Origin of the sequence: Burkholderia sp. BCC0097 (assembly GCF_902832985.1) — a bacterium.
Lineage (GTDB): Bacteria > Pseudomonadota > Gammaproteobacteria > Burkholderiales > Burkholderiaceae > Burkholderia > Burkholderia orbicola.
Genome location: NZ_CADFDM010000008.1, coordinates 192,726 through 371,443, shown reverse-complemented (window position 1 = coordinate 371,443; position 178,718 = coordinate 192,726). Strand labels below are relative to the sequence as shown.

Annotated in this window: 165 protein-coding genes and 3 pseudogenes (1 of these 168 only partly in view); 97 read left to right on the top strand and 71 right to left on the bottom strand. The window is 67.3% G+C overall.

The genetic code is table 11. The annotated features are described in order from the left end of the window. From HWX07_RS27620 to HWX07_RS27610, 3 genes and pseudogenes are all read left to right on the top strand, one after another. Positions 1-123, top strand: a pseudogene (locus HWX07_RS27620) (3-hydroxybutyrate dehydrogenase); the annotation flags it as partial. After that, positions 120-1,337 carry a patatin-like phospholipase family protein gene (locus tag HWX07_RS27615; protein WP_175878423.1) on the top strand — a complete coding sequence of 406 codons (1,218 nt, stop codon included), beginning with the start codon at positions 120-122 and terminating at the stop codon, positions 1,335-1,337. The pseudogene HWX07_RS27620 and the gene HWX07_RS27615, both read left to right, overlap by 4 nt. A gap of 60 nt (positions 1,338-1,397) precedes the next feature. Beyond that, on the top strand, positions 1,398-1,862 hold the full coding sequence (locus HWX07_RS27610; RefSeq protein ID WP_175878422.1) for a hypothetical protein: 465 nt from the start codon (positions 1,398-1,400) through the stop codon (positions 1,860-1,862). 50 nt (positions 1,863-1,912) lie between these two features. On the opposite strand, the gene HWX07_RS27605 is transcribed toward HWX07_RS27610, so the two are convergent. Then, positions 1,913-2,797 (bottom strand): LysR family transcriptional regulator, encoded by an 885-nt coding sequence (locus tag HWX07_RS27605; RefSeq protein ID WP_175878421.1) that lies wholly within the window; start codon positions 2,795-2,797, stop codon positions 1,913-1,915. Positions 2,798-2,917: 120 nt separating this feature from the next. On the opposite strand from HWX07_RS27605, the gene argC reads away from it, so the two are divergent. Then, positions 2,918-3,859 (top strand): N-acetyl-gamma-glutamyl-phosphate reductase, encoded by a 942-nt coding sequence (gene argC / locus HWX07_RS27600; protein WP_175878420.1) that lies wholly within the window; start codon positions 2,918-2,920, stop codon positions 3,857-3,859. A 65-nt stretch (positions 3,860-3,924) separates the two neighbouring features. Here argC and HWX07_RS27595 read toward each other — a convergent pair whose 3' ends face one another. Continuing rightward, positions 3,925-4,848, bottom strand: a complete 924-nt coding sequence (locus HWX07_RS27595) for a LysR substrate-binding domain-containing protein (protein ID WP_175878419.1) — start codon at positions 4,846-4,848, stop codon at positions 3,925-3,927. Between the two features lie 115 nt (positions 4,849-4,963). On the opposite strand from HWX07_RS27595, the gene HWX07_RS27590 reads away from it, so the two are divergent. Beyond that, positions 4,964-6,049 (top strand): tartrate dehydrogenase, encoded by a 1,086-nt coding sequence (locus HWX07_RS27590; RefSeq protein ID WP_006480184.1) that lies wholly within the window; start codon positions 4,964-4,966, stop codon positions 6,047-6,049. A gap of 476 nt (positions 6,050-6,525) precedes the next feature. On the opposite strand, the gene HWX07_RS27585 is transcribed toward HWX07_RS27590, so the two are convergent. The 4 genes from HWX07_RS27585 to HWX07_RS27570 all read right to left on the bottom strand — a co-directional run bounded on the left by HWX07_RS27585 (position 6,526) and on the right by HWX07_RS27570 (position 10,459). Continuing rightward, the gene (locus tag HWX07_RS27585; protein ID WP_027808506.1) at positions 6,526-7,005 is read right to left on the bottom strand and encodes a nuclear transport factor 2 family protein; all 480 of its coding nucleotides are present in this window, start codon (positions 7,003-7,005) and stop codon (positions 6,526-6,528) included. Positions 7,006-7,069: 64 nt separating this feature from the next. Further along, on the bottom strand, positions 7,070-7,675 hold the full coding sequence (locus HWX07_RS27580; protein ID WP_175878418.1) for a TetR/AcrR family transcriptional regulator: 606 nt from the start codon (positions 7,673-7,675) through the stop codon (positions 7,070-7,072). A 542-nt stretch (positions 7,676-8,217) separates the two neighbouring features. Further along, entirely contained in the window at positions 8,218-9,246 is a 1,029-nt protein-coding gene (tdh, locus tag HWX07_RS27575; protein WP_006480187.1) for an L-threonine 3-dehydrogenase, read from the bottom strand. 13 nt (positions 9,247-9,259) lie between these two features. Further along, entirely contained in the window at positions 9,260-10,459 is a 1,200-nt protein-coding gene (locus HWX07_RS27570) for a glycine C-acetyltransferase (RefSeq protein ID WP_126368374.1), read from the bottom strand. Positions 10,460-10,617: 158 nt separating this feature from the next. Between HWX07_RS27570 and HWX07_RS27565 the strand changes: the two genes are divergently transcribed. The 3 genes from HWX07_RS27565 to HWX07_RS27555 all read left to right on the top strand — a co-directional run bounded on the left by HWX07_RS27565 (position 10,618) and on the right by HWX07_RS27555 (position 12,876). After that, the gene (locus tag HWX07_RS27565) at positions 10,618-11,229 is read left to right on the top strand and encodes an XRE family transcriptional regulator (protein ID WP_006480189.1); all 612 of its coding nucleotides are present in this window, start codon (positions 10,618-10,620) and stop codon (positions 11,227-11,229) included. A 141-nt stretch (positions 11,230-11,370) separates the two neighbouring features. After that, positions 11,371-11,748, top strand: a complete 378-nt coding sequence (locus HWX07_RS27560) for a DUF2471 family protein (RefSeq protein WP_175878417.1) — start codon at positions 11,371-11,373, stop codon at positions 11,746-11,748. A gap of 102 nt (positions 11,749-11,850) precedes the next feature. Beyond that, on the top strand, positions 11,851-12,876 hold the full coding sequence (locus HWX07_RS27555) for a tyrosine-type recombinase/integrase (RefSeq protein ID WP_175878416.1): 1,026 nt from the start codon (positions 11,851-11,853) through the stop codon (positions 12,874-12,876). Between the two features lie 136 nt (positions 12,877-13,012). Here HWX07_RS27555 and HWX07_RS27550 read toward each other — a convergent pair whose 3' ends face one another. Further along, positions 13,013-14,194: a DNA-binding protein gene (locus HWX07_RS27550; RefSeq protein WP_175878415.1), complete on the bottom strand. Its 1,182-nt coding sequence runs from the start codon at positions 14,192-14,194 to the stop codon at positions 13,013-13,015. A 77-nt stretch (positions 14,195-14,271) separates the two neighbouring features. Here HWX07_RS27550 and HWX07_RS27545 point away from each other — a divergent pair, with 77 nt between their 5' ends. Continuing rightward, positions 14,272-14,616 (top strand): hypothetical protein, encoded by a 345-nt coding sequence (locus HWX07_RS27545; protein WP_175878414.1) that lies wholly within the window; start codon positions 14,272-14,274, stop codon positions 14,614-14,616. A gap of 1,400 nt (positions 14,617-16,016) precedes the next feature. Continuing rightward, positions 16,017-17,384, top strand: a complete 1,368-nt coding sequence (locus tag HWX07_RS27540; protein ID WP_175878413.1) for a replication initiation protein — start codon at positions 16,017-16,019, stop codon at positions 17,382-17,384. Positions 17,385-17,475: 91 nt separating this feature from the next. Here HWX07_RS27540 and HWX07_RS27535 read toward each other — a convergent pair whose 3' ends face one another. Both HWX07_RS27535 and parA read right to left on the bottom strand, forming a co-directional pair. Then, positions 17,476-18,537, bottom strand: a complete 1,062-nt coding sequence (locus tag HWX07_RS27535; RefSeq protein ID WP_012339072.1) for a ParB/RepB/Spo0J family partition protein — start codon at positions 18,535-18,537, stop codon at positions 17,476-17,478. Positions 18,538-18,560: 23 nt separating this feature from the next. Beyond that, the gene (gene parA, locus HWX07_RS27530) at positions 18,561-19,223 is read right to left on the bottom strand and encodes a ParA family partition ATPase (RefSeq protein ID WP_175878412.1); all 663 of its coding nucleotides are present in this window, start codon (positions 19,221-19,223) and stop codon (positions 18,561-18,563) included. Between the two features lie 975 nt (positions 19,224-20,198). Here parA and arsC point away from each other — a divergent pair. After that, positions 20,199-20,555, top strand: coding sequence for an arsenate reductase (glutaredoxin) (gene arsC, locus HWX07_RS27525; protein WP_041492222.1), 357 nt, complete (start codon positions 20,199-20,201; stop codon positions 20,553-20,555). A 142-nt stretch (positions 20,556-20,697) separates the two neighbouring features. Here arsC and HWX07_RS27520 read toward each other — a convergent pair whose 3' ends face one another. After that, positions 20,698-20,916: a zf-HC2 domain-containing protein gene (locus HWX07_RS27520; protein WP_011548755.1), complete on the bottom strand. Its 219-nt coding sequence runs from the start codon at positions 20,914-20,916 to the stop codon at positions 20,698-20,700. Beyond that, a complete protein-coding gene (locus HWX07_RS27515) occupies positions 20,894-21,493 on the bottom strand; it encodes an RNA polymerase factor sigma-70 (RefSeq protein WP_006480198.1) in 600 nt (199 codons plus the stop codon). Before HWX07_RS27515 ends, HWX07_RS27520 begins: the two co-directional genes overlap by 23 nt. Before the next feature lie 369 nt (positions 21,494-21,862). Here HWX07_RS27515 and HWX07_RS27510 point away from each other — a divergent pair, with 369 nt between their 5' ends. Beyond that, complete coding sequence (locus tag HWX07_RS27510) at positions 21,863-22,417, top strand: NAD(P)H-dependent oxidoreductase (RefSeq protein ID WP_006480199.1); 555 nt, start codon at positions 21,863-21,865, stop codon at positions 22,415-22,417. A gap of 50 nt (positions 22,418-22,467) precedes the next feature. On the opposite strand, the gene HWX07_RS27505 is transcribed toward HWX07_RS27510, so the two are convergent. Further along, positions 22,468-24,717 (bottom strand): hybrid sensor histidine kinase/response regulator, encoded by a 2,250-nt coding sequence (locus HWX07_RS27505; RefSeq protein WP_175878411.1) that lies wholly within the window; start codon positions 24,715-24,717, stop codon positions 22,468-22,470. A 472-nt stretch (positions 24,718-25,189) separates the two neighbouring features. On the opposite strand from HWX07_RS27505, the gene HWX07_RS27500 reads away from it, so the two are divergent. From HWX07_RS27500 to HWX07_RS27490, 3 genes are read left to right on the top strand one after another with little or no spacing between them, the layout of a single operon-like run. Continuing rightward, complete coding sequence (locus HWX07_RS27500; RefSeq protein ID WP_011548759.1) at positions 25,190-25,558, top strand: response regulator; 369 nt, start codon at positions 25,190-25,192, stop codon at positions 25,556-25,558. Then, positions 25,551-26,177, top strand: a complete 627-nt coding sequence (locus HWX07_RS27495; RefSeq protein WP_011548760.1) for a chemotaxis protein CheC — start codon at positions 25,551-25,553, stop codon at positions 26,175-26,177. The genes HWX07_RS27500 and HWX07_RS27495 overlap by 8 nt, the downstream gene beginning before the upstream one ends. Continuing rightward, positions 26,174-27,112: a diguanylate cyclase gene (locus HWX07_RS27490; protein WP_175878410.1), complete on the top strand. Its 939-nt coding sequence runs from the start codon at positions 26,174-26,176 to the stop codon at positions 27,110-27,112. The genes HWX07_RS27495 and HWX07_RS27490 overlap by 4 nt, the downstream gene beginning before the upstream one ends. A gap of 19 nt (positions 27,113-27,131) precedes the next feature. Here HWX07_RS27490 and HWX07_RS27485 read toward each other — a convergent pair whose 3' ends face one another. Further along, positions 27,132-28,016, bottom strand: coding sequence for an alpha/beta fold hydrolase (locus tag HWX07_RS27485; RefSeq protein WP_175878409.1), 885 nt, complete (start codon positions 28,014-28,016; stop codon positions 27,132-27,134). Between the two features lie 190 nt (positions 28,017-28,206). Between HWX07_RS27485 and HWX07_RS27480 the strand changes: the two genes are divergently transcribed. From HWX07_RS27480 to HWX07_RS27460, 5 genes are all read left to right on the top strand, one after another. Beyond that, positions 28,207-28,539 carry a hypothetical protein gene (locus tag HWX07_RS27480; protein ID WP_175878408.1) on the top strand — a complete coding sequence of 111 codons (333 nt, stop codon included), beginning with the start codon at positions 28,207-28,209 and terminating at the stop codon, positions 28,537-28,539. A 258-nt stretch (positions 28,540-28,797) separates the two neighbouring features. Next, on the top strand, positions 28,798-29,646 hold the full coding sequence (gene hpnD, locus HWX07_RS27475; RefSeq protein WP_175878407.1) for a presqualene diphosphate synthase HpnD: 849 nt from the start codon (positions 28,798-28,800) through the stop codon (positions 29,644-29,646). A gap of 13 nt (positions 29,647-29,659) precedes the next feature. Next, positions 29,660-30,913, top strand: coding sequence for a hydroxysqualene dehydroxylase HpnE (hpnE, locus tag HWX07_RS27470; protein ID WP_175878406.1), 1,254 nt, complete (start codon positions 29,660-29,662; stop codon positions 30,911-30,913). Between the two features lie 12 nt (positions 30,914-30,925). Further along, entirely contained in the window at positions 30,926-32,899 is a 1,974-nt protein-coding gene (shc, locus tag HWX07_RS27465; RefSeq protein WP_175878405.1) for a squalene--hopene cyclase, read from the top strand. Positions 32,900-32,902: 3 nt separating this feature from the next. Further along, entirely contained in the window at positions 32,903-33,610 is a 708-nt protein-coding gene (locus HWX07_RS27460) for a phosphorylase (RefSeq protein WP_175878404.1), read from the top strand. A 115-nt stretch (positions 33,611-33,725) separates the two neighbouring features. Here HWX07_RS27460 and HWX07_RS27455 read toward each other — a convergent pair whose 3' ends face one another. Both HWX07_RS27455 and HWX07_RS27450 read right to left on the bottom strand, forming a co-directional pair. Beyond that, positions 33,726-34,733, bottom strand: coding sequence for a VacJ family lipoprotein (locus HWX07_RS27455; RefSeq protein WP_175878403.1), 1,008 nt, complete (start codon positions 34,731-34,733; stop codon positions 33,726-33,728). Further along, complete coding sequence (locus tag HWX07_RS27450; RefSeq protein WP_175878402.1) at positions 34,726-37,359, bottom strand: MMPL family transporter; 2,634 nt, start codon at positions 37,357-37,359, stop codon at positions 34,726-34,728. The genes HWX07_RS27455 and HWX07_RS27450 overlap by 8 nt, the downstream gene beginning before the upstream one ends. Positions 37,360-37,692: 333 nt before the next feature. Between HWX07_RS27450 and HWX07_RS27445 the strand changes: the two genes are divergently transcribed. Beyond that, positions 37,693-38,289, top strand: coding sequence for an ABC transporter substrate-binding protein (locus HWX07_RS27445; protein WP_050013460.1), 597 nt, complete (start codon positions 37,693-37,695; stop codon positions 38,287-38,289). Positions 38,290-38,474: 185 nt separating this feature from the next. Here the strand turns inward: HWX07_RS27445 and HWX07_RS27440 are convergent, their stop codons facing one another. The 7 genes and pseudogenes from HWX07_RS27440 to glcF form a co-directional block, all read right to left on the bottom strand. Further along, positions 38,475-38,831, bottom strand: a complete 357-nt coding sequence (locus tag HWX07_RS27440; RefSeq protein WP_175878401.1) for a hypothetical protein — start codon at positions 38,829-38,831, stop codon at positions 38,475-38,477. Positions 38,832-38,846: 15 nt separating this feature from the next. Next, positions 38,847-39,491 (bottom strand): response regulator transcription factor, encoded by a 645-nt coding sequence (locus HWX07_RS27435; protein ID WP_175878400.1) that lies wholly within the window; start codon positions 39,489-39,491, stop codon positions 38,847-38,849. Between the two features lie 31 nt (positions 39,492-39,522). Then, positions 39,523-40,905, bottom strand: a complete 1,383-nt coding sequence (locus HWX07_RS27430; RefSeq protein WP_175878399.1) for a cache domain-containing protein — start codon at positions 40,903-40,905, stop codon at positions 39,523-39,525. A 149-nt stretch (positions 40,906-41,054) separates the two neighbouring features. After that, complete coding sequence (locus HWX07_RS27425) at positions 41,055-42,620, bottom strand: sensor domain-containing diguanylate cyclase (protein WP_175878398.1); 1,566 nt, start codon at positions 42,618-42,620, stop codon at positions 41,055-41,057. Positions 42,621-43,177: 557 nt separating this feature from the next. Continuing rightward, the gene (locus tag HWX07_RS27420; protein ID WP_175878397.1) at positions 43,178-45,352 is read right to left on the bottom strand and encodes a malate synthase G; all 2,175 of its coding nucleotides are present in this window, start codon (positions 45,350-45,352) and stop codon (positions 43,178-43,180) included. A gap of 350 nt (positions 45,353-45,702) precedes the next feature. Then, on the bottom strand, positions 45,703-46,107 hold the full coding sequence (locus HWX07_RS27415) for a heme-binding protein (RefSeq protein ID WP_175878396.1): 405 nt from the start codon (positions 46,105-46,107) through the stop codon (positions 45,703-45,705). A gap of 22 nt (positions 46,108-46,129) precedes the next feature. Then, positions 46,130-46,530: pseudogene (gene glcF, locus HWX07_RS27410) on the bottom strand (glycolate oxidase subunit GlcF); the annotation flags it as partial. A gap of 80 nt (positions 46,531-46,610) precedes the next feature. Here glcF and HWX07_RS27405 point away from each other — a divergent pair. After that, positions 46,611-48,062: a DEAD/DEAH box helicase gene (locus tag HWX07_RS27405; RefSeq protein ID WP_175878435.1), complete on the top strand. Its 1,452-nt coding sequence runs from the start codon at positions 46,611-46,613 to the stop codon at positions 48,060-48,062. Between the two features lie 174 nt (positions 48,063-48,236). Further along, a complete protein-coding gene (locus HWX07_RS27400) occupies positions 48,237-48,620 on the top strand; it encodes an ATP-dependent protease (RefSeq protein ID WP_175878395.1) in 384 nt (127 codons plus the stop codon). Positions 48,621-48,658: 38 nt separating this feature from the next. Here HWX07_RS27400 and HWX07_RS27395 read toward each other — a convergent pair whose 3' ends face one another. After that, positions 48,659-49,600, bottom strand: a complete 942-nt coding sequence (locus HWX07_RS27395; RefSeq protein WP_175878394.1) for a LysR substrate-binding domain-containing protein — start codon at positions 49,598-49,600, stop codon at positions 48,659-48,661. A gap of 82 nt (positions 49,601-49,682) precedes the next feature. Here HWX07_RS27395 and HWX07_RS27390 point away from each other — a divergent pair, with 82 nt between their 5' ends. After that, entirely contained in the window at positions 49,683-50,081 is a 399-nt protein-coding gene (locus HWX07_RS27390; protein ID WP_175878393.1) for a nuclear transport factor 2 family protein, read from the top strand. 217 nt (positions 50,082-50,298) lie between these two features. On the opposite strand, the gene HWX07_RS27385 is transcribed toward HWX07_RS27390, so the two are convergent. The 5 genes from HWX07_RS27385 to ugpC form a co-directional block, all read right to left on the bottom strand. Beyond that, positions 50,299-51,150 carry a carbohydrate ABC transporter permease gene (locus HWX07_RS27385; protein ID WP_027806696.1) on the bottom strand — a complete coding sequence of 284 codons (852 nt, stop codon included), beginning with the start codon at positions 51,148-51,150 and terminating at the stop codon, positions 50,299-50,301. Between the two features lie 21 nt (positions 51,151-51,171). After that, a complete protein-coding gene (locus tag HWX07_RS27380; protein ID WP_175878392.1) occupies positions 51,172-52,116 on the bottom strand; it encodes a sugar ABC transporter permease in 945 nt (314 codons plus the stop codon). A gap of 54 nt (positions 52,117-52,170) precedes the next feature. After that, on the bottom strand, positions 52,171-53,430 hold the full coding sequence (locus HWX07_RS27375; RefSeq protein ID WP_175878391.1) for an extracellular solute-binding protein: 1,260 nt from the start codon (positions 53,428-53,430) through the stop codon (positions 52,171-52,173). Positions 53,431-53,493: 63 nt separating this feature from the next. Beyond that, entirely contained in the window at positions 53,494-55,488 is a 1,995-nt protein-coding gene (locus HWX07_RS27370) for a beta-galactosidase (protein WP_175878390.1), read from the bottom strand. 9 nt (positions 55,489-55,497) lie between these two features. After that, on the bottom strand, positions 55,498-56,655 hold the full coding sequence (gene ugpC / locus HWX07_RS27365) for a sn-glycerol-3-phosphate ABC transporter ATP-binding protein UgpC (protein ID WP_175878389.1): 1,158 nt from the start codon (positions 56,653-56,655) through the stop codon (positions 55,498-55,500). Positions 56,656-56,844: 189 nt separating this feature from the next. Here ugpC and HWX07_RS27360 point away from each other — a divergent pair, with 189 nt between their 5' ends. Continuing rightward, positions 56,845-57,870: a LacI family DNA-binding transcriptional regulator gene (locus HWX07_RS27360; protein WP_175878388.1), complete on the top strand. Its 1,026-nt coding sequence runs from the start codon at positions 56,845-56,847 to the stop codon at positions 57,868-57,870. A gap of 27 nt (positions 57,871-57,897) precedes the next feature. Here the strand turns inward: HWX07_RS27360 and HWX07_RS27355 are convergent, their stop codons facing one another. After that, entirely contained in the window at positions 57,898-58,539 is a 642-nt protein-coding gene (locus HWX07_RS27355) for a GntR family transcriptional regulator (RefSeq protein WP_175878387.1), read from the bottom strand. Between the two features lie 139 nt (positions 58,540-58,678). Here HWX07_RS27355 and HWX07_RS27350 point away from each other — a divergent pair, with 139 nt between their 5' ends. Next, positions 58,679-59,155, top strand: a complete 477-nt coding sequence (locus tag HWX07_RS27350) for an OsmC family protein (RefSeq protein WP_175878386.1) — start codon at positions 58,679-58,681, stop codon at positions 59,153-59,155. 28 nt (positions 59,156-59,183) lie between these two features. After that, positions 59,184-59,828, top strand: a complete 645-nt coding sequence (locus HWX07_RS27345) for a glutathione S-transferase N-terminal domain-containing protein (RefSeq protein WP_175878385.1) — start codon at positions 59,184-59,186, stop codon at positions 59,826-59,828. An 87-nt stretch (positions 59,829-59,915) separates the two neighbouring features. Here the strand turns inward: HWX07_RS27345 and HWX07_RS27340 are convergent, their stop codons facing one another. Beyond that, a complete protein-coding gene (locus HWX07_RS27340; RefSeq protein ID WP_175878384.1) occupies positions 59,916-60,866 on the bottom strand; it encodes a LysR substrate-binding domain-containing protein in 951 nt (316 codons plus the stop codon). A gap of 114 nt (positions 60,867-60,980) precedes the next feature. Between HWX07_RS27340 and HWX07_RS27335 the strand changes: the two genes are divergently transcribed. The 7 genes from HWX07_RS27335 to HWX07_RS27305 all read left to right on the top strand — a co-directional run bounded on the left by HWX07_RS27335 (position 60,981) and on the right by HWX07_RS27305 (position 69,418). Then, complete coding sequence (locus HWX07_RS27335; protein ID WP_175878383.1) at positions 60,981-62,732, top strand: IlvD/Edd family dehydratase; 1,752 nt, start codon at positions 60,981-60,983, stop codon at positions 62,730-62,732. Positions 62,733-62,848: 116 nt separating this feature from the next. After that, positions 62,849-63,778, top strand: coding sequence for a dihydrodipicolinate synthase family protein (locus HWX07_RS27330; protein ID WP_175878382.1), 930 nt, complete (start codon positions 62,849-62,851; stop codon positions 63,776-63,778). A 25-nt stretch (positions 63,779-63,803) separates the two neighbouring features. After that, on the top strand, positions 63,804-64,733 hold the full coding sequence (locus HWX07_RS27325; protein WP_175878381.1) for a Gfo/Idh/MocA family oxidoreductase: 930 nt from the start codon (positions 63,804-63,806) through the stop codon (positions 64,731-64,733). 93 nt (positions 64,734-64,826) lie between these two features. Beyond that, a complete protein-coding gene (locus HWX07_RS27320) occupies positions 64,827-65,840 on the top strand; it encodes an arabinose ABC transporter substrate-binding protein (RefSeq protein WP_175878380.1) in 1,014 nt (337 codons plus the stop codon). Between the two features lie 21 nt (positions 65,841-65,861). Then, positions 65,862-67,409: an L-arabinose ABC transporter ATP-binding protein AraG gene (gene araG, locus HWX07_RS27315; protein ID WP_175878379.1), complete on the top strand. Its 1,548-nt coding sequence runs from the start codon at positions 65,862-65,864 to the stop codon at positions 67,407-67,409. Positions 67,410-67,439: 30 nt separating this feature from the next. After that, complete coding sequence (gene araH, locus HWX07_RS27310) at positions 67,440-68,459, top strand: L-arabinose ABC transporter permease AraH (protein ID WP_175878378.1); 1,020 nt, start codon at positions 67,440-67,442, stop codon at positions 68,457-68,459. Between the two features lie 56 nt (positions 68,460-68,515). Then, on the top strand, positions 68,516-69,418 hold the full coding sequence (locus tag HWX07_RS27305; RefSeq protein ID WP_175878377.1) for an SMP-30/gluconolactonase/LRE family protein: 903 nt from the start codon (positions 68,516-68,518) through the stop codon (positions 69,416-69,418). A 101-nt stretch (positions 69,419-69,519) separates the two neighbouring features. On the opposite strand, the gene HWX07_RS27300 is transcribed toward HWX07_RS27305, so the two are convergent. After that, positions 69,520-69,924, bottom strand: a complete 405-nt coding sequence (locus tag HWX07_RS27300) for a hypothetical protein (RefSeq protein WP_175878376.1) — start codon at positions 69,922-69,924, stop codon at positions 69,520-69,522. 278 nt (positions 69,925-70,202) lie between these two features. Here HWX07_RS27300 and HWX07_RS27295 point away from each other — a divergent pair, with 278 nt between their 5' ends. The 7 genes from HWX07_RS27295 (at position 70,203) to HWX07_RS27265 (ending at position 79,619) form a co-directional block, all read left to right on the top strand. Then, positions 70,203-70,706, top strand: coding sequence for a MarR family winged helix-turn-helix transcriptional regulator (locus HWX07_RS27295; RefSeq protein ID WP_175878375.1), 504 nt, complete (start codon positions 70,203-70,205; stop codon positions 70,704-70,706). Positions 70,707-70,941: 235 nt separating this feature from the next. Then, positions 70,942-71,772 (top strand): p-hydroxycinnamoyl CoA hydratase/lyase, encoded by an 831-nt coding sequence (locus HWX07_RS27290; RefSeq protein WP_012339104.1) that lies wholly within the window; start codon positions 70,942-70,944, stop codon positions 71,770-71,772. A 71-nt stretch (positions 71,773-71,843) separates the two neighbouring features. Further along, complete coding sequence (locus tag HWX07_RS27285) at positions 71,844-73,292, top strand: aldehyde dehydrogenase (RefSeq protein WP_175878374.1); 1,449 nt, start codon at positions 71,844-71,846, stop codon at positions 73,290-73,292. Between the two features lie 11 nt (positions 73,293-73,303). Further along, entirely contained in the window at positions 73,304-75,196 is a 1,893-nt protein-coding gene (locus tag HWX07_RS27280) for a feruloyl-CoA synthase (RefSeq protein ID WP_175878373.1), read from the top strand. A 247-nt stretch (positions 75,197-75,443) separates the two neighbouring features. Continuing rightward, entirely contained in the window at positions 75,444-76,649 is a 1,206-nt protein-coding gene (mhpT, locus tag HWX07_RS27275) for a 3-(3-hydroxy-phenyl)propionate transporter MhpT (protein ID WP_175878372.1), read from the top strand. A gap of 63 nt (positions 76,650-76,712) precedes the next feature. Then, entirely contained in the window at positions 76,713-77,861 is a 1,149-nt protein-coding gene (locus tag HWX07_RS27270) for a porin (protein ID WP_175878371.1), read from the top strand. Between the two features lie 33 nt (positions 77,862-77,894). Beyond that, entirely contained in the window at positions 77,895-79,619 is a 1,725-nt protein-coding gene (locus HWX07_RS27265; RefSeq protein WP_175878370.1) for a tannase/feruloyl esterase family alpha/beta hydrolase, read from the top strand. 67 nt (positions 79,620-79,686) lie between these two features. Here the strand turns inward: HWX07_RS27265 and HWX07_RS27260 are convergent, their stop codons facing one another. Next, positions 79,687-80,163 (bottom strand): Lrp/AsnC family transcriptional regulator, encoded by a 477-nt coding sequence (locus HWX07_RS27260; protein ID WP_059581607.1) that lies wholly within the window; start codon positions 80,161-80,163, stop codon positions 79,687-79,689. A gap of 178 nt (positions 80,164-80,341) precedes the next feature. Here HWX07_RS27260 and HWX07_RS27255 point away from each other — a divergent pair, with 178 nt between their 5' ends. Together HWX07_RS27255 and HWX07_RS27250 are read left to right on the top strand one after the other, a co-directional pair. Further along, the gene (locus tag HWX07_RS27255) at positions 80,342-81,574 is read left to right on the top strand and encodes a diaminopropionate ammonia-lyase (RefSeq protein WP_175878369.1); all 1,233 of its coding nucleotides are present in this window, start codon (positions 80,342-80,344) and stop codon (positions 81,572-81,574) included. Between the two features lie 41 nt (positions 81,575-81,615). Further along, the gene (locus HWX07_RS27250) at positions 81,616-82,791 is read left to right on the top strand and encodes a M20 aminoacylase family protein (RefSeq protein WP_175878368.1); all 1,176 of its coding nucleotides are present in this window, start codon (positions 81,616-81,618) and stop codon (positions 82,789-82,791) included. A 735-nt stretch (positions 82,792-83,526) separates the two neighbouring features. On the opposite strand, the gene HWX07_RS27245 is transcribed toward HWX07_RS27250, so the two are convergent. After that, a complete protein-coding gene (locus HWX07_RS27245; RefSeq protein ID WP_175878367.1) occupies positions 83,527-84,036 on the bottom strand; it encodes a GNAT family N-acetyltransferase in 510 nt (169 codons plus the stop codon). 290 nt (positions 84,037-84,326) lie between these two features. After that, positions 84,327-84,977, bottom strand: a complete 651-nt coding sequence (locus HWX07_RS27240) for a glycine zipper 2TM domain-containing protein (RefSeq protein WP_006480254.1) — start codon at positions 84,975-84,977, stop codon at positions 84,327-84,329. Between the two features lie 162 nt (positions 84,978-85,139). On the opposite strand from HWX07_RS27240, the gene HWX07_RS27235 reads away from it, so the two are divergent. The 4 genes from HWX07_RS27235 to HWX07_RS27220 all read left to right on the top strand — a co-directional run bounded on the left by HWX07_RS27235 (position 85,140) and on the right by HWX07_RS27220 (position 88,420). Further along, positions 85,140-85,409 carry a hypothetical protein gene (locus tag HWX07_RS27235; RefSeq protein WP_175878366.1) on the top strand — a complete coding sequence of 90 codons (270 nt, stop codon included), beginning with the start codon at positions 85,140-85,142 and terminating at the stop codon, positions 85,407-85,409. A 29-nt stretch (positions 85,410-85,438) separates the two neighbouring features. Next, positions 85,439-86,638 (top strand): amidohydrolase family protein, encoded by a 1,200-nt coding sequence (locus tag HWX07_RS27230; RefSeq protein WP_175878365.1) that lies wholly within the window; start codon positions 85,439-85,441, stop codon positions 86,636-86,638. A gap of 67 nt (positions 86,639-86,705) precedes the next feature. Then, entirely contained in the window at positions 86,706-87,890 is a 1,185-nt protein-coding gene (locus tag HWX07_RS27225) for an amidohydrolase family protein (protein WP_175878364.1), read from the top strand. A gap of 56 nt (positions 87,891-87,946) precedes the next feature. Then, positions 87,947-88,420: a nuclear transport factor 2 family protein gene (locus HWX07_RS27220; protein WP_175878363.1), complete on the top strand. Its 474-nt coding sequence runs from the start codon at positions 87,947-87,949 to the stop codon at positions 88,418-88,420. Positions 88,421-88,483: 63 nt separating this feature from the next. Here the strand turns inward: HWX07_RS27220 and HWX07_RS27215 are convergent, their stop codons facing one another. Further along, positions 88,484-89,347, bottom strand: coding sequence for a LysR family transcriptional regulator (locus HWX07_RS27215; protein WP_006480257.1), 864 nt, complete (start codon positions 89,345-89,347; stop codon positions 88,484-88,486). A 522-nt stretch (positions 89,348-89,869) separates the two neighbouring features. Here HWX07_RS27215 and HWX07_RS27210 point away from each other — a divergent pair. Further along, positions 89,870-90,673: an ABC transporter substrate-binding protein gene (locus HWX07_RS27210; protein ID WP_023477013.1), complete on the top strand. Its 804-nt coding sequence runs from the start codon at positions 89,870-89,872 to the stop codon at positions 90,671-90,673. A gap of 31 nt (positions 90,674-90,704) precedes the next feature. After that, positions 90,705-91,553: a phytanoyl-CoA dioxygenase family protein gene (locus HWX07_RS27205; protein ID WP_175878362.1), complete on the top strand. Its 849-nt coding sequence runs from the start codon at positions 90,705-90,707 to the stop codon at positions 91,551-91,553. A gap of 73 nt (positions 91,554-91,626) precedes the next feature. Here HWX07_RS27205 and hutC read toward each other — a convergent pair whose 3' ends face one another. Continuing rightward, positions 91,627-92,364 carry a histidine utilization repressor gene (gene hutC, locus HWX07_RS27200; RefSeq protein WP_006480260.1) on the bottom strand — a complete coding sequence of 246 codons (738 nt, stop codon included), beginning with the start codon at positions 92,362-92,364 and terminating at the stop codon, positions 91,627-91,629. Between the two features lie 41 nt (positions 92,365-92,405). Then, positions 92,406-92,948 (bottom strand): XRE family transcriptional regulator, encoded by a 543-nt coding sequence (locus HWX07_RS27195; protein WP_175878361.1) that lies wholly within the window; start codon positions 92,946-92,948, stop codon positions 92,406-92,408. Positions 92,949-93,082: 134 nt separating this feature from the next. Between HWX07_RS27195 and HWX07_RS27190 the strand changes: the two genes are divergently transcribed. The 3 genes from HWX07_RS27190 to HWX07_RS27180 are packed head-to-tail and all read left to right on the top strand — an operon-like array spanning position 93,083 to position 95,512. Further along, positions 93,083-93,865, top strand: coding sequence for an aldolase (locus tag HWX07_RS27190; RefSeq protein WP_175878360.1), 783 nt, complete (start codon positions 93,083-93,085; stop codon positions 93,863-93,865). Between the two features lie 49 nt (positions 93,866-93,914). After that, complete coding sequence (locus HWX07_RS27185) at positions 93,915-94,811, top strand: dihydrodipicolinate synthase family protein (RefSeq protein ID WP_175878359.1); 897 nt, start codon at positions 93,915-93,917, stop codon at positions 94,809-94,811. Further along, positions 94,808-95,512: an MOSC domain-containing protein gene (locus HWX07_RS27180; RefSeq protein WP_175878358.1), complete on the top strand. Its 705-nt coding sequence runs from the start codon at positions 94,808-94,810 to the stop codon at positions 95,510-95,512. Before HWX07_RS27185 ends, HWX07_RS27180 begins: the two co-directional genes overlap by 4 nt. 17 nt (positions 95,513-95,529) lie before the next feature. Here the strand turns inward: HWX07_RS27180 and HWX07_RS27175 are convergent, their stop codons facing one another. Then, on the bottom strand, positions 95,530-96,291 hold the full coding sequence (locus tag HWX07_RS27175) for an SDR family oxidoreductase (RefSeq protein WP_175878357.1): 762 nt from the start codon (positions 96,289-96,291) through the stop codon (positions 95,530-95,532). A gap of 405 nt (positions 96,292-96,696) precedes the next feature. Here HWX07_RS27175 and HWX07_RS27170 point away from each other — a divergent pair, with 405 nt between their 5' ends. Beyond that, entirely contained in the window at positions 96,697-97,407 is a 711-nt protein-coding gene (locus HWX07_RS27170) for a YceH family protein (RefSeq protein ID WP_175878356.1), read from the top strand. Positions 97,408-97,563: 156 nt separating this feature from the next. Here HWX07_RS27170 and HWX07_RS27165 read toward each other — a convergent pair whose 3' ends face one another. Continuing rightward, positions 97,564-98,118, bottom strand: a complete 555-nt coding sequence (locus HWX07_RS27165; RefSeq protein WP_175878355.1) for a hypothetical protein — start codon at positions 98,116-98,118, stop codon at positions 97,564-97,566. Between the two features lie 403 nt (positions 98,119-98,521). Here HWX07_RS27165 and HWX07_RS27160 point away from each other — a divergent pair, with 403 nt between their 5' ends. The 3 genes from HWX07_RS27160 (at position 98,522) to HWX07_RS27150 (ending at position 101,986) form a co-directional block, all read left to right on the top strand. Beyond that, entirely contained in the window at positions 98,522-99,844 is a 1,323-nt protein-coding gene (locus tag HWX07_RS27160; RefSeq protein WP_175878354.1) for a lipase family protein, read from the top strand. A 190-nt stretch (positions 99,845-100,034) separates the two neighbouring features. Beyond that, complete coding sequence (locus HWX07_RS27155; protein ID WP_124698830.1) at positions 100,035-101,165, top strand: 3-deoxy-7-phosphoheptulonate synthase; 1,131 nt, start codon at positions 100,035-100,037, stop codon at positions 101,163-101,165. Positions 101,166-101,557: 392 nt separating this feature from the next. Further along, positions 101,558-101,986 (top strand): PRC-barrel domain-containing protein, encoded by a 429-nt coding sequence (locus HWX07_RS27150; protein WP_006480270.1) that lies wholly within the window; start codon positions 101,558-101,560, stop codon positions 101,984-101,986. A gap of 97 nt (positions 101,987-102,083) precedes the next feature. Here HWX07_RS27150 and dapF read toward each other — a convergent pair whose 3' ends face one another. Continuing rightward, on the bottom strand, positions 102,084-102,893 hold the full coding sequence (gene dapF / locus HWX07_RS27145) for a diaminopimelate epimerase (protein WP_175878353.1): 810 nt from the start codon (positions 102,891-102,893) through the stop codon (positions 102,084-102,086). A gap of 269 nt (positions 102,894-103,162) precedes the next feature. On the opposite strand from dapF, the gene HWX07_RS27140 reads away from it, so the two are divergent. The 3 genes from HWX07_RS27140 (at position 103,163) to HWX07_RS27130 (ending at position 106,288) form a co-directional block, all read left to right on the top strand. Continuing rightward, complete coding sequence (locus tag HWX07_RS27140; RefSeq protein ID WP_175878352.1) at positions 103,163-105,241, top strand: carbon starvation CstA family protein; 2,079 nt, start codon at positions 103,163-103,165, stop codon at positions 105,239-105,241. A 12-nt stretch (positions 105,242-105,253) separates the two neighbouring features. Continuing rightward, the gene (locus tag HWX07_RS27135; protein ID WP_006480280.1) at positions 105,254-105,460 is read left to right on the top strand and encodes a YbdD/YjiX family protein; all 207 of its coding nucleotides are present in this window, start codon (positions 105,254-105,256) and stop codon (positions 105,458-105,460) included. Between the two features lie 207 nt (positions 105,461-105,667). Next, complete coding sequence (locus HWX07_RS27130; protein ID WP_124466898.1) at positions 105,668-106,288, top strand: hemolysin III family protein; 621 nt, start codon at positions 105,668-105,670, stop codon at positions 106,286-106,288. A gap of 63 nt (positions 106,289-106,351) precedes the next feature. On the opposite strand, the gene HWX07_RS27125 is transcribed toward HWX07_RS27130, so the two are convergent. From HWX07_RS27125 to HWX07_RS27115, 3 genes are all read right to left on the bottom strand, one after another. After that, positions 106,352-107,758, bottom strand: coding sequence for an MFS transporter (locus tag HWX07_RS27125; RefSeq protein ID WP_175878351.1), 1,407 nt, complete (start codon positions 107,756-107,758; stop codon positions 106,352-106,354). Continuing rightward, on the bottom strand, positions 107,755-108,195 hold the full coding sequence (locus HWX07_RS27120) for a nuclear transport factor 2 family protein (RefSeq protein WP_175878350.1): 441 nt from the start codon (positions 108,193-108,195) through the stop codon (positions 107,755-107,757). Before HWX07_RS27120 ends, HWX07_RS27125 begins: the two co-directional genes overlap by 4 nt. 118 nt (positions 108,196-108,313) lie before the next feature. Further along, on the bottom strand, positions 108,314-108,667 hold the full coding sequence (locus HWX07_RS27115) for a DOPA 4,5-dioxygenase family protein (RefSeq protein ID WP_011548877.1): 354 nt from the start codon (positions 108,665-108,667) through the stop codon (positions 108,314-108,316). Between the two features lie 176 nt (positions 108,668-108,843). Here HWX07_RS27115 and HWX07_RS27110 point away from each other — a divergent pair, with 176 nt between their 5' ends. After that, complete coding sequence (locus tag HWX07_RS27110) at positions 108,844-109,020, top strand: hypothetical protein (RefSeq protein WP_175777868.1); 177 nt, start codon at positions 108,844-108,846, stop codon at positions 109,018-109,020. 137 nt (positions 109,021-109,157) lie between these two features. Then, the gene (locus HWX07_RS27105) at positions 109,158-109,535 is read left to right on the top strand and encodes a hypothetical protein (RefSeq protein ID WP_175878349.1); all 378 of its coding nucleotides are present in this window, start codon (positions 109,158-109,160) and stop codon (positions 109,533-109,535) included. A 240-nt stretch (positions 109,536-109,775) separates the two neighbouring features. On the opposite strand, the gene HWX07_RS27100 is transcribed toward HWX07_RS27105, so the two are convergent. Continuing rightward, positions 109,776-110,828 (bottom strand): RNA-guided endonuclease TnpB family protein, encoded by a 1,053-nt coding sequence (locus tag HWX07_RS27100; RefSeq protein ID WP_175878348.1) that lies wholly within the window; start codon positions 110,826-110,828, stop codon positions 109,776-109,778. Positions 110,829-110,917: 89 nt separating this feature from the next. Between HWX07_RS27100 and HWX07_RS27095 the strand changes: the two genes are divergently transcribed. Then, positions 110,918-111,397, top strand: coding sequence for a hypothetical protein (locus tag HWX07_RS27095; protein WP_175878433.1), 480 nt, complete (start codon positions 110,918-110,920; stop codon positions 111,395-111,397). Between the two features lie 170 nt (positions 111,398-111,567). Then, a complete protein-coding gene (locus tag HWX07_RS27090; protein WP_175878347.1) occupies positions 111,568-111,828 on the top strand; it encodes a hypothetical protein in 261 nt (86 codons plus the stop codon). Positions 111,829-111,985: 157 nt separating this feature from the next. Here the strand turns inward: HWX07_RS27090 and hpnH are convergent, their stop codons facing one another. Next, positions 111,986-113,146 (bottom strand): adenosyl-hopene transferase HpnH, encoded by a 1,161-nt coding sequence (gene hpnH / locus HWX07_RS27085; RefSeq protein WP_011548880.1) that lies wholly within the window; start codon positions 113,144-113,146, stop codon positions 111,986-111,988. A 12-nt stretch (positions 113,147-113,158) separates the two neighbouring features. Next, positions 113,159-114,100, bottom strand: a complete 942-nt coding sequence (ispH, locus tag HWX07_RS27080; protein ID WP_175878346.1) for a 4-hydroxy-3-methylbut-2-enyl diphosphate reductase — start codon at positions 114,098-114,100, stop codon at positions 113,159-113,161. A 402-nt stretch (positions 114,101-114,502) separates the two neighbouring features. Between ispH and HWX07_RS27075 the strand changes: the two genes are divergently transcribed. After that, positions 114,503-115,690, top strand: coding sequence for a glycosyltransferase (locus tag HWX07_RS27075; RefSeq protein WP_175878345.1), 1,188 nt, complete (start codon positions 114,503-114,505; stop codon positions 115,688-115,690). A gap of 116 nt (positions 115,691-115,806) precedes the next feature. On the opposite strand, the gene HWX07_RS27070 is transcribed toward HWX07_RS27075, so the two are convergent. Next, positions 115,807-117,210 (bottom strand): phage tail protein, encoded by a 1,404-nt coding sequence (locus HWX07_RS27070; protein ID WP_175878344.1) that lies wholly within the window; start codon positions 117,208-117,210, stop codon positions 115,807-115,809. A 108-nt stretch (positions 117,211-117,318) separates the two neighbouring features. Then, positions 117,319-118,326: a hopanoid-associated sugar epimerase gene (gene hpnA, locus HWX07_RS27065; RefSeq protein ID WP_175878343.1), complete on the bottom strand. Its 1,008-nt coding sequence runs from the start codon at positions 118,324-118,326 to the stop codon at positions 117,319-117,321. 152 nt (positions 118,327-118,478) lie between these two features. On the opposite strand from hpnA, the gene HWX07_RS27060 reads away from it, so the two are divergent. The 3 genes from HWX07_RS27060 (at position 118,479) to HWX07_RS27050 (ending at position 121,237) form a co-directional block, all read left to right on the top strand. Beyond that, the gene (locus tag HWX07_RS27060) at positions 118,479-118,775 is read left to right on the top strand and encodes an acylphosphatase (RefSeq protein WP_175878342.1); all 297 of its coding nucleotides are present in this window, start codon (positions 118,479-118,481) and stop codon (positions 118,773-118,775) included. A gap of 18 nt (positions 118,776-118,793) precedes the next feature. Beyond that, the gene (gene rarD, locus HWX07_RS27055) at positions 118,794-119,693 is read left to right on the top strand and encodes an EamA family transporter RarD (protein WP_175878341.1); all 900 of its coding nucleotides are present in this window, start codon (positions 118,794-118,796) and stop codon (positions 119,691-119,693) included. Positions 119,694-120,112: 419 nt separating this feature from the next. Beyond that, positions 120,113-121,237 carry an OpgC domain-containing protein gene (locus HWX07_RS27050; protein WP_175878340.1) on the top strand — a complete coding sequence of 375 codons (1,125 nt, stop codon included), beginning with the start codon at positions 120,113-120,115 and terminating at the stop codon, positions 121,235-121,237. A 43-nt stretch (positions 121,238-121,280) separates the two neighbouring features. On the opposite strand, the gene HWX07_RS27045 is transcribed toward HWX07_RS27050, so the two are convergent. Continuing rightward, entirely contained in the window at positions 121,281-121,487 is a 207-nt protein-coding gene (locus tag HWX07_RS27045; RefSeq protein ID WP_011694889.1) for a hypothetical protein, read from the bottom strand. Positions 121,488-121,607: 120 nt separating this feature from the next. Next, positions 121,608-123,128 (bottom strand): peptide MFS transporter, encoded by a 1,521-nt coding sequence (locus tag HWX07_RS27040; RefSeq protein WP_175878339.1) that lies wholly within the window; start codon positions 123,126-123,128, stop codon positions 121,608-121,610. A gap of 497 nt (positions 123,129-123,625) precedes the next feature. Between HWX07_RS27040 and HWX07_RS27035 the strand changes: the two genes are divergently transcribed. The 7 genes from HWX07_RS27035 (at position 123,626) to HWX07_RS27005 (ending at position 131,507) form a co-directional block, all read left to right on the top strand. Next, positions 123,626-124,204 (top strand): cupin domain-containing protein, encoded by a 579-nt coding sequence (locus HWX07_RS27035; RefSeq protein WP_011548888.1) that lies wholly within the window; start codon positions 123,626-123,628, stop codon positions 124,202-124,204. A 179-nt stretch (positions 124,205-124,383) separates the two neighbouring features. Next, positions 124,384-125,994, top strand: coding sequence for a peptide ABC transporter substrate-binding protein (locus HWX07_RS27030; protein WP_175878338.1), 1,611 nt, complete (start codon positions 124,384-124,386; stop codon positions 125,992-125,994). A 10-nt stretch (positions 125,995-126,004) separates the two neighbouring features. After that, positions 126,005-126,943 carry an ABC transporter permease subunit gene (locus HWX07_RS27025; RefSeq protein WP_089470820.1) on the top strand — a complete coding sequence of 313 codons (939 nt, stop codon included), beginning with the start codon at positions 126,005-126,007 and terminating at the stop codon, positions 126,941-126,943. 13 nt (positions 126,944-126,956) lie between these two features. Beyond that, entirely contained in the window at positions 126,957-127,859 is a 903-nt protein-coding gene (locus tag HWX07_RS27020) for an ABC transporter permease subunit (protein ID WP_124698854.1), read from the top strand. A gap of 1 nt (position 127,860) precedes the next feature. Then, on the top strand, positions 127,861-128,853 hold the full coding sequence (locus HWX07_RS27015) for an ABC transporter ATP-binding protein (protein ID WP_175878337.1): 993 nt from the start codon (positions 127,861-127,863) through the stop codon (positions 128,851-128,853). After that, positions 128,850-129,869 carry an oligopeptide/dipeptide ABC transporter ATP-binding protein gene (locus tag HWX07_RS27010; protein ID WP_175878336.1) on the top strand — a complete coding sequence of 340 codons (1,020 nt, stop codon included), beginning with the start codon at positions 128,850-128,852 and terminating at the stop codon, positions 129,867-129,869. The genes HWX07_RS27015 and HWX07_RS27010 overlap by 4 nt, the downstream gene beginning before the upstream one ends. A 165-nt stretch (positions 129,870-130,034) precedes the next feature. Beyond that, positions 130,035-131,507 carry an OprD family porin gene (locus tag HWX07_RS27005; RefSeq protein WP_175878335.1) on the top strand — a complete coding sequence of 491 codons (1,473 nt, stop codon included), beginning with the start codon at positions 130,035-130,037 and terminating at the stop codon, positions 131,505-131,507. A 54-nt stretch (positions 131,508-131,561) separates the two neighbouring features. On the opposite strand, the gene HWX07_RS27000 is transcribed toward HWX07_RS27005, so the two are convergent. The 3 genes from HWX07_RS27000 to HWX07_RS26990 all read right to left on the bottom strand — a co-directional run bounded on the left by HWX07_RS27000 (position 131,562) and on the right by HWX07_RS26990 (position 135,601). Next, positions 131,562-132,554, bottom strand: coding sequence for a DedA family protein/thiosulfate sulfurtransferase GlpE (locus HWX07_RS27000; RefSeq protein WP_011548893.1), 993 nt, complete (start codon positions 132,552-132,554; stop codon positions 131,562-131,564). A 154-nt stretch (positions 132,555-132,708) separates the two neighbouring features. Continuing rightward, positions 132,709-132,978: a hypothetical protein gene (locus tag HWX07_RS26995; protein WP_006480304.1), complete on the bottom strand. Its 270-nt coding sequence runs from the start codon at positions 132,976-132,978 to the stop codon at positions 132,709-132,711. Between the two features lie 271 nt (positions 132,979-133,249). Beyond that, the gene (locus tag HWX07_RS26990; RefSeq protein WP_175878334.1) at positions 133,250-135,601 is read right to left on the bottom strand and encodes a phospholipase C, phosphocholine-specific; all 2,352 of its coding nucleotides are present in this window, start codon (positions 135,599-135,601) and stop codon (positions 133,250-133,252) included. A gap of 592 nt (positions 135,602-136,193) precedes the next feature. Between HWX07_RS26990 and HWX07_RS26985 the strand changes: the two genes are divergently transcribed. Then, the gene (locus tag HWX07_RS26985) at positions 136,194-136,694 is read left to right on the top strand and encodes a GNAT family N-acetyltransferase (RefSeq protein WP_175878333.1); all 501 of its coding nucleotides are present in this window, start codon (positions 136,194-136,196) and stop codon (positions 136,692-136,694) included. Here HWX07_RS26985 and HWX07_RS26980 read toward each other — a convergent pair. After that, entirely contained in the window at positions 136,678-136,941 is a 264-nt protein-coding gene (locus tag HWX07_RS26980) for a hypothetical protein (protein ID WP_175878332.1), read from the bottom strand. The two genes, HWX07_RS26985 and HWX07_RS26980, sit on opposite strands and share 17 nt — an antisense overlap. Before the next feature lie 14 nt (positions 136,942-136,955). On the opposite strand from HWX07_RS26980, the gene HWX07_RS26975 reads away from it, so the two are divergent. Beyond that, positions 136,956-138,554: a thioredoxin family protein gene (locus HWX07_RS26975; RefSeq protein WP_175878331.1), complete on the top strand. Its 1,599-nt coding sequence runs from the start codon at positions 136,956-136,958 to the stop codon at positions 138,552-138,554. A 39-nt stretch (positions 138,555-138,593) separates the two neighbouring features. Here the strand turns inward: HWX07_RS26975 and HWX07_RS26970 are convergent, their stop codons facing one another. Together HWX07_RS26970 and HWX07_RS26965 are read right to left on the bottom strand one after the other, a co-directional pair. Beyond that, on the bottom strand, positions 138,594-138,845 hold the full coding sequence (locus tag HWX07_RS26970) for a DUF4148 domain-containing protein (protein WP_124466513.1): 252 nt from the start codon (positions 138,843-138,845) through the stop codon (positions 138,594-138,596). Between the two features lie 345 nt (positions 138,846-139,190). After that, positions 139,191-140,594: a GntP family permease gene (locus HWX07_RS26965; RefSeq protein WP_027810509.1), complete on the bottom strand. Its 1,404-nt coding sequence runs from the start codon at positions 140,592-140,594 to the stop codon at positions 139,191-139,193. A 326-nt stretch (positions 140,595-140,920) separates the two neighbouring features. Between HWX07_RS26965 and HWX07_RS26960 the strand changes: the two genes are divergently transcribed. From HWX07_RS26960 to HWX07_RS26940, 5 genes are all read left to right on the top strand, one after another. Continuing rightward, complete coding sequence (locus HWX07_RS26960) at positions 140,921-142,408, top strand: sigma 54-interacting transcriptional regulator (protein WP_175878330.1); 1,488 nt, start codon at positions 140,921-140,923, stop codon at positions 142,406-142,408. Between the two features lie 54 nt (positions 142,409-142,462). Next, positions 142,463-142,999: a BON domain-containing protein gene (locus HWX07_RS26955; protein ID WP_053526087.1), complete on the top strand. Its 537-nt coding sequence runs from the start codon at positions 142,463-142,465 to the stop codon at positions 142,997-142,999. A 61-nt stretch (positions 143,000-143,060) separates the two neighbouring features. Continuing rightward, positions 143,061-143,333 (top strand): hypothetical protein, encoded by a 273-nt coding sequence (locus HWX07_RS26950; RefSeq protein ID WP_077178597.1) that lies wholly within the window; start codon positions 143,061-143,063, stop codon positions 143,331-143,333. 103 nt (positions 143,334-143,436) lie between these two features. Continuing rightward, positions 143,437-143,742, top strand: a complete 306-nt coding sequence (locus HWX07_RS26945; RefSeq protein WP_027810506.1) for an H-NS histone family protein — start codon at positions 143,437-143,439, stop codon at positions 143,740-143,742. A 580-nt stretch (positions 143,743-144,322) separates the two neighbouring features. Beyond that, a complete protein-coding gene (locus tag HWX07_RS26940; RefSeq protein ID WP_175878329.1) occupies positions 144,323-146,680 on the top strand; it encodes a GNAT family N-acetyltransferase in 2,358 nt (785 codons plus the stop codon). Between the two features lie 666 nt (positions 146,681-147,346). Here HWX07_RS26940 and HWX07_RS26935 read toward each other — a convergent pair. Continuing rightward, positions 147,347-147,898, bottom strand: coding sequence for a hypothetical protein (locus HWX07_RS26935; RefSeq protein ID WP_006480314.1), 552 nt, complete (start codon positions 147,896-147,898; stop codon positions 147,347-147,349). A 174-nt stretch (positions 147,899-148,072) separates the two neighbouring features. Then, positions 148,073-148,894 (bottom strand): IclR family transcriptional regulator, encoded by an 822-nt coding sequence (locus HWX07_RS26930; protein ID WP_175878328.1) that lies wholly within the window; start codon positions 148,892-148,894, stop codon positions 148,073-148,075. 664 nt (positions 148,895-149,558) lie between these two features. On the opposite strand from HWX07_RS26930, the gene HWX07_RS26925 reads away from it, so the two are divergent. Further along, on the top strand, positions 149,559-150,407 hold the full coding sequence (locus HWX07_RS26925) for an ureidoglycolate lyase (RefSeq protein WP_175878327.1): 849 nt from the start codon (positions 149,559-149,561) through the stop codon (positions 150,405-150,407). Between the two features lie 189 nt (positions 150,408-150,596). On the opposite strand, the gene HWX07_RS26920 is transcribed toward HWX07_RS26925, so the two are convergent. Then, positions 150,597-150,980 (bottom strand): VOC family protein, encoded by a 384-nt coding sequence (locus HWX07_RS26920; RefSeq protein WP_034205930.1) that lies wholly within the window; start codon positions 150,978-150,980, stop codon positions 150,597-150,599. Between the two features lie 31 nt (positions 150,981-151,011). After that, positions 151,012-151,137 (bottom strand): hypothetical protein, encoded by a 126-nt coding sequence (locus tag HWX07_RS37205; protein ID WP_279612784.1) that lies wholly within the window; start codon positions 151,135-151,137, stop codon positions 151,012-151,014. Positions 151,138-151,239: 102 nt separating this feature from the next. Between HWX07_RS37205 and HWX07_RS26915 the strand changes: the two genes are divergently transcribed. Beyond that, entirely contained in the window at positions 151,240-151,899 is a 660-nt protein-coding gene (locus tag HWX07_RS26915) for an ABATE domain-containing protein (protein ID WP_175878326.1), read from the top strand. 22 nt (positions 151,900-151,921) lie between these two features. On the opposite strand, the gene prpR is transcribed toward HWX07_RS26915, so the two are convergent. After that, positions 151,922-153,910 (bottom strand): propionate catabolism operon regulatory protein PrpR, encoded by a 1,989-nt coding sequence (gene prpR / locus HWX07_RS26910; RefSeq protein WP_175878325.1) that lies wholly within the window; start codon positions 153,908-153,910, stop codon positions 151,922-151,924. A gap of 170 nt (positions 153,911-154,080) precedes the next feature. Between prpR and prpB the strand changes: the two genes are divergently transcribed. From prpB to prpF, 4 genes are all read left to right on the top strand, one after another. Then, positions 154,081-154,974: a methylisocitrate lyase gene (gene prpB, locus HWX07_RS26905; protein ID WP_006480320.1), complete on the top strand. Its 894-nt coding sequence runs from the start codon at positions 154,081-154,083 to the stop codon at positions 154,972-154,974. A gap of 40 nt (positions 154,975-155,014) precedes the next feature. Continuing rightward, the gene (gene prpC, locus HWX07_RS26900; protein WP_006480321.1) at positions 155,015-156,187 is read left to right on the top strand and encodes a 2-methylcitrate synthase; all 1,173 of its coding nucleotides are present in this window, start codon (positions 155,015-155,017) and stop codon (positions 156,185-156,187) included. A gap of 82 nt (positions 156,188-156,269) precedes the next feature. After that, positions 156,270-158,864: a Fe/S-dependent 2-methylisocitrate dehydratase AcnD gene (gene acnD / locus HWX07_RS26895; RefSeq protein ID WP_175878324.1), complete on the top strand. Its 2,595-nt coding sequence runs from the start codon at positions 156,270-156,272 to the stop codon at positions 158,862-158,864. A gap of 26 nt (positions 158,865-158,890) precedes the next feature. Then, positions 158,891-160,081, top strand: a complete 1,191-nt coding sequence (gene prpF, locus HWX07_RS26890; RefSeq protein WP_175878323.1) for a 2-methylaconitate cis-trans isomerase PrpF — start codon at positions 158,891-158,893, stop codon at positions 160,079-160,081. Positions 160,082-160,124: 43 nt separating this feature from the next. Here the strand turns inward: prpF and HWX07_RS26885 are convergent, their stop codons facing one another. The 7 genes from HWX07_RS26885 to HWX07_RS26855 form a co-directional block, all read right to left on the bottom strand. Then, complete coding sequence (locus HWX07_RS26885; protein ID WP_175878322.1) at positions 160,125-161,063, bottom strand: alpha/beta hydrolase; 939 nt, start codon at positions 161,061-161,063, stop codon at positions 160,125-160,127. Positions 161,064-161,101: 38 nt separating this feature from the next. Then, positions 161,102-162,256 (bottom strand): acyl-CoA dehydrogenase, encoded by a 1,155-nt coding sequence (locus HWX07_RS26880; RefSeq protein WP_175878321.1) that lies wholly within the window; start codon positions 162,254-162,256, stop codon positions 161,102-161,104. A 37-nt stretch (positions 162,257-162,293) separates the two neighbouring features. After that, entirely contained in the window at positions 162,294-163,616 is a 1,323-nt protein-coding gene (locus tag HWX07_RS26875) for an MFS transporter (RefSeq protein ID WP_175878320.1), read from the bottom strand. A gap of 10 nt (positions 163,617-163,626) precedes the next feature. Continuing rightward, complete coding sequence (locus HWX07_RS26870) at positions 163,627-164,679, bottom strand: porin (protein ID WP_175878319.1); 1,053 nt, start codon at positions 164,677-164,679, stop codon at positions 163,627-163,629. A gap of 81 nt (positions 164,680-164,760) precedes the next feature. Beyond that, the gene (locus HWX07_RS26865; protein ID WP_175878318.1) at positions 164,761-165,558 is read right to left on the bottom strand and encodes an enoyl-CoA hydratase-related protein; all 798 of its coding nucleotides are present in this window, start codon (positions 165,556-165,558) and stop codon (positions 164,761-164,763) included. Then, complete coding sequence (locus tag HWX07_RS26860) at positions 165,555-166,775, bottom strand: CoA transferase (protein ID WP_175878317.1); 1,221 nt, start codon at positions 166,773-166,775, stop codon at positions 165,555-165,557. The genes HWX07_RS26865 and HWX07_RS26860 overlap by 4 nt, the downstream gene beginning before the upstream one ends. 80 nt (positions 166,776-166,855) lie before the next feature. Continuing rightward, on the bottom strand, positions 166,856-167,638 hold the full coding sequence (locus HWX07_RS26855; RefSeq protein WP_175878316.1) for a crotonase/enoyl-CoA hydratase family protein: 783 nt from the start codon (positions 167,636-167,638) through the stop codon (positions 166,856-166,858). A gap of 134 nt (positions 167,639-167,772) precedes the next feature. Between HWX07_RS26855 and HWX07_RS26850 the strand changes: the two genes are divergently transcribed. The 4 genes and pseudogenes from HWX07_RS26850 (at position 167,773) to HWX07_RS26835 (ending at position 170,382) form a co-directional block, all read left to right on the top strand. Further along, positions 167,773-168,528: a helix-turn-helix domain-containing protein gene (locus HWX07_RS26850; RefSeq protein WP_175878315.1), complete on the top strand. Its 756-nt coding sequence runs from the start codon at positions 167,773-167,775 to the stop codon at positions 168,526-168,528. Between the two features lie 168 nt (positions 168,529-168,696). Next, complete coding sequence (locus HWX07_RS26845; RefSeq protein ID WP_175878314.1) at positions 168,697-169,749, top strand: CaiB/BaiF CoA-transferase family protein; 1,053 nt, start codon at positions 168,697-168,699, stop codon at positions 169,747-169,749. Between the two features lie 128 nt (positions 169,750-169,877). Then, the gene (locus HWX07_RS26840) at positions 169,878-170,126 is read left to right on the top strand and encodes a type II toxin-antitoxin system prevent-host-death family antitoxin (protein WP_175878313.1); all 249 of its coding nucleotides are present in this window, start codon (positions 169,878-169,880) and stop codon (positions 170,124-170,126) included. Then, positions 170,116-170,382, top strand: a pseudogene (locus HWX07_RS26835) (type II toxin-antitoxin system RelE/ParE family toxin). Before HWX07_RS26840 ends, HWX07_RS26835 begins: the two are co-directional and overlap by 11 nt. 50 nt (positions 170,383-170,432) lie before the next feature. On the opposite strand, the gene HWX07_RS26830 reads toward HWX07_RS26835, so the two are convergent. After that, positions 170,433-170,876, bottom strand: coding sequence for a PaaI family thioesterase (locus HWX07_RS26830; RefSeq protein WP_006480333.1), 444 nt, complete (start codon positions 170,874-170,876; stop codon positions 170,433-170,435). An 89-nt stretch (positions 170,877-170,965) separates the two neighbouring features. Between HWX07_RS26830 and HWX07_RS26825 the strand changes: the two genes are divergently transcribed. Both HWX07_RS26825 and HWX07_RS26820 read left to right on the top strand, forming a co-directional pair. Further along, positions 170,966-172,018 (top strand): RNA-guided endonuclease TnpB family protein, encoded by a 1,053-nt coding sequence (locus HWX07_RS26825; RefSeq protein ID WP_175878312.1) that lies wholly within the window; start codon positions 170,966-170,968, stop codon positions 172,016-172,018. Between the two features lie 295 nt (positions 172,019-172,313). Beyond that, complete coding sequence (locus HWX07_RS26820) at positions 172,314-173,933, top strand: methyl-accepting chemotaxis protein (protein ID WP_175878311.1); 1,620 nt, start codon at positions 172,314-172,316, stop codon at positions 173,931-173,933. Here the strand turns inward: HWX07_RS26820 and HWX07_RS26815 are convergent. Continuing rightward, positions 173,906-175,015 carry an AGE family epimerase/isomerase gene (locus HWX07_RS26815; protein ID WP_175878310.1) on the bottom strand — a complete coding sequence of 370 codons (1,110 nt, stop codon included), beginning with the start codon at positions 175,013-175,015 and terminating at the stop codon, positions 173,906-173,908. The two genes, HWX07_RS26820 and HWX07_RS26815, sit on opposite strands and share 28 nt — an antisense overlap. A gap of 114 nt (positions 175,016-175,129) precedes the next feature. On the opposite strand from HWX07_RS26815, the gene HWX07_RS26810 reads away from it, so the two are divergent. From HWX07_RS26810 to HWX07_RS26795, 4 genes are all read left to right on the top strand, one after another. Then, positions 175,130-175,828, top strand: a complete 699-nt coding sequence (locus tag HWX07_RS26810; protein ID WP_175878309.1) for an MgtC/SapB family protein — start codon at positions 175,130-175,132, stop codon at positions 175,826-175,828. 105 nt (positions 175,829-175,933) lie between these two features. Continuing rightward, the gene (locus tag HWX07_RS26805; RefSeq protein WP_175878308.1) at positions 175,934-177,331 is read left to right on the top strand and encodes a flagellar hook-length control protein FliK; all 1,398 of its coding nucleotides are present in this window, start codon (positions 175,934-175,936) and stop codon (positions 177,329-177,331) included. Positions 177,332-177,505: 174 nt separating this feature from the next. Then, positions 177,506-177,661 carry a hypothetical protein gene (locus HWX07_RS26800; protein ID WP_011548928.1) on the top strand — a complete coding sequence of 52 codons (156 nt, stop codon included), beginning with the start codon at positions 177,506-177,508 and terminating at the stop codon, positions 177,659-177,661. 183 nt (positions 177,662-177,844) lie between these two features. Further along, positions 177,845-178,324 carry a GNAT family N-acetyltransferase gene (locus HWX07_RS26795; protein ID WP_175878307.1) on the top strand — a complete coding sequence of 160 codons (480 nt, stop codon included), beginning with the start codon at positions 177,845-177,847 and terminating at the stop codon, positions 178,322-178,324. On the opposite strand, the gene HWX07_RS26790 is transcribed toward HWX07_RS26795, so the two are convergent. Then, positions 178,268-178,718 carry the 3' end of a heavy metal translocating P-type ATPase gene (locus HWX07_RS26790; protein ID WP_244130040.1) on the bottom strand. Its footprint extends 3,056 nt past the window's final position, so only the last 451 of its 3,507 coding nucleotides appear in the window; the start codon falls outside the window, past its right edge — the gene reads right to left on this strand; the stop codon is at positions 178,268-178,270. The two genes, HWX07_RS26795 and HWX07_RS26790, sit on opposite strands and share 57 nt — an antisense overlap.

Genomic DNA, 178,718 nt, shown 5'->3' with positions numbered 1-178,718 from the left:
GTCGACGGCGTGTTCACGACGGTGCAGGACGTCGCGCAGACGGTACTGTTCCTGTCGGCATTCCCGAGCGCCGCGCTCACGGGCCAGTCGTTCATCGTCAGCCACGGCTGGTTCATGCAATGAAGCCGCACGCCCGCACCGAAAAGCAGGCCGTGGATGCGGCGGACCTGCACCACGAAGCCGGCGCACCGGCCTCTGCGCGGTCGCTGCCGTACGAAACGATCGCGCTCGTCCTGCAGGGCGGCGGCGCGCTCGGCGCGTACCAGGCCGGCGTGTTCGAAGGGCTGCACGAGGCGGGCATTCCGCTCGACTGGATCGCGGGCATCTCGATCGGCGCGCTCAACACCGCGCTGATCGCCGGCAACGCGCCCGAGCATCGCGTCGAGCGCCTGCGTGAATTCTGGGAAACGATCTGCCAGCCGGCGTTCTTTCCCGCGATTCCGGCCGCGTTCGAATTCGCGCTGTTCAACAGCATCGACCAGGTGCGCACGTTCTTCACCGCGTCGCAGGCCGCGAGCGCGATGATGCAGGGCCAGCAAGGCTTCTTCGTGCCGCGCTTCCCGCCGCCGCTGCCGGGCGTGGCCGATCATCCGCAAAAGATCAGCTGGTACGACACGTCGGCGCTGCGCACGACGCTGCTCAAGCTGTGCGATTTCGACCGGATCAATTCGGGCGAGACGCGCGTGTCGGTCGGCGCGGTCAACGTCGGCACCGGCAACTTCGTGTACTTCGACAACTCGCGCATCCGTCTCGCGCCCGAGCATTTCATGGCGTCCGGTGCGTTGCCGCCCGCGTTCCCGCCCGTCGAGATCGACGGCGAGTATTACTGGGACGGCGGTGTCGTGTCGAACACGCCGCTGATGGAAGTGCTGCGCGCCCGGCCGCGCAGCGACACGCTCGCGTTCCAGGTCGATCTGTGGAGCGCGCGCGGGCCGCTGCCGCGCACGATGGCCGACGTCGCCGAGCGCACGAAGGACGTGCAGTATTCGAGCCGCACGCGTTTCGTCACCGACACGCTGCAGCGCGAACAGCGCTACCGCAACGTGCTGCGCCACGTGCTCGAACAGGTGCCGGAAGAGCAGCGCAAGAACGATCCGTGGTGCGTCGAAGCCGAAGAAATGTCGAGCGGAAAGAAGTACAACATCCAGCATCTGATCTATCAGCAGAAAGCGTACGAGCATCACTACAAGGACTATCAGTTCGGTCTGTCGACGATGCGCGACCACTGGTCCGCGGGTCTCGACGACATCCGCAAGACGCTCGCGGTGAAGGACGGCCTCGCGCTGCCCACCAACGACGCGGGCTTCGTCACGCACGACATTCACCGCCGCCGGTAATGCCGTGTGCAACGGGCCGGTGCGCCGCATGCGCCGGCCCGTCCTCCTTTCCGATTCGACATGCCGATTTTCATTGCGCTATTCGCGCTCATCGCCCTCGGATGGGGCGCCGTTCACCTGTTTCACGTCATCGCCGCGCAGTTCGGCCAGCCGGTCGCGATCGCGGCCGCCGTGCTCGCCGCCGCGCTCCTGATCGCGCTGATCGCGTGGTGGCTCAAGCGCCGCCGCGACATCGCACCCAACACGAAGGAAGCAGGCTGGACGCATATCGTGCATCGCGCGTGGGGCGAGTTACGCGTGTCCACGACGCAAGGGCTGCTGTGGCTGTCGCATGACAGCGCGGACGGCCGCTATACGCTGTCGCAGCTCGACGGTTGCGAGGCTGCGCCGATCGACGGCCGCTGGCATCTCGTCGTGCGCGTACGCGACACCGTGCGCGGCGAATGGAAACTGCCGATGATGGACAAGCGCGATGCGCAGCGCTGGGCGCGCGTGCTCACGCTGGCGAAGGACAACCGGCTCTGAACGTGCGTTCAGGCCGGGCGGCCCGCACGGGTCAGCCGCACGACGGCCCGCTATCGCGCGCCGAGCGCCCGCAGCGCATCGAGCACATGCTGCGTCGCCCGTTCGACCGGGCCGGCCCGATGGGCGATCCCGAGTTCGCGCCACAAGGCCGGACGTAGCGGCCGCATGACGATACGCGTATCCGGCAGCGGGGCGCCCGCCTCGTGCGGCAGCAGCGTCGCGCCGTACCCTGCGGCGACCAGGCTCTTGATCGCATCGTTGTAGTTGAGTTCGATCCGCGGCACGGGCCGGTGGCCGCCGAGCGCGAACCATTCGGTCGTGAGCCTCGACAGGCGCGTCGTCGCATCGTTGAGAATCAGCGGCCGCGCGGCCAGATACGCCGGCGTCACACGGGCCGGAAGCGGCCAGTCGGCCGGCAGGAAAGCCATCACCGGGTCGCGGCGCCACGGGCGGATCGACAGCCCCGCGACCGGTGCTTGCGGCAGCGCGACCAGCCCGACGTCGAGTGTGCCCTGTGCAATGCGCGCCAGCGTGTCCTGCGATGTGAGCACCGCGATCTGCACGTCGATATCCGGATGCTGCGCGCGCAGTCCGGCCACCGCCTGCGGCAGCAGATGCGCGATCGCACCGGTCGAGGCGCCGAGACGCACGCGCCCGGTCAACCCCTGCACCTGTCGCTGCACGTCGTCCAGCGTCGATTCGACCTCCGCCAGCAGACGCCGCGCCCGCTCCACCAGCACTTCACCGATCACCGACGGGCGCACGTTGCCGCGCGTACGCGACAGCAGCGGCGCGCCGACGCGGCTTTCCAGCTCGGCGACATGCAGGCTGACGGTCGGCGGCGCGAGATGAAGCCATTGCGCCGCCGCCACGAAGGAACCCTGGTCCGCGATCGCGACCAGCGTACGCAGGCGGTCCAGACTGATCTCGCGCATCACACACCTCTCGTTCAGAAAAGCTGAATCAGACGATCAGCAAATTCAACTTTTCCTATTCTAGGCGTTCGGTGGACGATACGGTTTCCCCGACGACCGAACGCGACGAGCACGACCATCATGAGCTTCCCCACTGTCTTCATCGACGGCGACCAGGGCACGACCGGGTTGCAGATTCACGCGCGTCTGCGCGACCGCACCGACGTGCGGCTGCTCACGCTTCCCGCCGCCGAACGCAAGGACGCGGCGCGGCGCGCCGATGCACTTAATGCATGCGATATCGCGATCCTGTGCCTGCCCGACGCGGCCGCGCGCGAAGCGGTCGGCTTCATCCGGAACCCGGCGGTACGCGTGATCGATGCGAGTTCGGCCCATCGCACGCAGCCCGACTGGGTCTACGGCTTTCCCGAGATGGCCGACGGACACGCGTACAACATTGCGCATGCGAAACGCGTGACCAATCCCGGCTGCTACCCGACCGGCGCGATCGGCCTGCTTCGCCCGCTGCTGCAGGCCGGGCTGCTGCCGCGCGACTACCCGGTGAGCATCCACGCGGTGTCCGGTTACTCGGGCGGCGGGAGAGCCGCCGTCGACGCATTCGAATCCGGCGACGCCGCGGCACGCGCGTTGCCGCTGCAGGTCTACGGCCTCGCGCTCGAGCACAAGCACGTGCCCGAGATCCGGCAGCATGCGGGGCTCGCGCACCGCCCGTTCTTCGTGCCAGCCTACGGTGCCTATCGGCAAGGCATCGTGCTCACCATTCCGATCGAGCTGCGCCTGCTTCCGGCCGGCGTGACGGGTGAGCGGCTGCATGCGTGTCTCGCGCACCACTACGCGGACGCGCGTCACGTCGACGTGATGCCGCTCGCGGACGCCGCCGCGGCAACGCATCTCGATCCGCAAGCGCTGAACGGCACCAATGATCTGCGGCTCGGCGTGTTCGTCAACGCAGATGGCGGGCAGGTATTGCTGTCCGCCGTGTTCGACAATCTCGGCAAAGGGGCGTCCGGCGCAGCCGTGCAGAATCTCGACCTGATGCTCGGCGCGCGACACGCGGCGTGACGCGCCCGCAGGCATCGTCGACGATGCCTGCGCACGCCCCCGTAAAAGCTCACCTTTAGCCGGTTTCAGGCCGTATCGTCACCCGCGGCGGCATTCAGGCCGGCCAGCGTCTCCACCAGAAAATCCACGCACACGCGCACCTTCGCCGACGCCGCGACGCGCTCCGGATACACGGCCCAGATGTTCGCGGGCTGGATCGCGTCCGGCAGCACGCGGCACAACGCGCCGCGTTCGATCAGCGGCCCGGCCTCCCAGATCGAGCGCAGCACGATGCCGCGTCCGGCCAGCGCCCATTGCACGGCCACCTCGCCATGGTTCGTCGACAGCGCGCCGCCGACCTTCACCGTGACCGTCTCACCGCGCACGTTCAGCCGCCATACGCCGAACGGATGATCGCGCTCCTTGATCGCAAGACAATCGTGCGAGGCCAGATCCGCGAGCGAGCGCGGCGTGCCGCGTCGGGCGAGATAGTCGGGCGACGCGCACAGCACGCGATGGTTCGTGGCAAGGCGGCGGGCGATCAGGTGATCGGCGATCTCGTCGCCGATGCGCACGTCGAGGTCGTAGCCTTCGCCAGCCACATCGACGAGCCGGTCGAACAGATCGAGCCGCACGTTCAACTGCGGATAGCGCGCGCTGAAGTCGAGCAGCGCCGGCGCGATGACGTGCCGGCCGAAGCCGAAACTGCTCGACATGCGCAGCGTGCCGCGCGGCACCGTGCGCGTGGTCGACACGTCCTCGACGAGATGATCGACGTCGTCCAGAATCTTCTCGGCGCGCGCGAACACGCGTTCGCCGGCCTCGGTAACCGTCATGCGGCGTGTCGAGCGATGCAGCAGGCGCGTGCCGAGCTGCGCCTCGAGCATCGCGACGCGCTTGCTGACGTACGCGGGCGACACGGCGAGCTGCTCGGCGGCCGCGCTGAAGCTCGCGAGGCGGACGACCAGGCTGAACACGCGCAGGTCGTCGAGGTTCGGCGATTTATTCACGATTCGTGGAAAGTCGATTAACTTTTGAGCGATTTTAATCCAGATGGAAATAAATAGAATGTCGTGACGGGCTGCTGCCTCCCCGGCAGCCGGCCAACCAGCCAAGGAGATTTGCATGACCGACAGGACTTACAGGATTGCCGTGATCCCCGGCGACGGCATCGGCCGCGAAGTGATGCCCGAGGGCCTGCGCGCGCTCGCCGCCGTGACCGCACGCTTCGGCGTGCGCTTCGACTTCGTCGAGATCGACTGGGCGAGCTGCGACTACTACGCGCAGCACGGCACGATGATGCCGGACGACTGGAAAGCGCAACTGTCGGGCATGGACGCGATCCTGTTCGGCGCGGTCGGCTGGCCGGCGACAGTGCCCGATCACATTTCGCTGTGGGGCTCGCTGTTGAAATTCCGCCGCGAATTCGACCAGTACATCAACCTGCGGCCCGCGCGCCTGTTCGACGGCGTGCCGTCGCCGCTCGCCGGCCGCCGGCCGGGCGACATCGATTTCATGATCGTGCGCGAGAACACCGAGGGCGAATATTCGTCGGTCGGCGGCACGATGTTCGAAGGTACCGAGCGCGAAGTCGTGATGCAGCAGTCGATCTTCACGCGGCACGGCACCGAGCGTGTGCTGAAATTCGCGTTCGAGCTCGCGCAGCGGCGCGCGAAGCGCGTCACCGTCGCGACCAAAAGCAACGGCATTGCGATCAGCATGCCGTGGTGGGATGCGCGCGCGGCCGAGATGGCCGAACGCTATCCGGAGATCGCGGTCGACAAGCAGCACATCGACATCCTGTGCGCGCGCTTCGTGCTGCAGCCGGACCGCTTCGACGTCGTCGTCGCGTCCAACCTGTTCGGCGACATCCTGTCGGATCTCGGGCCGGCCTGTACGGGCACGATCGGCATCGCGCCGTCGGCTAACCTGAACCCCGACCGCACGTTCCCGTCGCTGTTCGAACCCGTGCACGGTTCCGCGCCCGACATCGCGGGGCAATACATCGCGAATCCGGTCGCGATGATCTGGTCGGCGGCGATGATGCTCGACTTCCTTGGCAACGGCACGGGCCGCGAACGCGAAGCGCACGATGCGATCGTCGCCGCGATCGAGGACGTGCTGCGCACCGGGCCGCGTACGCGCGATCTCGGCGGCAACGCGGGCACGCAGGAAGTGGGCGAGGCGATCGCCGCGCGGATTGCGGGGTGAGAGGTGAGGGTCGTGCCCGGCGCGGGCGCCGGGTGGGGCTTCGTGAATCGCTCTGCGATGAGCGATACACGATGCGGTTGCGCACGTGTGCTGACTTTGACGATGCGGCGGCGGTGAACATCGAGCGGTGAGCAACGCCCTATCGCAACGCGCACTGCTTGCGCGGTTTTTCGTTGAAACTCGAAAGATGATCCGATCGGTGAGTTGCACGTCACACTCGCACACACCGATCGCCAATACACGACCGCTTCGACGCGATCGGTGAGATGCATCACGCAGGAAAGCACACCGCTGCACTCCGAGGTCTGCACCGCTTTACCCGCGCGATGTCACGTCGATCTGTTCCATGCACACAGTTCGACGCGACATTTCACCTCGTCCCGAAAAATCTCACCTTCAGCGGACAGCTCCCGAATTTCCTCACCATTGAACCTGGGTGATGCGTTCGCCGATCCGTTGAACGCGTGCGCGCATCATCACAGCCCGAGGTCGGACAACCCCGGATGATCATCCGGACGACGGCCGAGCGGCCAGTGATAAAGACGGTCCGCCTCGCGAATCGGCAGATCGTTGATGCTCGCGTGGCGATGCGCCATCAGGCCGTTTTCGTCGAACTCCCAGTTCTCGTTGCCGTATGAACGGAACCAGTTGCCCGCATCGTCGTGCCACTCGTACGCGAAGCGCACCGCGATGCGATTGCCGCCGAACGCCCACAGCTCCTTGATCAGCCGGTAATCGAATTCGCGCGCCCACTTCCGCTGCAGCAGCCCGACGATTTCATCGCGGCCCGTCACGAATTCCGCGCGGTTGCGCCAGCGGCTTTGCGGCGTATAGGCAAGCGACACGCGTTGCGGGTCGCGCGTGTTCCACGCGTCCTCGGCGGCGCGCACTTTCTGGCGCGCCGTGTCGAGCGTGAAGGGCGGAACGGGCGGACGAACTTCGGGGGAAGCGGACATGGGTTGCTCCTGTTCAGGGTTCTGGCCGCGAACGCGCGCAGCCGGTTCGGATTCGCTGCGTCGGCTACCGCGATGCGGTATCGAGCAGCAGTTCAGCCGTCGCGCGCGCATCGCGCGCGGCGTTTGCATCGCCACTGACGAGCGCCACGCCGATCGCGCCGTCGATCAATACGAGCCACTGGCGCGCAAGGCGCGCAAGCCCGCGGCGCTCGATGCCCGTTTCGTCGGCATAGGCGTCGAGGCGCTCGCGCACGAATGCCAGCAGGCGCGCCTTGTGCATGCGGGCGACGACGCGCACTGGATCGTCCGCGTCGGGTATCTCACCCGACGCATTCAGGAACGCGCAGCCGTGAAAGTCGGGCTGCCCGAACCAGTCGCGCAGCACGTCGAACATGCCGAGCAGTTGCGCACGCGGCGCCTTGCCGCGTGCCAGCGTGGCATCGACGAACCAGCGCATCCAGCGCTCGTCGCGCCGTTCGAGCGCGGCGACCACCAGCGCTTCTTTCGATTCGAAATGCGAATAAAAGCTCTTTCGTGCCGCGCCGGATCGCTTGACGATGGCGTCGACACCGGTCGCATGGATGCCGCCCGAATAGATCAGCGCTTCGGCCGCGTCGAGCAGCCGGTCGCGAACGCCCGGTTCGCCGGAAGAGTCGAGAAGTGTGTTCATGGGTTTACGGTAGAACGATCGTTCTCCGTCGTCAATACCCGAATGAAAAGGCCCTGCCGGTGGGAAGGTTGAATCGTGCCTGAATGTCGAGTCTTCAGCTCGATCCTTGCTGATTGAATGGTGAATGGATCAAGTAGTGGGCTGCGCACCGATCAAGGTCGATCGATGTCGACCGCATCGCCTATCAGTGAGGCGCAACACTGTGTGCGGCTCACGGTTGATGTCCCGATTCGGCGCGATGTCGCATACGGCGGCAAGCAAACGCTCGCCAGGCGAAGCAGGGAAGTGCATGGAAGAAGGGAAAAGCAGGCGCCGAATGGCGTAACGAGAAAAGGCGAAGTGGCTACCGACAGGTGAAGCGAACGTGAAATCGCCATTCACCGATACGGGATCTTGCGGCGATTCGGCACGCACACACAGCTCCCGAATAATCTCACCTCAAGCGCTGAATCACGTGTTCCGACGCGCAACGATGCGCGTGCAAACGAAAACGGGGCAGGCGGCGATCGCGCCGCGCTGCCCCGTCTCGACACTCACTCGCCTCAGACGGTCCAGTCGAGAATCACCTTGCCGCTTTCGCCGGACAGCATCGCGGCGAAGCCTTGCTCGTAATCATCGGCCGCGAAGCGATGCGTGATGATTGGCGACAGGTCGAGGCCGCTCTGCAGCATCGCGACCATCTTGTACCAGGTCTCGAACATCTCGCGGCCGTAGATGCCCTTGATCTCGAGCCCCTTGAAGATCACCTGGTTCCAGTCGATCGCCGTCTGCGCGGGCGGGATGCCGAGCAGCGCGACCTTGCCGCCATGGTTCATCGCCTCGAGCAGGCTCGTGAACGCGCTCGGCACGCCCGACATCTCGAGACCGACGTCGAAGCCTTCGGTCATGTGCAGGTCGGCCATCACGTCGCGCAGCGACTCGCGTGCGACGTTGACCGCGCGCGTCGCGCCCATCTTGCGCGCGAGCTCCAGCCGATAGTCGTTGATGTCGGTGATGACGACGTTGCGCGCGCCGACGTGCTTCGCGATCGCGACGGCCATGATGCCGATCGGGCCCGCGCCGGTGATCAGCACGTCTTCGCCGACGAGATTGAACGACAGCGCCGTATGCGTCGCGTTGCCGAACGGATCGAAGATCGATGCGAGATCGTCGGAGATCTCCGGCGGAATCTTGAACGCGTTGAACGCCGGAATCGCCAGGTATTCGGCGAATGCGCCTTCGCGGTTCACGCCGACGCCCACCGTGTTGCGGCACAGATGCCGGCGCCCGGCGCGACAGTTTCGGCAGAAACCGCACGTGATGTGACCTTCGCCGGACACGCGATCGCCGATCGCGAAGCCGCGCACTTCCTGTCCCATCTCGACGATCTCGCCGACGTATTCGTGGCCGACGTGCATCGGCACCGGAATCGTCTTCTGCGCCCAGTCGTCCCACTTCCAGATATGGATGTCGGTGCCGCAGATCGCCGTGCGGCGGATCTTGATCAGCACGTCGTTGTGGCCGACTTCGGGACGCTTCACGCGCGTGAGCGTGAGGCCGGGGCCGCGTTCGAGCTTTGCCAGTGCTTTCATGGTCGCGCCTCCGTCAGATGATGCCGAGCGACTTGCCGACGCGCACGAATGCGGCGACCGTCTGGTCGATCTGTTCGGGCGTGTGCGCGGCGCTCATCTGCGTGCGGATGCGCGCACGGCCGCGCGGCACGACGGGGAACGAGAAGCCGATCACGTAGACCCCTTCGCCGAGCAGCTTGTCGGCCATGTTCGTCGCGAGCTGCGCGTCGCCGAGCATCACCGGGATGATCGGATGCGCGCCGGGCACGAGCGTGAAGCCGGCTTCGGTCATCTGCTTGCGGAACCGCGCGCCGTTCTCGCGCACGCGCTCCCGCAGCTTCGCGCCTTCGTCGCTGCCGAGCAGTTCCAGCACCTTCAGCGACGCCGCGGCGATGCTCGGCGTGAGCGTGTTCGAGAACAGATACGGACGCGAGCGCTGGCGCAGCAGCTCGATCACCTCGCGACGCGCGGCGACATAGCCGCCCGAGGCACCCCCGAGCGCCTTGCCGAGCGTGCCCGTGATGATGTCGACGCGGCCTTCGACGCCGCAGTGCTCGGGCGTGCCGCGGCCGTGCGTGCCGATGAAACCGACCGCATGCGAATCGTCGACCATCACGAGCGCGCCGTAGCGATCAGCGAGATCGCAGATGCCTTTGAGATCGGCGATGATGCCGTCCATCGAGAACACGCCGTCGGTCGCGATCAGCTTGTGGCGCGCGCCAGCGGCGTCGGCTTCCTTGAGCTTCGCCTCGAGGTCGGACAGATCGTTGTTCTTGTAGCGAAAACGCTTCGCCTTGCACAGGCGAATGCCGTCGATGATGCTCGCGTGATTCAGCTCGTCGCTGATCACTGCGTCGTTCTCGTCGAGCAATGTTTCGAACAGCCCGCCGTTCGCGTCGAAGCAGCTCGAATAGAGGATGCTGTCCTCGGTGCCGAGAAACGCGGCCAGCGCGCTTTCCAATTGCTTGTGGACGGTTTGCGTGCCGCAGATGAAGCGCACCGATGCCATGCCGAAGCCGTCCTGGTCGAGGCCGGCCTTCGCCGCGTCGATCAGGCGCGGATCGTTCGCCAGACCCAGATAGTTGTTCGCGCAGAAATTGAGCACGCCGGCGCCGCCGGCGAGCCGCACGGCTGCCGCCTGGGGACTCGCGATCTCGCGCTCGGTCTTGTAAAAACCGTCCGCGCGGATCTGGTCGAGCGTCCCGCGCACCTGGGCGAGAAAGGCATCACGCATCGCAAAGCTCCTGACAGGGTTTCGCATTCCGCAGCGCACCGCTCGTGGCGGCGCAACGGCCTGCTACTGTTATAGTCGGTCGTTCGGTTGACCGCATTTATCCGATATTCCGAACTAGAATTCGAAATATCGAACAACTCTAAGCGAACGGAATCCAAATGGCAAGTTCCTCAGGATCGCGGCGCCCGGCCGCCGACGCCGCCCCGCAACCACCGGCCGCGACCCCGCCGCGCGTGGGCGAGCAGATCCAGCGCCTGCGCAACGAGCGCAAGCTGACGCTCGACGACCTGTCGCGCGCCGCCGGCGTATCGAAATCGATGCTCTCCGAGATCGAGCGCGACAAGGCCAACCCGACCATCGCCGTGGCATGGCGGCTGACGAACGCGCTCGGCATCACGCTCGACGAACTGTTCTCGCAGCCGAAGGCGCCCGAGACGATCCGTGTGGACGGCCCGCACGACATTCCGACGCTCGCCGGCCACGACGGCCGGTACCAGTTGCGCGTATGGGGCCCGATCGACCTCGCCGGCAAGTTCGAGTGGTACGAGCTGACGCTGCCGGGCGGCGGCGCCCTGGTATCGAATGCGCACGAACCGGGCACGCGCGAGCACCTCACCGTGCTGCAGGGCGCGATGGAAATCGAGGCCGCCGCAGCGAGCCGGCGCCTGAAGGCGGGCGACACCGCACGCTACCCGGCCGATGAGCCGCATGCGATCCGCAATCCCGGCAAGGCCGAAGCACGGGCCTTGTTGATCGTGATCCATCGCTGACGGCGCGGGTAGCCGGCCAAAAGGTCAGTCGCAGGCCAGTTGCGGAAAGTACTGTATGTTTGTACAGTATACGGACATTCCGCCATGCATGGGCCGGAGCCGGCGCACCGAGGCGCCCGCTCCGGTCGACAGGAGCCTGCAATGACAGAAGAACAAGATTTGGCCGCGCTCAGCTTCAAGGCTGCCGCGCATGACCTCGAATTGATCGTTCGCCATATCGCCGGGCGCTACATCCGTCAGCGCGTGCCGCTGACGTGGCGCCTGCTGCACGCGATCGAAGCCGAGGCGCTCGCCGATCTCGGCTTTGCGAGCCGGCACGACGCCGGCATGCGTCAACTGTTCGAACGGCCATCGGACATGACGTTTCCCGAGACCGACGATCCGATCGACTTCGGGCGCTCGAACGCGCTGCCCGCGGTCTTTTCATTCGCCGTTCTCGCGTACGAAGCCGCGGCAACGACACACGATACCGTGCGTCCCTCGCGCCCTCACCGCCAGTCCAAGGCGTGGGGCGACTGACGGCTCAACCGCGGCCGCCGCGCATGGCGGCCGGTTTACCCTTTTGCTGCCCGAGACGTTGCGGAAAGGGCTACCATATACGCAACTAACGGAATTAATATCATGTCCCTTCCCGCCTCTCCCGATACCGCCGCCCCGCCGGAAGAAAAGGACCTGTTCGACCGCGATGCGTCCGACTGGGTTCTCTCGCCCGAAGCCGCGTTCGACGCATGGCTGGCAATGCAGGACTATCGCCGCTCGTCGGCCGATGTCTATCGCGCGCAATGGGGTGCGTTCCTCACGTGGATGCGTGCGCATCAAAAGAACCTGGCAACGGTCGATACACCGACCATCGCGAACTTCGTCGGCGAGTTGCCGATCAAGAAAACGCAGCGCATGCGCTATCTGCGGCTGATCGAGCGCGTCCTCGACCATATTCGCCGCACCGAATATGCATCGACCAATCCGGCCCGCTTCATTGCTCAGGATGGCGAAGCGACCTGGCGCAAGGCGCGCGACAACGAACCGACCGGTTTTCTCACGCCGGCGGAACGCGCGACGTTGCTCGCGTATCTGTTTTCGCCGATCGGCGTGTCGGGTTCCGCGTACTGGAAGGAGCGCCGCGACCGCGCGCTCGTCGCCGCATTTCTCGGCGCCGGCATCAAAACCGGCGAAGCGCGCGCACTTACGATTAGTTGCATCAATACGAGTGGCACATCGCTGCGGATCGAATCGACGCATCCCGATTACGCGCGCGAAACTCATCTGGCCTCGTTCGCGATCGCGTTGCTCGAGGCGTGGCTCACCGAGCGCAAGCGGCAAGAGATTCCAGGGGAATTGGTCTTCCCCGCCTCGCATGCCGGACGGCCGATGCACAAGGCGACGATGCTGCGCGCGATCGACGCGATCGTCGAATCGGCCGGGCTCACGTCGTCACGTACCGCACGCGCGAGCCCGCAAACCTTGCGCAATACCTACGCAGCCGAACTGTTCGAGCACGACGTGCCGCCCGAGCGGGTCGGCAAATGGCTGGGCTTCATGCGGCCGATCTCGTCGAATCGCCTGCATCGCGCCTGGAAAAACTGGCGCGACGGGCTGGCCGACAGCAACGGTGACGGTGACGCATCCGACCGCGACGAAACTCACTGATCGGGAAACGGCTGCTCACGCGAAGCGATCCGTGAGCAGCCTTGTGTGGCGCAGCCTCACCGTTTCACAGCTCCCGAAAAACCTCACCTCACGCTTCCCGGATCATCTCACCGGTGCGGCGTCGCCGGCTTCCCGGTCAGGGTTGCGCAAAACGCGCGACGGCTTCGAAGCGGGACGGCCACGCGCCCGAAGCGTGCTCGCACTCGGGGCACGCGACTTCAAAACCCTCGTCACCATGTGACAGCTCCGGTTCGCCGTCGCAATGCGGGCACCGGGTCGGCGCCGGAATCTCCTGGTCCAGCGAGGTGCCGATTGCGGCATACGCGTCCGCGTCCAGTCGTCCGGCATCGGCCAGGCGCCGCAGCAGCGCGGCGATTTCCGGATTCATCCCGCGGTTCGCGCGCAACGAACTCACGTCGCGCGTGGCGCGTTCCAGTTCGTCGCTCTGGGTGCGCAACTGTTCCTCGAGCCGATCAGCGCGCGCCTTGGCTGAACTCAACTGCTGCAGGAAATCGAATTCCTTGCGCTGAACGTCGCGCAACCCGCTCTGGTAGGTCGACGCCATGCTGCGCAACGAGTCCAGTTCGACCAGCATCGGCTTGACGCGGCGTTCGGCTTCGGCCACCGCATCCTTGATTTGCTGCGCGTAGTGCTCGGTGCGCTGCTGCAATTCGGCTTGCAATGCATCGATGCGGTCGCGCAGCACGGCGTTCTGCGCCTGTTCGGCATCGATGCGGCCAGCGGCCGCGGCCAATTCCTTTTCGAGTCGGGCGACTGTGGTGAGCAACGTTGCCTCGCTTGCAGAACCGTGGGTCGTTTGCGACGCGAGCTGAACTTCGAGTTCGGTCACCCGCGCCTGCAATTGCTCGTTTCTCGCTTCACCGCGCGCGAGCGCGCCTTCAAGCGTTTCCTGGCGGATGGTTGCGTCGCGCAAGCGCTGTTCGGCGTCGGCCATGTCGGCGCGAACCTGTTCGCGGTCGGCATCGAGGCTGTCGCGCGCCGCTTTCAATGCCTCTTCATAGAGTGCTCCGAGCAACGCGCCGGCTTTTTCCTCGACGGCTTTAGGGATCGCCGCGCCGTCGAGCCGGATCTTGGACGCGGAACGGATGCGTTCCCAGAAATGGTCGATGTCTTTCGGGATGTCGCTGGCGCTGCCGGTCTGGGTGAGATCGCGGACGTTGGCGGCTGACGGCCGAATGCCGAGATCGAAAAACAGTCGCTTGCATGCATGCAGCGACAATTCCTGGCGCCGTGCACCGCTGGCACGCAGCGATTCCAGTTCTTCCCGAATGACTTGACGCATTTCGTCCAGGGTCATGACCACGCTCACAGACAATGAATTGTGGTGATCATAACGAAATACGTATTGCTTGATACCTGTTTCGAGGGTCCGTTGTGAATTTACGTCGTTTTGCGCAGAAATCGGATTGGGGAGCCGATCTTGCCGCAGGTGGGCCGGAATTCCGTGAAACAAAGCGAAGAAAGTTATCCAAGTCCTTGTCCGACAAGCATTTTTCAGCGGATCCCGAATTTTTGCCTTTGTTTCACATGACAGCGATCTCTTTGCCCGTGGGTGTTCAGGGGTTGAAGTGTCTGTGGAAAACTCGTCAGCCCGCTGTCTTGAGAGTATTAGAAGTAAACACCCTTGAACCCTTAGTTAAAAACGTTAACGCCACGGCACAGCCTTATGGTGCAAGGCTTTCCGGCCGACAAGGTGAAGTTTTACGGGAGCCAAGGTGATCTTCTGCGGGAGCTGACGTGATGGGGTTCAGGGAGCTGCGTGAGCTGTTGCAGGAAGGGTCGTGAGCGGATTCGGGATCACAGTAAAACACGCGTTTTCCTAAAGGTGAGGGTTTTCGGGGCCACACAGCCCTAGAACCCGCGCTGTGCCTGACTACACAATTTTCTGCCTGTGCAGACACAGGTGAGAATTTGCGGGATCTGCTTCGCGCCCCGATTCTGCCCATCTTTTGGGCAGATTTGGCGAAAGGTGAGGTTCCACGGGACTCCACGGGAATTTGCTGTGAGGATTTCCGGGAAGCGGACGCCATTTTGCACAGCAAAAGTGCTCTCCGAGGCCTGTGATGCCCCAAAGGTGAGGCTTTCCGGGAGGGAAATCCGGGTTTTCCTGCCTCGTTCGCCTTAAGGTGAGCTTTTTCGGGGCATGGATCACAGGCGCTGACTTGGCTCACAGGTGAGGTTTTTCGGGAGACGTATTTGCTGAAAAAATGGTCAAAGGTGAGGCTTTTCGGGACCTGTGACCGGCCGAATTCGTCGAAAAGCCCGCCAGGACTGGAAGAAATCTCGTTTTTGCTGTGCCACTTTTTGGCACAGGTGAGAATTTTCGGGGGGCGGCATACGGTTGTCGTATGAAGGATGCCCGTCGAAAGGTGAGGCTTTTCGGGGGCTCCTGGGGATGCACAGCCAAATGCCTGCTGTGCATAAGTATCGGAAGAGATTGGGATTTTTGATACCGCGCCGGTTACGGTGAGATTTTTCGGGAGCCATTTCCGTACCCGTTGCTGTGCCGCATTTTTTTGTTGAGGTGAGTGTTTTCGGGAGTCATTGGCAGCCGGTCGCCCGTGTGTCGGGCCTTCGTCGGCACCCCGACGAATCAACATGCTGTGCTTGAGGTGAGCATTTTCGGGACCGGATACGATTTGCGCGCTGTACAATGCGCGCCCGGCTCGGCCAAATAGGCACTCATTGGGCCGCGCTTGCCGGTTTCGACCGCGCTTTTCCATGTGTCGAAGCCAAATCGATATCTCGGCGAGCCGCGCCTGTACATGCATACAGGCCGATCGGCACAGTCGGAAAAGGTACGGTGAGGTGCAATCGTGGCCCTGTGTCGAACTCACGTCTGCGCAGTCGCAAAATTACGACAAATCGAAAGGTGAGCCGATACGGGAGCCAATTTCGCACGTGTCGTGCACAGGTGAAATTCTGTGAATCGGCGCATGCCGCGGCACGTCTGGAAGAGTCCGGAACGCCGCACTGGCGGACCGGTGAGCATTTTCGGGAGCGGTTCGGGTGAGTGCCGTTTTGCCGGCGCGCTTCACCGGCTATGGTGAGCATGTCGTTCTGGACGCACATCACCGCAGGCGCTATCCTTCCGGGAAACTTCTCCTCCGACCCGACGTATGGCCACGACGAAGCGCGCCAAGAAAACCGATGTGGATGTGGTGAGTGCCAGTTCAGCCGAATTGCGAAAGGCCGTCGAGGCGATCGCCATTCAGCCGAAGAGCGGCAAGATCACGCTCCTCACTCGCAAGCTGTTCAATGTCCTGCTGGCCGTCGCGCAGCAGGCCGACGACTCGGGCGATACATATCGCGCGCTGCTGTCGGACATCGTCGCCAACTCCGCTTTCGATTCGAACGACACCGCATTGGTGAAGGAACACCTGCGCCGCATGGTGTCGGTGCAGGTCGAATGGAGCACGGGGACGTCGAGCCAGAAGCCGGGCCGCAAGTGGGGGATCTCCACGCTGATCGCCGATGCGGAAATCCTCGAGGACCCGACCACCCGCCGCGTGTGGGTCGAATTCTCGTTCGCGCCGAAGATCAAGAAGAAACTGCTCGACCCGGTCCAGTATGCGCGCCTGAGCCTGCAGTTCCAGAGCCAGCTGCGCAGCAGCGCCGGTCTCGCGCTGTACGAGATCTGCGTGCGCTATCTGACGAACCCGAGCCATCTGACGATGCGCGAGCCGTGGGAGTGGTGGCGGCCGATCCTGTCGGGCACGCCCGACACGGAAGCCGGCGACGAAGCGAAGCGCGAGTACAAGTACTTCAAGCGCGACTACCTGCGCCCCGCGATCGCGGAAGTCAACGCGGTCACCAACATCTTCGTCGAGCTGATCGAGCATCGCGAAGGGCGTCGGGTGGCCGAGATCCAATTCCGCGTGACCGAGCGCAAGCAGCCGATGCTCGCGCTCGACGAACACCCGAACGTGTTCGACAGCACGCTGGTCGACCGGATGGTGAAGCTCGGGATCCCGCTGAAGGAAGCGCAGACGCTCTATGCGGACAGCGAGGAAAACCGGATTCGCGCCGCGCTGCAGATGACCGAGCAGCGGATGCGCAGCACGACGCTGCCGCCGGTGCGCAGTGCGCCGGCGCTGTTCAAGGACGCGCTGAAGAAGGGTTATGCGCCGCCGGTGGAATCGGTCGACGCGCTGCCTGCCGGCACGCCTTCCTCGAAGGTTGCGGCTGCGCAGCCGGACGATCTGAAGGCGCGCCTGCTGAGCGAGTTCGCAGCGTTCCGCCGCAAGGAAGCGAAGGTGCTGTACGAAGAGCAGGGCGACGCGGAGCGCGAAGTGGCGCGCGAGTCGTTCGAGTCCGAGGCGTTGCCGACGATGGGCTCGCATCTGCGCGACGACTGGCGCAAGCGCGGCCTCGATTCCAAGCTGGCCGAGACGGCCTTTTTCGACTGGCTGGCCCAGAAGACCTGGGGCGAGCCGACGGACGGCGACCTGCTGTCGTTCACGCTGAACCAGTCGCGGGCCGCTTGAGGCCCGCTCAGGCCCGTTGACGGGCCGCCGCCGGTCCTACCCCCCATCGGGCAGGGCCGGCGTCCTCACCAGGCCTTGCCGGCCGTTTCCCTTACTCCGACAACAGCATTCGCTCGAGCTGCTCGAGGATCGCGTCGCGCTTGTCCTTCGGGAGGCCACGCAGGCGCAGTTCGATGCGGTCTTCGCCATACGACTTCAGGTCGCCGACCGACTTGCCGCCAAGCTTGATCTCGAGACGCTGCGCATAGCGCTGACGGCCCGCGGCCTTCGGCGTCTCCTGCGCCGCGACGCGGCCCTTGACGATGTCCGACACCTGGCGCGTGCTGAGATCGTCCGACACGATCTTGTTGATCAACCGCAGCGTGGCCTCGGTGCCGCGCGCATTGTGATAGCGGCCGACCTGATACGCCATGTTCGATCCGAAGCGATCGGGACGCGCGACCATTTCCTGCATGATCGCTTCCGGCAACTTGCCGATCGACAGCGCGACGGCCACCGTCGACTCGTCGAGGCCGAGATGCTCGGAGAGTTCTTTCTGGCTCTGGAAATGCTTGTCGTCGAGGAAGCGGCGCCACACGACCGCGTTGTCGAACACCGTCTGCGAATCGCGCTGAACGTTGAGGTCGTAGCCGAGCTTGTAGCTCTGGATGCCGATCGGCACGTCGATCACGATCGCCTTGACCGACTCCTTGTTCGCTTCCTTCAGCGCCCGCACGCGGCGGCCGCCGTCGCTGACGAAATACGTGCCCGGATTGTCGTAATCCGGAATCACGTGGATCGCCTGCTGCTGCCCCTGCTTCGCGAGGTTGACTGCGAGTTCGGCAATCGACGATTTCAGATAGAAGTGCCGGGGGTTGAACGGGCTGTGCTTGATGGCCTTCAGCGGCAGCTCGATCACCTGCCCGGGCGCATAGCGATTCTCGAGACGCCACGCGCGATATTGCGGCGATTCGTCGATGGACGGATCGATCGTGAATTCCGGAGCAGGCGGCGGTGCGATGTCCTTCTTCGCGGATTTGGTCGGCACCGGGGTCGGCGTCTCGGACTTGACGATGCCGTCGATCGCATTGAGCCGATCAAGCGCCGTGCGCTTCTCGCTCGTCGTGATATCCGGGCGCGCTTGGAATCCTTTGGCGAATTGGGAGGGTTTCATGTGACTCCTTTATGCGCATAAAGTCAGGGCAGCATGGCGACGATTTCGTCGGCACATGCGCGAATTTCGGCTGCGGCGAGCTTGCCGCCGCGATCGTTCATTTGCAGCACGGTCTGACCGAGCGCCATCGCCTGCTTGTACGCTTCCCGAGTCGGGATCTGCGTTTTCAGCAGCGGGAAGCCGAGTTCTTCGAGTGCACGCTTGAGCTCGCGGGTCAGCATGCGCTTCTCTTCGGTCTTGTTCAGCAGGAAGACCGCGCGGAGGTCTTCGTTCATCACCTGCGCCTGCTGAATCAGTTTGACCAGCCCGACGCTCGACCAGTAATCGGCCGGCGACGACGATGTCGGGATCACGGCAATCGATGCGGCCAGCAGGACGACGCCAGACACTTTCTCGGTGATCGACGGCGGGCAGTCCACGACGATGATGTCGTAGTCGTTGATGAACTTCTTGATCTCGCGATGGATCTGGCCGTCGGCTTCGGCAAGGTTGACAACCGGAAACGGGATGCCGTTGTCGCTGTCGCCGGATGCGCTCGACCAGTGAACCAGCGTGTTTTGACGGTCTGCGTCGATGACGAGGACGCGCTCCCCTTTTTCATGGAACGCGGCGCCGAGATGCATGGCAATCGTGCTTTTGCCGACGCCACCTTTTTGTTGAGTGACTGCAATGATTTCCGCGGCCAATTTTCACTCCTGTTTTGGTCGTTGGAATTCTACAGGACGATATTTGAATTTCAATGAAATTGTCGTTCATCAACTAGGCGTTGGCCATTCGGACTATCGGTTTATGCGCATAAACGGGGTGGTGGAGATTGGATTGCTGGTTGGGACGGTGTGTGGGAGATGGCGAGACTGACGTAGAGCAGTCGATGCAGTGCTTGATGGTGGGATCTTCACGTGCTCGATCGCCGGGGCGGTTCGTCGCGGCGATGTCCCGGTGTGCTGCCCTTTCGCTGGACGCGCTGCGTTGTCGGCGAGCCGGGAGTTTGTGCGCATAAAGTCTGCGGCGGCCGGGGTGATCGATTTAGTGGCTGGAGCGCTCGGAATTCGCCACCGATAGGTGTCTTCTGTGGCCGCAGTCAGATGCATGGCCTACGAGCACGTCGTTGAACGTGTATGCATCGAGGCAACGTTCCGTTTGCCCGCAGCGTTTATGCGCATAAACCGGGCGCAACGATGACCTGCGGCGGAGGGCAAGGCAGAGACCTGACCTGCGTCAGGCGCGCAATGATGTTGGGGCGATAGCCTATCGATGCGACCGTCGTCCGGTGCCGTCTTCTGTCGGCATACGTCGACGCCTGGAGCCGCACCTCACCGCGCAGGCCTTATGCGCATACACCGACCCGAAGTGTCCCGCGATCCCGCTCTCTTTTCGCCGCCCGAGGCAACCCTCACGAGAGATTAGGCGGGCTAACCGCCGCTCTCTAGTCTCCATGAAGCCCTTGCCCGCCCGCAGTTTATGCGCATAAACAACCACTCTATGACGCATGTCCCACGACATCAAACACTCGCCCTCTCGCGATCACGACGCATCATTAAACCGAACCGCGCCAGCGACCGACAGTCACGAGGAAAGGCACACGTTCTCAGCTGCCCCGCCCGCCGAGCCTCCCATGCAGACTGGCTACAATACAGGGCTCCACCATCCAGGCTTGAATGATGATCACGATCTACCACAACCCCCGATGCTCGAAGTCCCGCGAGACGCTTGCGTTGGTCGAGTCGCTGAATACGGCCGGCGCGCCGCTGAACGTCGTCGAGTACCTGAAGACGCCACCGACCGTCGAGGAACTGGAAACGCTGCATCGGCAACTCGGCCGCCCGGTTCGCGACATGCTGCGCGACGGCGAGGAGCCGTACAAGACACTGAACCTTGCCCGCGCGGACCTGACCGACGCTGAAGCCTACGCGGCGATCGTCGCTCATCCGATCCTGTTGCAACGTCCCATCGTCGTGTACCGCGGCAAGGCGGCTATCGGTCGTCCACCCGAGTCGGTGAAGGGGCTGTTCGAATAATTCTTGCCCGGCGTATTTTTCTTATTGCATCAACGCGGCCTGACCCCGCGCTGCACACATAACGGCAACCCAGACCGACGCGCCCGTCAGGCCGCATGCGCCGCCAGCCGCCCCCGGGAACGATATGTCGCCACCGCGGCGTCTAGCCTTTACCGGAGGACGACCCATCATCGTCGTCCGGCTCCCGCCCCGCCGCCGCCTTCGCGGCCATCCGCAACAGCGAGATCTGCCCGCGATAGGCGCGGCATCCGCTGCAGGTCGGCAGATGCACGCGCACTTGCAGGCGCTCGTGCAGCGTCAGATGCCGATCGAGCGCATCCGACAGCAGGCGTGTCACGTCAGTACATTTCCCCGGCAGCATCTTCGGTCGTCAGTCCTTTTTCGCTCAGGCAGGTTCGCAGGCGCGTGCGTGCCCGGTACAGCAGCACGCTGCAATGATTCGTCGTCAGCGTCAATTCGTTGCAGATGTCCGCGATCTCGACATCGAGGAATTCGCGCATCATGAACACGCGTCCGATCTGCTCCGGCAGATGGTCGAGGCAGACCTGGAACAGCGTCCAGAACTGCTGTTGCTGCAACAGCGTGTCGGGCTTTGGCCACGGTCGCGGTTTCGCATGCGCGGCCCAGTGTCCGTTGTCCTTGAACAATTCGCGATCGAGTATCGATTCGCCGTCGAGCTCCGCATCGAGCGCGGTCAGGCTCACCATCCGCTGCCGTGCGCGCAGCACGTCGATCAGCTTGTTGCGCAGGATGCCGAACACCCAGGTCTTGTGGGCCGACAGCCCGGCGAACTCGCCGGCATGCGACCACGCGGCAGTCAGCGCTTCCTGCACGGCGTCTTCGGCCGCGTCGGTATCGCGGAGCTGGAGTCGTGCGAAGCGCAGCAGGTCGTGCCGCAGTTGCGCGAGATAGGCGGGGTCGTCGTGTGCGGACAGCATGGGTGAATGGCGGTGTCTCGAAGCGATCGCGCGTGCGTCACGGAGCGGACGCATCGCGGTGCGAGCAGCTTACTGGGCGCGGTCTCCGCCTGCAATGCAATGTTCCGTCACGAATTCGCGGAACCGGCTGCCGCGCTGCGCTATGCTTGCCGAACCCCCGACTCGCGCGTCGCCGGCGACGCGCGTCGGGCAATCTGTAACGTCGGAACATAACGGTCGAGTTATCCACAATTTCTGTGGAAAACCTTGTGGAAAGTCGGCCGGACCGCCCCGTGGGACGGCTCGCGGGCTGGCTTGCCTATAAACAGACCTTTGTCGCCCATTCGGAAGCAATCGATCCGATTCCTCACTCACCGGAAGGAGAATGCCATGTCCTATCGTATTGCGGTCGTCGTCGGCAGCCTGCGTCGCGCATCGACCAACCGCGCGCTCGCGCACGCCGTGATCTCGCTCGCCCCCGCCGATTTTTCGTTCGAGTTCGTCGAGATCGGCGAGTTGCCGCTGTACAGCCAGGACTACGACGCGGATTTCCCGGAAGTCGCGAAACGCTTCAAGCAGTCGATCGAAGCCGCCGACGCGCTGCTGTTCGTCACGCCCGAGTACAACCGGTCGATTCCCGGCGTCCTGAAGAATGCGCTCGACTGGGGCTCGCGCCCATGGGGTTCCAACTCGTGGTCGGGCAAGCCGGGCGCGGTGCTCGGCACGTCGCCGGGCGCGGTGGGTACCGCGCTCGCGCAGCAGCACCTGCGCAACGTGCTCGCGTACCTCGACGTGAAGACGCTCGGTCAGCCGGAGATGTTCATCAAGCACGACCCGGCGCGCATCGACGACCAGGGGCAGATCGTCAGCGAGGACACCCGCAAGTTCCTGCAGGGCTTCGTCGATCGCTACGCGAGCTGGGTGCGCCTGCTGAAATCGGCCTGACCGCCGTCGCGCGCTCACGCCGTCGCGGGGCGCGCCTCACCCAGAGCGGGTCACGCGCCGGCGTGTCGTGCGTCGCGCGCTTCGCGGATGCCCAGCAGGATTTCGTCGAGCAGCGCGATGTCGAACGGCTTCGACAGCACGCGGACGTTGACGGTGCGCGTACGGTCGAGTTCCTCCGCATAACCCGTGACGAGAATCACGGGCAGCTTCCCCGGCCGCTTTTCGATCGCTTCGGCCAGGTCGATGCCGTTCAGGCGGCCCGGCATGTGGATATCCGAAATCACGAGATCGAACGCGTCGTTCGCGGCGGCACCTTCGATCAGGCGCAACGCGTCGTCGGCGGTGGGCGCGTAGGTCACGCGATGACCGAGCAGCGACAGCAGCGCTTCCGTGCCGGCCGCGACTTCGTCGTTGTCCTCGACCAGCAGCACGTGCAGGCCGGCGAGCGCGCCGCTGCCCGCGTCGTGCGCGACGGCTGCCGGCCGCGCGGCGACGTCCTCGGCCCGCGCGCGCGGCAGGTACAGACGCACCGACGTCCCCGCGCCGACCGCGCTGTCGATCGTCGCGAGGCCGCCCGAGCGTTCGCAGAACGCGAATACCTGCGGCAGGCCCAGCCCCGTCCCCATCCCCTGCGCCTTCGTCGTGAACAGCGGCTCGAACGCACGGGCGAGCACGTCGGGCGCCATGCCCGAACCCGTGTCGTCGAGCGAGATCTGAACGAAGTCGCCGGTCAGCGGGAAGCCGTCCTCGCGGCGCAGCGTGACGTTGCGTGCGCCGACCGTGAAGCGTCCGCCGGTCGCCATCGCGTCGCGCGCGTTGACCGCGAGGTTGATCACCGCGAGCTCGAGCTCCGCGACATCGACGCGAATCGGCCAGACGCCCGGCTCGATCGCGACGACCAGCGACGACTTCGACCCGAGCGACGTCTTCAGCAGTTCGCGGCAGGTGCCGACCCATTGCCCGATGTCGATCGTCTCGTTGTGCAGCGGCTGCTTGCGCGCAACACCGAGCAGCTGGCGCGTGAGCGACTGGCCGTTCTTCAGCGCGCGCTCGATCGCGCCGAGCTCCTTGTCGAGATGCTCGACGCCGCGTCGCCGCGCGATCTGCACGTTGCTCGAGATGATCATCAGCAGGTTGTTGAAGTCGTGCGCGACGCTGCCGACGAGATTGCCGAGCGCCTGCATCTTGCGCGACTGCCGGTACGCCGATTCGATCGAGCGCCGCATCGACGCTTCGGCCTGCCAGCGGTCCCACGCTTCCTCTTCCGCCTTCAGCCGCTTGAGCGACAGCCAGATCACGGACCACAGCGCGACCGACGGCGCGAACATCGAGATGAACAGCACGCTCAGGTGTTCGTACCATTCATGCCAGATCGCCGACGTGCGGTACGCGCAGGTCACGTAGACGGGATAGCTGCCGACCTGGCGATACGCGACGATCTCGCTGCTCGCGCCGTCGTGGCCCACGCGCACCACGCCCGCGCGCGGATCGTTGCGCGGGTTGCCGAACGTGACCGAGCGGTCGGTGTGCGCGAGCGACGGCGGCGGCGGATACGATGCGATCACCGCGCCGTCCGAGCGCGCGAGCGCCATCGTCATCGGCGTGCTCGCGCCGCCGAGCAGGTCGCGGTAGAACGCATTGAAATACGACGACTTCAGCGCGATCGACACCATGCCGGCGAACGAACCGTCGCTATGGCGTCGCGCGACGCCGGTGTTGAAGACGGGAATGTTCTCGAGCTTGAGCGGCCCCATCATCAGTTTCGAGATGTGTTCGATGACCTTGCCGTCGCGGATGCCGGCGAAGTCGTCGCGGTTCGCGATCGACGCATACGGCGCCGGATAGTAGAGGCTGTTGGCGAGCAGCATTCCGCTCGCGCCGAAGATCGACACGGCGGCCACCTGCGGATAGCCGCCGCCGATCGTGTTCAGTGCTTCGTGGATGTCGGATTCCCGGCTGCGCACGGTTGCGTCGTCCATGTCCTGCACGAGGTCGACGATGCGTGCATCGAGCGTTTCGCTCAGGTCGAACACCTTGAGTGCGTGCTCCTCGGCGACGCGCACCGTGCGCATCGTCACGTCACTCGCGGCGGCCTCGCGCGCCTTCAGGTCGTTGTAAGCCATCACCACCACGTAGATGCAAGGCAGCACGATCGCCGCGACGAGCAGCACGATCAGCGTCACGCGGCGCACCGCGAAATCGTGCTCGGGTGCGCCGGACGCGTAGCTGCCGTCATCCTGCCAGTCGTCGGCGGGAGAAGGGGCGGAGGCGCGGGAGTCGGCAGGCCGTTCGGACGTCATCGAGGAAGGCGGGTGAGGCAGAGGTATCTGCCATCATAAACGAGTTGCGGCGGCCCGCCGTGCGGTGCCGTACGGGCGCAAACCTGTCGTATATGACAGAGGTAAACCGTCAGATTGAAAACGCGACGAATCCGGCAGCGCAAACGTACACAAGGAAAAATTTTGCGTGCTTATCTCGAAAATGGTCGGAGCTGTTTTCGGAATCACGCGGGATCGGATCGATTCTGTTCGAAATGGTGAAAATGGCGAGTTGCATCGCCTCCGGTTTACTCCGAGAATCGCGCCTTGCTTTCCCCTATGACAGATACATGCGCCCGCCGGCGGTTGCCGCGCGGTGCGTCGCGCGCACCTGCGTCGCGGCGCCCGTGCCTGGTCGCAAGGCGGTTGGCCGCGCCCGAAACGCAAGGCACTAAAGAAGAGCGCCGCGCGGTCGTTAACGCGAGAGAGACCATTCCGTATACCGCATCGCCCCATGCCTTTGCCGATTGTAATTGCCGACGATTCGCTGCTCGCTCGCAAACTTCTGACAAAGGCGCTGCCGGGAGACTGGGACGTTGACGTCGCGTATGCAGCGAATGGTCGCGAGGCCTTGGCGCTCTATCGTGACGGCAAAGCTTCCGTGATGTTTCTGGACCTGACGATGCCCGACATGAGCGGATATCAGGTCCTGGAAACACTGCGCCACGAAGATCTGAACACGTTCGTGATCGTGGTATCCGCCGATATCCAGCCGCAGGCGCAAGCACGCGTGCGTGAATTGGGCGCGATCGCATTCGTTGCCAAGCCCGTGACGTCGGAGGCATTGCTGCCCATTCTCAAGGAGTATGGGTTGTATGCCTGAATCGGTGTTCACGGCGGAGCAACGCGACGCGTTGCAGGAAATCGCCAACCTTGCAATGGGCCGCGCCGCCGCGCGGCTGGCGTTGCTGCTCGGGCATTTCATCGAGCTGTCGGTGCCGCGCGTGCGCGTCGTGAAAGCGGCCGACGCGGGCGACGCGCTGCGCGAGATGACGGGCATCCACGACAACGTGACTGCCGTGCGCCAGGGCTTCCGTTCCGACATCAAGGGCGAGGCGATCGTGCTGTGCCGCACGGCGGGTGTCGCACGGCTCATGTCGGTCGTCGACCGCACGTTCGGCGACGGCGTGTACGGCGGGATGGCGACGCCGGACGAGATCGTGTTCGACGTCGCGAACGTGCTGATGGGCGCCTGCGTCGCATCGATCCTCGACGAACTCGGCCGCAAGCCCGTGTTCTTTCCGCCGGGGCTGCTCGGTGCGAACGTGTCGTTCGACGACGTCTTCCAGCCGAACGAACTGGGGTGGAGCGTCGCGCTGCTGCTCGAGGTGAACTTCGGGCTCGAGGATCACACGTTCCGCGCGCATTTCGTGATGCTGATGGCCGAGGATTCGATCCGCCTGATGGGCGACGCGCTCGATGCGTTGCTGTCCGCGCTATGACGGCCGCCGCCCCGTCGCTGAGCGACCTCGTGATCGAGCGGGTCGGCTTCGGCCTGTTCGTGCTCGATCGTTCGATGACCGTCCTGATGTGGAATCGCTTCATGCAGGACCACAGCGGCATCCCGGCCGCCGACGTGATCGGCCGCAACATCTTCGACCGCTTTCCGGACCTGCCGCGCGCGTGGCTGTCGCGCAAGCTCGAGAGCGTGTTCCAGCTGGGCAGCTTCGCGTTCAGCTCGTGGGAGCAGCGGCCCTACCTGTTTCGCTTCGAACACGACCGGCCGATCACGGGCGGCGTCGACTACATGCAGCAGGACTGCACGTTCATGCCGCTCACGCGCGGCCGCGACGTCGAGGCCGTGTGCGTGACGATCTCGGACGTCACGCATGTGAGCGTGATGCAACGAGAGCGCGAGGAAGCAGTCGCGAAGCTGCGCGAACACGCGAACCGCGACGGGCTGACCGGCATCGCGAACCGGCGCTTCTTCGAGGCGCGGCTCGGCGACGAATTCGCGCGCTGGCAGCGCTACGGCGGCGACCTGTCGGTGCTGCTGTTCGACCTCGACCACTTCAAGACGATCAACGACCGCTTCGGGCATGCGGCGGGCGACGCCGTGCTGCGCGAGACCGCGCGCCGCGTCGCGTCGATCGTGCGCGCGCAGGATACGTTCGGGCGTTTCGGCGGCGAGGAATTCGCGCTGCTGCTGCCGTGCACGAATCTCGACGAGGCGATGCGGGTGGCCGATAAGGTGCGCGAGGCGATCGGCAGCCTGCCGGTCGATGCCGAGGGCGTCAGCGTGCCGGTCACGGCGAGCGTCGGCGGCACCTGCGCGAAAGCCGGTGCGCTGACCTGCGACGTACTCGTCAACGAGGCCGACGCCGCGCTCTATCGCGCGAAGCGGCTCGGGCGCGATCGATCGGTCGCGTACGCCTGACCGACCGCGCCCGCCTCGCTCAGCTTTTCGCGATGTCGGCGAGCACGCCGGCCAGCACGGCCGGCTGCGACACGAACGGCGAATGGCTGCTGTCGAGCTGGTGTACGTGGGTCGGGTTGCCGGGCGCGAACGCGTCGGCTTCGTCGATGAAGCGCTGCTGCAGCGCGGGCAGGATCACGCGATCCTGCAGGCACTTGATGTAGTGACGGTCGATCGCACCCCAGCGCGCGGCGGTCGTCGGAATCGCGGTCGCGAACGGCGCGGCCGGCACGTCGCAGCTCATCAGGTTCGCGACCGCATCGAAGTCGGCCTGCGGCACGTCTTCGTACAGCGCGCGCTTCATCAATTCGCGATACGCGGCATCGCCGCTGTGCGGATCGACGCGCAGCGCACCGGCCACGCGCGGGCTCGCGAGCATCAGCGGACCGAGCAGCTCGCCCTTGTTTTCCGGCGCGCGCACGTAGTCGAGGCCCGGCACGCCCGACGCGGGCATGAAGGCCGCGAGATAGACGATCTTCGCGATCTTTTCCGGCGCACGTTCGGCCGCCGCCGTGATCGCGAGGCCGCCCATGCTGTGCCCGACCAGCACGACCTTGCCGTGGCCGAGCGCGTACGCGTCGTCGACGGCCTGCATCACCTGCGTCGCGTAGTCGTCGAGCGTCGTGTTCGCGACCGGCGACGGCTCGGCGCCGAACGCGTCCTTGTCGAGCGGCCGGGCGAGGTACGACGCGGGAAAGCGCGCATGGATGCCGTGCGCGGGCAGGTCCCGCGCGATCGACAGGTAGCCGCGCGCGGCCAGCGCGGCCGCCAGATGGGCGTAGCACCACGCGCCATGCCACGCGCCGTGCACGAGCACGAAAACGGGATGACCGGACTGCGGGGTGGCGGTGTCGTTCGTCTCCATGGTGTCCGTATTTTTTCGATAAAGGTGTCATCTTAGACGAACCCGCCGCCATCGAAACGCGCTCGCGCAGCGTGTCTCCCGCGCGGCAACGATCCGCCCCTTTGTGTCGCGCAGGCCACATTTCGTCCATATCTGATTTGAATTTGTGCCGAAGCACGCTAATTTGTTGCTTTACTCGCGATTGCGCCCCATGAACGTCGACTATCTCTTCTACCGGAAGCCGAACAAACCCGGCCCCTATTCGCTCGACGACCTGGGCGACATCGCGCCGCCGATCGGCCCGGGCGACCTGGTGCGCGCGGGCATCGCGCGCGTGTTCGAGCACATCGACTGGCAGGAATCGCCCGACGTGCCGGGCGCGTGGTTCGGTACGGGCGGCGCGGTTTTCCAGTTCACCGCCGAACCCGACGGCCGCGTGACGAGCTTCATGGGCTCGCGCCTCGAGCGCCGCTCGATGCTGCAACTCACACGCGAAATGGGGCTCATCGCACTCGATCTGCAGCGCGACATCGTCTACGGCTGACGCGTCGCGCGGGGTCCATTCGCCGAGGCCGGCCGCGCCGCCCTCCCGAGGGCGCTCAACACCCCGCCACACATGGCGCGTGTCCGCCATCGAACTTCAAAGATTGCTATACTTTCGGCCAATTCCGGCTTCCGGCCGGTAATTTGTGCCTGTCTGCGTCGATCGTTCGCCTATCCCGCACGCATTCGACGCCCTGACCATCCCTGCCGGGCATGGCTTCTTCAATCGCCCCGCGTGGGTGTCTCCGTGGAGCTCGTCTTGGCCGTTTCCCATTCCGTCGTGGACGAACAAGAAACCGACGCCGCTGCCGTCACATCGGGCAGTTCTTTCTATCTGGCGATGCGCATCCTGCCGGCCGTGCAGCGCGATGCGATGTTCCAGGTCTACGCGTTTTGCCGCGCGGTCGACGACATCGCCGACAGCGATCTGCCGCGCGCCGAGCGCAACGCGGGCTTGAATCGCTGGCGCGCGGACATCGACGCCTGCTTCGCCGGTCGCCCGCCGCGCCACCTGGTCGCGCTCGATCGCGAGATCCGCGCGTTCAACCTGCAGCGCGACGATTTCCACGCGATGATCGACGGGATGGCGATGGATGCGGCCGAAGATATCTGCGCACCCGACGAGCCGACGCTCGACCTCTTCTGCGATCGCGTGGCGAGCGCGGCCGGCCGGCTGTCGGTGAGGATTTTCGGGATGCCGGAAGCCGAAGGGATCACGCTGTCGCACCACCTCGGCCGCGCGCTGCAACTGACGAACATCCTGCGCGACATCGACGACGACGCGGCGATCAACCGCTGCTACCTGCCGCGCGAGCTGCTCGAGCGCGAAGGCATCGCGATCACCGATCCGGCGACGATCGTGCGCGATCCGGCGCTGCCGCGCGTGTGCGCGACGCTCGTCGAGCGCGCGCTCGAGCACTTCCGTCAGGCCGACGCGGTGATGGACACCTGCCCGCGTGCGCAGGTGAAGGCGCCGCGCATCATGTCGGGCGCGTATCGCTGCATTCTCGAGGCCGCGATCGCACGCGGCTTTGCCGCGCCGCGCGCGCCGCTGCGCAAGCCGAAGGCGCGCATGCTGATGATCGCCGCGCGCTACGCGCTGTTCTGAGTCGACCGAGGCGATGCCCAGAACCGTCCACGTGATCGGCGCAGGACTCGCGGGCCTGTCGGCCGCGGTCGAGCTGCAACGTCGGGGGCGCCGCATCGTGTTGCACGACGCGCATGCACACGCGGGCGGCCGCTGCCGCTCGTGGTTCGACGGGACGCTGAACACGACGCTCGACAGCGGGCTGCACACGGTTTTCGCGGGACAGCCCGCGACGCAGCGCTACCTGCGCGCGATCGGCGCGGCCGATCAGCTCGCGGGGCCCGCGCTGGCTGAATTCCCGGTCGTGGACATCGCGTCGCAGCAGCGCTGGACGCTGCGTTTCGGCAACGGCCGCTGGCCGTCGTGGCTGTTCGATGCCGCGTCGCGCGCACCGGGCACGACGCCGCTCGACTACCTCGCGCTGGCCCCGCTTGCGTTCGCCCGCACGGGCCGCTCGCTCGCGCAGACGATGCGATGCGACGGCGTGCTGTGGGATCGCTGGCTGCGACCGTTTTTCCTCGGGGTGCTGAATATCGAGCCGCGCCACGCGAGCGCCGAGCTCGCGCGTGCCGCGCTGTGCGGCACGTTTGCCGCGGGCGGCCCCGGCTGCCGCCCGCTCGTCGCGCGCCGCGGGCTCGGCAGCGCGTTCGTCGAACCGGCGCTGCGGATGCTGCAGCACGGCGGCGCGCAGATCCGCCTGAATTCGCGGCTCGACGCGTTCGAATTCGGCGCGCACGGCAATGCGGTCGATGCGGTATCGGTCGGCGGCGAGCGCATCGATCTCGCGCCGGGCGACGCGGTCGTGCTGGCCGTGCCGCCCGAGGTCGCGCAGCCGCTCGTGCCCGAACTCGCCGCGCCCGACACGTTCAGCGCGGTCGTGACCGCGTATTTCGCGGTCGACGCGTCGACCGGCAACCCGCTGCAGACGACCGTCGTCAACGGTGTCGTCGACGCGGTGCGGACCGGCGACGGCCTGCTCGCGGCGACGATCCGCGATGCGGGCCGCTGGCTCGACATGCCGCGCGACACGCTCGCGCGGCGCATCTGGGAAGACGTCGCGCGCGCGAGCGGCGCGAACCCTGAAACCATTCCCGCGTGGCAGCTCGTCGTCGAGCCGCGCGCGGGCTTTGCGGCGGTGCCGTCGCAGGAAATGAAACGTCCGGCCGTGCGTACGCGCTGGACCAATCTTGTACTCGCGGGCGACTGGATTGCCACCGGCTTGCCCGCCACGATCGAGGGCGCGATCCGTTCCGGCCAGCTGGCCGCGGACGTGCTCCAGACGCAATAACGAGAGGGACCGATGAACGATCTCACCGAAATGGCTACCTTGTCCGCCGGCGCCGTGCCGGCAGGCGTCGACACGGCGGTCGCGCGGGCGACCGACGCGCTGCTCGCCGCGCAGCAAGCGGACGGCCACTGGGTCTACGAACTCGAAGCGGATTCGACGATTCCCGCCGAATACGTGCTGCTCGTCCACTATCTTGGCGAGACGCCGAACCTCGAGCTCGAACAGAAGATCGGCAAGTATCTGCGCCGCATCCAGCAGGCCGACGGCGGCTGGCCGCTGTTCACCGACGGCGCGCCGAACATCAGCGCGAGCGTGAAGGCGTATTTCGCGCTGAAGGTGATCGGCGACGACGAGAACGCCGAGCACATGCAGCGCGCGCGCCGTGCCATCCACGCGATGGGCGGCGCCGAGATGTCGAACGTGTTCACGCGCATCCAGCTCGCGCTGTACGGTGCGATTCCGTGGCGCGCGGTGCCGATGATGCCGGTCGAGATCATGCTGCTGCCGCAGTGGTTCCCGTTCCATCTGTCGAAGGTGTCGTACTGGGCGCGCACCGTGATCGTGCCGCTGCTCGTGCTGAACGCGAAGCGTCCGCTCGCGAAGAATCCGCGCGGCGTGCGCATCGACGAGCTGTTCATCGACCCGCCCGTCAACGCCGGGCTGCTGCCGCGCCAGGGCCACCAGAGCGCGGGCTGGTTCGCGTTCTTCCGCGTGGTCGACCATGCGCTGCGCGCGGTCGACGGCCTGTTCCCGAGCTATACGCGCGAGCGCGCGATCCGTCAGGCCGTGTCGTTCGTCGACGAGCGCCTGAACGGTGAGGACGGCCTCGGCGCGATCTATCCGGCGATGGCCAACGCGGTGATGATGTACGACGTGCTCGGCTACGCGGAAGATCATCCGAACCGTGCAATCGCGCGCAAGGCGCTCGACAAGCTGCTCGTCGTGCACGACGACGAGGCGTATTGCCAGCCGTGCCTGTCGCCCGTGTGGGATACGTCGCTCGTTGCGCATGCGCTGCTCGAAACCGGCGACGCGCGTGCCGAGGAAGCCGTGCTGCGCGGCCTCGAATGGCTGCGCCCGCTGCAGATCCTCGACGTGCGCGGCGACTGGATCTCGCGCCGCCCGAACGTGCGGCCCGGCGGCTGGGCGTTCCAGTACGCGAACGCGCACTACCCTGACGTCGACGATACGGCCGTGGTCGTGATGGCGATGGATCGCGCGCAAAAGCTCAAGCAATCGGACACGTATCGCGAATCGATGGCGCGCGCGCGCGAATGGGTCGTCGGCATGCAGAGCAGCGACGGCGGCTGGGGCGCGTTCGAACCGGAAAACACGCAGTACTACCTGAACAACATCCCGTTCTCCGATCACGGCGCGCTGCTCGATCCGCCGACGGCCGACGTGTCGGGCCGCTGCCTGTCGATGCTGGCGCAGCTCGGCGAGACGCCGTTGAACAGCGAGCCGGCGCGCCGCGCGCTCGACTACATGCTGAAGGAACAGGAGCCGGACGGCAGCTGGTACGGCCGCTGGGGGATGAACTACGTGTACGGCACGTGGACGGCCCTGTGCTCGCTGAACGCGGCCGGCCTGACGCCGGACGACCCGCGCATGAAGCGCGCTGCGCAGTGGCTGCTGTCGATCCAGAACAAGGACGGCGGCTGGGGCGAGGACGGCGACAGCTACAAGCTGAACTACCGCGGTTACGAGCAGGCGCCGAGCACGGCGTCGCAGACGGCCTGGGCGCTGCTCGGCCTGATGGCGGCCGGCGAAGTGAACAACCCGGCCGTCGCGCGCGGCGTCGATTACCTCGTCGCTCAGCAGAACGAAGAAGGGCTGTGGGACGAGACGCGCTTCACGGCAACGGGCTTCCCGCGCGTGTTCTACCTGCGCTACCACGGCTATCGCAAGTTCTTCCCGCTGTGGGCGCTGGCGCGCTACCGCAACCTGAAGCGCGCGAACGCGACGCGCGTGACGGTCGGGATGTAACGCGTGGCGACGACGCAGCACAACGGCGCATTGCCCGTCATCGCGGTGACCGGGATGGCGTTCGAGGCGCGCATCGCGCGCGGTGACGGCGTCGAGGCCGTGTTCGCCGCGCGAGCCGACCGGCTCGAGCGGGCGCTGACCGAGGCGACTTCACGCGGTTGCGCGGGCATCGTCAGCTTCGGCACGGCGGGCGGGCTCGCACCGGATCTCGTGCCCGGCGCGCTCGTGATCGCGAACGCGATCGACGGGCCGTTCGGTCGAGTGGCGACCGATGCGGGCTGGAGCACGCGGCTCGTCGCCGCGCTGCACGACACGCCGGTGTGGGCGCGCGTCACGCGCGGCACGATCGCGGCCGTCGGCGCGCCGGTCGTCAGCGAACAGGACAAGGCATCGCTCCATCACGCGAAGGGCGCGCTGGCCGTCGACATGGAGTCGCATATCGCGGCGGCCTTCGCGGCCGCGCGCGGCGTGCCGTTCGCGGTGTGCCGCGCGATCGTCGATCCGGCGTGGCGCACGCTGCCGAGCGCGGCGACGGCCGGCCTGCGCGACGACGGCAGCACGGCGATCCTGCCGATCCTGCGCGAATTGCTGAAGCAGCCGTCGCAGCTCGGCCCGCTGCTGCAAGTCGCCAGCGACGCGCGCGCGGCGCGTACGACGCTGATCCAGGCCCGGCACGCGTTCGAGCGGGCGGGCGCGATGCGAATCGTTTGAGCGGCGTTCGCTGCTGCCTTCTCCCCCCGCTTTTCGGTTTGCCGTTTCGCGCGGACAAAAAAAGAGCGCTGCATGATGCAGCGCTCTTTGCTTTTGCGCGGTCGCCGTGGCGGCGTTACTGCGCGGCCGGGCTGCTCGCGGGCAACGTCGGCATCGCTGGTGCGATGGGCGCGCCGTTGGCGGCCGGCGCTGTCGTCGCTCCGGCCGACGCAGCGGCCGGTGCCGCAGCAGGCGCACTCGCCGGCATCGCGTTATCCGCACCCGGATCGTCGTACTGCGGCAATCCGGGCGCGGCCGGCGCATTGTTCGGCGCCGCGCCCGATGCGCCGCCCGACTCGCCCGGATCCTCGTAGTTCGGCAAGCTGCCCGGCATGGTCGGCGCAGCCGCCGGCACCGCACCGGCTTCACCCGGCTCCGCGTAGTTCGGCGCCGCGGCCGATGCCGACTGGCCGTGATACGTCAGCGACTTGCGCTGTTGCAGGTACGCGTCGCGCACGAACGAATACGGATCGAGCGCGGCCTGCTTCAGCAGGTCGGTCGCACCGAGCAGGTCCGAGCGCGCGCTGATGAACTGCGCGATGTACATCGGATTGCGCGCGGCCGGCTCGATGTAGTTCAGCAGGTTGAAGCGCACGTCCACCGCGCGGCCGACGCCGTCGCGGATCGTGCTCGGCCCGAACACCGGCAGCACGAGGTACGGGCCCGACGGCATGCCCCAGCGCGCCATCGTCAGCCCGAAATCCTGGTGATGCTTCGGCAGCCCGGCCGGCGTCGCGATGTCGATCAGGCCGGCGACGCCGAACAGCGAGTTCATCGCCACGCGCATCAGATCCTGCGTCGCATCGGTGATGCGCAACTGCAGCAGGTTGTTGGCCATGTTGCCGAGATCGCCGAGGTTCGAGAAGAAGTTGCTGATCGCGGTGCGCACGGGCGTCGGCGTGACTTTCTGGTAGCCCTTCGCGATCGGCTGGGCGATGTTCGTGTCGACCGTGTCGTTGAACTTGTACATCGCCCGGTTCATCGGCTCGAGCGGGTCGTTGGGGTTGCGGTTCGGTCCCGTCGCGCAGCCGGTCAGCATCGCGCTGGCGGCGACGGTCGCCGCAATGATTCGCACCTTATTCATTGATTCCTTGCGATTGGTTCTTGGCGCGTTTGACGCGCGGTTTGCCCATCAGGACGGGCTGGAACACCACGGCGCCGATCAGCGTACAGGTGAGGGCCAGCGCGAGCAGCTTGCCCATGCTCGACGTGCCCGGATGGTGCGACAGCCACAGGCTGCCGAAGGCGGTTGCCGTCGTCGCGGCGCTGAACAGCACGGCGTGCGTGAGGCTCGAATGCAGCAGCCCCGTCTGCCCGCCGCGCCACGCCATCACGAAATACACCTTGAACGCGACGCCGACGCCGAGCATCAGCGGCAGCGCGATGATGTTCGCGAAGTTCAGCGACATGCCGAGCACGACGCACATCTCGAGCGTCACGATGCCCGACACGAGCAGCGGCACCAGCGTGCGCAGCACGTCGCCGAAGCGGCGCAGCGTGACCCACAGCAGGATCGTGATCGAGATGATCGACCACAGCGCCGCATGCAGGAACGCGTTGATGATCGTGTCGGCCGAATGCAGGATCGAGATCGGCCCGCCGGTCGCACCCGGCTCCGCGGCCTTCACGGCCTTGGCGAAACGGCGCAGCATCGTGTCGTCGTTCGGATCGACGCCCTTCGGCACCTTCGGCGAGATCTGCACGAGCGCGTGGCCGTCCGGCGCGACCCAGTCGCGCACGATCTGCGGCGGCAGCGATTCGCGCGTGATGTCCTGCGGCTGCAGCAGCGCGGTGAGCTGGCTGAGCGCGATGCGCAGCGTATCGGAGAACGCGCGCTCGGCACGGTCGCGCGTCGCGCTGTCGGCGGCGGCGAGCTTCGCGAGCGACGCGGACAGGTGCTGCGCGGCCGCTGCGCCCGGGCCCGGGTGATCCTCGGCCGCATAGCCGAGCAGGTCGGACACGCGCTTGAGCGCGGCCACGCGTTGCGCGTCGGTCGCGGGCGGCGCGGCCGGCTGCGTCAGCGCGGGCAGCAGTTCGCTCGCGGCCGCGGCGATGGCCGCGCGCTTGGCCGGCTGGTCGGCCGGGATGAAGGTCGACAGCGTGGTCGTGCGGCCGACTTCGGGCAGCGCGTCGAGGCGCTTCGCGGCCGCATCGGCTTGCGTGAGCGACGGCGCGAGCAGCGTGACGTCGTTGACCGCGGCTTCCGGCGAATCCTTCAGCGCGAGCAGCGTCGCCATCGATTCGCTGTTCGGGTCCTTCAGGTGCAGCGGGTTGAAGTCGAAATGCAGGAACGCGAGCAGCGGCAGCGCGCCGATCACGACCGCGAGCGTGCCGATCAGGATCGGCTTGCGATGGCGATCGAGGTAATCGTCGACCGGCGCGAGCCACGGGAAGCCCGGCGTCTTCGATTCGCCCGGCGGCGCGAACAGGCGCAGCAGCGCCGGCAGCAGCGTGAGCGTGGTCAGCAGCGCGACGAACATCCCGACGCCCGCGATGAGGCCGAGCTCGGACACGCCGCGATACGCGGTGGGGATGAACGAGAAGAAGCTGGCTGCCACGGCCGCGGTGGCGAGTGCGAGCGGCATGCCCATCGAGTGCGCGGCGCCGATCAGCGCGTGATCGATGCGCTCGTCGCGGAAGCGTTCCTCGCGGTACTTCACGCCGTACTGGATCGAGAAATCGACGCCGAGGCCGACGAACAGCACCATGAACGCGACCGAGATCATGTTCAGCGAGCCGACCATCGCGAGGCCGAGCGCGGCCGTCACGACGAGGCCGACGAACAGCGTGACGAGCACCGAGCCGATCATCCGCTTCGAGCGCAGCGCGAGCCACAGGATCACGAGCACGGCGAGCAGCGTGAGCACGCCGTTGAGCGCGGCGCCGTCTTCGACCGACGCGAATTCGTCGTCGGCGAGCGGTTGTTCGCCGGTCAGGCGCACGACCGCGCCGTAGCGCTTGTCGAGATCGAGCGAACGGGCCGCGTCGCGGATCACCTGGCTCGTTGCCGCGCCGGCCTTCAGCGCGCCGTAGTTGACCACCGGCTGCACGGTGACGAACGCGCGCGCGGGCTGCCGCGCGGCGTCGTTGTCGACCAGCGCGCGCCACGAGAACGCGGCCGGCTTGCCGGCCAGCACGTCGTCGACCGTCGCGGCGCTGCGCGCGAGCAGCTTCGCCATCGCGGGCAGCTTCACCTGGCCGGTCAGGAGCGGCTGGCCGAGTGTGGTGGACAACGTGGTGGCGAGCCCGGTGAGGCTCGGGTTCTTCGCGAGTTCGTTGACGAGCGGGCGGGCGCTCGCGAGCTGCGCGGTCGTATCTGAGACCTCCTGCGGCGACAGGAACAGCAGCCCGTTGTGCTCGAAGAACGCCCCGCCGCCCGGTTCGGCGACCGGGCCGATACGGCCGGCATCGGCGTCCTTGCGCAGCGCTTCGGTGAGCGCGTGCGCGGCGGCAGTCGCGAATTCGGGCGCGGGCGCCTCGACGACCGCGAGGATCGTGCCGTTGCGTTGCGGGAACGCGTTGTCGACCGCCTTGCTGAGTGCGGCCCATTGCGGCTCCGCATCGACGAGCTTGCTGATGTCGGTGTTGATCTTGAAATGCTGCGCGACGTAGACGCCGCTGAACGCGGCGATGACGAGCGACAGGACGACGACCCAGACGGGGCGGCGCACCGACCACGCAACGAGTCGGACGATGAGAGATGTCACCATGTGGCGGTGGGGAGCGGCTGGCTAGGGCAAAGTAGCCAAGTATACCGGCGCGGCGCGGCGACGGTCGTGACGTTGCGGAGAATCGGGGCGGGAAGGATATTTGCTACCGGCGTCGCAATCGGACCGCGCGGCCGGTTCGTTTGTATGGGGATATTTACATAATCACAGGGGCGATGCGTCGGCACGCCCCCGTGCCCTTGCCGCTGTGACAAACGGCGCTGAAAGGTAACAGTCGGTCACTGCGCGGCAACGCGGCGTCGGGCCCGGTATACTTTGCTCCACCCGGTCGATGCAAAGCGCCGGCCGTTTTTTTCCATCGAGTGCGAAATTCGTATGAAACGTCATCTGTTTGCTTTCGTCGCGGCGGCCGCCGTGTCGGTTTCCGCTTTCGCGCAGAGTGCGCCGGTCGATCTCGTCCGCACGGCGGTCGAGGGCACCGTCAACGCGATGAAGGCCGATCCGGCCGCGCGCGGCGGTGACATGGCGAAGATCACGCAGGTCGTCGAGCAGCGCTTCCTGCCCGTGACCAACTTCGAGCGCACGACCCGCATCGCGGTCGGCGACGCGTGGAAGCAGGCCACGCCGCAACAGCAGCAGGAGCTGTACAAGCAGTTCCGCTTGCTGATGACGCGCACCTATGCCGCGTCGCTCGCGCAGCTCGGCAACCAGGACGCGAAGTTCTCGTTCAAGCCGGGCGGCGCGTCGGGCGCCGACGCGCTCGTGCAGTCGACGGTGACGACGCCGGGCGACAGCCAGTCGGTCGGCTATCGTCTCGGCAAGGTCGGCAACGACTGGAAGATCTACGACATCGACATGTCGGGTGCGTGGCTGATCCAGGTCTATCAGGGTCAATTCAAGAGCCAGCTCGCGACGGGCGGGATCGACGGCCTGATCGCGTATCTGCAGAAACACAATTCGCGGACGAACTGACGGTTGTTGCGCGTAGTTCGGATGCATGGAAGGCGCCTTCGGGCGCCTTTTCTATTCGTAGGTCGGCCGAGCGGTGGAGAGGGGGCGACTCCTGCGCGATGCTGACTTAGCGAATCAGGGCGGCGATCCAGTACGGGAGCGAGTATCCGACGCGTCTCATTGTGCGTTGCCCGTCGGGCGGATGGTTAACGCGATTTCCCGCGAGTCGCGACAATTGCGCCGGCCATTGCGAAAACTAAAATCAATCCGCCCCATGTGACGAAAAATAGATTCGCGATCGCGGGGTTCGTGTCGAAGAGACTTCCCTTGCCATGCAGGACGAATGCTCCGTAAACGTAGAGTGTTCCCCAGCAGATCATTGTCGCGAGCGCTCCACCGACAAGTGCGCCTGCTACTACAGTCACGAGTTTCATTTGACGGGAAAAAACAATCACGAGCACGGTGCTCGTTTCGGCAAGCGAGAGGATTCCATCGCCCCCCAAGGTGAGGTCGATTGGACAAGTATGAAATTCGAGGGTGATGTGCGCGTCCCGGCGCGCCATCCGGGCGCGCTTGCCCTACCGCCGCCGATGCTCGACCGCGAACTTGATCAGTTCGGCCTGTCCTTCGATCTCCAGCTTGCGCTTCAGGTTGAGCCGATGCGTCTCGACCGTGCGTACCGACAGCCCCGTCTGTTGCGCGATCTGCTTGCTCGACAGCCCTTCGGCCAGCGCGTCGAGGATGTCGCGCTCGCGCGGCGTCAACCGGTCCAGCGGCGATGCCATCGCGCTGGCCTGGATCATCCGGGCGGCCAGCCCTTCGCTGAAGAACGTCTGCCCGGCCAGTACCGCGCCGATCGCGCGGACGATCTCGCTCGCGGGCGAATCCTTCAGCAGGTAGCCGCTCGCGCCGGCGCGCACCGCCTGCGTCACGTATTCGATGTTGTCGTGCATCGACAGCATCAGCACGCGGATGCCCGGAAACCGCTCGTGGAATACACCCGCGAGCGTGATGCCGTTCATTCCGTTCATGCCGACGTCCATCAGCGCGAGATCGGGTTCGAGCGACTCGGCGAGCGAGAGCGCCTCGTCCGCGTTGCCGGCCTCGCCGACCACCGACAGGTCGGCCGCTTCCAGCCGCATCCGCAAGCCGTCGCGCACGAGCGGGTGATCGTCGACGAGCAGCAGTCGGGCAGCGGGCCGGGCGGTATCGGGGGCGCTCATGCGTGAAAGTCTCCTGTGATTGGGCGCGTCGTCACGCCGCCCCGGGCAGCGGCACGCTCGCGGCGACGATCGTATGGCCGACCTGCGACGTGATCGTCAGCGTGCCGCCGAGTGCGTCGAGGCGTTCGCGCATGTTGCGCAGGCCGATGCCGCGGCGCGCGTCGGCCTGCGAGCGTTCGGCGTCGAAGCCGCAGCCGTTGTCGGCGATCGTCAGCGTGACGGATTGCGCGCCGACGTCGAGCGTGACCGCCGCGCGCGACGCCCGCGCATGATGCACGATGTTGCTGAGCGCTTCCTGTGCAATCCGGAACAGCGCGGTGTTGACGGCTTCGGGCAGCGGCTGCGTGCCGCTGTGCGCGACCTGCGTATAGCCGATGTCGATGCCGCTTTCGGCGCCGAGTTCGCGCACGAGTTGCTCGAGCGCGGCCGCGAGGCCGAGATCGTCGAGCATCGACGGCCGCAGCGCATGCGAGATGCGCCGGACTTCGCGCAGCGTGTCGCCGAGCCGCCCGACGCCCGACGCGAGCGCCTGCTCGGCTTCGGGCACGCGCGACGTGCCGCGTTCGAAGCGTGCGAGCGCCGATTCGAGCATCAGCTTCGCGGACACCATCATCTGGCTGATCCCGTCGTGCAGTTCGCGCGACAACCGCGCGCGCTCCTGCTCCTGCGATTCGACGACGCGCTGCGCGAGCAGCTTGAGCTTCGCATCGGCGCTGCGCGACTCGCTGACGTTCAACACCAGCGCACACACGGCGATCGCCGCCGCGCCGGTGAGCGCGATCGCGGTGAGCCAGCTCATCGTGCGTTCGATGTTCGCGGACGCGCGCGCGTCGATGCGTTGCAGCGCGGTGTCGACGTCGTCGAGATAGATGCCGGTGCCGACCATCCAGCCCCAGCGCTCGAGCGCGACGACATAGCCGAGCTTCGGCGCGACGCGGCCCGTCGACGGCCGCTGCCAGGCGTAGCGCACGTAGCCGCCGCCGTGCGATGCCGCGCCGATCAGCTTCTGGATCGTCAGCGCGCCCTGCGGGTCGCGCATCGACCAGAAGTTGTGGCCGACGCGCTCGGGCTCGCGCGGATGCATCAGCGAATTGCCGTGCAGGTCGTACACGAAGAAATAGCCGTCGGGGCCGAAATCCATCTTCTGCAGCATCGCGAGCGCCTGGGTGCGCAGCAGCGCGTCGTCGCGCGCATTGCGACCGCTCGCGTCGTAGAGCGGCATGATCGCGCTCGTCGCGAGCTCGACGTAGTGTTTCAGCTCGACTTCCTTGCTCGACAGGTACGCGGCCTGGATCGTCGCGTGCTGAGTGCGCGCGAGCGACGTTGCCTGCTGGCGCACGCCGAAGCCGATGCCGGCGATCGCGAGCAGGAACGGCACGATGGCCAGAAGGAAGATCTTTGCCTTGAGTCTCATGGTGGTGCGAAGCGGCCGCGAACGGGTGCGACCGGTCAGGCGCGGGCTGGCCGCGCGCATCGGCCGCGCGGCGGCGCGGGGGCGTATCGAGCCGATATTGTCGGTGATTTTGCACGCGGACGGCGGCGGCCCGGCCGTTGCCCGTACGCTCAGGCCTGCCGCGATTCGAGATCGTCCGGCGACGTGGCCGCCTGCACGACGATGCGGTTGCGCCCGCCTTCCTTCGCCCGGTACAACGCCTCGTCGGCCAGCTTCAGCGCGGCCTGGATGTTGTCGTCGCGCTCGGGGTAGCTGGTCGTCACGCCGATGCTCACCGTCAGCCGGCCGACCGTGCTGGCGTCGTGCCGGATGCCGAGATCGAGGATGCCCGTGCGGATCGTTTCGGCGATCGTCACCGCGCCGTCCGTGTCGATGTCCGGCAGCACCACGACGAATTCCTCGCCGCCGTAGCGCGCCGCATAGTCGGCCGGCCGGCGCAGGCAGCCGGCGATGCAGTGGCCGACCGCGGCGAGTGCGTCGTCGCCGGCCTGGTGGCCCTGCGTGTCGTTGTAGTGCTTGAAGTAATCGACGTCGATGAACAGCAGCGACAACGCATGTTGCGAGCGTGCGGCGCGGCGCCATTCGCGCGCGAGCGTGACGTCGAGCATCCGGCGGTTGTCGAGGCCCGTCAGGCCGTCGGTGCGCGCGAGCGCCTGCAGCTCGGTTTCCGCGCGATGGCGCTTGCGCAGCTGCACGTCGAGCAGCAGCGACAGGCCGACGAAGCCGATCGCGAGCAAGACCATCGCGGAGCCGATCGGGATCGCACGGTCGTACCACGCGGCGTAGGTGTCCGCTTCCGAGCGCGCGACCATGACGATGAGCGGCAGGCCGTCGAGGTGCCGGAACACGTACAGGCGCCGCACGCCGTCGATCGATGCGGTATCGGCGAAGCTGCCTTCGCTGGCGGTCATGAATTGCCGGAACGTGCTCGCGCGGCTGATGTCGCGGCCGACGATCTTGGGGTCGTACGGCTCGCGCGCGACCATCTTGCCGTCCGTGTTGATCAGCGCAACCGAACCGCGATCGCCGAGCGACAGGCGCGAGAACAGGTTCTGGAAATATTCGAGCCGGATCGACATCACCGCGACGCCGCCGAACGACCCGTCGGGCCGCGTGATCCGCCGGCTCAGCGCGATGCTCGGCGAGCCCCCGCGCAACCGGGAATGATACGGATCGCTGACGTACAGGCCGACGTCGGGGTGGTCGCGGTGCACGGTGAAGTACGGCTCGTTGCCGAAGTTGGCCTTGCGCGGCACGTCGCTCTTGCCGTCGACCGCGATGTCGCCCTTCGCGTCGAGCACGTAGATGCCGCCGAGGTACTTGGCCGTCGTCGCGCGGTCGAACAGCACCTGGCGGCGCAGCGGCATCGGCAGCCTGGTGACTTCGGGGTCGTTCGCGCCTTCGACCACCGCCTGCAGCGACAGCGAATAGATCTCGATGTTGCGTTCGATGTCCCACGACGCCATCAGCGCGAGGTTCTGCTGCATGCTGCGCGAGCGGTCGCGCGCATCGATACGGCCTTCGTACAGGACGATCCCGCACAGGAGCAGCAGGATCAGCGCGATCAGCAGCCCCGTATAGAAGATCAGGTGCGGCAGGAGGAACCGGCGCAGATGAGCGGCGACACGGCTCGTCAGGCCGGATTCGCTGGGCATTGCGTAGTCGGTTTCGGCCATGGTCCGTGGATCGGGGGCATCGTCGCCGGGCGGCGGGCCGATGCGATTGTTCGTATGACTACCGGTGGCGATCCGGTGCGCTGCCCTGCCCGTGCCAGCCTTCCGTTCAGCGGAGAAGACGGGCGCCGATTATCGACGATCGCGGCCGGATAAACCCTGTATTCATAGGTAAACGTCTACTGCAATTCGACGATCCGATGAATCGCGCGATGCGAATTCCACGGAGTATAACGCGCGTGTTTGCGTGCGCGGAAAATGTTGCACCCGGTTGATCGGGGTCAAATTACGGTGTAATCCCGGGCTTGCCAATATCGGCTGAAGCGTTGCCACGCAAGGCTTTGCGGTGTGGCGGAAGGCGGCGCGCCATACGGCCGCGGAAACGGCGGATTAACAGTCAGCAGGCCATTGCACGCGAAAGCCGACGATAGGCGCCGATTATCGGTTTCAGCGATCGGGTGAATGCGAATATGAAAACGGGCAGCCGTGAGGCTGCCCGTTTCGCCAGGCTGGTGTTCAACCGGCGCCCCGGCATGCGGGACGCGCCCGCATGCGCAGGTTCATGCGCCGTGCTGCTGCGCCTTGAACGCGAGCCGGAACCGATGCAGCAGCGGCTCGGTATAGCCGCTCGGCTGCGACGTGCCTTGCAGCGCGAGCGCGCACGCGGCCTGGAAGGCCGTCGACTGGTCGTAGCCGGGCGCCATCGGGCGATAGTTCGGATCGCCGGCGTTCTGCTGGTCGACGACGCGGGCCATCCGCTTGAACACGTCGAGCACGAACGCCTCGGTGATCACGCCGTGGCGCAGCCAGTTCGCGATGTGCTGGCTCGAAATGCGCAGCGTCGCGCGATCTTCCATCAGGCCGACGTCGTGGATATCCGGCACCTTCGAGCAGCCGACACCCTGTTCGACCCAGCGCACGACGTAGCCGAGGATGCCCTGCGCGTTGTTCTCGACCTCGCTCAGGATCTCGGCCTCGCTCCACGCGGCACGCTCGACGACCGGCACGGTCAGCAGCCCTTCGAGCAGCGCGTCGCGCTCGCTGGCATACGGCGTCTTCTCGAGTTCCTGCTGGACGGCCTGTACGTCGACGAGGTGGTAGTGCAGCGCGTGCAGCGTCGCGGCGGTCGGCGACGGCACCCAGGCGGTGTTCGCGCCGGCGCGCGGATGCGCGATCTTCTGCTCGAGCATCGCATGCATCAGGTCCGGCATCGCCCACATGCCCTTGCCGATCTGCGCGCGGCCGCGCAGGCCGGCCGACAGGCCCGCGAGCACGTTGTTGCGCTCGTACGACTGGATCCACGCCGACGCCTTCATGTCGCCCTTGCGGATCATCGGGCCCGCTTCCATCGCGGTGTGCATCTCGTCGCCGGTGCGGTCGAGGAAGCCGGTGTTGATGAACGCGACGCGCGCGGCCGCTGCCGCGATACACGCGGCGAGGTTCACGCTGGTGCGGCGCTCCTCGTCCATGATGCCCATCTTCAGCGTGTTGCGCGGCAGGTTGTACAGATCCTCGATACGCGCGAACAGCGTGTCGGCGAACGCGACTTCGACCGGGCCGTGCATCTTCGGCTTCACGATATAGATCGAGCCCGTGCGCGAATTGCGCTTCGCCTTCAGGTCGTGCAGCGCGCAGAGCGTCGTGACGACGCCGTCGAGAATCCCTTCCGGAATCTCGTTGCCGTCGCGGTCGAGCACCGCGCCGTTGGTCATCAGGTGGCCGACGTTGCGCACGAACAGCAGCGAGCGGCCGTGCAGCGACAGCGTGCCGCCGGCCGGCGTCGTGTATTCGCGATCGGCGTTCAGGCGGCGCGTGAAGGTCTTGCCGCCCTTCGCGACTTCCTCGACCAGCGTGCCCTGCATCAGGCCGAGCCAGTTGCGGTAGAGCTGGACCTTGTCGTCGGCGTCGACCGCCGCGACCGAATCCTCGCAGTCGATGATCGTGCTGACCGCTGCTTCGAGCACGACGTCCTTCACGTTCGCGAGATCGGCGCGGCCGATCGGCGTCGACGCATCGATCTGGATCTCGAGGTGCAGGCCGTTGTGCTTCAGCAGGATCGCGGACGGCGCATCGGCCGCGCCCTGGTAGCCGACGAACTGCGCCGGCTGCGCGAGGTGCACGACGCCCTTCGCGGTTTCGACCGCGAGCTGGCCGTCCTGCACGCGGTAGCGCAGCGCGTCGCGGTGCGAGCCGCTCGCGAGCGGCGCCGCGTTGTCGAGCACGTTGCGCGCGTAGTCGATCACGCGCTGGCCGCGCGTCGGGTTGTAGGCCGCGGTGCGTTCGGCGCCGCCGTCTTCCGGCAGCGCGTCGGTGCCGTACAGCGCGTCGTACAGGCTGCCCCAGCGTGCATTCGCGGCGTTCAGCGCATAGCGCGCGTTCGACAGCGGCACGACGAGCTGCGGGCCGGCTTGCGTGGCGATCTCGCTGTCGACGTTCGCGGTGGCTGCCGCGACGTTCGAAGGGACCGGCACGAGGTAGCCGATTTTTTCGAGGAACGCACGATACGCGGCATGGTCGCGTACCGGGCCGGGGTGCGCGCGATGCCACGCGTCGAGTTCCTGCTGCAGGCGGTCGCGTTCGGCGAGCAACTCGCGGTTGCGCGGCGCGAGATCGTGCACCAGGGCCGAGAAACCGCTCCAGAACGCGGCCTTGTCGATGCCGGTGCCCGGCAGCGCTTCGTTTTCAATGAACTGGCTCAGCGCTGGCGCGACTTGCAGTCCTGCTTGGTCGATCATCGTGATTCCTCCCGGGGAATGAAAAACGCGCGCGTTGGCTGTAGGGCCTGTTCACGCTGATAACGGGCTTGCGCTGGCCCCCAGAAGGGCCGAGCGCAAGGATTGCGACGAGCGAATACTCGACGTATTCGCGAGGAGCATGACGCGGCGATCGGCCCTTCTGGGGCCAGCCCCACGAACGATTTTCTCCAAACAGGGGAACGCGCCTTTCCCCCCGCATGGCGGCGTCGTTCGTCGTTGCAATAGCTACGGCTATCGCGCCTCCACTCTCCTTGCCTGCGCCGGAAGGAAGTCCCCTTGGGGACGGCGCAAAGGCACGTTCGCAAGCCCGTTATCAGCGTGAACAGGCCCTAGGCCACGACGCTTTGTGTACCGGCGCGGGCGATCTGCGCGTCCTGTTCGGACTTTACGCCAGACACACCGATCGCGCCTGCGATCCGGCCGTCGACCGTGACCGGCACGCCGCCTTCGAGCAATCCCGACAGCGGCGCGCTCAGAAACGCGGTGCGGCCACCGTTGATCATATCCTCATACGCCTTCGTCTCGCGACGGCCGAGCGCCGCCGCGCGCGCCTTTTCCTGCGCAATGGTGCTGCTGGCCGGCGAGGCGCCGTTCAGCCGCGCGAAGGCGAGCAGGTGGCCGCCGTCGTCGACGACGGCGATCGACACGGCCCAGCCGTGGTGTTCCGCTTCCGCGCGGGCGGCGGCGAGCATGCGCTCGGCATCGGCCAGTTCGAGTTCGGGTTTCGTTTGCATGGCTTTCCTCCGGAGTCGGCGGTCAGTTGACCGGCCGGGTGTCGACGTGCTCGATCCAGTGGCGCGCGGGCGCGCGGCCCGCGTCGTGCGGATAAGTCTGGCAGCGCATGTCGGCGCTGACAATCAGGTTCGGCTGCGCGGCTTCCAGCGCGTCGGATTCGACGTCGCGCAACGTCGTCGCGAGTTCGGTGGCGTCAGCGGATACGTGCCGCCCGAGCCGCGGCCCAGGTGGCCGTTGGCGACATTCGTCAGATCGAAGCCGAGCCGCGTCGGCCGGCTTTCGGACGCGCCCTTCTCCGCATGGACGGGGTCGGAGCCCAACAGATCGCCGTATTCGTTGACGAAAGCGCCGCAGCCGCTCGCAGTCGGCACGATCGCTGCCGCACCGGCCTCGATCGCGGGCCGCCACGCGTCGACGTTGCGGCTCGATGGCTGGACGCGACCGGGCGGGCTTGGCCGGCGCGGTAACCGCTAGAATTGCGGTTTTAGCCCGGAACACGTCCATGTCTTTTGCCTCGCTTGGCCTGATCGAGCCGTTGCTGCGTAATCTGCAGGGCCTCAATTACCAGACACCCACGCCGGTGCAGGCCAAGGCGATTCCTGTCGTGCTCGGCGGCAAGGACGTCATGGCCGCGGCCCAGACCGGTACCGGCAAGACGGCCGGTTTCGCGCTGCCGCTGCTGCAACGGCTGGTGCAACACGGCCCGGCGGTATCCAGCAACCGTGCGCGCGTGCTGGTGCTGGTGCCCACGCGCGAACTGGCCGAACAGGTGCTGCAAAGCTTCGTCGAGTACGGCAAAGGCCTCGATCTGCGATTTCTGGCCGCCTACGGCGGAGTGAGCATCAATCCTCAGATGATGAAGCTGCGCAAGGGCGTCGACGTGCTCGTGGCCACGCCGGGCCGCTTGCTCGACCTCAATCGCCAGAACGCGGTGCAGTTCGACCAGGTCCAGACACTGGTGCTCGATGAAGCCGACCGCATGCTCGATCTCGGCTTCGCGCGCGAACTCGATGCGGTGTTTGCCGCGTTGCCCGCCAAGCGCCAGACGCTGCTGTTCTCCGCGACGTTCTCCGACGAAATCCGCACGCTGGCGGCCGGCATTCTGCGCAGCCCGGTCGACATCAGCGTCAGCCCGCCCAACGCCACGGCCAGCAAGATCAAGCAGTGGGTCGTGCCGGTCGACAAGCGGAACAAGCCCGACCTCTTCATGCACCTGGTGGCCCAGAACAAGTGGGAGCACGCGCTGGTGTTCGTCAAGACCCGCAATGGCGTCGATTACCTGGCGCTCATGCTGGAGAAAGCGGGCTATGCGGTCGATACGATCCACGGCGACAAGCCGCAGCCCGCGCGTTTGCGTGCGCTGGAGCGCTTCAAGACGGGCGAAGTGCAGATGCTGGTCGCCACCGACGTGGCGGCGCGCGGGCTGGATATCGACGATCTGCCGCTCGTGATCAACGTCGATCTGCCGATCGTCGCGCAAGACTACGTGCACCGTATCGGCCGCACCGGCCGCGCGGGCGCCAGCGGCGTCGCGGTGTCGCTCGTGTGCGCCGACGAAGCGCCGCAACTCGCCGCGATCGAAGCGCTGATCCGGCAGACGCTGCGGCGCGAAGAAGAGCCGGGTTTCGAAGCCGAACACCGCGTACCGGAAACCAGCGCGACGGGCGAGATCATCAAGAAACCGAAAAAGCCGAAGAAACCCAAGGTGCCGCAAGCTGTGCCGGTCGGCAAGCAAGCGCCGGGCAAGAAGCCGCATACGCAAGGTGGCGAAGGCAAGCGCAAGCCTGTGGCGCAGCATGCGAAGCCCGCCGTCGGCACGGGAACGGACTACACCATCGGTAGCCCGTTCAGCGTGCAGAAGCCGCGCAGCAAACCGGCTGGCAAGGCGGCGGCGGGGAAGCCGGCCGGCAAATCGGCGGGTGGTCGGGGCAAGCCCGGCAAACCGTCCAGGTAGCCTGAACCCTTCCCGTTCAATGCGTCTGACAGGGTTGATTCATCCGATACGGCGAACGGAATACGAGCGGTTCGGAACATCACGGCCGGTTTTCTCGTGAGCGACCTGAAACCGACCGCGACAAGGGCTTCCCGGCATGACCGACGATGTGCGATGACTGAAGTGAGAGAGGGAATGACGACGACATTCAACGAGGCGACAACGGCGGCGATCGCCGCGTTTGCCCAACTGGATTTCTACACGGCCGTGCAAGCGATGCGCGCCGAGGCGGATTACGACCATGAACGAGACCAGTGGATCTCGCGCTATATCGACGAGCACGGCGGCGGCATGGACGATGCGGAATACGACGCCTTGCACGCGCGGGCGCAGGCCACCCCGGAATACGCGGAGTTCATCGACGGGGTTCGGCGGGAAATTCGGGAGTACTTCGGCGTGACCGAGGATCAACTGGACTGCATGGTCGTGCTGCGCGAGGACGACAGCGACGAGCTGTGGGCGGAAGTCAACCGGCAGCGGAGCGCGCTGGGAACCGGTGAAGTGCGCGGGGATCTCTGACCACGGGTGACCGTGCGGCTTCGACTCTCGCCCATCAATCAATCTTCTCGCGCAAGTCGTAGCAAGACGTCGGCGAGCGCGCGGATTTTCGGTTGTGCCGCACGTTGGGGCGGATAGACGAGGAAGTAGGACAGGCCGTCTTGAGCCACATCCTCGAATGGTGTCACCAGCGATCCGGCACGGAGCCGGTCTCTTGCCATTCGCGGGTCGCCGATTGCAATGCCGTGTCCTTCCGTCGATGCCGCGAGCGTCAATTCGAGGGTATCGAACACGAGTCCGCGTCCCGCGTCGATCTGGCGTGCCCCGACATGATCGAGCCAGCACCGCCACTCTGCGTGGCTGGGCCCGGGATGCAGCAAATCGACCTGTGCGAGATCGGCAACGGATCGCAGTGAGGGAGCCAATGCGGGCGCGCACATCGGCGTGAGCATCTCGGAAAACAGCGGTATCGCCTCCATGCCGGTCCACTGTCCCGTGCCGCGCACGACGATGGCATCGACATCGGACGTCGTGAAATCCGGCGTATCGTCCGCGGATGTCGAAATACGAAGCTCCGTGCCGCTCATCGCGCGATGAATGTCCGGCAGCCGCGGGAGCAGCCAGCGAACGGCGAACGTGGACGGCAACTTCAACGTGAGCACCGAAGTCGCCCGTGCATGAACGTCCGCGTGCCGGACCAATTGCGTGAGCACGTCGATCGCGACCGACAGCAGTCCATTTCCTTCCGCCGTCAACGTCAGGCCCGATACATGGCGCACGAAGAGCGCGCATCGGTAATGCGTTTCCAGCTGCTGTATCTGGCGGCTCACGGCGCCTTGCGTGCGGCATAGATGATCCGCGGCCTTGCTGACGCTGCCCAGCTGCGCCGCCGCGACGAACGACTGAAGCGCCGCCAACGGCGGTAGCGGCCGCGTCAGGTCGGCCAGCGGGTATGCATGCGCGACATACCCGGGTTGCAAATTTTTCGATTGTTCGGTCATCGGGGCGTCGCTATCGTGCGTGTACCGGATGCCCTGTTCTTGGGAACGAACGGGGTCGTCAACGAATGATCGGAGGATAGTCTTGGGCTCAACGTCGGGATCACTATATACGCAACAGGTTCGCGCCTACCTTCGGGAACTGGAGCGCGGCGATGTCGGCGCCATCTGCGCGCTATTCACGCCGGACGCGCAGGTTTTCTCGCCATTTCTCGGCTGGATGCAGCCTGAGCCCTTCTTTTCGAAGGTCGCTGCCGCGTCGGGAGAAAGCAGGATTACGCCGATCGATATCTGCGTCAGCACGAGTGGCGCTCGCCGTGCGACCGGTTACTTCATCTACGACTGGGGCCTGAAAGACGGTTCGGTGGCGCGCTTCGAGTGCGTCGACGTGTTCGAGTTCGACATCCAGGGGCTCATCGAACGGATGATCATCGTCTACGACACCCATCCGATTCGCAGTACGGTCGGCGACAAGTACGCGTAGCCGAATCGATGTCGAGCAAAGTGGCGCCCAGACGTCCAGGCGCGTCGAAACCGCCAGCAAGCTGCGCATCTAATCGGTTGACGGCGTTGAAGCCTGGATGGCGGGCCAGGGTCGCCAACCGCCATCGCCTCGATCCGCAAAGCATGAAAAAAAGCCCGCCGAAGCGGGCAACCTCACGATGCGGAGGGGGAGATGCGAAAACGCGATCGGCGCGCGCTCAGCCTTTCGTCGCGCCGAACGTGAGCCCCGCGACGAAATGCTTCTGCATCGCGAAGAACATCGCGACCGACGGCAGCGCGGCGAGGATCGACCCGGCCGATACGAGGTTCCACGACGTCGTCCATTGCCCCTTCAGCGCCGCGACACCCGCCGTGATCGGCGCCGCTTCGTCGCCTTGCGTGAGGCACAGCGCCCAGAAGTAATCGTTCCACACGAACGTGAACACGAGAATCGCGAGCGCGGCCAGCGCCGGCCGGATCAGCGGCAGCACGATGCGCCAGAACACCGTCCATTCGCCCGCGCCTTCGATACGTGCCGCCTCGATCAGCTCGAACGGCAACTGCTTGATGAAGTTGCGCAGGAACAGCGTGCAGAACCCCGTCTGAAACGCGACGTGGAACAGGATCAGCGCTTCGACGGTATTGAACACGCCGAGCCGCAGCGACAGGTCGCGCACCGGAATCATCAGCACCTGCACGGGCACGAAGTTGCCGGCGACGAACGTGCCGAACAGCGCGGTATTGCCGCGAAACCGGTAGGTCGCGAGCGCGAAGCCGGCCATCGCCGCGAGCGCGATCGAGCCGATGACCGACGGCACCGTGATCTGCACGCTGTTCCAGAAGTAATGCAGCATCGGCGACGTCGTCAGCGCGTCGCGATAGTTCTCGATCATCGAGAAATGCCGTGGCCAGCCCCAGTAGTGGCCTTCGACGAGTTCCTCGGTCGAGCGCACCGACGTGACGAACACGGCGATCATCGGCAGCAGCCAGATCACGAGCGCGACGGGCAGCGACAGCTTGTACAGCCGGCGCGATATCGGCTTCCAGTGGGCAACGGGTGTCGGAAACATGATGAGTGAGCTCCCGGAAGGTCACTGCTCGTTGCGCAGCATGCGGCGCAACTGGAACACGATGTAGACGAGCATGATCGCGAACAGCACGACCGCGATCGATGCGGAATAGCCGAGCCGGTAGTACTTGATCGCCTGGTCGTACATGTAATACGCGAGCACGGTCGAGCTCTCGAACGGGCCGCCGCCCGTCATCACCGAGATCAGGTCGAAGCTGCGCAGCGCGCCGATCACGGTGACGACGATCGCCATGAAGGTGGTCGGCCGCAGTTGCGGCAGCACGACGTGCCACAGCAGCGCGAAGCCGCGCGCGCCTTCCATCCGCGCGGCTTCGATCTGTTCCGGGTTGACCGACGTGAGGCCGGTCAGGTACAGGATCATGCAGTACGCCGTTTGCGGCCACAGCGCGGCGAACACGATGCCGAAGGTCGCGTAGCGCGCGTCGCCGAGCACCGGGATACCGTGCCCGGCGATGAGCGCGAGCAGCCCGAAGGTCGGATCGTAGAACCACGAGAAGATCAGCCCGACGACCACGCCCGACAGCACGAACGGCGCGAAGAACAGCGACTTCACGAGCCGGATGCCGCCGACCGCCTGGTTCAGGTACAGCGCGAGCGCGAGGCCGAGCGGCGGCGCGAGCATGAACAGCACGAGCCAGATCACGTTGTTGCGCAGCGCCGTGTAGAACGTCGGCGCATGCAGCAGCTCCGCATAGTTCGCGAGACCGACGAAGGTGCGCTCGGTCATCCCGTCCCAGTTGTACAGGCTCAGCCACAGCGTCGACAGGATCGGCCAGACCACATAGACGGCCACCATCGCGCAGGCCGGCGCGAGAAAGAGCCATGCGGCACGCCGTTGCCGCCGCACGGCGGGCGACGGACGGCGCGCGGGCAGCGCGCTGACGGATGAGCCGCGCGGCGGCGGCGCGGTGCCGGCGGGCGGGGGGGACGTGATTGGACTGGACACGGCAAGCCTCCTGAACGGACACGGCGGCGCGCGGCCGCCGGTTGGGTCACGCGGTCACTTCTTGTAGATCCGCTTGCGGGTCTGCTCGAGTTGCGCGAGCACCGTATCGAGCTGCGCGGGATTCGCGAGGAACTGCTGCATCCCCTTCATCCCCTCGTCGGCCATTTCCTTGGTCATGTCGCGGTCGTAGAACTGTGCGACGCCGCCCTTCGTGTCGGCGAGGATCCGGAAGCCGATGCGCGAGATCGGATCGGCTGGCTCGGGCGACTTGCTGTTGGCCGACAGCGAGCCGAGCCCTTCGGCGAGTTTCGCACCCATCTCGGGCGTTTCGACGAACGCGAGGAACGTGTGCGCGTCGGCCTTGTTCTTCGCCTTGGTCGGGATGTGCAGCGATTCGACCGGGCCGTCCTCGGCGGTCGGCACCTTCGGGTCGATGATCGGGAAGCGGTAATAGCCCATGTTCGGCTTCACGTTCGGCGGGAAACCGGCCGCGATGAAGGTGCCCATCAGCATCATCGCGGCCTTGCCCTGGAACAGGAACGGCTGCGCGCCGTCGAGATCGTAGGACAGCGCGTTGTCGATGAAGTAGCCCGAGTCGATCAGCGATTTCCACGTCGTGTAGACCTTCTTCACGCGCGGGTCGGTGTACGGCACGTCGCCGGCCATCAGCTGCTGGTGGAACGCGTTGCCGTTCAGGCGCAGGTCGAGATAGTCGAACCAGCCGGCGAGCGTCCACGCGTCGCGGCCGCCGATCGCGATCGGCGTGATGCCCGCGGCCTTCAGCTTCTTGCATGCGTCGAGAAGCTGATCCCAGGTCTTCGGCTCGTCGGGGATGCCGACCTTGCTGAACAGGTCCTTGCGGTAGAACAGCCCCCACGAGTAGTAGACGGTCGGCGCCGCATACTGCTTGCCGTTGTACGACGATGCGCTGCGCGTCGACGCGTACATCGCGTCCCAGCCGTTCTTCTTCCAGTCGCCGCTCAGGTCCTCGAACAGCCCGCGCTTCGCGTAGTACGCCATCCGCTCGCCCGCGTGCCAGTTCACGACGTCCGGCGCGACGGTCGTGAGCCATGCCGGCAACTGCACCTTGTACGCTTCCTCGTCGACGAAAGTAGGCTTCACGTCGATGTCCGGATGGGCCTTGTGGAACGCTTCGATCGTCGACTGCCACACCGCGCGCTGGCTTGCGCCCTTGAATGCGATGTTGATGGTCAACGTGCCGGCACCGGCAGGCGCGGCAGCGCCGAACGAGGCGCACGCGACGGCGGCGGCGGTCGCCAGGCGGGCAGCGACGCGAAGGGGGCGATGGGTCATGAGTGTCTCCAGTCCTGTATGTCGTTGTGCGTGACCGGCGCGTCACGGCGCCGGGGGCGGGTGCTACGAACGGCTTCGATACACGGCGACGCCTTGCGGCTCGACCTGCGCGGCGCCGATCACGAACGCGGACGGCGGTACGCCGTCGATCGTGTGCGGCGTGTCGCGATAGTTGAATACGTAGGTCAGGCCGCCGCGCCGGCTCACGCGTACGCCGTCGGCGAGCGGCGTCGGCGCGAGGCCCGCTTCGGCCGCGACCTCGGCGAACAGTCGCGTGGTGGTCGCATCGTCGAACAGCGCGGCCCAGTAGTGCAGCGCGCCATGCGACACGCAGGCCGGATGGCCGTCGGCGAAGCGGGCGCGCACGACGCTGCGTGCGCCGCCGTCGTTCAATTCGACGAGGTCGCGCCAGTGGCGGGCTTCGCCCGTGAGCGGCGAACCGTCGCGCAGCGTGCCGTCGATCGGCTCGGTCACGTTCGGCCGCAGCGATTCGACGCGCCACACGCGTACCGGCAGGATCGACGCGAGCGGGCCGGGCGGCAGCGCCGGCGGAATCTGCAGGTCGGCGGTCTTCGAGCCGGTGCGCGGGCCGAACACCGCGTGCGCACCCGACGCGGCGAGCCGCGACGCGAAATCGTCGGGTACGACCGGCAGCGGCGGCACGACGACGAGCCGGTAGCCGTCGAGCGGCGCGTGCGCGGACACGATGTCGACGTCGAGCCCGAGCGAGCGCAGCGCCGAGTAGTACTCGAACGCGAAACGCGGGTAGTGGAAATCGGCGCCTTGCGGCTGCACTTCGAACAGCCACTTCGCGTCGTAGTCGAACACCAGCGCGACGGGTGCGCGCACCGCGCCGTTCGCGTCGGCATCCGCGCCGGCGTCGAGTACGGCGGCGATTTCCTGCGCGACGCGCTGCGCTTCGCGGCCGCCTGCGTCGAGCCGGTTGTCGGGGGTGTTCAGGCCCGCGTGCATCTGCTCCTGCGCGAACGGCGCCTGCCGCCAGCGGAAGTACGACACGCAGCCGGCGCCGTGCGCGAACGCTTCCCAGCTCCAGAGCCGCACCATGCCCGGCAGCGGCGCGGGGTTCCAGTGCGCCCAGTTCACCGGGCCCGGCTGCTGCTCCATCACCCAGAACGGCAGCTTCGACATGCCGCGGTACAGGTCGTGATTGAACGATGCGAAATCCGGATGGCCGGTGCGCAGCCAGCGCGCCTTCACGTCGGGCGCGAACCACAGCTCCTCGAGCGCGCCGAGCGGATAGCTGTCCCACGTCGCGAGATCGAGGTCGCGCGCGACTTCGTAATGATCGAACTCGGTGAAGAGCTGCATGAAGTTGTGCGCGACCGGGCGGCCCGGCGAGTGCGCGCGGATCACGTCGACCTGCATCCGGTGATAGCGCGCGAGCTCGTCGGACGCGAAGCGCCGGTAGTCGAGGCGATGCGACGGATGGGCTTCGGTCACGGTGCCCACCGGCGCGTCCACTTCGTCGAAATGGCGATATTCCATGCTCCAGAACACGGTGCCCCATGCGCGGTTCAGCGCGTCGATCGTGCCGTAGCGTGCTTTCAACCATTCGCGGAAGCGCACGAGCGCGGCCGGCGAATAGCTGACGACGGTCTGGTGGCAGCCGAGCTCGTTGTCGGTCTGCCAGTAGCGCACGGCCGGATGGCGGCCGTAGCGTTCGGCAACCGCCGTGCAGATCTGGCGCGACGCTTCGAGATAGACCGGCGACGAGAAATCGTAGTGGCGGCGCGAACCGAACGCGCGCGGCCGGCCGTCCGCGCCGATCGCGAGGATGTCGGGATGGCGGTCCACGAGCCATTTCGGCGGCGTCGCGGTCGGCGTGCACATCACGATCTCGAGGCCGGCCGCGCCGAGCACGTCGACCGCACGGTCGAGCCAGCCCCAGTCGTATTCGCCCGGCGACGGCTCGATGCGGCTCCACGCGAATTCGGCGATCCGCACCTGCTCGATGCCGAGCGCTTTCATCCGGCGGGCGTCGTCGGCCCACATCGATTCCGGCCAGTGTTCCGGGTAGTAACAGACTCCGAGGCGCATGCCCGATCCTTATGCGTAGTGGTGGACGGGAAGGTCGGCGCGCGCGGGCACCGCGCGGCCGTCTTCGGTGAACAGGTGGCAGGCTGCGGCCGGCGCGTGCACGTGCACGCGCTCGCCGGGGCGCACCGGCGCGTCGCCGGGCACTTTCGCGATCAGCGGCGTCGCGCTGGGCTGGCCGGACGGATCGAGGTGCACGTAGGTCTGCTCGCCGAGGCGTTCGACGAGCGCGACGTCGCGCGCGAGCGTCGTCGCGTCGGGCGCGGCGCCGAGCGTCAGGTGTTCGGGGCGGATGCCGAGCGTCACGGCGGCGCCGGCGGAGAGCGCCGAGCCGTCGCGCGGCAGCGTGAAGGTTTCGCCGGACGGCACGAGCGTGACGGTCGTGCGACGGGCGTCGCACGCGGTCACGACGGCCGGCAGAAAGTTCATGCGCGGCGAGCCGATGAAGCCCGCGACGAAGCGGCTGGCCGGATGGTGGTAGAGGTCGAGCGGCGCGCCGACCTGAGCGATGCTGCCGTGCCGCGCGGTATCCGCGCCGGCGTGCAGCAGCACGATCTTGTCGGCGAGCGTCATCGCCTCGGTCTGGTCATGCGTCACGTAGACGACGCTCGCGCGTTCGAACTGCCGGTGCAGCCGCGCGATCTCGATGCGGGTCTGGCCGCGCAGCGCCGCGTCGAGATTCGACAGCGGTTCGTCGAACAGGAACACGCCGGGCTCGCGCACGATCGCGCGGCCGATCGCGACGCGTTGCCGCTGGCCGCCCGACAGCGCCTTCGGCTTGCGCTCGAGCAGCATGTCGAGCTGCAGGATGCGCGCGGCGTCGCGCACCTTGCGGTCGATCTCGGCCTTCGGCACACGCGCGAGCTTCAGGCCGAACGCCATGTTCTCGTACACCGTCATGTGCGGAAACAGCGCGTAGCTCTGGAACACCATCGCGACGCCGCGCTCGGCGGCCGGCACGTCGTCGACGCGGCGGCCGTCGATCGACAGCTCGCCTGCGCTCAGATCCTCGAGCCCGGCGATCATGCGCAGCAGCGTCGACTTCCCGCATCCGGACGGCCCGAGAAATACGCAGAACTCGTGCGCGCCGATCTCCAGATCGACGTCGCGAATGACCGGCGCGTGCTCGCCATAGGCTTTCTGCACGCGCCGCATCGAGATGCTCGCCATTGTCTCCGCTCCATGTTCTAATGCGCCGTACTGCTTGATTAAGCGCTTAATCATCGCGATCAAAAAAAGGGGCGATGCGATCGCGGCCGAGTCGCGCCCGTCGGTCGGGCGGCAAGGTGTGCGGCGATAGTGCGCCGCTTCGGTGAGCGAAGCAAATACTGGATCGACGTCTCATATAGTGGGCAAACGATGGCAACCCTGGATGAAGTGGCGCGCCGCGCGGGCGTGACGGCCGCGACGGTGTCGAACGTGCTGCGCGGCCGCGGCCGGGTCGGCGACGCGACGCGGGCACGGGTGCTCGAGGCGATCGACGCGCTCGGGTATCGGCCGCACCTCGCCGCGCGGGCGCTGGCGGAAGGGCGCGCGCCGACGGTCGCGCTGATGGTATCGAGCATCGCGAACCCGTTCTATCCGGAGTTCGCGTTGGCGGTCGAGCGCGCGGTGCGCCGCAACGGGCAGTTCCTGATCGTCTGCAATACGAACGAAGATCCGTTGCAGGGGCGTGCGTATCTCGACCAGATCGCCGGCACGATCTCCGAGGGGATTCTCGTGACCAACGCGAACCTGCACCTGCCGGATCTGCTCGACGTCGCGCGGCGCGGCGTGCCGGTCGTGCTGTGCCTGTGGGAGCGGCCCGAGGCGCCGCCCGACGGGTTGCCGTGCGTGGCGATCGATTTTCGCGAGGCGGGACGGATCGCGACGCGGCATTTGCTCGAACTCGGCCACGAGAAAATCGGCGTGATCATCGGCGGGTCCGCGAGCGGCGTGCAGGCGGCGCGCTACGACGGTTTCGTCGACGTGATGCGCGAGGCCGGGCTCGACGCGTCGATCGTCGCGGCAGAGCCCGATTCGATCGAAGGCGGCGTGCGCGCGGCGGGGTGGCTGCTCGATGCGCATCCGCGGTTGACCGCGCTGGTCGCGACCAACGACCTGCCGGCGATCGGCGCGCTGCATGCGGCGGCCGATCGCGGCAGGCGCGTGCCCGACGATCTGTCGATCGTCGGCATCACCGACATCCATCTCGCCCGCGATACGCGGCCCACGCTGACGACCGTCGCGATCCCGACCGCCGAGGCGGCCGGCCTCGCGGTCGAATTGCTCAATACGCTGCGCGAGGCGGGCGGGCAGGGCGACGACGCGTCGCGCGTGCGGGTCGCGTCGCTGCCGAAACTGACGGTGCGCGGGACGACCGGGCCCGTGCCGCGCGCGGTATAGCGAAGCGCGCGTGGTCGCGCGCCGGACTCAACTTCCTTCGACGAGCCGCAGCACGATGCGTCGCGCCGAATCGAGATGCGCGACGGTCATCGCGCGTGCCGCCCGCGCATTGCGTTCGCGGCATGCCTGCAGAATCGCTTCGTGCTCGACCTGGAACGACGGCGTATCGGCGAGCAGAGTGGCCTGCAGGCGCTCGTAACGTTCGACCTGGCTGCGCAGCTCGGCGATCGACTTCAACTGCCGCGCGTTGCCGCAGCACGCATACAGCAACGCGTGGAATTCGCGGTTCAGCTCGCCCTGCCGGCGCGGCATGGTTGCATCGCCGAGCAGCCGATGCACGAGTTCGGCGCGTGCGAGCGTTTCGTCGTCGAGCTGCTTCACGCTGCGGTAGATCGCATCGCCTTCGAGCAGCACGCGCAGATCGTAGATTTCCTGCACGTCCGACGTGCTCAGCATGCGCACGACGGCGCCGCGATTCCTGAAGATATCGAGCAAGCCTTCGCGTTCCAGCCGCTGGATCGCCTCGCGCATCGGAATCCGGCTGATGCCGAACCGCTCGGCCAGGTCGCGCTCGACGAGCCGCTCGCCGGCCTCCAGTTCGCCGTTGATGATCATGTCGCGCAGCGACGCGGCGACCGCGTCCGCGGTGGAGTCGAGTTTGGCTTCCATGCCTGCCTGTTCCGTCATTTTGGAATAATGGTATACCAAACGACGATCCGGTGCCACAATGGCGACCATCGGCGGCCGAACGCAACGGCGATCGGCCCGCTCGGCCCGGTCAAGGCAACCGACATCAATGGAGAGCGAGATGGCATCGAGTGAACATCACTATCGCGTCGCAGTGGAGTGGACGGGCAATCGCGGCACCGGCACGTCGGGGTATCGCGAGTACGGCCGCGATCACGTGATCCGCGCCGGTTCCAAGCCGGATATCCCCGGCTCGTCGGACCCGGCGTTCCGCGGCGACGCGGCGCGCTGGAACCCCGAAGACCTGCTGCTCGCGTCGGCGTCGGCATGCCACAAGCTGTGGTATCTGCACCTGTGTTCCGAGGCCGGCATTCGCGTGCTGGCCTACGTCGACCATGCGGAAGGCACGATGCTCGACGGCGCGGGAGCGGGGCGCTTCACCGAAATCATGTTGCGCCCGCGGGTGACGATCCGGGCCGGCGACGATCGCGAACGGGCGGCGCATCTGCATCACGATGCGCATGCGCAGTGCTACATCGCGAATTCGGTCAACTTCCCGATTCGCTGCGAACCGGTGATCGAGTTTGCCGCCGCCTGACGCCGCCGCCCGCCAAACGAAATCGACGATGAAACTGTTCTACTACCCCAGCAATGCCAGCATGGCGCCGCACTTCGTGCTTGAAGAGATCGGCCGGCCGTTCGAGCTCGTGTACGTCGACCGCACGCGCGACCAGCACAAGTCGCCCGACTATCTCGCGCTGAATCCGAATGGACTCATTCCGGTGCTGGTCGACGGCGATCTCGTGCTGTACGAAACCGCCGCGATCTGCCTGCATCTTGCCGATACCCATCCGGAGCAGCGGCTTGCGCCCGAATTCGGCACATCGGAACGTGCGCAGTTCTACAAGTGGCTCATGTGGCTCACCAACACGTTGCAGGCGACGCTGATCGCGTATTTCTATCCGGAGCGCTGGGTCGATGCGGGCAATGCGTCGGGCGCCGCGCAGGTCAAGACGCATGCGGAGGAGAAGATCGCGACGCTGCTGGATCAGCTCGAGCAGCAACTGCAAACGAGTGGCGGCCCGTGGCTGCTCGGTGCGCACTACACGGTGCTCGATCCTTACGCGCTGATGCTGTGCCGCTGGACGCGCGGCTTTGCGGCGCCGGCCCGCCAGCGGCCGGTACTCGGCGGGTATCTGCAGCAGGTGCTCGCGCGCCCGGCGATCCAGCGGGCGTTGAAGACGGAAGGGCTCGCGGCGCCCTGGGTGTAGCGCGCGAGTGCGGCAGCATGCGCGCCACGCGGCGCGCATGCATTTCGGCTGATACGGCAACCCGGCAACCCGATTGCCGCCGTGTCGTCACGACGCGACGCCGTACACCTCCCGCGCCGCCGCCCGAATCGCCTCGACCATCACCGTCACCGCCGGCGAATGCAGCCGGTCGGTGCGCGTGATGATCCCGAAATCGTCCATCCGGCAATCCATCTCCAGCGGCAGCATCGTGACGATCCCGTGCCGCGCGTAGTAGCGCGCGACGTCCTCGGCGAGCACCGCGATCATGTCGCTCTGTTCGAGCAGTTGCGTGATGAACAGCAGCGCCGAGGTTTCGACGAGGTTCGCCGGCGGCGCGAGGCTCGCGCGCTGGAACACCAGCTCGAAGCGGTGCCGCAGCACGCTGCCGGCCGGCGGCACGACCCACGCGGCGCGCTGCACGTCGGCGAGCGCAACCGACGCTTGCGCGAGCAGCGGATGGCCGGTTCGCACGACGGCGGCCACCGATTCGCCGGTCAGCGGCTCGTAGCGCAGGCGCAGCTTGTCGTGCTCGGCGGAGAGCCGGCCGAGCACGATGTCGATCTTTTCCTGCGCGAGATGTTCGAGCAGCACGTTGCTGGTGTCGATCTCGACCGACACGTGCAGGCCCGCGTGCGTACCCTTCACCGCGGCGACGGCCGGCGGCACGAGCCGCAGGGCCGGCGACGTGATCGCCCCCACCGCCACGTGGCCGAGATGGCCGGCCTTCAGCGCGGCCAGCTCCTCGCGCGCCTGGTCGAGGCTGCCGAGCGCCGCGCGCGCGTGGCGGATCAGCGCGTCGCCGTACAACGTCGGCCGCATCCCGCGCGGCAGGCGCTCGAACAGCACCGCGCCGATCGACTCCTCCAGTTCCCGCAGCAGCTTCGACGCGGCCGGTTGCGTCATGTTCAGCGCGGCCGCCGCGCGGTGAATGCTGCCTTCGTCGGCGAGCGCGACGAGCAGCAGCAACTGGCGCGTCTTCAGACGGGCGCGGTTTCCCCACGGGCTGGCTTCGGTCATCGTACGGGTTTATATCGATATCGGAATGGATATCGTAATCGCCTAAATCGTCATTAGCCAGTTATCAAAATTCTGCCTAGACTGCGCCGGTATCCCGTCACCACAGGACTGACGATGTCGGCAACAAAACCCAGGCTGCGCTCCGCCCAATGGTTCGGCACGAACGACAAGAACGGCTTCATGTACCGGAGCTGGATGAAGAACCAGGGCATCCCCGATCACGAATTCGACGGCCGGCCGATCATCGGCATCTGCAACACGTGGTCCGAACTGACGCCGTGCAACGCGCACTTCCGCAAGCTCGCCGAACACGTGAAGCGCGGGATCTTCGAGGCCGGCGGCTTCCCGGTCGAGTTCCCGGTGTTCTCGAACGGCGAATCGAACCTGCGGCCGTCGGCGATGCTCACGCGCAACCTCGCGTCGATGGACGTCGAGGAAGCGATCCGCGGAAACCCGATCGACGCGGTCGTGCTGCTCGCCGGCTGCGACAAGACGACGCCCGCGCTGCTGATGGGCGCGGCGAGCTGCGACGTGCCGGCGATCGTCGTGTCGGGCGGCCCGATGCTGAACGGCAAGCTCGAGGGCAAGAACATCGGCTCCGGCACGGCTGTGTGGCAACTGCACGAAGCGCTGAAGGCCGGCGAGATCGACGTGCATCACTTCCTGTCGGCCGAAGCCGGCATGTCGCGCTCGGCCGGCACCTGCAACACGATGGGCACCGCATCGACGATGGCGTGCATGGCCGAGGCGCTCGGCGTCGCGCTGCCGCACAACGCGGCGATTCCGGCCGTCGATTCGCGCCGCTACGTGCTCGCGCACATGTCGGGCATCCGCATCGTCGAGATGGCGCTCGAAGGGCTCGTGCTGTCGAAGATCCTGACGCGCGCGGCGTTCGAGAACGCGATCCGCGCGAATGCGGCGATCGGCGGCTCGACCAACGCGGTGATCCACCTGAAGGCGATCGCCGGCCGCATCGGCGTGCCGCTCGAACTGGAAGACTGGATGCGCATCGGCCGCGACACGCCGACGATCGTCGACCTGATGCCGTCGGGGCGCTTCCTGATGGAGGAGTTTTATTACGCGGGCGGGCTGCCGGCCGTGCTGCGCCGGCTCGGCGAAGGCGGGCTGCTGCCGCACCCGGATGCGCTGACGGTGAACGGCAAGTCGCTGTGGGACAACGTGCGCGAAGCGCCGAACTACGACGACGAGGTGATCCGTCCGCTCGACCGGCCGCTGATCGCGGACGGCGGCATCTGCATCTTGCGCGGCAATCTCGCGCCGCGCGGCGCGGTGCTGAAACCGTCGGCGGCGAGCCCCGAACTGCTCAAGCATCGCGGCCGCGCGGTGGTGTTCGAGAACCTCGACCACTACAAGGCGACGATCAACGACGAAGCGCTCGACATTGATGCGAGCTCGGTGATGGTGCTGAAGAACTGCGGGCCGCGCGGTTATCCGGGCATGGCCGAGGTCGGCAACATGGGGCTGCCGCCGAAGCTGCTGCGCCAGGGCGTGAAGGACATGGTGCGGATTTCCGATGCGCGGATGAGCGGCACCGCGTACGGCACGGTCGTGCTGCACGTCGCGCCGGAAGCCGCCGCCGGCGGCCCGCTCGCTGCCGTGCGCAACGGCGACTGGATCGAGCTCGACTGCGAGGCCGGCACGCTGCATCTCGACATTACGGATGAGGAACTGCAGCGCCGCCTGTCGGACGTCGATCCGACCGCGGCGCCGGGCGTGGCCGGCCAGCTCGGCAAGGGCGGCTACGCGCGGCTGTATATCGATCACGTGCTGCAGGCCGACGAGGGGTGCGACCTCGACTTCCTGGTCGGCACGCGCGGCGCGGACGTGCCGAGCCATTCGCATTGAGCAGGCAGGCGGCGCGACATGCGCCGCCGCCGGTTGCGGGCCTTCCCGGTCCGCGCTTCATGAAACCGTGAACGCATGACGGCCGGTGACAACCGGGCCGAAGCAGGACGCGAACCATGACATCGAGCAGCACGCCGCGCCATCGCGGCATTTTTCCCGTCGTTCCGACGACGTTTACCGATACCGGCGAGCTCGACCTCGCGAGCCAGAAGCGCGCGGTCGATTTCATGATCGACGCCGGCTCGGACGGGCTGTGCATCCTCGCGAACTTCTCCGAGCAGTTCGCGATCACCGACGACGAACGCGACGTGCTGACGCGCACGATCCTCGAGCACGTGGCCGGCCGCGTGCCGGTGATCGTCACGACGTCGCACTACAGCACGCAGGTGTGCGCGGCGCGCAGCCTGCGCGCGCAGCAGCTCGGCGCGGCGATGGTGATGGCGATGCCGCCGTACCACGGCGCGACGTTCCGCGTGCCCGAAGCGCAGATCTTCGATTTCTTCGCGCGCGTGTCGGATGCGATCGACATCCCGATCATGATCCAGGACGCGCCGGCGAGCGGCACGCCGCTGTCCGCGCCGTTCCTCGCGCGGATGGCCCGCGAGATCGAGCAGGTCGCGTACTTCAAGATCGAGACGCCGGGCGCCGCGAACAAGCTGCGCGAGCTGATCCGGCTCGGCGGCGACGCGATCGAGGGGCCGTGGGACGGCGAGGAGGCGATCACGCTGCTCGCCGATCTCCATGCGGGCGCGACCGGCGCGATGACGGGCGGCGGCTTCCCGGACGGCATCCGGCCGATCCTCGAAGCATTCGGCGAAGGGCGCGACGACGATGCGTTCGCGCATTACCAGGCGTGGCTGCCGCTAATCAATCACGAGAACCGCCAGTCCGGGATCCTCACCGCGAAGGCGCTGATGCGCGAAGGCGGCGTGATCGCGTGCGAGCGGCCGCGGCATCCGATGCCGGAACTGCACCCGGACACGCGCGCGGAGTTGCTCGCGATCGCGCGCCGGCTCGATCCGCTCGTGCTGCGCTGGGCGCGCTGAGCGATTCACGAAGGAGACATGCAGGATGAGTGATCCGATTTCGCTGGGTGTCGTCGGGATCGGCAAGATCGCGCGCGACCAGCATCTGCCGGCGATCGCCGCCGAGCCGGGCTTCGCGCTGACCGCCTGCGCGAGCCGCCACGCGGAAGTCAACGGCGTGCGCAATTATCCGGATCTGAACGCGCTGCTCGCCGCCGAGCCCGAACTCGACGCCGTGTCACTGTGCGCGCCGCCGCAGGTGCGCTACGCGCAGGCGCGCGCGGCGCTCGAAGCCGGCAAGCACGTGATGCTCGAGAAGCCGCCGGGCGCGACGCTCGGCGAAGTGGCCGCGCTGGACGCGCTGGCCCAAGAGCGCGGCCTCACGCTGTTCGCGACCTGGCATTCGCGCTGCGCGAGCGCGGTCGAGCCGGCGCGTGCATGGCTCGCGCAACGCACGATCCGCGCGGTGCAGGTGCGCTGGAAGGAAGACGTGCGGCGCTGGCATCCGGGGCAGCAGTGGATCTGGGAGCCGGGCGGCCTCGGCGTGTTCGATCCCGGCATCAACGCGCTGTCGATCGTCACGCGCATCCTGCCGCGCGAGCTCGTGCTGCGCGAGGCGACGCTCATCGTGCCGAGCGACGCGCAGATGCCGATCGCGGCCGAACTCGATTGCGCGGATACCGACGGCGTGCCGGTGCGCGCGGAATTCGACTGGCGCCACGGCCCGGTCGAGCAATGGGAGATCGCGGTCGACACGGCCGACGGCGTGCTCGCGATCAGCCGCGGCGGCGCGCAATTGTCGATCGCGGGCGAGCCGGTCGAGATCGGGCCCGAACGCGAGTACCCGGCGCTGTATGCGCACTTCCACGCGCTGATCGCGCGGGGCGAAAGCGACGTCGACGTGCGGCCGCTGCGGCTCGTCGCCGATGCCTTCCTGTTTGGCCGGCGCGTGCAGACCGACGCGTTCGGCCGCTGAACCCGCGTGCGCGCTTCGGTACGAAGAAGCGCACGCGACGAATGATTGATTACGGCACACATCACGGCATCAGCCGGTACAAAGGAGACACCCATGAACCGCACGACTCACACGATCCGTCGACACACCCTGCGCGCGCTGCTGGCCGCGCTTTGCATCGCGCCGCTCGGGATGACGGGCGCCGCGCACGCCGACGCGCCGCTGAAGATCGGCTTTCTCGTGAAGATGCCCGAGCAGGCGTGGTTCATCAACGAGCAGAACGCCGCGTCCGCGCTCGGCCAGAAGGAGAATTTCTCGGTCGTGAAGATCGGCACGCCGGACGGCGAGAAGGTGCTGGCCGCGATCGACAACCTCGGCTCGCAGGGCGCGCAAGGGTTCGTGATCTGCGCGCCGGACGTGCGTCTCGGGCCGGCGATCGCGTCGCGCGCGAAGCGCTACAACATGAAGTTCGTGACGGTCGACGACCAGCTCGTCGATTCGAGCGGCAAGCCGCTGCCGAACGTGCCGCACCTCGGGATGTCGGCGACCAAGATCGGCAACCAGGTCGGCCAGGCGATCTCCGACGAGATGAAGCGGCGCGGCTGGAAGCCGGAAGAAGTCGGCGCGCTGCGCATCACCAACTACGAGCTGCCGACCGCGAAGCTGCGCACCGACGGCGCGACGCAGGCGCTGCTCGCGAACGGCTTCCGCAAGGAGAACATCTTCGACGCGCCGCAGAAGACGACCGACGACGAAGGCGGCTTCAGCGCGGCGGCACCGGTGCTCGCGCGCCATCCGAACGTGAAGAAATGGGTGATCTACGCGCTGAATGAGGAAACCGTGCTCGGCGCGGTGCGCGCGACCGAACAGCTGCACATCCCGGCGGCCGACGTGATCGGCGTCGGCATCAACGGCGCGGGCGAGGCGTTCGCCGAATTCCAGAAGAAGGAGCCGACCGGCTTCTACGGGACGATCGCGGTCAGCTCGACGAACCACGGCAAGGACAGCACGCAGAACCTCGTCGACTGGATCCGCAACGGCAAGGTGCCGCCGGCCGACACGCAGACGAGCGGCAAGCTGATGACGCGCGCGAACTGGCAGGCCGTGCGCGCCGAACTCGGTATCTGAGCGGGGCGAGGCGAGAACGCGATGACGATGCAGACGATGACGGCCGCGTCCGGCCACGACGCCGAAGCGGGTACGCCGCCGGACGGCCCGCTGCTCGCGCTCGACGGCATCACCGTGACGTTTCCGGGCGTGCGTGCGCTCGACGCGGTGTCGCTGTCGGTGCGCGCGGGCGAAGTGCACGGGCTGATGGGCGAGAACGGCGCGGGTAAATCGACGCTGCTGAAGGTGTTGTCCGGCGTGAACCAGCCGCAAGCCGGCACGCTGACGCTGAACGGCACTGCGCAGCGCTTCGCGTCGACGCGCGCGGCGCTCGAGGCCGGCATCGCGATCATCTATCAGGAACTGCATCTGGTGCCCGAGCTGACGGTCGCGGAAAACCTGATGCTCGGGCAACTGCCGAGCCGGCTCGGCGTGGTCGACGAGCGCACGCTCGCGGCACGCGCGCTCGATGCGCTGGAGCGGCTCGGCGAGCACATCGATCCGGGCATCCCGGTGAAATATCTGTCGATCGGCCAGCGCCAGATGATCGAGATCGGCAAGGCGCTGATGCGCGATGCGCGCGTGATCGCGTTCGACGAACCGACGAGTTCGCTGTCCGCGCGCGAGACCACGCAACTGTTCCGGATCATCCGCGCGCTGCGCGCGGAAGGCCGCGCGATCATCTACGTCACGCACCGGATGGAGGAAGTCTACGAACTGTGCGACCGCGTGACGGTGTTTCGCGACGGCCGCCGCATCGACACGTTCGATTCCGTCGCCGATCTCGACCGCGACCGGCTGATCGGCTGCATGGTCGGCCGTTCGATCGAGGACGTGTACGGCTACCGGCCGCGCCCGGCCGGCGACGTACTGATCGAAGCGAAAGGGTTGGCGGGGCCGGGGCTGGCCGAGCCCGTGTCGTTCACCGCGCGGCGCGGCGAGATCGTCGGCTTCTTCGGGCTCGTCGGCGCGGGCCGCTCGGAACTGATGAAGCTGCTGTACGGCGCGGTGCGACCGAGCGCCGGGCACGTCGAGCTGAACGGCAAGCGCGTGGCGTTCGGCAGCCCGCGCGACGCGGTGCGGGCCGGCATCGCGCTGTGCCCGGAAGACCGCAAGCAGGAAGGCATCGTCGCGATCGCGTCGGTGGCCGACAACCTGAACATCAGCGCGCGCCGTCATTTCAGCCCGGCGCGCGTGCTGCTCGACGGGCGGCGCGAACGCGAGCTCGCGCAGAAATACATCGAGCGCCTCGCGATCAAGACCCGCGACGGCGAGACGCCGATCGGCGCGCTGTCGGGCGGCAACCAGCAGAAGGTCGTACTCGCGCGCTGGCTGGCCGAGCGCATCGACGTGTTCCTGATGGACGAGCCGACGCGCGGCATCGACGTCGGCGCGCGCGCCGAGATCTACAACCTGTTCTACGAACTCGCGGAAGCGGGCCGCACGGTGATCCTCGTGTCGAGCGATCTGGCCGAGGTGATCGGCGTGTCGGACCGGGTCATCGTGATGAAGGAAGGACGGATCGCGGGCGAGGTCGAGAAGGCGCGCGCGACGCCCGACGCGCTGATCAAGCTCGCGCTGCCGCGCTAGCGGCCCGCAGTCAACCGGAAAGCAAACGTTATGAGCCAGGCAATGCAACCCCAACGTACTTCCCCCTCCCCGGATACGCCCGCCGTGCCCACCCGCCCGCGTAGCGGCGTTTGGCAGGTGATCAACCGCTCCGGCATCGTGATGGTGTTTGTGGTGCTGTTCGCGGCGCTGTCGCTGACCGTGCCGGACTTCCTCACGTCCCGCAACATCCAGGGCCTGCTGCTGTCGGTCACGCTGATCGGCTCGATCGCGGTGACGATGATGTTCGTGCTCGCGCTCGGCGAGGTCGACCTGTCGGTCGCGTCGATCGTCGCTTTTTCGGGCGTGGTCGCCTCGACGCTGATCACCGCGACGCACAGCGTCGTGCTCGGTATCGCGGGCGGCGTGCTGGCAGGCGGCGCGGTCGGGCTCGTGAACGGCGTGCTGATCGCGCGCTGGCGGATCAACTCGCTGATCGTCACGCTCGCGATGATGGAAGTCGTGCGCGGGCTCGCGTTCATCACGTCGAACGGCGACGCGGTGATGATCTCGGAGGAGCGCTTCTTCGATCTCGGCGGCGGGTCGTTCCTCGGCATCTCGTATCCGATCTGGAGCAACATCGTCGGCTTCGTCGTGTTCGGCTTTTTGCTGCGCAAGACGGTGTTCGGCAAGAACGTGCTGGCCGTCGGCGGCAACGGCGAGGCCGCGCTGCTCGCGGGGCTGCCGGTGATGCGCATCAAGATCGCGGTGTTCGTGCTGCAGGGGCTCGTGACCGGCTTCGCCGGCGTGATGCTCGCGTCGCGGATGAGCCTCGGCGACCCGAAGACGTCGGTCGGTCTCGAACTCGGCGTGATTTCCGCGTGCGTGCTCGGCGGCGTGTCGCTGACGGGCGGCGTCGCGACGATCTCCGGCGTGCTCGTCGGCGTGCTGATCATGGGCTCGGTGCAGGACGCGATGAGCCTGCTGAACGTGCCGACCTTTTACCAATATCTGATACGCGGCGGAATTCTGTTGCTCGCGGTGCTGTTCGACCAGTATCGTCGCAACCAGCGGCGCGCGATGAAGATCTGATTCCGGTGATTGCGCGGCCGCCCGCGAACGCGACAGATCAGATATCGGGAGACGGCATGCAACAGACTCATCCGGCCGCGTCGGCGACGCTGCTGGCCGACAGCCGCAACACGCTCGGCGAAGGCGCGACGTGGTGCGACAGGGCGCACGCGCTGTACTGGGTGGACATCGAAGGCGCGCGGCTGTGGCGCTGTCGGGCGGATGGCTCGGACCTCACGCAGTGGGCGATGCCCGAACGGCTCGCGTGCTTCGCGCTGACCGGCGATCCGGACGTGCTGCTCGTCGGGCTCGCGACGCATCTCGCGTTGTTCGATCTGCGCAGCGGCGCGTTCACGCGGATCGTCGACGTCGAGCCCGAGTTGCCGACGCGGCTGAACGATGGGCGCTGCGACGGGGCCGGCGCATTCGTGTTCGGGATGAAGGACGAAGGCGCCGAGCCGCCGCGCGCGGTCGGCGGGTTCTATCGGCTCAATCCGGACCTCACGCTCGAACGGCTCGCGCTGCCGCCGGCCGCGATCGCGAACAGCATCGGGTTCTCGCCGGATGGGTCGAAGATGTACTTCTGCGATTCGCTGGTGCGCGAGATTTTCGTGTGCGATTACCGTGCGGGCGGCGATGTGGCCAATGTGCGGCCGTTCGCGCGGCTGACGAATGCGGACGGCGACCCGGATGGCTCGATCGTCGATCGTGACGGCGGGCTGTGGAATGCGCAGTGGGGTGGGCGGCGGGTGGTGCGTTATGGGCTGGATGGGGTTGAAACCGACCGCGTGGTCGTGCCGACCGCGCAGCCGAGCTGCGTCGCGATCGACGGTGAAGGCCGGTTGTATGTGACGAGTGCGCGTGTCGGATTGAGCGATGACGCGCTGGCTGGCGACGCGCACGCGGGCGGCGTGTTCGTCGCGCAAACGCGGCACGTGGGGCTGCCGACTGCGCGATTCGCGGGGACACGTCCTCGATGAATGGCGAGGGTGGACCGCAGGTTCCATCGATTGGCAGGCAAAACGAAAGCCCCCGACTTGTGAAGGTTCGGGGGCTTTTCTTTTACACGCAATCACCACAATTAAAATAAAGGTAGTCGAGCACGAATCCAATCCCATTTGGTAGGCGGAATCGCGAGCAACTGCATCACATCACTGCTCGAGCTATCGTAATATACGATTCCGCCGACACCGTCTGCCAGTTCTCGCTCAGTTGCAGAATTTACGTAGTATGAAAAATAGCGTTGAGCACGCAATTCTCCAGTCTCGTCAAAAAGCTGAAATCTCACTTCGTGCCCATTTCGAATATTCGCGCCACACAACTTTGCGTAATATTCCACACCTCCGAATTCTTTCTTCCCTCCATTCAATTCTTTTTCAAAAAAATCACACCGACCATAATTTGGCCTGGTCATATGAATGGAAAAGCCAATCAGCAAAAACATAAAAATGGCTAGCCCAATGAGTCGGGCGAGGCTGGTCTGCATATTTCGTCCTATGTTAACCAATTTTTTTCCGGTATCGCAGTCACTCCGTCCTGTGAAGGTTTGAGTGAAGCTGTTCTTTTACCCCATCACGAAGTGACGAACCATTTTCAAGATGAGAATCGATTGTTTTTGGTAATTTAATGGATGTGCGGACCAGTAATTCCGTACTTATACGAGGCAACTGAGAACATGGGGGGACGCTGAGCGTGATGTCGCGACTATGCGTTCGTCCCCCCACCTGCTGGTAAGATGGCCCGCAATTCCACCCAGCCCGCGCCATGAGTTCCACCCCAACCAAGCCCGCCCGTTCGAAACCCGCCGCGAAGAACGCCGCCCGCACGCCGAGCGACAAGCCGAAGCCGCGTGCGCAACAGCGCCTGACCTACGTGATCGGCGGCCTCGACCGGCTGCTGCGCCGCCACATGACCGACGCGCTCGCGCCGCTCGGCATCACGCTCGCGCAATACACGGCGCTGTCGGTGCTCGAAGCGCGCGGCGCATCGTCGAACGCGCAGTTGGCCGAGCGCTCGTGGATCACGCCGCAGTCGGCGAACGAGGTGATGAGCGTGATGGCCGCCCGCGGTTTCGTCACGCGCGAAGCCGACCCGTCGCACGGCCGCATCATCCTGCTGACGCTGACCGATGCAGGCGCGGCGATGCTGCGCGAATGCGAAGCCGCGCTGCGGCCGGTCGAGGCACGCATGCTCGGCGACATCCCGGCCGACGACGCCGCGCACGTGCAGCGCGCGCTCGAACTGTTCTCGCGCAACCTGCGCGGCTGACCGCTTCCCCGATTCTCACGACGCGGGCCGGCCAGGCCCGCGCTCGCTTCCTACGCGCAATCGGCATTCGCCCGACCGCTCCCTGATTTCCCCGCCGCTTCCTCCGTGTCCCGCTCCGGGTTTACACCGGCGCTCGTGCCGCTTGCAATATCAGGTAGCCTGATATTAAATGAAGCCGTCCGCAGCAGGAATGTTGCGCACCGAATCGCACTGGAAACGAACGACAGGAACAGACATGAGCAAGTACGACAACCGCTGGCAGACCGTTGAAGTGAAAGTGGAGGCCGGCATCGCGTGGGTCACGCTGAACCGCCCCGAGAAGCGCAACGCAATGAGCCCGACGCTGAACCGGGAGATGCTGGAAGTCCTCGACGCGGTCGAGTTCGACGACGAGGCGAAGGTGCTGGTGCTGACCGGCGCGGGCGCCGCGTGGACGGCCGGCATGGATCTGAAGGAATATTTCCGCGAGATCGACGGCGGCTCCGACGCGCTGCAGGAAAAAGTGCGCCGCGACGCGTCGGAATGGCAGTGGCGCCGGCTGCGGATGTACAACAAGCCGACGATCGCGATGGTGAACGGCTGGTGCTTCGGCGGCGGGTTCTCGCCGCTCGTCGCGTGCGATCTCGCGATCGCGGCGGACGACGCGGTGTTCGGGCTGTCGGAGATCAACTGGGGCATCCCGCCGGGCAACCTCGTCAGCAAGGCGATGGCCGACACGGTCGGGCACCGCCGCGCGCTGCACTACATCATGACCGGCGACACGTTCACCGGCGCGCAAGCGGCCGAGATGGGCCTCGTGAACAGCAGCGTGCCGCTCGCCGAACTGCGCGACGCGACGATCGCGCTCGCCGCACGGCTGATGGACAAGAATCCGGTCGTGCTGCGCGCGGCGAAACACGGCTTCAAGCGGTCGCGCGAACTCACGTGGGAACAGTGCGAGGATTACCTGTATGCGAAGCTCGACCAGGCGCAGCTGCGCGACCCGGAGCGCGGCCGCGAGCAGGGGCTGAAGCAGTTCCTCGACGACAAGACGATCAAGCCGGGCCTGCAGGCATACAAGCGCTGATACAAGCGCCCACGCAGCCGCCGGCATCACCGCCGGCGTAATCGCAAGAGACAGGCAAGGCAGGAGACGACATGACCGACAGACGGATGCTGATCGGCGGCGAGTGGTGCAACGCCCGCGACGGCCGCACCTTCGACCGCTTCAACCCCGCGACGGGCGCGCTCGCGTCGCGCGCGCCGGCGGCCGGCATTGCCGACGCCGACGCGGCGATCGACGCCGCGCACCGCGCATTCCCCGCATGGGCGGCGCTCGCGCCGACGGAGCGGCGCCGCCGGCTGCTGAAGGGGGCCGACCTGATGGACGCGCGCATCGACGAGATCATCGCGACGGGCGTGGCCGAAACGGGCGCGACGCCCGGCTGGCTCGGCTTCAACGTGACGCTCGCGGCGAACATGCTGCGCGAGGCCGCGTCGATGACGACGCAGATCGCCGGCGACGTGATCCCGTCCGACGTCCCGGGCAATCTCGCGCTCGCGATGCGCGTGCCGTGCGGCGTGGTGCTCGGCATCGCGCCGTGGAACGCGCCGGTGATCCTCGGCACGCGTGCGCTGGCGATGCCGCTCGCCTGCGGCAACACGGTCGTGCTGAAGGCGTCCGAGGCGTGCCCGGGCGTGCACGCACTGATCGGCGCGGTGCTGGACGAAGCGGGGCTTGGCGCGGGCGTGGTCAACGTGATCACGCACGCGGTGGCCGATGCGCCCGAACTCGTCGAGCGGATGATCGCGCATCCGCATGTGAAGCGGATCAACTTCACCGGGTCGACGCACGTCGGCCGCATCATCGCGCGCCACGCGGCCGCGCACCTGAAACCCGTGCTGCTCGAACTCGGCGGCAAGGCGCCCGTGCTGGTGCTCGACGATGCCGATCTCGATGCAGCCGTCGACGCGATCGCGTTCGGCGCATTCTTCAACCAGGGGCAGATCTGCATGTCGACCGAGCGCGTGATCGTCGCGCGGCCGATCGCCGACGCGCTTGTCGAGCGGCTGACGGCGAAGGCGCGCACGCTGGTCGCGGGCGATCCGCTGGCCGGCCATCCGCTCGGCACGATGGTCGATGCGTCGGCCGCCGCGCGCGCGGCGTCGCTGGTCGAGGATGCGCGTGCGCAGGGCGCGCAACTGCCGCTAGGCTGCCGTGTGGAAGGCGCGACGATGCAGCCCGCGATCGTCGACGGCGTCACGCGCGACATGCGGCTCTATCGCGAGGAATCGTTCGCACCGGTCGTCGCGATCCTGCGCGCGGACAGCGACGACGAAGCGGTCGCGCTCGCGAACGACAGCGAGTTCGGGCTGTCGGCGAGCGTGTTCAGCCGCGATATCGCACGTGCGATGGCGGTCGCGCGACGGATCGAATCGGGGATCTGCCACGTCAACGGGCCCACCGTGCACGACGAAGCGCAGATGCCCTTCGGCGGCACGAAGGCGAGCGGCTACGGCCGCTTCGGCAGCCGCGCGTCGATCGCCGAATTCACCGAGCTGCGCTGGATCACCGTGCAGACCGCGCTGCGCCACTACCCGATATGAGCGAGCCGACGATGAATGCAGAGAAGGCGCAGCTTCAGGTCGGCCAACACGCCGGCGGCGTGCGCTATCGCGCGGCCGCCGTCGCGGTCGGCGCGGCCGAGATTCACCGCGCCGACGACGGTACCTGGTACCTGCGCTCGCGCGAGCCGCTCGGCGATTACCCGACGCGCCTTACCGACTGCCTCGTGCGCGGCGCGCAAGCACACCCCGACCGCGTGCTGGCCGCGCGGCGCGGCGCCGACGGGCACTGGATCGAGATCACCTACGCCCGGATGCTCGAACGCGCCCGCGCGCTCGGCCAGGGCCTCGTCGATCTCGGGCTGTCGGCCGAGCGTCCGCTCGCGGTGCTGTCCGGCAACGATCTCGAGCATCTGCAGATGATGTTCGCCGCGATGCTCGCCGGCGTGCCGTACTCGCCGATCTCGCCCGCGTATTCGCTGGTGTCGACCGACTACGGCAAGCTGCGTCACACGCTTGGCGTGCTGCGGCCGGGCGCGGTGTTCGTCGCCGAACGCGCGCCGTTCGCGCGGGCGCTCGACGCGACGTTGCCGGCCGATGCGACGCTGATCGTCGCGCGCGATGCCGATGCGCAAACCGATGTCGAAAGCCGCGCGGTGCCGCTGTCGCGCCTGCTCGCCACCGTCCCGCGCACGATCGATGCGATCCACGAGGCGGTCGGCCCCGACCATCTCGCGAAGATCCTGTTCACGTCGGGTTCGACGAAGCAGCCGAAGGCCGTGCCGACCACGCACCGGATGCTGTGCAGCAACCAGCAGATGCTGCGCCAGACGATGCCGGAGCTCACGCGCGAGCCGCCGGTGCTGGTGGACTGGCTGCCGTGGAATCACACGTTCGGCGGCAGCCACAACCTCGGCATCGCGCTGTACAACGGCGGCACGCTGTATATCGACGACGGCCGTCCGATGCCCGGCCGCTTCGACGAAACCGTGCGCAACTTGCGCGAGATCGCGCCGACGATCTACTTCAACGTCCCGAAGGGCTGGGAAGAGCTGACTACCGCGCTGGAGCGCGACGCCGAATTGCGCGACACGTTCTTCTCGCGCGTGAAGCTGTATTTCTTCGGCGGCGCGGGGCTGTCGCAGGCTGCGTGGGACCGGCTCGACCGCGTGACCGAAGCGCATTGCGGCGAGCGTATCCGGATCATGGCTGGCCTCGGGATGACGGAGGCGTCGCCGTCGTGCCTGTTCACGACGGGGCCGCTGATGCGCGCCGGCTATATCGGGTTGCCCGCGCCCGGCTGCGACGCGAAGCTCGTGCCGTGCGGCGGCAAGCACGAACTGCGCTTCAAGGGGCCGAACGTGATGGGCGGCTATTGGCACGCGGACGTCGATCCGCGCGACGTGTTCGACGAAGAAGGCTATTACCGCAGCGGCGACGCGGGCGTCTTTGCCGATCCGCAGCGGCCGGAACTCGGGCTGCTGTTCGACGGGCGGTTGACCGAGGATTTCAAGCTGAGCAGCGGCACGTTCGTGAGCGTCGGTCCGTTGCGCGCGAACGCAGTGTCGACGGGCGCGCCGTACGTGCAGGACGTGGTCGTCACCGGGATCAATCGCGACGACATCGGGTTGCTGGTGTTCCCGCGCGTCGATGCCTGCCGTGCGCTGGCAGGGCTCGCGGCCGACGCGTCCGTGACCGACGTGCTGCGCGCGCCGGCCGTGCGCGCGGCGTTCGCGGCGTGGCTGGCTGCACTGAACCGGAACGCGAGCGGCGGGTCGACGTTCGTCGCGCGAATCCGGCTGATCGACACGCCGCCGTCGCTCGATCTCGGCGAAGTGACCGACAAGGGTTCGCTGAACCAGGCAGCCGTGCAGAAGCATCGCGCGGCGATGATCGACGCGCTGTACGACCCGGCTCGGCGTGACCCCGACGTGATTTACGCGTAGACAGCACGCCGGGGCAGCAACGAGCAGCAACAAGCAACAAGCAACAAGCAGCAAGCAACAAGCAGCAAGCAGGCACAACGACCGGCCGGCTATAGCACCGGCAGGCACTTTCGCGGCCAGTGAATCAGGTTGCCTGATAAAGGCAGCCGTTCATACGACACCTCGCGCGCCGAACCGCCACTGGCCGGCGGCGGCGCGCGGCGGTCGTTGCACGGCCGACCGACTACAAAGACATGGGACTGGAGACATGAACACTTACGTTGCCGAAAAATCCACGGTCGCGACCACGCTCGCGCTGTGTTTCGCGATCGCACTCCTCGAAGGGCTCGACCTGCAGTCGGTCGGGGTCGCCGCGCCGCGCATGGCGCGCGAATTCGGGTTGACCGTGTCGCAGATGGGCATCGCGTTCAGCGCGGGCACCTTCGGGCTACTGCCGGGCGCGATGCTCGGCGGGCGGCTCGCCGACCGGATCGGCCGCAAGCGCGTGCTGATCGCATCGGTCGTGCTGTTCGGGCTGCTGTCGATCGCGACCGCGCAGGTATCGACGTTCGCGATGCTCGTCGTCGTGCGCGTGCTGACCGGCATCGGCCTCGGCGGCGCGATGCCGAACCTGATCGCGCTGTCGTCCGAAGCGGTCGAGCCGCGCTCGCGCAGCAGCGCGGTCGCGACGATGTACTGCGGAATCCCGTTCGGTGGCGTGATCGCCTCGGTGATCGGCGTGCTGCTCGCCGGCGACACCGAATGGCGGCACATCTTCTACGTCGGCGGCGTGGGGCCGCTGCTGCTCGTGCCGCTGCTGGTGTGGTTCCTGCCGGAATCGCGCGCGTATCTCGACGTCGCCGGCACGCAAGCCGCGCGCGCGAGCGTTGGCCGCACGCTGTTCGGCGACGGCCGCACGACGTCGACGGTCGCGCTGTGGGTCAGCTACTTCTGCACGCTGATCGTCCTCTACTTCCTGCTGAACTGGCTGCCGTCGCTGGTGGCCTCGCGCGGGCTCGATCGCGCACACGTCGGCCTCGTGCAAATCGCGTTCAACGTCGGCGCGGGGCTTGGCGCGCTCGGCATCGGTGCGGCGCTCGACCGGATGCGCGCGTCGCGCGTAGTCGGCGGGATGTACGTCGGGATCGTGCTGTCGCTCGCCGCGCTCGCGGCCGCGCCGGGTTTCGGGTCGCTCGCGGCGGCCGCGTTCGCGGCGGGGATGTTCGTCGTCGGCGGGCAGTCGGTGCTGTATGCGCTCGCGGCGATCTACTACCCGACCGCGATGCGCGGCACCGGCGTCGGCGCGGCTGTGGCGGTCGGCCGGCTCGGCTCCGTCGTCGGGCCGCTCGCGGCCGCGACGCTGCTGGCCGCGGGCCGCAGCGCGCCCGTCGTGATCGGCGCGAGCATCCCCGTCACGCTCGTCGCGGCCTTCGCTGCGTTCGTGCTGATTCGCCGCCCGCAAGCCGGCGACTGAGATTTCGATTTTTTTCAATGCGCGCCGTCAGAGCGCGCTTACTCAAGGTCTGGAGACGCAACGATGAAGACGAAGACAAGGAACGGCCTGCTGGCCGCCGGCGCTTGCTGCGCGCTTGCCGCTCCGGGTGCGCATGCGCAGTCGAGCGTGACGCTGTACGGGATCATCGATACGGGCGTCGAATTCGTGTCGCACGCGAACGCGGCCGGCGATCACGTGGTGCGGATGCCGGGCGTGACGGGCGAGCTGCCGTCGCGCTGGGGGCTGCGCGGCACCGAGGATCTCGGCGGCGGCTATCAGGCGGTGTTTACGCTCGAAAGCGGCTTCAACGTGCGCGGCGGCGATCTCGGGCAGGGCGGCCGGCTGTTCGGGCGGCAGGCGTTCGTCGGGCTGAAGAGCGGTTTCGGCACGCTCGCGTTCGGCCGCCAGTACACGATGACCTATCTTGCGCTGCAGGGCGCGGACATCATCGGCCCCGACATCTACGGGCTCGGCTCGTTCGACGCGTACGTGCCGAACGGCCGCGCCGACAACGCGGTGACCTACGTCGGCGCGTATCGCGGCGTGACGTTCGGCGCCGCGTATTCGTTCGGCCGCGACGGCGCGGGCACCGGCAATTCGCCGGGGCAGGGCACGTGCGCGGGGCAGGTGCCGGGCGACGCGGTGCAGTGCCGCAACTGGTCGGTGATGCTCAAGTACGACAGCGCGTATTTCGGCGCGGCGGCGTCGTACGAGGAACAGCGCGGCGGCACCGGCGCGGCCGCCAACTTCTTCGACGGCGTGGCGCCCGTTCCCTTCACCAGCAGCGGCGGCAAGGATGCGCGCACGCACGTCAGCGCGTATGCGCAGGCGGCCGGCGCGAAGATCGGCGCGGGCTGGATCGGGCGGCGCGTGTCGACCGGTTCGCCGGCCGCGGCGGGCGCGCATTCCGACCTGTTCTTCGTCGGCGCGTCGTATGCGGTGAAGCCCGATTTCATCGTCGATGGCGAAGGCTACCGCATCGTCAACAGCGCGCACGACACGCGCGCGACGATGGCCACGCTGCGCGCGACCTATCTGCTGACCAAGCGCACGGCCGTCTATGCGCAATCGTCCTATCTGTGGAACAGCGAGCATGCACGCTACTCGGTCAGCGGCGGCGGGCCCGGCACGACGCCCGGCGCGGGGATGGGGCAGCTCGGCGCGATGGTCGGCATGCGGCACATGTTCTGATTCACCGGCGTGACGAACCCAACGGGAGTTATCTTGAACAGGAAATCTGCATTCCTCTGTATTGCGCCGTTGTCCGCCGCCGCCCTGCTCGCCGGTTGCGGCGGCGACGATTCGATCAGCGCCCCGCCCACGCACCTGAGCGCCGCGACGCCGGCCACGATGGCGCAGACCTGCGACGCGCTCGCCGCGAAGCTCGCGTATGCGAACACGTCGTTCACGTCGGTGACGACCGCGGCCGCCGGCGCGCTGACGGTGGCCGGCAAGCCGGTCGCCGAGCACTGCGTGATCGCCGGCAAGATGAACGAGCGCGTGAGCGCGGTGGACGGCAAGACCTATGCGATCGGCTTCGAGATGCGTTTGCCGAAAGCATGGAACGGCCGCTTCTTCTACCAGGCCAACGGCGGGCTCGACGGCAACGTCGTGACCGCGACCGGCGAGATCGGCGGCGGCGGGCCGCTGACCAACGCGCTGAATCAGGGCTTCGCGGTGATCAGCTCGGATTCGGGGCACAGCGCCGCGCAGAATCCGCTGTTCGGTCTCGATCCGCAGGCGCGGATCGATTACGGCTACGGCGCCGTCGACGCGCTGACGCCGATGGCGAAGCAGGTGATCCGGCTCGCGTACGGCAAGGCGCCCGATCGCAGCTATTTCGGCGGCTGCTCGAACGGCGGCCGTCACGCGATGGTCACGGCGGTGCGCAACCCGGCCGACTACGACGGCATCATCGCGGGCGACCCGGGCTTCCATCTGCCGAAGGCGGCGATCGGCGAGATGTATGGCGCCCAGCAGTTCGCGAAGATCGCGTCGGCCACCGGCACGAACGGGCTGCCGGATATCCGCAGCGGTTTCAACGATGCGGAGCGCCAGTTCGTCGGCGCGAAGATTCTCGAGAAATGCGATGCGCTCGATGGCGCGGCCGACGGGATGGTGCAGGACGTCGCCGCGTGCCAGGCGCACTTCAGCGTCGACGCCGATATCCCGACCTGCGCGAACGGCACCCGCACGGGCGCCTGCCTGACGCCTGCGCAGAAAACCGCGCTGGAGAACGTGTTCGCCGGTGCGCGCAACAGCGCGGGCACGGCGCTCTACGCGAGCTTTCCGTACGATCCGGGCGTGGCCGGCGGCGGCTGGGCCGCGTGGAAGCAGTCGAATTCGATCACGCTCGACCCGGCCGCGATGGCGTTCACGTTCATGACGCCGCCGAAAACCGCCGCCGCGCTCGCGAACCTGCCCGGTTTCGCGCTCGGTTTCGACATGGACAACGACGCGCCGGCGATCTTCGCGACGAACGGCACTTACACGCAATCGTCGTGGTCGTTCATGACGCCGCCCGACGAGACGAACCTCGCCGCGCTGAAGTCGCGCGGCGCGAAGCTGCTCGTCTATCACGGCACTGGCGACCCGGTGTTCTCGTTCAACGACACGCGCGACTGGTATGCGCAGGTCGCGCAGGCGAACGGCGGCGATGCGTCGAGCTTTGCTCGCTTCTATCCGGTGCCGGGGATGAACCACTGCTCGGGCGGGCCGGCCGCCGACCAGTTCGACATGCTGACGCCGCTCGTCGCGTGGGTCGAACAGGGGCAGGCGCCGGCGGCGGTCGTGGCGACCGCGCGCGACACGACGAACGCGGTGCCGAATGCGGAGGTGCCGGCGTCGTGGGGTGCGGGACGCACGCGGCCGCTGTGCCCGTATCCGCAGGTCGCGCGCTACAACGGTTCGGGCGACCTGAACTCGGCGGCGAGCTTCAGTTGTCGCTGACGTAGCCGTCGATGGGAGGCGGCTGGCGCGTGTAACGACGTGCCGGCCGCTTCATGGCCTCATTCATTCACTCGCCGGCATCGACCGGCACGTCGAGCCCGACCTTCACGCGGCTCATGCTCACCAGCGTCTTGAACCGCTTCACGTTGTTGTTCGCGAAGAACAGCTCGCGCGTGAGCGCGTTGTACTGATCCATGTTGCGCACCGCGAGGATCAGCACGAAATCCCATTCCCCCGTCACGTAGTAGCACTGCTGGATCTGCGGGCAGCGCTCGAACGCGCGCTTCATCGCGTCGAGCTGGTCGATCTGCTCGCTTTCGACCTCGACGTTCACGACGATCGTCAGCGGATGATCGACCTTGTCAGGCGCGACGACGGCCGTGTAGCGCTCGATCACGCCCGCTTCCGCGAGGCGCCGCAGCCGCCGGTTCACCGCGGCGGTCGACAGGTTGACGCGCGCGCCGAGCTCGGCCTGCGGCGTCTGCGCGTCGCGCTGGACTTCCATCAACAGCTTGCGATCGAACGCATCGAGAGGGGTCGTCATGATGGCGCGTGAAGCCTCGAAAGAATGAGAAATTTTTGCGTCGGAGCGGTCGATTTGGCGATTTTGTTGACCAGCATGCGCAATATTATTTTTCCAACCGACGGCGAGCGCAACACGCGCCTGCCCGATCCGACTCACCCGACGGACCGCCAGCGGTCCCGATCCGGAGCCTTTCGCCATGCTGATCGCCAACCCGCGTGCGTCGCGCACCGCCTATCCAAACGCGCTGCGCCGCGTGATGAACATCGCGTCGGCCGACGAAAGCGGCGCATGGCTCGCGCACTGGCCGCTCGTCGGCAACGCGCGCACGCCGCTGCGTGCGCTGCCCGATCTGGCCGCGCGGCTCGGCGTCGCGAGCGTCAGCGTGAAGGACGAGTCGTGCCGCTCGCCGCTCGGCAGCTTCAAGGCGCTCGGCGCGCCGATCGCGCTGGTGCGGCTCGTGAAGCGGCTGCGCCGCACGCAGGCACTCGATCCGCAAGGGCTCGTCACCGGCTGCTACGCGTCCGAGCTGGCCGACCTGACGGTGATCAGCGCGACCGACGGCAATCACGGCCGCGCGCTGGCCGCCGCCGCGCGCGCGATCGGCTGTGGCTGCGTGATCGTGCTGCACGCGAACGTCGACGCCGAGCGCGAACGCGCGATCTCGGCGTACGGCGCGCGGATCGTGCGCATCGCGGGGAACTACGACGAATCGGTCGTCTGCGCGGCGCAGCTCGCGCAGGCGAACGGCTGGTACGTCGTGTCGGATACGTCGTACGACGGCTACGAAGCGATTCCGCGCGACGTGATGCAGGGCTACGGCGTGATCGCCGCCGAAGCGGCCGCGCAGGCGGCGGAGGACGACGGCCGCCCGTTCACGCACGTGTTCCTGCAGGGCGGCGTGGGTGGCCTCGCCGCGGGCGTCGCGAGTTACCTGTGGGAACGCGACGGCGCGCGGCGGCCGCGCTTCGTCGTCGTCGAGCCGCGCCAGGCCGATTGCCTGTACCAGAGCGCGCTGGCCGGGCGCGCGACGAAGGCGAGCGGCAGCGTCGATTCTGTGATGGCCGGGCTCGCGTGCGGCGAGGCGTCGCCGCTCGCGTGGGATTTCCTCGAAATGTGCATCGACCATTTCATGCTGATCGACGACGAGGACGCGGTGCAGGCGATGCGCGGGCTCGCGGCCGGCAGCGAACGCGACGTGCCGCTCGTCGCCGGCGAATCGGGGGCGGCCGGCGTGGCGGGGCTCGACGTGCTGATGCGCGACCCGGCGCTTGCGCGGCAGGTCGGACTCGACGCGAATGCGCGCGTGCTGGCGATCAACACGGAAGGCGCGACCGCGCCGTCCGTATACCGGGATTGCGTGGGCGATTCGGCCGACGCGGTGCTGGCGCGCCAGCGCGACTGGCTGAGCCGCGCGGCGGTGGCGGCCTGAACGACGTGACAACCGACATGACGACCGACGAGGCAAACGAAATGGACACAATCGAAGCAAGCACGCTGCAGGGGCAACTGAAGACCTGGCGACGCCATCTGCACCAGTATCCGGAGACGGGTTTCGAAGAGGTCAACACGTCGGACTACGTCGCGCGCATCCTGACGACGCTCGGGCTCGACGTGCATCGCGGCATCGGCGGCACGGGGCTCGTCGCGAACCTGACGGCCGGCACCGGCCAGCGCGCGATCGGCATTCGCGCGGACATGGACGCGCTGAACATCGCCGAGCACGCACCGGATCGCGAACACGTGTCGCGCACACCGGGCAAGATGCACGCGTGCGGGCACGACGGCCACATGTCGATGGTGCTCGGCGCCGCGCGGCTGCTGGCCGAGCGCAAGGATTTCGACGGCACGGTGCGCTTCATTTTCCAGCCGGCGGAAGAGCACGGCCGCGGTGCGAAGGCGATGATGGCCGACGGGCTGTTCGAGCGCTTTCCGGTCGATGCGATCTTCGGAGCGCACAACATGCCGGGCATGCGCGCGGGCACGTTCGCGACGCGTGCGGGCGGCATCATGGCGAGCGAGGACAATTTCGTGATCCGGATCGACGGGCGCGGCACGCATGCGGCGCGTCCGCACATGGGCATCGATCCGATCGTGATCGGTGCGCAGATCGTGCTCGCGCTGCAGACGATCGTGTCGCGCAATCTCGACCCGGGCCAGCAGGCGGTGATTTCGTGCACGGAATTCATCACCGACGGGCTGCGCAACGTGCTGCCGTCGACGGTGACGATCAAGGGCGACACGCGCAGCTATTCGCGCGACGTGCAGGCGCTGCTGGAGGCGCGGATGCGCGAGATCAGCGAAGGGATCTGCCGCACGCACGGCGCGGCTTGCACGTTCGAATACACGTACGAGTTCGCGCCGACGGTGAATTCGCCGGAATGGGTCGGCACGGCCGTGCAGGCCGCCGCGCATATCGTGGGCGCCGACGCGGTGAACGCCGACGTGCAGCCGATGATGATCTCGGAGGATTTCGGCGCGTTCCTGCAGGCGGTGCCGGGCAATTTCGTGTTCATCGGCAACGGCGAAGCGGCCGGGCGGGGCGGTGTGCCGCTGCACAACGCGACGTACGATTTCAACGACGAGATTTTGCCGGTGGGCGCGCGGTATTTCGCGGAAGTGGCGCGACGCGCGTTGAAGGCGGTGTAGCGGAGCGGGCGCGGATGAGGTCGACTCCGTGGCGGGAAGGCAGAGGCAACTCCTGGGCTGCGGGGATGGGGAAACGATAGCGCGGGTGGCGCGGGGCTGACCAAAGGCGGAATGACCGAGGCGAGCCGACGGAGGCTGGCGAGCAGGGAAATCGCCGTGGCGGATAGGGTCCGCCGAGGCGATTTAATTGAAGTTTTTGCGCATAAACATACGACAACATATCTCTTGGCGTGAGGCGATGAAATGTGAGTGTGTGCTCACATATAGAGGATTATGCGCGGAGAAGCTCGATAAGCAACGGATGCGTGTTCCGCGCCACGCGTGCCCAGACTGCTCGGCATGGTACGACGACGTATAAATGTGATTCCATAGCCCGGCGCGTCGATACCCTTCCCCGGAAGGCATGCCCATGGCGCCCATCGTCGTCGTTCATCTTGCGCTCTCCGATCACCCGCCTCGCAGCGGGTAACGCGCCACGCCTTCATCGTCACGTTCCACTGCGACTACCCAATGGCGAACGATGCGGTGCGCACGCGAGCGCCGGTCGTGCAGAACGGGGCGGTCACGTGGCCGGGGCTGATCTACGCGTTCAGCGTGAGCGCGATGACGCCGACGTAAGCGACGATCGCCGGGCAGGTCGTCAACACGACGATCGCCGACAAGCGATGAGATGAGGTAATGCGCCACGACGTTCGCGTACGGCCGGCCGGTAACCTGCACGCGAACGCGAATACACTACGCCAGCGTCTTCACCATGTAGTGCTCATCGTAGAAGCGGCCATCGACGAACAGGGAGCGCGGCTCCGTGCCGAACCGCACGAACCCCTGCGACGCATACAGCCGCTCCGCGCCACTGTTGACCTCGTTCACGCACAGCATCAGTTGACCGCATCCCCACGCCTGAGCCGCATGCGCGGTCGCGCTGTCGAGCAGCGCCTGCGCGATGCGTCTCCCGCGATACGCGGCATCGACGTACACGCCCCAGATCGTCGCCTTGTGCGCGATCTTCGTGCGCGCATCGCGGCGCACGCCGGTGATGCCGACGAGCGTGTCGCCGTCGAACGCGCCGAACACGGCCTGTGCTTGCGTCGGCGTGAGGCGCTTCGCGAATTCGTCGACCGGCACCTGCGATTCCTCGTCGAGCGTCGGCAGGAAGGACGTGGGCGCGGTGTCGACCGCACGCAGGCGGACGGTCTGGAACTGCGCCGCGTCGGCGGCGTCAAGCAGGCGGATCGTGATCGTCATCGGGAGCATTCCGGTTGAGGGGCGTGCATGCCGGCGCGCCGCTGCCGCGCGCCGCGGGATGCATCGCCCTTATCGTAATAGGAATCCGGATGTCGCGGAGCGATGGTCGGTGCGTCGCACGGGCTGCGGGCACGATCGTGAACGGAGAAGACAGGGAATGGCGGCGCGTCGTGCCGTGATCAAGAGAGCGCGCGGAAAGGGTCTAAAGCGCGTGCGCTGTCGCGCCGCACCGGCGCCCGACGTCAAACCGGCGACGTGCGCGCGATCAATTCACGCGCACGCCAGCGGCATCAATAGCGCGACAGCTGATTGCCGTTGATCTGCACGCGGTCGCCCGGACGCAGGTTGCCCGGCGACTGCACGTCGAACGAGCGCATCGAGCCGTCGCTCACCTGCACGTCGATCCGGTAGCTGCTCGGGCCTTGCGCGGCGCCCATCTGCTGGCCGATCTGGTTGCCCGCCACCGCCCCGCCGAGCGCGCCGATCACGGTCGCCGCATCGCGGCCGTGACCGCGGCCGAACTGGTTGCCCACCAGGCCGCCGACCAGCGCGCCGACGACGGTGCCGGCGATGCCTGACGGGGCGACCGAGCCGTTGACCGGCTGGATGTTCGACACGGTGCCGTACTGCGTGCCGTACGGGGTCGCGTATTGCTGCTGCTGATTGCCGTACTGGTCATACGGTTGCGAGCCGTATTGCGACGGGTTGCCGTATTGATCGTACGGCTGCGGCGCCTGGTTCGGATACGCCGGTTGCTGCTGCACATAGCCCGGTTGCGAATACGCGGGCTGCGCATAGCCGGGCGTCGCGTATTGCTGCTGTTGCGGATAGCCCGGCTGCGCGCCGTAGTAGCCCGGCGCGACGCAGGCAGTGAGCGGAAGCGCCGCCACGGCGACGAGCGAGGCGAACAGAACGGTCTTCGTGGAAGGCATGCGCATCATGATGATTCCTGCATCGGCAACGTGTCCGCCGATGGATTCCCGTCATGGGTGGCGAACTCGGCGTGAGTATAAGGAATGGCCGGATGCGCGTCCGGTGCGGCCGGGTAACAACGTGTAAAGTCTGTTGCCGCGTAAATCCCCGGTGGGGCGGGCGTCGAAGTCGTGCGCGGCAAGGACGTGGCGTGGCTTTCCGGCGCGCGCGTGCTGACGACGCGGCCCGTGCATTGTCGAAGACATTTCGGCCATTTCCTCGACGATCGCGCCCCCGTCGCGCCCGGCCCGGCAGGCTTCCGCGCCGCGCATCGCGAAATCGAATGCGCGGCATCGCGACATTTAATTGGCCTCGGGCGGCAGCGTTCGATATCGTGGCCGGATTCCCTGCCAACGGTCGCGCCGCGCCGGCCGCGGTCCTTCCTCGATCCGCGCCGGTGACGCGCCGCGACCGCCCCACATTCGAAGCCATGACCGAACGACTCTTCATCAACGCCGTCGACGCCGGCGGCCAGCCCGTCAACCTCGTCGTCCGCGACGGCCGCTTCGCCGCGATCGGCGCCGAGTGCACCGCCGTGCCCGGCGCGCAGACGATCGACCTCGACGGCCGCGTCGTGCTGCCCGGTTTCGTCGACGGCCACATCCATCTCGACAAGAGCTTCGTCGGCGATCGCTGGGTGCCGCACGAGCCGGTCGGCTCGCTGCGCGAGCGGCTCGCGGTCGAGAAGCGCCAGCTCGCTGCCGCGCCGCCGATCGTCGAGCGTGCGAACGCGCTGATCGCGCAGGCCGCCGCGTTCGGCACGATCGCGATGCGCAGCCACGTCGACGTCGATGCGACGACGGGCCTGTCGAACCTGCACGCCGTGATGGCCGCGCGCGAACAATGGCGCGGCATCGTCGACATCGAGCTGGTCGCGTTTCCGCAGGCCGGCGTGATCACGTGCCCGGGCACCGCCGAGATCCTCGACGCAGCCGTGCGCGAAGGCGCGGACGTGGTCGGCGGGATCGACCCGACGACGCTCGACGGCGACGCGGACGGCCAGCTCGACATCGTGTTCGGTATCGCCGAGAAGCGCGGCGCGAAAATCGACATCCACCTGCACGAACCGGGCGACACGGGCATCGCGCAACTGCTGCGGATCGCCGCGCGAACGCGCGCGGCCGGGCTCGGCGGGCGCGTGAACGTGAGCCACGCGTATGCGCTGGGCCAGGTGAGCGACGACGACGTGCAGCGCACCGCCGTGGCGCTGGCCGAAGCCGGCGTGTCGATCCTGACGAATGCGCCGGGCGATTGCGCATTTCCGCCGGTGCAACGGCTGCGCGACGCGGGCGTGCATGTGTTCGCGGGCAACGACAACATTCGCGACGCGTGGTGGCCGTACGGCAACGGCGACATGCTGCAGCGCGCGATGATGGTCGGCTACCGGTCGGGCTTCTACACCGACGAAGCGCTCGGCATCGCACTCGACATGGCGACGCACGCCGGCGCGCGCGCGATCGGCAAGGAGAACTACGGAATCGCGGTCGGCTGCGACGCGAGCTTCGTCGCGGTGCGTGCGCCGAACGCAGCGGCGGCCGTCGCCGGCGTGCCGGCCGAACGCTGGGTATTCCGCCGCGGCGAAAGCGATACGGGCGCGCCGTTCGCGCCGTCGCTGCGCTTCACGCGCTGATCCACCCGACCGGCGGCACGGCCCGCGCCGTGCCTGCGTTGCACTGACCGACCTGACCGGAACCGACATGACGAACCTGCTGATCCGCAATGTCCGCACGAGCGCCGACGCGGCGCTCGATATCCTGATCGAAGGCGATCGCATCGCGCGGGTCGGCCCGGTGCTCGATGCGCCCGCCGGCTGCGCGATCGAGGACGGCGCGCTCGCGTTGGCGTTGCCCGGCCTCGTCGAGGGCCACACCCACCTCGACAAGACCCACTGGGGGATGCCGTGGTATCGCAACCAGGTCGGGCCTCGCCTCGTCGACCGCATCGAGAACGAGCGCCACTATCGCGCGACGAGCGGCCACGACGCGGGCGCTGCCTCGCTCGGGCTGGCGCGCGCGTTTCTCGCGGCCGGCACGACGCGCATCCGCACGCACGTCGACGTCGATACCGACGCCGGGCTGCGCCATCTGCACGGCGTGCTCGCGACGCGCGAGACGCTGCGCGGGCAGGTCGAGATCCAGATCGTCGCGTTTCCGCAATCGGGCGTGCTCAAGCGGCCGGGCACCGATGCGCTGCTGTCCGACGCGCTCGACGCCGGCGCCGACTTGCTCGGCGGGCTCGATCCGTGCGCGATCGAAGGCGATCCGGTCGAGGCGGTGGACGTGCTGTTCGCGATCGCCGAGCGCTATGGCCGCGGGCTCGATATCCATCTGCACGAGCGCGGGTCGATGGGCGCGTACTCGCTCGACCTGATCCTGCAGCGCACGGCGGCGCACGGGATGCAGGGGAAGGTCACGATCAGCCATGGTTTCTGTCTTGGCGATCTCGCCGAACGCGAGCGCGATACGCTGCTCGCGCGGATGGCCGAGCTCGGCGTCGCGATCGTCACGACCGCGCCGGCCGCGGTGCCGGTGCCGTCGGTGGCCGCGTGCCGCGCGGCCGGCGTGACCGTGATCGGCGGCAACGACGGCGTGCGCGACACATGGACGCCGTACGGTTCGCCCGACATGCTCGAACGCGCGATGCTGATCGGCATGCGCAACGATTTCCGCCGCGACGACGCGCTGGAAGCCGCGCTCGATTGCGTGACGCACGGCGCGGCGCGCGGCTGCGGTTTCGCGGATTACGGGCTGCAGCCGGGCAGCCGCGCGGACGTCGTGCTCGTGGATGCGCTGACGGTGGCCGAGGCCGTCGTCGCCCGGCCGGTGCGGCGGCTCGTCGTGTCGTCGGGGAAGATCGTCGCGCGTCACGGTGTGCTGGTCTGAGTGCCGCGTCGCCCCGGTATGATCCGGTTTTCAGCCGGATTTCCGGGGAGACGACGATGCGACGCACGACCGCGGCACGAGCCGCACGATGGATGGCGGCGGCCCTGTTCGCCGTGACCGCCGCGCATGCGGTGGCGGACGGCCCGGCCGACGTGCAGCAGGAAGCCAACCGGCGCACGGTGCTCGCGTTCTACGAGAAGGGGCTGAACGAGAAGGATGCGGACGCCGCGCTCGCGTATGTCGGCGATCGCTATGTGCAGCACAACCCGAACGCGGCCGACGGCCGCGACGGCTTCCGCAAGTTCGTCGCCTTTCTGCGCGACAAATATCCGCAGTCGCACAGCGAGATCAAGCGCTCGTTCGTCGACGGCGACTTCGTGATCCTGCACGTGCACGCGGTGCGCGAACCGGGCACGCGCGGCAGCGCGATCATGGACATCTTCCGGCTCGAGCACGGCAAGATCGTCGAACACTGGGACGTCAACCAGCCGGTGCCCGAGCAGGCGGCGAACGGCAACACGATGTTCTGATTGTTCTGACACGTGCGGGAAGCGGCGCCCCGGTGCGCCGCTTCCGTTTGAAATCCGCTTCGCCTACCGCCCTTCGAGTTCCAGCATCGCCGCGAGCGCCTTCGTCAGCGCGCTGACCATCGGGTCGGCGGTGGGCCGGTGCAGGATCGCGATGTCCATGTGCTCGATTGGTGCGAAGCCCTGCTTCGCGGTCAGCACCACATGCTCGTCCGTCACCACGCGCGCGGGCAGCACGCTGATGCCGAGCCCGTCCGCGACGGCCGCCTGGATGCCGCTCAGGCTCGACGTCGTGAAGCTGATCCGCCAGCGGCGGCCGCGCTCCTCGATCGCCTTGATCATGTCGTCGCGATAGAGCCCGCGCGGCGGGAACACGACGATCGGCACCGGATCGAGATCGATCGACGGATGCTTCGCGCTGTCGATCCAGCGCAGCTTCTCCGGCCAGCGCACGACGGCCTCGCGGCTGTCGCGCCGCTGCTTGATCAGCACGAGGTCGAGTTCGCCGCGATCGTACGCGGCGCTGATGTCGCGGCTCAGCCCGCACGTCACTTCGAGCTTCACCTGCGGATGCTCGCGCTTGAACGCCGCGAGCGCGTGCGTCGTGCGGCCCGCCGCGAAATCGTCGGGTACGCCGAGCCGGATCGTCAGCGCGACCGTCGCGCCCGACAGCGCCTCCAGCATCTCGTCGTTCAGCGCGAGCATGCGTCGCGCATAGCTGAGCACCGTCACGCCCGCGTCGGTCGGCCGCACGTCGCGCGCGCCGCGATCGAGCAGGCGGTGGCCGGCGATTTCCTCGAGCCGGCGCACCTTCTGGCTGACCGTCGACTGTGTCGAATGCAGGCGCGCGGAAGCCGTCGTGAAACTGCCGCAATCGGCGACCATCACCAGCGCGCGCAGCAGGTCGATGTCGAACAGGGGTCTATTCATTTCTGCACTTCTGTGGATTCGGGCATTTCATTTTCAAATGCGTGCGATGACTTTTAACATGGCCGGACATCGCGGGCAATCGCGGTTTCGCCGGACTTGGGAGTGGTGTTTTGCGGGGTTTGAGGCGCCTGGCCCATATTCAACGAGCGGTATAGGGTGCGTTGCGGGGACGGCGGGAACCGCATTCGGAAAGCGCTATGCCGATCGCCTGTATAGACATCGCCGTTCCGCGAATATCCGGGGAAGTACGCTCTGTGGCGAATGCGCATCGCGCAGGGTAAACACGCGAAATTCCCGGCTTATCAGCTGTAAATCAAGCACTGCGCGGCCTTCGGGTTCGCGCCCGTCTTTACCCTTTTCTGTTCTTGATCTCCCCGCTTGCGCTCAAAAATCAAGCAGTCTAGACTGCACCGCAGTTTCACCGAAATCCGTCGTCTTTCACGCTCCGCGCCGGCCTCCCGTCGAGGCGCCACCCCCGTACGCCGGCATCGCCCGCCGCGTCGAGACTTTCAAGGACCCGCCATGAACCGCACCGCAAAGCTCCTCGTCACCGCGCTGGCGTTCGCGCCGCTCGTGTCGTTCGCGCAGGACACGTCGACGATCCGTTGGGGTATCGACCCCACGTATCCGCCGTTCGAGGCGAAGCAGCCCGACGGCTCGCTCGCCGGTTTCGACATCGACCTGCGCAATGCGATCTGCGAGCAACTGCATGCGAAGTGCGTGTGGGTCGAGCAGGGCTTCGACGGGATGATCCCGGCGCTGCGCGCGCGCAAGTTCGACGTGATCATGTCCGCGATGACGGCCACCGACGAACGGCTAAAGCAGATCGACTTCTCGAACAAGCTGTATGCGTCGCCGGGGGCGCTCGTCGCGCCGGTCGGCTCGAAGCTGCTGCCGAGCGCCGCGTCGCTCGCCGGCAAGCGCATCGGGATCGACCAGGGCACGACGCAGGAGGCGTACGCGAAGGCCGAATGGGCGACCAAGGGCGTGACGATCGTCTCGTATCAGAATCAGGATCAGGTGTACCAGGATCTCGTCAACGGCCGCCTCGACGCGACCTTCCAGGACAAGACGCAGGCCGGCTACTCGTTCCTGAAGACGCCGCGCGGCAAGGGTTACGCGTTCGCGGGGCCGGACGTGACCGACGCGCGGATCACCGGCTACGGCGTCGCGATGGGCATACGCAAGGGCGACGCCGACATGAAGAAGCGGCTGAACGACGCGATCGTCGCGATCCGCGCGAACGGCACCTACCAGAAGATCGCCGCGAAATATTTCGACTTCGACATCTACGGCGCGAAGCAGCAACTGACTTCGGCACCGTGACCCCGTGACTCATTCGATCGACAGGCACACCATGACGAGTATCCAGGAGCGCGTCGCGCAAGCCGTGACGCCCGAACTGATCGCCGCGTTCCGCGAGGAAGGCGCGGTCTGCATCAAGGGCATCTTTTCGCCGGATGAAGTGGCCGCGCTGCGGGCCGGCATCGACGCGAACCTCGCGCAGCCGAGCGAGCGCGCGAAAGTCGCGAGCCGGCCCGACGATCCGGGCTGGTTCTTCGAGGATTTCTGCAACTGGCAGCACAACGACGCGTATCGCGATTTCATCGTGCGCTCGCCGGCGCCGTCGGTCGCCGCCGCGCTGATGGGCACCGACCACGTGCGGCTGCATCACGATCACCTGCTCGTGAAGGAGCCCGGCACGCGGCAGCGCACGCCGTGGCACCAGGATCAGCCGTACTACGACATCGAAGGCGACGACAACGTCAGCATGTGGATTCCGGTCGATCCGGTGCCGCTCGAATCGACGCTGGAATTCGTCGCGGGCTCGCATCGCGGGCCGTGGCTGATGCCGCGCACGTTCATGGACAAGGAGGCGAAGTGGTTTCCGGAAGGCAGCCTCGCCGACCTGCCCGACATCGAAGCCGACCGTTCGGCCTTCCCGATTCGCCGCTGGGCGCTCGAACCCGGCGACATGGTGTGCTTCCGGATGCTCACGCTGCATGCGTCGGGCGGCACCCAGAACCGCCGCCGTGCGTTCTCGATCCGCTTCGTCGGCGACGATATCCGTCACGCGCCGCGCCGCTGGAAAACGTCGCCCGATTTCCCCGGGCTGGCGGCGCAACTGGCCGATGGCGCACCGCTCGATCACCCGCTGTTTCCGGTCGTGTGGTCGCGCGACGCGGGGCAGGTCGGCACGATCTGACCCGCTGTAACGAACGCGGCGGCCGTTTCATGACGAAACGGCCGCCGTGCGTTTGGAGACATGCGCCGAAGGATCAGGTCGGATGACGCCCCGCGCCCGGCTTGAAGCGCGAGCCGAGCCGATAGCGGTTGCCCGGATGCAGGAAATGCACGAACGTGACGGGCAGCCCGTCCGTCCACGTGCGGCGCGTGAGCGTGAGGCACGGCTCGTCGGCGCGCATGTCGAGCAGCCGCGCCTGCTCGCTGGTGGGCAGCGACGCGTCGACGACGTGCTCGATTTCCAGTTCGTAGTGCGACACGTTGTTGTACAGGTACTCGGACGGCGGCTCGGTCTGGAAATCCTGGTCGATGAAGCCGGGCGCGGCGGCCGGGTTCACGTAGCGATCCTCGAGCTGGATCGGGCGGCCGTTTTCCTCGTGCACGCACACCACGTGAAAGACCGGCGTGTTGACCGGCAGCCCGAACGCGGCCGCGACGTCGAACGATGCGGGTTCGCTCGACTGGCTGAGCACGCGGCAGCGATATTCGTGCCCGCGCGCGCGGATTTCGTCGCGGATGTGCGCGATCATCAGCAGGTTCGACTGCGGTTTCACCTCGGCGACGAAGGTGCCGACGCCTGCGGTGCGCTTGAGCACGCCTTCCTCGGTCAGTTCGCGCAGCGCGCGGTTGACCGTCATGCGCGCGACGCCGAATTGCGCGGCGAGATCGAGCTCGGACGGAATGCGGTCGCCGGGGCGCCAGTCGCCGGACTCGACGTTCTGGCGCACGAGCGTCTTGATCTGCTGGAACGGTGCGGTGGCCTTGGTGACCATCGGAAGATCCTTGCGCGAAAAAGTGACGAGAAGTGACGAGGCTAGTCGTCGTGGCTGACGATGACCAGGATCTCCGCCTGCGCGGTGCCGAGGCTGCGCGTGCGGTGCGGGATCAGTGCGTTGAAATAGACTGAATCGCCGGCCCTGAGTTGCACAGTCTCGTTCGGGAATTCGATTTCGACGCGCCCCTTGTGCACGAACAGGAATTCCTCGCCTTCGTGCTCGCGGAACGTCGATGCGACGAATTCGTGCGGCGGATGCACGACGAACGGCAGCATCTTCTTCGGCGCGACGCCCGCCGCGATGCTCTCGAAACGATGCGTGTGGCTGTCGGCCGCGGCGCCCATCGCGGTGCGCTCGCCGGCGCGCGTGACCGTGATCAATTCGCGGTTGCGGCTTTCCGAGAACAGTTGCTCGACGTCGACGTTCAGCGCCTTCGACAGCTTCAGCGCGACCGCGATCGACGGCACGCTCAGGCCGCGCTCGACCTTCGACAGGTAGCTCTTGGTGAGGCCCGTCTCGTCGGCCAGCACGTCGAGCGTCCAGCCTTTCTGTTTTCTGAGCAGCTTCAGGCGAATCGTCATGGGGCGCCAAGTGTCCTTCGAAAAACCGATTGTAACGCATGACACAGTGTGTCATTAAGTGTATTGTGTGTCCTACGTGATCGGGGAAACGGCCGCGGACGGCGCGGCAGACCGGGTTCATTCAGGAGGCGAACATGGCGGAAACGCTGAATTTGACGAAGGAAGCGCTGGTCGCGCTGGCGCAGCGGCGTCTGGAAAACGCGGTGGGCGACAGCGGCTGGTCCGCGCGGCAAAGGCTCGCGCTGACGTGCCGGATTTTGTTCGACGCTGGTCATGACTCGGGCCTGGCCGGGCAGATCACCTGCCGCGCGGACGAGTCCGGCACGTACTACACGCAGCGGCTCGGGCTCGGCTTCGACGAGATCTCGGCCGCGAACCTGCTGCGCGTCAACGAGGATCTCGACGTCGTCGACGGCGAAGGCATTCCGAACCCGGCCAACCGGTTCCATACGTGGATTTATCGCGAGCGCCCGGACGTGAACTGCATCATCCATACGCATCCCGCGCATGTCGCGGCGCTGTCGATGCTCGAACAGCCGCTCGTCGTGTCGCATATGGATACCTGTCCGCTGTACGACGACTGTGCGTTCCTGAAGGAGTGGCCGGGCGTGCCGGTCGGCAACGAGGAGGGCGAGATCATCTCGAAGGCGCTCGGCAGCAAGCGCGCGATCCTGCTGTCGCATCACGGCCAGCTCGTGGTCGGCAAGACGATCGAGGAAGCGTGCATGCTCGCGTTGCTGATCGAACGCGCCGCGAAGCTGCAACTGCTCGCGATGTCGGCAGGCGAGATCAAACCGGTGCCGCCGGCGCTGGCGCGCGAAGCGCACGACTGGATCTCGAAGCCGAAGCGCGATGCGGTGACGTTCGAATACTACGCGCGCCGCGCCTTGCGTACGCATCGGGATTGCGTCGCGTAAGCGAGTGTGCGGTTCCGGTTTTTTAGACAATTATTGAGGAATACCAATCGTGTCCATCCTGCTGAAAGGCATCATTGCCTACCCGGTCACGCCGTTCTCCGCCGACGGCGGCGTCGACCTGACAGCGCTCGATGCGCTGATCGATCGCCTGATCGCCGACGGCGTTCACGCGATCGCGCCGCTGGGCAGTACCGGCGAAAGTGCCTACCTGTCCGACGCCGAATGGGAGGCCGTCGCTACCGCGTCGATTCGCGCGGTGCGCCGGCGCGTGCCGACCGTCGTCGGAATTTCCGATCTCACCACGGCCGGCGCGGTGCGTCGTGCCCGCGTCGCCGAACAGGCCGGCGCCGATGCGGTGATGGTGCTGCCGGTGTCGTACTGGAAGCTCGGCAACGACGAGATCGTCGCGCACTACCGTGCGATCGGCGACGCGATCGGCATCCCGATCATGCTGTACAACAACCCGGCGACGAGCGGCGTCGACATGTCGCCCGAACTGATCGCGACGATCTGCCGGACGGTCGACAACGTGACGATGGTGAAGGAAAGCACCGGCGACATCGGCCGGATGCACCGGCTCGCGCAATTGAGCGACGGCACGATCCCGTTCTACAACGGCAGCAATCCGATGGCGCTCGCCGCGCTGGCCGCGGGCGCGGCCGGATGGTGCACGGCCGCGCCGAACCTGAATGCCGCGTTGCCGCTCGCGTTGTTCGACGCGATGTGCGCGGGCGACCTCGCCCGCGCCCGATCGGTCTTTCACGCGCAGTTGCCGTTGCTGCAGTTCATCGTCAACGGCGGGTTGCCGGTGACCGTGAAGGCCGGGCTGAGGCTGCGCGGCTTCGATGCCGGCGAACCACGGCGGCCGCTGCTGCCGCTCGGCGACGCACGCACGCGCGAACTCGAGCGGTTGCTCGCGGCGCTGCCGGACGGTGTGGCGGCATGAGCGACGACGCACGGCCGGCGATCTCGGTCGCCATCGGCGCGGTGCGGATCGGCGCGAGCCGCCCGCTCGCCGGCACGCCGCACGCGAGCGCGATCGACAAGCAGCCGGTGGGCGCACGCCTGTGGCTGGGCGCGCTCGGCTTTGCCGGCGACGAGCACGCCGACGCGCGGCATCACGGCGGCCCCGACAAGGCCGTTCACCACTATGCGTACGATCACTATCCGTGGTGGGCCGCGCAGATCGGCGCGCGCGACGTGCTCGCCAGGCCGGGCGCGTTCGGCGAGAACCTGTCGACGCGCGGCATCACCGAGCACGACGTGTGCCTCGGCGATGTGTTCACGCTGGGCGGCGCGATGCTTCAGGTGTCGCAGTCGCGGCAGCCGTGCTGGAAGCTCAACGCGCGCTTCGATCATCCGCGCATGGCGGCGCTCGTGCAGCGCAGCGGCCGGCCCGGCTGGCACTACCGCGTGCTGCAGGAAGGCTGGGTGGAAGCGGGCGATATGCTGGCGCTGCATGCGCGCCACTACCCGGAATGGCGGCTGTCGACGGTGCTCGACGTGCTGTATCGACGCACGCTCGACATGGCCGCGCTGGATGCGTTGTGCGACGTGCCGCTGCTGCCGCCCGGCTGGCGCACGATGCTCGAAAAGCGCCGGACCGGGCGGCAGGTCGAGGACTGGACGAAGCGGCTCGAAGGATGACGGGCCGCGTCCGGCGCTTACTTCGTCGGCAGGTTGCGCACGTCGGCCGTCGGCTCGGTACCGAATGCGTCGCTCAGCGCATAGCCGATCAGTTGCCGGGCGGTGGCCTCGGGCGTGGCGAGCGCGCCGCTCGACTTCAACTGGTCGAATTTCTCGCGCATCGGGAAGTTGTCTTCGCCGGTCGCGCGGATCGTGGCCTGCATGCCGGTATCGACGACGCCCGGTGCGACGCTGCAGATCCGCAGCGCGCCGTTCGCGTCGAGCGCGACCGCGCGCGCATGATGATCGAGCGCGGCCTTGGTCGCGCAGTAGACGCTCCAGCCGGCATACGCGTTGCGCGCCGCGCCGCTCGACAGGTGCACGATCCGGCATTCGGTCGCGGCCGAGGCGGCTTGCGCGAGCGCGGCCGACAGCATCAGCGGCGCGGCGACGTTCAGGCCGACCGCACGGGCGACGATCGCCGGGTCCTGCGCGGCGAGCGGGCCGATCGGGTCGACGATGCCCGCGTTGTTGAACAGCAGCACGAGCGACGCGCCGTCGACGAAGCGGCGCAGCGTGTCGCCGGCCAGCCAGCTCGCGATGGTCTTCGAGTCCGACAGGTCGAGTTCGACTTCGGTAAGGCGCTCGCCGGCCTGCGACGCGAGCGACGGATGACGGCTGCGCGACACGCCGAGCACGGCGATGCCTTCCTGCAGCAGTTGTTCGGCGAGCGCCGCGCCGACGCCGCGGGTGTGTCCGGTGACGATGGCGCGCACGGGTGCGGAAGAAGATGCAGTCATGGTGGTGAACGGGTGAGGGGGTGAACGGATTTGACGAGCGGCGCGTAGGCACGGCGGCAGCGCATTCAACGCGGGTGCTGCGTGGTATCGGCGTGTGAAGGCGGTCGTGTGCGGCGCCGCTGATATCGGGATGAACGTCTATCGTAGCGCCGGCATGCGCATCGCGCAAACGCCCTGCGCGCGCGAAGGATGAAGCTGCGGTGCCGCGCACGCGCATCGCAGCGATGCGCTACACGCTACCGCGTGCGCCGCTACGTCGGACGAAAGCCCGCTGCGGCACGCGCGCGCCGGTGTGGCGAGCGGCGCCGGGCCGCGTGTCGCGAGCTATCATATGGCTCGCCCGTGCGCGATGCCGTACGGGCCGCGATCGTTTCCCTTCACCTGCTGCACGCTGCGACACCACTCATGAACACCACGCCGGATACGCCCACGCCCCGCGCCCTTCGCGAACTCACGCCTCTCGAGGCCCGCATTCTCGGCGTGCTCGTCGAGAAACAGCACACGGTGCCGGATACCTACCCGCTATCGCTGAACGCGCTGACCGCGGGCTGCAACCAGAAAACCGCGCGCTCGCCGGTGATGAACGTCAGCGAGGACGAAGTCACGACCGCGCTCGACGAGCTGAAGCGCCTGAGCCTCGTGATGGAGGGCAGCAGCAGCCGCGTGCCGCGTTTCGAGCACAACATGAACCGCGTGCTCGGCATCCCGAGCCAGGCGATCGCGCTGCTGACGATCCTGCTGCTGCGCGGCCCGCAGACGGCCGCCGAGCTGCGCCTGAACAGTGCGCGCCTGCACGGCTTCGCGGATATCTCGTCGGTCGAGGCGTTCCTCGACGAACTCGCCGCGCGCGCGCAGCCGCTCGTCGTCCGGCTGCCGCGTGCGCCGGGTGCGCGCGAGAACCGCTGGATGCACCTGATGTGCGGCGAAGTGAACATGGCCGATTTCGCGAGCGCGGATGCAGGCGGTGGCGCGGATTCGGTGCCGCCGTCCGAATTCGAAGCGCTGAAGGCCGAACAGAAACGCCTCGCGGACGAAGTGGCGCGCCTGAATGCGCTGGTTCAACGGATGGCGAGCGAATTGGGCATCGACGTCGACGTGCCGGGCGACGCGTCGTGATCGCTTCCTGATGCAATGACGGCGGTGCGCGCGCACCGCCGCGTTACTTCTGCTCGACGCCGGGCGAGGTACCGCGTACGCGCTTCGGATCAACCTGCGCATCACGGCGATAACCGAATGGCTTTCATGACGGTGCGCGAACGATGAAGACGCATATCAACCAACACTGATCCGCGTCGCGCCCGCGTCGACTAGCCGGAACAGCAGATCCTCGACGGCCGTCTCCGGCGCGGAACCGAGATCCGCGTGGATGCGCCAGCCCTGTTCCGTGCGAACCGGTTCCGACAGGTAGTGAACGATGCCGTGCAGCCCGTCCTCGGCCGGTGTGTTCTCGTCGTCCGCGTCGAACCACGCGAGGAACCACGTCTTGAACGTGTCGTTCGCGGTGCTTTCGTCGAGACCGTCGGCCTCGACCGCCGCCCAGTCCCACACGAACGGCTGGATCGACACGGCCGCCGTTTCGAGTTCGAATGCGAACGGCTCGAAATCCAGCTGCGTGGCCGAATCGACCATCGCGGGCTGGCCGGCCGCCTCGCCTTCGGTCGCGATGGTGTCGGCGCGGCACGGCAGCGCGAGCGGGCCTTCGGTGGCCAGCGTGCCGTCGGCCCGCCGGTAGGCCGGTTCGACGACGACCGCCGGTTGCGCGGTCGCCTTCGCGAGCAGGTCGACATAGGGTTGGCGGATGGCGCGGAGCAGTTCGGAGACGGTCATCGTGGCGTGTCGGTTGGGCAGGAAACGATCGGTCGCAGGCAAGCGGTGTGCGAAGCGACCGGCGTCGCACGACGTGCCGCTTCGGTACCGGACAACGGTGATCCTACGGGACTTCCCTCCAACGCGAACACTCGGCCGAATGGCCGGGCTGCCGACCTCGCGTGGCAACCGGTTTAGACGTTTACCTTCAAACAAGCGAAAACGCGCCTCGAACGCATTCTCGTTGTGCTTCAATAAATCAGATTTGCAGTCCTACTAAATTACAGAACCGGAACAAACCGGATCATTCATTTACAGGAGACAGTCGATGGCACCGAAACGCTGTTGAAGCGGCAATCGCGATGGTCTGCAACACCGCCGAATTTCCTTCGATGAAAGCAGGGTATCCCAGGGGCCTCCACCCATGTCCTCCAGACGTTTCATGATTGCCGCGGCTGCGGCCGCGGTGTCGGCCGCACTGGCCGTCACGGCACCGCCGGCCCGCGCCGCGGCACCAGCCGTCTCCGATCCGTTCTACACGTACACCGGCACCACGCCGCTGGCATCGGTTCCACCGGGCACCGTGATCAGGACGCGCAACGTCACCTATCACGTGGCCGGCATTCCGACCGCGGTGACCGCGCAGCAATTGCTGTATCGCACCAGCAACGCGCTGAACCAGCCGGTCGTCAACGTGACCTCCGTGATCCGCAGCCCGGTCAGCAACGGCCACGCGATCTCGTACCAGTCGGCCTACGATTCGCTGAACCCGTACGACGAACCGTCGCAGGTGATCGCCGGCGATCGCGACGTGACCAAGGTCATCAACGTCGGCACGTTGCTGTACAGCGCGGAATCGATTCCGCTGTCGACGCTGCTGCTGCTCGGCTACAACATCATCGTGCCCGATACCGAGGGCCAGACGGCCGATTTCGCGGCCGGCCCCGAATACGGGATGACGACGCTCGATTCGATTCGCGCCGCGCTCAATACGCCGTCGACCGGGCTGAGCCCGTCGAGCAAGGTCGCGATGATCGGCTATTCCGGCGGCGCGATCGCGACGAACTGGGCCGCGCAACTCGCGCCGAGCTACGCGCCCGACGTCAACCGGCAGCTCGTCGGCGCGGCGGAGGGCGGCGTGCTGGTCGATCCGGCGCACAACCTGCGTTACGTCGACGGCAGCATCGTGTGGGGCGGCGTCGCCGCGGCCGCGCTGGCCGGGTTGTCACGCGGCTACAACTTCGACCTGACGCCGTATCTCAGCGAGACGGGCGTCGCCGTGTTCAAGGACATCCAGAGCCAGTCGCTCGCGTACATCCTGCCGAAGTACACGGGGTTGCGCTGGGGCACGCTGTTCAAGCCGCAATACGCGAACGACATCAACAGCATTCCGGTGTACGTCACCTATGCGAACAAGGTGAACGCGGGGCTGGCCGCGTCGCCGACGATTCCGATGTTCATCGGCCAGGGCACCGCGGGCGCGCTGGACGGCACCTTCAGCAGCCAGGTGGGCGACGGCGTGATGCTGGCGTACGACGTGCGCGCGCTGGCGCAGAAGTTTTGCGCGAGCGGCACGGCGGTCACGTACTCCGAATATCCGCTCGAACACGCGGGCGCGATCGTGCCGTGGGTGGCCGGCATGCTGCCGTGGCTCTACGATCGCTTCAACGGCAAGGCCGCGCCGAACAATTGCTGGCTGACGTCGCTGCTGCCGAGCCACTCGCTCGCGCCCGAGACGCGGCACTAGCCACGCCGCGCAATGCGGCAAACGGTCGGGCGACCCCTTGGCGGGTCGCCTTTTTGCCTCGTTCGACGTCGGCCGCGTGACTGCGGCGGCCGTCGCCCGCATTCCCCCGCCGTAACCCGCCGCGCCCTCCTCCGGGTGCCATAATCGAGCCTGCCCGTCATTACAGACAGACGTCCCCCGGAGAATCACCATGCAGAACCTCGACAATCCTTCCCACGATCGCGAGGTAGGCAGCGCCGACGCGACGCAGGACACCACGCGCATCGACGATGTCCGCATCGGCGCCGTGCGTCCGCTGATTTCGCCCGCGCTGCTGCTCGACGAACTGCCGGTGCCGGCCGCCACGCAGACGCTCGTCGAGGATACGCGCCGCGCGATCGGCGACATCCTGCACGGTCGCGACGACCGGCTTCTGCTCGTCGTCGGCCCGTGCTCGATCCACGATCACGACCAGGCGCTCGATTACGCGCGCCGCCTGAAGGCCGCCGCCGACGCGTTGAAGGACGACCTGCTGATCACGATGCGCGTGTACTTCGAGAAGCCGCGCACGACGGTCGGCTGGAAGGGCTACATCAACGATCCGCGCCTCGACGGCAGCTTCCGCATCAACGAAGGGCTGCGCGCCGCGCGGCAACTGCTGCTCGACATCAACGCGCTCGGCCTGCCGGCGTCGACCGAATTCCTCGACCTGCTGAGCCCGCAGTACATCGCCGACCTGATCGCGTGGGGCGCGATCGGCGCGCGCACGACCGAGAGCCAGAGCCACCGCCAGCTTGCGTCGGGGCTGAGCTGTCCGATCGGCTTCAAGAACGGCACCGACGGCGGCGTGCAGGTCGCGTCGGACGCGATCGTCGCCGCGGCGGCGAGCCATGCGTTCATGGGGATGACGAAGATGGGGATGGCCGCGATCTTCGAGACGCGCGGCAACGACGATGCGCACGTGATCCTGCGCGGCGGCAAGAACGGCCCGAACTACGATGCCGAGCACGTTGAAGCGAGTTGCGCGGTGCTGCGCAAGGCCGGCTTGCGCGAGCAGGTGATGGTCGACTGCTCGCATGCGAACTCGAACAAGTCGCACGAGCGGCAGATCGAGGTGGCGCAGGATCTCGCGCGGCAATTGGGGCAGGGCGAGCACCGGATCGTCGGCGTGATGGTGGAGAGCCATCTCGAGGCCGGCAGGCAGGATCTGAAGCCGGGTGTGCCGTTGCAGTATGGCGTGTCGATCACCGATGCTTGCCTGAGCTGGGCGCAGACGGAGCCGGTGCTCGACGTGCTGGCGGAGGCGGTGCGGCATCGCAGGGTGTATTCGCGCAACGCGTGATGCGGCGTGGCGGCGCGGCGATTGCCGCGTTGTTCGATGCGCCACCAAGATCGGGTGCCCGTCTGTGGGGTTGTCCTGATCGACAGGCCGCGGCGGCATCTTTCCCCGCCGCGTGCCCCATCCGTCTGCACGATCATTGATCTTGATCCGGCTCGCCCCACCTGCCACGTTGCACCCTGAACGCACGATCCGGCGAATGCCGCTACCATGAAGGACGTGTTGCACGCTGCGGTCCGGCCATGCCGGCCCGCCACGCACACATGTCATGGCGGCGCGGCCGGCCGCCACGTGACCGACGAAGCGCGGCCATCCGCGGGGCGGCCACCGATCGGCCGTTGCGTCCCGCCGCTTCGTCCCGGAATCAACAACAACCGAACCGGAGTGCAACACATATGAAGTTCTACAAGACCCTCATCGCAGCAACCGTCCTCGCCTCCAGCGTCAGCGCGCACGCGCAGATCGCGGGCGCTCAGCCGATCAGCGTGACCGTCGAGCAATCGCAAGCGCTGCTCGAAGGCTGGAGCGTGAAGAAGAGCGTGCTCGGCAAGACCGTGTACAACGACGAGAACCAGAAAGTCGGCAAGGTGCGCGACCTGATCGTCGCGCCGGACGGCTCGGTGTCCGCCGCGATCGTGTCGGCCGGCGGTTTCCTCGGCGTGGCCGCGCACGACGTCGCGGTGCCGATCGCGTCGCTCGACGTGCGCAACGGCAACATCTACCTGCCGGGTGCGACCAAGGAAGCGCTGAAGGCCACGCCGGCGTTCCAGTACGCGAAGGTGCCGTCGCCGCCGAAGCCGAAGAAGGTCGACGAAAAGCACTGATCCGTCGTATCGATGCGGCGCCCGTTGCGCGATGCGGCGGGCGCCGCTTTTTTGTTTGCGTTTTCGTTTGCGATCAGCGCGTCCGCGTCGTCGGTCATCACAGCCACACCCCGCTGAACCCGAACGTCACGGGCCCGCTCAGGAACATGCTGCCGGCGCCGTCCCATTGAACGGTGACGTCGCCGCCGTCGCAGGTCACCCGCACCGTATCGTCGAGCAGCCCGCGCCGGATACCGTTGACCACGGCGCCGCACGAACACGAGCCGGAGCCGAGCGGCACGCCGCCGCCACGTTCCCAGATGCGTAGACGGATATGCGTGCGATCGATGACCTGAACGAAATGCACGTTGGTCTTTAGCGGAAACAGCGGATGCGCTTCGATCGCCGGGCCGAGCGCCGCGACGTCGATCGCGCGGAGATCGTCGACGAAGAACGTGCAGTGCGGATTGCCCATGCTGCACGCGGCCGGCGCACCGGGCAGCGGCAGCACGAGCGTGTCGACGGCCTCCGAGACCGGCACGTCCTGCCAGTCGAGCCGCGGTGCGCCCATTTCGACCTTGATCAGCCCGTCCGCATCCTGCGAACAGTGCAGGCGCCCGCGATTCGTGCGCAGCACGACCGATGTCGCACCGGTTTCCCGCATCAGCTTCCACGCGACGCCGCGCGTCGCGCTGCCGCAGGTATCGAGCGTCGAGCCGTCGGAATTCCAGAACGCGACGCGCGCGGCCGCGTCGTCGCCGTCCGAGATCACCGCGAGCTGGTTGAAGCCGATGCCGCGATGCCGATCGCCCATGCGCCGTACGAGGTCGCCGTCGACGGGATGCGCGCGATCGTGTTCCTGACCGCGCAGGTCGACGATGACGAAATCATCGCCATTCGCGTTCATCTTCTGAAATGCGATCGGCATGGGGGTTCCGGAGTGGGGGCAGGCAAATACTGTACGTGGCTCGCCGGTCGCGGGCAATCGTCGCCCTACGGCGCGCACGCGCCAACGATCTACGTAATTCTACGTAGATCCTCATACGTAGTTATCCGCTTGTAAGCGGCCCCCGTCGCGCGGAATACTACGGCCCATCGCCGCGGTCTCCGCGAGGCTGCGGCACGACGCATCGACGTCACGCGGGTTCGGCCCCTCGCCGCATCCACTCAAAAACACATTGGAGACCAGGAGACGCCATGAATCGGGCTTCCAGTACCCTGCTCTGGATCGCGGTCGCGCTGCTCGGCGCGTTCGCATTCGGCACCATCGCACTCGCGCACGGCGAGCGCGTCAGTGCCCTCTGGATCGTGATCGCCGCAGTCTGCGTGTATCTGATCGCGTATCGCTTCTACAGCCGTTTCATCGCCAGCAAGGTCATGCAGCTCGACGGGCTGCGGATGACGCCGGCGGTCAAGTACAACGACGGCCTCGACTACGTGCCGACCAACAAGTACGTGCTGTTCGGCCATCACTTCGCCGCGATCGCCGGCGCCGGGCCGCTCGTCGGCCCGGTGCTCGCCGCGCAGATGGGCTACACGCCCGGCATGCTGTGGATCCTGGCCGGCGTCGTGTTCGCCGGCGCGGTGCAGGATTTCATCGTGCTGTTCATCTCGACGCGTCGCGACGGCCGTTCGCTCGGCGACCTCGTCAAGATGGAGCTCGGCACGGTGCCCGGCGTGATCGCGCTGTTCGGCGCGTTCCTGATCATGGTGATCATCCTCGCGGTGCTCGCGCTGATCGTCGTGAAGGCGCTGACCAATTCGCCGTGGGGTACGTTCACCGTCGCCGCGACGATTCCGATCGCGCTGTTCATGGGCGTCTATACGCGCTACATCCGTCCGGGCCGCATCGGCGAAGTGTCGGTCATCGGCTTCATCGGGTTGATGGCGGCGATCGCGTTCGGCCAGAACGTGGCCGCCTCGCCGACGGTGGCCGCATGGTTCACGTTCAGCGGCACGCAGCTCACGTGGATCCTGATCGGCTATGGCTTCGTCGCATCGGTGCTGCCGGTGTGGCTGCTGCTCGCGCCGCGCGACTACCTGTCGACGTTCCTGAAGATCGGCACGATCCTCGGCCTCGCGATCGGCATCCTGGTCGTCGCACCGGAACTGAAGATGCCCGCGCTGACGAAGTTCGTCGACGGCTCGGGCCCGGTGTGGTCGGGCAACCTGTTCCCGTTCCTGTTCATCACGATCGCGTGCGGCGCGGTGTCGGGCTTCCACGCGCTGATCTCGTCGGGCACGACGCCGAAGCTGATCGACAACGAAACCAACGCGCGCTTCATCGGTTACGGCGCGATGCTGATGGAATCGTTCGTCGCGATCATGGCGCTGGTCGCCGCGTGCGTGATCGAACCGGGCATCTACTTCGCGATGAACGCGCCGGCCGCCGTGCTCGGCTCGACGCCGGAGGCGGTCGCGAACACCGTCACGCAATGGGGCTTCGTGCTGACGCCCGACATGCTCACGCAGACGGCCAAGGCCGTCGGCGAAACGACGATCATCGCGCGTGCGGGCGGCGCGCCGACGCTGGCCGTCGGCATGGCGCACATCCTGCACCAGGTGATCGGCGGCGAAGCGATGATGGCGTTCTGGTATCACTTCGCGATCCTGTTCGAGGCGCTGTTCATCCTGACGGCCGTCGACGCGGGCACGCGTGCGGGCCGCTTCATGCTGCAGGATCTGCTCGGCACGTTCCACCCGGCGCTCAAGCGCACCGAGTCGCTGCCCGCGAACCTCGTCGCCACCGCGCTGTGCGTGGCCGCGTGGGGCTACTTCCTGTACCAGGGCGTGGTCGATCCGCTCGGCGGGATCAACACGCTGTGGCCGCTGTTCGGCATCTCGAACCAGATGCTCGCCGCGATCGCGCTGGTGCTCGGCACCGTCGTGCTGTTCAAGATGAAGCGCGAGCGCTACGCGTGGGTCACGATGGTGCCGACCGCATGGCTCTTGATCTGCACGCTGACGGCCGGCTGGCAGAAGATTTTCGACGCGAACCCGAAGGTCAGCTTCCTCGCGCACGCCGCGAAGCTGCAGGCCGCGGTGGACGAAGGCAAGGTGCTCGCGCCGGCGAAGTCGATCGCGCAGATGAAGCGGATCATCTTCAACGACTACATCGATGCGGCGCTGGCCGGGCTGTTCATCTTCGTCGTCGTGGCGATCGCGGTGTACGGCGTGATCGCCGTGCTGCGCGCGCGCCGCGAATCGAAGCCGACGGTGCGCGAGACGCCGTACGAAGCGATGCCGGCCGCGCAGGCGCTCGGCAGCGGACGTTGAGGGGAGGCCGCGATGTTCAGCGATCTTGGCAGCGACCTGCGCAGCGCGGGGCGTTACCTCGGGCAGGCGTTGCGGCTGATGGTCGGCCTGCCCGACTACGACACCTACGTCGCGCACATGCGTGAAACCCATCCGGACCGCGAGCCGATGACGTACGAGGAATTCTTCCGCGAGCGTCAGAATGCGCGGTACGGGTCGGGAGCGGGGAAGTGTTGCTGAACCGGGCCGTTGCGATGACCTGACGAATCAGCCCGGTATCGAAACGAAAGCGCCGCGACGGATGTCACGGCGCTTTTTCTTTGGCGGGCCGGCGGCGCGCATCGCACGGTGCTCGCGTGCCGTTTGCCCGGGCGCAGCGCGGCGGCGTCCGGCCGCCGGTATCATTAGGGCACTTTCTTTTCCCGATGGACCGCAGGAGAACACGTCGTGCATGTCGGTGAGCGTTTCAACAGCATTTCCCATCTCGTCGGCGCGGTGCTGTCGGTGGCCGGTCTCGTCGCGCTCGTGACGATGGGCGCGCTCGAGGGCGACCCGTACAAGGTGGTGAGCTTCAGCGTGTACGGCGCGATGCTGATCCTGCTCTACGCGATCTCGACGGCGTATCACAGCGTGCGCAACCCGCGCGTGAAGGCGATCCTGCAGAAATGCGATCATGCGGCGATCTACCTGCTGATCGCCGGCAGCTATACGCCGTTCACGCTGGTCACGCTGCGCGGCCCGTGGGGCTGGTCGCTGTTCGGCGTGAGCTGGGGGCTCGCCGTATTCGGCATCGTGCAGGAGCTGACGCTCGGGCGACGAACGCGCCTGCTGTCGATGATCCTCTACGTGCTGATGGGCTGGCTGGCGCTCGTCGCCGTGCGGCCGCTGATCCATGCGCTGCCGCCGATCGGCACCGCGTGGCTCGTGGCCGGCGGCGTGATCTACAGCGCGGGGATCTACTTCTTCATCAACGACGAACGCATCCGCCACGGGCACGGTATCTGGCACCTGTTCGTGCTGGCCGGCAGCCTGTGCCAGTTCGTCAGTGTCGCGATGTATGTCGCGTGAGCGGCATGGGGCGTCGAGCCGGCAGGTAGCCCCAGGCGAGCGGTGTGCCCGCCGGGGAAGGCGCTATCGGCGCGCGGCGGCTCGCGGAAGGGCGGTCGTTGCGGCGGGTGCCGGCGCTGCCTGCACCGTCAGCCACCACGTTGCCGCGGCGAGCACCGACAATCCGGCCGCCAACGCCAGCACCACCCGCATCGCCACCGGGAACGGTTGCAGCGTCGCGATGCACGCGCCGAAGATCGCGACGCCGAGCGCCGATCCGCTTTGCCGTGCTGCGTTCAGCACGGCTGCCGCCACGCCGGCGCGCTGCCGGTCGATCGTCCCGAGCGCCGGCGACGTCGCGGCCGGCGAGATGAATCCCGATGCGAAGCCGATCGCGAGCATCGGCGCGACGGCGAGCCACGCGGGCGTCGCCGCGCCGATGGCCGTCATCCCCAGCGCGCCCGCCGCGTAGAGCGCGAACGCCGCGCACATGGTCCCGCGCGCGCCGAAGCGTGCAACGACCCGCCCCGAGATGAGGCCGCCGAGCGCGACCATCGCGGTCATCGGCAGGAACGCGAGCCCCGTATCGAGCGGACTGGCGCCGCGAACCTGCCGATAGAACAGGCTGAGCACGAACAGCAAACCGTAGAACACGAACGCCGACGCCATCGACACGAACGTGGAACCCGCGAACAGCCGGTTGCGGAAGAACGCGAGCGGCAGCATCGGTTCGCGGCGCCGCGCCTCGATCGCGATGAAGGCGATCCACGCCACGACGCTGGCCACCGCGCCGCCGACGATCGGCGCCGAGCGCCAGCCGAGCGACGGGCCTTCGATCAGCGTGCCGATCAGCGCCCCGATCGCGACGACGGCCGCCGCCTGACCGCCCCAGTCGAACTGCCGCGACCGATCGACGGCGGCGCGCGTGACCGTTCGGCCGAGCCAGATGCCGGCGAGCCCGAGCGGCAGGTTCACGAAGAAGAGGCTGCGCCAGCCGAACAGATCGATCAGCAAGCCGCCGATCAGCGGACCGGACGCCATCGCGATGCCGCCGCAGCCCATCCACAGGCTGATCGCCGACGCGCGCGCGGCCGGCTCGGGGAACGTGCGGTTGATCAGCGCCAGCGAGCAGGGCACCAGCATCGCGCTGCCGATGCCTTGCAACGCGCGGGCGACCGCGAGCGCCGGCAAGGTCGGCGCGATGCCGCACAGGGCCGACGCGGCGACGAAGACGGCCAGCCCCGCCACATAGACGGTGCGATCGCCGAGCCGGTCGCCGAGCGTGCCGCCCGTCAGCAGCAGGCTCGCGAACGCGAGCGTGTAAGCGTTCACTATCCATTGCAGACCGGCCACGCGGCTGCCGAACGTGTGCGCGATGTCGGTGAGCGCGACGTTGACGATCGACGCATCGAGCAGCACGAGCATGTAGCTCACGCAGGTCGCCGCGAGCACGCGGCGTGCGGCGGCCCGATCCGGTACGGCGGCCGTCATGCGCGTTCGGGCGATGGCGAGGCGGCGGCCCGCAACGCATTGAACCCGACCCATCCCCAGTACACGCGGTGATGCGCGATCAACCCGTCGCGCAGGTCCATTACCTCGACGAGATCGACCTGATCGCCGTCCGGCGTTGCGCGCGGGTATTCCCAGACGAGCTGGCGGCCGTTCGAGAAGAACAAGCCGGTCCGGTACCAGCGCCCGAGTTTGTTGTCCGGATTGCGCAGGCCGGCCGCGAAGAATGCGCCGATCGCGGCCTTGCCGTGCAGCACGCCCGAGCCGTGTTCGGGCAGCGTGGCGACGACGAGCGGCGTTTCGAGCACCGCGTCGTCGGCATACAGCGACATCAGCGCGTCGAAGTCGCGGGCGACGACGGCGGCGTGCCAGTCTTCATGGATGCGCCGGGCGGCGGCGTCGGTGTTGGCGGGTGCCATGGCGGGTTTCCGGAAGTCGATCACGGAAACCACTGTAGGGGCGCGCCGCCGCGGGACGTTTCACGTCGACCCGAAACGTGGATGCCCTGCCGTGGCGAAGGCGGTCGGGCGTCGGCCCTTAGCCGGCCAGCGCGTCGAGATTCAGCGTATACGACTTGCCGATCCACACCGCGCAATCGCGATGGTCGCGCAGTTCGTCGTGCGTATTCGGATGCAGGAAGATGTCGAGCGCGCCGTGGTTCAGCACGAGCCACGGCACGATGTCGTCGAAGCGCGCGGCGTCGAATGCGATCTGGTACGACCAGGCCGGATGCGGGCCGACGAGGCGTTCATGAAAGCGGCCGAGTTCGATGACCGCGCCGAACCGCGCGTCGACGACCTGGCGAAACGCCCAGGCCGCGTCGCGGCTCGCCGCATCGAAATAGACGTGCGCGTGCCAGCTGTCGATGGCGGTAGTGTCGAGGGCAGCCATGAAGAAACTCGATTAAAAATGAAGAATGCGTGAGAGGCCCTGCGAAACGGCCGATGCGTGATTATCGCGCGTCCTTGCCGCTTGCGTCGTGTCCCGATCCTGCACGCCGATGCGAGTGATTTGTCCTGCATCAGAAGAATCGAACGACCCGACGAAATCGCGTCGGCGCTATCCGCATGCGCGATATCACGCCAGAAGCCTTGTGGGCAGGCGCGCCGGCCGCGATCGCACCGGCAACACGTCATTTCGGAAATGGAAAGAGCGGTATGTGCGCCGCATCGGATGCCGGTAAAAATCCGATCAGATCGTTGAATGAAATAAAGAAATTCCATTTCGAAGGGATTCGCGAATGATGCGGCCTGCACGCCGAATGCCGCACCTGAAAATAACAATTGCGGATTCGGCTATTCAAGCGGGATGCGGCCCGACATACGATGATTTCAACGCATCGATGATGGATCGATGCGGGGACAACCATCTGGAGGCCACTATGCGATCCCTCGTTCCCGTTGCCGTTCTTTCCTGCGCACTCGCTGCGCTGCCGGCCGTCAGCTTCGCGCAGTCGATCGGCGCCGGCGACATCCCGCATGCCGCGCCGTTGACGTGGTCGGCGGCGCGTGCCGAAACCGATGTGCAGCTGATGCAGATGACGCGTGCCGGCTATCGCGCGACGACGGCCGGCAACCAGAACTATCCGCTCGCGATGCAGCGTGCGCTCGAGCGCGTGTACAACCCGATGCCCGACCGGTGGCGCGACGAGAAGGCCGCGATGGAAGCGCGGGCGGCCCGCGACGCGCAGAGCGGCCATCCGGTGAAGGCGTTCTTCGTGAAAACCGCGTACTACCTGAAGGGCGAGAACACGTTTTGATGCAGGAGACGAACATGGCATGCCCGAACCGATTGTCCAGCGTGTGGCGTGCGCCGGCGATACGCAGGCTGCCGGAAGCGGGCGCGACGCGACGGCGCGCCGATATGCACGGCATGCGGCGCTGGCCGAACAGCCCGCGCGACGCGGGCCGCGGCGCCGTCGTCTGCCGCAGCACGTGGCCTGGAGCGGCGGCGGACGGCGCATCCGCGAGCGAGGGCGAATCTTGACGTCCTCCTCTCCCTAAAGGGAGAGGATTCCCACACCTGGCGATGCACGTCCGCATCGGAGAATGTTCAACGCAGCGTTGGTATCTCGATCATGCTCGACACCACAGTCACTGCAGGCCCACTCTCTTATTCTCAGTCCCGCGATACCTTTCGGCCGCGTCGTGCTGTCTTTCGATCCGCACGCCGAACAGGACTGGGTGGAACCCCTTTCGTCGACTTCCTCGAACGTGGCCCCGTGCGCGATCGCCTTGTAACGGAGCTTGTTTCGGAAGGACGACCAGGATGCGTCGTAGACGCTCTTCGCCATCCTGGTTCTGGCAAGTTTCGCGGCCGACACGTTGCCGACCGCGATGTAATCGAAACGCCGCACCAGATCGAGCGCGAGCTTGTGCTGGAAATCGGCACGGGCGTTCGCCACCTTGGCGTACAGCTTCGCGATATGCCGCTTGTGCTTTCGCGCCCGTTGCGCTTTCGCCAGCTTTTCCGCCGCTCGTCGACCGAACGGGTCATTGGGCAGTTTCTCGCCCGTCGAAAGTGTGGCGAAGTCTTTCAGGCCGAGGTCGATTCCCACACCGGAACGGATCGGGCGGGCCTGCACATCAGGCATCTCGATCACGATGTTGAGAAACCAGTTGCCGCGTGCATCCTGCGCAAAGTTGGTCCCGTCCTTGATCTTGCCTTCGGGAAGCGGTCGACTGTTGAACACGCGGAAGGTGTTCCCGGCGAAGCGAAACGCTTCGCCTTCGCGCTTCAGGTCGCGGCCCTTCAGCGGCACCCAGCCCAGCGACTTCCTGCCGCGATAGCGCAGGTACGGGCGTCGACGCTGACTGCGCGACTTCGCGTATTGCTCGCACGTCGCGTTGACCGTGCCGGAGTGAATGCCGAGTTCCTTGCTGCTGCCGGTCGTCAGCACGTTCAGGTCGAATCCTGTAGGCCACTTCTTGCCCCACTTGAGCGCGTGCTTCTGCGTGTCGTTGCAGAAGTTCCAGACGTAGTTCACCGCGCGGCTCTGCTTGTTAAGCAGTCCGTTGAGCGACTTCACGCGGTAGCGGTAGACAAGAATCATGCCGGTGATCCTAACCCGTGGAAGAAGCTGCCTGTCAACAGCATTCCTTTCCTCCCCGTCCTGAAGGACGGGGTTTCTCGGAGCAACTGATGAAGGCCGCCCGAAAAGGCCGTCGCCATCCGCCGTTGACGCGCGAATGGCTGCTGCCGCTGCCACCCGCGCATGCCCGCGACATCTCGCTGAAATGCCACATGGCGCTGGTCGCGCTGCGCGGCGAGCACGGTAGCGAAACGCTGCTGATGCGGCTGCGCACGAGCGTGTTCCTGGTGTTCCTCGCGCTCGACGATGCGGTCTCTCCCGACGCGACCATCGACCTGTGCGTCGACGCGGAGCGCGTGCTGGACGCGAGTGTGGCGCGCGCCGCGCAAAGCGGTGCGTGGACGCTGCACGACGACGAATGCGCGGTGCTCGAACGCGTGCTTGCCGCGAACGACGCGTGCGTCGCGACGCTCACGCGGCATCGGCTGGCCGAGCTGTGGCGTCATGTGTGCACGTTCGCTTGCGCCGAACAGCCGGGGATCGTCGCGCAGGCCGCGGCGAAGATGCGGGAGCCGGCCGTTCTGCATTGAGGGGCCACCCACGGGCCGTGTTTCATACGCGTCCGATTCCATCGCGCGGCCGCGCGCCGTCTAATGACTTGACTGGGAACCCGGCGAGTCCGGGCGACGAGGATCCATCCTCGCGTTTGCGGCGATCATGCGTGTCGACGCGAACGCATTCGTTTCGGTCAGGAGGAGCGATGGCGCTATACAGGAGCGGCGGCTACTTCACGTGCGGAAGTGGCCGCGCATTCAGCGAGAATCTGCCGCCGGGCAGCAAGGTGACGGTGGCGGGCATCTATCGGTGCACCGTATGCGGCGACGAAATCGGCATCGCGAAATGGCAGACGTTGCCGTCCGAGGAAGCGCATCCGCACGATCTCGATCCGCCGTCCGACCCGCTGCTCGATCCGGGGCCGACCGCCTGGCAACTGATCGCCGCAGCGGAGTCGCGAAGCTAGGCAACCGACGTTCGCCCCCGCACGCAGGCGCGCAAGCGCTGTGCGTCACACGGCGTCCGTCAAAACAAAAAGCGCCACGGAGCGAGTGAGCTCCGTGGCGCTTTGTCGATTCGAGCCGCTGCGAAGGCGCGAACCTTCTCGCGGCGCGACGCGCGACTTAAGCGGCCGTTGCCGACTTCGCCGGCTTCTGCAGCTTGCCCTTGCCGGCGCGCTGGATTTCCTCGAGCTTGATCTCGACGTGGCGCGAGAACACGTACTCGGCCGGACGCTGCTTCGCGATCGAGATGTCCGGTGCGAACGGGCCGTCGGTCTTGATGCCCTTGCGGCTCACGCGCAGCGCCTTCAGCGGGTTCGAGATCGTGTCCATCACGGCCGTCGCTTCGAAGCCGCAGTGGACCATGCAGTCCGCGCACTTCTCGTAGTTGCCGACGCCGTAGTTGTCCCACTCGGTCGTTTCCATCAGTTCCTTGAAGGTCTTCACGTAACCTTCGCCGACCAGGTAGCACGGCTTCTGCCAGCCGAACACCGTACGCGCCGGGTTGCCCCACGGCGTGCACTTGTACGTCTGGTTGCCGGCCAGGAAGTCGAGGAACAGCGACGACTGGCTGAACGACCAGCGCTTGCCGCCTTCGCCGCGCTTCAGGATTTCGCGGAACAGGTTCTTCGTCTTGTCGCGGTTCAGGAAGTGCTGCTGATCCGGCGCGCGCTCGTACGCGTAGCCCGGCGACACGGTGATGCCGTCGACGCCGATCGGGCCCAGCGTGTCGAAGAACTTCGCGACGCGCTCCGGCACCGCATCGTTGAACAGCGTGCAGTTGATGTTCACGCGGAAGCCGCGGCGCTTCGCTTCCTTGATCGCCGCGACGGCCTTGTCGTACACGCCTTCCTGCGACACCGAGTGATCGTGCGCTTCCTTGTCGCCGTCGAGGTGGACCGACCAGACGAAATACGGGCTCGGCTGGTAGTCGTCCATCTTCTTTTCCATCAGCAGCGCGTTCGTGCACAGGTACACGAACTTCTTGCGCTTCATGATGCCCTTGACGATTTCCGGCATGTCCTTGTGGAGCAGCGGCTCGCCGCCGGCGATCGACACGACGGGCGCGCCGCACTCGTCGACGGCCTGCAGGCATTCCTCGACGGACAGGCGCTGGTTCAGGATCGGATCCGGATAATCGATCTTGCCGCAGCCGTTGCACGCGAGGTTGCAGCGGAACAGCGGCTCGAGCATCAGCGCGAGCGGATAGCGTTTGTTGCCGGACAGGTGCTGGCGCACGATGTAGGCGCCGACACGGACTTGCTGGAGCAGCGGAATAGACAAGGGATGTCCTCCTTAAACTTCGCGGGCGACAGCTTGCGTGAGCTTCGCCGGCAACTTGAATTCGACTTTTTCTTCACGGCCCGCCATCGTCGCGACATCGACGGGCCCCAGCGCGCGCAGCGCGCCAATTACATCCTCGACCATTTCTTCGGGCGCCGACGCGCCGGCGGTCAGGCCGACCGTCTGCACGCCCGCGAACCATTCGGCCTTCACTTCCGAGCCGTCGGCGACGAGATAGCTCGGTACACCGCTTTCGGTGCCGATCTCGCGCAGGCGGTTCGAGTTCGAGCTGTTCGTCGCGCCGACGACGAGCAGCACTTCAACCTGTTCGCTCAGCTCGCGCACGGCGGCCTGGCGATTCTGCGTGGCATAGCAGATGTCGCGCGTATCCGGGCCGACGAGGTCGGTGAACCGGCGCTGCAGCGCTTCGATGATGCCGCGCGTGTCGTCGACCGACAGCGTGGTCTGCGTGATGTACGCGACCGGCGTATCGACGGGCAACGTCAGCGTATCGACTTCTGCTTCGCTCTGCACGAGGATCACCTCGGCCGGAATCTGGCCGATCGTGCCCTCGACTTCCGGGTGGCCCGCGTGGCCGATCAGGATCAGCCGGCGGCCCGCCCCGACGTACTGGCGCCCCTGCACGTGCACTTTCGTGACGAGTGGGCAGGTCGCGTCGAGCACGTCGAGCCCGCGCGTCTGCGCGTCGCGCTCGACCGTCTGGGCGACACCGTGCGCGCTGAAGATCGCGACAGCGCCGTGCGGCACCTCGTCGAGCTCCTCAACGAATCGTGCCCCTTTATTACGCAGATTTTCGACGACATGCCGGTTATGCACGATCTCGTGACGCACATAGACCGGCGCACCGTGCTGTTGCAGCGCGCGATCGACGATCTCGATCGCACGGACAACCCCCGCACAGAAGCCGCGGGGCTGGGCAAGGATGACTCGCATAAGTGAGCGAACTCCGACGACAAACGCCGGGTTCGAGGCGCTTGGCACGCGCTTGCTCGCCCCGGCTTGATGTTATGAAGGCAGGAACGAACCGGCCGGCCAGGCCCCGGTACCCCGAATTAATCGCGCATTTTAACCCTATCGGGCCGTCCGTGCTTTGGTGCTGTATCGGCTCCGTTGCAATTGTGGGAGAGCCGCGTCGGCGCTGGCGCGCGCGGAACCCGGTAAACTGCGCGGTTTCATCGGCGGCCGCTCCGGCTGCCCGCCATCGCGCTCATTTCAAGGCCATTCGATGACCGTCGATTCTTACGCGTATCGCCCTTCCGCTCGTGGGGTTTCGGGTGTTTTGTGCCCGACCCCCATTTATGTCGAACCCGCCAGCGCCCGGCAGGAGGCAGGGCGATGATGCTGGCGATCGCTTTCCTGGTGTCCGGCCTGTCGCTGGTGATCTGGATCGTGCTGCTCGTCGCGCGCGGCGGCTTCTGGCGCGCGCAGCCTGCGCGGCCGCTGCCGCCCGACGCCCGCGGCGCGGCGGCCGAGGCGGGCTGGCCGGCCGTCGTGGCGGTCGTGCCGGCGCGCAACGAAGCCGACGTGATCGCCCGCGCGGCAACTTCGCTGCTCGAGCAGGACTATCCGGGCCACTTCCACCTGATCATCGTCGACGACCACAGCGACGACGGTACCGCCGACGCGGCCCGCGCGGCCGCGCTCGCGATCAACCGTGCCGACCGGCTGACGGTGCTGAGCGCGAAGCCGCTGCCGGCCGGCTGGTCCGGCAAGGTGTGGGCGCAGTCGCAGGGGATCGCGGCGGTGCGGACGCTCGGCCTGCCGGCCGATTACCTGCTGCTGACGGATGCCGACATCGGCCATCCGCCCGACGCCGTCGCGCAGCTCGTCACGCGCGCGCAGGCCGAGCATCGCGATCTCGTATCGCTGATGGTGCGGCTGCGCTGCGACTCGTTCTGGGAAAAGGCGCTGATTCCGGCGTTCGTGTTCTTCTTCGCGAAGCTGTACCCGTTCTCGTGGATCAACAACCCGCGCAACCGGACGGCCGGCGCCGCGGGCGGCTGCATGCTCGTGAAGCGCACGGCGCTGGAAGAAGCGGGCGGCATCGAATCGATTCGCGGCGCGCTGATCGACGACTGCAGCCTCGCCGCGCAAATCAAGCATCGCGGCGGCGGTCGCCATCCGATCCGGCTCGATCTCGCCGATCGCAGCGTGTCGCTGCGCCCGTACGACAGCTGGCGCGACATCTGGAACATGATCGCGCGCACCGCGTTCACGCAACTGCACTATTCGCCGCTGCTGCTGGCCGGCACGCTGCTCGGGATGACGATCATCTATCTGGTGCCGCCCGTCGCTGCGCTCGCCTACGGCGCGCGTGCGTGGCCGGCCTGGCTCGCATGGGCGTCGATGTGCGCCGCGTATGCGCCGATGCTGCGCTACTACCGGCGCTCGCCGCTGTGGGCGCCCGCGCTGCCGCTCGTCGCTTTGTTCTATGTGGGCGCGACGTTCGCGTCCGCGTGGCGTTACTGGCGCGGCAAGGGCGGGCAGTGGAAGGCGCGCGTGCAGGCGCCGGTGGATCGCTGACGCCGAGTGTGCCTCGGGAGGCATGCCTCCCGGCAGCCGGAAAGCAAACAGCCCGATCGGTGCGAACCGGTCGGGCTGTTTCGTTTTCGGCGGTGTCGTGTGCCGATGCCGAGAGCTTACCGCTGCGTCAGCATCATGTACATCTGGACCACGACGTCCGGCGAGAACGTAAACGGGACCCAGCCGTAGCCGGTGTGGCGGGCGACCAGCAGGCGGTCGCCATTCGATTGCTTCTGCACGGCCATCATCGGGTTCTTCGTCGTCACGAAACGCCAGCCGGCCGGAATGCCGGGCGGCGGCTCCGGCTGCATCGACGCACGCGCGTGCGCGAGTTCCTCGATCAGCTGGCCCAGTTGCTCCGGATGCAGCGTGATCGACTGGCCGTTGATGGTCAGCGTGAGTTCGTTCTGGGACGGGCGCGCGACGTGCAGCGTCGCCTTGTCGGCCGGTGCGGCAGCGGTGTCGGTTGCAATCGCGGAGTCGGCTTGCGCCGCCGGGACGATCGCGGCTTCGGCGTCGACGGTCGCAGTCGACACGTCGGCAGCGTCGGCCTCAACCGGTGCGGCTGCGTGTACGGCCGGCTCCGTTGCCGGCGTGTCCGCCGGTGCCGGTTCGACGGCTTCGGCCGTCACCGCCGTGGCGGCAACCGCGCTCGTCGCGGCTTCCTTGACGACGGCCTCGACCAGCGCTTCGGCGTCGGCGATGGCCTTCGCGTGGTGCTGCGCGGCCGCTTCGGCCTGGGCGATCGCTTCGGTATGGCGCTGCGTGATGGCTTCGGCTGCGGCGGTCGCTTCGGCGTGGCGTTGCGCGGCGGCTTCGGCCTGGGCGATCGCTTCGGCGTGACGCCGCGTGATGGCTTCGGCTTCGGCGGTTGCGTCGGCATGACGCTGGGCGGCGGCCTGCGTGTCGGCGAGCGCCTGCGTGTGACGCTGGGCGAGCGCTTCGGCCTCGGCGATCGCGGCCATGTGGCGCTGTGCGGCGGCCTCGGCTTCCGCGGTCGCTTCCGCATGGCGCTTCGCGGCGGCCTCGGCTTCGGCGGTCGCCGCGGCATGACGTTGCGCGGCCGCGTCGGCTTCGGTCGCGGCGGCGTTATGACGCTGCGCGGCGGCCTCGGCTTCGGCGATCGCCGCCGCGTGGCGCTGCGACGCGGCTTCGGCATCCGCATGACGTTGCGCGAGCGCTTCGGTCAGCGCGGTGGCTTCCGCATGGCGTTGCGACGCGGCCTCGGCTTGCGTGGCGGCATCCGTATGACGTTGCGCGGCCGCTTCGGCGGCGGCGGTGGCGTCGGCATGGCGCCGCTGCGCGGCTTCGGCATCGGCGGCAGCGGCCGTGTGGCGCTGCGCGGCGGCCTGCGCTTCGGCTTCCGCCGCCGCGTGACGCTCGGCCGCGGCCCGGGCTTCCGCTGCCGCGGCGCGCGCGAACGCTTCCGCGCTGCGTGCCGCCTGCTGGGCGGCGTGGTGATCGTGGAGGAGCTGATCGACGCCCGTGGCGAGCGAAGCGATCTGATCGTTCAGGTTCATGCGTGTCTTCTCTGCGTAAGACCCGCGATTTTAACCGCTGCGCCGATGCCGGTCCGCGCGCGACGTGTAACAAAGTGCGCAAAGCGGCGCGAGGGGCGCCGCTTTGTGTTACTTGAGGTAGCCCGCCGAGCCGAACCAGTCCAGCGCATCGCGCAGCCCTTCGCGATACGGGCGCGCACGGTAGCCGAGCTCGCGCTCGGCCTTCGCGGACGTGAAATACATCTTGTTCTTCGACATCCGCAACCCGTCGACGGTGACGAACGGCTCCTTCTTCGTGAACTTCGCGACCGCTTCGGCGCCGACCGCGAGCGGGTACAGCGGCCAGCGCGGCAGCGCGATCGTCGGCGCCTTGCGGCCGGTCATCTGCGCGATGTCCGCGAGCATCTGCTGCAGCGGCAGGTTCTCGCCGCCGAGGATGTAGCGCTCGCCGATCCGGCCGCGCTCGAGCGCGAGGAAGTGGCCGTGCGCGACGTCGTCGACGTGCACGAGGTTCAGCCCCGTATCGACGAACGCGGGAATCTTGCCGAGCGCGGCCTCGACGATGATGCGGCCGGTCGGCGTCGGCTTCACGTCGCGCGGGCCGATCGGCGTCGACGGATTGACGATCACGGCGGGCAGCCCTTCGTCGGTGATCATCCGTTCCACCGCGCGCTCCGCGAGCACCTTGCTGCGCTTGTAGACGCCGATCGCCTGCTCGGCCGTGAGCGGCCGGTTCTCGTCGGACGGATCGCCGGCGCTCGTCACCTTCAGCGTCGCGACGCTGCTCGTGTAGACGATCCGCTCGACGCCTTCCGCGCGGGCCGCGCGCATCGTCGCGATCGCGCCTTCGAGGTTCGCGCGCTCGATCTCGTCGGGATCGGGCGCCCACAGCCGGTAGTCGGCCGCCACGTGCAGCAGGTAGCGCACGCCGCGCAGCGCCGTGCGCATCGACGCCTCGTCGCGCATGTCGCCGGTGACGATCTCGGCGTCGAGATCCGCGACGTTCGTGCGCGGGCTGGTCGCGCGCACGAGCACGCGCACCGCATAGCCTTTTTGCTGCGCGATGCGCGCGACGGCCGAGCCGACGAAACCGGACGCGCCGGTGACGAGAACGAGATCGCGGGAAGTATCAGTCATGCGTTTCCTTCGGGGCCGCGCGGGCGGCGCGGCGGTTGGGCATCGGCGAGATTGTACGTGGTCGGCGTGCGCGGCGACGCCCGGCCGGCGCGTGTGCGAAGCAGCCGACGCGACTACAATGCCGGGCTTGAATGCAACGGGAGGGCGATGCGATGAGCCGCAATGAACTGGACGAACGGATCGAGACCTACTACGTGCGGGTGCGCGGCGTCGTGCAGGGTGTCGGCTTTCGGCATGCGACGGTGCGCGAGGCGCATGCGCTGAAGCTGCGCGGCTGGGTCGCGAATCTCGAGGACGGCACCGTCGAGGCGATGATCCAGGGCCCCGGCGCGCAGATCGACCGGATGCTTGCGTGGATGCGTCACGGGCCGCCCGCCGCGCGCGTGACCGAGGTGACGTTCGAGGAACGCCGGACCGAGAAGCGCTTCGAACGCTTCCAGCAGCAGTAAAAAAGGCACAAAACGATCATGACGGGGTATCCGGAAGCCGGGCGCGGTCTCACGCTGTCGGTGATGGCGTCGACGCTGTTCGCGCTGATGTCGGCTTACGCGAAACTGCTCGCGCCGCTCACCGGGCTCGACATCTTCGCGTGGCGCATCGTGTGGACCGCCCCGGGCGCGCTCGCGCTGATCGCGCTGCGCGGCCGTTGGCCGGCGCTCGTCGAGCTGGCGCGGCGCAGCGCGCGCGACTGGCGCCTGCTGATCGCGCTGCCGGCGAGCGCGGGCCTGCTCGGCGTGCAGCTGTGGCTGTTCCTGTGGGCGCCGCTGCACGGCCGCATGCTCGAAGTGTCGCTCGGCTATTTCCTGCTGCCGCTGACGATGGTGCTCGTCGGCCGCTTCTACTATCACGAACGGCTCGACCCCCTGCAATGGGCGGCGGTCGCCTGTGCCGCGCTCGGCGTCGCGCACGAGGTGTGGGCGACGCGCGCGTTCGCGTGGCCGACGCTGGTCGTCGCGCTCGGCTATCCGCCGTATTTCGTGCTGCGCCGGCGAATCAACGCCGATTCGCTGGCCGCCTTCGCGATCGAGATCGTGCTGCTGTGCCCGATCGCGTTCGCGATGGTCGCGACGAGCGCAACGAGCGTCGCCGGCCATCCGCTGCTGTGGGCCGCGCTGCTGCCGGGGCTCGGCCTCCTCAGCACGCTCGCGCTCGCGAGCTACCTGAAGGCGAGCCGGATGCTGCCAATGGCGCTGTTCGGGATTCTCGGCTACGTCGAGCCCGTGCTGCTCGTCGTGGTGTCGTTGCTGCTGCTCGGCGAGACCCTGAGCGTCGCGCAGCTCGCGACGTACGGGCCGATCTGGGTCGCCGTCGCGCTGACCGCATGGCACAGCGCGATGCTGATGCGGCGCTTGCCCGCGCGCGGATAACCGCATCGTCACGATGCGCCGGCCGTGCGGAACGTGCCCGCGCAGCGCGCTTCATCCGAGCGTCGAACACCGCGCGTCGCGCTGCCGACTCCCGCCGAATCCCTCGATCCTGACCGCCAACTGGCGACGCGCTGACGCGAATCTGGCGACGCTGCCTGCTTCGCCGCGCAACGCTCGCGCTTGTAATCGAACAGAAGATTCGGTTGCACTTTGTTACTTAGGGTCTCCCCTGATCGGCTACTAGACTGGCCTGACCGACTTCCCTTCGTATGCAGCTTTTCCATGAACGGTCATCTCCGCGCCTGGCCAGCCGGATTGGCGCGATACGGGCATACGCGTATCGCCGCTGATCGCGCTCGCCGCCTCTCTCCCGATCCTTTCCCCGGTGCGTGCCGCACCGCCGTCGTGCAGGTGCGTTCATGTCGTTGAGCCCGCCGCGTTCCGCCATGGTGCAGCCGTCGCGCAGCGGCCGTCTGATCGAAGTCGACTTCTTTCGCGGGCTCGTGCTGTTGATGATCGTCGTGGATCACATCGGCGCGAGCGTGTTGTCGCGCGTGACGCTGCACGCCTTCGCCCTGTGCGATGCGGCCGAGGTGTTCGTGTTCCTCGGCGGCTTCGCGACCGCGAGCGCGTATGGCGCGATCGCCGAGCGACACGGCGCGCGCGCCGCGCAGCAGCGGTTCGTGCGGCGCGCGATGCAGATCTACCGCGCGTTTCTCGCGACGTCGACGCTGATGCTCGTCGTGTCGGCCGTGCTCGATCACTTCGGCATCGATGCGCCGAACCTCGCGCTCGACGACGTCAGCGTGATGCTCGCGTCGCCGCTCACGGGTCTCGCCGAACTGTTGACGTTCCAGCGCCAGCCGTATCTCGCGTCGGTGCTGCCGATGTACGTGCTGTTCGCGCTCGCGTCGCCGGTGCTGGTGCCGTTCGCGCGGCGCCATCCGTGGCTGCTCGTCGCGATCAGCGCCGCGTCGTGGCTCGCCGCGGGCTGGCTCGGCCCGGAATTGCTGGACACCGACGGCTTCCGCTGGAGCTTCAATCCGTTCGCGTGGCAACTGATGTTCGTCGCCGGCGTGCTCGCGCGCTGCCAGCCGTTCTACCGGCGCGTCGCGCTTGGCCGTTGGGGCGCCGCGGCGACCGGGCTCGCGTGCGCGATCGTGCTCGGCTGCGCGAGCTACAAGCTGTTCTCGGGGCTGCCGGTGCCCGAAGGCGTGCTCAAGCGCGATCTCGCGCTGCCGCGCGTCGTGAGCTTCGCGGCCGTCGCGTGGCTGATGGCCGATTGCGTGCGCTTCGGCTGGATCGCGCGGATCGCGCAGGGCGTACGGCCCGTCGTGGCGGTCGGCCAGCGCGGGCTGATCTGCTTCGTCGCGGGTGCGGCGATCTCGCTCGTGATCGATTCGCTGCTGCATCCGGTCGCGGGCAGCGCCGATCTGCGGCATGTCGGCGTGGGCCTCGTCGCCGACGCGTGCGCGCTCGGGCTGATGATGGCGGTGGCTGGATCGGGAACGTGGATCGCGCGCTGGCGCGGCGCGGCGGCGTAGGCGCGCGCAGGGTGGTGTGCGGCGCGGCAGGCGCCGCGCGGGGTCAGTGAGGTGAGCCGATACGGGAGCGGGGCGTGGCGGTTGCGTCGTCGGATTCGGCGTCGTCGCGTTCGTCCTGCGCCGGCTCGTCGCGCTCCGCGAGTACTGCGTCGGCTTCGGCCGCGGCCCGGGCGGCGCGCATCGCGGTACAGCGCTGCGCGTGCCGGATGTCCGACAGGATTCTCAACAGCCGCGTTGTCTTGCTTTTCATCGTGTTCTCCCGCCAGTGCGCATCTCGCGACGCGGATGCGTTGCCTGCAACCAGTGTAGGACGCGTTCGCGTTTCTGGCGGGAGAATGTGGCGTGCACGCCGCACGCCGAGGGATAGTACTTACTGCGCGGCGGCCGCTGCTTGCGCCTGCAACGCTTCTTCGCGACGTTCTTCCGTGCAGCGCTGATGCTGGCGCGACAGGCGGTTCATCAGCGGCAGCAGCAGCAGCGCGAGCAGCATGCCGATCGCGGCGAGCCAGCCGAGCTTCTCGAACAGCGACAGGTAGAGCGGCAGCGACTCGGTGGCCGGCAGTTCGTGCGACGGCATTTGCGCGAAGTTCGCGACGACGCTGCCCAGATACTGCGACACGCCCGTCGCGACGAAATACGCGCCCATCATGAAGCCGCTCATGCGCGCCGGCACGTAGCGGGCGATCATCGCGAGGCCGAGGCCGCTCACCAGCAGCTCGCCGAGCGAGTACAGGCCGTAACCCCACACCATGAACCACGACGACACGCGGCCGTCGACCGCGTAGCGGCCGCTGATCGTGAACACCAGATAGCCCGCGGCGACCGCGCCGAAGCCGAGCGCGTACTTCGCGGCGACCGGCAGGTCGCGGCCGCCCTTCGCGACGGCGTTGTAGACCCACACGAGCACCGGGCTCAGCAGCATGATCCAGATCGGGTTCAGCGCCTGGAACTGCGCGGCGCTCCACGTGAACAGCGTCGTGCCGAACAGCATGAAGCGCGGGTCGACGTTGCGCAGCGCGAACAGCGTCAGCGACGTCGACATCTGCACGTAGAAGATGAAGAACAGGATCACCTGGCCGATCAGCACGAGCGCCGCGATCAGGCCGGCGCGTTCCGAGCGCTCCGACTTCGCGATCATGTACGCGAAGATCGCGAGGATCGCGAATGCCGCCGCCCACACGCTGGCGACCGCGAGCTGCTTGTGCTGCAGCACGTACAGCGTGATCAGCGCGAGCGCGACGCCGCCGGCCGCGACCGCGCCGAGGCGCTTCCAGCGGATCGGCGCGTCGTCCGGCTGCGAGCCGACGTGCGCGAGCGTGCGGTGCATCAGCATGAAGTTGAGGATCGCGAGCAGCATGCCGCCGCAGCAGACCGCGAACGCGGTGTGCCAGCCCCAGTGATCCTTGATCCACGGCGTCGCGAGCATCGACACCGTCGAGCCGATGTTGACCGCCATGTAGTAGATCGTGAACGCGCTGTCGATGCGCGCGTCGTCGCCTTCGTAGATGCGGCGCACGAGGTTCGCCGCGTTGGCCTTGAACAGGCCGTTGCCGACGACGATCACGCCGAGCGACGCGTACATGTACGTCAGGTGATCGTTCGGCACCGCGAGCATCAGGTAGCCGGCGCACAGCACGGTCGCGCCGATGATCATCGTGCGGCGGGCGCCGAGCACCTTGTCGCCGATCCAGCCGCCGATCGACGGCGCGGCGTAGACGAGTGCGGTGAACGCACCCCAGGTCAGGTTCGCGTGGCTGTCGGTGAAGCCGAGCCGGTCGACCATGAAGAGGACCAGGAGCGCGGCCATGCCGTAGTAGCCGAAGCGCTCCCACATTTCGATGAGGAAGACCGTCGTAAACGATCGGGTCTGTGAAACAGGTGCGTGCATCATCAATCTCGTTTGAAACGGACGGCGCGGATCGCGCGTCGCCTTGGGGGTCGAACTGGCGCCGGAGCACTGAGGCCGGGTAGGCTTGCGTCGGCGATGGAGCAGTCGGGCGGTTAGCCCGGGCCGGGGTCGGATTCCACCTGAGAAGGCGGAGCGCGGCCCCGACCGGCGCGCGAATGGTAACGTTTGCCGGTCCGGTGCGTCGGGTCCGCGCCACTTAGGGAAACTCCCGATATGGCAGCAGCTTTCAGGAACATTTGTCTCATCATCTACTTGTAAGCTTGACGCCGGTTCTCCGCAAATTCCCGGAGAGCCGCTTGCAGCTTGCCTGTGAAGCCTGCGAGTCTGGCAAGATAGCGCGTCGTTTCGTTCGCTTCGGGCCCTGTTTAGTGCACCGGGCTCAACGCCGAAGGCGTGTACGAACCCGAAGATTAAGCTATCTCCAATTAACTTAGTTACTTTCCATCAAACATTTTTTGACGACCACTTTTCGGCCTGCTATGGTTCCCCCCACTGAAAACTCGCGATCGGCAGACGCTGTCGCACTGGGCAGCAAGATTCGCGCGTTGCGCCAACGTCTGAAGCGCACGCTCGACGACACCGCTACCGCCGCGGGGATTTCGAAGCCGTTTCTGTCTCAAGTCGAGCGCGGGCTCGCGTCGCCGTCACTGACGTCGCTGGCCGGCATTGCCCACGCGCTCGGTGTGACGGTGCAGTACTTCGTCGATACGCCGAGCGAGGAACGCTCGGTGTGCCGAGGCGATCAGTTGCGCTTCTTCGGGTTTGCCGATTCGGCGAACCTGTTCGCGAGGCTGACGAACGTGTCCGAAGGGCGCCAGCTGGAGGCGATCCTCGTGAGGATGCCGCCGGGGCAGAAACGGTCCGAGGTGACGACACATGCAGGAGAGGAGTTCCTGTACGTGATTGAAGGGGAAGTGTCGCTGACGCTGGAAGGCAAGACGTTCGTCCTGCAGGCCGGCGACAGTTCGCACTATCAGTCGACGGTGCCGCACAGCTGGGTCAACACCGCGAAGATCGAGTCGGTGGTGGTCTGGGTCGGTACGCCGCGACTGTTCTAACGCACGGGTATTCCTTCGTTTCATTCGACGGGATGCCTGTCGAAAGAAATGTAAGGAATACTAACATGCAATACGAGAATCACGGGCCTCCTCAATCGCTGCGCCCGTCAGCGTCTCACGCGTAAGCCGCGGCATCCGCCTCGCGACGCCCACCGAACCACCTTCTCAAGACTGCCACGATGAAATCCTTGCATGCCATGTCGGCCGTGCTGGCCGCGCTCGCCCTGACGCCCGTCGCCCACGCCGTAACCGTTCCGTCGAACGTCGCACTCGCTCCCCAACAGGACCTGACGCGACAGGTGCCCGCCGAAGTCGAATCGCTCGACCCGGCGCACATCGAATCGTGGACCGGCAACACGATCGGCCTCGACCTGTTCGAAGGGCTCGCGCGCATCGACGCGGCCGGTCAGGTCGTGCCGGGCGTCGCGCTGTCGTGGGAGCGCAAGACGCCGCAGACGTGGATCTTCAAGCTTCGCCACGACGCGAAGTGGAGCAACGGCCAGCCGGTGACGGCCGCCGATTTCGTCTATTCGTGGCAGCGCCTCGTCGATCCGAAGACGGGCTCGAAATACACGATCCTCGTCGAGTTCATCAAGAACTCGAAGGACATCATCGCCGGCAAGGCCGCGCCGGCCACGCTCGGCGTGCGCGCCGTCGACCCGTACACGCTGGAAGTGACGACCGACGTGCCCGTCGCGTTCTTCCCCGAACTGACCGCGATGGCGCCGCTCGTGCCGGTGAACAAGGACGTGGTGACGAAGTTCGGCGACGCATGGACGCGCCCCGGCAACCTGGTCAGTAACGGCGCGTACCAGCTCGTCGACTGGCAGCCGAACAACCGCATCGTTGCGACCAAGGACGCGAAGTACTGGAACGCGTCGAAGGTGGTGATCAACAAGGTCACTTACCTGCCGATCGAAAGCGACGAAACCGCGATGCGCATGTACCAGGCCGGGCAGATCGACTACAGCTACTCGATTCCGTCGGGCATCTTCCAGCAGGTCAGCAAGCAGTTCGGCGCCGAACTGCGCCCGGGCCTGCAGCTCGCCACCTACTACTACTACCTGAACAACAGCGACCCGGCACTGAAGGACAAGCGCGTGCGCCAGGCGCTGTCGATGGTGATCGATCGCGACGTGCTGACGTCGAAGCTCACGCAGGCCGGCGAGAAGCCGATGTACGGGCTGATGCCGAACGGCACGAAGGGCGTGCAGCCGTTCACGCCGGAATGGGCGTCGTGGCCGATGGCCAAGCGCATCGCGACCGCGAAGGACCTGCTGAAGCAGGCCGGCTATTCGGACGCGAAGCCGCTGTCGTTCACGCTCACGTACAACACCAACGACCTGCACAAGAAGGTCGCGCTGTTCACCGCATCGGAATGGCGTACGAAGCTCGGCATCACCACGAAGCTCGAGAACGTCGAGTTCAAGGTGCTGATGAAGCAGCGGCATGACGGCAAGGTGCAGATCGCGCGCGACGGCTGGTTCGCCGACTACAACGACGCGATGACCTTCTTCGACCTGATCCGCTGCGGCAGCTCGCAGAACACCGTCGGCTACTGCAACAAGCAGGTCGACGCGCTCGTCGAGGAAGGCAACCAGAAGCTCGACGACAACGCGCGCACGGCGCTGCTCACGCAGGCGCACGACATGGCGATGAAGGACACGCCGATGGTGCCGCTGTTCCAGTACTCGGCCGACCGTCTCGTGAAGTCCTACGTGGGCGGCTACTCGCTGAAGAACGTGATCGACATGCGTGCTTCGCAGGACATGTACCTGATCAAGCACTGACGGAGCGATCATGCTGGCCTACGCATTGAGGCGCACGTTGTGGGCGGTGCCGACGATCCTCGCGGTCATCACCGTCTGCTACCTGCTGCTGCATTTCACACCCGGCGGCCCGTTCGATACGGAGAAGCAGCTGTCCGCCGCGACGCTCGCGAACCTGAACGCGAAGTACCACCTCGACGAGCCGCTGTGGAAGCAGTACCTGCTGTATCTCGGCTCGCTGCTGCACGGCGATCTCGGCCCGTCGTTCCGTTACGTCGACTGGTCGGTGAACGATCTCGTGAAGAAGGCGCTGCCCGTGAGCCTCGGCGTGGGCGGCGTGTCGATCCCGATCTCGATCGTGCTCGGCGTGCTGCTCGGCACCGTCGCGGCCGTGCGCCGCGACAGCGTGATCGACCGCTTCGTGATGCTGATCGGCAACTTCGGCAACGTCGTGCCGCCGTTCGTGCTCGGCCCCGTCATGGTGTGGATCTTCGCGATCCTGCTGAAGACGTCGGCCGGCAACGGCTGGCTGCCGGCCGGCGGCTGGGGCGACGGCGGCTGGCAGTACCGGCTGCTGCCGATCGCGCTGCTGACCCTCATCAACGTGTCGCTGCTCGCGCGCGTGATGCGCGGCTCGATGATCGAGACGCTGTCGAGCAACTACATCCGCACCGCGCGCGCGAAGGGCCTGCCCGGCTCGACGATCGTGCTGCGCCATGCGCTCAAGCCCGCGCTGATGCCGGTCGTGTCGCTGTTCGGCACGGTCTGCATCACATCGATCACGGCGGCCGTCGTCACCGAATCGGTGTTCGCGCTGCCGGGCCTCGGGCAACTCGTCGTAAATGGCGCCATCAACCGCGACTACACGCTGGTGCTCGGTCTCGTCGTGCTGACGACCGTCTTCGCGGTGCTGTTCAACCTGCTGGTCGACCTCGCGTACGCATGGCTCGATCCGCGCATCCGTTATTGAGCGAGGCACAGCGATGACCCCGACCACTCCCGTCGTCGGCCTGCCCGTGCAGACCGATTCGCCGCCGCGTTCGCGCTCGCCGCTCGAGCTGGCGTTCGCGCGCTTCCTTCACAACCGCGCGGCGCTGTTCAGCCTCGCGCTGCTCATGCTGATCACGCTCGCCTGTTTCGTCGGCCCGTGGCTGCTCGCGGCCGATCCCGCCGCGAGCGACTGGGCGTCGATCAGCCTGCCGCCGACCTGGGCGAACCAGCACTGGTTCGGCACCGACGAGCTCGGCCGCGACCTGCTCGTGCGCACGCTGATCGGCGGGCGCGTATCGATCGAGGTCGGCCTGCTCGGCACGCTCGTGTCGGGCCTGTTCGGCGTCGCGTGGGGCGCGACCGCGGGCTTCGCGGGCGGCCGCGTCGACTCCGTGATGATGCGCGTCGTCGACATGATGTACGCGATCCCGTACCTGCTGATCGCGATCCTGATGATGACCCTGTTCGGCCGCTCGTTCATGCTGGTCGTGCTGACCATCAGCGCGTTCTCGTGGATCGACATGGCGCGCGTCGTGCGCGGCCAGACGCTGTCGCTGCGCAATCGCGAGTTCGTCGATGCGGCGCGCGCGATCGGCGTGTCGCCGGCGTCGATCGTGCTGCGCCACGTCGTGCCGAACCTGCTAGGCGTGGTCGTCGTGTACGCGACGGTCTCGGTGCCGAACATCGTGCTGACCGAATCGGTGCTGTCGTTCCTCGGCCTCGGCGTGCAGGAACCGATGACGAGCTGGGGCGTGCTGATCCAGGACGGCGCGCAGAAACTGGAATCGATGCCGTGGCTGCTGCTGGCCCCGGCCGTCATGCTGTGCGTGACGCTCTACTGCGTGAACTTCGTCGGCGACGGCCTGCGTGACGCGCTCGACCCGAAGGATCGCTGAAATGGCTGCTTTGCTGGAAGTAGAAAACCTCGGCGTGCGCTTCACGCGCAAGGATGCCCCGCCGATCGACGCCGTCAACGGCGTGTCGTTCTCGCTCGAAGCCGGCAAGACGCTCGGCATCGTCGGCGAATCGGGCTCGGGCAAGAGCCAGACCGTGATGGCGCTGCTCGGCCTGCTGGCCGGCAACGGCACGACGACCGGCGCCGCGCGCTACCGTGGCGACAACCTGCTCGAGATGGATACGCGCGCGCTGAACGCGGTGCGCGGCGACCGGATCGCGATGATCTTCCAGGACCCGATGACGTCGCTCAATCCGTTCCTGACGATCGAGCGGCAGATGACCGAGACGCTGCAGCTGCATCGCAAGCTGTCGCGCAAGGAAGCGATCAAGCGCGCGATCGAGGCGCTCGAATCGGTACGCATTCCCGACGCGGCGCGCCGCATCCGCATGTATCCGCACGAGTTCTCGGGCGGCATGCGGCAGCGCGTGATGATCGCGATGGCACTGCTCTCCGAGCCGGAAATCCTGATCGCCGACGAGCCGACCACCGCGCTCGACGTGACCGTGCAGGCGCAGATCATCGACCTGCTGCGCGAGCTGAACCGCGAGCGCGGCACCGCGATCGTGCTGATCACGCACGACATGGGCGTGGTCGCCGGCCTCGCCGACGACGTGATGGTCATGTACGCGGGCCGCACCGTCGAATACGCGCCGGCCGACTCGATCTTCGCGGCGCCGTCGCATCCGTACACGATCGGCCTGCTCAACGCGCTGCCGCGCCTGACCGACGCCGACGATGCGCCGCTCGTCGCGATTCCCGGCAACCCGCCGATGCCCGGCACCGCGCCGGCCGGCTGCGCGTTCGCGAAGCGCTGCACGTATGCGGAAGAACGCTGCGGCGCCGAGCGCCCGGCGCTCGAAACCTATGGCGCCGCGGGCGCGGTGCGCGCGTGCCACCGGCCCCTGGCCGATCTGACGGGAGGTCTGCGATGAGCGTCGATGAACGCCGCCAAGCCGGCGCGACGGACGACACGCTGCTGTCCGTCGACAATCTGAAAGTGCATTTCCGCGTACCGCTCGGCGGCTATCCATGGTCGCCGAAGGGCACGCTGCGCGCGGTCGACGGCGTGTCGTTCGACGTGAAGCGCGGCGAGACGGTCGGGCTCGTCGGCGAATCCGGCTGCGGGAAGTCGACGCTCGCGCGCGCATTGATCGGCCTCGTGCCGATGACGGCCGGCACCGTGAAATGGCGCGGCCAGGCCGTGGCGCCCGATCACCTGCGCGGCACGGCGATGCGGCGCGAAGTGCAGATGATCTTCCAGGATCCGCTCGCATCGCTCGATCCGCGCATGACGATCGAGCAGGTCGTCGCGGAGCCGCTCGTCACGCACCACGCCGGCCTCGGCCGTACCGAAGTGCGCCGCCGTGTGATCTCGATGCTCGAACGCGTCGGCCTGAACGCGCATCACCTGCTGCGATATCCGCATGAGTTTTCCGGCGGGCAGTGCCAGCGCGTCGGCATCGCGCGCGCGCTGATCAGCGAGCCGAAGCTCGTGATCTGCGACGAACCCGTATCGGCGCTCGACGTGTCGATCCAGGCGCAGATCGTGAACTTGCTGCGCGATCTGCAACGCGAACTGTCGTTGTCCTATCTGTTCGTCGCGCACGATCTGGCGGTGGTGAAGGCCATCAGCCAGCGCGTGCTCGTGATGTATCTCGGCCGCGTGATGGAGTTCGGCACGCGGCATGACGTGTACGGCGTGCCGCAACACCCGTACACGAAGGCGCTGCTCGATGCGGCGCCGACGCCGGAGCCGGCGCGCGAGCGTGCTCGCCGTCCGATGCTGCTGGCGGGCGAGATGCCCTCGCCGCTCAACCCGCCGTCCGGCTGCGCGTTCCGCACGCGCTGCCCGGTCGCGATCGACGCGTGCGCGCAGGACGTGCCGCTGCCGGAAGTGCGGCAGGGGTCGGCGGCGCGCGTCGCGTGCATCCGCGCGGGCGCGGCGTGACGTGAAGTAACGCAGCAAACAAAACCAAGGCAGGTCAACAGGGGTAGGTGCGGCGCGAACGATCTTCGCGCCGCGGGTACAGGCGCGTCCTTAGCCGGGCTCGCCGGGGGGCTGGGAGCGGATCGCAACCGGCGTGGACGATATCAACACAAGACGAGAATGATGATGAAAAAGCAGAAAAAGATCGGGACGGCATCGAAGATGCTGCTTGCCTGGGGACTGCCGGCGCTCGCCGGCGTCTCGCTGACGGGCGTCGCGCACGCCGACGACGCGGCCCCCGCGCCGTTGACGGTCGCGCAGGCCGCACCGGCCGCCGGGTCGGGCACATCGGTTGCGCAGGCAACGACCCCGAACGCCATTGTCAATGCCGAGGCGACCCAGGCCGTCACGCCGCCCGACGAGCCGTCGGCGCAGTCGAAGTCGAACGGCTTCATCGCCGACAGCCATCTCGACTTCCTGTTCCGCAACTATGCGGACGTGCTCGACAACAAGGGCGGCCCGCATCGTCATGCGTGGGTCCAGGGCGCGATGGCGAACTTCGAGTCGGGCTACACGACCGGCCTGATCGGGATCGGCTTCGATGCGTCGTTGTATGCGGCGCTGAAGCTCGACGGCGGCCAGGGCGCCGGCAGCATGGTGCACATCGCGAAGGGTGGTGGCGGCGGCAACCAGCTCGCGTGGGCGTACCCGGGCATCTACGACGTCAAGGCGCGCATCTCGAACACGGTGGTCAAGTACGGCTTGCAGGCCGTCGACAACCCGTTCATGGAGCAGCACGACAACCGTGCGCTGCCGCCGACGTTCCTCGGCGCGACGCTCGTCAGCAATGAATTCAAGAACGTGATGCTCGAGGCCGGCAGCTTCACGAAGACCGACGCGCGCGGCCATACGACGCTCACCAACCTCACGACGCAATACGGCGGCACGCGCATCAATCGCCTGACCTACGTCGGCGGCACGTGGGACTACTCGCCGAACGGCGAAGTCGCGCTGTACGCGAACCAGGCCGACGACGTGTGGCACCAGTACTACGCGTCGGTGAAGCACAGCATCGGCAGCCCGCAGACGATCAAGTGGACCGGCTTCGGCAACGTCTACTCGACGCACGACACGGGCGATGCGCTGCAAGGCAAGATCAACAACAACGCGTACAGCCTGTCGCTCGCCGCACAGCATGGCCCGCATGAACTGCTGCTCGGCTTCCAGCAGGTGCTCGGCGACCAGTTCTTCGACTACCTGAACGAAACGAACGGCATCTTCCTGGCCAACTCGATGGACGTCGACTACAACGCGCCGCACGAAAAATCGCTGCAGCTGCGTTACACGTTCTACGGCAAGGACGCAGGCCTGCCGGGCTTCAAGGCGATGGTGTGGGGCGTGACGGGCTGGGGCGCGGACGGCAGCGCGGGCGCGGCGAACGACCCGAGCAAGTCGAGCATCTACTGGAGCAACGGCGCGCCGGTGCAGGGCCGTCACCACGAGTTCGGCTTCATCCCGTCGTACACGTTCCAGAGCGGCAAGCTGAAGAACACGAAGGTCACGTTCATCGCGATGTGGCACGCCGGTTCGGCCCACTACTCGGACGCGACCAACACCGAGTACCGTCTGGTCGTGAACCTGCCGCTGCACGCGTTCTGATGGAAGGGGGCGCAAGGCCCCCTGTCTCGCACGGCCGGCCTGCGATCGGCACGATCAGGCCGGCTTGTGCCAGCCCGCCACGGGATCATTCGCGGCGGGCATCTCTTCCACGAGCGACGTGAGCTGGCGGCCGGTATCGCGCCATGCGTCGAGGCCGCCGCGCAGCGCGAGCGCATCGGTGAAGCCTGCATCGAGCAGGCGCTTCGCCATCAGCGCGGCCGTCACCTCGTTCGGGCACGAGCAATACACGACGAACTTCTGCGTGAGCGGATAGCGCGCGACGATGTCGCCGATCTGGCGCTCGTCGGCGAACTGCGCACCGGGAATCGTGAACGGGTCGAGCTTGCGGTGCTCGGGCGAGCGGACGTCGAGCACTACCGGGGCGGCGGCGTCGCGCAGCAGCACGTCGAGTTCGTCGACGCCGATCCGCGCGTTCGCGAGCTGGCGGATCAGCGCGCGGCGGCGCATCCAGCGCACGGCCGCATAGACGGCGAGCAGCGCGACGATGACCAGCAGCACCGCGCGGCCGAGACGGCTCGCGCCGGCGAACAGCCAGTCGATCTGCCGGTAGAACACGAGGCCGGCTCCCAGCCCGACGATCGTCCACAGCGCGGCGCCGAGCGCGTCGTAGCCGGCGAACGTGCGATAGCGCGTGCCGAGCGCACCGGCCATCGGCACCGACACCAGCGACAACCCGGGAATGAAACGCGCGACCGCGAGCACGCGCACGCCGTAGCGGCCGAAGAAACGCTCGGTCTTTTTCACGCAGGTATCGCGCGACAGCGACAGCCGGCAGATCGTCTTCAGCGTCGTGCCGCCGTAACGCCGCCCGGCGACGTACCACACCGTGTCGCCGATCAGCGCGCCGAGCACCGACAGCGCCACGACCGTCACGAGCTGCGAGCCGATCATCGCGGGGTGCATCGCGGACATCGCGCCGAACAGCACGAGCGTCGGCATCGCGGGCACCGGCAGGCCGACCGCCGCCGCGAGCACGTTGGCGAATACGAGAAGCGGCCCGTACTGGGCGACGAGGTCACGGAGCATGACGGCTGGCCGAAAAGGAAACGCGTGGGCGGGAAATGCAGATGCGCCGATTATCGGCCTTTTTCAAGGCAGCGGCGGGAATGACGCAAAGCGCCTGACGGCGGCAGGGGGATGTGGGTGAGCCGGCGCGTTGCACGCGGCTCACCGTTCGGAATCAGGAAGGCGTACGGGCGAGCGATGCGGCGCCGTGGTTTTCGCCGGGCAGTTCGGCACCGTGCGAGCGGATCGCCGCGATCAGTTCGGCCGGCGTGATCTCGTAGCGGACCTCACGGTGGATGCCGGGCTTGCGTTCGTCGATCTCGATCAGCAGCACGCTCTTGCCGTCGCCCGTTGCCTCGAGCCGGAGCGAGCGCAGTTCGCGGCCGTCGGCCGCGTCATGTTCGGTGAGCAGGGTCATTGCCCCGGATGAGCCGGTAGTGCGCATCGAACCTATCCTCGTGTCGTGGATGCCGTGGCGGCAAAGATGTCTTTGTTGAATACAGCTTGACGCAGTTTAACGCGAACGGGCCGCGACACGGAGCATTTTCGTGGGGACGAAAAGAGGGCTATACCACCGATCCTTCTGATGTTTGAGCCGCGCGGGGCGGGCGTTTCCGCCGGTTCGGGCGCCGGCCGAAACCGGTACCCGAACGGCGTTCGCGGCCACGCCGGCACGGGCGGCGACACGCGCTGCGCCGCGCGTCGCCGAGGCGGCGTCAGAAGCGGTCGGCGAGCCCCATCGCCGGGTCGCTGACCGAGTGGCGGCCGGTTTCCACGCGGCCGGCCACGCGGCGCGAGAAGCTCGTGTCGCTGTCGGCGGTGACGATGAAGTCGTACCAATGGCCGGTCGAGTCGAGCTTCCAGTGCAGTTCTGACTGGTCGCCGGCGCGCACCGTGACGGTCCATGTAGTGCCGGTGCCGGTGCCGGTGCCATGGCCGTTGCCGTTTTCGTTGCCGTGGCCATGATCGTGACCGTGGGCGTCGTTCCCGCCCCGCCCGGACAGCGGCCCGTAGACCTGATTCGACTTCACCGTGAAGCGCACCGTATCGCCGCCGTCGTTGCGCAGCCGCAGGTGGAGGTTGCCGCTCGCGCCCGCATAGCCGACGCGCACTTCCGGATGCGGCGCGCGCGCCCCGGCCACGCGGCTCAGGTCACCGGTGAAGCAGCGGTGAAAGCCGTTCGGGCCGAGCACCCACAGGTCATATTTACCGCCATCGTCGGCACGCGCGGCCCAGTCGCCGTGCAGCCGCTTGCCGGGCTCGACGACGTAGCGCCGCGGCAGCCGGTCGAGGTGCAGCTTGTCGTAGACGTGAAACACGGCGGCGGCGCGGCCGGTGTTCGCGAACTTCAGCGTGACGGTGCCGATGCCGGCATCGATGCGTGCGCTCGCGTGCAGTTCGTACGGCAGCGCGCGCGACGGACGTACGCCGGTCGCCTGTGCAGGCGGCGCGGGCGTGGTGGGCGGCACGATCTTCGGCGCGGTTTGCTGCGTGGCGCTCAGCGCGTCGACCTGGCTTTTCGTCGTGCGGCCCGCGAGCGTCGGCAGCGGCTCGTTGTTGGGCGTGCGGAAATTGAACGCACTCGTCAGGTCGCCGCACACCGCGCGGCGGTACGCGCTGATCTGCGGCTCCGCGACGCCGAAGCGCTTCTCCAGGAAGCGCAGCGTCGACGTATGGTCGAACACCTGCGAGTTGACCCAGCCGCCGCGGCTCCACGGCGACACGATCCACATCGGCACGCGCGGGCCCGGGCCGTACGGACGGCCGTCGGCCGCCGGCTGGCTCGACGTGGCCGGCGCGAAGTCGTGGTACTCGGCCGCGACGTCGGCGGCCGACAGCGTATGGCCGCCCGCGAGCGTGCCGTCGGCGTTGCGCGACGGCACGGCCGGCGACGGCATGTGATCGAAGAAGCCGTCGTTCTCGTCGTAGTTGACCAGCAGCACGGTCTTGCTCCAGACCTCCGGGTTCGCCGTCAGCGCGTCGAGCACGGCCTGCACGTACCAGCCGCCCTGCGCGGGGCTCGACGGCCCCGGGTGTTCGCTGTACGCGGACGGCGGGATGATCCACGACACTTCCGGCAGCTTGCCGTTGCGGATGTCGTCGCGGAACGTCTCGAGAAAGCCGTACGGCATCGTGTTGCCGAAGCCCTTCGCGAGCGGGCTCAGCGGATCGTCGATCGCCGGGTCGTAGAACGCGCCGGCCGCCGTCACCGGCTGCGTGATGTCGGTCGACGCGACGTACGCGGGCCGGCGCGCGGCCGGCATCTGCTCGATCGCCGCGCGCCAGTGGCGGAAGCTCATCATCTCGTTGCAGCCGAAGTTGTCGATCAGGCTCTGATAGACCTTCCAGTTCACGCCGGCCTGCTGCAGCCGGTCGGCATAGGTCGTCCAGGTCCAGCCCTGGCTCGACGGGCCGATGTCGTTGCCGCCGTTGAACTGGTTGTTCAGCGCGGCGATCTTCACGCGGCTGCCGTCGGCCGGGCTGAGGCCGTTCGGGCCGTTGGTGCCGCTCCAGTAGAACAGGCGGTTCGCGATCGTGCCCGTGTGCATCCCGCAGTGGTAGTGGTCGCACAGCGTGAACGCATCGGCGAGCGCGCGCTGGAACGGCACTTCGGCCGCGTCGTAATAGCCCATCGACAGCGGCGTCTTCGCGTCGGGCCAGCGGTTCATCCGGCCGTGGTCCCACGCGGCTTGCGCATCGGCCCACGTGTGCGGCGTGCCGCCCGCGCGCTGCGCGTTGCCCTGGCGCGCGTCGAGGTGATACGGCGTCACGGTCGCGGCGGGCGTCGCCTTCGTGTACGCCTGATAGAACACGTCGCGGCCGTTCGGCGACGGCACTGCGAAGCGGTCGCCATAGCCGCGCACGCCCTTGAACGTGCCGAAGTAGCTGTCGAACGCGCGGTTCTCCATCATCAGCAGCACGACGTGCTTGACGTCGTGGATGGTTCCCGTTTCGTGGAAGGCGGGAATCGCGAGCGCGCGGCGGATGCTCGGCGGAAACGCGGACAGCGCGGCGGCGGCGAGGCCGGAGCCGGCGGTCTGCTGAAGGAATTTGCGGCGTGACGTCATGGCGTTCGTGTCCTGTGAGGGTGGGAGCGGTCGTGCGTTCGTCTTGGGGGTGCCCGGGCGTCGTCCGGCCCCGGGGCGCTCGCCGATGCGTGCGCGTTCGGCCGTCGGCCGCGTGTCGCAGCGGGGCACGCATTGCGCCCGACACGCGACGCCCGACGTCGCGCGGATGCCGCGGCATCGTCGTCGCGATCCTGCGCGCCGCGCGCTTGTGACGCACGGCGGCAGGTGCCGGCACACATACCAACCCGGCGTATGCGGAACTGCGGCGGCGCCCAGTCTAGGGAGTCGACATGACGTCGACGTGATGAAGAAATGACATCGCATGTCGCGCACGTGACGTTGCGTGCGCAACGATTCGTTCAGGCGCAATGGGCGGTTGAAAACGGTAAGAAATTACCGATCTCCGTGGGCGTGACCGGTCAGAATTTTCCGGATTTTAGGGGGTGGTGCGCGTGTTTCGTTGCGGATGCAACCTGACTGGCGACGGCGTGACACCTGTGTTTCAAATGCATGAAATCGGCTAAGCTCGACGCGTTGCTGCGCGCCTGCGCAGTCCGCGCCTTCGGCGTGACTTTTCGGAACCGGCCCACCCATGACCGATATCAGAATCCGGCACAGCGAGACGCACGACGTCGACGCGATCCGGCAGATCGCCGCGCATCCCGCGGTGTACATGAATACGTTGCAACAGCCGTTTCCGTCGCTCGAAAAATGGCGGAAGCGGCTCGACAACGTGCGCGAGCACGGCATGAGCCTCGTCGCCGAAATCGACGGCACGGTGGTCGGCCATCTCGGCCTCCATCCCGAGCCGAATCCGCGCCGGCGTCACGCGGCGTCGCTCGGCATGATGGTCGACGCGGCCCGTCACGGGCGCGGCATCGGCGGCCGGCTGCTCGCGGCCGCGATCGATCTCGCGGAGAACTGGCTGAACATCACGCGTCTCGAGCTGACCGTGTTCACCGACAACCGCGCGGCGATCGCGCTCTACGAGAAACACGGTTTCCGCATCGAAGGCGAATCGGCGGATTACGCGTTGCGCGACGGCGCGCATGCGTCCGTGTATCACATGGCCCGGATCAAGGCGCGGCAATGAAGGGCTGGCCGTCGCGGACGTGACGGCACACGCAGCACGTGCTGCCGCCCGTCATATCCAATCGAGAATTCGTTCGTTTTCCTTCGGCTGTACCCGTCGTATCGTCGAACGATTTGCCGGTCGCCGCGGCCGGCTTCGCTTTTTCGGTATCGATGCATGCGCGGCGCTGCCTGTCGGCCGGCCTCATCGGCATCGCTTCACGGCCCTCGTTGCGTGCGCGGCATCGCCCTGAAACCGTCTTTTTCAACGGAACCCGCTTCGATGAAAACCGTTCTCCGCAATCTCGCCGCCGCCTGCCTGTTCGTTGCCTCCGGTGCGGCGCTCGCCGCCGCCACGCCCGCGGGCGTCCCGGTGGCGAGCACATCGCCCAACGGTGCGCATCTGCCGCCCGGTATCGCGTGGCAACACGGCGACGTCGATGCCGCGTTCGCGCTCGCGAAGCGCGAGGGCAAGCCGCTGCTGCTGTACTGGGGCGCGGTATGGTGCCCGTCGTGCAACCAGGTGAAGTCGACGATCTTCAGCCAGCAGGCATTCAAGACGCGCTCGTCGTTCTTCGTGCCTGTGTATCTCGACGGCGATACCGAAAGCGCGCAGAAGCTCGGCGAGCGTTTCAAGGTGCACGGCTATCCGACGATGATCCTGTTCCGCCCCGACGGCACCGAAGTGACGCGGCTACCGGGCGAAGCGGACCTCGACCGCTACATGCAGGCGCTGTCGCTCGGGATGACGGCCGCGCATCCGGTGCGGCAGACGCTCGCGACGGCGCTGAAGAACGGCGCGTCGCTGACGCCGGACGAATGGCGTCTGCTGGCCGACTATTCGTGGGATACCGACGGCGCGCTGCCGGTGCCGGCCGATCGTGTCGCGCAGACGCTGCAGTCGCTCGCGCAACGCGCGCGGGCGGCCGGTGCGAAAGCCGAATCGGCGCGCTTCGCGCTGAAGTCGGCGGTGGTCGCCGCGTCGGACGACCCGACGCAGGCCGGTGCGCTCGACAAGGCCGCGCTCGCCGATTCGCTGCGCACGGTGCTGCACGATGCCGCGCTGTCGCGGGCCGATTCGGACGTGCTGGTCGCCGCGCCCGCGCGCGTGGTCGCGTATCTCGGCGGCGGCGACGACGCGCAGCGCACGAAATTGCGCGGCGCGTACGACACGGCGCTCGCGCGCCTGTCGACCGACACCACGCTGTCGTCGATCGACCGGCTGATGGCGCTGCATGGCCGCGTGCTGCTCGCGCGCGGCGATGCACGCAAGGGCGCACCGCTCGCCGCACCAGCGCTGGCCGACACCGCGCGCAAGCAGATCGCCGCGTCGGTGCAGGGCGCGGCGAACGCGTACGAGCGTCAGGCGCTCGTCAGCGAAGGCGCGGACACGCTGACCGACGCGGGGCTGTACGACGAATCGGATGCGTTGCTGAAGGCCGAGTTGCCGCGTTCGTCCACGCCGTATTACTTCATGTCCGGACTGGCCGCGAACGCGAAGGCGCGCGGCGACAAGGCGGCCGCGCTCGACTGGTATCGCGAGGCGTACGACGCGGCGAGCGGGCCGGCGACGAAGCTGCGCTGGGGCGCGACCTACTTTGCGAATGCGGTCGAACTGGCGCCGGACGATTCGGCGCGCATCGAACGGATTGCCGCCAGTGTGCTCGCGCAGGCCGACAAGACCCGCGACGCGTTCTACGGCGCGAACCTGCGCGCGCTGACCAAGGTCGTCACGCAGCTGAACCGCTGGCGCGGCAGCGGCGCGCACGATGCGTCGGTCAGGTCGGTCGTCAAGCAGTTCGACGGCGTGTGCGGGAAACTGCCGGCCGGCGATCCGCAGGCGGCGGCATGCACGAAGCTGATCCAGCCCGTGAAGGCGTAACGACGCGCGGAAGGATCGTCGGGCGGGTTGGACGACGGATTACCGGCCCGATTCCGACGATGCGCCGCGATCGCTGCCGTATCCGGCGTCGTGCTCGCGGGCGATCTTCGCTTCGGCGGATACGATGCTGGCCGGATAGAACCAGTCGCTCGACTGGAAGCCGGCCTGCTTGAGCGCCTTGACTTCGGCGTGGACCTGCGCGCGCGTGAGCGGCGGGTTCGACTGGGCTTGCGCGGCGAAGGGGGCCGAGACGGCCAGGGCAATGGCAACGGCTTGGATCAGGCGCTTCATGATCGGGACCTCCACGATTCCGGTGAATCGCGGCGCTTCGTTCGTCGAAGCGCCGTGCGACGTTGAAACCAGTGTAGGCCGGGGCGGCCGTGCGAAAAATGCGATCATGCCCAACGCAGTGTTCTGCTGCCGGCAACAATGGGTACATAAGGGAGGGGCTGCGCAATGCCCCGGGTGGCCGCCACGCGCGTACAAGCGCTACGGCAGGGATTTGATCTGATTCGACGGGCAGCGAAATGAAATCGGACCGGATGCGCATTCCGGAATCCGTTCCGGTGCGCATGCGGCCCGATCTTGAAGGGCGAGGGCAGGCGGCGAATGAAGCGCCGCCTGGGATGCCAACGCTTACACGAGCCCCGTCGCGTAGTACACGGCGATCACGAAGAACACCGCGAGCGTCTTGATGATGGTGACCGCGAAGATGTCGCGATACGACTCGCGGTGCGTGAGGCCCGTGACCGCGAGCAGCGTGATGACCGCGCCGTTGTGCGGCAGCGTGTCCATGCCGCCGCTCGCCATCGCGACGACCCGGTGCAGCACGTCCATCGGGATGTTGGCCGCCTGCGCGCCCTTGATGAACAGGTCCGACATCGCGGCGAGCGCGATGCTCATGCCGCCGGACGCCGAGCCCGTGATGCCCGCGAGCGAGCTGACCGACACGGCCGCGTTGACGAGCGGGTTCGGGATGCTCTTCAGCGCATCGCTGACGACGAGAAAGCCCGGCAGCGCGGCGATCACGCCGCCGAAGCCGTATTCCGACGCGGTGTTCATCGCGGCGAGCAGCGCGCCGGCGACGGCGGCCTTCGAGCCGGCCGCGAAGCGGTCGCTGACGCGCTTGAAGGCGGTCAGCACGACCAGCACGATACCGAGCAGCAGCGCGGCCTCGACCGACCAGATCGCGACGACCGTCTTGATCGACGTCGTGACGGGCGCGTGCACGCCCGGCAGCACTTCCGGCGCGACCGTGTACGACGCGGCGCCGTACCACTGCGGGATCAGCTTCGTGAACGCGAAGTTCGACACGCCGACGAGGATCAGCGGCAGGATCGCCAGCGCGGGATGCGGCAGCGCCTTCGCCTCGACGCGCTCCGGCTCGTTGACGAGCGACGTGCCGTAGCCTTCGCCCTTCGCCATCGCGGAACGGCGGCGCCATTCGAGATACGTGAGGCCGACGACGATGATGAACAGCGAGCCGATCGTGCCGAGCGCGGGCGCGGCCCAGGCGGTCGTCTTGAAGAACGTGGTCGGGATGATGTTCTGGATCTGCGGCGTGCCGGGCAGCGAGTCCATCGTGAACGAGAACGCGCCGAGTGCGATCGCGCCGGGCATCAGCCGTTTCGGGATGTTGCTCTGGCGATAGAGTTCGGCCGCGAACGGATAGACCGCGAACACCACCACGAACAGCGAGACGCCGCCATAGGTGAGCAGCGCGCACACCGCGACGATCACCGCATTCGCGCGCGAGCGGCCGATGTAGCGGATTGCCGCATGGACGATCGACTCGGAGAACCCGGACAGTTCGATCACCTTGCCGAACACGGCGCCCAGCATGAAGACCGGAAAATACAGTTTGACGAAGCCGACCATCTTTTCCATGAAGATGCCGGAGAAGACCGGTGCGACGGCGGCGGGTTCGGTCAGGAGCACCGCGCCGAGCGCGGCGATCGGCGCGAACAGGATCACGCTGTAGCCGCGATACGCGGCGAACATCAGGAACGCCAGCGCGGCGAGGACGATCACGAAAGACAAGGGAGTCTCCTAAAAGCTTGGAATGGCTTTGGTTGTTGTTCGATCGCGCGATGCGCCGCGGACCAGTTCGGGTTCGTGCAGGTTTCGTGCCATCGGCCGGATTGCGCCGCCGGACATGGGTCCGCCGGCGGCCGGCGGGCCCGCGCCGGTGCAGGTCTGACGATTCTACATAAAACGTCTCCAACCGGAGACGATTTGGCCGTTCGGTCGACCCTCGAAATCGGGCAGGGCTTTCCCGGACAACCGATTGCGACGTGTCTCCAGAGTGAGATAATCCGTCTCGTTTCGGAGACATCCGGTCGACGATATACGGAGACGAAGACACGATGATGAACGACTGGGCGCGCCTGCCCGTCAACTACGGCGACGTGCTGCGGCGCGCCGCCGAGTCGCTGTTCCGGACCTTCGAGGATTCGAGTGCGGGCACGGTGGTCGTCGATCGCGACGCGCGCGTCGTGTGGATGAACGAGCGTTACGCGGCACGCTTCGGTTTCGCCGATCCGCAGCAGGCCGTCGGCCTCGACTGCGAGGCCGTGATCCCGAACAGCCTGATGCGGGAAGTCGTGTCGACCGGGCAGCCGATCCTGCTCGACATCATGGAGACGGGCCGCGAGCCGCTCGTCGTCACCCGCCTGCCGTTGAAGAACGAGGCCGGCGAGACGGTCGGCGCGATCGGCTTCGCGCTGTTCGACCAGTTGAAGACCCTCACGCCGATTTTTTCCCGCTACGCGCAGCTTCAGCAGCAACTGATCGCGACGCAGCGCTCGCTCGCGCAGGCACGCCGCGCGAAATACACGTTCGCCAGCTTCGTCGGCACGAGTGCCGCGAGCCTCGAGACCAAGCGTCAGGCGCGCCGCGCGGCGCAAGTCGATTCGCCGGTGCTGCTGCTCGGCGAGACGGGCACCGGCAAGGAGTTGCTCGCCCACGCGATTCACGCGGCGTCGGCGCGTGCGCTGCAGCCGCTCGTGACCGTCAACGTCGCCGCAATTCCCGACACGCTGCTCGAAACCGAATTCTTCGGCGCGGCGCCCGGCGCGTACACCGGCGCCGATCGCAAGGGGCGCGTCGGCAAGTTCGAACTGGCCGATCGCGGCACGCTGTTTCTCGACGAGATCGGCGACATGCCGTTGCCGTTGCAGGGCAAGTTGCTGCGCGTGCTGCAGGACAAGGAGTTCGAGCCGGTCGGCTCGAACCGGATCGTGCGCGCGGACGTGCGCATCATCGCCGCCACGTCGGCCGACCTGCCGGCGCTGGTGGCGGCCGGGCGTTTTCGCGCGGATCTCTATTACCGGCTGAACGTGCTGACGATCCATGCGCCGCCGCTGCGCGAGCGCGCTTCCGACATCGCGGCGCTCGTCTACGCGACGCTCGAGGAGCTGGCGGCCCAGCATGGGCGCGCCGCGCACTGCGAACTGACCGACGATGCGCTGCGGATGCTGTGCGCGTATCCGTGGCCCGGTAACGTGCGCGAGTTGCGCAATACGCTCGAGCGCGCGCTGATGCTGTCGGACCGCTCGGTGATCGATGCGCGCGCGCTCGCGCCGTTTCTCGGGCCGGTGCGCATTTCGCCGGACGGCGCGGCGCCGGCGCAGCGGGTTGGCGCGGTGCCGGCCGAGCAGCGCGCGGGCGATGCCCCGACGGCATCCGCTGCGCCGGCCGCCTCGTATGCCGATGCACTGGCGGCGTGGGAGCGCCAGTTCCTCATCGATGCGCTCGCGGCCTGTGACGGAAAGGTCGTCGAAGCGGCTGCGCGGATCGGCATCGGCCGCGCGACGCTGTACAAGAAACTGGCGGCGCTGGGCATCGACCGGTAGGCCGATCGGCGAGGCCGGTGCTTCCCGATGTAACGCATCGAACAGGAGGTCACGATGAAGCGAATCGGCATCGCAGGATGGCTGACCATGGTGCTGGCGAGCGCCGCACTCGCGCAGGCCGGCAACATCGACGGGCCCGATGCTCCAGACGCGCGGCGCAACTGGTACAACGATCCGTTCGTCGCGCTGTCGCAGGACGTGGCCGAATGCCCGTTGCCGCTCGGCCCGTGGATGACGCGCGCCGAGATGACGGACGATGCGCACTACCGCGCCGAACGCGGCACGACCTGCTGGCTCGCGCATCGTTGCACGAAGCCGAACTCCTATATGTATGACGCGTCGATCGCCGATGCGGCGAAGGCGCACTTCGCGGGCTCCGATCATCTGCGCGGCACGAGCCTGTGGATCACCGTCCAGCGACGGTTCATCTACGTCGAGGGATGCGCGGATACGACGCTCGATCGCCAGGCGCTTCAACGCGAATTCGAGGCGCTTCCGGACGTGGAGCAGGTTTTCGTTCGCATCACCGACGATCCGCGCAAGCGCTTGCCGTACAAGGCGCGCGGGCAACCCGACCGCACGCCGGACTGACGGTCGAAGGGCCGCCCATGGCATACTCGCCACATTCAAAAAAAGGTTGACGGGAACCACAATGAAACACATGCTTGCGTCGGTCTGTCGGTGGCCTCGGGCGGCCGTGATGTTGGCTCTGGTTGCAGGGCTCGGCGGGTGCGGTGGCGGTGCTCCGCTGTTCACTTCGGACGGGCGCCCGACCACCCAGGTGCAATGCACCGGCAACGACTGGAGCAACTGCACGGACAATGCCCGCGCCATGTGCAACGGCGATTTCGACGTGATCCAGCAATCGACGGATGACGCCGTGCGAAATCTTCTCTTCGCATGCAAGAAGAAGAGCGGTTACTGATCCCGACATGACCGGCTGAGGAGACCACGATCGGGCGAAGCGCTTTTCCGTTTGCTTTGAGTCACTTGTTTTTCACGAATAACACTCACGGAGTCCCATCCATATGGCGACCTACAGGCAACTGAGCGCGCAGCTCGAACGGCTTCAGCAAAAGATCGACAAGGAACGCGAAAAGGCGATTGCCGACGCGATTGCGCATATCCGCGCGAAAATCGACGAATACGACATTACGCCGGAAGAGCTCGGTTTTCGCCCCGCAGGATCGAGTACCGCCGCTGCCGCCGCTAAGCCGAAGCGCACCTTGCCGCCGAAGTACCTGAACCCGAAGACGGGCGAAACGTGGAGTGGCCGCGGGCGCGCGCCGGCATGGCTCGGCAAGAATCGCGGACGTTTCCTGATCAAGGACTGACTCCCGAAAATCCTCACCTTTCGTGTACCGACTGACGGTGCGAACGGCCTTCCGGCCTTCGCACCGTTTTGTTTTGGTGCGGTCGCCGTGCGATTTTCCCCGCCGAATTGAAGTGCAATGCCGCGCAATTAACGGCTCCTGTTTTGCGAATTCGCCGTGATCCGGCCGCATATTGCGGGGAATTTCCGTAAACAAGCGTGTAATGACATAACGCACACGCATTGGCAGTCGCGTTTTTCGCGGTGCATGCATGATGCCGATTTTCATCACCTTTCGCGTGTTGGCGCGGTGTGTCGTGCGATTCCCGAAGATACTCACCATGGCTCCTGTAAATCCTCACCTTTGAGAAAGCGGCTGCAATGTCGTGCCGCATTGCGTGCATCGTGCGTGCGGCGCCGCAAGGCCGGGCCGCATGTGTTGCAGTCCATGGTGCGAGCGTTGACGTCCGTCGAATAGTCGGCCGATCGGCATATAGGCAGTCGCAGGCGCTTCGCCTATGCTTGGGGTTCGCGTCGATCGGCGCACGGCCCGCCCGGCCGCATGCCGATCGTGCCGTCTTTCGCCACCGCAGGGAGCCGATGTGACCGTTCGCCATCTCGATGCGTTGTTCCAGCCCAGGTCCGTTGCGGTCGTCGGCGCGTCGTCGCGCGCGGGCAGTATCGGCGCGATGGTGTGGTCGCGGGTGCTCGACGGCGCGTTCCAGGGGCCCGTGTGGCCCGTCAATCCGAAATATCGCGAGCTGGACGGGCATGCGGTCGTTTCCGATGTCGACCGGTTGCCCGCGCCGCCGTCGGTTGCCGTGATCTGCACGCCGCCCGCGACCTGGGCCGGCATCGTGCGCAAGCTCGGTGAGCTGGGCGCGCGCGTCGCGGTGATCGTCGGCGAGGCGCGCACCGATGCCGATCGCGCCGCGGTCGATCGCATGCTGAAGGCGGCGAAGCCGTTCGTGCTCCGTATCGTCGGGCCCGGCAGCCTGGGCGTGTTGTCGCCCGCGCGGCATGCGCATTTCGGCGCGCCTGCCTACACGGCACGATCGGGCGGTGTCGCGTGGGTGTCCCAATCGAATGCGTTGACGAACGCGGTGCTGGGCTGGGCCGATGCGCGGGGCCTCGGCTTTTCGCATGTCGTCGCGCTCGGCAGCGAATCCGATGTCGATGCAGGCGATGTCCTCGACTATCTGGCGAGCGATCCCGGCACGCGTGCGATCCTGCTCGAGCTCGATACCGTGCGCGCGGCGCGCAAGTTCATGTCGGCGGCCCGCGCGGCGGCACGCAACAAGCCAGTGCTCGCGCTGCGCACCGGCCGTGCCGATCCCGGCGACGCGCTCTACACGGCGGCGTTCCAGCGCGCGGGCATGGTGCGCGTCGATGCGCTCGACGATCTGCTCGACGAAATCGAGACGCTCGGTGTCGGCCGCGTCACCGCGCGGGGGGCGGCGACGCTCGTGACGAGCGACGCGGGCGTGGCGAAACTCGCGGTCGATGCGGTGGCCGAGGTGCGCGACGTGCTGACCGACTGGTCACCCGCCGCAACGTCGGCCATCGCGGCCGCGCTGCCGCATCTCGCGGCGCCCGGCAATCCGCTCACGCTGCGCGACGATGCGCGCCCCGAGCACTTTGCGGCGGCAATCAAGGCGCTCGCCCCGTTTCCGCAGACGGGCACGCTGTTCGTCGTCCATTCCACTTCGCACAGCGCGCCGGCCGATTCGGTCGCGCGCACGCTGATCGACTCGCGGCACTACGCGCATCGCGGCATCCTCGCGTGTTTCTTCGGCGCGGTCGACGCGGCGACGCGCGATGCGCTGCACGCGAACGGCATTCCGGTGCACACGACGCCGCAGCGGCTCGCGCGCGCGTATGCACGTCTCGTCGACTACAACCTCGGGCGCCAACTGCTGATGCAGACGCCGGAGGGCACGCCGCCGCAGCCGGCCGAGTGCGTGGCGTCCGCCCAGGCCGACGCGCGCCGCATGGTTGAAGCCGGTCAGCATGAACTGGCCGGTGAAGCCGCGCTGCGCTGGCTGTCCCATTTCGGTCTGCAGGGCGAGCAGCCCAACGAGCCGGCCGGCAAGAAGGTCGTCGATATCGCGGTCGACATGTACGACGATTCGAATTTCGGTCCGGTGTTTCGCTATGCCGTGCCGCCTGCGGACGGTGTATCGGCGCCGTTCGTCGTCTACGGCCTGCCGCCGCTGAATACCGTGCTCGCCCGCGCGGTGATGGAGCGCTCGCCGTATGCGCGCAGCACGCCCGTCGAGCCGACGCTCGACGCGCTGACGGCACTGTCGCAGGTCGTCTGCGACGTGCGCGAAGTGGTTGCGATGTCGGTTACGTTGCGCGTGCTGTCCGACCGCGCATGGGTGATCGCGCCGCGTATCACGCTCGCCTCGGGGCGCAGCCGGCTCGCGATCATGCCGTATCCGCGGCACCTCGAGCAGACACTCGAGTGGCGTGGCGAGACGGTGACGATCCGTCCGATCCGTCCAGAGGACGAGGCCGCACACAACGAACTGCTCGGTGCGATGACGCCGGAAGATCTGCGGATGCGTTTCTTCGGCGCGGTGCGCAGCTTCGATCATTCACAGGTGGCGCGCATGACCCAGATCGACTACGACCGCGAAATGGCTTTCATCGTGTCGTTTACCGATGTGTCGGGGCGCGACCATACGCTCGCGGTGGCGCGTGCGGTCGCCGATCCCGACAACGAGACGGCGGAGTTCGCGATCGCGGTACGGCCCGATCAAAAGGGCAAGGGGCTTGGCCGCCTGATGATGACGCGCATCATCGACTACGCACGCTCGCGCGGCACCGCCTGGATGGTCGGCGAGGCGCTGCGCGAGAATTCGGCGATGATCTCGCTCGCGAAATCGTGCGGGTTTGCGGTGACGACGACGGAGGAGCCGGGCGTCGTGGGTTTCAGGATGAAGTTGCAGCCGTAGGCGTCACCCTGTGGTTCGACGCTCGTGGGTAGTGCATGGCGGCGATGCGTCCCGACGTTTCGCCATGTCACAATTTAAATGAGGAATGCAAAGCGTTTGGACCAACCTGCTGCGTGAAGCGTCTGCGAACGTGTCGAACCCGTCGATCGCAACGATACCGCGAGGTGCGCGCGATGTCCGGCGATGCTCGTCACGTGCTGCCGATATTCATCCCGCGTTCACCGTGGGTAGCCGTTTCAAGCGATGTACTTGCACACGTGCGTGACCGTTTCCCGGCCTTGCAAATTCGAAGCCGTCACCAAGGTGAGACTTTTCGGGAGCCGCGAGTGAGCTTTTCCGGGACAGCGTGGTGAGCCGATACGGGAGCATTCGGTGAGCCTTCCCGGGAACGGCTGGTGAGCTCCTGCGGGAGAGGCCGGTGAGCCTTTCCGGGACGCCCCGGTGAGCACTTGCGGGAGCGATCGGTGAGGACGTTCGGGAGGCGTCAGTGAGCGTCTCCGGGAGCCTTGGGTGAGCTTTTACGGGAGGCTTTGGTGAGCGCTTGCGGGATGCTGAGGTGAGCTTTTTCGGGAGCATGCGAATGCATGGCTCCCGCGAGCGCGGCGCCGGCCAATGCCGGCGTCACGCGGGGGTATGGACACGCAGGAACCGTGCCCGTGATTACATTCACGCAGCGAGTTTCGACGCCGCGTCGTTCACCTGGTCGCGCGAAATCGCGAGTTCCTCGAGGTGCGGATCGGCGTAGACCGCACCGGTTTCGCGCTCGAGGCGGGCGATCGTCAGCGCACAGCGCGCGGTGTCTTTCGGCATCGCGATGAAGCGCTTGACCGACTCGCCGGACGTGAACGCGTCGAACAGTGCGCCGCGCACGTCGTCCGGAAGCGTCTTGGTCCACTGGTACGGCTTGCCGTTGAACGTGATCGACGGCGGCAGCGTGCGTTCCTTCTTGGTCGCCGTGATGAGCCCGTAGGTACGCGCCGCGTCGCCGATCTGTTCGGGCGAAAAGAGTTCGTCAGGCGTGATGTCGAACTGCTCGATGTAGTTCTCGATCGCCTGCATTGCGGCGGCACGATCGTCGCGCTTCTTCTGCGCGCGCGCGACGATATCGCGCAGCTCGTCCGCTTCCTCGGGCGTGATCGTGAAGCTTGCCTGCTTCTGCTGAAGTTCGGAGAAACGCTGGAATTCTTGATCGTTCAGAAGTTTGGCCATGACATCCATCGGACACGACGGCCGCGACAACCGGCCGCCGTAGTTTTTGAGAGGGCCGCTATTCTAGCGTAGCGCCGCGGGTGGCCGATGCGACATCGCGCATCGGCCACCGCGGGCATTGCGCGCGACCGGAGTCGGTGCCGCTGCGCCGTGCCCGGCGTGCTTTGCCGGGGAACCCGCGCGTCAGCAGGCCTCGGTGCGGCACATCGACAGATGGGCGGCCGTGTCGCGCAGCGCGTCGACGACCACGTCGACGGACGGCGCCATGTGCGCATCGATCCGCCGCATGTACGGGCACGTCAACACCGCGATCGCATGGCCGGCCGGCCCGAGGATCGGCGCGGTCAGGTCGGTCACGCCGTACGCCTGGCGACTGTCCTGACGCAGGTAGCCGGACTGCCGGATCGACTGGCACGCATTCGCGAGCTCCTGCTCGTTCAGCGGCGCTTCACCCTTGACCTTGCGATGCTCGGCCAGCATGTGCGCGCGTTGCTCGGGGCCCTGGAACGCCAGCAGCGTGCGCCCCGACGCGGTATCGGCGAGCCCGACGCGCGAGCCGAGTCGCACCGATACGCCCCACGGGCCGGGCCCGTCCACCTGCGCGATCACGAGCATGTTGCCGCGATCGTAGACGGACAGGTGGCACGACTGTTCGGCGGCATCCGCGAAGCGCTGCATCGGCGGCAGCGCCTCGGCGATCAGCCGGTTCATCGGCGGATGCCGGTGCGCAAGCGCGAACAGCTTGAGGCTGAGCGTGTAGCGGTCGCCGCCGGTCGAACGCATCACGTAGCGGCGCGCGACGAGACGTTCGAGCATCCGGTAGATTTCGCTCGCGTTACGGCCGAGTTCCTTCGTGATTTCGGTGCGGGTGAGTCCTTCCTTCTGCTCGGACAGGAGTTCGAGAATATCGAGGCCCTTGTCGAGCGCGGGTGCGCGATAGCGGTCGATAGCGGCCATCGATTCCCGTGCGTCGCAGCCGGGAAGCGGGTCGTTGGTTGTCTGCATTGTCGATGTGAGGTTGGGGGATTACCGTCGATCGGTTGGCGACGCACGCTGGCCGGTTCTGCACGCGTAGAGGGGCCGGGCCGCGTATGGCGATGAAAGCCATTCGTATGAGCTTAGCAATAAACAAATAGTGTGCAATGCAGCGTCTTCTTACCGATCATTACCGGACAAGAACGGATGGTCAAACGTTTTCGATGACAGGGGCACCCCGAATAGCCAGTATTCATGTGCCGATGGCAGGCGCCGCCCCTAACGACAGCCGATCGATCGACGCCGGTGCAGCGCGTGCTGCGCCGCAGCGTCGGCAGGCGCACCAATAGTCGGTATCCGTCGAACGTCATTTCACGGCGCGCGGCCGATGGTACAAAGGCTGGCGGGCCAGCGACGGCGCGGCCGCGCGTGCAGCCGGCCGGCATGGGCCGGCACGCGTCGCGGATGCCGGGCCGTCGTCGCCGATGCGCAGACCGGCGGCCGCCCGTTCGATGCGCGCCCTACTGGCGTACGGCGCCGCGATCGCTGCGCCCGCGCGACCCTCGCGCGTCGACGGCATGCCGCATGCGGCGCCGACGCGTGCAGTCGACGATCGACGATCAGTCCGGCGCGCGGCTGCGAAAGGCTGCGTCGGCCGGTATCCTGTCCCATTCGACAACAGAGGTTAAGCACGATGAAACTGCTTCGCTATGGCCTGTCCGGCCAGGAAAAGCCTGGCATCCTCGACTCGGCCGGCCGGATTCGCGACCTGTCCGCGCATGTGCCGGATCTTGCCGGCGATGTGCTGTCCGACGCGGGTCTCGCGCGGTTGCGCGCCATCGATCCGGCCACGCTGCCGCTCGTGTCCGGCGAGCCGCGCATCGGCGCGTGCGTCGGTCACGTCGGCAAGTTCATCGGCATCGGTCTGAACTATGCCGACCACGCGGCCGAAGCCGGCATGCCGGTGCCGAAGGAGCCGGTCGTGTTCGGCAAGTGGACGAGTTCGATCTGCGGCCCGAACGACGGCATCGATATCCCGAAGGGTTCGGTCAAGACCGACTGGGAAGTCGAGCTGGGCGTCGTGATCGGCGCGAAGTGCAAGGACGTCGACGAAGCGCACGCGCTGGATTACGTCGCGGGCTACTGCGTGGTCAACGACGTGTCCGAGCGCGAATGGCAGATCGAGCGCGGCGGCCAGTGGGACAAGGGCAAGGGCTTCGACACGTTCGGCCCGATCGGCCCGTGGCTCGTCACGCGCGACGAAGTGCCCGATCCGCAGCGCCTCGACCTGTGGCTCGAAATCGACGGCCACCGTTATCAGAACGGCAATACGCGCACGATGGTGTTCACCGTCGCGCAGCTGGTCGCCTATTTGTCGACCTGCATGACGCTGCAGCCGGGCGACGTGATCACGACCGGTACGCCGCCGGGCGTCGGCATGGGCGTCAAGCCGTCGCCGGTGTTCCTGAAGGCTGGCCAGACGGTGCGCCTCGGCATCGAAGGGCTCGGCGAACAGTTGCAGCGCACGCGCAACGCGCAATAAGCGCGTGAGCGGTGCGGGTCGGCTCCTGGACGTAGCCACCCGCGCGCTGGCCATGCTGCCAGACCCGTCGGCATGATCGACGACGATAACCGGCGCGTACCGAACGACGATGTAGCCAAGACCAGGGGCCCGATTCCGCGCGATGCGGAATCGGGCCCTTGTCGCTGGTCCGCGCCCGTGCGAAGCGGATCAAACGACGTTGTCGAGTTCGCAGTGCGCTTCGAGCCGATATCCGTCGGGGTCGACGACGAACGCCGCGTAGTAGCCCGGGCCGTAGTGCTCGCGTTTGCCGGGCCCGCCGTTGTCCTTGCCGCCGTGTTCGAGCGCGGCACGGTAGAACGCGTCGACCTCGACCGGCGACGCGGCCTTGAACGACAGGTGCAACCCCGAATCGGGATCGGCGACGACGGGGCGAGCCGCGTGCTGCAACCACAGCTCGGGCTCGGTCGTGCCGTACCCGATGGCGCCGTCGTCGCTGTACAGACGCTTGTAGCCGAGCGCGCCGAGCGCACTGTCGTAGAAGGTGCGGCTGCGGTCGATGTGGGCAACGCCGAATGAAAGGTGATCGATCATGAGTGTGGGCTCCTTGAATCGAGAGGGGACTTCAGTGCGGCAAACCTGCCTGGAGGCACCGTGCCAGCCGCTTGTAGCGAAGCGCGTCGAGCGTGCTGTCATCGTACGTGCGGCCGGCGGCGATGTGGATAACGCTGAACGAAAACCGATCGATCATCTGTGTCTCCTTGGATTGCAGGGGCATCAACGCAACCAGCCGACCTGTTTTTAACCACCATGCCGGTTATGTTAGAAATCGCTCGGGCGCTTGTCAACCGGCATGGTGGTTAGATACGATCGCGTCATGAGCAAAACGCAACCTTCCGTCACGATCGATTGCCTGATTCCGGCGCCGGCCGAGACGTTGAGCCTCGACTTCGCGAACACGCGGTACTGGCGCGGCAGCGACCCGCCGACGGAAACCTTCGGCACGCTGGACGACTTGCTGGCGTGGTGTCGCGAACAGGCGGGCGTGCCGGCCGGTCTGGCCGACGCATGTCGCGTACCCGACAAGGAGAAAGAGAAGGAGAAGGGCGACGAGCCGGCGATGCTCGCGCGGGCGCTCGCGTTGCGCGAGGCGCTATACCGGCTCTTTCACGCGCAGGCGGAGCAGTGCGAGCCGCATCCCGACGATCTCGCGCTGCTCGGCGGCTTCCTCGCGCAAGCGTCGCCACGCGTCGCGCTGGCGCGCGTCGACGGCCGCTATGCGTGGCGGATCGACACGTCAGATGCGACGCTCGCAGGGCTGTTGAGCCCGGTACTGTGGTCGGCGATCGACCTGCTCGGCGGCGCGCGGCTCGCGAAGGTCAAGCGCTGTGCGAACGATGCATGCCAGTGGCTGTTCATCGACGACAGCAAGAACGGCAGCCGACGCTGGTGCTCGATGTCGTCGTGCGGCAATCGCGCGAAGGCGTATCGCCACTATCACAAGGCCGAATGACGGGACGGGCGGAACCGCGAACCTATTTCGCCGACAACTTCCGCCATAGCGTCGTCTTGCTGATGCCGAGCATCGCGCACGCGCGGTCGCGGTCGCCGCCGCACGCGTCGAGCACCGCGCGAATCTCGTCGGCTTCCGCGCGACGGCGGCGCGCGTGGAGCGTCCGTGCATCGTCGTCGCCGGCGCCGGCCGCATCGGGCAGCGCGGCGAACAGCTCGGGCGCGATTACCTGCAGCGCACCGGGGGCGAGCGCCGCGCACGCGGCGGCCGGATCGCTCTCGTCGACTTCCTCGGCCAGCTCCACCGCGATCCGCTCGACCACGTTCTGCAGTTCGCGTACGTTGCCGGGCCAGCGGTAGCGCGCGAGCGTCGCCTGCGTCGCGTCGAGCACGCGCAGCGCGTCGTCGGCGTCGCGCACGCGGTCGGTGAGACGCGGCTCGCGCCGCGCGGCCTGCACGAGCAGCGTCGCCGCGAGCGCGGGAATGTCGGCCGCGCGTTCGCGCAGCGGCGGCAGGCCGATGTTCAGGATGTTGAGCCGGTAATAGAGATCCGCGCGGAACGTGCCGGCTTCGACGGCCGCGAGCAGCGGCCGGTGCGTCGCGGCGATCACGCGTACGTCGATGCGGATCGGCTCGGTCGAGCCGAGGCGGATCACCTCGCGCTCCTGCAGCACGCGCAGCAGCCGGCTCTGCAGCGACGGCGGCATCTCGCCGATTTCGTCGAGAAACAGCGTGCCGCGGTGCGCGGCCTCGAACAGGCCGGTCTTGCCGCCGCGCCGCGCGCCGGTGAACGCGCCTTCTTCATAGCCGAACAGTTCGCTCTCGAGCAGCGCTTCCGGAAACGCGCCGCAGTTGACCGCGACGAACGGATAGCTGCGCCGCGCGGACAGCGCATGCAGGCTCTGCGCGATCATTTCCTTGCCGGTGCCGCTTTCGCCGAGCACGAGCACGGTCGCGTCGGATTTCGCGTAGCGGCGCACGAGCTCGCGCACACGCGTCATCGGCGCCGAGGCGCCGACCACGTCGTCGAGCGCGTAACGGGCGGCGAACTGCTGGGTGGTCGGTTGCGAACGCAACGCGCGATCGAGCCGTTCGACCGCGCGCGATTCCTGAAACGTCAGCACGCTGCCCGACGTGACGCCGCGATCGACCAGCGGCCCGCGATGCACGACGTAACGCACGCCGCGCACGGTCGCGAGCGCGTCGCCATCCTCGCCGCGCAGCGTGCGCAACTCGGGACGCAGGTCGACGAGCGCGCGACCGACAGCCGCCGCGGGTTCGACCCCCAGCGCCGACGCGAGCCGCTCGTTGATCGCTTCGACACGGCCGTGCGCGTCGAGCGCGACAACGCCGTCGCGCAGATGCTGCAGCAAAGTATCGAGCCGCTGGCGGCGGAACGCCTCGGCGTGCGTCGCATACGCGACTTCGAGCGCCGTCTCGACGGCCTTGCGCACCGACGCATGCGAATACAGGAAGACCGCGCCCATACCGACGCTGGCCGCGAGATCGGTGACGAGGCCCGGGCCGACGATCGTCTCGATGCCGCGATCGCGCAGGTCGTGCACGCAGGCTTCCGCTTCCTGGGCGGACTGATATGACGCAAACTGCACGTCGAGGCCGTACGCGGCGACGAAGCGGCGCACTTCGGGCGGCGTTTCCCCGGCGCTGACGAGCGCGATCCGCGCTGCGTCGCGCCGCGCGCGGGCGAGCGCCTGCATCACGTCGAAGCCCGTGGGCGACACGACCACCACCGGCACCTGCGCGCGCGTTTTCAGGAAGCCGCCGTTCGAGCCGGCCGCGACGATCACGTCGGGCCGCGCGGTGCCGGCCTCGGCGATCGCGCTCAGCGCATCTTCATAGGCGCGCGTGACGATCCGCACGTCGGCGCGTTCGTCGAATTCGCCGGCGATCTCGCGAAACAGCTCGCGCAGCCGGCTGATGCCCATTGCCCAGATGCGCGGGCGCACCGTGCGGTCGGCCGGGCCGACGGGCTTGGTCGAGGAGAGGTCCATGACGGCCGATTATGCGCGCACGATTTCATTTTTGAAACATGGAATTGCCAAATTGAAATCGACGGGCGATGCAACGCTGAAGGCGCTTGCTTAAGAATCAGTGGGTTAGCGACATTCCGCAAGCTGGCCCGGACCTTGCTGTTATCAGGCATTCCATCAGGAGGCCGTTCATGAGCAATACGCATCTTCAGAGCGCCGGCGCGAAGTTCCGCGCGGCAGTCGCGGCCGAGCAGCCGCTCCAGGTGGTCGGCGCGATCACCGCGTACGCGGCCAAGATGGCGCAGGCCGTCGGCTTCAAGGCCGTGTACCTGTCGGGCGGCGGCGTCGCCGCGAACTCGCTCGGCATCCCCGACCTCGGCATCAGCACGATGGAAGACGTGCTGATCGACGCGACCCGGATCACCAACGCGACCGACCTGCCGCTGCTGGTCGACATCGACACCGGCTGGGGCGGCGCGTTCAACATCGCGCGCACGGTCCGCTCGTTCATCAACGCCGGCGTCGCGGCCGTGCACCTCGAGGATCAGGTCGGCCAGAAGCGCTGCGGCCACCGCCCGGGCAAGGAAGTCGTGCCGATCGACGAAATGGTCGATCGCGTGAAGGCCGCGGTCGATGCGCGTACCGACGACCAGTTCGTGATCATGGCGCGCACCGACGCGGCCGCCGCGGAAGGGATCGATTCGGCGATCGAGCGCGCGGTCGCGTACGTCGAAGCCGGCGCGGACATGATCTTCCCGGAAGCGATGAAGACGCTCGACGACTACCGCCGCTTCAAGGCCGCCGTGAAGGTGCCGATCCTCGCGAACCTGACCGAGTTCGGCTCGACGCCGCTGTTTACGGTCGACGAACTGCGCGAGGCGAACGTCGACATCGCGCTGTACTGCTGCGGCGCGTATCGTGCGATGAACAAGGCCGCGCTGAACTTCTACGAGACGCTGCGCCGCGACGGCACGCAGAAGGCGGCCGTACCGACGATGCAGACGCGCGCCGAGCTGTACGACTTCCTCGGCTATCACGAATACGAGCGCAAGCTCGACGAACTGTTCGCGCAGGGCAAGAAGTAACGCGGCCCGCACCCCCCGATACCCATTGGAGAAGGACAACATGAGCGAGACGAAAGACGCAGCAGCACCGGCCGCCGCAGGCGCATTCAAGCCGAAGAAGTCGGTGGCGCTGTCGGGCGTGACGGCCGGCAACACCGCGCTGTGCACGGTCGGCAAGACCGGCAACGACCTGCACTATCGCGGCTACGACATTCTGGACGTCGCCGAATCGTGCGAATTCGAGGAAATCGCGCACCTGCTGGTGCACGGCACGCTGCCGAACCTGACCGAACTGGCCGCGTACAAGACCAAGCTGCGTGCGCTGCGCGGCCTGCCGAGCGCGCTGAAGGCCGCGCTCGAGCAGATTCCGGCGTCGGCCCACCCGATGGACGTGATGCGCACCGGCGTGTCGGTGCTCGGCACCGTGCTGCCGGAGAAGGACGACCACAACCTGCCGGGCGCGCGCGACATCGCCGACCGCCTGATGGCGTCGCTCGGCTCGATGCTGCTGTACTGGTATCACTTCTCGCACAACGGCAAGCGCATCGAGACGGAAACCGACGACGACTCGATCGGCGGCCACTTCCTGCACCTGCTGCACGGCAAGACGCCGTCGAAGTCGTGGGTCGAGGCGATGCACACGTCGCTGATCCTGTACGCGGAGCACGAATTCAACGCGTCGACGTTCACGGGCCGCGTGATCGCGGGCACGGGCTCGGACATCTACTCGGCGATCACCGGCGCGATCGGCGCGCTGCGCGGGCCGAAGCACGGCGGCGCGAACGAAGTCGCGTACGAGATCCAGAGCCGCTACAGCTCGCCGGACGACGCCGAAGCCGATATCCGCCGCCGCGTCGAGAACAAGGAAGTCGTGATCGGCTTCGGCCACCCGGTCTACACGATCTCCGATCCGCGCAACAAGGTGATCAAGGGCGTCGCGCACAAGCTGTCGAAGGAAGCGGGCGACACCAAGCTGTACAGCATCGCCGAGCGCCTCGAATCGGTGATGTGGGACGCGAAGAAGATGTTCCCGAACCTCGACTGGTTCAGCGCGGTGTCGTATCACATGATGGGCGTGCCGACCGCGATGTTCACGCCGCTGTTCGTGATCTCGCGCACGTCGGGCTGGAGCGCGCACATCATCGAGCAACGCATCGACAACAAGATCATCCGTCCGAGCGCGAACTACACCGGTCCGGAAGACCTGCAGTTCGTGCCGATCGAGAAGCGCTGATCGTCTGTCGCGCACGCCGGCGCCCGTGATGCGGGCCGTCGGCGCGTGCGGCACGTCATACCCCGAATTCCCGCCCCACATCATGAATACCGCCAACCGCAAACCCCTGCCCGGCACGTCGCTGGACTATTTCGACGCGCGTGCCGCGGTCGACGCGATCGCGCCCGGCGCGTACGACACGCTGCCGTACACGTCGCGCGTGCTCGCCGAAAACCTCGTGCGCCGCTGCGATCCGGCAATCCTCGCCGATTCGCTGAAGCAGATCATCGAGCGCAAGCGCGAACGCGATTTCCCGTGGTTCCCGGCGCGCGTGGTGTGCCACGACATCCTCGGGCAGACGGCGCTCGTCGATCTCGCCGGCCTGCGCGACGCGATCGCGGACGGCGGCGGCGACCCGGCGAAGGTGAACCCGGTCGTGCCGGTACAGCTGATCGTCGACCACTCGCTCGCGGTCGAATGCGGCGGCTTCGATCCGGACGCATTCGCGAAGAACCGCGCGATCGAGGATCGTCGCAACGAGGATCGCTTCCACTTCATCGAGTGGACGAAGAAGGCGTTCGAGAACGTCGACGTGATCCCGCCGGGCAACGGCATCATGCATCAGATCAATCTCGAGAAGATGTCGCCGGTGATCCAGGCGCAGGACGGCGTGGCATTCCCGGACACCTGCGTCGGCACCGACAGCCATACGCCGCACGTCGATGCGCTCGGCGTGATCGCGATCGGCGTCGGCGGGCTGGAGGCAGAGAACGTGATGCTCGGCCGCGCGTCGTGGATGCGCCTGCCCGACATCGTCGGCGTCGAGCTGACCGGCAAGCGCCAGCCCGGCATCACCGCGACCGACGTGGTGCTCGCGCTGACCGAGTTCCTGCGCAAGGAAAAGGTGGTCGGCGCGTACCTGGAATTCCGCGGCGAAGGCGCGGCGAGCCTCACGCTCGGCGATCGCGCGACGATCTCGAACATGGCGCCCGAATACGGCGCGACGGCCGCGATGTTCTTCATCGATGGCCAGACGATCGACTACCTGCGCCTCACGGGCCGCAGCGACGAGCAGGTGAAGCTCGTCGAAACCTACGCGAAGGCGGCCGGCCTGTGGGCCGATACGCTCGCGAACGCGCAGTACGAGCGCACGCTGACGTTCGACCTGTCGAGCGTCGTGCGCAACATGGCCGGCCCGTCGAACCCGCACAAGCGGCTGCCGACGTCCGATCTCGCCGCGCGCGGGATCGCCGGCCAGTGGGACGAGAAGCCGGGCGAGATGCCTGACGGCGCGGTGATCATCGCCGCGATCACGAGCTGCACGAACACCAGCAACCCGCGCAACGTGATCGCGGCAGCGCTGCTCGCGCGCAACGCGAACGCGAAGGGCCTGACGCGCAAGCCGTGGGTGAAGAGTTCGCTCGCGCCCGGCTCGAAGGCGGTCGAGCTGTATCTCGAAGAAGCGAACTTGCTGCCGGAACTCGAGAAGCTCGGCTTCGGCATCGTCGCGTTCGCTTGCACGACCTGCAACGGGATGTCGGGCGCGCTCGACCCGAAGATCCAGCAGGAGATCGTCGAGCGCGACCTGTACGCGACCGCCGTGCTGTCCGGCAACCGCAACTTCGACGGCCGCATCCATCCGTATGCGAAGCAGGCGTTCCTCGCATCGCCGCCGCTCGTCGTCGCGTATGCGATCGCCGGCACGATCCGCTTCGACATCGAGAAGGACGTGCTCGGCCACGATCAGGATGGCAAGCCCGTCACGCTGAAGGACATCTGGCCGACCGACGAGGAGATCGATGCGATCGTCGCGTCGAGCGTGAAGCCCGAGCAGTTCCGCAAGGTCTACGAGCCGATGTTCGCACGCAGCGCCGACGCCGGCGAACGCGCGGCGCCGCTGTACGACTGGCGCGCGCAGAGCACGTACATCCGCCGCCCGCCGTACTGGGGAGGCGCGCTGGCCGGCGAACGTACGCTCAAGGGCATGCGGCCGCTCGCGGTGCTCGGCGACAACATCACGACCGACCACCTGTCGCCGTCGAACGCGATCCTGCTCGATAGCGCGGCCGGCGAATATCTCGCGAAGATGGGCCTGCCGGAAGAAGACTTCAACTCGTACGCGACGCACCGGGGAGACCACCTGACCGCGCAGCGCGCGACCTTCGCGAACCCGACGCTCGTCAACGAGATGGCAGTGGTCGACGGTGCGGTGAAGAAGGGCTCGCTCGCGCGTGTCGAGCCGGAAGGCAAGGTCATGCGGATGTGGGAAGCGATCGAGACGTACATGAATCGCAAGCAGCCGTTGATCGTGATCGCCGGCGCCGACTACGGCCAGGGCTCGTCGCGCGACTGGGCCGCGAAGGGCGTGCGGCTCGCGGGCGTCGAGGCGATCGCCGCCGAAGGCTTCGAGCGGATTCACCGCACGAACCTGATCGGGATGGGCGTGCTGCCGCTCGAGTTCAAGCCGGGCACCAACCGGACGACGCTCGGCATCGACGGCACCGAGACCTTCGACGTGATCGGCGAGCGCACGCCGCGCGCCGATCTCACGCTCGTGATTCACCGCAAGAACGGCGAGCGCGTCGAGGTGCCGATGACGTGCCGGCTCGATACGGCCGAGGAAGTGTCGATCTACGAGGCGGGCGGCGTGCTGCAGCGTTTCGCGCAGGACTTCCTCGAATCGTCGCAGGCGGCTTGACCGGCGCACACTGGGATTACGCAAACATGGCTCACATTCCTCAAATCAGGATTCCCGCGACCTACATGCGCGGCGGCACCAGCAAGGGCGTGTTCTTCCGGCTGCAGGATTTGCCGGACGCCGCGCAGGCGCCGGGCGCCGCGCGCGACGCGCTGCTGCTGCGCGTGATCGGCAGCCCCGATCCGTACGGCAAGCAGATCGACGGGATGGGCGGCGCGACGTCGTCCACCAGCAAGACGGTGATCGTGTCGAAGAGCACGCGGCCGGGTCACGACGTCGACTACCTGTTCGGCCAGGTCGCGATCGACCGCGCATTCGTCGACTGGACCGGTAACTGCGGCAACCTGTCGGCGGCGGTCGGCCCGTTCGCGATCAGCGGCGGCCTCGTCGATGCCGCGCGCGTGCCGCGCGACGGCGTCGCGACCGTGCGGATCTGGCAGGCGAACATCGGCAAGACGATCATTGCTCACGTGCCGATCACGAACGGCGCGGTGCAGGAGACGGGCGACTTCGAACTGGACGGTGTGACGTTCCCGGCCGCCGAAGTGCAGCTCGAGTTCATGGACCCGGCCGCCGAGGAAGAAGGCGCGGGCGGCTCGATGTTCCCGACCGGCAATCTCGTCGACGACCTGGCGGTGCCGGGCATCGGCACGCTGAAGGCGACGATGATCAACGCGGGCATCCCGACGATCTTCGTCGACGCGGAAGCGATCGGCTATACCGGCACGGAACTGCAGGACGCGATCAACGGCGACGCGAAGGCGCTCGAGAAGTTCGAGACGATCCGCGCGCACGGCGCGTTGCGGATGGGCCTGATCGACACGCTCGACGAAATCGCGACGCGCCAGCACACGCCGAAGATCGCGTTCGTCGCGAAGCCGGCCGACTACGTCGCGTCGAGCGGCAAGCGCGTGAACGCGGGCGACGTCGACCTGCTGGTGCGTGCGATGTCGATGGGCAAGCTGCACCACGCGATGATGGGCACGGCGGCGGTCGCCATCGGCACGGCCGCGGCGATTCCCGGCACGCTCGTCAATCTCGCGGCGGGCGGCGGCGAACGCCACGCGGTGCGCTTCGGGCATCCGTCGGGCACGCTGCGCGTGGGTGCGCAAGCGCGGCGGGAGAACGGCGAATGGACCGTCACGAAGGCGATCATGAGCCGCAGCGCGCGCGTGCTGATGGAAGGGTGGGTGCGGGTGCCGGGGGATGCGTTCTGATCGTTGCCGTCGGGATCGGCGTCGGCCGCCCGCGTCGTTTTCGTCAGCCGTGCAGGAAGCGGCGCAGCGCGTCGTGGCTGAGGCGGCGCGCCGTTTCCGAGACCCGCGCGCCGGGCACGATGTCGAATCCGTGTACGCCGCCGGGCAGCACGTGCAGTTCGGTCGGCACGCCCGCGCGAAGCAGGCGCTGCGCATAGTCGAGATTTTCGTCGAGGAACAGGTCGAGCGAGCCGACCGACAGGAACGTTGGCGGCAGACCGTCGAGCCGCGTGGCGCGCGCGGCCGCCGCGTACGGCGACACGCCGTCGATGCCCGGCGCGTGACCGAGCAGCGAGGTCCAGCCGAACCGGTTGTTGGCCGCATGCCAGATGAATTCACCGGCATGCGGATGCGGCGGGCGCGTGCAGGTGCGATCGTCGAGCATCGGATAGATCAGGTGCTGGAACGCGAGCGGGAATTCGCCGCGGTCGCGGGCCAGCAGCGCCAGCGCGGCGGCCAGCCCGCCGCCCGCGCTTTCGCCTGCCACGCCGATCCGCGCGGCGTCGATGCCGAGCGGATCGGCGTGACGGAACACCCACGCGAGCGCCGCGTAGCAATCCTCGATCGCGCCGGGAAATACGGTTTCCGGCGCAAGACGGTAGTCCACCGAGATCAGCGCGCAGCCGAGCTGCGTGACGAGCGACCGGTGCACCGCTTCGAGCTCCTTCGCCGCGCCGCGCACGAAGCCGCCGCCGTGCAGATGGACGATCGCCGGTAGCGGCCGCGCGTGGCCCTCGGGCAGATAGACGAGGAGCGGGACGTCCGGCGCGCCGGCCGGGCCGGGTACCGTGCGGCGTTCGAGTGTGCTGCCGGCCGGGTCGGGCGGCGGCAGCGGCAGCACGCGCTGGCGCGACTGCGCGAGGTTGTCGGCGTCGAGCGTGACGGTCGGCCAGGTCTCGAGCAGCGGGCGGATTTCAGGATCGACGAGATGCAGGGTGTCCAATGCAGGGCTCCATCGTGGAAGTGGGCGGCGCGCCGCGGTCAGAGCACGCTGCGCGCGACGACCCAACGGTGCACCTCGGTCGGGCCTTCGAAGATGCGCATCAGCCGCGCTTCGCTGGCCATCTGCTGCAACGGCATTTCCTTCGTCATGCCCATCGCGCCGAGCGTCTGCATCGCATGATCGATGACGGTCGACGCCATTTCGGTCGCGAACACCTTGACCATCGAGATCTGCGTGCGGGCGTCCTGCCCGGCATCCACGCGCGCGGCCGCTTCGTAGGTCATCAGGCGGCATGCGTGGATTTGCGTGAGCGCGTCGGCGACCCACCACTGGACCGCCTGGCGCTCCGCGAGCGGCACGCCGAAGGTCGTGCGCTGTTTCGCATGGTCGCACAGGAGCGCGACCGCGCGCTCGGCGCGGCCGATGCACCATGCGGCCATCTCCAGCCGCCGGTTCGCGAGCCGGGCCTGCATCGGCGCGAAGCCGGCGCCTTCCCGGCCCAGCAGTTGCGCGGCGGGAATGCGGCAGTCTTCCAGCACGATTTCGTAGGTCGACAGGCCGCCGATCATCGGGATCCGGCGCTCGATGACGAAGCCCGGCGTGTCGCGCTCGACGATGAACGCCGACATGCCGCCGCGCTTGCCCTTGCTGCGATCGGTCAGCGCCATCACGATCGTCCAGTCGGCTTCGGCCGCGTGGCTGATCCAGATCTTCCGGCCGTTCAGCACCCAGCCGTCGCCGTCGCGCACGGCCATCGTCGACAGCGCGCCCGGATCGGAGCCGGCGCCCGGCTCGGAGATCGCCATCGCGGCACGCGTGGCGCCTCGGGCGTACGGGTCGAGATAGCGCGCGCGCTGCGCCGCGTCGGCCGCATCGCACAGCATCCGCAGGTTCGGCGAGTCGGGCGGCAGGATGTACGGGGTCACGGTCGTGCCGATCGCCTCGTTCACGCCGACCATCGCGACGGCCGGCAGGTCCGAGCCGCCCACGTCGAGCGGCGCGTCGAGTCCCCACAGGCCGAGTTGCCGGGAGCGTTCGTCGAGGTGCGCATGTTCGCCGGCGAGCAGCCCGAAGCGCTGGCCGTCGGCCTCGCGCGCCATCACCGCCGCTTCGAGCGGAATCAGTTCGTCCTTCACGAAACGCGCGACGAGGTCGCGGATCATCCGGTGTTCGAGTTCGAGTTCGAAATTCATGAGGTAGGCCCGTACAGGAGAGGAAGAAGCGGTGCCGTCAGCCGGCGTTCGTGTGCACCGCCGCGCGGGCGTGCAGCGTGCCGAGCAACGCGAGCGCGCCGGCCGCCAGCAGCGCGGCATTGAAATAGAGGCCGCCGCGCATCGATCCGGTGACCGTGTTGAGCACGCCCATCAGGAACGGGCTCGCGAACCCGCCGATCGCGCCGGTCATCGTGATCGCCGCGATCGCGACCGCCATCGAGCGCTTCGGCAGCGTGAGCCCCGGCAGCACCCAGAACGCGGGCAGCGCGGCGGCGTGCGTGGCGACCGCGATGCACAGCGCGATCATCAGGTGCGACGTGCCGGCGCTGCTCGCGAGGCCGGCGAGCGCCGCCGCGCACGCGAGCATCGCGACTGCGCCGTGCTTGCGCCATTCGCGCCGGCGCTCGGTGCGCCAGCCCATCGCGAGCATGCCGACGATGCCGCACAGGTAGGGCAGCGCGGACAGCAGCCCGATCTGCATCGCGCCATGCAGGCCGCCGCGATGCAGGATCACGGGCATCCAGAACACGAGCGCGTAGCCGGCGGCCGCGATCGCGAAATTGGCCGCGCACAGCAGCCAGAAATCGCGATGTGCGAGCAACGGCCGCGCCGCGTTCGCCTCCGGCGTACCGGCTTCGGCCTGCGCGTGCGCGGCGCGCAGCGCGGCCTTGTCGGCGTCAGACAGCCAGCGGGCGTCGTCCGGCCGGTCGTCGAGAAAGCGCAGTGCGACGAGGCCGAGCGCGCTGCTCGGCAGCCCTTCGACGACGAACAGCCATTGCCAGCCGCTCAGGCCGCCCACGCCGTCGAAGTACGACAGAATCGCGCCCGACACGGGGCCGGCGACCAACCCCGCGAGATACAGCGCGGTCATGAACAGCGCGAACGCCTTGGCGCGCTGCCGCGGCGGATACCACGCGCCGAGATAGAACAGGATGCCGGGGAAGAAGCCGGCCTCGAAGACGCCCAGCAGGAAGCGGCACGCGTAGAACTGCGCGGGCGTCGTGACGAACATCGTCGCGGCCGAGCCGAGGCCCCACAGCACCATGATCCGGGCAATCGTCCGGCGCGCGCCGATCCGCGCGAGCCACGCGTTGCTCGGAATCTCGAACGCCATGTAGCCGATGAAGAAAATGCCCGCGCCGAGCCCGTAGACGGCGTCGGAAAAATGCAGTTCGGCGGCCATCTGTGCGTGCGCGAAGCCGATGTTGATCCGGTCGATGAACGACAGCGTGTAGCAGAGGATCAGGAACGGCAGCAGCCGGCGCGAGATTCGGCGGTAGAGCGCCTGCGTCGCGCCATCGTCGACGGCGGCCGGGTGGATCGAAAGGGTCGAGGGCATGGGCACTCCGTCAGAAGCGATGAGCGATGCCGAGCGCAAACACCTGCTCGGTACCGCCCGGTTGCGGCTGCAGACCGGCGACGACGGTGTTGCGGGCGTCGCCGCCGTTCTTCATATAGAGGTAGCGTGCGTAGAGCGAGGTCCGCTTCGACAGCGGATGGTCGTAGCCGACGCCGAGCGCGGTCGCGTCGTTCGCCGAGCCCTTCACGTCGCGGCGCACGACCGACACGAGCACGCGATCGAGCGCGCCGACGTTGATCGACGCGCCGACGCTGGCGGTCGAGAACGCCGGCAGGCGCGCCGCCGTGCCGACGCCGTAGAGGAACGCGGCGTACAGCTTGACGCGCGCGAACGCGTAGTTGGCCGCGAACACGTAGTGGCGGGTCGTCGACGGGGAGACGACGGGCGCCAGGTTGCCGGCCGACGTATCGCCCTGGAAGCCGGCGCCGACGTAGAGCCCGCCGATCCGGTACTGAAGCCCGGCACCGTAGTTGCGTCCGGCCTGCGTCGAGAGCGCGTTCGGCGTCGGAAAGCCGTACGTGGCCATCACGCGCAGGCCGTTCCAGTCGGGGCTCAGATACGACGCTGCCTGGTTGAAGCGCGGAATCGGCGGGGTCGTGTTGCTCGTGATCGTGTCGGTCGACGTGGCGAGCAGCGCGAGCGGCGACATCCGCTCGTTGAGTCCGAACGGATCGCCGTCGTACACGACGTAGAACGCGGGCGTGTATTGCCGGCCGAGCCGCAGGTCGCCGTAGCGCGTGTTTTGCAGCGACACGTACGCCTGCCGGTAGAACAGCGTGCCGCCCTGGAACGATCCGTCGGCCGGCGAGAAGCCGCTTTCCAGCACGAATTTCGTCGACGTGCCGCCGCCGAGATTCTCGATGCCCGTCAACCCGACGCGGCTCGTCGACGAGCCGCCGCCGCTTTGCCGCAGGGTCGACAGGCTGCCGATGCGGTCGAATTCGACGTAGCTGTCGACGATCCCGTACAGCGTGACCGACGACGCGTGCGCCGACGTCGTGCACAGCACGCACGCGCCGACCAGGAATGCTTTCCGTTGCATGAAGGTGTCTCCGTCCATGTTTTTTGGGCGCGCCCGCGTTCTGGGAGCGGTGCGCGCGGATGCTGCGGTACGGCGCCGGGCTCAGCGTCCCTTGAACACCGGCTTGCGCTTCTCGAGAAACGCGCGGGCGCCCTCGATCCGGTCCTCGCTCGCGTAGACGTCGGGGCCGACGTCCAGCCGCAGCGCGGCGGCCACCGGCAGCCCCTGGCTGCGCGTCGCGGTTTCCTTGATGCGGCGGATCGTGAGCGGTGCGTTCGCGGCGATCGTCTGCGCGAGCTCGCGCACGGTGTCGTCGAGTGCGGCGCCGGGCACGACGCGGTTCAGCAGGCCGGCGCGCTGCGCTTCGTCCGTGTCGAAGCGGCGGCCCGTGAACAGCAGCTCCATCGCGATCGCGTGCGGCAACATGCGCGGCAGCAGCACGCTCGCGAAGTTCGCACCCATGCCGACCCGCGCTTCGGGCAGCGCGAAGGTCGCGTGATCGGCGGCGATCCGCAGGTCGCACGCGAGCGCGATTTCGCAGCCGCCGCCGATCGCGTAGCCGTTGATGGCCGCGATGGTCGGCTTGCGCAGCTCCAGGATCAGCTCGTGCACGTTGCGTGCGAGCCCGCGCATCGGCTGCATTCCGCGGATCTCGGGGTCGCCGAGATCGACGCCCGCGCTGAACGCGCGTTCGCCCGCGCCGCGGATCACGATGACGCGAATCGACGGGTTGTCGTCGAGCGTGACGAGTTCGTCGCACAGGCGGCGGATCGCTTCGGCGGACAGCGCATTGGCGACGTGCGGGCGATGGATCGTCAGCCACGCGATGCCGTCGGCGTCGTCGCGCAGGATCGACGGGGCATCGTCGCCCGCCGGTGAAGAAAATCGCTGGATGGTCATGACGCGCTCCCGGCCACGTTCGCCCGCGTGTCGTGCAGCACGCCGGCCTGCCGCAGCGCGTCGCGGCGCGCCGCGTCGATCCCGAATGCGTCGAGCACGGCGTCGGTGTCGGCGGCGAACGGCTGGGGCGGCCGGCGTATCGATCCGGGCGTGCGGGACAGCTTGGCGGGGATGCCCGCGCCGGTGTACGTATCGGTGTCGACGAACATCGCGTTGCGCGCCGTCTGCGGATGGCCGAACGCATCGGCCACGGTGTTCACCGGCCCCGTCGCGACGCCGGCGTGCATCAGCCGTTCGACGACCTCGTCCGCCTGCAGTTCGGCGGTCAGCTGGCCGAGCAGTGTGTCGAGTGCTTCGCGATGCGCGACGCGCTGCGCATTGGTCGCGAAGCGTGGATCGCGCGCCAGCTCGGGCACGCCGAGCGCGTCGACGAGCCGCGCGAACGTGCGGTTGTTGCCGGCGCCGGTCGCGACCGGCTTGTCCTTGCACGGATAGACGCCGTACGGCGCGATCGCGCCGTACACGTTGCCGGTCGCGACGGGCACGTCGCCGGTCGCCATCCAGCTCGTGCTGACCGGATGCAGCATCGACAGCGCGGTGCTGAACAGGTCGATGTCGACGTGCTGTCCGAGGCCGGAGCGCGTCCGCTCGACCAGCGCGATCAGGATGGTGGAGACGGCGCTCAGGCCGGCCGCGTAATCGACGACCGGAAACGGCACCTTGAGCGGCATGCCGCCCGGCTCGCCGTTGATCGACATGAAGCCGGCGAGGCCCTGCGCGACCGCGTCGTAGCCCGGAAACCGCGAGAGCGGGCCGTCGGTGCCGTAGCCGGAAATCGAGCAGTGGACGAGGCGCGGAAAGCGTGCGCGCAGGCAGTCTTCGTAGCCGATGCCCCAGCGCTCGAGCGTGCCCTGCTTGAAGTTGTCGACCAGCACGTCGGCCGTTTCGAGCACGCGCAACAGCACGTCGCGTCCGTCGGGATGCGACAGGTCGAGCGCGAGATTGCGCTTGTTGCGGTTGAGCCCCCAGTAGTAGCTGGAGATGCCGTTCGGCATCGCGGGCCCCCAGTCGCGCGTTTCGTCGCCCTGCGGCGGTTCGATCTTGATGACGTCCGCGCCGTGGTCGGCGAGCGTCTGCGCGCAGAACGGTCCTGCATAGACGCGGCTCAGGTCCACCACGCGCACGCCTGCGAGTGCGCCTTCGTTGCTGCTGGTCATGACGATGTCTCCTTCGATGTGGATTCGGCGGGCCGGCAGGCCGGCCTGCGCCGGCTGCACGGCCGCGATGCGTCGCGGGTTCAGTCGCGCGCGGCGAACAGCGCGGTGACGGCCGCGCGATGTTCGGGGCTGGCGTGCGCGAACGCCTGATACGACGCCGACAGGTCGAGCAGCGTGTCGAGGCTCGCGTGGCGGCCTTCGCGCAGCAGCCGCTTGGTCAGCCGCAGCGCGGTGCCCGAATGGCGGGCGATGCGGCCGGCCAGTTCGTGCGCATGCGCGAGGAGATCGCCGTCGGGCACGACGCGCGACACGAGCCCGCAGCGCAGCGCGGCCTGCGCGTCCAGCGCATCGCCCGTGAACGACATTTCCGCTGCGACCGCGGCGCCGACGATGCGCGGCAGGAACCATGCGCCGCCATCGCCCGGCACGAGACCGAGCGCGATGAAGCTCTCCGCGAAGCGCGCGCGCTCGGCGGCGATGCGGATGTCGCACATGCATGCGAGATCGGTGCCGGCGCCGACGGCCGGGCCGTTGACCGCCGCGATGGCCGGCACTTCGAGGTGCTCGAACGCATGCGCGAGCCGCTGGATGCCGCGGCGATAGCTGGTCCGGATCGCGGCAGGGTCGTGTGGGCCGGCTTCCACGAATGCGCGCATCGCCTTCACGTTGCCGCCCGACGAGAACGTCGTGCCGGCGCCGGTCAGGATCAGCACGCGGATCGATTCGTCGCGGTTCGCTTCGTCGCAGCATTCGGTCAACGCGTCGATCGCATCGGTGTCCGAAATGGCGTTGCGGGTGTCGGGACGGTTCATCGTGACGGTCAGGATCGGGCCCTGCCGTTCATGGATCAAAAAGGCTGCCATGGTGTCTCCGTATGTTCTGTGCCGCGGGACTTCACGTCGCGGGCCGAAGCCTAGTATCGTCACGACGGTCGGCGGCGGGAAATTCCGTTCCACATACGTGGAAGGCCCGTGCCGGTCGCTGCGGAGGGGGCGGGATGAGCGGAAACGTGGTCAAGAGCGCGGCGCGCGTATTCGAGGTGCTGGAACTCTTCAGCACCTTGCAGCGGCCGCTGAGCGTGCGCGAGATCGCGACGCGCTGCGGGTATCCGGGGTCGAGCGCGGCGGCGTTGCTCACCAGCATGAAGACGCTCGGCTATCTTGCCTACGACGATGCAACCCATGCGTATGCGCCCACCGCGCGGCTCGTCAATCTCGGCGAAGCGCTGGTCGATTCGGCGGCCGGCAGCCGGCGGCACTGGCATGCGGTCGCGAAGCGACTGGCGGCGCGCACGCACGAGGCGGTCGTGATCGCGGTGCAGAGCGACCTGTACGTGCAGTACATCGACGCAGTCGAGGGCTCGCATTCGATTCCGGTGCAGTTCTATGCGCCGATCGGCACGCGTCGCGAGATCTGCATGTCGGGCCTCGGCTGGGCGCTGCTGAGCATTCAGCCCGACAGCACGATTCGCCGGCTCGTGTCGCGCAGCATCCGCCGGATCGGGAAGTCGGGCAGGACGATCGACGAGGACGTCGTGCTCGACAAGGTCGAACAGACGCGCCGGCTCGGCTATTCGTATTCGGCGCATACCGTGACGCAGGGCGCCGCGATGATCTCGATGGTGATCGCGGACGGCTGGAACGGGCTGCCGTTGGCGATGGGCGTGGCCGGGCCGGTCGAGCGGATCGACCCGCATCGGGACGCGATCGTGCGCGCGATGCGGGCCGCGCTGGCCGAGCGCGCGGCGATGTGATCCGCTGCCGCACGTTTCTCCTGTTCGGAGACATTCGTCCAGGGGCCAGCGCAATCCCGTGATCAGCGTGAACAGGGACTAACCGCGCGAAGCGGGCGCGTGCAGGCATTCGCATAGAATCGGGACGTTTCGCCGCTCCTGTCCCGACTGCATTTCAGCGAGGCCGCCATGGCATTGAACGCACCGCTTTCCGGCATCCACATCGTCGAATTCGAAGGCCTCGGCCCCGGCCCGCTCGCGGGCTGGATGCTCGCCGGCATGGGCGCGCGCATCACGCTGATCGCGCGTCCGTCCGGCCGCACGAGCGCGCCGGACGCGCTGCGGGCCCGCGACGGCGATTTGCTGCGCGAAGGCAAGACGATCGTCGAACTCGACCTGAAGGCGCCGGCCGGACGTGACGCCGCGCTTGATCTGATCGCGCATGCCGATGCGCTGATCGAGGGCTTGCGCCCCGGCGTGATGGAGCGGCTCGGCCTCGGCCCCGACGTTTGCGCGCGCCGCAATCCGAAGTTGGTCTACGGGCGCATGACCGGCTGGGGTCAGCACGGCCCGCTCGCGGCCGCGGCCGGGCACGACCTGAACTACGTCGCGCTGACCGGGCTGCTGTCGCTGTCCGCGCCGCGCGACGGCCGGCCGGGCGTGCCCCCGACCGTCGTCGGCGATGCGGGCGGCGCGCTCGGGCTCGCGTTCGGAATCGTCTGCGCGTTGCTCGACGTGCGCGGCGGCGGGCCGGGGCGCGTGGTCGACGGCGCGATCGTCGACATCGTGTCGATGCTCGGTTCGCTCGCGCTGTGGGCACGCGCGAACGGACAGCTCGACGGCGCGCAGCCGAGCCTGTTCCACGACGCGCCGTTCTACGACGTGTATCGCTGCGCGGACGGCGATTGCGTGACGATCGGCGCGCTCGAACCGCCGTTCTATGCGCTGCTGATCGAACGGCTCGGGCTGACCGACGTCGATCCCGCGTCGCAGTACGACCGGGCGCGCTGGCCCGCGCTGAAGGCGCGTTTCGCGGAAGTGTTCGCGCAGCAGCCGTCCGCGCACTGGCGCGCGTTGCTCGAAGGCACCGACGCGTGCTTCGCGCCGGTGCTGAGCGTAGCCGACGCGGCCGCGCATCCGCACAATGTGGCGCGCGGGATCTATCGGACGGATGAGCACGGGAACGTGCGGGCGCGGGTGGCGCCGCGGTTTTTGCCGTTGGCGGGGGATGAAACAGACTAGGGCTGTCTTTCAGGAGGGTGCCCCCGTTCGTCGACGGTCGAGTGTCGAGTGCATCAGCGTGTCAATTTTGGTGCTTGGTCTCGTATCAAATTAAGTACAATCGACGCTCGATTGGAGAAAGAGCGGGTATGCCTCACACCATTCTGGCTGGCATGACGGCTAGCGTCTCGGAGCTGAAGCGGAATCCGATGGGAACCGTTGCCGCGGGCGACGGTTTTCCAGTCGCCATCCTGAATCACAACGAACCCGCGTTCTACTGCATTCCAGCGAAGACGTGGGAGGCGATGGTCGAACGCCTGGAAGACATCGAAGACAATGCGTTGGTCGATTCGCGCGCCAGGGAGAAGGTCGTCAAGGTCAAGCTGAATGACCTTTGAACTCGCCTTTTTCGAGCCTGCATTGAAGGGGGGGACGCTCGATCGAACCGTGCGCGATCAGTTCAAAGCGAGCTAGCCCGAGCGGCTCGAGCATCCTCGCATCCCGTCAGCCAAATTGCACGGCCACCCGGATCGCTACAAGGTCAAGCTGCGTGGTGTCGGCTATCGCCTCGTCTACGAAGTGCGCGACGCGGAAGTCATCGTGCTGGTGATCGCGGTGGGCCGCCGCGAGCGTGATGCGATCTGGCTGCGATGAAACGCTAGTGCGACAGGCGTCGCGGCATCGATGCTTGCCGACGCAGCAACTCACGCCGTCTCCACCGGCGCATCCGGCATCTTGCCGTCGCCGACGCGGTTGATCGTGCCTTGCGCGATTGCGACGAGCCGCTCGTGATCGCCGTCGATGACGAACACATGGCACTGGCAGGTCGCCTGGTGCCGGCCCGCGTAGACGAGCTTCGCGCGGGCGACGAGCGTGCCGTTCACGGCCGGCCGCAGATAGTTGATCTTGTATTCGGCGGTGATCACGCGCGGGCCGAGCACGAGCGCGCCGGCGAACGTCAGCGCGTTGTCCGCGAGATAGCTGATGACGCCGCCGTGCACGAAACCGTGCTGCTGCCGCAGTTCCTCGCGCACCGGCAGACACAGCGACACTTCGTTGTCGCCGATATGCATCAGCTCCGTGCCCAGCAGCATGCTGAACGGCTGCGCGCGCAATGCGCCGCGCGCGTGGTCCGTGATGTCGGTCATCAGTTGCTCCGAGAAACCCCGCCATTGATGGCGGGAAGGAAAGGCGTGCGGTTGACAGGCAGCTTTTTCCACGGGTTAGGATCACCTGCATGATCCTTGTCTATCGCTACCGCGTGAAGTCGCTCAACGGACTGCTCAACAAGCAGAGCCGTGCGGTGAACTACGTCTGGAACTTCTGCAACGACACGCAGAAGCACGCGCTCAAGTGGGGCAAGAAGTGGCCGACCGGGTTTGACTTGAATGTGCTCACGACCGGCAGCAGCAAGGAACTCAGCATCCATTCCGGCACGGTCAACGCAACATGCGAGCAGTACGCGAAGTCGCGCAGTCAGCACCGTCGGCCCTACCTGCGCTATCGCGGCAGGAAGTCGCTCGGCTGGGTGCCGATGAAGGGCCGAGACCTGAAGCGCGAAGGCGATGCGTTCCGCTTTGCCGGCAACACCTTCCGCGTGTTCAACAGCCGACCGCTTCCCGGAGGCAAGATCAAGGACGGAACCAACTTTGCGCAGGATGCGCGGGGCAACTGGTTTCTCAACATCGTGATCGAGATGCCCGATGTTCCGGCCCGACCTATCCGTTCCGGTGTGGGCATCGATCTCGGCCTGAAAGACTTCGCCACACTTTCGACGGGCGAGAAGCTGCCCAATGACCGGTTCGGTCGACGAGCGGCGGAAAAGCTGGCGAAAGCGCAACGGGCGCGAAAGCACAGGCGGCATATCGCGAAGCTGCATGCCAAGGTCGCGAATGCCCGCGCCGATTTCCAGCACAAGCTCGCGCTCGATCTGGTGCGGCGCTTCGATTACCTCGCGGTCGGCAACGTGTCGGCCGTCAAACTTGCCAGAACCAGGATGGCGAAGAGCGTCTACGACGCATCCTGGTCGTCCTTCCGAAACAAGCTCCGCTACAAAGCGATCGCGCACGGGGCCACGTTCGAGGAAGTCGACGAAAGCGGTTCCACCCAGTCCTGTTCGGCGTGCGGATCGAAAGACAGCACGACGCGGCCGAAAGGTATCGCGGGACTGCGAATAAGAGAATGGGCCTGCAGTGACTGTGGTGTCGAGCATGATCGTGATATCAACGCTGCGCTGAACATTCTCCGATGCGGACGTGCATCGCCAGGTGTGGGAATCCCCTCCCTTTAGGGAGAGGGGGACGTCAACGAACTTCCTTCGAAATGAGTGCCCGCTTGCGCTGAACTCTAGGAAGGGGGCTCCGGATAAGCAAGGAAATTCGTCCGCGTTTCGTGCAAATCCCGGCGCGATGCGACGCGATTATTGCGTCGAATACGCAAGATCTCCGCGTTTGCGGGCGATTCGACGCGAATGCGCGCGCGACGCGCGCGATTGATCCGCGTGGCGGCCATTCCGCCTAAAGTCCGACGAAGAAATGCCGCTAATGCCGGGGCATTGCCTCATCGTCCGCTCTCCAGGAATCCCCATGTTCGGAAAAATCAAGCTCGCGTCGGGTCTGCTCGGCGTGTTGACCGTGTTCTGTCTCTTCCTGTTCGCGATCGAAGCGCTCGGCTTCTGGGCGCTCACGTCGACGCGCAGCGGCGTCGACGATCTGTCCAACGTCGCGATCGCGCAGGTCGACGCGGCCAGCCGGGCGACCGAGCAACTGCTCGACGCGCGCATCAACCTGTCACGTGCCGGCACGCGGATGGTGCGCGGCGGGCCGAAGCCCGAGGACATCATCCGCCACGCGGGCACGTCGCTCGCGGAAGCGGACAAGGCGTTCGCCGTACTGACGGCCGCGCAGTCGATCGACGACACCAACCGCGCGCGCGTCGCGGCGCTCGCCGAGCGCTTTCGCGCGCTGCGCGGCGCGCTGGGCGAACTCGTGCAGTTCCTCGACGCCGACAACATCCAGGCGTTCCTCGACCAGCCGACCCAGGGCTTCCAGGACGCGTACATCGCCGAGCTGCATCGCTTCACCGACTATGGCGGCACGTCGAGCCGCGCGGCGCTCGACACGATCGACGGCGGCATGCTGTGGTTCAAGTCGGTCGGCATCGTGCTGCTGGTGGCGATGCTCGCGGCGAGCGCCGCGATCTACGCGGCCGCGCGGCGCGCGGTCGTCGCGCCGCTGGAGCAGGCCGGCCGCCATTTCGAGCGGATCGCGCAGGGCCGTCTCGACGAAGCCGTGCAGGCGGGCGGCGTGTTCGAGATCGACCGGATGCTGCGCGGCCTCGGCGCGATGCAGACGAGCATCGCGGGCACCGTGCGCACGGTGCGCCAGGCGTCCGACGCGATCCATCTCGGCGCGGGCGAGATCGCGGGCGGCAACGCCGACCTGTCGGCGCGCACGGGCACGCAGGCCGCATCGCTCGAGGAAACCGCCGCGAGCATGGAGGAATTGACCGCGACCGTCCGGCAGAACACCGACAGCGCCCGCGCGGCGAGCGCGCTGGCCGACGCGGCGCTCGAAGCGACGAGCCACGGCGGCGGCGTGGTCGACAGCGTGATCGACCGGATGCGCGGCATCGCGCAGAGCTCGGGGCGCATCGCGGAGATCATCTCGGTGATCGACGGCATCGCGTTCCAGACCAACATCCTCGCGCTGAACGCGGCGGTCGAGGCCGCGCGGGCCGGCGAACAGGGGCGCGGCTTCGCGGTGGTCGCGGGCGAAGTGCGCTCGCTCGCGCAGCGCAGCGCGCAATCGGCGAAGGAGATCAAGGCGCTGATCGAGGATTCGGTCGCGCAGATCAACGGCGGCGCGGAGCTCGTCGAGCGCGCCGGCGACGCGATGCGCACGGTGTCGGCGTCGATCACGCGCGTCGTGCAGACGATGTCGGAGATCACGGCGGCGTCGGTCGAGCAGAGCGTCGGGATCGAGCAGGTGAACCAGGCCGTCACGCAAATGGATCAGCTCACGCAGCAGAACGCGGCGCTGGTCGAGGAAGTCGCGGCGGCCGCCGCATCGCTGAACGACCAGACCGCGCACCTGATGCAGGCGGTGTCGGTGTTCGAACTGGGCGACGGACGCGCCGCCCACGGCGGCCGCGCGGCGCCGTCGTTCGCCGCGGCGGATTACGAACCGGTCGGCAGCGCCGCGTAGGCGGTCGCGAGGTGGTAGGGCGTCGTCGACGGCATGTCGGCGCGCGACACCTGTCCGTCCGCCGTCTTGCACTCGAACCAGCCGCGCGGATGCAGGAAGCGCGTGGCGAACCGCTCGATCTGCCGCGCGAGCGGCGCGGAGGCCGGCGTGCCGCCGTGCGTCGCGAGCGCGCGCAGGTATTCGGTCTGCGCCCAGATCCGCTGCGTGCCGTCGATGCATGCGCCTTGCGCGTCGAGCGCCGCGCACACGCCGCCCGTCTGCGGATCGACGCCGTATTGCTCGGCGAACGCGAACGCGCGCGACAGCGCGGCGGGCAGCCCGGTCCGCGCGAGCCGCGCACCGGCCGCATCGACCAGATAGAACCACTCGAACTGATGGCCGGGCTCGAAACGGTTGTCGGCTGCTCCGAGCGGCAGCTCGGCCACGCAGCCGGTCGCCGCGTCGACGAACGTGCGCTCGACGGCCTGCGCGGTGCGCGCGAGCGCATCGTCGAATGCCGGGTCGCCGAACGCATCGGCGGCCGCGAGCCACGCTTCGGTCAGGTGCATCAGCGGATTCTGCAGCGCGCCGCTGCCGGATGACGAGAAATCGGCGTGGCGCGCGGCGTCGAGCAGGGCGTCGCCGTGACGCGGCGCGAAGCGGTCCTGGATCAGCGCGGCGGTGGTTTCGGCCACCGTGCGCGCGGCGGCGTCGCCCGACGCCGCATGCCATGCGGCGCACGCGAACACGATGAACGCGTGCGTATAGAGATCCTTGGTCGTATCGAGCGGCGCGCCCTGCGCGTCGACGCTGTAGATCCAGCCGCCGTGGCGCGGGTCGCGAAAGTGCCGGCACAGCGCGTCGAACAGCGTGGCCGCATGCGCGGTGTCGCCGGCCTGCGCGAACACGAACAGTTGCCTTGCGCACGCCATGGCGCGATAACGGGTCGCGGGCAGCGGCGCGTGGGTGGCCGGATCGACGGCCTCGAACGGCAGTTGCAATGCTGGGTCGAACCCTGAACCCCGCCAGATCGGCAAGACGACGTGCGCGAAATGGTGGCGCAGCTGGGCGGCCTGGGCGGAAGCGGAGTCGGAAACGGACATGGCGGGGTTGAGCGCTTGGATCGAAACGTGTCGGCGCGGCCCGGAGAATCGGCGCGGCCGGGGCCAAGGATAAAACATTCCGCGCGGCCGGCACCAAAAAAGGAGAGAAATCGGATGCTCAGCAACCTGGAACTCGTGATGCGGCTCGTTCTCGCGGCGGCGCTTGGCAGCGTCATCGGCTTCGAGCGCGAGCGCCTGTCGTGGGCGGCCGGCCTGCGCACGCACATGCTGGTGTGCGTCGGCTCGACGCTGATCATGATCGTGTCGGCGTTCGGTTTCGCCGACGTGCTCGGCACCAGCGACCACGTCGTGCTCGATCCGTCGCGGATCGCCGCGCAGGTCGTGTCGGGCATCGGCTTCCTCGGCGCGGGCTCGATCCTGCTGCGCGGCGAGATCGTGCGCGGGCTGACGACGGCCGCGAGCCTGTGGTCGGTCGCCGCGATCGGTCTGGCGGTGGGCGGCGGGCTCTACGTCGCGTCGATTTCGGCGACGATCATCATCCTGATCATCCTGGCCGGCATCAAGCCGCTGGAGCGGCGCTATTTCACGGTGCGTCAGCGGCGCCAGCTCGCCCTGACGGTCGCGAGCGGCACGCTGACGTTCGATTCGCTGCACACGGCGCTCGGCCCGGACAGTGCGCGCGTGAAGCAGTTCATCGTGCAGCGGGCCGACGACACGGGCGAGCAGGACGAGGTGCGCATCGCGCTGGCGCGGGTGTCGGAACTCGAATACAAGGCGATCTGCGACAAGCTGCGTGCGTTGCCGGGCGTCACGCGCTTCGACGGCGGGAACGGGCTCGGGGGCGACGAATAGCGTGAACCGGTTGCGTGAATCGCTTGCGGGGCGTGCGACAATGGCCGACCACCGATTCCGTTCGACATCCGGGTTCGCGTCTGCGGGCCCCGCTATCCGATTTCCATGACCGAATCCGTTTCCACGCCTCGCTCCCGCTCCCGTTCCACCCGTTCGTCGGCCCGTTCGCGCCAGCGCTCGGCCGCTGCCGCAGGCAGTACGTCCGCCAGGGCGACGGCGCGCTCCGGCAGCGCACCGGCCGGCGACGCGCCGCGCGACGAGCGAACGCTCGACCTGTTCGGCGATCCGGTGCTGGAGCCGGGCGAGCGCATGCCGGTGACGGCGCGCGAGGAAGAGCTCGGGGAAGCCGAGGCGGCGGCCGGTGCCGACGACGGGCGACAGGCGACGCTGGACGGGTTTATCCCGCCGGCGGATGCGGCTGCGGCAACGCATGCGGAAGCTGAAAGTACGGCGGTGCAGGATGGGGCGGTCGAGGCCGCTTCCGTTTCGACACCTGAAGGCGATGTGGCCGCGAACGTCGATGGCGCATCGGCAGAGGGGCTTGCAACGCAGGCCGCCGATTCGCCTGCGGTCGACGGCGGCGCAACGCAGATCGACGTGCCCGTGGTCGACCGCGCCGCGAACGCGGAGACGAAGCTGCAAGCCGACGACGGCGCCGCGGCGCAGGCGGCGCAGGTGGCGCAGGCGCAAGCGGCAGATGGCGAAGTCGCGAAGCCTGTTGTCGAGGCGGCGGTCGTCAAATCCCGCGAAGGGAAATCTTCGGGGGATGCGGTGAAAGAGCGTCGCTCATCGTCGGGAGGCAAGCGTCGGGCGGCCGCCGGGGGCAATGAAGCGGCGCCGACGCCAACCGTAGCGGTTGCGACGAGCGTCGATTCGAAGCCGGAAGCGGTTGACTCGAACCCGCCGCTGGTCGTCGCCGCGCCGGTCGAGCCACAGACGCCGGTACAGCCGACCCAGTCGGCACAGTCGGTGCGGCCGCTCGAACCGGCAATCGCCACACCTTCCGCGAAGCCCCGCGACACGACCCCGCAGCCCGACGCTTCGCCGTCGCCGGTTGCGCAATCGGCGGTATCCGCCGCATCGTTCGTCACCAAGCCCTCGTCGGAGCGCACGCAACTGCCCGCGCCGGTCTTCGATCCGGACACGCACCTGCGCCCGCTGACCGACCGGCTCGCCGCAATGCAGTCCGACGTGGACGGCCTGACGCGGTCGGCCGATCGCGAGATGCGCCGCGTCAACCGGCTGCTGCTCGCGCTGGCCGTCGTCGTGCTCGTAGGGCTCGTCGCGCTGGTGCTGCAAACGCGGCAGATCGCGCACCTGAAACAGGACGTGGCCACCCAGCAGCAACGGATCGATCGCCTCGCGGCCGATCTGTCGACGCAGCAGGCCACGCTGATGACGCTCGAGGAGCACCACGAAGCGCTCCTGTCGCAAGTCGACCGGCTTCAGCGCAACGCGAACCGCGAGGCGGCCGTTGCGAAACGGGTTCGTCGCAGCCGCTAACGTTTCGACCCCATCCTGGCAGCCCGACGCAGCAAGGATCGCCATTTCCCATCGACGATCGGCTGTCGCGCGGGTGCGGCAAACCGATGCAGTTCGCTGGCAGAGTTCAGGGAAAACCCTTAGAATGGAGGTCATCTAAGGGAAAACCCTAGCCATATCTGTCAGGAGTCTCACATGAGCTTCATCTTCGCCTTGCTGCAAAAAATCGACGACCTGTTCGTGTCCCCGCACCTGCCGCTCGACGCCGAATACTCGTACGCCGCACGTCACGCCGAAGCCGAGCGCGTGCGCCGTGCAAACCTCGTGCCGATCGTCCTGTACCGTCGCTGATTCGCTGATTCGCTGATTCGCTGATTCGCTGATTCGCTGATTCGCTGATTCGCTGATTCGCTGATTCGCTGATTCGGCACGGCGTCCGCCGCACTTGCTCGGGCGTTTTTTACCGCCGCCTCGCGCGCCGGTGCGACTGTCCCGCTACACTGGAAGTCCGACTCCGCTCACGGCGACCGGGCCATGCTGCAGATTCGGCCGATGACGGCCGGCGAATTCCACGCGTACCGCACGCGAGCCATTGAAGGTTACGCGCGCGATCTCGTTTCCTCCGGACAAAATGCTGTCGAAGACGCGGCCGATCGTGCGCGCGCCTGTTTCGACACGCTGCTGCCGGACGGCCTGCTGACCGCCGGCCAGACCCTCGTCACGCTCATCGACGGCGCCAGCGGCGACACGGTGGGCGACCTCTGGTACGCGATCGTCCCCGAAGGGCCGAACCGCACGCTGTTCATCTACGACCTCGACATCGTCCCGTCCCGGCGCCGCCAGGGCTGGGCCACGCGTGCGCTCGACGCGCTCGACGCCGAGGCCCGTCGCTACCGCGTCACCGAGATCGGGCTGTCGGTGTTCAATCACAACGCGGCGGCGCGTGCGCTGTATCGTTCATGCGGCTTCGTGCCGATCACCACGACGTTGATCAAACCGGTCGTGTTGGACTGAATCCGCCGGCTCGCGATGCATCGACATGGGGTTGCGATTCGACATACTGCGTAGCTGGCCAATGCCGGCACGCTTCGTGACCCTTCCTGACCGACCGCCGACCGCCGACCACCGACCACCGACCACCGACCACCGACCACCGACCACCGACCACCGACCACCGACCACCGACCACCGACCACCGACCACCGACCACCGACCACCGACCACCGACCACCGACCACCGACCACCGACCACCGACCACCGACCACCGACCACCGACCACCGACCACCGACCACCGACCACCGACCACCGACCACCGACCACCGACCACCGACCACCGACCACCGACCACCGACCACCGACCACCGACCACCGACCACCGACCACCGACCACCGACCACCGACCACCC

What these genes read in the sequence shown, in the direction of transcription:
- HWX07_RS27505 (WP_175878411.1), bottom strand. Translation starts at nt 24,717, where the DNA reads ATGACGTCCGAACGGCCTGCCGACTCCCGCGCCTCCGCCCCTTCTCCC.
- araH (WP_175878378.1), top strand. Translation starts at nt 67,440, where the DNA reads ATGAGCCAGGCAATGCAACCCCAACGTACTTCCCCCTCCCCGGATACG.
- HWX07_RS27030 (WP_175878338.1), top strand. Translation starts at nt 124,384, where the DNA reads ATGAAATCCTTGCATGCCATGTCGGCCGTGCTGGCCGCGCTCGCCCTG.
- tdh (WP_006480187.1), bottom strand. Translation starts at nt 9,246, where the DNA reads ATGAAAGCACTGGCAAAGCTCGAACGCGGCCCCGGCCTCACGCTCACG.
- HWX07_RS27120 (WP_175878350.1), bottom strand. Translation starts at nt 108,195, where the DNA reads ATGGCACCCGCCAACACCGACGCCGCCGCCCGGCGCATCCATGAAGAC.
- HWX07_RS27190 (WP_175878360.1), top strand. Translation starts at nt 93,083, where the DNA reads ATGGCGGAAACGCTGAATTTGACGAAGGAAGCGCTGGTCGCGCTGGCG.
- ugpC (WP_175878389.1), bottom strand. Translation starts at nt 56,655, where the DNA reads ATGGCGAGCATCTCGATGCGGCGCGTGCAGAAAGCCTATGGCGAGCAC.
- HWX07_RS27425 (WP_175878398.1), bottom strand. Translation starts at nt 42,620, where the DNA reads ATGGCCGAAACCGACTACGCAATGCCCAGCGAATCCGGCCTGACGAGC.
- HWX07_RS27070 (WP_175878344.1), bottom strand. Translation starts at nt 117,210, where the DNA reads ATGAACCTGAACGATCAGATCGCTTCGCTCGCCACGGGCGTCGATCAG.
- HWX07_RS27195 (WP_175878361.1), bottom strand. Translation starts at nt 92,948, where the DNA reads ATGACGATTCGCCTGAAGCTGCTCAGAAAACAGAAAGGCTGGACGCTC.
- mhpT (WP_175878372.1), top strand. Translation starts at nt 75,444, where the DNA reads ATGAACACTTACGTTGCCGAAAAATCCACGGTCGCGACCACGCTCGCG.
- acnD (WP_175878324.1), top strand. Translation starts at nt 156,270, where the DNA reads ATGAATACCGCCAACCGCAAACCCCTGCCCGGCACGTCGCTGGACTAT.
- HWX07_RS27510 (WP_006480199.1), top strand. Translation starts at nt 21,863, where the DNA reads ATGTCCTATCGTATTGCGGTCGTCGTCGGCAGCCTGCGTCGCGCATCG.
- HWX07_RS27040 (WP_175878339.1), bottom strand. Translation starts at nt 123,128, where the DNA reads ATGATGCACGCACCTGTTTCACAGACCCGATCGTTTACGACGGTCTTC.
- HWX07_RS26840 (WP_175878313.1), top strand. Translation starts at nt 169,878, where the DNA reads ATGCCTCACACCATTCTGGCTGGCATGACGGCTAGCGTCTCGGAGCTG.
- HWX07_RS26810 (WP_175878309.1), top strand. Translation starts at nt 175,130, where the DNA reads ATGCTCAGCAACCTGGAACTCGTGATGCGGCTCGTTCTCGCGGCGGCG.
- HWX07_RS27335 (WP_175878383.1), top strand. Translation starts at nt 60,981, where the DNA reads ATGTCGGCAACAAAACCCAGGCTGCGCTCCGCCCAATGGTTCGGCACG.
- HWX07_RS27215 (WP_006480257.1), bottom strand. Translation starts at nt 89,347, where the DNA reads ATGAATAGACCCCTGTTCGACATCGACCTGCTGCGCGCGCTGGTGATG.
- HWX07_RS27060 (WP_175878342.1), top strand. Translation starts at nt 118,479, where the DNA reads ATGAGCCGCAATGAACTGGACGAACGGATCGAGACCTACTACGTGCGG.
- HWX07_RS27535 (WP_012339072.1), bottom strand. Translation starts at nt 18,537, where the DNA reads ATGAAACCCTCCCAATTCGCCAAAGGATTCCAAGCGCGCCCGGATATC.
- HWX07_RS27445 (WP_050013460.1), top strand. Translation starts at nt 37,693, where the DNA reads ATGAAACGTCATCTGTTTGCTTTCGTCGCGGCGGCCGCCGTGTCGGTT.
- HWX07_RS26920 (WP_034205930.1), bottom strand. Translation starts at nt 150,980, where the DNA reads ATGATCGATCACCTTTCATTCGGCGTTGCCCACATCGACCGCAGCCGC.
- HWX07_RS27220 (WP_175878363.1), top strand. Translation starts at nt 87,947, where the DNA reads ATGCGACGCACGACCGCGGCACGAGCCGCACGATGGATGGCGGCGGCC.
- HWX07_RS26960 (WP_175878330.1), top strand. Translation starts at nt 140,921, where the DNA reads ATGATGAACGACTGGGCGCGCCTGCCCGTCAACTACGGCGACGTGCTG.
- HWX07_RS26800 (WP_011548928.1), top strand. Translation starts at nt 177,506, where the DNA reads ATGAGCTTCATCTTCGCCTTGCTGCAAAAAATCGACGACCTGTTCGTG.
- HWX07_RS27245 (WP_175878367.1), bottom strand. Translation starts at nt 84,036, where the DNA reads ATGACGATCACGATCCGCCTGCTTGACGCCGCCGACGCGGCGCAGTTC.
- HWX07_RS27340 (WP_175878384.1), bottom strand. Translation starts at nt 60,866, where the DNA reads ATGACCGAAGCCAGCCCGTGGGGAAACCGCGCCCGTCTGAAGACGCGC.
- HWX07_RS27020 (WP_124698854.1), top strand. Translation starts at nt 126,957, where the DNA reads ATGACCCCGACCACTCCCGTCGTCGGCCTGCCCGTGCAGACCGATTCG.
- HWX07_RS27125 (WP_175878351.1), bottom strand. Translation starts at nt 107,758, where the DNA reads ATGACGGCCGCCGTACCGGATCGGGCCGCCGCACGCCGCGTGCTCGCG.
- HWX07_RS27515 (WP_006480198.1), bottom strand. Translation starts at nt 21,493, where the DNA reads ATGCTGTCCGCACACGACGACCCCGCCTATCTCGCGCAACTGCGGCAC.
- HWX07_RS27160 (WP_175878354.1), top strand. Translation starts at nt 98,522, where the DNA reads ATGTCCTCCAGACGTTTCATGATTGCCGCGGCTGCGGCCGCGGTGTCG.
- HWX07_RS27590 (WP_006480184.1), top strand. Translation starts at nt 4,964, where the DNA reads ATGACCGACAGGACTTACAGGATTGCCGTGATCCCCGGCGACGGCATC.
- prpB (WP_006480320.1), top strand. Translation starts at nt 154,081, where the DNA reads ATGAGCAATACGCATCTTCAGAGCGCCGGCGCGAAGTTCCGCGCGGCA.
- HWX07_RS27155 (WP_124698830.1), top strand. Translation starts at nt 100,035, where the DNA reads ATGCAGAACCTCGACAATCCTTCCCACGATCGCGAGGTAGGCAGCGCC.
- HWX07_RS27015 (WP_175878337.1), top strand. Translation starts at nt 127,861, where the DNA reads ATGGCTGCTTTGCTGGAAGTAGAAAACCTCGGCGTGCGCTTCACGCGC.
- HWX07_RS27325 (WP_175878381.1), top strand. Translation starts at nt 63,804, where the DNA reads ATGAGTGATCCGATTTCGCTGGGTGTCGTCGGGATCGGCAAGATCGCG.
- HWX07_RS27615 (WP_175878423.1), top strand. Translation starts at nt 120, where the DNA reads ATGAAGCCGCACGCCCGCACCGAAAAGCAGGCCGTGGATGCGGCGGAC.
- HWX07_RS26935 (WP_006480314.1), bottom strand. Translation starts at nt 147,898, where the DNA reads ATGGATGTCATGGCCAAACTTCTGAACGATCAAGAATTCCAGCGTTTC.
- HWX07_RS27415 (WP_175878396.1), bottom strand. Translation starts at nt 46,107, where the DNA reads ATGCAAACGAAACCCGAACTCGAACTGGCCGATGCCGAGCGCATGCTC.
- HWX07_RS26955 (WP_053526087.1), top strand. Translation starts at nt 142,463, where the DNA reads ATGAAGCGAATCGGCATCGCAGGATGGCTGACCATGGTGCTGGCGAGC.
- HWX07_RS26995 (WP_006480304.1), bottom strand. Translation starts at nt 132,978, where the DNA reads ATGCGCACTACCGGCTCATCCGGGGCAATGACCCTGCTCACCGAACAT.
- HWX07_RS26870 (WP_175878319.1), bottom strand. Translation starts at nt 164,679, where the DNA reads ATGCAACGGAAAGCATTCCTGGTCGGCGCGTGCGTGCTGTGCACGACG.
- argC (WP_175878420.1), top strand. Translation starts at nt 2,918, where the DNA reads ATGAGCTTCCCCACTGTCTTCATCGACGGCGACCAGGGCACGACCGGG.
- HWX07_RS26970 (WP_124466513.1), bottom strand. Translation starts at nt 138,845, where the DNA reads ATGAAGCGCCTGATCCAAGCCGTTGCCATTGCCCTGGCCGTCTCGGCC.
- HWX07_RS27105 (WP_175878349.1), top strand. Translation starts at nt 109,158, where the DNA reads ATGCGATCCCTCGTTCCCGTTGCCGTTCTTTCCTGCGCACTCGCTGCG.
- HWX07_RS27540 (WP_175878413.1), top strand. Translation starts at nt 16,017, where the DNA reads ATGGCCACGACGAAGCGCGCCAAGAAAACCGATGTGGATGTGGTGAGT.
- HWX07_RS26930 (WP_175878328.1), bottom strand. Translation starts at nt 148,894, where the DNA reads ATGCAGACAACCAACGACCCGCTTCCCGGCTGCGACGCACGGGAATCG.
- arsC (WP_041492222.1), top strand. Translation starts at nt 20,199, where the DNA reads ATGATCACGATCTACCACAACCCCCGATGCTCGAAGTCCCGCGAGACG.
- HWX07_RS26820 (WP_175878311.1), top strand. Translation starts at nt 172,314, where the DNA reads ATGTTCGGAAAAATCAAGCTCGCGTCGGGTCTGCTCGGCGTGTTGACC.
- HWX07_RS27320 (WP_175878380.1), top strand. Translation starts at nt 64,827, where the DNA reads ATGAACCGCACGACTCACACGATCCGTCGACACACCCTGCGCGCGCTG.
- HWX07_RS27205 (WP_175878362.1), top strand. Translation starts at nt 90,705, where the DNA reads ATGACGAGTATCCAGGAGCGCGTCGCGCAAGCCGTGACGCCCGAACTG.
- HWX07_RS26985 (WP_175878333.1), top strand. Translation starts at nt 136,194, where the DNA reads ATGACCGATATCAGAATCCGGCACAGCGAGACGCACGACGTCGACGCG.
- HWX07_RS27355 (WP_175878387.1), bottom strand. Translation starts at nt 58,539, where the DNA reads ATGGAAGCCAAACTCGACTCCACCGCGGACGCGGTCGCCGCGTCGCTG.
- HWX07_RS27440 (WP_175878401.1), bottom strand. Translation starts at nt 38,831, where the DNA reads ATGGCGCGCCGGGACGCGCACATCACCCTCGAATTTCATACTTGTCCA.
- HWX07_RS26860 (WP_175878317.1), bottom strand. Translation starts at nt 166,775, where the DNA reads ATGACCAGCAGCAACGAAGGCGCACTCGCAGGCGTGCGCGTGGTGGAC.
- HWX07_RS27010 (WP_175878336.1), top strand. Translation starts at nt 128,850, where the DNA reads ATGAGCGTCGATGAACGCCGCCAAGCCGGCGCGACGGACGACACGCTG.
- HWX07_RS26825 (WP_175878312.1), top strand. Translation starts at nt 170,966, where the DNA reads ATGATCCTTGTCTATCGCTACCGCGTGAAGTCGCTCAACGGACTGCTC.
- dapF (WP_175878353.1), bottom strand. Translation starts at nt 102,893, where the DNA reads ATGCCGATCGCATTTCAGAAGATGAACGCGAATGGCGATGATTTCGTC.
- HWX07_RS27005 (WP_175878335.1), top strand. Translation starts at nt 130,035, where the DNA reads ATGAAAAAGCAGAAAAAGATCGGGACGGCATCGAAGATGCTGCTTGCC.
- hpnE (WP_175878406.1), top strand. Translation starts at nt 29,660, where the DNA reads ATGCCCAGAACCGTCCACGTGATCGGCGCAGGACTCGCGGGCCTGTCG.
- ispH (WP_175878346.1), bottom strand. Translation starts at nt 114,100, where the DNA reads ATGCGAGTCATCCTTGCCCAGCCCCGCGGCTTCTGTGCGGGGGTTGTC.
- HWX07_RS27270 (WP_175878371.1), top strand. Translation starts at nt 76,713, where the DNA reads ATGAAGACGAAGACAAGGAACGGCCTGCTGGCCGCCGGCGCTTGCTGC.
- HWX07_RS27605 (WP_175878421.1), bottom strand. Translation starts at nt 2,797, where the DNA reads ATGCGCGAGATCAGTCTGGACCGCCTGCGTACGCTGGTCGCGATCGCG.
- HWX07_RS27395 (WP_175878394.1), bottom strand. Translation starts at nt 49,600, where the DNA reads ATGACCGAACAATCGAAAAATTTGCAACCCGGGTATGTCGCGCATGCA.
- HWX07_RS26865 (WP_175878318.1), bottom strand. Translation starts at nt 165,558, where the DNA reads ATGACCATCCAGCGATTTTCTTCACCGGCGGGCGACGATGCCCCGTCG.
- HWX07_RS27430 (WP_175878399.1), bottom strand. Translation starts at nt 40,905, where the DNA reads ATGAGACTCAAGGCAAAGATCTTCCTTCTGGCCATCGTGCCGTTCCTG.
- araG (WP_175878379.1), top strand. Translation starts at nt 65,862, where the DNA reads ATGACGATGCAGACGATGACGGCCGCGTCCGGCCACGACGCCGAAGCG.
- hpnA (WP_175878343.1), bottom strand. Translation starts at nt 118,326, where the DNA reads ATGACTGATACTTCCCGCGATCTCGTTCTCGTCACCGGCGCGTCCGGT.
- HWX07_RS27165 (WP_175878355.1), bottom strand. Translation starts at nt 98,118, where the DNA reads ATGACCGTCTCCGAACTGCTCCGCGCCATCCGCCAACCCTATGTCGAC.
- HWX07_RS27255 (WP_175878369.1), top strand. Translation starts at nt 80,342, where the DNA reads ATGCTGATCGCCAACCCGCGTGCGTCGCGCACCGCCTATCCAAACGCG.
- HWX07_RS27370 (WP_175878390.1), bottom strand. Translation starts at nt 55,488, where the DNA reads ATGCGCCTCGGAGTCTGTTACTACCCGGAACACTGGCCGGAATCGATG.
- HWX07_RS26880 (WP_175878321.1), bottom strand. Translation starts at nt 162,256, where the DNA reads ATGAATTTCGAACTCGAACTCGAACACCGGATGATCCGCGACCTCGTC.
- HWX07_RS26815 (WP_175878310.1), bottom strand. Translation starts at nt 175,015, where the DNA reads ATGTCCGTTTCCGACTCCGCTTCCGCCCAGGCCGCCCAGCTGCGCCAC.
- HWX07_RS26950 (WP_077178597.1), top strand. Translation starts at nt 143,061, where the DNA reads ATGAAACACATGCTTGCGTCGGTCTGTCGGTGGCCTCGGGCGGCCGTG.
- HWX07_RS27580 (WP_175878418.1), bottom strand. Translation starts at nt 7,675, where the DNA reads ATGAACACACTTCTCGACTCTTCCGGCGAACCGGGCGTTCGCGACCGG.
- HWX07_RS26990 (WP_175878334.1), bottom strand. Translation starts at nt 135,601, where the DNA reads ATGACGTCACGCCGCAAATTCCTTCAGCAGACCGCCGGCTCCGGCCTC.
- HWX07_RS26795 (WP_175878307.1), top strand. Translation starts at nt 177,845, where the DNA reads ATGCTGCAGATTCGGCCGATGACGGCCGGCGAATTCCACGCGTACCGC.
- HWX07_RS27375 (WP_175878391.1), bottom strand. Translation starts at nt 53,430, where the DNA reads ATGACCCATCGCCCCCTTCGCGTCGCTGCCCGCCTGGCGACCGCCGCC.
- HWX07_RS27090 (WP_175878347.1), top strand. Translation starts at nt 111,568, where the DNA reads ATGGCGCTATACAGGAGCGGCGGCTACTTCACGTGCGGAAGTGGCCGC.
- HWX07_RS27305 (WP_175878377.1), top strand. Translation starts at nt 68,516, where the DNA reads ATGCAACAGACTCATCCGGCCGCGTCGGCGACGCTGCTGGCCGACAGC.
- HWX07_RS27585 (WP_027808506.1), bottom strand. Translation starts at nt 7,005, where the DNA reads ATGTCCGCTTCCCCCGAAGTTCGTCCGCCCGTTCCGCCCTTCACGCTC.
- HWX07_RS27485 (WP_175878409.1), bottom strand. Translation starts at nt 28,016, where the DNA reads ATGGAGACGAACGACACCGCCACCCCGCAGTCCGGTCATCCCGTTTTC.
- HWX07_RS27280 (WP_175878373.1), top strand. Translation starts at nt 73,304, where the DNA reads ATGAATGCAGAGAAGGCGCAGCTTCAGGTCGGCCAACACGCCGGCGGC.
- HWX07_RS26975 (WP_175878331.1), top strand. Translation starts at nt 136,956, where the DNA reads ATGAAAACCGTTCTCCGCAATCTCGCCGCCGCCTGCCTGTTCGTTGCC.
- HWX07_RS27075 (WP_175878345.1), top strand. Translation starts at nt 114,503, where the DNA reads ATGATGCTGGCGATCGCTTTCCTGGTGTCCGGCCTGTCGCTGGTGATC.
- HWX07_RS27420 (WP_175878397.1), bottom strand. Translation starts at nt 45,352, where the DNA reads ATGATCGACCAAGCAGGACTGCAAGTCGCGCCAGCGCTGAGCCAGTTC.
- prpF (WP_175878323.1), top strand. Translation starts at nt 158,891, where the DNA reads ATGGCTCACATTCCTCAAATCAGGATTCCCGCGACCTACATGCGCGGC.
- HWX07_RS27490 (WP_175878410.1), top strand. Translation starts at nt 26,174, where the DNA reads ATGACGGCCGCCGCCCCGTCGCTGAGCGACCTCGTGATCGAGCGGGTC.
- HWX07_RS27150 (WP_006480270.1), top strand. Translation starts at nt 101,558, where the DNA reads ATGAAGTTCTACAAGACCCTCATCGCAGCAACCGTCCTCGCCTCCAGC.
- HWX07_RS27225 (WP_175878364.1), top strand. Translation starts at nt 86,706, where the DNA reads ATGACGAACCTGCTGATCCGCAATGTCCGCACGAGCGCCGACGCGGCG.
- hutC (WP_006480260.1), bottom strand. Translation starts at nt 92,364, where the DNA reads ATGGTCACCAAGGCCACCGCACCGTTCCAGCAGATCAAGACGCTCGTG.
- HWX07_RS27550 (WP_175878415.1), bottom strand. Translation starts at nt 14,194, where the DNA reads ATGACCCTGGACGAAATGCGTCAAGTCATTCGGGAAGAACTGGAATCG.
- HWX07_RS27045 (WP_011694889.1), bottom strand. Translation starts at nt 121,487, where the DNA reads ATGAAAAGCAAGACAACGCGGCTGTTGAGAATCCTGTCGGACATCCGG.
- HWX07_RS27455 (WP_175878403.1), bottom strand. Translation starts at nt 34,733, where the DNA reads ATGAATAAGGTGCGAATCATTGCGGCGACCGTCGCCGCCAGCGCGATG.
- HWX07_RS27435 (WP_175878400.1), bottom strand. Translation starts at nt 39,491, where the DNA reads ATGAGCGCCCCCGATACCGCCCGGCCCGCTGCCCGACTGCTGCTCGTC.
- HWX07_RS27555 (WP_175878416.1), top strand. Translation starts at nt 11,851, where the DNA reads ATGTCCCTTCCCGCCTCTCCCGATACCGCCGCCCCGCCGGAAGAAAAG.
- HWX07_RS27345 (WP_175878385.1), top strand. Translation starts at nt 59,184, where the DNA reads ATGAAACTGTTCTACTACCCCAGCAATGCCAGCATGGCGCCGCACTTC.
- HWX07_RS27300 (WP_175878376.1), bottom strand. Translation starts at nt 69,924, where the DNA reads ATGCAGACCAGCCTCGCCCGACTCATTGGGCTAGCCATTTTTATGTTT.
- HWX07_RS27230 (WP_175878365.1), top strand. Translation starts at nt 85,439, where the DNA reads ATGACCGAACGACTCTTCATCAACGCCGTCGACGCCGGCGGCCAGCCC.
- HWX07_RS27350 (WP_175878386.1), top strand. Translation starts at nt 58,679, where the DNA reads ATGGCATCGAGTGAACATCACTATCGCGTCGCAGTGGAGTGGACGGGC.
- HWX07_RS27520 (WP_011548755.1), bottom strand. Translation starts at nt 20,916, where the DNA reads ATGCTGCCGGGGAAATGTACTGACGTGACACGCCTGCTGTCGGATGCG.
- HWX07_RS27500 (WP_011548759.1), top strand. Translation starts at nt 25,190, where the DNA reads ATGCCTTTGCCGATTGTAATTGCCGACGATTCGCTGCTCGCTCGCAAA.
- prpR (WP_175878325.1), bottom strand. Translation starts at nt 153,910, where the DNA reads ATGGACCTCTCCTCGACCAAGCCCGTCGGCCCGGCCGACCGCACGGTG.
- HWX07_RS27260 (WP_059581607.1), bottom strand. Translation starts at nt 80,163, where the DNA reads ATGACGACCCCTCTCGATGCGTTCGATCGCAAGCTGTTGATGGAAGTC.
- HWX07_RS27295 (WP_175878375.1), top strand. Translation starts at nt 70,203, where the DNA reads ATGAGTTCCACCCCAACCAAGCCCGCCCGTTCGAAACCCGCCGCGAAG.
- HWX07_RS26850 (WP_175878315.1), top strand. Translation starts at nt 167,773, where the DNA reads ATGAGCGGAAACGTGGTCAAGAGCGCGGCGCGCGTATTCGAGGTGCTG.
- HWX07_RS26805 (WP_175878308.1), top strand. Translation starts at nt 175,934, where the DNA reads ATGACCGAATCCGTTTCCACGCCTCGCTCCCGCTCCCGTTCCACCCGT.
- HWX07_RS27100 (WP_175878348.1), bottom strand. Translation starts at nt 110,828, where the DNA reads ATGATTCTTGTCTACCGCTACCGCGTGAAGTCGCTCAACGGACTGCTT.
- prpC (WP_006480321.1), top strand. Translation starts at nt 155,015, where the DNA reads ATGAGCGAGACGAAAGACGCAGCAGCACCGGCCGCCGCAGGCGCATTC.
- HWX07_RS27095 (WP_175878433.1), top strand. Translation starts at nt 110,918, where the DNA reads ATGAAGGCCGCCCGAAAAGGCCGTCGCCATCCGCCGTTGACGCGCGAA.
- HWX07_RS27180 (WP_175878358.1), top strand. Translation starts at nt 94,808, where the DNA reads ATGAGCGACGACGCACGGCCGGCGATCTCGGTCGCCATCGGCGCGGTG.
- HWX07_RS26945 (WP_027810506.1), top strand. Translation starts at nt 143,437, where the DNA reads ATGGCGACCTACAGGCAACTGAGCGCGCAGCTCGAACGGCTTCAGCAA.
- HWX07_RS27115 (WP_011548877.1), bottom strand. Translation starts at nt 108,667, where the DNA reads ATGGCTGCCCTCGACACTACCGCCATCGACAGCTGGCACGCGCACGTC.
- HWX07_RS27385 (WP_027806696.1), bottom strand. Translation starts at nt 51,150, where the DNA reads ATGTTTCCGACACCCGTTGCCCACTGGAAGCCGATATCGCGCCGGCTG.
- HWX07_RS27480 (WP_175878408.1), top strand. Translation starts at nt 28,207, where the DNA reads ATGAACGTCGACTATCTCTTCTACCGGAAGCCGAACAAACCCGGCCCC.
- shc (WP_175878405.1), top strand. Translation starts at nt 30,926, where the DNA reads ATGAACGATCTCACCGAAATGGCTACCTTGTCCGCCGGCGCCGTGCCG.
- HWX07_RS27050 (WP_175878340.1), top strand. Translation starts at nt 120,113, where the DNA reads ATGTCGTTGAGCCCGCCGCGTTCCGCCATGGTGCAGCCGTCGCGCAGC.
- HWX07_RS37205 (WP_279612784.1), bottom strand. Translation starts at nt 151,137, where the DNA reads ATGATCGATCGGTTTTCGTTCAGCGTTATCCACATCGCCGCCGGCCGC.
- HWX07_RS27450 (WP_175878402.1), bottom strand. Translation starts at nt 37,359, where the DNA reads ATGGTGACATCTCTCATCGTCCGACTCGTTGCGTGGTCGGTGCGCCGC.
- HWX07_RS27405 (WP_175878435.1), top strand. Translation starts at nt 46,611, where the DNA reads ATGTCTTTTGCCTCGCTTGGCCTGATCGAGCCGTTGCTGCGTAATCTG.
- HWX07_RS27360 (WP_175878388.1), top strand. Translation starts at nt 56,845, where the DNA reads ATGGCAACCCTGGATGAAGTGGCGCGCCGCGCGGGCGTGACGGCCGCG.
- HWX07_RS26875 (WP_175878320.1), bottom strand. Translation starts at nt 163,616, where the DNA reads ATGCCCTCGACCCTTTCGATCCACCCGGCCGCCGTCGACGATGGCGCG.
- HWX07_RS27565 (WP_006480189.1), top strand. Translation starts at nt 10,618, where the DNA reads ATGGCAAGTTCCTCAGGATCGCGGCGCCCGGCCGCCGACGCCGCCCCG.
- HWX07_RS27330 (WP_175878382.1), top strand. Translation starts at nt 62,849, where the DNA reads ATGACATCGAGCAGCACGCCGCGCCATCGCGGCATTTTTCCCGTCGTT.
- HWX07_RS27570 (WP_126368374.1), bottom strand. Translation starts at nt 10,459, where the DNA reads ATGCGTGATGCCTTTCTCGCCCAGGTGCGCGGGACGCTCGACCAGATC.
- HWX07_RS27250 (WP_175878368.1), top strand. Translation starts at nt 81,616, where the DNA reads ATGGACACAATCGAAGCAAGCACGCTGCAGGGGCAACTGAAGACCTGG.
- HWX07_RS27210 (WP_023477013.1), top strand. Translation starts at nt 89,870, where the DNA reads ATGAACCGCACCGCAAAGCTCCTCGTCACCGCGCTGGCGTTCGCGCCG.
- rarD (WP_175878341.1), top strand. Translation starts at nt 118,794, where the DNA reads ATGACGGGGTATCCGGAAGCCGGGCGCGGTCTCACGCTGTCGGTGATG.
- HWX07_RS27495 (WP_011548760.1), top strand. Translation starts at nt 25,551, where the DNA reads ATGCCTGAATCGGTGTTCACGGCGGAGCAACGCGACGCGTTGCAGGAA.
- HWX07_RS26830 (WP_006480333.1), bottom strand. Translation starts at nt 170,876, where the DNA reads ATGACCGACATCACGGACCACGCGCGCGGCGCATTGCGCGCGCAGCCG.
- HWX07_RS27000 (WP_011548893.1), bottom strand. Translation starts at nt 132,554, where the DNA reads ATGCTCCGTGACCTCGTCGCCCAGTACGGGCCGCTTCTCGTATTCGCC.
- HWX07_RS27175 (WP_175878357.1), bottom strand. Translation starts at nt 96,291, where the DNA reads ATGACTGCATCTTCTTCCGCACCCGTGCGCGCCATCGTCACCGGACAC.
- HWX07_RS27285 (WP_175878374.1), top strand. Translation starts at nt 71,844, where the DNA reads ATGACCGACAGACGGATGCTGATCGGCGGCGAGTGGTGCAACGCCCGC.
- HWX07_RS27140 (WP_175878352.1), top strand. Translation starts at nt 103,163, where the DNA reads ATGAATCGGGCTTCCAGTACCCTGCTCTGGATCGCGGTCGCGCTGCTC.
- HWX07_RS27110 (WP_175777868.1), top strand. Translation starts at nt 108,844, where the DNA reads ATGCGCGATATCACGCCAGAAGCCTTGTGGGCAGGCGCGCCGGCCGCG.
- HWX07_RS27170 (WP_175878356.1), top strand. Translation starts at nt 96,697, where the DNA reads ATGAACACCACGCCGGATACGCCCACGCCCCGCGCCCTTCGCGAACTC.
- HWX07_RS27025 (WP_089470820.1), top strand. Translation starts at nt 126,005, where the DNA reads ATGCTGGCCTACGCATTGAGGCGCACGTTGTGGGCGGTGCCGACGATC.
- HWX07_RS26915 (WP_175878326.1), top strand. Translation starts at nt 151,240, where the DNA reads ATGGTGGTTAGATACGATCGCGTCATGAGCAAAACGCAACCTTCCGTC.
- HWX07_RS27035 (WP_011548888.1), top strand. Translation starts at nt 123,626, where the DNA reads ATGGTTCCCCCCACTGAAAACTCGCGATCGGCAGACGCTGTCGCACTG.
- HWX07_RS26855 (WP_175878316.1), bottom strand. Translation starts at nt 167,638, where the DNA reads ATGGCAGCCTTTTTGATCCATGAACGGCAGGGCCCGATCCTGACCGTC.
- HWX07_RS27290 (WP_012339104.1), top strand. Translation starts at nt 70,942, where the DNA reads ATGAGCAAGTACGACAACCGCTGGCAGACCGTTGAAGTGAAAGTGGAG.
- HWX07_RS27560 (WP_175878417.1), top strand. Translation starts at nt 11,371, where the DNA reads ATGACAGAAGAACAAGATTTGGCCGCGCTCAGCTTCAAGGCTGCCGCG.
- HWX07_RS27610 (WP_175878422.1), top strand. Translation starts at nt 1,398, where the DNA reads ATGCCGATTTTCATTGCGCTATTCGCGCTCATCGCCCTCGGATGGGGC.
- HWX07_RS26845 (WP_175878314.1), top strand. Translation starts at nt 168,697, where the DNA reads ATGGCATTGAACGCACCGCTTTCCGGCATCCACATCGTCGAATTCGAA.
- HWX07_RS27135 (WP_006480280.1), top strand. Translation starts at nt 105,254, where the DNA reads ATGTTCAGCGATCTTGGCAGCGACCTGCGCAGCGCGGGGCGTTACCTC.
- HWX07_RS26925 (WP_175878327.1), top strand. Translation starts at nt 149,559, where the DNA reads ATGAAACTGCTTCGCTATGGCCTGTCCGGCCAGGAAAAGCCTGGCATC.
- HWX07_RS27240 (WP_006480254.1), bottom strand. Translation starts at nt 84,977, where the DNA reads ATGATGCGCATGCCTTCCACGAAGACCGTTCTGTTCGCCTCGCTCGTC.
- HWX07_RS27400 (WP_175878395.1), top strand. Translation starts at nt 48,237, where the DNA reads ATGACGACGACATTCAACGAGGCGACAACGGCGGCGATCGCCGCGTTT.